This window comes from Alteromonas marina, assembly GCF_000808575.1.
In the GTDB taxonomy this organism is placed as follows: domain Bacteria; phylum Pseudomonadota; class Gammaproteobacteria; order Enterobacterales; family Alteromonadaceae; genus Alteromonas; species Alteromonas marina_A.
Map to the genome: position 1 here is coordinate 1 of NZ_JWLW01000004.1, position 166,846 is coordinate 166,846.

Here is a 166,846-nt window from a genome sequence, read left to right on the forward strand (position 1 = left end):
TTAACTGACTGGCATTAGCCTTTTGGCGCTGTTTTTGTTTATATCAGTTTGAACAAAACTACTCTTTATTTTCTACAGGCCATCCGCCTAACGCTTTATAGCGATTTACCATATAGCAAAATAGCTCTGTGGTCTTTTGGGCGTCATATAGCGCGCTGTGCGCTTCGTTTTGATCAAATGCAATCCCTGCAGCACGGCACGCTTTTACCAAAACAGTTTGTCCTAAGGCAAGACCTGCAAGACTGGTGGTATCAAACGAAACAAATGGGTGGAACGGTGTGCGCTTTATATTACAGCGCTCTATCGCAGCATTGACGAAACTCTGATCGAACGTTGCATTATGAGCAACGATAACAGAACGTTGGCAGTCAGCATTTTTTTGCGCCTTGCGGATAACTTTACATAAGTCCTTCATGGCTTCGCTTTCTTCAATCGCACCTCGTAATGCACAATTTGGGTCGATACCATTAAACTCTAAGGCTGCTGGCTCTAGGTTGGCACCTTCAAAGGGGTCAATGTGATAGTGAAAAGTTTGATCGGGATGAAGTATACCGTTTTCATCCATTTTTACTGTTACCGCTGCTAATTCTAACAGGGCGTCAGTGCCTGCATTAAATCCGGCTGTTTCAACGTCGATGACAACGGGAAAATAACCTCGAAAGCGCTGGGAAAGAAGGGGCGGGTTGGCAGACATAAACACTCTTGTAAGACTCTATTGCGTAAATTGGTTGGTGACTCAAGTGCGTACCAACCTGCGAAGCATATTGCGTAAAAGAATTATCGCAAGGATACCTTCGAGTTGCCAGTTTCAATTTATACGTTGTTAAATCAGGGGTATAGCAATGGTACGAAACTCCGATGGTATTAAACGCTAAACTTTTCTACAATTTGGACGATAATCATATTAAGCGTAATGAATTCAAAAGCTCAATGAGAGTGTTTTATATAAGTTAATTCGATTCAATATGCTTGGTGATTCGGGGCGTATCATTGTCTCTTGCCCGTGTTTGTCTGATTTTCGTTATGGTGTCGAAATGGTGTCGAAATTAAAATATATCGCTTTATTGGGGGTAGTGGGGTCATTATCTTCCCACGCTGCCATGCGGCAATATTCTGCAACCATAGAAAGCTCCAACTGGCGTATCGATACTGACACCCGCCTTCAGTGTACTCTCAACCACGCATTACCGGGTTACGGTGAAGCCATGTTCACAAGCACGGCATCGAAGCAACTTAACATGGAATTTGAGCTGGACATGCATTTGCTGCCCAGCAAATTTGATATGGCTGCAGTCTATTCTGTACCACCTAAATGGATGCCAGGCGTCGCGCCTAAAACCATAGCCGACATGTCTCTTCGAAAACAGTACAACGGTGATCTACCCCAAGATGCTGCGTGGACTATGCTGTCTGAATTGGAAAAAGGCTTTTGGCCCACAATCTATTACCAAGACTGGTATAACAAATACGACCAGGTGAGCGTGGCACTAAACGCCAGTAATTTTTCAGGCGTGTATCGAGAGTTCGTTAAGTGTGTCTCGAACCTACTCCCATTTAGTTTTGATGATATTGCCTACACGGTATTGTCTTATAAGAACAACAGCACAGAACTGACCAAATATTCGCAAAAGCGTTTAACCATGATTGGTGAATATTTGAAAGAAGACAGCGAGCTCGAGCTTGTGCTTCTTGACGGTTATACCGATAGCTATGGCGGTCGCTACAACAACGAACAATTGTCTATTCGACGGGCCAACGAAGTAAAAAGCTATTTGACGACGCTAGGTGTACCTGAAGATCGAATTCAGTTAACAGGCCACGGTGAGAAACGCCATATTGCGCCAAACGATACGCGAGAAAGCCGCGCCCAAAACAGACGCGTGGTGGTGCGACTTTCTAAATCGTAGGCGCTAATTGTTGCGCCTACACTCGCTTTAAAATGCGTTAGTTTTATTTTTCTCGCCACCTTAATACCGGTATTAAATGGTCGGTGAAAACACCGTCAGCATGTATTACGTTGTCTAAAACTTCCAAGACTTGTTCTGAACTCATACCTGCCGGTAGTGCATCATGTCGGTAGGTGTAGGGGTGGATTGTCAGGTTATTTTCGTGGGCGTATTTAATCCATTCCGCAGCTTCTATTTTTCCTTGAGCCATCGCTTTTTTATCGAGTAAATGGCCTAACCAAGGGCCTATACCATCGGCATACAATGCAACCTGCTGCATGCCTTTCTGTGTGCGTAGCCATTCATAGTCTGTGTCGCTTTCGCCCCAGTCGTTCTCGCCAATCAGCATGACAACTTTACCTTTATAGCCCAAGGTTTCACGAATGCGCTTAACTTCGTTAAAGTCGAAGCATTGCAGATAGCTATTACCGCTCTCGCCACCAAATCCGTAAGCATTTAAAGCATCTACAACGATTTTACTGGCATCAATGCCTTCTTTAATGTGAAAGGCAGGGGACTTTACTTCAGGATAAACCCCTACAGATGTGCCAAATTGGCGATTTAGCTCGCTGATTAATTCAAAATGTTCAGCTAATGTAGCCACTTTGAAGTTAGCGTGGTTACCGCGATATCTATCGGCAAACACTTGGCTCCCGTCACTATTAGTGCGCTCGTGTACCCGCAGTTGTCGCAGTTCTTCAAGGGTAAAATCACGCGCGTAATAACGGCCGTCACCTCGATGGCGCGCCGGGAACACATCTTCTACGTTGGTAACCGTTTCTAAATGAATGTCGTGTAGTACAACGGGTATGTCGTCTTTGGTGATAACAACATCTTGTTCGATAAAATCAGGGCGCAATGAAAAAGCGAGAGTAGCAGCTTCGAGAGTATGCTCAGGTAAATAGCCAGATGCGCCGCGATGGGCAATTACCGTAAATCGCTCTTCATCCTTCACTTTTGTATCAGCGATTGTTTGCGCATGGTCGTTATACGTAGCAGTGGCCGAAAACGCATTGCCAGAAGCAAATGAAGCGGTAAAAGCGACAAGTAACGCTGGCAGAATAGCGGCTAGTTTTGCTTTGGGTTTAGTGCAAAAATTTACATTGCCCTTTGCTCTAGAATTCGGGCTTGGCGCTATTCCAGCTAGGTTTATACTTTTAGCGTTTTGCGTAAATAACAAGCGATTTCGTAGCATGTAACGTCACTCCATGTGTTTTAATTGGCTGCTAATCTGTGCCACACTTTTGTATGTGATACTGTGGTGTTTAAAGCGTCTAAAGCGTTTAAATCGCGCTAAGTATCAAGGGCTTCTTCTCGCGCTCATACTTGCGAGCTTGATCACAGCGAGATTGATTTATTTTGTATGAGTTCTATGGCATATCCATCGGGGTCGCGTACAAAAGCGATAACTGTTGACCCACCTTTTACAGGGCCTGGTTTGCGATACACATCGGCACCATTTGCTTCTAAATTCTCACAAAACTGATAGATGTCATCTACTTCAATGGCGATATGACCATATGCGTTACCCTTATCGTAGGAATTGTCGCCCCAGTTATAGGTAAGTTCTAATACTGTACTGTCAGCTTCATCACCATATCCAACGAAAGCCAGCGTATATTCGTATTCTTTGTTTTCAGACTGACGAAGAAGGCGCATGCCCATGAGTGAAGTATAAAAATGAAGTGAAGCTTCTAAGTTTTCAACTCGAAGCATGGTGTGAAGCATTCGCATAACAGATTCCTTTTCGAGCCATCGGAATAACTCGATGGCACACAGCATTGTGATTGCGTGTTGGACGTTACTTTTCTGTACTCCTAAATTCATAAAGTACTTTCATAAGTAAACGCAAACGACACGCGCTTATGATAATAAGGAAATGTTAACGCTTTAAGACAGTTTTACAATTCTAATTAATCGTAACATACCAGTCCGCATAGATAATTTCCCACTCAGAAAGTGCTGGCAAGTTTCCTAGCGAAGCGTGGGAGTGCAGGAATAGTTGTTCCCTTTCAAATTCCCAGAATGAAGCTAGGAAGCTTGCCAGATCTTCCCGAAGGGCGAGTTTAAAATGTCCGTACTCTTTGTTGTGTCACCTTAATGTAGAACCACTATACCTGCGGTAACACGCCGCGATTACGAACATTTTAAGTCTCGCTGAGTGGGTAATTATCTATGTGGACTGGTATCAAAAGCCCCACAGACCGATATTATCAATTTTAAGACGGCGAGGCTGGCCCAACAGGTACACTACCATCTTACCTAGATCTTCATTTTGAATCAGGTTAATGAGTACGTGTCTGTCATAATTTAAACCTATAGCAAAAAAGCAAGACTAACCTAGCTTTCAACTGCCTTGAACAAACATACGTATTCAGCTTCCAAAAAACATTTTTGTAAAAAAGTTGTATTTTGGTTAAAAAATAAACTAAAAACTAGTAGACATTACTCACAATAACCTGTACCTTTCGCATCGCTCTAGATATGTTATTTGCTTTACCTATTACTGCGCTGTACCTCTTTTTTAAATCTTTCAAATTGAAGTTTTATATAGATATACAACTGCTTTACTAGCTTGGAGATGTCTATAGCTATTCGGTGGCTTCCACCATTACATCAATTTTTTTAAAAGGTTTTTATTATGTCTAATTCTGTAAACGGTACAGTTAAGTGGTTCAACGAAGAAAAAGGTTTTGGTTTTATCACTCCTGAAGCTGGCGGCAAAGACGTATTCGTACATTTCCGTTCAATTGCTTCTGACGGTTTCAAAACGTTGAAAGAAGGCCAAGAAGTTAGCTTCGAAGTTGAACAAGGCCAAAAAGGTCCACAAGCTGCTAACGTAGTAGTTCGATAAGACCTCTAAGCTTATCAAAGGTCATTTCTCTTTTCTGAAGTGACCTCATAAAATATGGGCTCTTTCTGAAACTTAGTGTTCACGCAAGAGCCTAATTATCGTTTTTCGATTTCTTTACCCAACCTGCGAGGAATTCAAAACAAATAACATCAAAAAAGAAGTATTTACTATGCAATTTCAAGATTCTATCTCTACCTTTAATAGCGCCATGTCAGGTGCGTTAATTTCAAATATCTCCATAAATAAAACAACCGTTGCCTATAAACATGCGAATACTTATCGGCATGTAGAATTGCCATCAAGGCAAGAAGCAAAGCGATTTGTTGCCCAGCTTATTCAAGCGCAATAAAACGTAAGCATTTCGGACTAGCAGAGGCGAGGGTAAGCAGATTACTGGTATGCAATGGCCAGCACGAGATGCACTGACCACTGTTTGATGATTACTAACGTGAAACTATTGTTTAGCTTTTAAGTCAACGTCCGAATCGGCTAACAAGTATATACTTGCTGCGTAGGCTGCAATGTTTTGCGCAAGTTCATCGGGGGCAATTTTATCTAAGGTATCATCTGGCGTATGGTGAAGATCAAAGTAATCTCTACCGTTTTGATTTAACCTAATCGTTGGTACGCCTTTCGCTGCTAGCGGAATAATGTCAGGGCCGCCGCCAGCAATGTCTGAACCGCCACGCACTATACCTAGCGGTGATAAAATCTTCGCAATTTCATCGACTAGCACAGTCGCTTCGGGATTCACATTTGACACTAGTTGCCAGATAGTTTGCGCACCAAAGTCAGATTCTGTGGCCAGAACGTGATTTTTAAGGTTCTTTTCGTGCTGTTTAGCGTAAGCAAAGGCGCCTAATAGGCCCACTTCTTCAGCGCCAAACATGACCACACGAATGGTGCGTTTTGGGCGCTCTGGCAGTGAAGCAATTAATGCAGCAGCTGCCGTGGTAATAGCAACGCCTGCGCCGTCATCAACTGCACCGGTTCCTAAGTCCCAGCTGTCTAGGTGGCCGCCAATAAGGATAATCTCTTCGGGTTTCTCACTGCCCACTAAATCCAGTATTACGTTGCCGCTGTTTACTTCGCCTTTCCATTTCGATTCAGAGTGAAGCGACAGTGACAGCGGTTTACCTAAGTTATGTAGACGTCGTAAATGGTCTGCGTCAGGGTTTGAGATAGCGACTACGGGGATATCAGCCCAATTATCGCCGTCTGAGCTCATCATGCCTGAGTGAGGGAAACGGTGAGAGTCTGAACCTACTGAGCGCACGACCAGCGCTTCAGCGCCGCCGCGTTGAGCATGTTGCCAACCAATTCGGCGGCGTTGGTTCGCTTGACCATAGCCTGCACCTGTTTGGCTTTTAACCATGGCGTCGCCATCGACAAATGCAATTTTGCCTTTAAGGGCACCATCTTTAACTGCGGTTAGCGCGTGAATGTCTCTGAAATAAACGATGTCTGCATTAATCTCGCTTTCAGAAGGCGCTGCACCGCCAAGGGCTGTGCCGTAAAGCGGTTGAGCATAAGGCGCCGTGAGTGAAATGTGTAGGTGGCCTCTATCCCAAAAGGGCATAGTGAATTCTTCTACGCTGACTTTATCAAAACCTAGACGTTCTCCTACCACCACGCCCCAATCTCTAGCTCGTTTTTCTGCTTCAGAGCCGCCCAGGCGAGGGCCAATCTCAGTGGTTAGTGATTCAACAATGCTATAGCCTAAATCACTTTTCAGGGCTTTTTGAATTAATGCTTCCGCATTTTTCTTTTGCTCGTCAGTGATGGGGGATGTTTCTGCAAAAACACCAAAACTGCATGCACTTACTAATGCACCAAACGCTAGCCTTCTAGCGATAGTATTCAATCGAGACATGTGTTCTCCATGGATTTATTTTTATATTTCTTTTTTATTTGCGCGAGCAAAACTCTAACCCATCCATCATAGCCAATTTGATTGTCCCTTTCGAGGCAAACCACAAGCGTAAGTCGTGTGTTAGTCGCAAAATTTCTTTTAAGAGAAAATAAATGGAGAATAAAAAAGGAGCCTAAGGCTCCTCTCTGAAAGTTTCTATTTACGCTTCTTCTTAAGCGCCAACTTTTGTTTTTTCTCTTGTTCCTTCAGTACTTCGTTAATGAAACTCTTTCTGCCGAACTCGCGTGTGATAACACACTTGTTTAAGTCGAAACCGCGGGCAGGGCAGTATTCTCTACCATATAGAATGATTTGGAGATGCAAATCGTTCCACCTTTCTTTTGGGAACAAACGTTTTGCGTCACGCTCTGTCTGCTCTACACTTTTTCCGTTCGACAGCCCCCAGCGATACATTAATCGGTGGATATGAGTATCTACGGGAAAAGCAGGAATGCCAAAGCCTTGAGACATAACCACAGCGGCAGTCTTGTGACCCACTGCTGGCATGGCTTCCAGCGCTTCAAAGTTTGCAGGCACTTCACCGTTATGCTGCTTGATGATCATGTCAGACAAATGCCAAATGCCTTTGGACTTCATGGGAGATAAACCACAAGGGCGAATAATGTCTTGAATTTCTTCAATACTCATCAATACCATGTCGTACGGATTATCTGCCCGAGCAAAGAGCTTTGGCGTAATTTGGTTAACGCGCTCATCTGTACATTGCGCCGATAGGAGAACCGCAATGAGTAACGTATATGGGTCTTTATGATCTAAAAAGATAGGAATTTCCGGATAAAGGTCATCCAGTATTCGCATGATTTCTTTTACTTTTTCCTGCTTAGAAAGCGGCTTGGCCGGCTTAACTACATCATTCATTTCTAAATACTTTTTTGTTTTTGATTTTTAGCGTTTAGCTTTCAGCTGTAACGCGTACCCGTTCAGCCTTCACTGCAGGCAATGTTTGCTTAGCGGCTAACTTTGCATCAATACTGTTTTTGATAGCAATGAGAAGACCCATACCTAAAAAGGCACCAGGCGGCAGTATCGCAAGCAAAAACGGATTTTCAGTATTGAAAAGCGTGATGGTCCAGTTCTCAGCAATTGAGCCAAACAGTCTGTCTGCACCAGCTAGCAATGTACCTGCACCCAATATCTCACGCATACCACCTAAAATGACCAGCACTGCGGTAAAACCCAGTCCCATCATGAATCCGTCGTAGGCAGAGGCGAGCGGCCCGTTTTTCGACGCAAAGGCTTCTGCGCGGCCTATGATGGCGCAGTTAGTTACAATCAGCGGAATGAAAATACCTAGCGCTAAGTAAAGGTCATAGGTGTATGCATTCATTAATAGCTGAACAATGGTAACGAACGCAGCAATGATCATAACAAAAACGGGAATGCGGATTTCGTTTCTTACCACATTACGAACGAGTGAAACGGTAACGTTACTGCCAATGAGTACCAACATGGTAGCGAGGCCTAACCCAAGACCATTGATAAAGGTTGCGGTAACGGCCAATAGCGGGCACAAACCTAACAGTTGTACCAGCGCAGGATTGTTCTTCCAAAGCCCTTGTAAAGACAGGTCGCGAAAATCAGTCACGTTATAGCTCCTCTACACTATGAGGTTGAGCCTCATTCACGTTAATCGCATCAATTGTTTCAACGGAATCTGTAATTGCGCAGGTGTTAGGAGCGTTGAAAAGTGCAGATTGGTTGGCCTGTGCATAAAGCAAGGCTTCGCGTACTGCTCTTACTACTGCTCTCGGCGTGATGGTAGCGCCAGTGAACTGATCGAACTCACCACCGTCCTTTTTGACCTGCCAAGGCGCCAAATTGTCGGGTGAAAAAGGCTTGTCACTGAACGCCGTTATCCAGTTGCTAACGGCAAGCTCTATTTTATCGCCAAGCCCAGGGGTTTCTTTGTGTTCGATAACGCGCACGCCAAGCACCCTCATACTGATTCTATTAGTGTTGGGCGCAGAAATATCGGACGCATTCTCGTCTTGCTCAGATGACTTCTGAGGTGTTGAGTCAAGCTCGGCCAATTCCGAGAGCGCTAACGCGGTGATATTGAGATTTTCGCTCTCACCGTCGAGCGAGTCAGTACTCGAGCCGCCTTGTGTGTTTCCAGCAACGTGTGCATCCACTTTTACACCAACAACGATATCGATATCTCCACTGTATCCGTCTGGAGCAGTGGCTTCTAATACTAATGCGCTAGGTTGGCCATTTAACGTCGCACGATATATTTTGTGGGCTTTTTTGTTGCCAAGTTCAGGTGCATTGACCTCTGTGCAGTTGGCGTAAAGGGCATTGTCGTGGAATTCGCTAGGCACGACTTCATTAAGTACGCTTAGGAGTTTTTGCTGCTTTTGTAGCTCAATTTTATCTTGGGTGCCAAAAAAAGTGAGTGCTATTAATGCTGTGGTAACAACGGCAAACGCACCTAACATAAGGCCGTTTTTGGTCAAGCTTTCTTTCATCATTAGTGTTTACCTCGACCTTTAACGTTTTTGCCGTACACGCGAGGACGGGTATAGTAATCAATCAAAGGCACCGCCATATTCATAATAATAACCGCAAACGCTACGGCATCAGGGTAACCACCAAAGGTACGGATTATTACCACCCAAAAGCCAATCGCTGCACCAAATATAATGCGGCCTCTTGGTGTTGTTGATGCTGAAACCGGGTCGGTGGCGATAAAGAAGGCGCCCACCATTACTGCACCGTTAAACAGGTGAAATAGCGGTGAAGCGTAGTAATCGGCGTTTGCTAAATGAAGCAGTGATGCACAAACAAACACGCTTAGCAGCATACCTCCCGGGATATGCCAGCTGATAACGCGGGTCTTCCAAAGGTAGAGGCCACCAAGTAAATACGCAAGACTCACCATTCCCCACCCAGCACCAGCAGCTTCGAATACCCCGCCATCGAAGATTGGCTTCGCTAATGATTCTGAGTATGTTACGCCTTGCGTTAGGTCGGTTTTCAATGTGTCTAACGGTGTAGCCATGGTTACACCATCGGCAATGGTTTTGAGTTGAGTGACATCGTATCCGCTAGTAGTAAAACCAGTAAATATGAGTGATACCGAATCAAAGAAACTTGGCGTAATGCCAGCGTGAGTCGCAGGAGGCAGCCATAGGCTCATAGCCGCAGGGAATGAAATAAGCAGTACCACATACGCTATCATGGCAGGGTTGAAAATATTAAAGCCAAGCCCGCCGTAAACCTGTTTGGCCACAGCGATGGCGAAGAAAACACCTGTAACCGTCATCCACCAAGGTAGGGTAGGAGGAATACTAATGGCTATGAGTAACCCGGTTAATACCGCACTGTAATCAGTCAGCGTACGTTCAATAGGTCGTTTTCTCAGAAAGAGGATCACGCCTTCAATAACTAGGGCGCTCACTACTGCGATGACCGCTTGAATTAGCACTCCCCAACCAAAAAAGAGGGATTGTGCAATCATGCCGGGGATCATGGCGTAAATCACCATACGCATGACTTGGCCGGTATCGCGTCTTACCCTTTGGTGTGGTGAACTCGATAAACTTAACTTCATTATGATTCTTTCTCTTGTTCAGCTGCTACTTTTTTTGCTTTAGCCTTTGCTACTGCAGCTGCAATGCGCGCTTTCTTTTCATCTTGTGCCGTCGGTTGAGATGGAGCTTGCGTGCTTGTTGTCTGGCCTACACGGCTAGACGATTCGCTCTGCTCAAATGCTTTACTGCTTTCCTGCTCAGCAGTATCTGATGAAGTCGCTACATTGCCATTACTGTCTTGAGTAAGTTTCTTTGCTTTAGCCTTTGCCACTGCGGCAGCAATGCGCGCCTTTTTCTCGTCAGCTTCATTTGTCGAGGCAGCGTTGTTAGCATCAGTCTCGCCATCAGGGCTAGATACTTGCGTATTTTGCGAAGCGGCCTTTTTAGCTTTCGCTTTTGCTACCGCCGCTGCGATCCTAGCTTGCTTTTCATCTAGCTGTTCTTTGGAGCGACTCTCTGGTTGCTCATCCAATTGAGTTGGCGCACCTTGCTCTGAAACTGACTTATCAGGCTGCCCGTCTTCGCTATTTCTAGCAGCTTTTTGCGCTTTAGCTTTAGCGATTGCCGCGGCAATACGCGCTTTTTTCTGCGCTTCAGCGGTTAGCTCTGAATTAGCTTCAGTATCGGAAAGTTCGGTATGCTTTTCGCCTTGAGAGCCCGCAGGTTTTTCTGCTGAAGATGCTTCAGACTGGCTGACTTGCGCGGCTTTTTTTGCTTTTGCTCTAGCGATAGCGGCAGCAACTTTAGCTTTTTTCTCATCTTCTGGTGATGATGACTGGTTACTTGGCTGTTCTGTGGTTGATGGTTCGACAGCGCTTTCATCTTGCGTTTCGTTTTGAGCTTGTGCGGCCTTTTTCGCTTTTGCTCTGGCGATTGCTGCAGCAACCTTTGCCTTTTTATCATCTTCTGGCGGTGACGCTTGCTCAACTTGCTTATCCGCGCTTTCAAGTTGAGCTTCATTCTGGGCTTGTGCGGCTTTTTTCGCCTTAGCTCTGGCAATAGCTGCTGCTACCTGTGCTTTTTTATCGTCTGCCGCAGTGCTTGGTTCGTTGGTATTTGTTGTATTACTTTCATCCTTTGCGTTGGCCTGCATAGCCGCTTTCTTTGCTTTCGCACGCGCAAGCGCCGCCGCTACTTTGTCCTTGGCCTCAGTTGCGCCAGCATCAACAGCGCTATTCGCATTATCGGCTACTGCATTTTCTTCTTTGGCTTTGTTGGCGGCTAATCGTGCTTCTTTTGCTTTTCTATGTTTTTCTTCGCGCTCAAGTTTTTCGCGCTCTAAACGTTCTTTACGTGCTTCAAAACGCTGTTTAGCTTTTTCGGCCTTGTTCTTTTCATCACGCTGAATGCGTATTTCAGATTTAGCCTGGCGGTAGTAATGCACCAGTGGGATTTCACTGGGGCAAACGTAAGCACATGCGCCGCACTCTATACAGTCGAAAAGGTCGTATTCTTCGGCTTTATCGTATTCTTTTGCTTTGGCGTGCCAAAACATTTGTTGGGGGAGCAACGACGCAGGGCATGCGTCGGCGCATGCGCTACAGCGAATACAGGGGCGCTCTGCATTGTCGTCTACCAGCTCTTTTTTTGCAGGAACCAGCAAACAGTTTGTGGTTTTAACCACGGGGATCGTAGCGTCTGATAAGGTAAAGCCCATCATAGGCCCGCCCATAATCACTTTAGGTGCTTTCTGTTTTTTCGGGTTGTAGTTTGCTTCATCCAATAGATGAGAGACGGGCGTACCCAACAACGCTCTAAAATTGCTTGGTGATTCAACGGCTTCACCAGTTACGGTAACAACCCGTTCAATCAGCGGCTTGCCGTGTAAAATAGCATCTGCAATGGCATAGCAGGTACCAACGTTGAACATCATCACGCCTACGTCGGCAGGCAATCCATTTCTTGGAACTTCTCGGCCAGTCAGTACCTGAATCAGCTGTTTTTCGCCGCCGGCAGGGTATTTAGTCTCAACGCTAACAACGCGATAGTCTTTCTTATCCTGACAGGCAATATTAAGTGCTTCGAAAGCCTCTGGCTTGTTGTCTTCAACCGCAACTACAATGGCCTTCGGCCCAATAAGGTGAGTAAGAATGTCTAGACCCTGGCGTATTTGCCAGGCGTGCTCACGCATTAATCGATCATCAGAAGTAATGTAAGGCTCGCACTCAATCCCATTTAAAATAAGAAACTCAACAGGTTTAGATGTTGAGGTTTTTATATGGGTAGGGAAGCCGGCACCACCCATTCCTGAAATTCCTGCTTGGCAAATAGCTTCTATAAGCTTGTTCTTATCTATGTCGCTATATTTTGCTACTGGAGATAGGTCGCACCATGTGTCTTTACCGTCAGGACGTATCGAAATACACATTTCTGTTAGGCCGCTAGGGTGGGCTACAACATGCGGAGCAATCGCAACAACCTCGCCCGAGGTTGGCGCATGAACTGGCACAGAAAAAGGCGATGAGCTTTGCGAAAGAATTTGGCCTTTCAATACGGTATCGCCAACTTCTACGCAGCAGATACCCTCTGAGCCAATGTGCTGCCTTAAAGGAACAATCAATAATTCGGGTAACGACGGTTTCTTTATTACTGATGTATTAGATAGAGATTTCTTATCGTCGGGATGTACGCCACCTGGAAATGAGTACATCTTTCCCGCTTCAAGGGTTTCTATAATTGAATCAAAACTTGGATACATCACAATTACGACACCATTTTGATGGGGATATCACCTTTGGGCGATGATTCAAAATCCCATTTCCATGTAGAAGTTGTTTGAGCAATTGGCACCATGTCGATACAGTCGACAGGGCAGGGATCTACACATAGGTCACACCCTGTACATTCATCAGTAATAACCGTGTGCATGTGTTTGGCGGCACCTAAAATGGCGTCGACAGGGCAGGCCTGAATACATTTGGTACAGCCGATACATTCGTCTTCGCGTATAAACGCGACTTTTTTAACGTCTTCTTCGCCATGAGCTGCATCAAGGGGTTTAGGTTCAACTCCCATCAAATCTGCGAGTTTTTTAATCGTTGCCTCGCCACCAGGTGGGCACTTATTAATATCATCACCTTCAGCAATTGCCTCAGCATAAGGCTTGCAGCCCGGATATCCGCATTGGCCACACTGAGTTTGTGGTAGTACGGCATCTATTTGCTCAACAAGCGGGTCGCCCTCAACTTTAAAGCGAATGCTCGCGTAGCCCAGAACTAAGCCAAAAATAAGCGCAAGGACGCCAATGGCAACAACGGCGAATATAATTGCGGTAGATATCGTCATTACACTTTCACCAGTCCACTAAAGCCCATAAATGCAAGGGACATCAGGCCAGCGGTTATCATAGCGATTGAGGCACCTTTAAAAGATACAGGTACATCAGCAGCAGCTAAACGCTCACGCATGGCCGCAAATAACACCAGTACCAGAGAGAATCCCACAGCAGCGCCGAAACCATAAATAAGACTCTGCATGAAATTATGCTGTTCGGTAAGGTTTAATAGCGCTACACCAAGCACTGCACAGTTGGTTGTGATAAGAGGAAGGAAAATACCTAACAATCTATATAAGGTAGGGCTGGTTTTGTGTACGACCATTTCTGTGAACTGAACCACCACTGCGATAACAAGAATAAAGGCCAGCGTTCTAAGGTAACCAATGCCCAGTGGAGCAAGTAAATAGGTTTCCACTAGGTAGCTCGACGCAGAGGCAAGGGTGAGTACAAATGTAGTGGCCATAGACATGCCCATGGCAGTTTCAAGTTTGCCAGACACACCCATAAACGGGCATAAGCCGAGAAATTTAACCAACACAAAGTTGTTAACCAGTACTGTACCAATCAATAGCAGTAAAAATTCAGTCATGAATAACGCAATTCCTTCGAGGAATTTTGACGGACAATGCCCGCGAATTAAAAAGAAAAACAGATTAGGTCTATTATCCCTTTTTAGAACGGGTTTAACAACTTGATTGAATTAGGGTTATTTAATGTCTAAACGCGTTGTTTTAGGAATTAAAATAGAATGAAGTGGGTGAGGCGATTAAGAGCCAACTAAGTGGCTCCCCCTCCCCGACTCGAACGGGGGACCTGCGGATTAACAGTCCGTCGCTCTAACCAACTGAGCTAAGGGGGAATCGACACCTAAGTTGTTTGCTGAAGTTGGCTCCCCCTCCCCGACTCGAACGGGGGACCTGCGGATTAACAGTCCGTCGCTCTAACCAACTGAGCTAAGGGGGACCTGTGCTTCAACGGAGGCGAATATTAAAGACGTACTTAGGAACTGTCAACAACATAAATGAAATATTTGTGCTGACTGCGCAAAAAATAGCTTTTTACGGCTTTTATGTTCATTTTGTCGTCAATGCAGAGAAAATGATGGTTAATAACTGCACATTATTCCCTCATTGCTTATGAACAAGAGGTTGTTTTAGTCATTGATAGTTTTACCCATCTCGTTTTCTTATATATCTCACTAAAGTTAAAGGGTATAACTAAATAGAATAAAAAAACGCTTTCATACTGGTATTATGTACAGGGTTTAATAAATCTGTAACCTGTACCTGAGGATTAAAAGGTTAGTCACCACTTACGTGCTGAGAAATTAATCGAGCACGAAATCCCGCCGAATATGGTCTGGCGTTAGTTATCCACTAAATCTGTGGATAACTATGTTGATAGCTTATAATCGCTGTTGTTATTTACGAGATCGCGTGCGTATTGATCTAATCAGGTTATGGCGTTATTGAGTGGATAAGCTTTTTAATACAGAGGGTTAGGGTGTTTTTTTTGATCTTGTTTCTCGATCGGAATAGATCGGTTGAACAAAAAGTAGCTTGTGTGTTAATTCAACGAATGCCTAAATGCTATTCAATGAAATCCATCTTAATTCTCAATGTCTTACATTTTGTTAACATTTTTGTGTGTCTTTTAAACGCTCTATTTAGATAGCTAGATGCGCCCGAGACGTTTTGCCTGCATATTAAAAGTGAAACAGGATAGAAATTAAACTGTAATGAACACATACGCACGTGTTTTGATTTATTTTTATAAAAAAACTAGGAATTTTGTGGCGTAGCCAGCGAAATGGTTCATCGCACGTACTTTTGTCAAAAACATCGCTTTTCATACAACCCTCTTATGCTTTGTTTTGTTTGTCGAATACGCATAGCTAAATAGTGTTCACTCTTTTACACTAACGCGCAATTGATGAGGGGATTTTAGTTTGCCGGAGCTCAAGTGATAAAAAGTAACGCTAAACAACGTACTTCCGACTTATTGGAAGGAGATATAGGTACTACGTTAAAGCGTATGACTATTCCCATGATACTGGGAATGGTAATGATGATGAGCTTTGGACTTATCGATACCTTTTTTGTGAGCTTGTTGGGCACCGACCCTTTAGCCGCTATTAGTTTTACCTTTCCCGTTACTTTTACCGTAATAAGCCTAAACATAGGTTTAGGTATTGGTACCTCTGCAATTATAGGCAAGTTACAAGGCAGTAAAGAAATAACTAAGTCTCAACATTATGCGACGGGTTCATTAATGCTGTCCTTTTTGCTCGTGGGTGCATTAGCTGCAATTGGCTTTTTCACCATAGAGCCTGTGTTTACGTTGCTTAATGCAACAGACAATCTCATGCCGTATATATCTGACTATATGGGGCTATGGTACTTGTCGAGCGTCTTTCTTGCCATGCCGATGGTGGGCAATAGTGTGCTGCGAGCGTGTGGCGATACCCGCACACCCAGTATTGTTATGGCGGCAGGCGGCGGATTAAACGCGTTGCTTGATCCAATTTTCATTTTCGGCCTTGGGCCCATTCCGGCAATGGGAATAAAAGGCGCGGCACTCGCTACCTTTATAGCGTGGATAGTTGGTGCATTATGGATTCTTTATATTTTAGCCGTTCGTCGAAAGTTGATGTTGCCTCGACTGCTGTCACTTGCCGAGCTGCGTGATAGCAGCCGTGAAATTCTCAAAATAGGACTACCTGCGGCGGGGGCAAATATGCTTACCCCTGTTGCCGGTGGCGTGATGACAGCTGTAGTTGCTGGTTACGGTGCTGAAGCGGTTGCAGCGTGGGGAGTGGGAAATAGAATGGAGTCTATTGCAAGTATTGTTGTGCTAGCACTTTCCATGACACTGCCTCCATTTATCAGTCAAAACGTTGGGGCAGGCCAAGTAGAACGGGTAAAAACGGCATATTCGCTTACATTGAAATTTGTTCTGGTTTGGCAGTTCGCCATTTTTCTTGTCATGTGGGCGCTGTCTAGCTGGATAGCCGTCGCCTTTGCTAATGAAGCAGAGGTAAGCGTACTAATACAGCTGTTTCTGATGATTGTGCCGCTGGGTTATGGCATGCAAGGCATTATCATTCTGACTAACTCATCGTTGAATGCCATGCATCGTCCAATGACGGCATTAACGTTAAGTGTCATCCGCTTATTTGTTTTCTTCGTACCTATCAGCATTGTGGGTAGTTTTCTATTTGAACTGAAAGGGTTATTTGCAGGAACGGTCATTGCCAATATTGCAATGGCGTGTGTTTCATTTGTTGTTTTCAAACGTGCGATTACTCAGTTTGAATTAGATAAAGAAACGTCTGAGCACAGCTAATACCAGAGCGGCTATTTAAGGCTGTGCGTTTTTAATGTTGAGTAGTTTGACCGCAAGCAAGATGTTAAGCAGTAAGCTAAAGAAAAGGTTAAGTAAATGAGTAGAGGGTTTGAGCTTCATTCTAAATACAAGCCAGCAGGCGACCAGCCAAAAGCAATAGAAGCTTTGGTGGATGGCCTAGAAAGTGGCTTGGCCGGCCAAACACTGCTTGGTGTTACGGGGTCGGGTAAAACCTTTACCATGGCTAATGTCATTAAAGAAGTGCAGAGGCCAACGCTTATTCTTGCACACAACAAAACATTAGCGGCTCAGCTTTACGGTGAAATGAAAGAATTCTTCCCCAATAACGCCGTAGAGTACTTCGTTTCATATTACGATTATTATCAGCCAGAAGCCTACGTTCCAAGTACAGATACCTTTATTGAGAAAGACGCGTCAATCAATGATCATATTGAACAAATGCGACTGTCCGCCACTAAAGCGTTGATGGAGCGCAGAGACGTGGTCATTGTAGCGAGTGTGTCGGCTATTTATGGTTTGGGGGACCCTGAATCCTACATGAAGATGCTGTTGCACCTTCGCCAAGGCGACACCATGGATCAACGTGACATTCTACGTCGCCTTGCAGAACTGCAGTACAAGCGTAACGATTTAGCGTTTGAAAGGGGTACGTTTCGTGTGCGTGGCGATGTTATAGATATTTTCCCAGCGGACTCTGAAAAGCAAGCCGTAAGGGTCGAGCTTTTTGACGATGAGATAGATAAAATTAGTCTGTTCGACCCGCTAACCGGGGCTGTCGATAAGTCAGTTATTCGAGCAACGGTTTTTCCTAAAACGCACTATGTAACCCCTCGAGAGAAAATCCTCAATGCTATTGAGCATATCAAGGAAGAACTTGGCGATCGCAAAAAGCAACTTCAAGAGGCAAATAAGCTGATTGAAGAGCAGCGTATTTCACAGCGCACCCAGTTCGATATCGAAATGATGATGGAGCTTGGCTATTGTTCTGGGATCGAGAATTACTCTCGCTATCTTTCAGGAAGAGCACCGGGCGAACCACCTCCAACCTTATTGGACTATTTTCCAGCAGATGGCCTAATGTTTATTGATGAGTCTCACGTAACTGTCTCTCAAGTAGGGGCAATGTATCGTGGGGATCGCTCTAGAAAAGAGACCTTGGTGGAGTTTGGTTTCAGGCTGCCGTCGGCGTTGGACAATCGTCCGCTTAAGTTTGAAGAGTTTGAACAGATTTGCCCCCAAACCATCTATGTTTCTGCGACGCCAGGCGATTATGAATTAAAGAAAACTGACGGTGAGATAGTAGAGCAGGTTGTGCGTCCAACGGGTCTGCTAGACCCTGTTATTGAAGTACGCCCAGTAGCGACTCAGGTAGATGATGTCCTATCTGAAATTCAAAAGCGGGTAGAACTAGACGAACGTGTGCTTATTACTACCTTAACCAAGCGTATGGCTGAAGATTTAAGCGAGTATTTAAATGAGCACGGCGTTAAAGTTCGTTATCTGCATTCGGATATCGATACGGTAGAGCGAATTGAAATAATCCGAGACTTGCGACTGGGTAAATTCGACGTGCTGGTTGGTATTAACCTTTTACGTGAAGGTTTAGACATGCCAGAAGTGTCGCTGGTGGCGATTTTAGATGCCGACAAAGAAGGCTTTTTGCGCGCTGAGCGTTCATTAATTCAGACCATTGGTAGAGCCGCGCGTCACGTGAATGGTAAAGCTATTTTGTACGCTGACAGTATTACCAAGTCGATGAAAAAAGCGATGGACGAGACTGAACGCCGTCGTGAGAAGCAAATGGCGCATAATGAGGCAAACGGTATTACGCCAATGCGACTTAATAAGCCTATTACCGACATTATGGACTTAGGCGACTCTGCACATCCTGCGTCAGGTAAAGTCAGACTGCGCAAAGTTGAAGAGAAGAAAAAACAGCAGAAAACAGCCAGTGCCACTGAGCTGATGGACCAAATTACCGAGCTTGAAAAGCAGATGTTCGAATATGCTCGAGAACTCGAATTTGAAAAAGCAGCATCATTGCGCGACGATATTGAAGCGCTGAGAAAGCAGGTAGTTACACTGTCCTAGTCCACACTTATCGAAAGGTAACGACACTCTTTTTTCGCTGCAATGTGTCGAGAATTTATCTAGGCCTGTTGATCTATGATGTATTGCAAAGGTCAACAGGCCCTAGTATGCGCGCTTTAGTATTAAACTAAATAACTCTTACTGAGCTTAAGTGTATTTCTTCTTTTATGGCCTTTATATTCCTATAAATATTCTGGGTTTAATGCCGACCTGGCTAGCACAAATTTGTAATTTTCATCACATAATGAGACGAAAAGCCGTAAAATATCGTTGTAATAGCGCAATTAGTTACATATAGTTCTAGCTTGAGTATCGATAACTATACCTATAAACAGGTGCTAATATGCTTAATCGTCTTCAGGAGTCAGATATCAAGCTACTGCGAGTGTTTTACGCGGTAGCGAGCTGCAACGGATTTACTGCGGCAGAACCTGTGTTGCGTATGCAACGCCCTAATATCAGTGCCGCAATCAAAAAGCTAGAAGAGCGTTTAGACTTGGTGCTATGCCACCGTGGCCGTGGTGGCTTTCAAATGACAAAAGAAGGCGAGGTGGTTTTTCAAGAAACCAAGCGCATCTTCAATGCCTTCGACAACTTTGTATTCAACCTGAAATCGCTGCACGATGACTACTCCGGCCATATCACGCTAGTGTTAATGGCGGGCCTTCCGCTTTCAATGCATTTAGCCGTGAGTAAAGCGGTTAAGAGTACGATGAAGAAGTTTGACGATATTCATGTGAATATTCAAACGCGTCTTTACAACGAGGTTGAACATGTCGCGCTATCTGGCGAATGCCATCTTGTTGTTTCAACCTACGATATGGTTAAGCCTGAATCAGTAACTTTCCACCCCGTCGGGATTAAGACGGAAGGACGATTGTACTGTGCGCCAACTCACCCTTTGGCGAAGTATCGCGATACTGAGTTACCAGAAGGCGTTAAAATTGTTGACTATCCTGCTATCGGAATTTCAGGCTTATCGTCAGCTAACTATATCGAAGATGAAACCAGGCTATCTATCCAGACCTTCTCTGATTCATTTGACGCAGCAATGTCGGCGATAATGACCGGTGAATACATAGGTTTGTTGCCAGATTATATGGCAAAAGAGCAAGGGGCGGCGCTAGGACTTGTTCCAATTGCGCAGGGGAGTTTATTTAACTTCAGTCACGAGTTGTTTGTTATGAATGGCAAAAACACACGGTTAAATCCGGTCTTACGTCACTGTATTAAAGAGTTAAGCTATTTTATTTCTGAAAGTCAGAAGTAGATTTATCAACGCAAGCGATATGAAAACACCTCTTGTCTGAACGCGCATAAAAGCGCGTGAAACAAGGGGTGTTTTTTTATCGGACAACGTGTGCGGGTTAGCGCAACGCTTATTCGTACTCTAAAGGATCGATTGCATCATTTTCTTTAAATGCCTCTAAGCGTTCTTCGCACGCTCCGCATTTTCCACACGCTTTTTCCCTGCCGTTGTAACAGGTCCAGGTCTGTCCATAATCCAGTCCCATTGACAAGCCGTCCGTTAAAATAGCCGTTTTGCTGTCGTCAATATAAGGCGTCATAATAGTAACGGGAGTATAGTTAGCAATCCCGCATACATCATTCATTTTATGCACGAATTCAGGTCGGCAATCTGGATAAATGGCGTGATCGCCAGAGTGAGCGCCATAATAAACTTCGTTAGCCTCTAAACTTACTGCGTAGCCAACGGCTAGTGAGAGTAATATCATATTGCGATTTGGCACCACGGTTTGCTTCATGCTTGGCTCTTCATAGTGGCCTTCTGGTACGTCGATATCTGACGTGAGGGCTGAGCCACCGATAAGCGTATTTATAGCGCTAATATCAACAATTTTGTGTGGGACATTAAGGGATTTGCATACATTCGCGGCGTAATCGAGCTCTTTCTTGTGGCGTTGTCCGTAGTTAAAGCTCAGTGCATGAACTTTTTTACCTGCTTTTAGTGCTTTATGCAGCACTGTGAAGGAGTCCATGCCTCCTGAATAGATAACAACAACGTTTTCTGACATAGTTTTTCGAAGATTTAAGAAATTATGCCCGAATTTTATGTGATCCTTGGTAAAATCCCAACATACAATCGTTAAAGGGTGTCAAATTGTCTGTAATGTCCACATTAAACATCAATGAGATGTTTGAAACTATCCAGGGTGAAGGTGCTCACACTGGTATACCTTCTATCTTTGTTCGTTTACAAGGCTGTCCTGTGGGCTGCCCATGGTGCGATACTAAACACACATGGGAAATTAAGCCTGACTTGAGTGTGTCGCCACAAGCTGTGATCACAAAAGGCGAAGAGTCTGAAACCTATTTCATCTCCAGTGAGGAGGCTTTGCTGGCTGAGTTTGGGAAACAAGGCTATGTGGCAAAGCATGTAGTTATTACTGGCGGTGAGCCATGTATGTACGACCTACGTCCTCTGACGAGCCTACTACACGATAACGGATACACAACACAAATAGAGACCAGCGGTACCTTTGAAGTACTTTGTGACACGCGTACGTATGTGACGGTTTCTCCTAAAATAAACATGAAAGGCGGATATGACGTCTTAGTAAGTGCGCTTGAAAGAGCGAATGAAATCAAGCACCCCATCGCAATGCAAAAACATATAAACGAGCTTGATGCGCTGCTTGCTAATGTATCGTCATTAGACGGAAAACAGGTTTGTTTACAACCAATTAGCCAGCAAAAGAGAGCCACAGAACTTGCAGTGCGTACTTGTATTGAACGTAACTGGCGGCTATCTTTACAAACACACAAATACATTGGTATTGAATAGGTGTTTAAGGCGCGCAGGCTTTACGAGAAAACTTATCTCGCGCTGAAGTACTCAAATTAACAAGGGACATAAAGAAGATGCATAGCTTTAATCTGCTAAAGAAAGCCCTAATAGCGGCCTTCACGTTATGTTCTTTTACTGCTGCATCGATGGTTGAAGCCGCTACTTGGACAATCACTTATCCGCGTCCTATAGATGACTCAGATGCCCGTGCCCAATACCCTATTGCTCTGCTTAAACTTGCGCTAGATAAAACCGGCGTAAATTATGAGCTGCGCCCTTCTGATCGTATATTGCTGACGGGCAAAGCGATGCGTCAGCTACGTGAAAACAGAGAAGTTAACGTAGTATGGAGCATGACGGACAGTCAGCGCGAGAAGGAGCTGACCCCCATTCGTATTCCAATCGCAAAAGGGCTTATAGGTCTTCGTGTTTTCGTTATTAACGAAAATAAAAAGGCGAAGTTCAACGATGTGCTGTCGCTGACCGATATGCGTAAACTCGTACCGATTCAAGGCGAAGAGTGGCCGGACACCAAAATTCTTCAAGCCAACGGGTTTAACGTGTTTACTGTGCCTGAGTTTCGCGAAGCGTATGACATGATTAAACAAGGTAAAGGGGACTTTTTTCCTCGTTCTGTTATGGAAGTGGACGCAGAGCTGGAGGTGGAAGGTCGTCGTAACAATCTTTACCTTGAGCCTTCAATGGCGCTGTATTACCCCACCGCTATGTATTACTTTGTAAGTTCAAGTAACAAGACGTTAGCGAATCTTATTGAAACAGGCCTTAACCGAGCCATTGAAGATGGCTCTTTTGATGCGTTATTTGAATCTACGTACGCCCCAATCTTAGCGTCTTTGGGGGTTAATGAGCGTAAAATTTTCACCCTCGAAAATCCGTTATTACCTATTGAGACCCCTCTTACTAATTCTGCTTTATGGTATAAACCAAAAACAGAAGCATCAAAAGAATAAATAGACAATAAAAAACGCGGCTTAGGCCGCGTTTTTTGAATATTAGATCTGCTTGTACGATTGTCTATTAAGACTCGCCTGCGTGGACGCCTTTCATCGAGCGGCCAGAAGGATCTGCGTTGTTTTTAAAGCTCTCATCCCACTCAAGAGCTTCTGCAGTACTACAGGCGATTGACTTGCCGCCAGGCACGCAGCGCGCAGCACTCTCTTGAGGGAAGTAGCTCTCAAAGATAGTGCGATAGTAGTAGCCTTCTTTCGTATCTGGTGTGTTGACTGGGAAGCGGAACTCCGCAGTTGCAAGTTGCTGGTCAGTCACTTCGTTTTCAACGAAATCGCGAATTGAATCAATCCACGAATAACCTACACCATCACCAAACTGCTCTTTTTGACGCCACAGTACTTCTGCTGGAAGGGTTTCGCCGTTATCAAACGCCTTACGAAGGATCCACTTCTCCATTTTTCCATCTAGACACATTTTGTCTTGTGGGTTTAAACGCATAGCTACGTCAATGAAGTTCTTATCTAAGAATGGAACGCGAGCTTCTACACCCCATGCTGATGTGGCTTTGTTAGCACGCGCACAGTCAAACATATGTAGACGATCAAGTTTACGTACCGTTTCTTCGTGGAATTCTTTGGCGTTTGGCGCTTTGTGGAAATACAGGTAACCACCAAAAATTTCATCAGAGCCTTCACCCGATAGCACCATTTTAATGCCCATCGCTTTAATCTTGCGTGTCATTAAGTACATTGGAGTAGCGGCGCGGATCGTTGTTGTATCGTAGGTTTCCAAGTGATAGATAACATCACGGATGGCATCTAAACCTTCTTGAATGGTAAAGTGAATTTCATGGTGTACGGTGCCAATCATGTCGGCCACTTTCTTCGCTGCCTTAAGGTCAGGTGCTCCTTCAAGACCAACAGCAAAACTGTGTAGGCGAGGCCACCATGCATCTGTCTTGTCTTCGTCTTCAACGCGCTTTGCAACGTACTGCGCAGCGACAGCTGAAACCAGTGAAGAGTCCAAACCACCTGATAGAAGTACAGCGTAAGGTACATCAGACATCATGTGTGACTTCACTGCTTTCTCGAATGCTACACGTAGCTCTTCCAGATTGCTGGTGTTGTCTTTTACGTTGTCGTATTCCATCCAGTCGCGTTTGTAGTACTTAGTGATTTTTCCCTCTTTGCTCCACAGGTAGTGGCCAGGAGGAAACTCACTGATTGTTTTACATACGCCTGCTAACGCTTTCATTTCAGATGAAACATAGAAGTTACCGTGTTCATCGTAACCGGTATAAAGCGGAATAATACCAATATGGTCACGGGCAATAAGGTAAGCGTCTTGTTCTTCATCGTAAAGAATAAACGCAAACATACCCTCTAGCTCATCAATAAAGTCGATGCCTTTTTGCTGGAAAAGCGGAAGGATAACTTCACAATCAGAACGGGTTTTGAACGGATACGGTTCAGCTAAGTCTGCAGCTAGCTGCTTATGGTTATAAATCTCACCGTTTACGGCAAGAATTTGTTTATCGTTTTGGCTGATAAGAGGCTGCGCCCCTGTATCAACGTCGACAATCGCCAATCTTTCGTGACAAAGAATGGTATTGTCATTATTCCAGATACCCGACCAGTCAGGGCCACGGTGGCGCAAAAGTTTTGATAAATCGAGGGCTTGGGTTCTGAGTTCAGACACATCGGTTTTGATATCAAGGATACCGAAAATACCACACATATAACGGATTCTCTCTGTTCACTTGTTGAAAAAAATAATAGAAGTTTTTTCTGTCGGTACTCGCGTACGAGTGGGCGATGGTTTGTTGTTATTCTTATTCGCGTGCCCTGAATGTGCCAGTCTGACAGGAAATTGCAAGTACATTATGATGAGAAAATGGAAATTCTTATTCCATTTATCCCAAAACAGCCGTTTATTAACATTTTTATCCTATTTTGAGTGCGTAATTATCATATCAATTAAATAGTGAGTGTGTTTACTGAATAGTAAAAGATAGCGATTCGAAGCCGCTTGGATAAGTGCTTTGGGAAGGAAAAATAAGAAAGGGCCTATAAAAAGGCCCTTTTAGTATTGCTGCATAACTAAGCATTTTTAACGCTTAGAAGTCAGTTCGGATATTAATTTTTGCGCTGAAACTCACTCGCTTCATTCCACCTAGGCCAAGCGTCAGCATTCGCAACGCCCACACCCACGTCAAACAGCATTTGCGTGTCTTGCACAATTCCGCTTAAATCCCAATCATCGCGATACTGGTCGCATACTTGGTGATAGCAGCCCGTAACAATAACGTTCATGCGTTTTCTATATTTAGCTGTTTCTGCATCTGCTGGTTCGTTACCGCCCTCTGCATAGAGTGCTGGAACACCTTGTTTGGCAAAGCTGAAGTGATCTGATCGGTAATAGTAACCAGCTTCTGGTCTGTCTTCTTGAGTCAGTGTACGACCTTGCTTAGCTGCAGCGGCTTCAAGGTAATCTTCCATTTCTGACTTACCCATGCCTACAACGGCAACGTTCTTGGTCTTACCCAATACGTTCATTGCATCCATGTTGATGTTTGCAACGGTATTCTCAATAGGAATAACCGGGTTGCTTGCATAGAATTTACTGCCTAATAATCCTTGTTCTTCAGCGGTCACCACTAAAAATGATACCGAGCGTTTTGGTGCAGGTGTAAGTTTAGAGTAAGCTTTTGCCATGGCTAAAATGGCCGCAGTGCCCGTCGCATTATCATGAGCACCATTATAGATTTGGTCGCCTTCTTTGCTCTCATCTTTACCTAAATGATCCCAATGTGCCGTGTAGATAATATGCTCATCAGGAAATTCTGCGCCCGGCAGAGTCGCGATAACGTTGTTGCTCTCTGACTTTTTGAAGGTGTTATTAACCGTAACCGTTGCTTTGATGTCCATTGCTTTGCTGTAAGGACCTTGCATAGCGTTTGCTTTCTCTGTGTCGAAATCAAGGCCGGCATCGGCAAACACCTTCTTCGCTGCATCTATCGTTAACCAACCTTCAACAGCCACACGGCTTGCTCCTTTGTCGGCACTTACTAAGCCGTACTGCGGACCACTCCAGCTGTTAGCAACAACTGACCAGCCGTAAGAGGCAGGTGCAGTTTCATGAACAATAATAGCGCCTGCTGCCCCTTGACGGCTCGCTTCTTCATATTTGTAGCTCCAACGGCCGTAGTAGGTCATCGTTGTGCCCTGAAACTTGCCGCTCTCCGGATTTTCAAAGCCCGGATCGTTTATCAGCATGACGACCGTTTTGCCTTTTACGTCTAACCCTTCGTAGTCATTCCAGTCATACTCTGGTGCATTTACACCATAACCTACGAACACCAGTTCCGAATCTTCAAGAGATACAGAGCTTTGCTCACGTTTAGAAGAGGCAACCATTTGCTCTTTGTAGGCAAAGGTATTGTCGCCTATGGTCATTGTCATATCTGGATCAGCGGTGATCTCCATAAGCGCTACTTTTTGAAGGAAGCTATCGTCGTTACCTGGCTTAAGTCCCGCTTTAGTAAATTCACTGACCAGGTAATCAATGGTTTTCTTTTCGCCTTCAGTTGTCGGTAGACGACCTTCAAACTCATCTGAAGACAGTACCTTTAATGGCTCGCGAATATCAGCGTCTGAAATATTGTTGTAAACACTGTCAAAGTTAGACGCCACAGGCATCTCTTTTTTCGCAGACTGATTTTGTGACGCGCTGTCGTTATTAGGTGTGCAAGCACTTACGCCTAGAAGGGTAGGTACAAGCAATGGCAAAAACATTTTTTTCATTGTTAGTCTCTGTTTGCTCTACAATACGCACCCAGTATAGAGAAAACCCCAAAGCGAACCAATAGTTGATATGCAATCAGACTCAATACCCTTCTGTAAAGACTACTTACTAAAACACGCGAGTAAACCAGTTACGGACCTTTTAGAAGAGGTTGGCTTGCTAGGTAAAAGTGCTTTTCCTACTCCTGACTTGCTAAACAATTTAACGGTGCATTACTGTAGCTCCTGGAAAGGGCCTTTGTTTAAAGGGCAAAGCCAGTTTTCAGAAGATGATCAGCGTTACTACGAAACCATCATCAGCGAAGATGGAGTTGTGCCTACTCGAGAGCAAAGCTGGCATGATCTATTTAATGCCCTTATTTGGCTTCAATTTCCAAGAACAAAATCGTTGTTAAATGAGCTACACATCAATGACATTAAACTCCATGGTGTAAACCCCAGAACGTCACGACGCAATCGCATTACTCACTTCGATGAATGCGGAGTAGTACTTGCTATCGAAGCACCTGAAGAAAATAGTCCGCGCTCACACAGTGAATTCTCTGATAACGGCACCAATTCGCAAAACAAAATTAATGGAACCTTGCCTTGTACAGCTAATGCGTTGGAAGCATTCTTAGGTGACCTCGCCGCGCATGAATGGGAGAAAGTTTTTGTCTACAAGCGAGCGTTGTGGCATTCAAAAGTAAGCCCCTTTATTTTTGGCCACGCAAATTTAGAAATGATGCTTAATCCGTTTGTCGGTCTCACAGGCAAATGGCTAGCGGTGTCTGTGCCTCACGGTTTTAGCCGTCTTGATAAATGGCAGCAGCGGTCGATAGTTGATGATGCCATGATTACACGTATCAAAGCGTTAAATTATTTTGAGAGTACACCGCTTTTGAAGCCACTGCCTTTGCTGGGTGTACCTTCGTGGCACACTCAACAAGATAAAGAGTTTTATCAGAATACCGACTATTTTAGACCACTACGCGAGGGAAGTAAGCCGACTATTCAGCTACCCTTGTGGACTTAAGTGTGTTGCGCTGCCCACGTTTTTCACCGAAAACAGCGCCAATTGCCAAATGATAAAAGGCTATTGAACAGAGGTGTTTTAGAATAGCGCTAAGGCTATCAGCCAAATGCCATAAATAACCACATACGGCGCGCATGCAATTAGTGCTGCCTTCTTAAGAGGAAAAGACGTCCATTGCGAGATGCCCACAGTAGCAAGATAGATACCCCAGAAAAGCTCTAGCCTTAACGCTTGACCGAAAGCGTACCAAGGCGAGTCCATCGGGATATTCGCAATATACCCAAGAGACGCAGGCGACAAGATTGATGGCGCTACCTGATGGTCGCCAGCAAACAACAGCAGAGCAACGCCAACCAAACCAGTCAACACATAAGGCATTGAAAGCCACCACGCAAAACCGTACCAGTCAGTAAAACCGTAAACATGAGTGTCATCTGAACGTGTCATTAAGTTCACGTAAACGGCGTACACAGCGTTTATAATAATAGGAACAAAAAAGGCGCCAATAATGGAAGACCAAAGCAATGCATTTCTAGTGAAGAAGGCTTTCATTTGTTCTTCTTCTGCAGGGCTCATGTCACCTTGTGCCGCTATGTTCATCTCTGCAAACCACTCAATGTCGACGAAATTCACGTAAAGGTATTGTGATACTAGCGTAATAGCCATGATCAAGATAAATGGCATCCAGCTCCAGTTGTTATGCTCACCAACTGCTTTGAAGACGCCATTCGGTTTGAAAAAGATATCATTACACGCTTGGAAAGGATTCGTCACAGTGTGCATCCCTTGCTCCTCTTTCTAGTTTTTATTTGTTGTTCAGATACTGTGTAAAACAATGACTATATGTTATCGCTCGTTTACACATGAATAAGTTTAGGCTTACAGGTTACTGGCGAGCATAGATTATGTACAGCACAAGATTCTGATAAAGAGGCATTTTTTGTAAGGGAAAATGAATAAGGCTAGTTAAGTGTATGGCGCACGCTCAGTTAAATAGAGGTAAAAGGGAAGCATGGCTTCCCTCTCATTTTCTATGGTTGCAAACCATAAACAGTCTACAGATAAGTTATATTCAGCAGCGTTAGCACTATTGTGCTATACATCACAGAAATAGGTAGTCCTATCTTTATAAAGTGCGCAAATTTGTAGTTGGCAGCGTTAAAGACCAAAAGGTTAGTCTGGTAACCAAATGGCGATATAAAGCTTGCGCTCGCCGCAAAGGCAACTGCTAAAGCAAATGGCATTAGCGGCGCTCCGATAATTTGCACTAGCCCGTAAGCAAAAGGAAACATTAATGCCGCAGCCGCATTGTTGGTTACAAACTCAGTTAAAAGCAGGGTGAATAAGTAGATAATCACGAGCGCTACAAACCAATCAGTACCCGCCAAAAGAGGCATTAGCGCTTCGGTTGTAGTCATAATGACCCCAGAGTTTTCTAGTGCAGTGGCCAAACTTAATGCACCAACTATCACAACAATTAAGTTTAGCGGGAGATTGCGCTTCATTTCGCCATTTGACGTAACCCTAACGCCAATAAGGACAGCGGCTAAAAATAGTAGACCGATAGCCAATGAAATGACGTTAGTCGCGGCTAGTAACACTGTGGTAAGGAAGCCGCCAAGGGTAATCCATTCTTGTTTGTTCGTTAGTGGTCGGGCAATTTTTTGCTCTGACAAAATAAAAAAGTTTTTATTTAAATTTTGACGAGTCGCAAAGTCTGGGCCTGTTGCTAAAAGTAAGAAGTCACCTGCTTGAAGCTTTATTTCTCCTAACTTGCCTGACAGCTGCTCTCCATCGCGGCGAATGGCTACAACAGCCGCATCAAATAGGGCTCTAAAGCCAAGTTTTTTAATGGTTTGCCCAATAACTTGAGCGCGATTGGCAACCACTACCTCGGTTAAGCTCTCACGGAGTACCCCATCAGACTCCGCGAACATGCTTAGCCCCTTTATGTGGCTAAGATTATCAAGCTTTTGAACGTTGCCAGAGAAGATCAGCTTGTCGTTTTCCAAAATGACTAGGTCAGGCCCAACAGGAGATATCAGGTTGCCATTGCGCACCACTTCTACCAAAAAGAGTTCTGGTAAGTTACGCAAATGGTTTTGTTCTACGGTTTTGCCTATGAGCTCTGAACCAGATTCCACTTCGGCTTCAACCATATACTCGTGATAGTTATTACTCTTATTGCCAATATGAGGTAGCAAAGGAAGTAACAGAAACATGAGTAGACCACAGCTTAAACCCGCTACGGTGCCATAAAGTGTGAAGTCAAAAAAGTTAAAGCCTGGATGCCCGTGCTCTTGCAAAAAGCTGTCTACAATCAGGTTGGTAGACGTACCGATTAAGGTGACCGTACCGCCTAAAATAGCTGCGTATGAGAGCGGAATCAGCAATCGAGAGGCAGGATGATATTGGTTTTGCTTAATTGGACCAATAAGGCTTGCCACAATAGCAGTATTGTTCAAAAGCGCAGAAGATAAAAATGTCAGTGAAAACAAGCGCCAATAGGATTGAGTAAAGTTAGCACTTACTAGTTTCCTACCTAGGCGTTTTATTAGCGCTGTTTTATCAATTGCACTGCTTACCAAAAGCAACAAAACAAGGGTAATAAGACCCTTGTTTGTTAAGTTTAGCAAGATGTCATCAAGAGATAACTGCTGGGTAACCAGTAAAGCTAACACTGCACCAGAAAATACAGTGGAAGGGCGCTGATTGGTAAAGATCAGCGCGCATATCGTACCGGCAAATACCGCCAGTACGATGAACTGGGTCACATCCATATTGCTCCAGTCCTGCTTAAAGTTTACTGATATCCACAGAGTTCCAATGCGGGAAGTGCTTGCGTACTAGTGCATTGAATTCAAGTTCGAACTCAGAGAAATTAGGCGATGTATGCTGTGCGTCACCCGCAATTTCATCAATGATCATGCCCGCGCCAACGGTACCGTTGGTAAGGCGATCGATAACAATGAAAGAACCAGTAGGGCGGTTACGCTTGTAAGGGTCGCATGCAACAGGTTGAGTAAACTTAACGTCTACCACACCAATCTCGTTAAGATTTAAGTGCATAGCATCCGTTTCTTCTAGCGTATTCACATCAATTTGATTATCGATATGAGCAACTACCCCTGGCGTTGATTTAGTCGCGAACTTAAACAAGTATTGCTTGTTTGGCATTAGCGGCTCTTCAGACATCCACACAAGGTGTGTTTTGAATTGCGTATTAAGCAATGGCAAGTTGTCTGATTTTACAATCATGTCGCCACGAGAAATGTCAATTTCATCTTCTAGCGTTAGCGTAACGGCTTGTGGAACATAAGCGCGCTCTTGGTCGCCTTCAAACGTAACGACTTGCTTCACCTTTGATTTCTTACCAGAAGGAAGTGCCGTTACTTCATCACCTGGTGCAACTTGGCCAGATACCACCGTACCCGCAAAGCCTCGGAAATCTAGGTTAGGGCGGTTAACGTATTGTACAGGGAAGCGGAAATCTTCTAGGTTGTCGTCTTCACCAATTTCAATGTTTTCTAACATTTCCATAAGTGGCGTGCCGTCAAACCAAGGGGTATTTTCGCTCTTGCCTACTACGTTGTCGCCTTCAAGTGCTGAAATAGGTACGAACTGAATATCAGGAATATCAAGCTGCTCAGCAAACTTCAGGTAGTCTTCCTGAATTTGCTTGTACACTTCTTCTGAATAGTCCATCAAGTCCATTTTGTTGATAGCAACAATAACGTGTTTGATACCTAGAAGAGAAACCAGGAACGAGTGACGTTTGGTTTGTACTTTAACGCCGCCGCGAGCATCAACAAGAATAATAGCAAGGTCGCATGTTGACGCACCGGTTACCATGTTACGAGTGTACTGCTCGTGCCCCGGAGTATCAGCGATAATAAACTTACGCTTGTCAGTAGAGAAGTAGCGATAGGCTACGTCGATAGTAATCCCTTGCTCACGCTCAGACTGAAGACCGTCTACAAGAAGGGCAAGGTCAACTTTCTCGCCGGTAGTGCCCACTTTTTTACTGTCTTTAGTGATAGCGGCAAGTTGGTCTTCATAAATCATTTTAGAATCGTGAAGTAAGCGACCAATTAGGGTACTTTTACCGTCGTCTACGCTACCGCAGGTAAGGAAACGTAGCATGTCTTTCTTTTCGTGTTGTTCTAGGTAAGACAGAATGTCCTGTCTTAGTAATTCGTTTTCATTGTTCATGTTATGCGCTCACAAGGAAAAAGGGGTTTAACACAGACTCTTTTTGGTTGTACGTAAGAGCGTCAGCGTTGTCATCTAATGGGTTTTCAGGGTCAAGTACGGTTACGTTTGCGCCTGCTGCTAGTGCAACGGCGTGTGCTGCTCCCGTATCCCATTCAGATGTTGGGCCTAAACGAGGGTAAAGATGTGCTTCGCCCTCAGCCACCAAGCAAAGCTTCAGTGAACTACCCATCGCCACAAGCTCGGTTTCACCTTTAAGCTGTGCCAATAAATTCTGAATTTCTGGGCTTTGGTGAGAACGACTACCTACCACTTTCCACACTTCTGCACCATCGTGCTTGCGCGCAGAAATAGCTGTAAATTCGCCATTCACTTCAGTCCATGCACCTTCACCAACAATACCTACGTAGCTTTTGTTAAGTGCTGGCGCGTAAACCACACCCATGGTCGGCTTACCGTTTTCGATAAGTGCAATGTTTACCGTAAACTCACCGTTTTTCTTAATAAACTCTTTGGTGCCGTCTAGCGGGTCTACCAGCCAGTATGACGACCACGTTTTGCGTTCATCCCATGAAATATCTGCTGACTCTTCAGAAAGAATTGGCAGGTCAGATTCAGCTTCAAGGGCGTTAACGATTACGTTATGTGCGGCAAGGTCAGCTTCTGTTAGCGGGCTGGTATCCTGCTTTTCATAAATGGCGAAGTCTTTCTCGTAAATGGCCATTATCTTATCGCCGGCTTCTTTGGCGATATCTAGCACTTTTTGTGCAAGACTATTTAAAGGCTGTGTCATTACACCAATCCCTTTTCTTGAAGCAAAGCATACAATCGCTCAGCGGTTTGCTCTGCAGGTTCATCCTGATAGGTTAAGTGTACTTCTGGCGCTTCAGGTGCTTCATAGGCTGAATCGATACCTGTGAAGTCCTTAATTTCGCCGCTACGCGCTTTCTTGTATAGCCCTTTCGGGTCGCGTTTTTCACACACTTCAAGAGGTGTATCGACAAACACTTCTACAAACTCTCCGTTTTCCATTAAGCTGCGGCAGTAATCGCGGTCGGCTTTGAAAGGTGAGATAAAAGCGGTAAGCACAATGGTACCGGCATCGACAAACAGTTTAGCGACTTCGCTAATGCGGCGAATGTTTTCGACGCGATCTTTATCGCTAAAACCTAAGTCGCCACACAGACCGTGGCGCACGTTGTCGCCGTCAAGCAAATAGGTGTGCTTGTTCTGCTCGTGAAGCTTTTTCTCAAGCAGGTTGGCTAAAGTCGATTTACCAGAGCCACTTAAACCCGTTAGCCAAAATACGCGAGGCGTTTGACCAAGCTTTTCAGAACGGGTGGTCTTGTTTACTTCGTGTTTATGCCAAACAACGTTGTCGGTGGCCATTAGAAGTACCCTTCCATTTTCTTCTTCTCCATAGAGCCTGCGCTGTCATGGTCGATAACTCGGCCCTGACGTTCAGACGTCTTGGTAAGCAGCATTTCTTGAATAACTTCAGGTAGGGTTGCTGCTTCTGACTCTACCGCACCGGTCAGTGGGTAACAGCCAAGAGTACGGAAACGCACAGAGCGCATCTCTGGCACTTCACCTTCTTCTAGCGGCATACGGTCGTCGTCAACCATAATAAGAATGCCGTCGCGCTCAACGACAGGGCGAGGCTTAGAAAGGTAAAGTTGTGGAATATCGATGTTTTCTAGGTAGATGTATTGCCAGATATCTAGCTCAGTCCAGTTGGACATTGGGAATACACGAATGCTTTCGCCTTTGTTAACCTGAGAATTATAAATATTCCAAAGCTCTGGGCGCTGGTTTTTTGGGTCCCAGCGGTGGTTGCTGTCGCGGAATGAGTAAACACGTTCTTTGGCACGTGATTTTTCCTCGTCGCGTCGAGCTCCACCAAATGCAGCATCGAACTTATATTTGTTCAGCGCTTGCTTAAGTGCTTGAGTTTTCATGATGTCAGTATGTTTTGCTGAACCGTGGCTAAATGGGCCAACGCCAGCTTCAACACCTTCTTCATTGATGTGAACAAGCAAATCAAAACCGTGCTTCTTAGCTTGTTCGTCACGGAACTTAATCATTTCACCAAACTTCCACGTGGTGTCTACGTGTAATAGTGGGAAAGGAATTTTGCCGGGCGCGAACGCTTTACGGGCAAGGTGAAGCAGAACAGAAGAGTCTTTTCCTACAGAGTAAAGCATAACTGGGTTTTCAAACTCAGCAGCAACCTCACGGAAAATCTGGATACTCTCGGCTTCGAGTTGTTTCAAATGCGTTACAGACGGGATACTAGCAGTCATTTTGAAGTCCGAATTTTATGTTATATATAAAAAAGTTATATGCGGGTTATTTTTCTGCATAGAACGATAACATATTTAATTTCAAAAGTAGTATGCGATTTTGCTATTTAAAATAGCTATCTTATTCCATTAAATAAAACTGTCATGCATTTGAAGCATAAGCTACTTTATTCAAGGGCTATGAAAAGAAAAAAGCCCTGTTTAGAAATATAAACAGGGCTTTTTATTCACTATTGTTGTGAATGACTTTTTACGTATTGTTCGCTTACTTTTCGCTCAATTTGGTTTGGAAAGCGTCGAATGTATCGACCACTCCTTCTCTTGGCGAACCAGATTTACTTAAAATCAAGATGGTTAAGCTAGATAAAATAAACCCAGGTACAATCTCGTACATCCATTCGCCAAGCTTTTGGCCGCCGATTTCAACTGGAAGATAAATCCACAGTAACACTGTTACCGCTCCTACAACCATGCCACCTAGCGCTGCGCGACGTGTCATTTCACGCTTAAACAGACTAAATAGTACAAGCGGTCCGAATGCCGCACCAAAGCCAGCCCAAGCATTACTTACAAGCGTTAAAATGGTGCTGTCTCTATCATAAGCTAAATAAATGGCAACAAGTGCGACAACCACTACACTCACGCGACCTGCAATAACGAGTTCGCCATCTGACGCATCGCGACGAAGGAATGCTTGATAAAAGTCACTGGTCAGTGAACTTGAAGTCACCAAAAGCTGAGACGAAATAGTACTCATGATCGCCGCTAAAATCGCAGCGAGCAGGAAGCCACCGATAAGCGGGTGGAATAAAATTTGAGATAAGTAGATGAAGACGGTTTCTGGATCGATTTCGTTTCCGTTACCTGTTACATAAGCAAGGCCGAAAAGCCCCGTCATTAACGCACCAATAATCGACACAATCATCCAACTCATACCGATATTGCGCGCAGTTGGTATATCTTTAACAGAGCGTATCGCCATAAAACGCACAATGATATGAGGCTGACCAAAATAACCTAGGCCCCATGACATCAGTGAAACAATGCCTATTACGCTTAGTGCTTCATTGGTAGACGCATCCATAAATGCATCGAAAAGCGCCGGATTAATGGTATCTAATGCGTCAATTGACGCGCCGATTCCACCCAACTCGCTAATAACAACGGCAGGTACCATAATGAGAGATACAAACATGATGCACCCTTGAACGAAGTCGGTCATGCTCACTGCCATGAAGCCGCCAACAAGGGTATAGGCTACAACGACACCAGCGGTAACGTACAAGCCGGTCTCATAAGTTAATCCAAATGATGTTTCAAAAAGCTTTCCGCCGGCAACTACGCCAGACGACGTGTAAAGCGTAAAGAAAACAACGATGACCACAGACGCGATTACTCTTAACAGGCGAGAGTTATCGGCAAAGCGATTTTCAAAATAGTCAGGGAGAGTGATAGAGTTATTAGCCACTTCAGTGTAAACGCGAAGTCGTGGAGCAACTAACATATAATTTGCGAGTGCACCTAGAACCAACCCTACAGCAATCCACCCTGCAGATAAGCCAGATACATACATAGCGCCAGGTAAACCCATGAGCATCCAACCACTCATGTCCGATGCCCCAGCTGAAAGTGCGGTTACTGCCGGGCCTAATTGGCGGCCGCCAAGCATGTAGCCCTCTACGTTGGTGTCTGTTTGCCGATAAGCGAAAAGGCCTATTCCTAACATTACAATGAAATACAAACCTAACGAGATTATCGTGCCAGTAGCCATATAAATTCCCTATGCTTTTTTCTTCATGCTAACACCTATGACATAGAGTCTCTATGTCAGTCGGCGACCTTGCTTGTTTTCTATACGGCTATACGTAAATAAAGTTTGGCGACAAATTAAAACGCATAGGTTTCGACGCGAGCACGACCGGTTCTTTTGGCTTTATAAAGAAGTTCATCACACGCCTTTATAATGGTATCCAGATTGGTTTCGCCGTTTACATTGAGAAGCCCGGAAGAGAAACTGACGGAGAACTTTTCATTGGTATGGCGCCAATGTTTCTGACGAGAAAGCGTCATGTTTAATTCATCAAGTATACGCTTTGCCGACTGCTGATCGGAGTCAGAAAAGTAGATCAAAAACTCTTCACCGCCATATCGGCAAAGCTTGTCTGACTTACGAATTCTATTTTGAATAATTTGGGTAAATGTAGTTAACACTTCATCACCCACGGTGTGACCGTATCTGTCATTAATTTTTTTAAAATTATCAACATCTAGAAGGGCAATACACGAAGTCTTATTGTCGTTAAGGGATTTTTTAAGGCTATTTAACATGGCTCGACGAGTTAGTGCACCGGTAAGTGAATCACGCTCGGCAAGTAAATCGCTTTGTCTTTTTGAAATCCACAGCCATAAAGCGAGTATGAGAAGAATAGTGACAATGAGTATAAAAATGGTAGTTTTCATTGCCTCTTTATCGGTGGATAGCCCTTCTTTTTCTTCTTGAAGTGCGTTGATTTCTTTCTGTCGATAATGGGCTAGCTCAATATCCTTAGCGATACTATTTGAGAAATTAGACGAAGAAAACTGAAATTGCTCTGTGTTTTTCTCGAAGAGCAGTTGGTTGTACGCTTTTGAATGCTCGTAGGCTTTTTTGTAATCGCCTATTAAATCGTAAAGCATTGAAAGTTCGCGCTCTTTACGTAGTAAAAGTTGGTTTTTAAACCCGTTTTCAGTCAGACTATTTTGTACGGCCTCTTCGTAATCTTTTATTGCTAACGAGAACTGCTTTTTACTGCTATCGATAATGGCTTTATATGATTGGTAAAGATAGAAAAGTTCCTTTGTTTTAGATGTTATATTGATGGGAGCAATAGCGTCCATTCTTTTTACGACAAACTGTATTTCAGTGTCATGAGTTTGTCGAAATCCTACCATGAGTAATCGCAATCTTTGAAAGAGGGTTAGAAACACCTCGAGTTCTGAATTTCTATTTTCTACAAATTTAAGTGCTTTATCGGAAATCAACAGCGCGTCTTCGTAGTTACTTTGGAGAAGAAGTGAATCGATTGAAGTAAAATACGCCCAAGTAACGGAATCATCATTTAGATTGCTTTGCTCAATTATCGTCTTTGAGTGAAAGTAAGCTCTACTTGGTACCGAAAGTTCTGTAAACGCGACACGAAGCCATTCATGAGCTGTAGCGCTATTTAAGGCATTTTCTAAGGTACGAGTAGAAGAGCGGGCGGGCAAATGGGGAAGTGCGTATTCTATTTCATTAATGGCCTGAATGGGGTTAGCTACGGTAAGTTCCATAGATAGCCATATGCTGGCTATAGCAGTCGCGGTTTTACTCCCCGTTTCCAGAACTTCACGCTTCAAGCGTCTGAGCGCAGGCACAGTAACGGTAATTCGCTGAGATGAACCGTCAAAGTCATTCATAGCTCTGGCGTAAGTATAATAGGCCCGTGTGGCAGCGTACAAATCTGGACTCAGAGATTTTAATTCTTCCCAATGGTTCTTAAGCAAAGGCGACTTTACGTAAATGGGAACGCGAGGCTTTTCAACCTCGTTAGCCGTTCCCGTCGCCAGTAAGTGCCTGAAGATAATACCTTCACTACTTTCATCATCTTGAATCTGTGACTTCTTAATCTCAATCACTATCCGGTCGTTGTCGATAGCTGATGGGCTATTCCAATTATAAATCACTAATGCTGCTAGTTGACTATAAGCATTAAGCTTTTTAAGCCTTTGCTCTAGAGAATGATGAGCTAACTGGGCTTGAAGTGAGTCGCTGAAGACTAAGATAATAAGTAGACAAAACTTCACCCTTGTAAAACGACACCAAGCGGTCATTGAATTTGCTACCTCTATACTGCGGATAAGCTGAAATGTTTGCTGATAAATAAAACAGTTGTTTTAATCCTGAATTATAGGTTTTATTGCGTATATTTTCATCTTTAATTTTAGCAAAAAAATCGGCCGCAGTGGGCCGAAGAAGGGAAGTGCATAAGGTACGCACTTTTTTGGGACGGGGGCGTCTTCCGTTAGGCTGAAAATTGAATCCTTTCAGAGACTGCTTTTTTCATTTCGCTTAAATCAGCGTTTTTATCGCCAACAATCATCACATTCGCATGATTCATCTTAATGCTTTCTCCATGATATTGACCGTCAGCAAACTCGCTTGGTACTGAGATATCGCCTCGCTCAGGCACAACGAATACCGACATTTTCCCTTGTGGCGTGTCGACAATAAGATGTAGGCTTCTTACAGTGCTCAAATGGCAATAGTTTACCACTTCAACGCCATCTAGCATTTCGCTGAAACTACCACCAAAACTTGCCAGTTTTGCGTTAACCATATCTAAGTCTGCAGGAAGCTGCGAATGTGCGCGCTCCACTTCAGCGTACTGCATGTGGGCAAGTGCCTGCCCACCAATGCTTAGCGGCTGGTGATACCACATTGTAATCCCAATACCAACGGTAAAGGCAACAGACGCAGCCATGGCTAAATACCAACGACTTCTGCGCTTGTAGCGGGTAAATTCATCCGCTGACTGCTGCCAAATTAATTTGTTAGCAAGGTCTTCTGGTACGTCGACTTTAAGCGCTTGCTTTAACTGCTTATCTAGCTGCTTTTGTTCATTCCAGAAACTGCGTTTTTTTTCATCCGCTTTTGCCGCTTCTATAACATCACTGTCAGTCGTTTCTGGATCGGCGTAGATACGACGCCTAAATTCCAACTCATCCATTTACACGACCTCTCTGTTCACTTTGCTTTTCTAACGAGTCTTTAAGCTGATTCCTCGCACGAAAAAGACGAGTCATTACTGTGTTCTTATTGAGCCCTAATTGGTTGGCTATCTCTTCACCACTAAACCCAAAAATGAGTTGGAGGATTAATGGTTCACGATATTCAACACTTAATCCTCCTAATAGCCGCCTAAGCTCTCTGTCTCGAAGATCGCCATCGGCCTGCTGAGTATCATCCTGAATATGAACGTCATCTATATCGACGGTATCAAATTGCTTGCGTTCAAAACGACGGGCATTCTCACGGCGCAGTATAGTAATTAACCATGACTTTGCAGCTTTCTCATCGTTTAGCGCATCTAACGAGCGCCAGGCACGTAAAAAGGTTTCTTGTACGACATCTTCGGCAATGCTCTGGTCTTTAATCAACCAGTATGCATAACGATAAATGTCGGCATGAAATGCCTTTACCAGCGCTTCATATCTTTGGTGTTTTGCTTTCATATCCGATAAGACCTGACTACTATCGGATTTATTTCGCCCAAACATAAATTAATCCAAAAAATCTGAACATTTTCACTATGGCATAAAAAACGCGTCATTTCGTTAACCGAAAGACGCGTTTTCAATTTAGTGCAAGTCGGCGGAGCAATTAGCCGAAGCTTCTACGCACCTTTCTGCGTGGCGACCCATGCATTAATATTTTCTTCTAGAATAGAGAGTGGAACAGGGCCGTACTTCAGTACTTCATCATGGAAGCCTTTCCAGTCAAACTTGTCGCCAAGTTCCTTTTGCGCATGCTCTCTAAGTTCCATGATCTTTAGTTTACCAATCATATAGGCCGTGGCCTGACCTGGCATAGCAATGTAGCGCTCAATCGCTTTTTGCGCGTCGTATTCAGGGTTCGGCGTATTTTCAACAAGGTAATCTACCGCCTCTTCACGCGTCCATTTTTTAGCGTGGATACCTGTATCAACAACAAGCCTACATGCACGCCATAGTTCCATCGCTAAACGTCCGAAATCAGAATAAGGGTCTTTATAGAAACCCATATCTTTCGCGAGTTCTTCGGTATACAGACCCCAGCCTTCGGTGTAGGCGGTGAAGCTCAAGAACTTCTGGAATTGAGGCACACCTTCTAGCTCTTGTGCAATAGCGCGCTGCATGTGGTGACCAGGGATACCCTCGTGATACGCAAGCGCCTCTAACTGATAAGTTGGCATAGCTTTCATATCATAAAGGTTTGCGTAATAAATACCTGGACGGCTGCCATCTTGCGCTGGGCTTTGATAAAACGCTTTACCTGCCGATTGTTCGCGGAACGCTTCAACGCGTTTAACAATCATTGGCGCTTCAGGAAGAATGCCGAAGTATTCAGGAATAGCTTCTCTCATGTCGTCTATGGCGGTTTTCGCCATATCAAGGTATTGCTGTCTACCTTCATCGGTTGAAGGCAGATAGAATTGGTCATCTTCACGCATGAAAACGAAAAACTCTTGAAGGGTGCCTTCAAATTTTACTTGTTCCATAATCTCGCGCATCGCGTTGTGTATGCGCTCAACATTGTCCAAGCCAATTTGATGCACCTCTTCGGCGGTAAGGTCCGTTGTGGTAAACCAGTTAAGGCGATTCTGATACCACTTATCACCATTTGGTAAGCGCCACACACCGTCGCCTTCAGGCGTTACTTCTCTTTGATGGGCGAGCTCTTCGATAAACTTCTCGTAAGATGGCATGACCGAAGTTACTAGTGCAGCTTTCGCCTCACCTAATAATGTGGTTTTTTCGGCCTCTGTTATATCAAGGTTGTTAACCTTGTTTTGAAAATCTTCCCAAATAGTAGAAGGTGTTTCGCTTGAATCAAACGGCGCGCCAGTTATTACATTTTTTGACGCATCAATCATTTGGTCATAAGCCCATGCGGGTGGGAATACGCCTGCTTTTTCACGTAACTTCATTTGTTCAATTACTTGGTCAAAGTAAGAACGAACGTTGTCTAATCTCCCAATATATGCCTGAGCGTCCTCTTTGCTTTTTACGCTGTGAATATTGATAAGGAAGCTAGGAACCTGGGTGTGCGCAGCACGGAATTGATGCACAATATAGCGGTGGTGTCTAAACTCATCGTTAGCTAAATCGCGCTCAATACCAAGTTTATAAAGGCGCAAACTTAACTTTTCTTGATCACTCAATTTGCTGGTGTCGAAGGTATCAAGCTTTTCTAAACGATTTTTCGCGATAGCAATACGGGCATCAGCCTCTTCGTCACTGATGTCATCCCACTTGTCGTAATCCCACTTTTTACCTAAGTAGCTTTGAAATAGTGGAGAGCGTTTTAGATCTTCTTCAAATGTGCGCTCAAAGAAAGCATTGAGGCGTTCAGATTCAGACTGCCCAGCGGGCTGCTCTGCTTTGATCGGCTCTGGCGTTGTTTTAGCGGTTTCGCTCGCTGGAGAGCAAGCGGTTAACGTAGTAACGGCTAACGCGATTGGCGTTAGCTTTAATAGTGTTTTCTTCATTTTATTCCCCGTCGCGTTTAATTGATTATTTTTATAAGCTAAAGCTTCTAAGGTTAATAAGCCTTAAAGAGGACAATAAGGCTCGAAGGCTCGACTGTTTCTCGAACGCAATCATTTTTGTTAAAAAGCCCTCGCCACTTTGATTTAGCTAGTTGCAAGGGCTTTCATTACGCAAATTCTAGTGTATTAGCAAATGAAATGCGTTTTATGAAGCAGGATATAAGTTAGATAGCGTGTGATCGTTCTTTGTATTTTTCTGCTTCCATTCGCTGCGAGCTAGCTTAATTTCATGCGAGAGTTGCTCTAAAGCCTTCGTAACTTGTTTAGATTGTGCGCTCGTATCAACCTTATTGGCAGAGAAACGAAGTGCGTAAAGTTCATTTACTCTATCGGTGATACCTTTAAATTGTGAAAGTTGCGCGTTACCTAAGGTAAGCGCCTTTATCCATTTGTTAAGGGCAGGTGTTAGCTCACGTGTATTCTTTGCTTTAATCACAGACATAAGGCTCTGAAAATGTGCTTTTTCATCCCACTGAGCACTAGAGTGGATGCGCTGTGCAGAACCGGTTTTGTGAGTTATTCCAAGTCCGGCAGACTGAGCCTGCTTAAGCTTTCTGTAGGTAACTAACCATCCTGTAAGCGCAATAATAAACAGCGCAAGTAGTACACCAATTACCATCCAATTAAACTGCGCATTTTCGTCAGTTATGGCTTCACCTGAAGCAGAGCCTAATGGCTTGCTCTCATCGTTAGTACTAACACTAGGCTTTGTTGCAGTGGAAGGTATATCGTTTTGAATAGCGTCAGTACCTGTACTACTGGTTGATGGAGTATTTGGGATATTAGAAGTATTAGCATTATTTGCGCCGCTCGCTGGCGCTACCGTAATTGAACGAGCGGGAATAGTGGCATACTCAGTTTGCTGAGTAAGCGTATTAAACCAAGGGATAGTAATTTCAGGTAAGACAAAGTTACCAGGCTGCGTTGGAATGATCGCCAGCGACGTTTGGCGCTGTGAAATTAAGCTCTGGTCTTTTTCAACTGTCGTAGTATTAGATTGATCAGGGTACAGCTTAAAGTTTGGCGGATAAAACTCAGGAATATCAGGAAGCTGCTCTTCTACTACGCCCAATGCGGTTAGCGTAACAATACGGGTGACTGGTTCACCTGCTACAAAACTATCACCTTGTGGCCATTCTTCATCCACTCGCACCATTTCAGAAGGCAACCAAGGGTAATCTATCCCCTGAGGAATGGGCTTAATGTTCACCGTAATGTCGGGCCCAACCCGATTGATTTGCTGGGTGCGGTTGAAGAAGCCAAAACGTTGGTTAGTATTGGCAGCCATAACTTCGCCAGTGAAAATAGGGCCTCTTAGCGTGAATTCACCGGATGCTTGAGGTACAACAGCAAATTGACGCTCAATAATTTGATACCGTCTTCCATTTACTATATCTGTATACTGTTTATCTTCTCCTAGCTGGGTGATTTCCGCATTTTGCATTTCTGGCGCTTGTAGACTGCCGCGCTCAATATTGCTAGAAAGAAACAGCTTAACCGTATAAAGCAGCTGTTGATTTAGATAGGCCTCTTTCAAGTCGATATCCGTGGTAACAAAATAGTCTCTTGCCACGTTACTTTGTTCTTGAACTGGTATTACTTTAACTTGAATAGGCTTGGTTGATTTTCCTTCAATGTTTAATGGAGGAATGGTGAACGTGCCTTCCTTTCGGGGAAATAACGTAGTGGTCCAAACGGTGGTGCGCTTGGTGTCGAAATTGACGATTGAGGTTTGGCTACTTACCGATGTTCTTCCGACCACAAAGTCTTTAAGCAGGGGAGAGCTGTCGAATGCATCTCTGTCCGCGCTGCCGTCTGCGGTAACCGTTAAGCGAATGGCTTCATCCAACATGACAGGGTTTCTATCAATGGTGGCTTCCAGCGAATTTACATCGGCATAAGCCACCGCATTTACAAGTAGGGTAAATAAAAAAACTATACGTGTAGATTGTAATAAGGCTCTCATCTACCAATCACTCCGGTTTGAAGGCATACGTTGACGCTGACGTTTTTGTGCTTCTAATTGCATTTTTCGTTTTAGTAGAAATGCAGGGTCATCTGGCACGCGGCGCATTAAACTCTCCATTCGCTGCAGCTCTTCTTTTTCTGTGTCGGTAAGCTCGGTTTCTTGACCTTGCATAGCCTGTGCTTCCTGCTCTGCTTGTTGTTCGTTTTCTTGTGCTTGCGCTTGCGCGCTGTCACCTTGATCAGACTCTTCCTGTTCTGCATTTTGCTGCATAGAGTCTGATGACTCGTGCTGACTGTTCATCTCGGAATCATCAGGCTGTTGTGAGTTATCTCCGCCATTTTGCTGTTCATCATTAGCTTGGCTTTGGTCAGACTGTTGACCCTCATTACCGTCTTGCTGACCATTCTGCTCGTTTGAACCTTCCTGATTGTTCTGGTCCCCTGATTGCTGTTTGCTATTAGGGCTATCAGAGCTATCAGAGTTATCAGAGCTATCTTGGCCATTATCCTGCGAGTCACTCTGTTCGCCGTCATCGCCATTTTCGTTCTGGTTTTGCTCCTGATTCTGCTGTTGCTGCTGTTTCAGCAAATCCTCGACAATCTTTTTGTTGGTTTTTGCATCGTCGAAATCGGGGTCTTCGCTTAACGCCTGATCATATTTCTTAATAGCGTCTTCAAGCTTACCGAGTTTTGCCAGTGCATTGCCTTGATTGTAAAGACTCTCGGGGCCAGGGATGTTTTTGAAGGCATTTAATGCACCTTCGTAGTCACCTGATTTATAAAGTGATGATGCTTTCCAGGTGTCGTCATTAAACTGATTTACGGCGTCTTTGTACTTGCCTCTTTGGTAACTGTTCAATGCTTCCTGGTTGTCATTCATAAATGGCGTTTGCCACCATGAAAGTGAATCAGGTTTATTTGTCATCTCTAGCGTATTTTCTGGTGCGCTTATGCCTTGTGACGTGCCAGCAATTTCTGAGGCTTGGGCACGTTGCAGAGCATGGGCGTTTTTAATCATAGAGGGGCTAAGTAAACCCACCAACACGATGAAAACTAACCCGCGTTTGAATGCAAAGGCGGCAAACGGAAGAAGTATAAGCAGCAAGTAAGGGCCAACTTCTTTCCACTGGTCTCCTTGCAAATTACTCTCTTCTTCGTTCTCTTCGCTGTCGCTTTTATCTAGTAGAGATACCGAGGCGAGGGCATCAATGTCGGCGTCGTTTGATGTAAAGGATTCAAAGCGTCCGCCGCTCGTTTTAACCACACCTTTCACTGCGCCTTCATTTAACTTGGGAATAACGATGCTGCCGGTGAAGTCTTTCAAGAGCTCGCCGCTTTGCTGGCGAATAGGCGCGCCTTCAGATGTCCCAACGGTAAGTGCGTTTACTGTAAAAGGAATAGAAGCCACATACTCTTGAAGCTCTTGTTGTTGTTCTAACTCTATACCGTCAGTAATCCAGTAGATCATGCCTGAGTTATATCCGGCATTAGTAAGTAGTTCAGACGCACTTTCTATACCTAGCAGAGGGTCGCTGCCCGGCACGGGCATAATTTCCGGTGACAGGCTTGGGATTAGGGTTGTGATATTTCCTGCGTCTTCGGTTAAAGGGCTAATGACAAACGCATCGCCAGCGTAAGCAACCAAGCCCATTTCACCTTCACCAATAGCGTTGACTAGGTCTATCGCTTTATATTTAGCGCGAGTTAGCCTGTCTGGCGTCATATCGGTAGCGCGCATTGAAAGCGACATATCTATGACTATAACGTGTCCCATTTTCAACTGGTAAACCGGCTGCGGCAGGCGTTCCCATGTTGGGCCAGCGAGTGCTATCACACTTATAATCCACACAAAAGCAAGCATCCACATTGGAGGTTTTGCGCCCATTTCGTTTTTTCCAATCACCATGTATTGATATAGGTGAGAAGGGATCACAGATTGCCAGCCAGATTGCTTAGCCGTGGTTTTTCTAATTAAAAACACAAGCAGCATCAAGGGAGCGAGCGCGATAAACCATTCGGGGCGTAAAAAATGAAATTGGTTTAAGAAGTCGAATTCCATTACTTCGTCTCCTTATTTGTTTGTGCTGCTTGTTTTGAATCAGCTGAGCTCGGGTGTGGCTGGGACGAGTTAATTCGTCTTTGTGCGAACCAACGAAATGTTGATAAAAGAACCGTGAAGAATGCCCATAGTGCTGACAGTAATATTGCCGCACCAAGGGGATAGTAAAACAGAGCGCTCAATGGACGCATCTTACGCGTTTCACCTTCAATAGGCTCAAGCGCGTCAAGTTGTTGATAAATAGCCTGAAGTTCCTGGGCATTTCGAGCTCTAAAATATTGGCCGCCGGTGCTAGTCGCAATGTCGGTTAACATGCCCTCATCAAGCTCTTGCGACGGGTTTATTTGTCGGCTTCCAAAAAAGCTTTGGATCAGCATTTTATCTGCACCCACACCAATAGTGTAAACCTTCACACCCTTACTAATCGCCAACTCTTTCGCCTGCTCGGGGGTAATATTCCCTGCAGTATTTTGCCCATCGGTAAGAAGAATTAATACGTTATTAGACTCTTCCCGTTCGTCAAAGCGCTTCACGGCTAAACCTATCGCATCGCCTATGGCCGTTTGTTCGCCAACCAACCCAATGACAGCTTCACTCAGAAGTGTAGAAACCGTATCTCTGTCATAGGTAAGCGGCGCTTGAACGTAAGCAGTATCGGCAAATAAGATAAGCCCAATTCTGTCGCCTACGCGACGCTGGATAAAGTCATAAACCACCGACTTAGTCATGGTTAAACGGTTAACTTGTCGGCCATTTAGCTGCATATCATCTATCTTCATACTGCCCGATAAGTCAACCGCCAACATCATTTCTCGACCTTCGTTCGGTATGCTGACAGGCTCTCCTAACCATTGAGGGCGCGCGGCAGCCGTTACGAGCAGCAGCCATATTAAGCTACTTACCACTAGCGGAATTTTGGTTTGTTTCAATTGGGCTTGCTCTGACACTTCACCAGGTCGCAAACTAGGAACCCGCAGTGCAGCCATAGGCATGTCTTGTGCTTTTTTAGAAAGCAAGCGAACTATAATAGGTAAGGGGAGTACGAAAAAGACCCACCACCAAGCAAAATTAAGCATGATGCGGCTCCTTGGCTTGTTTATCATGATGGCTGCCATCGTTTAGACCGCCATCATTCACACCGCCTTTAGCCCCCTTGTTTTTTGGCAGTTTGGCTTTTGAAAGCCAGTTTTTTACTGCCCCCTTGCAGGTTTCAAAATCACTAGGGTTGGGGGTGGCTTGATAAACATTGCTTACTAACAAACCTAAATCACTTTCAAGTTTGCTATCACTATTTTTCAATGCAGAGGTTAAGAACGCTTGCCACTGTTTACCGTATAACCCAGCTACTTGCTGAGTTGGGTAATAGCTCATCGCCGTGCGTTTTAGAATTGAGTTTAACGCTACGGGCCAATTGCTTTGTTGTGCTGAAATCGATTCAAGTAAGGCTAAAGCCTGCTTACGCGCCTTGTTGTGACGTAGGTGAGCAGTGATCGCTTTATATAGGCAAAATAGAGCAAGTAAAACTACTGCAATTGCGACCCACCAACCCCAATCTAATGGCCAAATGTTGACCTCTGTAGGTACGTGTATATCGCGCAGTTGAGCGAGTGGATCTTGCTGCTGAGGGGGCACTGGCATTTGATTTGCCGGTGGCATCGATTGAGCAGCTGATTTTGTGTAACTAGATAAAAAGCTTGATACAAAATGGGTTGAAAGAATACTGCTCTGCATTAATTAAGCTCCAACCTTTGTTCTTGTTGCATACTTTGAAGCTGCTCGTCTAGGGGAAGACCCGCTGAAACACTAAATCGAGCGATATTGTTTTTGCGCAAGGTGCTATAAATCGCGCTGTTGTGTTCACTGCGCCATTTTTGATAGTGCTGTTGCTCGGTATTGTCGCCTAACACCCAGCGTTGTTGGTTTCGGCCATCAGAAACGCTGACGGTTTGTAGTGAACTGGTTTGTGGCAAGGCGTGTTCTATTGGATCGTTAATTACGATAGCCCTTACTTCACAGTGTCGTGTTAAGTGACTTAAGTGTTGAATAGCTTGGGTACTTAAATGCTGAAAGTCCGACACAAGATAAACCAAGCTCCCCGGTCTTGCTATTCGTCTTGCCCTAGCGCACGCATCGGCAAAAGCTTGTTCGTCTTTGACTTTGTCCGGCTTAGATTGCGCGCTCTGTTCGTGCAATGCCATAAGTTCATGACACACGTGCAACACTGCTTTTTTGCGAGTTAGTGGTTTAATTTCTTTGTGCTGTTGCTGATTAAATACCAGCGCGCCAACCTTATCGCCGCGAGCGGCAGCAGACCAGCTAATTAATGAAGATACATGAGCGGCTTGCACCGCTTTAGTAAGCAGCTGCGTGCCAAATGCCATTGAAGGTAGGTAGTCACAGAATAGAAAAACCGGGCGCTCTCGCTCTTCCCGATACACTTTAGTGTGAGTTTTACCCGTGCGCGCAGTAACGCGCCAATCAATAGCGCGAATATCATCACCAGGCTGATAATGCCGGGCCTCATCAAACTCCATGCCTCGGCCCTTGTGCTTGGTGAGATAACTCCCAGCAAGTTTAGCTTGTGGCATACGTTTAGGCGCCAAACTAAACAGCTTAGCTAACTGCTGGTAGCGTAATAATTCTGCGGTAGACAACGAGACGCCATTACTTTGCAGCTTGTTTAGCTGCGCTTGTACATTCACCATAGCTTAAGGGACTGCGACAGTTGCAACAATCTTATCAAGTACGTCGTTAATCGTTACGCCTTCAGCCTCGGCTTGATATGACAGAATAATACGGTGGCGAAGCACGTTGTGAACCACAGCTTGAATATCATCAGGACCAACAAAGTCTCTGCCGCTAAGCCATGCGTGAGCGCGTGCACAGCGATCTAGACTGATGGTTGCTCGAGGGCTTGTTCCCATCGCTATCCACTGGCCTAATTCCGCGTCAAAATTCGCAGGCTGACGTGTAGCCATAATCAATTGAACTAAATACTGTTCTAACTCAGGCGCCATATACAAAGACAACGCTTCTTTACGCGAGGTAAAAATATCGTCTTGAGTTAGCGTTGGTGGCGTAACAGGCGGTTCTGAGAGGGCTTCACCTCGCGTTAAGCGCAATATCTCTAATTCTGTCTCGGCGCCAGGATAATCGATGTCCACGTGCATCAAGAATCGGTCTAGCTGTGCTTCAGGTAGTGGATAAGTTCCTTCCTGCTCTAGCGGGTTTTGCGTCGCCATTACTAAAAATAGCGGAGGAAGAGGGTAGGTTTTACTGCCCACCGTAATCTGACGTTCCGCCATGGCTTCAAGCAGGGCCGATTGCACTTTTGCTGGTGCGCGGTTGATTTCGTCGGCTAGCACTAAGTTATGAAAAAGCGGCCCTTTTTGAAAAACAAACTCACCGGTTTCGGGACGGTATATGTCTGTACCGGTTAAGTCGGCAGGCAAAAGGTCTGGGGTAAATTGTACGCGATGGAAGTCGCCGTCAATACCGTTAGCAAGTGCATTGATTGCGCGTGTTTTTGCAAGCCCTGGAGGGCCTTCTACCAGAAGGTGGCCGTCGGCTAAAAGAGCGATAAGAAGGCTTTTGGTTAACGCATGCTGACCAATAATCTGTTGGTCTAAATAAGCGTGTAACTGTTGAAATTGCGCTGCTGCCATAATGCAAAATTTCCGTTTGAGTTCTCGTTATCAGGAAGTGTCATCGGAACGATAGATTTATAAATCTCTTATAAAGTGATCGCTTAGCTAAAAAGTAAATTACATATTAATTAGATAGCTTTAGCCCGTCACAATGACACAAAACATTCTTTCATTTCCATATAAGGTTCATTCTATCTTTCTTCAAGTCGTCAAACAGTAATAAAAATGCGATATGTGGTTGGATGCGAAGCAAGCTTTATAAATTTCGATAGCATAAAACGGTCAAAATTTATGACCAGGGTAAACTTTAGTTTCATTTATGTTGCCCTTAACCCTGCATTATTTGCTATTTTGTTCATTGTTTGTAAAAATCGGGTTTATTACAGGTCAGACCACTTTGGGGCGATAAGCTCAAACGGAAGTCGGTCATTAATTTAGGTGCATTATGGCAACAAAACAATCAGTTACTACCCGAGAGGGTGATCGCATCGCCATTGTCGCGGGGTTGCGTACTCCGTTTGCGAAAATGGCTACATATTTCCACGGTGTTCCGGCTGTTGATCTAGGTAAAATGGTCGTAAACGAACTTCTCGTTCGCCATGGTGTTCAAAAAGAATGGGTTGATCAGGTTGTCTACGGTCAAGTAGTACAAATGCCTGAAGCGCCAAACATTGCGCGCGAAATCGTGCTTGGCACGGGCATGAATATTCATACCGACGCTTACAGCGTATCTCGTGCATGTGCGACGAGCTTCCAGTCAACGGTAAACATCGCAGAAAGCATGATGGCTGGTACAGTACAGGTAGGCATCGCAGGTGGTGCAGATTCAACGTCGGTATCACCTATCGGTGTATCGAAGAACCTTGCGCGCGCGCTGGTAGATTTACAGAAAACCAAAACGTTGGGTCAAAAGCTAAACATCTTCAAGCGTTTAAGCTTAAAAGACCTAGCGCCTGTTCCTCCTGCGGTAGCAGAGTACTCTACAGGTTTGTCGATGGGACAAACGGCGGAGCAAATGGCGAAAACGCATCAAATTTCTCGTGAAGAACAAGACAAGCTTGCGCATCGCTCGCACAGCCTAGCCGCTGAAAGCTGGGAAGCAGGCAAGCTGTCTAGCGAAGTGATGACCGCTTATGCTGAACCTTATAAAGGTGCGCTTGAGCGCGATAACAACGTACGTTTCGATTCTAAGCTTGAAGGCTACGCTAAACTTCGCCCAGTATTCGATAAAAAGTATGGCTCGGTAACAGCAGCAAATGCTACACCGCTTACCGATGGCGCTTCTGCCGTGCTGATGATGACAGAAAGTCGAGCGAAAGAGCTAGGCTACACGCCATTGGGTTATATTAAGAGCTACGCGTTTTCGGCAATTGATGTGTGGGAAGACATGCTAATGGGGCCGTCGTATGCGACACCTATTGCGCTAGACCGCGCAGGTATGACGCTAAACGACCTAACACTGATTGAAATGCACGAAGCGTTCGCAGCGCAAACCTTGGCAAACGTTAAGATGTTCGCAAGTGACAAGTTCGCTAAAGAGAAACTTGGCCGCGACAAAGCGACGGGTGAAATTGATATGGACAAATTCAACGTAATGGGTAGTTCAATTGCTTATGGTCACCCGTTTGCTGCAACCGGAACACGTATGATCACGCAAATGCTAAACGAACTAAATCGTCGTGGCGGCGGTACAGGTCTTCTTACTGCATGTGCTGCGGGTGGTCTTGGTGCCGCAATGATTGTGGAGACAGAATAATATGAGTCAGGAACAAGAAATGACAAATGAAGTTCAGCCAACATCAGGTGCATTTACGTTAACCAAGCAAGATAATGGCGTAGCTATTCTTAGCATGGACGTACCTGGCGGGAGCATGAATACGCTTAAAGCTGAGTTTGGCGATGAGATATCTGCCATGCTTGATGATATTGAACGCGACAGCAGCATTAAAGGTGTGGTGTTAACAAGCGGCAAGCCAAGCTCATTCGTAGCAGGTGCCGATATCACCATGCTAGCAGCGTGTAAAACTGCGGAAGATGCCACAACGATTGCCGCTGGCGGTCAAGCCATTTTCGATAGAATTGAGAACATGAAGGCGACCTTTGTTGCGGCTATTCACGGCCCAGCGTTAGGCGGTGGTTTAGAACTAGCATTAGCGTGTCACTACCGTGTATGTACCGATTCACCTAGCACTCAGGTAGGTCTACCGGAAGTGCAGCTTGGCTTGTTGCCAGGCAGCGGTGGTACTCAGCGCCTTCCTCGCCTAATTGGCATTCAGCAAGCGATGAAAATGATGCTTACTGGGTCTCCAGCACGCGCTAAGCAAGCTAAAAAGTACGGTATTGTAGATGACGTGGTACCTCACAGTGTTTTGTTGAAGGTAGCTGAACAGTTTGCGCTTAAACGCAAACCAGAAAGGGAAGCGCCGCAAAAGAGTGTGATGGACAAAGTGTTAGAGAAAACCGGCCCGGGCCGTAACATGATGTTCAAAAAAGCGCGCGAGGCGACATTTGCCAAAACCAAAGGTAATTATCCAGCGCCAGGCTACATTATTGATGTAATTGAAACGGGCATGAACGAAGGGATGAAAGCGGGGCTTAAAGCCGAGGCTGAAGCCTTTGGTAAGCTTGTTATGACGCCGGAATCTTTCCAGTTACGTCAGATTTTCTTCGCTACGACAGAAATGAAGAAAGAAAACGGCGTTGAAGGTGTTAAACCTGAAAAAATGAAGAAAGTCGGTGTGCTTGGCGGTGGTTTAATGGGTGGTGGTATCGCCTATGTAACGTCGACCAAAGCCGGTGTACCTGTGCGTATTAAAGACGTGCGTGCTGAAGGCATCGCCAACGCAATGAAATACAGCTATGACATCTTAAACAAAAAGGTGAAGAAGCGTTTCATGCGCAATAGTGAAATGCAGAAACAGTTAGCGCTTCTTACCGGTACGCTAGATTATAGCGGCTACCAAGATGCTGATATCGTGGTTGAGGCGGTTTTCGAAGATCTAGACCTTAAGCAGAAAATGGTGGCGGATATTGAAGAGAACTGCAAAGAAAGCACGATTTTCGCGTCTAACACCTCGTCTATTCCTATTACACAAATTGCAGCTAAGGCAGCACGTCCTGAAAATGTGATTGGTCTGCATTACTTTTCGCCAGTAGACAAAATGCCTTTGGCCGAAGTAATTGCTCACGATAAAACGTCTGACCAAGTCATTTCATCGACAGTTGAATTTGCTAAAAAGCAAGGCAAAACACCGGTTGTTGTTAAAGACGGTGCGGGTTTCTACGTAAACCGTATTTTGGCACCTTACATGAATGAAGCGGCAAACCTCATTCTTGACGGTGAGCCTATTGAGCACATCGATAAGTCATTGGTTAAGTTTGGCTTCCCGGTAGGCCCTGTGAAACTACTTGATGAAGTGGGCATTGATGTTGGTACTAAGATTATCCCATTCCTTGTAGAGGCGTTCGGCGAGCGCTTCACTGCGCCAAGTGCTTTTGACAAAGTACTTGCAGACGGCAGAAAAGGTAAGAAAAACCAAAAAGGGTTTTATTCTTATGAAGGCAAAAAACCAGGTAAAGAAGTCGATGAGTCAATCTACGAATTACTTGGGCTATCACCTTCTGCTAAGCTAAGCGAAAAAGAAGTTGCTGAACGCTGTGTATTAATGATGCTTAATGAAGCAGCGCGCTGTTTAGACGAAGGCGTTATCCGTAATGCCCGCGACGGCGACATTGGCGCTATCTTCGGTATTGGCTTCCCTCCATTCTTAGGCGGCCCGTTCCGCTATATGGATACACTGGGTATCAAACACCTTGTTGCTCGTTTAAACCATTATGCTACTGCTGTAGGTGATAAATTTGCACCTGCTGAAGTGTTAGTAAAAATGGCGGAAAACGATCAAAAATTTTACAGCTAAGTTTATAAAATGTTAAAAACCGGGCTTTGCCCGGTTTTTTTATGTCTAATAGGTATTTTTGCTGGTTTATTGTTCTATTTTGGGTAAAATTCCTGCGGTTAAAAAATGAACGTGTCAAATTGTTGGCGTCAATTATCAGTAAGTTAAATTGAATAATTGATGGGGATAAGTAAACCCACGTAACTAGGTCAAATAGGCGGAGGCAGTGTGATTTCACTCGTAGTATTAAGCGTTATCTTTTCTCTCTATTTTTATGTAGAAGCGTTTAAATGGGGAATGAGCGCGAAAAAGTGGGCGATAGCTGGTTTTGTGTTAGGTCCAATTTTACTGCCCATGTTTTCTATCTCTCGCCATATACACTGGCGCAATGCAGTGGGGTTTAATAATCTTTATATTACAGCGTAGAGTCAGCGATTAACTCATTAACTAAATGTTGTTCTTATCTTGCGGATATAAAAAAAGAGAGTATGTACTCTCTTTTTTTTGAAAATCGTTTTAACTTCAATTAGAAGCCTACGCCACCACCATGGCCGCCACCCGTTTTAGGTCGCACATACTCTGGCTGGCTTACTGTCTCTTTTTGCGACTCAGGAGCCTGTTTAGCGCCCTCTAGTTTGTCGGCAGCAACTGGGGTAGCGGTAGAAAGTACTAGTGCAACTGCGTACTCTTTTAACATGTTAATTTCCTCTGATATTTTTGAACGAACAAACAAAGCCGATTTTTTATATTTGTTACCGGCACTCTAGTTATTGCTAGTTACGTGCCAATATGTAAGATGATTTTTTAAATCCTTTAAAATCAAAGGTTTACAGTTTTATTGAGGCCTACTGTAAATAGGGGCAAAGCTAGCGCCATAATAATGGCACTAAAGTCTAATATACGAAGGTTGAAAGGGAAGAGTTTTGCCTAAGCTTGCCGCTTGAAGGTAGTTAGCGGGGTAAGAAATGCCCCCTCAGTAAAGAATGCCGAAGGGGGGAAGGCATTAGTACTGGCTACTGCCTAACAGTGTATGTAGCTTTTGATTTTCGGTAAGCAGCTTTTCGAAACGTTCTGCGTTTAGTGGGCGACTGTATAGGAACCCCTGTAACATCTCGCAGTCATAGCGGCGCAGTATGTCTAATTGTGACTCTTCTTCGACACCTTCTGCTACCACTTTAAGACCTAAATTGTGGGCAATATTTATAATGGCGGCTGCCATATGCCTGTCCACATTGCTTTTCGCAATATCATCGATAAACGCTTTATCAATTTTTAAGGTGTTGAGAGGGAAACGTTTTAAATACGCCAGTGACGAATAGCCGGTGCCAAAATCATCTAGCGCTAAGTGAATGCCTCGCTCACGCAGTCGGGTCATCATTTGAAGGCCGTTTTCGGGGCTTTCCATTAGCGTGCCTTCGGTAATTTCACACTCAAGGTGAAGCGGTGACAGACCTACATCGCTCAATATTCTGTTTATTCTGTCATCTAGGTCTGGTAGTTCAAACTGCTTTGCCGAAATATTAACGGCCACACGACCGCTAAATAACCCCTGATTTACCCAGCGTTTGGTATCGGCGCAGGCCTTGCGAAGTACCTGCTCACCAATTTCAATAATCTGACCGGTCTGCTCTGCTAAGGGAATAAATTGCCCCGGGCTCACTATGCCTTTTTGCGGGTGCTCAAAACGCACTAGTGCTTCCATACTAACCAATTTACCAGAAGCGATGTCCACTTTAGGCTGGTAGTAAACAGTGAACAAATCGTCTTTAATGCCTTGACGGATTAAGTTTTCAATTTGCAGCTGCCTAACCGCATTTTGATTCATTTCACCACTGAAAAACTGATAGCTGTTGCCGCCGTTATTTTTCGCAAAATACATGGCTGTATCTGCGTTTTTAAGCATTTCTTGGGGGGACTCACCGTCATCAGGGTAAAAGGCAATACCAATACTTGCGCCTAGCACAAACTCTTGTTTATTAATAATAAAGGGGCGCGATAAGGTGTCTAATAAGCTTTGTGCATAGTGGGTTACCGTATGAATATCAGCGTTATCTTCCATCAATATACTGAATTCATCGCCACCCAGTCGGTAGCAGGTGGCATTTTTTCCAGTAATGCGCTGTAGCCGTTTAGCAATTTGCTTTATTAGAATATCGCCGGTTTGGTGGCCCAGTGAGTCGTTTATCTTTTTAAAGTTATCCATGTCCAAGCAAAGTAAGGAGTGAGCGCTGGATTTTCGCACCAAGTTTTGATGACTTGCTTGGAAAAACGAACGGTTAGGTAGCTCGGTAAGGGGGTCGATGTTCGCGAGCTTTAATAGTTCTTTTTCGGTGCTCTTACGTGAAGTAATATCGCTGAAAACACCCACGAAATGACTAATTTTGCCGTCTTCATCGTGCACGGCATCAATATTTAGCTCCATTTCGTAGCGTTCGCCGTTCACACGCACGCTCTCTACCTCACCAGACCAGTTGCCCTTAGATTTAAGGGTTTTCTTGATTTCTTCAGTAAATGCATCGGGGTACAGGTGAAAATGCATGTAGCTGGCAAGGGCTTGGTCGCGGGTTTCCCCAGTGTAGCTGCAGTAGGCGTTGTTAACGCTGATAAATTTGAATTGGGTATTGGTAATAAATACCCCTTCTGAAATGTTCTCTATCGAGCGCTTGAACAGGTTAAGCTGTTCTTCTGCTTCTTTCAAGTGGTGGATATTCTTTAACGTACCCGTCATTCGCACCGGTTGTTCGTTATGGTCACGCTCTACCACTTTTCCGCGATCAAGGATCCAAATCCATTGATTTTTAAACGTCTTAGCGCGGTAGGCTAGTTCATAAAAATCACTGTCGCCCTCTAAATGCTCTCTGAGCGCAGATTTGACACGATTAATGTCGTTAGGATGGATATTAGCATCATAAGCGCCGGTGGTACGAATATCGTCTTGAGGAAAATCTAACGTGCCCCAAGTGTTTGCCCTATAAACCTGACCTCGATAGACATCCCAGTCCCATAATTCATCGCCCGAACTCCACAACGTAAGTTTTAAACGCTCTTCTGACTCTTTAATAGCAAGCTGGTTTGCCTTTCTTATTTGGTACTGGCGCAGAATGAAAGCAAGGATAGCCAATGCAATTAGGCAGTAGAATACAAGGGCAACGGTATGAAGCCATGGGGGGCGTTCTATGGTTATTTTTAAACTTCTACTGTCAGACCAAGTTTTACCTGGCTCTTTCGCTTGTACTGAAAATGTATAGTTACCAAAAGAAATATTGTTAAACTGTGCAGTGCGCTCTTTATCGACGTAAACCCAGTTACTTTCAAAACCGGTAAGCTTGTATCGATAGGTTACCTGATCCGGATAAACCGGGTTAACCAGCCCAAACGAAACACTAAAGCGCGTTTCGTCGTGCTTAAGCATTAACTGTTCTTCATAAGTGATACTTTCTTTTAAAGCCTGATAACTTGAAGAGTCTTCACTTTTGTCTTGTGTATATCTAGTTTTTTCAACCGAACCAAATACACTCACTTGATACAGCTGCGGAGGGAGGGTTTTCTCTACTTGATCATTAACGTTTATTGCATGCTTTGAAATTTTAACAAAGCCTTTATTACCGCCAAAATAAATTGTCTCATCAGTAGTGGCAATGACCGCGCCTTCACCAAGTGAGTTAAATTCCAACTGGGCGTTAGGAATACTATCAGCCTCTCTAAGCGAAGGTAGGTGAACCTTGTGCACCCCCTTTGCATCGGAATACCAAATGCTGTTTCCTACAGCTACTGTTGAAGTTATAAAACCACTTTGGTTGTCTCTTTTTTGTTTATTAAGTAGGGCGAAGCTTTTCTTATCTAGCTGAATAACGCCATCAGAACGTGTGGTCAGCCAAAACCCAGACGGGGTTTCGTGTACGCCATAGACCAGAGAGTTAATGCCGTTAGATGAGTCGAGAACTTGGATGGCTTTGCCTTCATTAACTGAGTAAATGACTACCTTCTCTCCCGCCCTAAACCAGATATTATTATTGTTGTCCTCGTATATCGCTAGTATATCCCTAGTTTTTTCAGTTGGTGCAGTCTTAATCACTTCTACGCTTTTAATTTCTTCTGAAAAAGGAGGTGTGTTTATGGAATAGACATGCCCAACCAATCCCTGCAACCAAATGGCCGAGTCGCTCTTAAAGATATAATCAATAAAGGAGCCCTTGAAATACTCATGCACTAACACTAATCCGTCTTTAGTATCTTTGAGTACGAGCAACCCAGCAGAGGAGGCAATCCAAATATTATCCTGGTCATCAATTTCAATGTCCCAATAGTGAATAGCGGGATCCATTTCTTCAAAAAAATCAAAAAACGATACTTTTCCAGTTTCTCGAGAGATTTTGCCTAGCCCTTTTTGCTGAGACACCAGATAAAGTGTCTTTTCGCTGCTCTCTGCAAAGCCCCACAATGTAGAAAAGTTGTCTTCGCTATGTCGGTCAGAGTTATACACAGGCTGAAAATGTACGCTGGCGTACTCAGGGTGGTATTTGAAAGCGCCGCGGTGAAAAGTGGCGGCCCACACCACGCCCGTACGATCCTCAATTACTCGCATCACTATTGCAGAGGGTATGCCGGTAGTACTGTAGGTGTCTGAGTTTAAATGCAAGAAATCAGGACGATAATCGGGAGATATTGTCGCTTGAGCAGCATCTGATAATAAAAACAGCCCAATATAAGTGCCCACCCAAATATCTTCACCCACCACAGAGATTGAAAAAGAATTAACTTCTTCGGTAACGCCCAAGTCATCGCCTTGAATCCGCTTTAAAATGCGGCCATTAGACGCTAAAACGATTAGGCCCTCATTTGTTGCTAACCAATAATTGCCGTTAATTACAGTGATATCGTGCAGTGCACGTATGTCTAAAGAAACACCCCAGGGGTTGACTTTGCTTGCGTCGTAAACATCCAGCGTTTCAGTATCTAACAAGGCTGCGCCAAACTCATTGGATCCAACCCATATACGGTTGGCCTCTTCAAATATCACTTTTATAAAGCTTTCCTCTTTAAAGAGTTGAGTGAGAACGCTTATTTGTGTGTTTTGTTTTGCATAGCGATAAAGAAACTTACGGTCAGTAAAAAGGATGTCACCATTTTTCGCTTCTGAAATTGCAGTGATCAAGTCTGTTTTTATCACCGAGTTATCTTTATCGAAGACTTTAAAACTGTCTGACTCAGGCTGATAGAGAGCAAGCCCTGAATGGGTACCAACCCACAGGTGCCCTTCAGAATCGACAAAGAGTGTTTGAATGTATCCTGAAGGCAGGGAGTTAGGATCAACGTCTGACGGGTGGTATTGCTTTACGTCATAACCCGAGTAGCGGTTGAGGCCATTTGACGTCGCTAGCCATATAAACCCCATATGGTCTTCCACAATGTCTAACACTGCGGTGTCTGATAGGCCGTGTTGCTTATTTAATTCTGTGAAGTGAAGATCAGAAACTTCTATCGCCTTTGCAGAATTGAAAATAATTCCAGACAAAGCCAACGAGAGAAGCAGCATTGAATAAATTAGGGTTGAGCGCACCTATACACCTTTGGCATACGCCATTTATTATTTTTCTAATTTTTCTGGCAGCATCCCTAACAACCAGAATAATAAATATGCCGAATTAACCGAGTCTCTACAAGGACTTTTTAGAGATAGCAGGGATGATGGGTTACTTATTAAGCAACCGAGGGTAAATTCGATGTCTATTTATCGACACCATGGTCAAAAACTTGACGTTTATATTCTGGCTATATTGTAGGTTCGTGTTTGTTTTCCACAAGATGTTGAAAGAACGGGCTATGTTGCTAGCTACTTTTTAAGTTGGCTATTTATGAGTGCAGTACACTTACCGCATAAATACGATGCTAAACGTACCGTGAATAGGCAGGCAAATCGCCGGTTTTGTTTAACACTATGCTATTAGTATACGTTGATTAGTAGTACGGGATTTCTTGCTTAAAGTGAGAGATGCTGTTGATAGTTCGTTTCCCTTGTGTTGATATTGCTTCGAACTTTCCTTTTGAAAACAGAACCAGTTCTCCGCAACGTTCGCGTTTAGCGAGTTGGTGTGCAAAATCTTGAATTTCTTCAAAACTCAGCGCTTTCACTCGCTCGGCAAGCTTAACATTTCTATTAAATCCTAAATCCTGGGTACCTAAGCTCACCCATAATCGCTGAGACTTCATCGAAAGGGTAAGGTCCCGTTCTTCTAGCTGCTTTATGAGATTTTGTTGAATAGTTGGCCAATAGAAGCGGTAGAATTCTATTTCGTTTAATTGCTGAAATAAAAAGTCGGTCATCGCATCTAACAAGTGTTTGGGACTGCACTGTGGACTTTGAATGTAGAACGCCATGCCGGGGTGCTGGTTGTGTGGAACATAGCCCGTTCCTACGATATAGCCCAGTTGTTGCTCTGTACGTAACGAATTGAAAAATGGAGCGGCTAGCATTTGCTCTAATACCATACATAACGCCGTATCGGTTAACCCTGGGGACGGAGCCTGTAGATAAAGCACAACCGCTGAATCGTCATGATTGCACAGCACTTCATGATAGAGCGTCCCGCCTACTGGAAGCTTAGATACGGCGCGTGATAGTGGACCACCACCTGCATTTTTATATTGTTTTTGTAAGTTTGCTGAAAAGGCTTTTGCTTCTTCACTCGCCCAGTTTCCGTGAATAAATGCTTCAATAAAATAATGTTCAAAAGCACGGGTTCTGAAATTAAGCATTTGCTCGTAAGAGATAGTGTCTATCACATCTAATAGTTCTACTGGAGCCTGTGTATTGCGTTGAATAAGCACGCTTAATCTAGAAAATAAACGGTTAGTTGGCTTGTTCAATAGCGAGTTGTGAAGGCTTTGGAGCTGCAGCGTTTTGTGATGCTCAAACGCTCTTTCGTCGGGTACAAAATCAAGTACAGCATCGAGAAGTTCGTTGGCCAAAAAGGTTTGCTGGTTAGTAAAGCCTCGCGTGTGAAGCGTAAAACCAGCTTGATGGCCATATATACGATAGTGAAGACCGGCAATTTCAGCTCGATAGTATTTTGCCTGCAAATGATCATTTAAAGCGCCAAGCCAAATGCGTTTAGCGGCAACAGACAGTAAAGAATCAGAAAATTTTGCAGCGTCAAAAGAAATATAAATATCGCCTTTAGGACTATGGAACTGCTGGTCTTGGGCAAACCAGAACCGATAACCGCCGGTATCGACTAACTTATTAGGAATGTTAAATCCAGTCTCAGGCAGTATAAGGCTGTACTCGTTTGCTAAATAAGGGTTGGGTGGAGGAAGCTGTAATTCACTTATAGGTGAAGGTGAAGATAGTTTTTGCAACAACACAGCATCAATTTTCTCAACGCTATATTCAGCTTCGTAGAATGCACAAACTTGAGTGGTCTTTACGTCTTTCGAAATAACTTTCAGACGAATGTTGTCTGGAGTGAAATAGGACAAAGCATGTTCAATGACGCTTTTATCATAGCTTCCTATGGTAGAACGCAGTTTGCATAATTCGTCTGGACCAAAAATAAACTGGTGCTGCGCATATTCAGTGACCAGGCTAAGAGGCTTGATATTTTCTTCGTACTCAAGGGCTAGCGTATTTAACTTCGATTTCTCGTGAAAACGCCAATCCTCATGAGAAGCGTCTCGAATTATTGAGATATAACTAAAAAGTGCCTCTAATACACGGTCTTTGTTGTCGAGCCCGTTTTGCGACAGCTGAAAGCTCACATTAAAGTCTTTAAAGTTGTCTCCTTCTATACCTGAACCAGCAATAAGGTTCAGCGCCCAGTCTTTTTCTTTAAGGTAGGCAAGTAAACTTCCTTCACCTTCATCCCCAATTAAATGACTAATATAGTTCAATGGTTTTGTTTTGTAGTCGTTCTGCAAAGCGGGTAGGGCGAACGTTACTATCATTCGCTTAGCTGACTGCAGTGGGTGAATGTTTATTTGTATTCCTAGCTCATTATCGGTGTAAAGCGGTGGCCAATCATCAGCTGCCAATTCACCTTGTGGCATACTACCGAAACATTGGTGCACTAATGCTTCAAGCTGCGGGAGCGGCATGGTACTGACGATACACAAGCACATGTTTTTTGCGCAGTAATAGGTTTGATGAAGTGTTTTAAGGCGTTGTTTAAGCGCGGCGCATCCATGTTGAGAAAAGGTATCACTATTACCTACTGAAAACTTAGCAAAAGGGTGCTGGGGATTACAGGTTTCTTTGTGAATTTGATAAAGTCGACGCAGGTCGTCTTTCTTTTTGAATTCAAATTCTGCATGGATATTCTTGATTTCGTTAGTGAGCGCCTCGTCCTCAAACAAAGGTTGTCTAAGCATATCGGCGAACGCGGGCAAGGTTTGCGCAATAGCGTCACCGCTACAGTTGAAATGGTAGTTTGCATACTCGGTGCCTGTCCAAGCGTTTATCGTGCCCCCATGCTGCTCAATAAAACCATTTATTGCGTTAGGCTTGGGTAAATGACGGCTTCCCATAAACAACATATGCTCTAACAGGTGAGCTAACCCCTGACAATCATCAGGGTCGTAAAAGTGCCCAGCTCTTACCGCCATAGAGACAAACGACTCACTTGCCTCAGGCGTATAACATAACATAGCGCGTAGCCCGTTAGGTAACATAACGTGGTGCGCGTCTTCTAGGTTTATTGTGTTATTCACATCGTCTCATATTTGATAAAAGGCACCTTACTGCTGGAGCGTCTATTAAGATAATCTTCACAAAACCTTAAATAATGGTCGAAAATTCTCATTATTCATAGTTTAGCGCTAGGCGAAGAATCAGCTCTCTGATATCGTTAGCGTACTTTCATTAATACTATGCGCAATGTTATGTCAGGTCAAAGTAGCAACGACGACATTTATCTTTTCATTATGCGTCACGGTGAAGCAGAAGCGCCCAGACTCGATGACAAGAATAGGCAGCTTACGTCACTTGGACGAGAGCAAGCAAAGTCAGCTGCACTATGGTTGAAAGACCAGTATTGCACGAAAGGTAGTGTTGATTTAGCGCTTGTTAGCCCATATCGTCGAGCCAAACAAACCCATGATATGGTGTCGCTAGACATAGTAGCGGACAAAGTTGAAAGCAATGAAGATATTGTTCCAGAGGGCTCCCCTCGTTTGGTCAGTGACTATATTGATGGGCTTCTTCATGCGGCGGTTAATTCAAAAAAACCAATCAAAAAACTGCTGGTGGTGAGCCACATGCCGCTGGTTAGCTATCTGGTAGATGAACTTTGCCAGTCTTACACTACCAGCTTGTTTTCTACAGCATCAATTGCTGTTATCAAGTATTCATTGAGCGAGCACAAAGGCACTTTAGTCACCCACTACCAAGGCGTCTAATGCGTGTAGTTAATTCATCCCCAATTTTGTAAAAACTGAACAATTAGTAGTTAAGTATCTTTCTCTTCGGTCGATAGCCTCTTTGAGAGTGTCAAAGTTTATTCTATTGAAGGGTTGGGAAATGGACAGCAAATCTATTCCTGAGCTCCTTAAGCGTTCATTGCAATCGCATATGGCGGAGGCTGATTTACGTGAAGATGAGGAGACGCAGGATATTATTGCCAAGTTATCTGAGTTGTCAGATAAGGTCGCTGCTGCGAAAGCGAGAGCGATGGCAAATCGTGCGCAGCGACTCGCTGATGAAGCAAAAGGCTAGCGTCGAAACTACTAGCCTTAAGAGTTTAGTCGTTATTCGATTCTCTTGGTGGCACGTAGTATTCCGGCATGATTCTAACTGTTTTTATCATGCTTTCTGAAATGTCTACAATTTCTAATGGGTAACCCGCCAAACGCACACTTACCTTGTTTTCAGGAATATCCTCGAGATACTCAAGCAACAGACCGTTAAGGGTTTTGGGACCTTCAGTCGGCAAATTCCAATCCATTTCTCTGTTCAACTCTCGTACGTTGGCGCTTCCATCAACCAGTACCGAGCCATCTTGCTGAACGTGTGCTTCTTTACTGTGGTCTGGAACCATACTGGTGGTAAAGTCACCGATAATCTCTTCAAGAATATCTTCAAGAGTGACTAGACCCATAATGTCGCCATACTCATCAACAACCAGAGCAATGCGCTCTTTTTCGGCTTGGAATTTGTACATCAATGTGTGCAGCGGTGTAGATTCAGGTGTGTAATAAATCTCACGAACTGCACGAAGCAAGCTCGATTTAGTAAACTGGTCTTTTGATAAAAGGCGCAGGGCGTCACGCACATGCACAAACCCTACCGCATCATCGACACTGTCTCGGTATAACAGAACACGGGTATGTTGAGCATGGGTTAACGCTTTCTGAATTTTCTTCCAGTCGTCGTTTATGTCGATAGCAAAAATTTCAGCACGCGGCACCATAATATCTTCGGCCGTTACGCTTTCTAAGTCCAAAATACTCACCAACATATCTTGGTGTCGCTTAGGGATCATGGCACCCGCTTCGAAAACCACGGTTCTTAACTCTTCTCGACTTAACGAGTCATCACTTCCACTTGAAGGACTAATTCTTAGTAAGGCCAGAATACCGTTTGTGATACCGTTAATGGCTGCTACAAAAGGGTACAGCAAAGTAAGCAGCGGAAGCAGGATAATAGAGCTCGGGAATGCCACTTTTTCTGGATACAGTGCAGCCAAGGTTTTAGGCGTTACTTCTGCAAAAATAAGTAAGACCAGCGTCAAGCCAAATGTCGCAGCAAAAAGCCCCCAATAATCACCGAATAAACGAATACAGAGTATTGTTGCGAGCGAGGATGCCGCAATGTTTACTAAGTTGTTACCGATGAGAATAAGGCCTATAAGGCGATCAGGTCGTTCTAGAAGTTTAGCAACGCGTATAGCTGAGCGGTTGCCTTCTCCTTGCAAGTGCTTGAGTCGATAACGGTTTATCGACATCATGCCAGTTTCTGAACTTGAAAAATACGCAGATAGTAATATGAGTACGCCGAGCGCGATAAACAGCGTACTCGTTGATATGTCGTCCAATTAATGGGTTCCTGTCTTAACTTAGGCTTCAAATGTATTGATTTGAGGTGCGAGTTTCAAGGGAAAATTGTTGATATGCCCCTAATTAACTAGATAACACCAAAAAGTGACGAGCGCCGCTGAGCCGCCTAAACAGCCAGCCCGGCAGCGAGCTCAGCAATAAATACAGGGAGTTTTAAAGAAGAAATTCGCGAACTAGTTTGCTACCAAAATAGGCAAGGGACAATAAAGTCACGCCTAACACTGTCATCACAATGACCTGTCGCCCGCGCCAACCTCGAAGTTTCTGACCTATAAGAAGAACAAGAAATACCACAAGCGCTGCAGCGGAAAGTACTGTTTTGTGCGCATAGGTTTTATTAAACATATCTTCTAAAAAAACAAACCCGCTAATAAGCGAAACTGTTAATAAACAAGTGCCTGCAAGTAATAGCTTAAATAAGATATTTTCTACCAGCATAAGGGGGGGTAACGATGAATGTAGTAACGCAGCACCTTTTTGCTTTAACCGGTAGGTAATGTAGGACATTTGCAGTGCGTATAAGAATGCAATGACCAAAGTGCAGTAAGCAAACAATGACAAACTAATATGGATAACTAAGCCCGGCTGCAGCTCTATGTGCATGATGTACGACACGGGAATAAACTGTGAGGCGAGTACCGTAAGACTTGCAAAGCCGAAAACAACAGGAAGTAAAATAAGATTAGGAATGGCGCGGGCAAATATAAGCATGGATACTGTGATTATCCACGACACTAATGAAAGTACGTTGGTTACACTCATGTCTTGCCCAGGCGCGACAATAATAACGTTGGTGAGAAAAGCGATATGTGCAATTGCCCCAACACTAGCGATGGATAGCCCTAATCGCTTATTCGGGCCGTCTTGGTGTACGAATTTGCCAATAAGTACTGCCGCAGCTAATGCGTAGAGTAAAGCAGCAGAAATGGCGAAAAGGGTGTTCATGATGCGTCCTGTAATAGGTAGGTGACGTCTTCACCGACTGAGTCGGTATTGATACTGCAACTTGCAAGTAAATTCAACCATCTCCTTGATTTTGTTTGTTTCACACCCACTTTTAGTGTGGGTATAGGATCATGGAAGGACAATTTTTACTCCATATCGACTTCGAAATTCGTACATCAAATTTCGACAACCCTTGACGCAAAAGTTTAAAAATTTAACCGCAATTGTGGGTACGTTACCGTTCGCTTTTACGTTACAATGCGGGCATTACGTCTGAAATAAAAAGAAGTTTCATACTATGTTTGAGAATTTATCAGAACGCTTAGGCCAGACATTACGAAATGTCAGCGGTAAAGGGCGTCTTACTGAAGACAATATTAAAGAAACGCTACGCGAAGTGCGTATGGCGCTACTTGAAGCCGACGTTGCGCTACCCGTAGTAAAAGCGTTTGTTGCACAGGTAAAAGAACGTGCAGTTGGTACCGAAGTAACCAAAAGCCTCAAGCCTGGCCAAGTATTTATTAAAATCGTTCAGTCTGAACTAGAGTCGGTGATGGGGGAGGCGAACGAAAAGCTTAACCTCGCAACTCAACCTCCGGCTGTTGTGCTTATGGCGGGCTTACAAGGTGCGGGTAAAACTACGTCTGTAGGTAAACTTGCGAAATACCTAACTGAGCGCGAGAAAAAGAAAGTGATGGTAGTGAGTGCCGACGTTTATCGTCCGGCCGCTATCAAGCAGCTTGAAACCCTTGCAGGTGAAGTGAATGTAGCTTTTCACCCGTCAACGATTTTACAAAAGCCCATTGATATCGTTAACGATGCCATTGTTGAAGCGAAGAAGAATTTCTTCGATGTACTACTAGTAGATACTGCAGGTCGTTTGCATGTCGACAACGACATGATGGACGAAATTAAAGAGCTTCACGCTGCTGTTAAGCCAATTGAAACCCTGTTCGTGGTTGATGCCATGACCGGTCAGGATGCTGCGAATACGGCAAAGGCGTTTAACGATGCACTGCCTTTAACGGGTGTAATACTGACCAAAGCAGATGGTGACGCACGAGGTGGTGCAGCACTGTCGGTTCGTCACATTACGGGTAAACCTATCAAGTTTATCGGTATGGGCGAAAAAGTTGATGCACTTGAGCCTTTCCACCCTGAGCGTATTGCGTCTCGTATCTTGGGCATGGGCGACGTACTTAGCCTTATCGAAGAGGTTGAGCGTAAGGTTGATAAGTCGAAAGCGGAAAAGCTAGCCAAGAAAGTACAGAAAGGAAAAGGCTTCGACCTGCAAGACTTTAAAGATCAGCTTGAGCAAATGAAGAACATGGGCGGCATGATGGGAATGCTTGATAAGCTTCCTGGCATGGGTGGTATGTCTGATAAAATCAAAGATCAGGCAAACGACAAGCAGTTCAATCAAATGGAAGCCATCATTAACTCAATGACACCGGCTGAACGTGCGCGCCCAGATATGATTAAAGGGTCGCGTAAGCGCCGTATTGCAGCAGGCTCAGGTACGCAAATTCAAGACGTAAACCGTTTGCTTAAACAGTTTACGCAAATGCAGAAAATGATGAAAAAGATGTCTGGCGGCGGCATGAAGAAGATGATGCGCCAGATGAAAGGCATGATGCCTCCGGGTGGCGGTTTTGGAGGCCCAGGTGGTCCAGGCGGCCCGGGTGGATTCGGCGGTCCAGGCGGATTTGGCGGAGGCGGTGGCTTCCCTCCACGTTAAGGCTATCGCATAATTTCATAACGCTAAAAAACCTCAATCGCAGCAATGCATTGAGGTTTTTTTATTTTTTTGCATCTAATATCAATCGTCGCCCGTTTGGCTTATTGAGTAGGACGTGAGCAGTACTTATCGCATTGCGCGGTTGGCAGCGTCTCTTCACTAAACAATAAGTACGGAGATGAAGATGGAATTCAATAAAACATCACAACAAAAATTAAAACTTTCGCTATTAGCTTCAGCTATGGTTTTTGCCTTAAGCGCCTGTAATGGTGATGACGGGAGCGACGGTTTGAATGGCGCAGATGGTATCGATGGCGCACCAGGCCAAGATGGAGCTCCAGGGCAAGACGGTGCGCCTGGCTTTGCTGCTGGTACGTTTTTGGTTGCGAATAATGGCGATGCTAATCGCAACACGGTAACTGTGGTAGATCAAAATGCCAATGCACTCAGCACGGTAACCACAGGCGCTAATGAAGGCATTGTTTTCACTGAAAGCGGAGCCTTGGTGCAAGCAGGTGACAGTGATTTACCTTTATTGAGGACATTGTGCAATTTCGATGTCCAAACTAACTATATGATGAATACGGGTAACGAAATCACCGGTACAGCAACAGGCCTGGTTAACCCTAAAGGTATCGCGTTTGCTGAAGACGCTGGGTTGGTAATGGTAGCTGATTTTAACGGTCAAAAGGTAAGCGTTTTCGGTGGGCAAGCGTCGGGAGACGTTGCGCCTGTTGCTGAGATTATGGTTTCTGCAAAACCATGGGACCTAGCATACGATGAACAGAACGATAGATTATTTGTGGCTCTAACCGATGGTACGCTAGCGGTATATGACAATGTAGCTGGTTCGGGTTTTGCGCCCACAGTAATGCGCTCGGTGGTACCTTCTGATGCAGACGGAAATCAAATATCAGTAAACCTTCATGGTATTGTATATGAGCCTATGTCTAACCGCATGGTGTTGTCAGACGTTGGCGATGCTGCAATTGCCGATGATGGTCAAATTTTTGTTTTAGAAAATGTCTCTACGGCTGACGGAGCTGTCGTTCCAACAAGAGTTATCGGTGGAGCATCGACGCAGCTCGGTAATCCTGTAGATATTATTCTTACGGGCTCTGACCTTCGCGTGGCGGAAAAATCCAATGACGCCATTTTGGTGTTCTCAAACATATTTAACGGTGCGAGCGGCGACATTGCCCCGACGTTATCTACACCTTCGGTGAAACCAGAGTCTTTGGCTGAATTTAAAGAACTAGATGAAATGAAGGACGCCTCTGACGACGGGATAACTACCATGCCTATTATGGGCCTTTCGGTATCAAGTAACCCTGCAAGCGAAGGTGCAACCACGGGGCAAGTAGCGCAATACAGCGCAGTACTTTCCAGCGAGCTAAGCACCTTTGAGGTTGGTATGAGCATTGAGAGTGCCGCTTTCACGGCTAGTGGTGATGGTGTCATCACCTTTGATGATGTGGATAGCTCAACAGGTGGCTTACTAGTAATCAACCGCTTGAAAACTATGCGCGATGGAATGACGTACAGCGATAGCTACGACCACATGATTATGGGTAGCGCTACCGGACTGATTGCACCTAAAGGGTTAGATATTGCCTCAGAAGCAGGTGTGGTATTTGTAGCTGATGTCAACGAAACTACTCCTGCCGTTCGCGTATTTTCGCCTTGTGCGTCAGGCAATGTTGCGCCTCTATTAACACTTGAAGCGTCCAACGGGGCGCGCCCTTGGGATGTGGATTACGACCCATCGACTGATAGCGCCTATCTGGCGTTAACTAACGGTTCGGTTGCCGTGTTTGAAGAAGTGATGCGCAAAATGGAAAGCGGTGAAACCGTAATTACGGGTGAAGACAGGCTGATTGTTCCTGCAAGTGGTGGGACAGCATTTGCCGCGCCGACCAACATCCATGGCATAGACTATGATAGCCAAAGCGATAGCTTGGTCATTTCCGATGTAGGCAGCGCAGCGGATGCTACTGACGGTAAATTGTACGTGATCCCTGGCGCAGGCAGTGCCGATGGCATAACTGATGTATCGGTTAATATTGCAGGACCGAACTCAATGTTGGGTAATCCGGTAGACTTGATGCTCAGCAATGGCCATGTATATGTTGCTGAAAAATCAAATGGCATGATCCTGCGCTTTGACAATATTCTAAATGCAGCCTCGGGTGACATTGCGCCGACTTTCAGCATGATGTATCCCGCGCCTGAGTCGGTAAATGTATTGTCAGTGAAGTAAAACAGCTGATAGACAGCCTTATAGAAACAGTTCACTTCTTAGCTGTTCAATGAAAGCTTTATGCTTTCGCTAAAGCGGCACGTACCTAATCAGTACGTGCCGCTTTATATTTAAGTAGCGTTATCGGCATATTTAAATGCTTTGCTAACTTAACTTTCAAACAATAGCATGCTTTGTAACCAACAAATCGCCGCGCATCTGTGCAAATTCGTGAATTCATAATACACTGACGGGCTACATCGTGCGCATGTGCTCGCTTTCTTTCAGGTATGCAACTTTTACCCTATCAAAGCAGGTACAGTTTTGTGCTGTGTGAGCGTTCACGCGGCAGAGTTATTGATACAGGAACACTATGGCAGGCTTAAAACGTATTATTCTTATCGACACGCATTTACCAGGCGTGGTCGAGCTAAAGCTTGATGGACACACCAATATTTGTGGTACCAATGCGTCGGGTAAAACCACGCTTCAACGACTTATTCCCGTGTTTTACGGCGAATATCCTAGCCGCGTGGTACCGGCAACCCGTGACAGCTTTGAACGCTGGTACTTGCCTCGTTTATCTAGCTTTATTATATATGAATACACGCGTGCCGAAGGTGACCTGTGCCAAGCAGTGTTAAGCTCAAATGGTACGGGCGTAAATTACCGTTTAATCGGCAAGCCATTTGAAATCAGTGACTACTTGATAGAGCAAAAGAACGGCAAACACGCCAGTGTAAGCAGCGCCGAGCTTGCACGTGCCATGAAGCGTAACAACATATTGGTTACGAGCTTACTTAATACGAAAGACTTCCGCGCAATCATCCAAAACGATCACGGTGTGCTTAACCAGAGTAACAATGCACGTGAGCTATTAGGCTACGCTAAAATCTTTAGCCTTTGCGAACCGTCGAAACACATGCGCCACATCGAAAAACTGGCTAAAGCGGTACACTCAAAAGAAGGCAAGATGGAAACCATCAAGGCCATGATTGCCGCCATTTTAGAAGAAGATGGCGTTACGCCACCTACTTCAGGCCTAAGCCGCCATCGCGTCGATGACTGGATTAAAGAATGTCACTTAATTAAACAATTCGACAAAATTCGCCCTGAGTTTTCTAAACTCGAACAAGCTGACATGGCGCTAACCACAACAGAGCAAGTGCTTGCTAACCTTAAGCATAGCTTCGAGCTTGATAAGACCTACTTGGCTGCGCGCGTTGAAACAACAAAGAATGAACTGGATGAGAATAGCTTCCAGCGCAAACAAACGGACAGCGAGTGGGGTGATACCCGTGATCACCTAAATCAGGTGATTTCATCTGCTCGCGCCGATGTTGAGAAGTTCACCAGTGAACTTGATACGGTAGAGCGTGAATTCGATAAGTGGCAAGACGAAAATATTGAGCAGCTTAAAGAAGACGTGGCAAATTTGTCGCAGTGGCAAAATGAAAAGGCCATGGCCGATAGTCGCTATGTACTGCTTACTGAAAAACACCAAGATATTGAGTCGGCCTATAACAAGCGCTTGGCTGAGCTAGGTGAAAAACTGTCAATCACTTTAGAAGAAATGTCAGCCGCACGCCAAGAAGCCGCAGAGAATAAAGCTGAGCAGCAGCAGAGCGAGCGTGAAGCATTAAGTCGTATTCAGAGCGACTACAATAGCCAGCTAAGCGCGCTTCAGAACGATTACCAAAATAGTTTGAATGAGCTAAAAGTTGCTGAAGCTGAACTAAAAGCTTCACTAAGTAACGCAGGCTACAACGAGTTTGAACAATCTCAGCTAGATATTCTTGATGCGGCCATAAAAGAAGCATCGATTAATGAAGATGCAGCGCGGGGTGAGCTGCGACAAGCGCAGCAGGCGCACAGCAAATCAGTTGAGTTTCGCAAAGAGTGTTCTAATGCGTTAGATAAAGCGCGCAACGCCTTTCAACAAGAAGAAAAAGCGGTTAACAAAATTAATGCGCTTCTTTACCCAGGCGAAGGCTCGCTACTTGAGTTCTTGCGCGCCAACGTCGATGACTGGGAGTTGTCCTTAGGTAAAGTTGTTCGCCCTGAGCTACTAGAGCGTACTGATTTAGCACCTGCTATGGCAAAGAATGCACAAGGCGACAGCGATACCTTTATGGGCGTTAAGTTAGCGCTTACTGAACTTGATACCCCAGACTATGCCTTTACCGAACAAGCCCTTAAACAGCAGCTGCAAGAAGCCGAAATTCGTCAAGCCGCTGCCCTTGCCGCGCAAAACGAATGTGAACAGCGCCTCGCGAAAGCGAACGAAGATGTGCGCAACGCCGAACTTGTGGTTACTCAAAAAGACAACGCCGTTAAAAGTGCCGAAGCCAGCCGTAAACGTGCACAGCAAGACCGCGATACGGTACTTAGCGAATATCAGCAGGCGCTTTCTGTACGTAAACAAAAAGCCAAAACTAAGCTTGAAGCAAATCAACAGTCGCAAAAGCAAGCGAAAGCACAATTTGAGCTTAGTCGTGACGAAATCAAAGATCAGCAGCGCGAAGCGGAAACCGAACACAAATTCCATTGGCAGCAGCTTATCGCTGACAGTGAAGCACGTATATCTCAGCTTGATAGCGACATGCGTAAGGCGAAAGACAACGCTGCACAAGACCGCAAAGATATGCAGAGCTGGCTGGAAAGCGAATTAAGTAATCGCGGCGTGGATGTTGATGAAATAGGTCAGCTTAAAAAGCAAATCAATAAGCTTAAAGAAGACATTACTCGCACTGAAACCCATCGTCATAAAGTGGCCGACTACGAGCGTTGGTACACTAACGTATTTACCAAGCAAAAAGTGGTATGGCAGGAAGGCTTGTCTAAGTCGCGTAAGTTATTGGGTGAGTCCGAGCGTAATTTAGCTAGCAAACAAGCCACCTATAAAGCTAACCGCGAACAGCTTCAAGAGCAGCACGGGCAGCTCGAAACTACGCTTAAAACTGCCAGTGAGCACTTGGAACAGGTTAAAACCTTAAGTAAATCTCTTGCCAAGCTTACGCTTCAGGCAGGTGATGAAACGGCTGAAATTAAGCATGACGATGTAAGTATTGGTCAGCGTATTTCAGAAGTGCAAAGCCAGCTTCAAGAGCGCGAAAACTTACTAAGCGATATTCGCGCTTATGTAGAACGGTTCGATCAGCTTATTGCCGCGCAAGCGGGCACAGGATTGTCGGATACGTGGGAGCGCGCCCGTGAAGAGTGTGCAACGCTGAACGCCCACGGCGTGAAGAGCTTTGACCACCGCCGTATGGTGTCTCATTTGGCACAGCTTCTAAACGTGATTGTTCCGCAGAAGCTACAGGGCTTGCGTGAGCAAGGGCGTATCTTTGGTGCCGATCTTTCGCAATACTACTTTGTACTTGCCGATATCGACAAACGCATTGTGTCGCAAAGCCGCCGTATTACCCAAGAGGTCGACGGCGACCTTTCTCTTGATGGTGTATCAGACTCGGCTGTTAAAATTCGCTCACGTATTAGTGAACTTGAATTCTGGCCCGAACTTGAGCAATTCAGAAAGCTCTATGAGCACTGGATGGAAGAGGGGGCTAACGAGTTACCAGAGGAAGAATACGGTCAAAGTATGCGCCGGGTTCTTGATATTCTTGGCCGTGCAGCGCTTACGGGCGGCATTAGCAAGCTACTTGATATCGAGCTACACCTTCGTGAGGGTAAAAGTGACCTTGTCATTCGTACTGACCGCCAGCTTAACGAGTCATCAAGCCACGGTATGGCCTACCTTATTCTGTGTAAATTCTTACTCGCTTTCACTCGTCTGCTGCGCGGCGATGCTGACGCCACAGTGCATTGGCCGATCGATGAACTCGGTACACTTCACCAAAACAACGTGAAGAAAATCTTTGAAGCGTGTCAAAACAATAACATTAGTGTAGTCGGCGCATTCCCTAACCCAGAATCGGAAGTACTGACGTTGTTTGAAAACCGCTACTTGATAGATAAGGTAACCCGCCAACTGCAGGTGGTTCAGCCAAAAGTAAGCGCTATAGGGGCGCGCATTAAACAGAAAAAAGAAGCAGAAAAGAACGGTGAAGTAGCAGGTGAGGAGGCATCAGCATGATGACAGAACAAGGCCGTGTACTGAGTGCACTTTTACAAGGCGCGTTTATTTGTCAAGTGACCGATGAAGAAGCATGGCGTTTTCTTAAATCAAGAGACAACGCTGCGCAGTTAGAACCCCATTTAGCGTTATTAAATCGTACATTATCGACCACCGCTGAGGGTGACGTATTCTTTGCCAGCTTCCTCACCATTGGTGAGAACGAGCGTAAAGTGCTTACACAGCAGTTCCAAGATACAGCATCTAACCTAGTGCCTCTGGTAGAGTGGTTGCTGCTAGTTCAGCAAGCCAATGAATCTGATATGCCCATTACCATGGGTAGCGCGATTCGATTAAACGAGCTGCAAACTACCATTGAAGACACCCCCGCCTATGCTGAGCAGTTAGAGAAAATATCGCGCTATCGTATGTTTGGCTCTACCAGTGTGAATTTGGATGGTCAGCTAAAGCAGGTGTTTAAACGCTTAACCGAAATGGGTTATCTGATTAAGCCAAACCCAGATAAACAGATTTATCTGGGCACGGGCAAAATTGAACACCTTTACGAAATGCTACGTTTCATTGATGAAACTGAAGCGCTGAGTTTATCTGAGCAGGCGGAGGCCGCTATTTCGCAAGGTAGCTTGATATGAGCCAGGTGTTAATTCAGGCAGGGACTAAACTATTAAACGCATTGGGTCGTCACAGCGACCTGATCATGCAGGCGTACATTAATGGTTCAGTAAAAGAGCGCGATCACAGCCCTAAGGTGTTGGAACAGCTTGTTCAATTAGGCGTATTGTGGCGCCCGGAAGCGCAAAGCGAACTGCGCTTAAAAAGCGCCGTAAGAACCCTTTTAGAAGGTAGTTTACAAGACGAGCGCAACCGGACTATCAACGCCAATATTGGTGCGTCGCTGGCAAGCCTTAAAACCCTAACCGAGCACTATAAAGAAGCCCTTCACTACAACAAGTACAATGAAGCGGCAGCCCACATGGGCGATTTAACCGAGCATGTCTATCAACTTTCAGAATCATTGAGTAATAGCGTACGTGTCATGTTTGGCCGTATTAACAATGAGTTTGGCTATGTGTCTTCGGTTGACGCTAAAATTCGCGAAAATGAGCTAGCGCAAGGACAGGTAACCGACTTACTTGCCCAGCTTGAGTGTTTCCGCTTCGATGAGTTAAGTGAACTGGCGGGTTCTAACCGTGAACTTCGTCACTTGCTGGTGGTGTCGCTACAGCAGCGCTTTGCCAGGGCCGCACAGGAGCTGTCGGTAGTACAAGCACGCTTATTAGACTTGTTAGGCCGGTTTAGAGAGTTCCAAGGTCGAACACGCTTGCTTAAAGGCTTCTTGCTACACATGGAGCAGCAGCCTGATTTTGCGCCAGGCAACTACGCTAACCTGACTAATGTGCCTGTTTTGTTTAACCAATCGGACGCGATTATTGCTAACGCCGCCCCAGACGTGAACAACGTTGAGCATGAAGCCGATTATCAGAATATTGTGGCGTCGTTAACCCACGTACATAAACGTCAAACTAAGCACGAAGACACGAAACCGGTCGATATTGATGTGACTGAGCAATCAACTTTGTCGCTTGAGAAAGATCCATTACAGCAAGCAGTAGAAGCGTATTTCTGTGAAGTCATCGATTCGGGCCAGCCTAAAACGGCGCTGGATTACTTTGAAGAACAGGCGTTAGACTTTGACCCTGAAGTGTGGATTTATCAGGTAATTGGTGGATATCAAGCCCTGAACGATGAAGATAAGCAGTTTTTTGCATTAGAATCCCATGGTAATAACGATAAAGTCTATACGGGTAATTTCTACATAAACGATATCACCTTGGGCTTGCGTTAACGTCATTTCTTAATTTTACCCATCGACTATCAAGGTAAAGTCTGGCCCACGTTTATCAAGGGTGTGCCAGACGTTCTTACAACGCTAGTTGTTCAAATCTAAACAAAAGTCACTGCCTTTGTTAACCCATGTTTACATCATAATCACACAAGATTTTGAGATGTATGACACTTGGAACCTGTCAAAAAACACCTATAATGCAATAGGTGTTTACACTTATTTAACATTGTGAACTGAAAGCTTCATCGCGGCGTAACACTATCGTCAATTCAGCGGTCTACATTATTAGCCCTGTTAAACCTTGGAACCAAGTTAAAGGTTTATAGGTCCTATCGTAGTTCAACAACGACGCGTTATTGATGCTTTGGGTGTTAAATAGCTCGGTGTAGACACAAAAAAATTATCGCTACTGCTAGGACGCAGAGCATGTTGTGGTACTGCCGCGTACAGTACGAAGAGGAAGAGTGTTATGCAATTATCAGAACAACAAAGTTTTAACCAAGCCCTTATCAAGCTTTCAGTATTACTTTATCAAGTCGACGGAATGGTCACACTGTCGGAACAAGACTACCTGAATGCAATGGTTGAGTCTTTAGACTGGCAAAGCCCAATCTGTCGCGAAGCATTTCTAAACGACACGATATACCAAACGCGAAAGGCCATTGACACCGGTGATGCCATAACGTTTTTACGCAGCTTAAAACATGACTTGTCGTTTGATGCTGAGAAAACACTAGAAGTGGCGATGGCGATCACTGGCGTTGATGGCGAGCGAAGCGAGGAAGAAACCGAACTTCTATCATTACTTACCCATAAATTACTCGCCAAAGCATTAGTTTCGGGTAAAGATACACTGCAATAATCGTTTTTTATTGCCATAAGCCTACACGTTAACAATGCCAAATTTTACTGTTAAAGCAGCACACGCATGTGCTGCTTCTCTCGCGCTGTTCTTATTGAGCGGTTGTCATTCGTCACACAGCTCGCAGTTCAGCGCTAGTGCACAGGCTTTTCCGGTGGGAGTGCAGCCTTTCGATAATTATTTAAATGAAGTTGAAAGTTACCTGCAGGAACATAGAACGTTTATTTCTAACAATAAAACACAAGAAATATTCATGAATATGCCGTTTGAATGCGGCACGCAATTCCGCGATATTGGTGTATTGCTAGTTCATGGGTTAGGCGATTCACCTTACTTTTTTCGTGATGTTGCGAACGCCATGTGCAATGAAGGTATTCACGTTAGAACCATCTTGTTGCCGGGCCACGGCTCAAAACCCGGAGACATGCTAAATGTTAGCTATCAGCAGTGGCAGACAGAAACGAATCATCACATACGGCTTTTTTCTAAGGAAGTAGACAACCTCTATATTGGGGGCTTTTCGACGGGTGCTAATTTGACCACAATAGCAAGCTTTTCAATGGCTGAAGAGCTTGATATAAAAGGGCTAATGCATTTTTCACCAGCCTTTAAATCACGCTTCTTCGTGTCTCGTTTAGCGCCCTATATCGATTCATTATTTCCTTGGCCCAATGTCGAAGAAGAAGATAACCCTAGCCGCTATAACTCCACTGCAATGCCGGGTTTCGCTGCTTATCAAGAAAGCGTAAATGTGCTTCAAGATTTGTTTACGCACTCTGAAAAAGAAGAACGAACATTGAATCTACCTGTGCTTATGGTGGTGGCAGAAAAAGACAGCGTGGTAGATACTGCGATAATAGCTGAACAGTTTAGAGACAATTTTACTCATCCACACAAGTGTTTATTGTGGCAGGGCGAGGATGACCCCGAAGTACCTGAAAATACACTCATCATGCAAACCATGACGATCCCAGAACAGCGGATTAGCGCAGCCTCTCACATGAGTACACTTTTTTCAGATAAGAACCCGCTATATGGTACTGCGAGTGACTTCCGCATATGTGATAACGGGCAAGGTAGTGACGCTGAAGCGCGCTGCAAAGCGGGAGAGGAAGTGTGGTACGGACCGTGGGGATTTAAGCCTGGTAACGCTGATGGAAATTTAGCAAACAGTGAGCAAGACCGAGTGTACGCAAGGCTAACCTACAACCCTTACTTTGATAGGATGGTCGATCAACTGCTGGCCTTTACTGGTAAAGCCAAAGTCAAAGCGTTCTGTAAAACCTACTAGGGCAATTATCTATGCGGATTGGTATTATAATTTTGTCTGTTTGAAAGCTTGAACGTCAGCCGTGTTCTTATAAAAAACGCCTAAGCCGTAACGCGGGTAGAAACATTTGCTGTTACAACACACGTAGCTTGGGCGTCTTTCCTATTTCTCAAAGCAAATCTAGCGCACGGTAGCCATTTAGATACCGCTTAAATAGGTATAGCGCCTATTTAAGCGGCTAAATCTCACAAGTGCTGTGCATTGGCTTCTTCCATTTCCCTTTCAAGCTTAGCGCTTTCATCGGCACGAGGCTTGGTAAAGCGGGCAAGTGCAAGATATAACACTGGCGTGAGGTAAAGAGTAAACACTACAGCTATACCTAAACCACCAAAAACCACCCAGCCGATAGCATTACGGGCTTCTGCTCCGGCACCTGTAGATAGAATGAGTGGCAGGCCGCCTAAAATTGTTGAGACCAGCGTCATCATAATAGGGCGTAAACGCACCTTACCGGCCTCAACAATGGCATCGTAAATATCATAACCCTTATCGCGAAGCTGGTCGGCAAATTCAATGAGTAGGATAGCGTTTTTAGCTAGAAGGCCTATCAACATTACCAAACCAATTTGCGAATAAATATTGATGCTGGTGCCGGTTAAAAACAGGGCATAGACCGCGGCTGCAATACCAAACGGAACGGTAAGCATAACCACGACTGCACTGTTTACGCTTTCAAATTGTGCTGCTAATACTAGCAATACAATGACAAACGCTAGAATATAGGTGAGCGCAACCTGCTTAGACGTTTCTTCGAAGGTCTGTGCTTCACCTAAAAATACCAGGCCAATGCCATCAGGCAGAGTCTCAAGCGCTAGATTTCGAATTTTGTCTACTACATCGCTAAGCGCCACATCTTCTGGTAATTCCATTTCCACTTTTATCGCTCGTCGCTGTGCCTGACGCTCTAATTCTGCTGCAACACCTTCTTCGCTAATAAAGGCCACACTTGAGAGCGGTACTAGGTTTCCATCACTACTCTTTACATAAAGGCTGGTCAGGTCGGATGGGTCTAGTGTACTGCGATTGTTGGTTTGCAGCATAATTGGAATAGCTTGATCGCCTACGTTTAAGTCGGCAATATCATCGCCATTAACGGCGGCGCGCAATGTGCTGGCAATATCGTTGAGCGGAACCCCCAACTCTTCTGCGCGACGTCTGTCTATATTCACGCGCATTTGAGGTTGTGTTGGGTCGTAGCTAATTCTAGGCCTTCCCAATTCGGGTAAGTTTTCTTCAAGCTGACGGGAGAAGCTTTGTGCAGCTATAAAAATATTCTCGTAGGTATCGCCGGTAAGTGCAATCTCTAAACCGCCACCTTGGCCGCGCAAATTAAGACTGTTACCGCCAAAGGCATTGCCAGGTGCACCAGGTATTTGCTGTAGTTTAGGACGTATTTCGTTTACGACATCTTGCAGTGATTTATCCCGTTCATCCCAATGTTTAAGTGGTGCAGTGATAAATACGATGTTCGGGTCCCATGATCCAACCACGGTGTAAATAGAGTCAATGGTGCCGTTGTCCACATAAGGTAGCAGTAGCTCTTCCATTTTTTCAGCTTGTCTATCCATAAAATTAAGACCAGCGCCATCAGGGCCGCGTGCAAATATACGAATTGTGCCTCTATCTTCACTTGGTAGAAGCTCGTTATCGATATTTTGTGACAATATATAAGCACCCCCGCCAGCGGCTAGACTTAGTATGCCGACTACCCAACCGTATTTAAGGGCTTTTAATAGTGACGCTTGATATACGCGAAGGCAGGCATTGCCAAAGCGACCAAAGGTTTGACTAAACCAACCGTTAGCTTTTGTTTCTTTTACTTTGAGTCGAGCCGTAAGTGCAGGTACTAGCGACAGCGCAACAAAAGAAGAGATCACCACAGCGCCAGCTAACACGCCACCAAACTCTCTAAACAATCGGCCTGCAGTTGATGGAAGGAAAGCGATAGGAATAAATACGGAAGCGAGTACGGCTGTGGTTGCCACTACAGCGAAAAACACTTCCCGGGTGCCGACTACGGCGGCAGCGCGAGCACCTAAACCCATACTTCTGCGTCGCTGAATATTTTCAGACACTACAATAGCGTCGTCCACTATCATGCCAGTAGCAAGAACGAGGGCAAGTAGGGTAAGAATATTAATTGAAAAGCCCATACCCCAAATAATTGCCAGAGCGCCAGCCAATGATACCGGGATAGATAGTGCAGGAACGATGGTAGCGCGCCATGAACCAATAAATACCAGTAATGTTACTACTACTAACGCTACAGTAAGGCTAAGCGATAACACGACTTCTTTGACAGAATCACGAATAAATTCTGCGTCGTCTGCTGTCACTACGATATTCATGTCGGCAAAACGCTTATCCAGGTCTTTGACCATAGCTAGCACTTCATCAGAAATCTCGATGGTGTTAGAGCTTGCTTGGCGAATAACGCCAACGCCTATCACTGGCGTGCCGTCTAAGCGAACTACACTAGTGGTGTCGGCCGGACCGAAATAAACACTGGCGACGTCATTAACACGTATGTCGCCGCTGACCACAATGTTGCCCACATCTTCTGCTGATACTGATGTTGCATCAGCGCGTACGATAAGCGCCTGTTCAGCCGACTGTATACTGCCCGCGGGTACATCAAAAGGGGCTAGTGCTAGTGCCTCTGCTATGTCGCTCATTGATAAGCCGAAACTGGTTAAACGCAACGGGTCAACCGACACGCGCAATACGCGTTCTCTGTCGCCATTTAACGTAACATCGGCAACGCCAGGAATACTTAAAAATAGAGGCGCTACATCGGTATCAACGCGCTCGGTGAGGGTTTCCATATCTAGTGTGTCGCTAGAGATAGCAAGGCTAACTACCGCTTGGGCGTCGCTGTCTGCACGGATAATCGCTACTTGTTCAACGTCGTCGGGGAGTTGGCGCTGTACGCGGCTAACTGATTCACGTACTTCATTGGCGGCATCTTCTAAGTTAACACCGGGCCGAAACTCAACGCGAACACGGGCTGAGTTTTCTTCGCTTTGCGCGTAAATGTCTTTCACACCACTAACTCGCGCTACGGCACCTTCAAGGCGACCTGTTACTTCGGCATCTACAGTTTCAGGTGACGCGCCTGGAAATTGTGCTGTTACCGTGACGCGAGGCGTGTCAACATCAGGAAGCTCACGCACTTCGAGACCGCTTAACGCCGCAAGACCTGCGATAGCAATAAGCAAATTTAAAACGACAATTAAAACTGGGCGTCGTATAGAAAGTGAGGGCAGATCGCTTATCGAAGAAGAAAGATTCGGATCACTCACCTTTTGGTCCTCCGGCCAGTTCGGTGGTAATTTCTTGTCCAGTGCGTAAGCGCTGAACACCTTCCGAAATTAAAGTGTCGCCTTCTTTAATATCGCCTGAAACTAAGATAGTTCCTCTTAGGCGTTGATGAACGCTTACATCTACACGTTTAGCCTTTCCATCTTCAGCAAGCCATATATAGGCGCCTGTTGCTCCCCACAGTAATGCAGCTTCAGGCACGGCTGCATAGCGTTCGCCATCAATACTAAGATTTACTCTAAAGCTCATACCTGGACGAAATTTATCAGACGAGTTATCTAACAATGCGCGAGCACGAAGCGTACGGTCTGCTTCGTTTATGCGAGAGTCTATTTGCGCTATCTCGGCTTTTACCTTTTGCTCTTTATCGCTCCATGGTTCCAGCGTGACACTAGGCGCATTAAGTAAAACCGGAAGCGCGGCTTCAGGGGCTTTGAAATTGATAAATAGCTTACTGCGGTTATCCAATGTGGTGATAACCGTTTGCTCGTTAATACGGTCACCCACTTCAACGTCGGTAATGCCCACCACACCATCAAAAGGCGCAACGATATGTCTGTCTTCTAAATCAGCTTTTGCCTCTTCTACAGCAACTTCTGCTAGGTCGCGCTGGGTCCTAGCCAAGTCTAACTCGCTAACCGGCACAGCGCCTTGCTTATAGCTTGATGCTAATCGTTCTACGGTACGCTGTGCGTCTTCCAAAGTGAGCTTGGCGCGTTTTAATGCTGTCCGCTGGCGTCTGTCGTCAAGGCGAACAAGTACCTTTCCTTTTTCTACTGTTTGTCCAGGGACAAAGTTAATTTCAGTCACTTCGTCGGAAACGGCAGGGTATAACACGATAGAGCGCACGGCTTCGGCACTGCCTACCGCTTCTACTTTTCGTGTTTCGTTCATAAATTCAATGGGCTTAGTCACAACAAGCTTCGCTTGCCTGTCTCCCATAAACTGCGCGTTGGCAGTTGGCACCATTATTAAAAAAAGAGCGCAAAGACCTGTCCATGTCTTCATTGCACCATAGAATGAATTTTTCATTTTAAACCCGTAGCGTTATTGGAACCTGTGCAGAAAAAGCTGCTGGCCCTTTATTTTTGTATTACCAAAACGTATGTTTTGTAGTCGATTGGTCGACCTCGTTGTTTGTACCGTATAGCACCACAGGCGGTTCAGCTAAGCAATTGCAGTTCGGCGTATTCCCTGTACAGGGTATCGCTTTTCATTAACGACGCATGGTCGCCGCTTCCTACGACGTGACCTTTATCCATAACTAATATGCGATCGGCGTGCTGTACCGTCGCAAGTCGGTGAGCAATCACAATGCTAGTTTTTCCTACCATAAGCCTATCTATGGCTTGTTGAACCATACGCTCACTCATCGCATCAAGCGCACTGGTTGCTTCATCGAGGAGTAAAATTGGGCGGTCAGCCAAAATAGCGCGAGCAATAGCAATACGTTGTTTTTGACCGCCAGAAAGTTTTACGCCTCGTTCGCCTAATTGTGTGTTGTAGCGCTCATCTAGGTTATCGATAAATTCGTGGGCAAATGCCTGCTTCGCTGCATTTATCACGGCGTCGTCACTTGCAAGTGGGCTGCCGTAGCGAATGTTTTCCAACACGGTATCAGCAAATACCACGGGCTCTTGGGTAACTATCGCAATATGTTGGCGCAGAACGTCTACAGGCATTTTGTTGATTGGCGCACCATTAAACAGTATTTGTCCGGCACTTGGGTCGTAGAAGCGCATTAATAATTGAAATAGCGTTGTTTTGCCTGCGCCACTTGCTCCTACCAGAGCAAGACGTTCTCCTGCTTGAATGTTAATGTTTAAATTATCAAACAAAGGTTTGCTGTTGGGGTAAGCAAAGCTGACATTTTCCAATTCTATTTTTGGTGCCGCTTTGGAAATTATCGGTTTAGTACTTGCTCCTTTTGATGCAGAGAATGTTGAAGAAGCATAGTCTTCAGCTGTGTCACCATTCAAAGACCGAATAGCAGGCTCAGTGGTAAATAGCTCGTACAAACGCTCACTTGCACCAACTCCTCGCTGTACTTCACCAATGACTTCGCTGATTGTGGCCACACTGCCGCCAGCCATTACGGCATAGAAAAGGAAAGCGGAGAGTTCACCTACGGTCATAGTGCCGTCTAATACTTGTCTTGCCCCCACCCAAGCAATAAAGATGATGGCCGTCATACTGATACACATAATGCAGCCAATAAGTAGTGAGCGATAGTGAATACGCTTTTTAGCTACGTCCATGGCAAGCTCTACCTTTTTAGAGAAATGCAGTCGTTCGGCATTTTCAGCGGTATAGGCCTGTACAGTCATGATTTCATGGAGACTTTCATCGATTCGCGCGCCTAGCTCTGCTACTTTGTCTTGGCTTTCTTTGGCATAACGGCGTACTTGAGGCGCCAAGACCTTGATAGGAACTAGCACTGCGGGTACTGCAACAATTACGCAGAAGGTAAGAAGGGGACTCGAAAACGTCATAAGCGCCAGTGCACCAACGAAGGTCACAACCGAGCGTAGGGTCATCGATAAACTCATTCCCACTACGGTTTGGATGATTGTAGTGTCGCTGGTAAATCGTGAAATAACTTCGCCAGTTCTAAGCTCCGCAAAAAATGAAGGCGGAAGAGACAGCAAGTGGGCATATACCTGGTTTCGAATATCTGCGCTAACGCGCTCGCCAAGCCAAGTCATTAAATAAAAACGCGCGTATGTCGCTAAACAGGCCACAATAGTGATAGCTAGCACTAATACTGTGGCTTTGTTTAACGTATCCGCTGCGTTCTCTATGAAGCCGCTGTCGATAGCGTACTTAATGCCTTGCCCAAGTAAAAGCCAAGCAATCGCGGCGGTGAAAAGTGCTATGACAGCACCTACAACGCGCGCTTTGTAGCGAAGTAAATGTGAGCCAATCCACTGTAAGACTTGTTTAGTAGATACACTAGCGAGTGGTGTTGTCAAAATTACCTCTTTAAGCGCATAACTTATTCATAGCGTTGATTTCGCTACGCGTAATATATTCGATGTTTGGATTATACGGCAAAGCATGTACATTGGGCGAAGCCTATGCGATTACAGCGGCAGTATTTACGCTGGGATGAAAGCTAACGTCGCAGAAACGAGAGCAAAATAGTTAAAACGGGAAAATAACGATGAGTGAGACACGTACTTTGTATTATGTTCATGATCCAATGTGCAGTTGGTGTTGGGCATTCGTTCCTACTTGGGAGCAAATACAGCGTGAGTTACCCAGCGACATTGAGGTTGTCTACTTGCTTGGCGGGCTCGCACCGGATAGTGATTTACCTATGCCGGAACAAATGAAACTCACTATTGCAGGCTATTGGCAAACTATTCAAGACCGTGTTCCTGGAACACAATTTAACTACGACTTTTGGACGCAATGTCAGCCTCGTCGTTCAACCTATCCTGCTTGTCGCGCGGTATTAGCCGCAAAAGCCCAAGCTAAAAATAGTGATGAAGAAAAAATACTAGAAAAGGCAATGATTAAGGCAATTCAGGAAGGTTACTACCTAAATGCGAGAAACCCTTCTGACTTTGATACCTTGGTGGCGTTTACGAGAGAAATAGGGCTTGATGCCGAGCAATTCGAATTGGATCTCAATAGTGAAAGCACAGAAAAGAAGTTAAATGATGAAATCACTATGTCACGCAAAATCGGTGCCCAAGGCTTTCCCAGCTTAATACTCAAATCAAACAAACTTGCCGAGACAGACTGTGTTAATGCAAAAAACGCAAAAAGCGCCCAATGGCTAAACGTTCCATACGATTATAATGATGCAAGTGTAACCTTGCGCAGTCTTTGAAATTTCTTGAGATTACCTTCCCCAAATACGAAGACAAAAATATGCTGCTGTTAATTGTTTATTTGTTGAACCAGGCTTGTTGTGGTGCTGCTATCGGCAATGATTAAAACAATACCACCAAGCATGCGCTAATTATAAGTTAAGCAAGACTTTTACTTGCAATGAGTGGTGATATCCGTATAATTCGGCGGCCTTCTAATTGGTGTCTAATTTTTAGACGTTGATGGAAGGCTTAAGTTAACGGTAACGCTACAACGAGTTTGAGGCATTTATGGTTACTATTCGTTTACAGCGTGGTGGCGCGAAAAAGCGTCCATTTTATCAACTAGTGGTGGCTGATAGCCGTCGTGCAAGAAACGGTCGTTTCATTGAAAACATCGGTTTCTTCAACCCAACTGCACAAGGTCAAGCGGAACGTCTTCGCGTAGATCTAGAGCGTGTTGAATACTGGGTTGGCGTAGGCGCGAGCTTATCAGATCGCGTTTCTAGCTTGGTAAAAGAAGCGAAAAAATCTGCAGCGTAAGCTGTTATTAACTGGTGGTATAGATGAGTCTAGCGTCTGACAAAGTGATTGTTGGCAAAATTGGCGCACCGTACGGTGTTAAAGGTTGGGTCAAAATCAACAGCTATACAGAAACGCCAGAAGGTATTTTTGATTATGCGCCATGGTTTCTTGGCGATGAAAAAGAATACGAAATTGACCAGTGGCGACCGCACGGTAAAAGCCTCGTTGCAAAAATTGTGGGCGTTGATAGTCGAGATGATGCCGAGCGTATCAAAAACTTGGATATCAACATAAACGCTTCACAGCTGCCTGATTTAGGCGACGAAGGGGTTTATTGGCGTGAGCTCACCGGCATGAAAGTAGTAACAACGCAAGGTTACGACTTGGGTGTGGTGAAAGAAGTGTTTAATACAGGTGCTAACGACGTGATTCACGTTAAAGCGAATGTAGGCGATGCTTTTGGTCAAAAAGAAAGACTATTGCCTTTTGTGTTCGACGAAGTCGTACAAGAGGTTGATAAGGAAGCGAAGGTCATTAAAGTTGACTGGGACCCGGGGTTTTAAGTGACACCGGAAAAGTGGTTTGGCGTTGTTAGCCTGTTTCCAGATATGTTTGCCCCTTTTACCCAACAGGGTGTTATAGGTCGAGCAGTTAAGTCTGGAACGTTATCGGTTGACACCTTCAACCCCCGTGACTTTACACATGATCGCCATCGTACAGTAGACGATCGCCCCTACGGAGGCGGACCCGGTATGCTGATGATGGTAAAACCGCTAACCGACGCAATACAAGCTGCCAAGAAAGTGGGTGGCGAAAAAAGTAAGGTGATCTACTTATCACCACAAGGGAAACCCCTTGACCAAGCAGGCGTACAGCGCCTTGCTAACATTGACCGCACAATTTTAATTTGCGGCCGATATGAAGGCATCGACGAGCGAGTAATCGAAAGCCATGTAGATGAAGAAGTCTCTATTGGTGATTACGTGCTAAGCGGCGGTGAACTGCCAGCAATGGTCCTTATGGATGCGGTTGCTCGATTAGTTCCTGGCGTGTTGGGGCATAAAGCCTCAGCAGTTGAAGATTCTTTCACTGACGGTCTTTTGGATTGTCCGCACTATACGCGGCCCGAAATACTCGATGGTCAAAAGGTACCTGATGTGTTGTTAAGTGGGGACCATGAAAAAATTAGGCAGTGGCGATTGATGCAATCATTAGGTAGAACCTGGCAGCGTCGCCCTGAATTGTTAAATCACCTAGCTCTGACTGAGGAGCAGCAGCGTTTGCTTGAATTATTCCAAGCGCAACTGCAGCAAGATGACAGTTAACTAGGACGAGAGGATATGATGAGCAAAGTCAGTCAAGATATCATCAAAAAAATCGAAGAAGCACAGCTAAAGACTGATGTTCCTGCGTTTGGTCCAGGTGACACAGTAGTTGTTAAAGTTCGCGTTACCGAAGGTGACAAAGAGCGTCTTCAGGCTTATGAAGGTGTTGTTATCGCTAAACGTAACCGTGGTCTGCACTCGTCTTTTACCGTGCGTAAAATTTCTAGCGGCGAAGGCGTTGAGCGTGTGTTCCAAACACACAGCCCGGCAGTTTCTTCAATTGAAGTGAAACGTCGCGGTGCGGTTCGTCGTGCTAAGCTTTACTATCTACGTGAGCGTTCAGGTAAATCTGCACGTATCAAAGAGAAGCTTAACTAAGATTACTAATCCTTGCGTTATTGTTAACTTCGAAAAAGCCCGCGTTAAGCGGGCTTTTTTGTGCCTGAAATTCGATCTTTTTTCTTCTTTGCACAATACAAACATTAACGTTTCTTAATAGAGTAAAGAATGAGCTCGGATTATTTTATTGTGCTAGGCATTGTAGGTGTCGCTTTTTTTGCCGTATCTGGTGCACTGCTTGGACACGATAAAAACATCAATGGTTTTGGTATTGTGGTTGTCGGCGTAATGACAGCGCTCGGTGGCGGCACACTACGAGATTTACTTTTAGGAAAACCTATCTTTTGGGTCGAAACGTCAGAATACCTTCTCGCTACCTATTCTGCCATTTTCGCCACCGTGCTGTTTGTACGTTATATGCCGTCGCCTTCCAATTTTTACTTTATTCTTATTGATACCATAGGGTTGGCTATCTTTAATGTAATGGGTATTGAAAAGGCTTTGATGAGCGGAACCGGAATGATTGTCGCCCTAACGATGGGTATGACGACCGGTATCTTCGGTGGTCTTATGCGCGATGTGGTGTGTAGAGAAGTACCTTACGTCATGCGTGGTGATGTTTATGCAAGTGCATGTTTTGCAGGAGGGCTTACCTATGCCGCTCTGTTTACTTTGGATATTTCCTATCTTTGGTGCATTCTAGGCTCAATTCTCGTCACTGTTCTACTAAGAATTGCATCACTTCATTGGGGCGTGAAAATAGACCTGTTTAGGAAAAGAACGCCTAAATCCAGTACAACCTAACTAGTAAAGCAGTAACACGCATTTCCAAGCTATAGAGTGCGATGAAGCACCACGTGAGGCACTTCACTTCATCAAGTTTCACGGCTACGCCATAAGTGAGAGTGCTTCTATTAAAGGCTTATTTTCGTTGTCGATAGTATCGATAATATGTTTGTGCAGACGTTTTTTGTGTTCACCAAAAATGCCGCGCTTCTTATCGAAGGTTTTAGCGTAATTCAGCGCGCCTTCCTGTAAGCTTTCTTGTGAGTCATAAGCCTTTTCTACCACATGATCTTGCTCTAACTCTTTACCCGAAACGCGTCTTCCTGAAAGTTTCATTTCGTTAAATCTATGATACGGCATCGCTTTTTTTACGAACTCAATCATACCGGGCAGGAAGGGGATTGAAAGGTCGACTTCCGGAAAACAGAAAAAACCTTTATCTGAACGCATAAACCTGAAGTCGCAAGCGCACGCTAAAATCGCACCATTGCCAAAGGCGTGGCCGTTGATAGCCGCTATAACAGGGAGAGGGTAAAGCAACAGCGTTTTGAATACCTCGTCCATATCGTGCATGAATTGCTTTATTTCTTCAGTACGGCCAGTTTTCATTGCCGGCATAAGCCAGTCTGTGTCTATACCTAGACTAAAGCATTTCTCATCGTTTGACGTGAGCACTAGCGCTTTACAGCTCTCATTTTGCTCGATGGTATCTAACGCTGAAAGCATCTCCTTTGCAAAGAGTGGGTTGTGACGGTTTTCACCATTTTTCATGGTTAGAATAGCGACATTACCAGTGTACGTGAGGGCTAAATTTTGCATCGTTTTCTCGTTTTTATTCTGATAGCGCTATGATACCGAAATCTTTCGATAGATGAGAAATTTAGCTTATTTATGTTGGTAAATTACCTCATTAAATTTGCCGGGTTTTGAACGTTTATACAAATATTAAAGGCACTAGGTGCTTAACTAGACAGGCTATGTGGAATAAACCTCACTGCTGGTCAAAAAATGGGCTGGCGGCGCGCGCTATTGCCATTCAGTCATGTTCATTCACTTCGAATCTACCCTAGATTAAAGTATTATTCGTTATTGCTTGCGCTATAGTGCTTGAGTTGTTAAAAAGTCAATGACGTTAAAGAAATATAGAAAAGCTGGTTGTACATTAAAGTTTACATGCAGATTGCACACTCTTTTGGCGTTTAATTTTCCGTTTTTTATTTGTAGTTAAGAGAGTAAGAGAGCTCCCATGATCAAGGACACCGTAAATAATGTTCACGTAAGTACCGAAGATGTACTTATAACCCCTGAAGCGCTGAGTGCTGAATTGCCTGTGTCAGACAAAGCGTTAGCGGCTATCTCTGAGTCTAGAAAGATTGTTTCAGATATCATCCATCGTCGCGACCATAGATTACTTGTAGTGTGTGGACCATGTTCTATACACGACGTTGAAGCCGCGAAAGAGTACGCACTTAAGCTAAAAGAGCTTCATGAATCATGCAAAGACACGCTATTTATCGTGATGCGTGTGTACTTCGAAAAGCCGCGTACTACGACAGGTTGGAAAGGTTTAATCAATGACCCGCATATCGACGGAACGTTTGATATCGAGACTGGCTTACGTAAAGCGAGAGAGCTGTTAATTTGGCTTGCTGAACTAGAGCTTCCTGTAGCTACTGAAGCATTGGATCCAATTAGCCCACAATATCTTGCTGAGCTGTTTAGCTGGGCAGCTATCGGTGCGCGTACCTCTGAATCGCAAACTCACCGTGAAATGGCGAGTGGTCTGTCTATGCCTGTAGGTTTTAAAAATGGCACAGATGGAAGCTTGGATATTGCCATTAATGCGCTTAAGTCTGCGGCTTCAGGCCACCGTTTTATGGGTATTAACAAGCAGGGACAGGTAAGCATTATCGGCACCAGCGGTAACCCAGATGGCCACATTATTCTTCGTGGTGGAAAGCAGCCAAACTACGACTCGGTATGCGTGTCAGAATGTGAAATTGAGCTGCAGGATGCGAGTTTGACAGCAGGCTTGGTAGTGGATTGTAGCCATGCAAACTCCTCGAAAGATTATCGCCGCCAGCCTTTGGTTGCACAGAATGTGGTCAATCAAATTCTAGAGGGCAATCAATCTATCATCGGCGTTATGCTGGAAAGTCATTTGAAACCTGGTAATCAAAAAGCAGAAGGCAAGAAACCTGAAGAACTTGAGTACGGCGTTTCAATTACGGACGGATGTATCGATTGGGAAACAACAGAGAACTTAATATCTCAAACCAGAGATAAGTTAATAACTGTGTTACCCTTACGCCAAAATAAGCGCACGGTGGCGTAAATCCAAGTAACGCCAAAAAGTGGCCAAGTAATGTTGGCCACAAGCCCCCGTGCCATTTGATTCAAGGATAAGACAGAATGGCCGATTTATCGCAGCACTTGAAACAGTTAGATAAGCTGCGTGAAGGTATCGACGAGCTGGATACCCAGCTTGTCGAATTACTCGCAAAACGCAATAAGATTACCACCCAAGTTGGTCAAATAAAGGCAGAAGCTGGCATGCCCGTATATGTGCCAGAGCGTGAAAAAGCGCTGATCGCTTCTCGCCGTGCTCAGGCTGAAGCGCTTGGGGTCTCTCCAGAACTCACCGAAGACTTGTTACGTCGTGTAATGCGAGAGTCTTATCATACGCAAAACAACAACTACCGCTGTGTAAAACCAGATGTCGACAACGTAGTTGTCATTGGTGGAGCAGGAGCGCTTGGCCGTGTGTTTGTGAGCTTGTTCGAACGAAGTAATTACAAGGTTTCGGTCGTGGAAAAAGACGACTGGGAAAATGGCAGAGCAACATCATTACTAAGTTGTGCTTCGCTGGTTGTTGTTGCAGTACCTATTAATCTAACAGAAGCCGTGATTAGCAAGCTAACTATGCTGCCAAAAGACTGTGTGCTCGCAGATATAACCAGTATTAAAGCTAAGCCACTTGAAGCAATGCTAGCTGTACATAGTGGCCCTGTCGTTGGATTACACCCCATGTTTGGTCCTGACGCACCAGGCATGATTAAGCAGGTAGTGGTAGTGTGCGACGGTCGTGACAGCGACAAGTACAGTTGGCTGATTGAACAAATGCGAATATGGGGAGCCACAATTCACGACTCCAGCGCGCAAGAACACGACCAAGCCATGGCATACATTCAGGTTATGCGCCACTTCAACACCTTTGTGTACGGACAACATTTAAAAGGTGAAGACCCTAATCTTGAATCTCTCACCATGTTTAGCTCTCCAATATATCGTTTAGAGCTGGCAATGGTGGGCAGATTATTCGCTCAGTCACCTCAATTGTATGCCGATATTATCTTCAATAACCCTGATAACTTTGCACTTCTGCGCCGCTTTTATGAACGCTTCGGGATTGCACTATCATTACTTGAAAATGGCGATAAAAAAGGGTTTGTAGAACAGTTTATTAAAGTAGGCGCGTGGTTCGGAGACTATGCGAAGAAGTGCTTAGTAGACAGCAAACAGATGTTGCTAAAGGCGGATGACGGTCAGCTTTTAAGAGATAAGTAGTGTTCACTAGAATGGGTTAAGAGCAAGAAGCGAGCTAAAAGCTCGCTTCTTACATGTTAGTCAGCTAGCGCACTCGCGGCAGCCACTTTGGTTGGGCTAATTTCTTCACTCGGATAGCATCCTAGTACCTTGATATAGCGCGTAATGCCTCGTAATGCATCTAACGCATTCTGTACAGGGCCATCTTCTACATTGCCTTCCACATCAATATAGAACATTTCTTCCCAAGGGTTGCCTGGAATAGGGCGGGATTCAAGCTTGGTCATATTGATGCTGTTCTCTCGAAGCACCAATAAGGCCTCTACAAGTGCGCCTGGCTTTTGGATGGTAGACATAACGAGGGTTGTTTTAGCTGGTACTTGCAAAGGGACAACCACAGGATTGCGAGCAACAACAATAAAGCGGCTATGGTTTTCTTTTTGATTCGCCAAGTTACTCTTTATTGCCATCAGTCCATAAAGGTTGCCGCCTGCTTCACTTCCAATAGCCGCTACGTCGTCGCGCTGAAGCTCACTAACGGTCAACATGGCAGAACTTGTGCTGTCCATAGTCTTTACTTCAACGTTGCCTAGCTCGGCTAAGAAATGGCTACATTGAGTGAACACTTGAGGGTGTGCATAAAGTGTTTTAATTTTATCGATGCTGGTATTAGTCCCCACTAACAAAGTATGGCGGATAGGGTGGGTAAGCTCACCAATAATGCTTAGCTGTGTGTGCTGAAGTTGGTCGTACACTTCATTGATACTGCCAGAGGTTGTGTTTTCAATGGGCAGCACCGCGTAATCGGCTTCTGTACTCTCAACTTTGTGAATAATTTCAGCAAAGCTTTGGCAGCCAATTTCCAACAACTCTCCAGGTCTACGTGAAAAATACTTCTGTGTCGCAAGGTATGAGTAAGAGCCCTTGTCGCCTAGGAATGCTACTCGGTTTAACGGTAGCGTGCTGCCAGGGTTAGCACGTTCAGCAAGCATTGCCTGCTGGTTTAAAACTGAATCTTCAATAATAACGTGAAAAATTTGTGTTACGTAATGAGGATCTAAACCAATGCTCTGGCCTTCTTTTATTAAGCGCACTAATAGCTGTTCTTCACGCTTTTGATCTCTTACAGGAATGTGGTGCTTTATTTTTGTCTCGGCCACTTCGTTAGTTAACTTTCTGCGTTCTGAGAGTAGTGTAAGTAATTCACTGTCAAGAGCGGTAATGCGCTCTCTAACAGTATCTAATGCATTGTCTGACATATCATTCCCGTGCGTATCTTATAAATAAATGTTGCTAAAAAAAAACCTCCCAAGTGGGAGGTTTTTATGCATGTAGCTGCGCCTCCCTAGTAAAAGGATGTAAACGCAAAAATGAAAAATACTACGTGCTTTATTATCTGTTTCATGAACCTGAATGTATGTCGAACCCCTATGTGTGTCAACCCATTTTTACAAAATGTATAGTTGTTTTTGATATGAGGGGCTTGAAAAAGAACTAAAAATGAGTTTGTTACACATCGCGCAGTTTCACGATATGTAGCATTCGTTTAAAAATGCATGCTATGAAGGCTAATTACCTAAAAGCGCTGACAGCATTTGGCGTACTTCATTTGGCTCAAAAGGCTTATCGCACAAGGCATTTACACCGGTTTGCTGAATGTTGGCCATATGGGCACTGTCTGCCGATTCAGATGTCACCATAATAATAGGAATATGCGTGGTTTCTGGATTAAAGCGAATGAATTCAGACAGCTCTCGACCGTCCATTTCAGGCATATTGTAGTCGGTAACCACTAGGTCGAAAGCTTGGTCTTTTATTAAAGTAAGCGCAGCTGCGCCATTTTCAGCTTCTTGGATTCGCTGCAGTCCCATTCCTTCAAGTACTCGTCTAATATGATTCCGCGCAAGTTTACTGTCATCGACAAGCAGCACACGAACGTCGTGCACATCAAACAATTCTAGTTCTAACTCATCGTGGTTGATAAGGTCGAGACTCGCATTTAAGGCACGTGATAAATGAAGAGGCTCAAAGGGTTTAGGAAGAATTGCTGCGACACCCGCCTGTTTGAATTCTTCCAATTTACTTAGTCGATTTTCACTGGAGACGAGCATAAATGGAATACTCTTAAATGCGTCGTCTTCTTTTATAAACTTGAGAAGCTCTAGTGCAGTTCCGTCCTCATAATACATAGCACTAACTATTAAGTCGGCGCCATGGGCTTTAACCGCTGAACGAGCTTCGGAAAGGGTACTGACTGGGTCAATTTCCTTAACGTTTTCTTTTAACAGCAACGTAGTGATAATTTTTCGTTGTGTGTCAGATGGTTCAACCAAAATAATATGTAAATCAGAAATTGACAGCTTTTCCATTTCAGACTCTTTTTGTTATATGTTTATGAAAAAGTGAGAGCGTGCTTGTGGTCTTCAATCACTAACCACCCGCAAGCTTAACTTTGTACCCTTTGTCAGTTAGCAGTGAGCGCAGTTTTTCTCTGTCATCAGTTTGTACTTCAATGACGCCATCTTTTACCGCTCCGCCGCAACCGCATTTCTTTTTTAATTCTGAGCCAAGTTTCTTTAGTTCGTCAGAAGGAAGATCTAGCCCTTTAATTAACGACACACCTTTTCCTTTGCGACCTTTCGTTTCTCTGTGAATACGAACTACGCCGTCTGAAGAAACTGAACGTTGCTCTGGTTTTTGCTCAGGCTTTATTTTGCCGCTCTCTGTACTGTAGACCAAAAGAGCGTCTTGCCAATCTTGCATAGATACCTCAATAAAATCCGTAAAACCATCCTTTTTATGCTTGTCAAAACTTAATCATACGAAAGTTTAAGCACTTCTTGATGGCGATGTAAAAAAGTTCAACTAAGATAAGGATAGCAAAGTTAAAAGCATGTATTGAAGCATTTCTGCTGACATTTTAAGGAAAGCATATGGAAATAACGTCAAGCTACCAGAATCAAGGGAAAGTATTGGTAATCGATGTAGGAACAAAATTTGATTTCAGTAAAGTCGAAGATTTTAGAAACGCATACAGCGAACTGAATGACGGCGTAACTCATATCGCTGTTGACTTGTCTCGTACAGAGTATATGGATAGCTCAGCACTAGGCATGCTATTGAACATGCAGAAAACATTGGCAGGCAAAGAACTCTCCTACAGTATCGAGAACGCCAGACCTCAGGTGGCAAAAATTCTCAAAATATCCAGGTTCGATAAAAAGTTCGAAATTAAGTAGCCTGAATAGGACTTCTTCTGTTGAAAATCCTCATTGTTGATGACGAGGCTATCAACCGTACTCTCTTGACTAACATGCTCTATAACGCTGGCTATACAGAATGCGTTGAAGCAGTAGATGGTATAGAGGCGATTGAAACATTTATTGAAGAGCAGCCAGATTTGGTTTTGCTCGATGTTGTTATGCCTGGGCTGTCTGGTTTTGATGTTGCACCAAAAATCCGTCAACTTGCTAAAGGCCCTTATCTTCCTATTCTGTTTATCACTGCCCTAGAGGACAAAGACAGCTTAGTGCGCTGTTTAGAAGTAGGGGGAAACGATTTTGCTACAAAACCTTTTGACCGTCATATCTTAATTGCGAAAATTAGGGCGCACTTAAAAATACGTGCGTTAAGTGAACACGTTGAACAACAGAACAAGAGCCTGCGACTTTTTAATCAAAGGGTGGCACGGGAACACGCCATTGTTGAGCATATCTTCAGTCATGCCATAGTTAATCGCCCGGAAGTGCAGACGCATTTCGATTGTTTTCTTCAACCAGCCGAAACCTTTAACGGTGATTTATTCTTGTGCGAAGCAAGCCCTAGTGGGGGCATTTATTTCATTGTGGGGGACTTTACTGGACACGGTCTTGCTTCGGCTATTGGCGCCCTGCCTGTAACACGTGTATTTCAAGAGCTAAGTCAACAAGGTGTATCGGTATCTGAAATTGTTAGTGAATTAAACCAGATCCTCATTAAGTTCTTGCCCAGTGATATGTTTATGGCTGCCGTAGTTGGTGAGATTAATGCGGCGGGAAACCGCATAAATTTGTGGCAGGGCGGGATGCCTGCAGTGATTATTCCTGCGACATCAAACATGGCGCCACGTAAAGTATGTTCTCGTCACATGGCCCTAGGGGTATTAGAAGAACATGAGCTTAACACCGATATTGACACGGTTAATTTAGGACACAATGAGCAGTTAATCATTTGCAGTGACGGGCTTATCGAAATCTCAAATGATGATGGTGATATGTTGCTGGAAGAAGGACTAGCAGAGATAGTAAAAAATCAAATGATAGAAGAAGGCGTTGTCGACGCTAAATCATTATTTGAGCGTGCTAAGGCGCACTGTGCAACGTCTACATTTCAAGATGATGTAACCTTAGTGGTATTCACCTCAAAACCAATAAATATGCACCTGAGAAACCAAGTCGCGTCCGCTTTTCCGTCAGTACATGAGGTAACTCTGGATGCCGAGCACCTAAAGCAGCCTGATATTCTGCCACGTGTACTACAGCTGGCAGGACAGTGTGAAGAGATGCAAGGTATCCGTTCGATTATATTCACAGTGTTATCAGAGCTTTTTAATAATGCACTTGAGCACGGTATTTTAAAGCTTGACTCGAAACTTAAACAAGACAGCGCTGGATTTCACCAATACTATGAAAATAGGGAGGCATCTCTACAAGCTCTAAGCCGCGGTCGAATCATCGTTAGAGTAGAATCTTTACCTAATAGGGGAAAAGTGCTCGTTTCGGTAGAAGATAGTGGGAATGGATTCCAGTGGGAAAACAAAGCGTATTTAGCGGGAGCGCATTTTTCTAATGATGAATGCTTTGGTCGAGGCCTTCCTTTAATTCAGACTCTATGTGAGCGAGTCTGGTTTGAGAAGAATGGCAGTAAAGCTATTTGCCTACTTAGTACTCGTCAGCAGTAAAGAAACTAGCTTTGTGTGAAAAGAGCGCGGCCACCTAAGCTAAACCATCCACATTTTTAAACAACTAATCGAAATCCTCTTTTCCTTAGTAATAAATATTCAAATACTCAATTATCCTAATCGAACAGCTGCGCTGTTAAAGCCACTAACCAGAGGCATCATGCTGAAATCTTTTTTGAAACTATTTGAAGAGTCACACAACAAAGCAAAACCTGCATACACGATTGAACTTGCCACAGCTGCCTTACTTAGCGAGTTAGTCAATGCTGACAATCAGGTAACTCAAACTGAAAAGGACGAATATAAAAAACAGCTAAAGCGCCTTGTTAATGTTGATGATGAGGCAATAGCATTGCTATTAGAACGAGGACAGGAAACGGCTGATGATGCGGTTGACCTTGTGCATTTTACTCAGGTGCTCAATAAACATTATTCTGCAGACGAAAAAGTTAGCGTAATCAAAAGTCTTTGGGCGATAGCCTATGCCGATGAATCCTTAGCGCCACTAGAAGAGAGCACCATAAGACAAATAGCTGACTTGTTGTATGTGCCTCATAGCCAATTCATTAAGACTAAGCTTGAGATTGCAGAAGGTTCTAAATAATCCACTTCCAGAACAGTGCTGGCTACTTAAACAAAAATACGTTGTTAATTTCAAAGCACGTGACTTACTATTACGCCCAGAATAATAAATAAGTGGTAGTGTTTGGATAAATATTCCTTGCCTATTCCGCTATAAGAAAAGTTGTAAAGCAAGGACACATGAGTGTTTAGAACGTTAAAAATTCCGATTGGGCTCACTATTGCCTTATCTATGTCTGTTTTGATCATCGCAGTTGCCTTGGTCAATAGGCTAGACCATCACGAATCTGTTGTTACCGTCGTGAAAAATAATACCGCTGCCTTGAGTAACTCTCTCGCACTACAATTGTCAGTGATGATGGAAAGAAACCCCGGTAACAATGCATTGTTTTCTTCACTTTTTCAGCCAATCAAAGAGCACGAGCATCTTTTATCCGCGTTCCTTTACGATAATCATTTTAATGTGATTTCGGCTGTTCAGCCAGAGAGAGTGCTCGAGATAAGTAATGCATCCCTACCCACATCACCTCAAAATGTTCCTTTTGGCATCTCACAATACGAAGGAGTTATCGTAGATCACCAAATTGTAGGAAGTAGCCTCTATCCGATGGGTCACATTGTCATTTATATTGACATCAACAATTTACAGTCTGCGAATAGTGCCCGACATATTTTGGAACAAGCCCCCGTCATACTCGCACTTTGGTTATTGTGTGCCGGGGTGTGTATTTCCATTCTATATCGCTTAATTTCACCGCTTGCCTCATTAGGCCGATTTACTCAGGAAGTCTTCGAAACCAAAGATTATGCGCTGAGAAGCTCAATTCACTCATCTAATGAAATAGGTAGAATAGCTTGCAACATTAACAGCTTACTAGACGCGATCGAAGTTGAGCTTCTGGTTAACTTTGAACAAAAGCAAACCTTGGTCGACCAGCAAGAAACCATGTCTCGCCTTGCTAATTTTGATAGCCTAACAGGCTTACCCAATCGGCAATTTGTTCTTGATAACCTTAGGTTGGAATTAGCAAGAGCGAAAAGAAATGATGAAGATTTGTTGCTTTTATTTTTTGACCTTGATGGATTTAAAGGAATAAATGATTCTTTAGGGCATGAGACAGGCGATTTAATTTTAATAGAAGTCGCTGATAGAGTGCAGTGTCTACTTAGAGACGGTGACTTGTTTGCTCGTTTAGGTGGCGATGAATTCTTAGTACTCCCTGATCGAGATGCAACGACCGACCAGGCAAAGCGTCTCGCAATGAGATTAATTACAGCATTTGATGAACCCTTTGAGCTTAGAGGACTTTCTTTAACTGTTGGCTTGAGCGTAGGCGTGGCTACTGCTTCTGATGCGGGTTACGATTTAAGTGAACTCATGAGTAATGCCGACTTGGCCATGTATCGCTCGAAGGCGAGAGGAAGGGGAAGTTATACGCTATTTACGCCAGACATGGTGGAATCTCACAAACGTAAACTTCATTTGGCTAACGGCATAGAGCAAGGGATAGCGAATGATGAATTTGTTGTTTATTACCAAGTAAAAGTCAACAACGACGGAAATGTTATTGGCGTTGAGGCATTAATACGTTGGCAACATCCTGAATTCGGCCTCGTTATGCCAAACGAATTTATTCCTATAGCAGAACAAGGTGGAAAGATTACCGCGATTACTCGATGGGTAATAAATCGAGTGTGTATAGATATGCCCGAACTCAGGCGTTGGGCTGTGGGCGCTTTTAGAGCTTCAATTAATCTATCTGGCCACGACCTGAGAAGTAATCAACTCTTCGACTATATCTACAATACCTTTACGCTTTACGATGTAAACCCCGAAAACATTGAATTTGAAGTGACTGAAAGCGCATACCTTGAAAACTTTACGCTTTCCAACAAGTTTTTCAGACGTATTGGTAATATGGGATGTGCGATTGCCCTCGACGATTTTGGGACGGGATATTCCTCCTTGAGTTATCTTACTCAAATCAATATTGATACGCTTAAAGTCGATAGGCAGTTTGTGTCGGAAATTCAATCATCGGAACGCAGTCGCTTAGTAACAGGCGCTATAATTGATTTGGCAAAACGACTATCCCTTTCTGTGTGTGCTGAGGGAATAGAAAATCTTGAGCAGTGGCAGTATCTCAAAGAGCACGGTTGCGACAATGTTCAGGGTTTCATGTTCAGCAAGCCAGTTCCAATCGATGCGCTCGTTACTTCACCCAGCCACTATAAGGCTGAAGAATTCATCTGATGCTAAAATAGGCATGTCGGTATTGTTGCCGACATGCACTCACTACCAGTGTTTCTTTATTGCAACACCTGCCCATAGATTACCCATGTTAAATCATTGTTATTTTCTCAACCTTCTGTTTTTTATAGTTATATTTATTGTGGTCTGAAAATCGCATAGTAAGTTTAAATGCATTAATGATGTGGTTGATTGAAGACTAATGGTAATATCCCTATGCCTTAATCATTCATTATTGGCAGAAGCCATAGGATAGAAACTGGCGAATTGAGAAGGATTTTAACAAGCGTTTAGCGGAGGATTCATGATGAAACGTCTCGAAAAAGTTTTCTTAGCACTTTGTGCTGTTGCAGCAGTACAAGCCATTTCAGTAGCAGATGCGCATGCCACACCGGCGCGTTCGCTCATTCAACAGTTAGATACAGACAAAGACGGCTTGATTTCTCTTAAGGAAGCGGTAAGACACACGGGATTACTGCGTAACTTTGGTCTGATTGACGACAACGAAGACGGTAAGCTTTCTGAGGCAGAATTGGCAAAGAGTAAGCTTACGCCGGGTAATGAAAAACTCACGGCAGGTGAGTAGATAAGAATATCAACATCGATGAGGGTAAGGTTCTGATAAACAAGGTATCGTTTGGTGAACGCTTGGTACAACTTGGTTCACTAAGGCAGTTAACGTTAGGTAGTTTTGTACTGGCCCTCATCCCGCTCATAGCACTGCTATGGCAAAGTCAAAGTGATTTAGCTAAAGTCGGTCAAATGACAACGCTTGAAACGCGTTTTGTGGTGGATGTTGTTAGCGACATGCAGCGTTTAGATAACGCAGTTGTCGATGTTGAGCGCAGTATTAGACAGTTTGCTGTTCTACGTAACGAGCGAGTAGCGCAGCTTTCTGATAATGCTATAGACCAGTTTGCCGTAGCGGCTGACAACCTATGTCAGGCGCTTTCTGTTCCAGCAACATGTTCTCGACTATCCGAACAACTCAACCAACTTGCTGAGTACAGGGCCATAGAAGACCAACTATTGCTTAACGCATATTTAGCGTCAGTAGCAGATAGCGTAGATCAATTGCGCGATGATGTAGAAGCGGCAATAACAGAGCGGGTTAAAGTCCAGCAAGACGACTTGAACGCCATGCAGGCAAAGCAAGCGTGGTCCACAGCCATGTTGGTAAGCGTGTCGTTACTGCTTATATTGATGGGCAGCCAACTGATTGTAAATCCTGTTAATAACCTCAAAAAAATAATTCGGATAATGGCGCACAGTGACGGTCAGCTTCCTCCGTTGTCCAGGCAGGCTCCCAAAGAACTTATTGATGTAGAAAAGGATTTGCACTGGCTCTACGACCGCCTTCAGCAATTAGAACATATCAGGACCGCTTTACTAAGACATGCTGCACACGAACTCAAAACACCGCTAGCGAGTATTAAAGAAGGCTGTAGTTTATTGTCAGAAAACGTGGTCGGCGAGTTAAATAATAGTCAACGAGAAGTGCTGTCATTACTTACCGGCAGCACACAGCGCCTTAATACCTTGGTTGAAAAATTACTCGACTACAATTTGCTCTTACAACAGGCGCAACCCAAAATAGTTGAAAGCGATGCAGGTAAGCTGGTCACCGCCTGCTTAGACGATTATGCCCTTGCCATTCAAGAAAGAGAGGTGGATGTAAATATTTCCGCCCCCACAGTGCATGTAGACGAAGAGTTGTTTAGAAGAATACTCGATAATTTAGTGTCCAATGCCGTTGCGCACGGTGCGGTTGGAAGACCGATTAATATTAGCCTTTATAACGAAAATGATAACCTTGTACTGGACGTAGCAAACCGTGGGAAACGTATTGCACCAGAATCGGTACACACGCTATTTGAACCTTTTATTCGAGGAACCGAGCCAAGAAACGACAACGTTATTGGAACGGGGTTAGGGTTATCAATTGTTGCCGATTGCGCTCGACTAATGCATGGTGATGTAAAAGTTGTAGATGTAGACTATGCCGATGTTTGCTTTAGAGTGACCATTCCGCGACAGGAAAAATAAAATGAGAAAAAGTGGTTTAATTGTCGCCTTACTGGTACTGACAGGATGTCAGAGTTTAACCAGAAATAACGACAACGCAGGTGAGCCAGAAAAGGTGACGCCTGTAGCTAAAATAGAACGTGGCCTTTGTTTATTTGCCGAGCCTCCACAGGGGGTTGAGCACAATTGCGATGCAACCTATTGGCTTAACGCGTGGATTGACGCGGCCAACCAACCTTGGTTAAAACGCAAGCAGAGTTTAGAAGCGCTAGGAGATTCAGCGTTCGATACGCTTCATGCCTACCTACTGACGCTTCCCACGGATACCCCTTATCAAGATAGATTGCGCGCTCAGCTCGCGCTGGATGATATTGCGGGCACTTTTACCCCAACTGCTCAGGAAGTGATTAATGTGATTGCCGCATCGCACAACAATCAAATAATGCAGTTAGAGTCTGCCATGGTGGTGTTGGAGCAAGAAAATACCTCTCGTGGAGAGAAATTAAAAGCGCTTGAAAAAGAAGCCTTTAACTTGCGCAAAAAATTAGAAGAATTGTTGCAAATTGAAGCAACACTGATGGATAAAAACAGGAGTACACAACAGTGAGCGAAAAGGCGAGTAGTAACCCTAACTTATTGTTGGTTGATGATGATAAGAGCTTATTGCGCTTATTAACCATTCGTCTGGAAGGCGAAGGTTATGAGGTGACCGCAGTGGAAGACGGTCAATCAGCGTTAAGAAAGCTTCAAAATGACAACTACGATGTAGTATTGAGTGACTTGCGTATGCCGGGCTTAGATGGTCTGAGTTTGTTTGAAGAAATTATGGGAATTAGAAAAGATATTCCGGTAATTCTCATGACGGCTCACGGCACCATAGCTGATGCGGTAGCAGCCACTCAGCGTGGCGTATTTGGTTTTTTGCCTAAACCTGTCGATCACGATGAATTACGCGCGCTGTTGCAAAAAGCACTTAGCCAGTCTCAAGCTGCACAGCCGGGCGATTGGGCAAAGGACATCATTACCCGTTCTCCAGAAATGCTAAATGTACTAGACCAGGCGTTCCGCATAGCTCAGCGTGAAGTATCTGTGCTTATTAGCGGCGCAAGTGGAACGGGTAAGGAACTGCTTGCTAACGCCATTCATAAAGCCAGTAACCGCAGCGACAAGCCATTTGTGGCGATTAACTGTGGAGCATTGCCTGAAAACTTACTTGAGTCAGAGCTATTCGGTCATGCAAAAGGCGCGTTCACTGGCGCAGTAGCGGCACACCCCGGTTTATTTAGAGAAGCTGACGGTGGTACGCTATTTTTAGATGAAATTGGCGATATGCCAATGACGCTTCAAGTTAAACTATTGCGTGCTCTACAAGAACGACAAATTCGCCCTGTAGGAAGCAGTAAGCACGTAGACATTGATGTGCGTATCATTTCTGCGACGCACAAAGATTTGCATAAAGAAATGGAAGAAGGCACCTTCCGCGAAGACTTGTATTACCGACTAAATGTAGTCAATCTCAAGCTTCCTTCGCTGAAATCGCGTAGCGAGGACATCCCTTTACTTGCGCGATCATTACTACAACAAAGTGCGCAGCGTCATGGCGTAAACGTAAGTCAGTTCTCAGATGACGCAATGCAGCAGTTAGTGACCTCATCTTGGCCAGGTAACGTACGCCAGCTAGTGAACGTGGTTGAACAGTGTGTGGCGTTAACACAAACGCCGGTTATTCCGCTTCATTTGGTCGAGCAGGCTCTTTCAGCAACCAAGCAAAGCTGGCCTACGCTCACAGAAGCGCGCGATGCCTTTGAGCAACAATACCTTCACAAGCTTCTTAAAATGACCGACGGCAACGTAACGCGCGCGGCAGAGCTTGCTGGTAGAAATAGAACTGATATGCACAAGCTTATGAAAAAGCACGAGCTAGACGCAGCTGATTTCAGATAGACATAGTCGAGCTTAGAGAGTTATTAAACGCATCACTGTTTAGTGATGCGTTAAAACAAGGCATTCTGCTCTGGTTGGCTTTTGATAGATAGGTTATTTAGCACAAGTGATGGATTATCGTTGTTATACAAATCGATAAACTGCTGAGCTAACCAAGGGGCGTCTTTGTTGTCGGGGCGGTGACAAAAAAAGTACACGTCTTTCCCTTCACTTTGCCAAATCTTCACTTTTTTCACCCAAGGCAATAAACAGCGCTGGTTATCATCGTCTATATCGTTACCGACAAAACGGACAATGGGAGTATGGCCTGTAGCGATAACGTTAACGGGAACCCGCGGTTTTTTCTGCCGGACTTCTTCTAGCATAGCACGCTTATCAGCTCCGCCTGCATCTAAAGGCCCGCTAAATAAAGCTCGGGTGTCCATAATGATTCTATTCACACCGTGGCGGATCAAAAGTTGGTTAAGCGCCTTTTCTTCATCACCCTTAGCGAAAAATGCCAGGTGGCGCACCTCAACCGCTACGTTTGATTCTTGAGGTAACGCCGCTAAAAAGGTATCTAAAATGGATAGCTTTTCTGGCCCAAAAGAAGCGGGCAGTTGCAGCATCATTACTCCTAGCTTTTCTTTTAGCGGGCTTAATAAAGCAAGCTGTTGGGCAACCTCTTCGTCACAATGCTGTAATTGATGTACATGCGTAATGTTTTGGTGAAACTTGAAAGTAAATCTGAAGTGGTCGGGTGTTGAATCGCACCATCTTGCTACAGCGTCTTGGTGGGGAAGAGAGTAAAATGTGGTATTCCCTTCAACCGTATTACACTCCTTGGCATACAGCGACAATCCATTATCAGACTTGGGATAATTAGCAAACCACGTGCTTGGCCAATGGCTGTGTTGCCACATTGGCAATCCAATATAGAGATTTCCTTGTGATATGGCTGATTTGTGCATATTTGTCATTGGGCTTTATCAAGCATTTGTTTATACTATGCGGCCTTTAAATCATTACATTATGCATGTTGTGGGCGGGCCAGTTAATTGGCCAGCAAGTTTACGCGATTTTTGGCAAAGTCTTAAGCCTAAAAGTAAGCAGTTTTGAACGCCAATTCACAGCATGCGAAGCAAGAAAAAACATCAGGGGTCAAGGACCATGCGCACAGATTACTGTGGGAATATCGATTCATCATACATTGGACAAGAAGTTACCCTTTGCGGGTGGGTTAATAAGCGTCGCGATTTAGGCGGTGTAATTTTCATCGACTTACGCGACCGCGAAGGTATCGTACAAGTGGTGTTCGACCCAGATTTACCAGACGTGCTATCTGTAGCTAACACGTTGCGTAGCGAATTCTGTGTAAAGCTAACGGGTAAAGTGCGTGCGCGCCCTGAAGGTCAAGTTAACAAAGACATGCGCACAGGTGAGATTGAGATCTTAGGCACAGGCCTTGAAGTGATAAACAAGTCTGACGTGCTTCCACTAGACTGGAACCAAGAAAACTCAGAAGAACAGCGCCTTCGTTACCGTTACCTAGACCTTCGCCGTCCTGTAATGAGCCAGCGCTTACAGTTCCGTGCAAAAGTAACCGGTGCTGTACGTCGTTTCCTAGAAGAAGAAGGTTTCTTAGATATTGAAACACCTATTCTTACTAAGGCAACGCCAGAAGGTGCACGTGACTACCTAGTGCCAAGCCGCACGCACAAAGGTGAGTTCTTTGCACTTCCGCAATCGCCACAGCTTTTCAAACAGCTTCTGATGATGTCGGGTATGGATCGTTACTACCAAATTGTTAAGTGCTTCCGCGACGAAGACTTACGTGCCGACCGTCAGCCAGAATTTACCCAAATCGATATTGAGACCACGTTCTTAGATGCCGATGGCGTAATGTCTATTACCGAGCGTATGATCCGCGACTTGTTCAACAAAATGCTAAACGTTGACCTTGGTGACTTCCCGCGCATGACGTATAAAGAAGCCATGACGCGCTTTGGTAGCGACAAGCCAGACCTACGTAATCCGCTTGAGTTAACCGACGTTGCAGATTTGCTTGCCAACGTTGACTTTAAAGTATTCAGCGGCCCGGCAAATGACCCTAAAGGTCGCGTAGCAGCTATTCGCGTACCGGGTGGGGCGTCACTTTCGCGTAAGCAAATTGACGAATACACTAAATTTGTAGGTATTTACGGCGCGAAAGGCTTAGCTTGGATTAAAGTTAACGATGCTGGTGCTGGTCTTGAAGGTCTACAGTCGCCCATCCTTAAATTCCTAACCGAAGACATCACTAACGCCATGCTAGAGCGCACTGGCGCGCAAAGTGGCGATATTCTATTGTTCGGTGCAGACAGCTACACTGTGGTTACCGAAGCGATGGGCGCACTTCGTCTTAAGCTTGGTGAAGACTTTGAGCTTCTTGAAGGCGAGTGGAAGCCACTTTGGGTTGTTGACTTCCCAATGTTCGAAGAGTTTGACGGTCAGCTTCACGCTATTCACCACCCGTTTACCGCGCCTCGTGGTTTAACGCCAGAAGAACTTAAAGCTAATCCAGCTGAAGCCTTATCTGATGCTTACGATATGGTATTGAACGGTGTTGAATTAGGCGGTGGTTCTGTACGTATTCACAATGAAGACATGCAGTCTACGGTATTCAACATTCTTGGCATTGACGATGAAGAAGCGAAGAACAAGTTTGGCTTCTTGCTTGACGCGCTGCGCTTTGGTGCGCCGCCGCATGCAGGTCTTGCGTTTGGTCTAGACCGTCTGGTAATGCTTATGACTGGCGCGACCTCTATTCGTGATGTGATGGCATTCCCTAAAACAACCACAGCGGCATGTCCATTAACATCGGCGCCTAGCCTTGCAAATCCACAGCAGCTTGAAGAGCTAGCTATTGCAACGGTGAAAAAGCAATCGTAATTTATGGCGTATAAGAAGCCTGAATCTGCACTGGTAGTGTTGTATGACCAACACTACCGAGTGCTGCTTTTGCAACGACAAGATGACCCCACCTTTTGGCAGTCGGTAACCGGCGCGTTAGAAGAGGGGGAGTTACCCTTAGAAACAGCATATCGTGAAGTGTGTGAAGAAATTGGCATCGATGCCAAAGCGCACGGCTTTGTGGTTAACGATCACGATAAGCAAAACCAATACGAAATTCGTAGCCGCTGGCTACATCGCTATCCTCCTGGTACTGTGCACAACACAGAACACGTATTTTCCCTTCAAATAAACAGCGAATTACCCATTGTTTTGACAGAGCACTTGCAGTACGAATGGGTGTCGAAAGAGGAAGCGCTAGCGCGTTTATGGTCTCCCTCTAATAAAGAAGCGGTATCTTTGTTTGTACCGAGTGTGCCTTAATGGTTATACTGGGTATAGATCCAGGTTCTCGGATCACAGGCTACGGTTTAATTGCACGCAAGCAAGGTAAACTGGTGTATTTAGCAAGCGGATGCATTCGCGTTGGAACGGCAGATTTGCCTTCTCGTCTTGCTAATATTTTTACCGGGGTTGGCGATATTATTCGTCAATATAAACCCGACCAATTTGCTATTGAGCAAGTATTTATGGCGAAAAACCCTGATTCAGCGTTAAAGCTTGGTCAGGCCAGAGGTGCCGCCATTGTGGCAGCCACCCAAGCGCAACTTCCTGTTGCTGAATACAGCGCAAGGCAAATTAAGCAGTCGGTAGTTGGAAAAGGTGGCGCAGATAAAACGCAAGTTCAGCACATGGTAAAACACCTGCTTAGCTTAAGCGGCACGCCACAGGCCGATGCTGCCGATGCATTAGCCGTTGCCTTGTGTCATGCACACACCGAACAGAGCCTGATAAACATGGCAGGGCAAGCCCGAAAAACCGTTCGTGGTCGTTTGCGCTAGTACTGCTTAAAGCTCACGCTTTTACAGAGATAATTCATGATTGGACGAATTCGCGGTACGTTGGCTGAGAAACAGCCTCCAGAAATTCTTGTAGATGTAGCCGGTGTTGGCTACGAAATTCACATGCCTATGACCAGTTTCTACCAGCTTCCCGCGGTGGGTGAAGAAGTGGTGGTGTACACACATTTTGTGGTTCGTGAAGACGCCCAATTGCTGTTTGGTTTTGCTGATAAAATGGAAAGAGGGCTTTTCCGAGAATTGATCAAAGCCAATGGTGTAGGCCCAAAGTTAGGCCTTGCTATTTTATCTGGAATGTCGGCAAGCCAGTTCTTGGCAAGTGTACAAAATGAAGATGTTTCTGCACTCGTCAGCTTACCGGGTATAGGTAAGAAAACCGCAGAGCGTTTAGTGGTAGAGCTTAAAGACCGCCTAGCAAAATTTGGCAAGGCGCAGAGTATTGCTGTACCACCTCCAAGTGGCGACTTGCTATCCACCAACACTATTGTTGCTGTAAACGACGCTCGGGAAGAAGCACAAAGCGCGCTTATTGCACTGGGCTATAAACCTGCTCAAGCGAGCAAGCTAGTTGACAGCGTATATAAAGAGGGCATGGAAAGTGAAGCCCTTATTCGCGAATCATTAAAAGCGGCCATATAATGGCGCTCAACGAAGACAGCGGTTCTTAGTCTGCCTGTCTTCACGTCACCGTTTAAAGTAGAACTATCATGATTGAAGCCGACAGACTGATTACGCCTGAAGCCAGCACCGAAGACGAGGTCATCGACCGCGCCATTCGCCCTAAAATGCTGGAAGACTATACGGGGCAGCCTCACGTATGTGAGCAAATGGAAATTTTTATTCAAGCTGCGCGTAATCGCGACGATGCGCTAGACCATCTACTTATTTTCGGTCCGCCAGGACTGGGTAAAACCACGCTTGCGAACATTGTGGCAAATGAAATGGGCGTAAACATTAAAACCACGTCAGGCCCTGTGCTTGAGAAAGCTGGCGACTTGGCTGCACTGCTTACCAACCTTGAGCGCAATGATGTATTGTTCATAGACGAAATACATCGCTTAAGTCCAGTGGTAGAGGAAATTCTTTATCCTGCCATGGAAGACTATCAGCTTGATATTATGATAGGCGAGGGGCCTGCCGCCCGTTCAATTAAGCTAGACCTTCCTCCTTTTACACTGGTAGGCGCTACCACCCGCGCAGGCTCGCTAACGTCGCCATTACGCGACCGTTTCGGTATTGTTCAACGCCTTGAGTTTTACAACGTAAAAGACCTCACCAGTATTGTGGCAAGAAGCGCGAGCTATCTGAATTTAGACATGAACGAGGAAGGTGCGCAAGAAGTGGCACGTCGCTCGCGGGGCACGCCGCGTATCGCCAACCGTTTGTTACGCCGTGTTCGGGATTATGCTGAAATTAAATCTGACGGCACGGTGGGCGCCGACGTTGCGGCCAAAGCTTTAGATATGCTTGATGTAGACAAAGAAGGCTTTGACTACATGGACCGCAAATTGCTTACTGCTATTATCGAAAAGTTTGATGGTGGGCCAGTAGGCTTAGACAATTTGGCAGCAGCCATTGGTGAAGAGAAAGAAACCATAGAAGACGTGATTGAACCCTTCCTTATTCAACAGGGCTTTTTACAGCGCACGCCTCGAGGCCGTATTGTGTCTCAGCGAGCCTATCTTCACTTTGGCTTCGCTCCGTCTGAATAATCTACCGTCCCTTTGTAAGAAGCAACAGATTCGTTTTAAAGGCCTAGCTGGATTGCTGGGCTTTTTTTGGTAACACCGAGAATACAGAAGCCGTTTCAAACGCTACAAGTAAATGCTCGTATGGGGGGAGCTGTCATTCCAGAGCATTGAAAGTGGATGGCGAATTATCGCATAGCCCAAGTTAAGCATGGGCCGCCAATATTTTGTTTTGTACAGATGCTAAATTACAGGCAAAAAAAAGCCCGCTCATTGAGCGGGCTAAAACAACAAGTGTTGAAGGAAATAAATCCAGGGAACTCATGTCTAACAGGAGAATAACTCTTGCATGACCGTGCTAAGCACCATCACGCTCTGTACGACTGATGCTGTGCATTATAGGGAGAGCATAAAAAACTACAATTGAGTAAAATTGTTGGTTTGAATTAGAAAAACTAATTTGTTAACTGGATGTTTCGCATTGGTTTATTTTTGATTAAATGTTAGCTTTGGTGGGCTCTGTGGGGAGGTTTTGTTCTGCATTTTGTCGCGCCAATTAGTTATTTTAACTCCGCTTTGGATTATTAAATTTTTGGGTGAAGGAATAGTTATGCATTTACATCAGGTAAGAGTGTATTACGAAGATACCGACGCAGGCGGTATCGTCTATTATGCGAATTACCTAAAGTTTATGGAGCGAGCCCGTACAGAGTGGCTTCGCGAGCTAGGTTTTGAACAAGACACGCTGATGGAACAATCCATCGCTTTCGTCGTCAAACACGTTGAAATGCATAACTATGCGCCTGCGCGGTTCAATCAACTGTTGAGTATTGAAACTCGCGTTGTAGAATTGAAAGGCGCTAGTATGACGTTTCAACAAATTATTAAAAATGAACAAGGCGTTACATTGGTATCGGGAGATATCAAGGTTGCCTGCGTCGATTTGGCCGTTATGAAGCCAAAAAGATTACCACGTACTTTGTTAGGGGAAATTTCGCGTGTCATCTGATCTCACTTTTATTGGCTTGTTTTTACAAGCGAGTTTTATTGTTCAACTAGTTATGCTTTTGTTGCTAAGCGTGTCGATAGCGTCGTGGACGTTTATCTTCCAACGCAGCAAGGCGTTGTCGGCGGCACGCAACGAAATGCGTCAGTTTGAAGATAAGTTCTGGTCAGGCGCTGATCTTAACCGTCTTTATCAAGAGCTTTCTGCCAGAACTAACCTAACAGGCATGGGCAGCATCTTTTGCTCAGGCTTTAAAGAGTTTGTTCGCCTGCGCAAATCTAACACCGCTACCAACGGTATCGTCGACGGTACATACCGTGCTATGCGCGTTTCTATGTCTCGTCAAGTCGAAGAACTAGAAAGTCGTTTACCCTTTTTAGCCACGGCGGGCTCAATCAGTCCTTATATTGGTCTGTTTGGTACTGTGTGGGGGATCATGAATGCCTTCATCGCATTAGGTGAAGTGCAGCAAGCTACCCTTGCAATGGTAGCGCCGGGTATTGCAGAAGCACTTATTGCAACTGCTATTGGCCTGTTTGCCGCTATTCCTGCGGTTATTGCCTACAACCGTTTCAGCCATCAGGTTGAGAAGCTAGAAAATAGCTACGGCAACTTCATGGAAGAGTTCTCTGCAATCCTTCATCGCCAAGCCGTTGCTGCGCAAGCACAACAACAAGCCTAAGCGTTTAAATTCCAAACGGAGGACTTGTTATGTATGTAAGAAAACGCCGCAGGCCGGTATCAGAGATAAACGTAGTTCCCTACATCGACGTGATGTTGGTGTTGCTTATTATCTTTATGGTAACGGCGCCGCTTATTTCTCAAGGTGTAAAGGTAGATTTGCCTAAAGCAAGTGCCAACCCGATAGAGCAAGAAGATACACCACCTATTATTGCGTCAGTGGATGTTAAAGGTCGCTACTTCCTTAATGTAGGCGAAGACCAGGAATCGCCAATTAGCGAAGAAGAGCTTGGCGCTATTGTAAAAGCACAATTGACCAAAGAGCCCAATACGCCCGTAGTGGTAAAAGGCGATGGACAAGTAGCCTATAACGAAGTGATACAGCTAATGGTGTTATTACAGCAGGCGGGTGTGCCTTCAGTAGGGTTAATGACGGATCCGGTTGAGTAATATAGATATGTCGAAACCTGAAGTGTCGAAAAGCACGTCAACCGCTAGCCACTCAAACAACGCGAGTAACGGTGTAAGTGGTGATAAAAAGAACGGCAAAAGTGCCAAGCAAGCCAACAGTATAAGCCCAGAACAAGTAGGCTTGTACAAGTCCATTGGTTTGCATCTTTTTATTGCTGCGCTGTTGCTAATTAGCGTCAGTTTCTCTCCTGACCCGTTGCCAAGTATGCCGTCGAATGCGCCTGTGATAGAAGCGACGTTTATTGATGCGCAAGCGATTGCGGATCAAAAAAGGGAGCAGGCACAAGCTGAAGCTCAAGCGAGAGCCGAAGAGCGAGAAAGGCAAAGAAAAGCAGAAGCCGCGGCAGAGAAAAAACGCCAGCAGCAGCTAGCAGCCAAGCGTGCGAAAGAGAAGCGTGAAGCAGAAGCGGCTGAAGCGAAACGTCAGAAAGACTTGGAGCGCTTAGCGGCGCAGAAGGAACAAGAGCGTAAGGAGCGCGAAGCAAAAGCGAAAGCTGAGGCTGAGCGAAAGAAAAAAGAAGAAGCTGAACGCGCTGAAATGGAAAGGATCATGCAAGAGCAGTTAGCGCAAGAACAAGCTGCTCAGCAAGAACGTAGGCGAAAACAGGTACTTACTGAAGTAGAGCGTTATACCGCACTTATTCAGCAAACCATAAAGCGCAATTTGTATTCGGACGACAGCTATCAAGGTAAAACCTGTCGATTGAATATCCGGTTAGCAACGACAGGGTTTGTTACGAGTATTCGTGTACTCGGCGGCAACGATGCGCTGTGTAGAGCGGCTGAAAGCGCGGTTCGCAGGGCCGAAAAGTTACCGGTATCTGATGCGCCAGACGTTTACGAGCAGTTAAAAGACATTACTTTAAAAGTGGAATTATAGTGGTATGAAAAAACTAGGTTTATGGATAGCGCTTATTACGATGGCATTCAGTGCCAACGTGTTTGCATCCTTAGAAATTGTGATAACCGAGGGCGTAGATAGTGCACGTCCAATCGGGGTTGTGCCATTTAAATGGAAAGGTCAGGGCAGTATGCCTGGCGATATTTCTAAAGTGGTGATGGCCGACTTAATGCGTAGTGGTAAGTTTAATCCGGTATCTGTCGACAAAATGCCACAGTACCCGGAGACAGCGGAGCAAGTGTCTTTCACTGCGTGGGCAACCTTAGGTGTAGACACGGTTTTAGTAGGAAGTATTGAGCCACAAGCAGGCGACCGTTACCTTGTATCCTATGAGTTGATTGATGTACTTAAAGGGCAAGTTGACAATGGGCAAGCTAAAGTACTCAAAGACGGCAATTTGGTATCGAGTAATGATCACGTACTAGCTGCCCGTCAGGCAGTGATCAACGGCCGAGATTTTCGCCAGTATGCGCATCGAATTAGCGACATTGTGTATGAAAAATTGACCGGTGTTCGCGGTGCATTTTTAACGAAAATTGCTTACGTCATTGTTCGCGACCGTGACACGGTAGAAAAACCTTACCAATTAGTCATTGCAGACTACGATGGTGAGAACGAAACGCGCTTGTTGTCTTCGCCAGAGCCGCTTATGTCGCCAGTGTGGTCGCCTGATGGCGAGAAGCTTGCCTACGTTAGTTTTGAAAATCGTAGACCGCAAATATTCATTCAGAATATCTACACCAGCGAGCGTACGCGCATTACTGATTTCCCTGGAATAAATAGTAGCCCGGTGTTTTCACCAGATGGCAAGCAACTTGCAATGGTTTTATCGAAAGATGGAAACCCTGAACTCTATGTGATGGACTTAGCGACAAAAAATCTTCGCCGAGTAACACGAAATAGAGCGATTGATACGGAGCCCGCGTGGCTACCAGACGGCAGTGGGTTAATATTTAGCTCGGAACGGGGTGGTAAACCCCAGATATATAGCGTAAATTTAAATTCTGGGAAAGTAAGGCGAGTTACCTTTGTAGGTGAACAGAACCTTGGCGGTACGATTTCCCCAGACGGCAAGCAAATGATTATGGTAAACCAAACTAATGGGAACTATCACATTGCTAAGCAGTCTTTGGATGGTGGATCACCTCAAGTACTGACACGGACGTACTTAGATGAATCACCAAGCGTAGCGCCGAATGGAAGCATGATTATATACAGCACCCTTCACGAGGGAACCCAAGTGTTGTCACTGGTTTCTTTAGATGGGCGTTTTAAAGCTAGGTTACCAGCAGCCAATGGGCAAGTTAAATCGCCAAGTTGGTCACCATTTTTGTTCTAACAATTTAACGACTAAACAATAAAATTTAAGGATTAGTAGGATGCAAATGAATAAAGTGATGAAGAGCTTCATTATCGCATTGCCAGTAGTGACAATGATGGCATGTTCTTCAGGCCCTAGCGAAGAAGAATTGGCAGCAGAGCGTAACCGCCTTGCACAAGAACAAGCGGCTGCAGAAGCGGAAGCACGTGAAGCAGAAGCACAGCGCGTTAAAGCAGAAGCTGCACAGCGTATGAAGCGTCAGGAAGAAATGGTTCAGCAAGAAATGGAAGCGCTGAAAAACGAACAAACCGTTTACTTTGACTTTGACCGCTCAAGCATCAAGCCAGAGTTCCAGCGTATTCTAGACAAGCACGCGGCGTTCTTGGTGAAAAACCCAAGCACTAAAGTGACTATTGAAGGTCACACAGACAGTCGTGGTACGCCAGAGTACAACATTGCGCTAGGCGAACGTCGTGCACAGTCTGTTGAAACTTACCTACTTAATGCTGGCGTAAGCAGCAGCCAAGTAACAGTAGTTTCATACGGCGAAGAAAAACCAGCAGTGATGGGTTCTACTGAGTATGCATTTGCTCAAAACCGTCGCGGAGTGGTTGTTTACCGCTAATGACTATTCTAACGAATAAGACATTAAAAATGGGCGTCACTTTATGTGCCGCCCTTGCTGTTTCTACCGCATTTGCGCAAGCGCCTGTGGTAGACGCCAATGGCGGCAGTGAATTAGAACAGCGTATTGTTGTGCTAGAGCGTATTGTTAAGAGCCGAACCGAAATGCAACACAGGCTTCAAACGCAACTAGACAATATGCAAATGGAAGTCGACCAGCTGCGTGGTGCGGTTGAAGTCAATACCAATGAACTTCAAAAAGTACTTGAGCGTCAGCGTGAGCTTTACCTTGAAATAGATAAACGCGTGGAAGCACTTAAGCAAAGCGGCGCGCTACAAGGTAGTGCCATGCCTAGTGCAGGTGTTGATTCGGGCTCTGTGAGCTCTCCAACAGCATCTACGCCAACGCAAGCTCCGCAAGCAGGTGAAGATGAAGCCTACGAAAATGCGGTGAATTTGATCCTTAAGTCTCGTGAGTACGATAAAGCCATTCCTGCGTTTCAATCGTTCATTTCACGCTTTCCCAACAGTGGTTACGCACCAAATGCGCACTATTGGTTAGGGCAACTGTTGTTTAATAAGCAGCAGTGGAGCGAAGCAAGTGAACAATTTAATATTGTAGCTAATCGCTTTACCGATTCTTCCAAGCGTCCTGATGCCTTATTAAAACTAGGTGTCATTGCTGAGCGAACGGGAGACAGTTCAACAGCACGTCAGCTGTTCCAACAAGTTGTAAATGATTACCCTGATTCTTCGGCAAAACGTCTCGCTGAATCTCGGTTAAATAACTTGTAATGAACAAAGCCTCTTTTAAAGAGGCTTTTTTATGGGTTAGAGAAAAGTTTTTTTCAAAAAATTCCATTTAGAGTGCATAAAACTTCTGCGCCAAATTTCACTGTATTTCGTAGAAACCTGACTAAACTCAATTAGTACTGGTATAAATACTCAGCGATTTGTTTTCATTTTGACCGTTTAGTCGTAATTTGACAGAAAAATGAAAATAAAAGGACGTTATGGGTTGCGTCGAATAAAAATCTGAGTATTATATGCCGCCGTTGCCAAGACACAGGCAACAACAGGAAAGAAAGGGTCGTTAGCTCAGTTGGTAGAGCAGTTGACTTTTAATCAATTGGTCGCTGGTTCGAATCCAGCACGACCCACCACTTTCTCTCCTAGCATCAAATGATGGGTCGTTAGCTCAGTTGGTAGAGCAGTTGACTTTTAATCAATTGGTCGCTGGTTCGAATCCAGCACGACCCACCATCATTTGAATTGCGAAACTTATCTGTGTGTCACTTGATGGGTCGTTAGCTCAGTTGGTAGAGCAGTTGACTTTTAATCAATTGGTCGCTGGTTCGAATCCAGCACGACCCACCATCAAGTCTCAAACTCAAATATTCCTTTTTTAAATAATCTCCTCAGTACAAAACACCAATGCTTATTGCGTTTTAAAACGCTACTCGTCTCATTTGCACTTTGATCTGGTTTACCTAACCCCATGTAGTAGAACAGGTAAGCATAACTACGACTATTTAATTACCCTTATGTTGATTAGGTAGTGTGTAATTTTTATGACAGTTGGGTATAATCCGCACCCTTGTCGCAACAGAGATGTAGGTTAATGTCAGTAGCATTTCGAGTGGATCAGGTAGAGTACCCGTTCCCAGCAAAACCACAGCCATTGTCAGAAGCACGTAAAGCTGAATTAAAGGCTGAGATCAAAGCTTTACTTAAAGCCCGTAACGCTGTGCTTGTCGCACACTATTACACCGACCATGAAATTCAGGCACTAGCTGAAGAGACTGGTGGCTGCGTGGCAGACTCATTGGAAATGGCGCGATTTGGTAGAGATGTAGAAGAGCAAACGTTAATTGTTGCTGGCGTTCGTTTTATGGGCGAAACGGCGAAAATTCTTAGCCCGGAAAAAACCGTACTAATGCCAACACTTGAAGCAACGTGTTCGCTTGATATTGGTTGCCCGGTAAAAGAGTTTAGCGAATTCTGTGATCAGCACCCTGACCACACTGTAGTGGTTTACGCAAATACATCAGCGGCAGTAAAAGCGCGCGCTGATTGGGTAGTGACCTCAAGCATCGCGCTGGAAATTGTTGAGCACTTAGACAGCCAGGGCAAAAAGATCATTTGGGGCCCTGACCGACACTTAGGCTCGTACATTGCCAAGCAAACGGGTGCCGACATGCTAATGTGGCAGGGCGAGTGTATCGTTCACGACGAGTTCTCTGCACAGAAACTAGCAGACATGAAAGCACTGTATCCAAATGCCGCGATACTGGTTCACCCTGAATCACCCGCAAGCGTGGTAGAAATGGCAGATGCAGTTGGCTCAACCAGTCAATTGATAAAAGCCTCGCAAACCATGGATAACGACACCTTTATTGTTGCTACCGATAAAGGCATCTTTTACAAGATGCAACAACTTACTCCAGAGAAGACGTTTATAGAGGCTCCAACGGGCGGTAACGGCGCTACGTGTAAAAGCTGTGCTCACTGCCCTTGGATGGCAATGAACGGCTTAGAAGCGATTAAGGCGTCTTTAACGGGCGAAACCGATGGGCATGAAATCTTTGTTGATGATGAATTGCGTAAAGGTGCACTCATTCCACTTGATCGCATGCTTAACTTCTCAGCCGAGTTAAAAGCGAAAGGCGGGCTATAAGCGCACGTTTTATAAGCACTTGCTGAATATTTTCCAGCAAGTTCTTGATTAAGCGCGCGGCTTTACCTACTATACGCGCGCTCGAGGGTTTTCGTCGTTGAAATCTTCTTGATACAAAATTTGGAGAGATGGCTGAGTGGCTGAAGGCGCACGCCTGGAAAGTGTGTATACGTTTATAGCGTATCGAGGGTTCGAATCCCTCTCTCTCCGCCAAATACTGAGAACCGGCTTTAGGCCGGTTTTTTTGTGCCTACCGATCAGCGCTGGATGATGCGCGGACACTTTTCGCTTACGTAAAAAGAAACCCGCTATGAAGCGGGTTTCTTTTTAAACGCAATTGTTGCGACGCTGGTATGCTAAAGCTAATAGCTTTTCATCTGTGATGTCGCGCCGCTGCTAATTACTTCGCAATTTGCTGGTGAAGCTTGATTAGGTCAGGAAGCTTTTTCGCGTAAATCGCTTTCTTTGTACCTGGGTGAAGTAATTGGCTCACGAACGTGCGTAGGAAGCCAAGTACAAACGTTTGAACGCGATCAGCGTCTGCATCACTTGGGTTAGCAATAAGCTTTTCTGTCTCCGCTTGTACTTTATGTACAATCGGGTCCATGGTGTCTTTTCCAGAAACTAGGTCATTACCAGTCACAACGCCTTTGCCAAGCAAGTCTCTAACTGCTGAGTATAAATCAGCAGAAACAGCGTTAGACTGTCCCCAGTTCGCAATGTTGAATTCTTCAGCAATCTTATCTAGATCAGCAGTTGGGTCGTTCGACTTCAATAGGCTGTCGATAAGTTTATGGGCTTCAGTTTGTTTTACGGGTGTTGATAATTCTGACATGGTTACATTTAATGATTATGTGGGTGAGCGCGTTATAAATATTCTGCCAGACAATGTCAACCCGTTTGCCGCCAATAGAGGCAAGAACGGGAGAGGAGCTTGCTAAGTCATTATGTAAACATGGCGAACCAAGCTCCGAAATAGCACCGAAATAACACAGAAATATTACTGAAAGAGTAGCAAAATAGAGAAAAGGCACCTGCTGCCAAGCACCCTTTATCAAATGAGTAAACGGGCTACGCGGAGATCCTATTTTCTTTGTCTACTTTATCTATTTTGCCTGTTCGACGTGCTGGGAAAGGCAACTTAATTGGACGTTTACCATTTAATGCAGCATGTTCTGATTTCACACTATACTTAGCGCTGTCTTTACTATGCATGCCCTTGGGGGTATCAGTTACATCGAAAAGCGGAGCAACAGGCTGTCTGTTTTCCTCTAGCTGGTAAGCAATGACTTTGTTTTCGGTTTCTAAAAAGGCACTTCCAGCTTGCTTACCAAGCTTATAATCATGACGAAGTTGTGCGTCTGTACTACCTAACAATTTACTTTGAAGCTTATCTGACGCAAAAATTTGAATAACCTCTACGCCTTCTGGCGGGTTTTCAATAAATGCCAATTCTTTTTGATACGCTTGTTCGTGCTGCAGCAGATAGTCGATGGTCTTTGGGCACGTGCCCGTTGCGCACATTACCGCGCTTAACTTTTGTAGCCAAGGCGACTGTACTTGAAAGCCTCTATCTACGGTGCGAATAACTACGATTTTCGTCGCGCCGCGCTTGTATGCTTCGGTAACAGGCAACGGTGCAGCCAAGCCACCGTCTAGAAAGAAATCGGTATTGGCTGCCTGTTTCGTCTCGACGTCAAAGTGCAGCGGTACGCCCTGTTTGTAAAGTAAGGGGAGGGCGCTCGAAGCCTTGATAAGATCGACCCAGTTGTGAGTACTTTTCATTGGATCGAGAAAATACGCCTGTCTGTCTCTGGAATTTGTGGCGGTAAATAAAATTTCTCTGTCCGCAACATTCGCCTTCGCAGTATCAAGATCAAGTAAACGGTTCGCTTCTTGGGTTTTGTCAAAGTACCAGTCTAAATCGACAATATGTTTGCCCATTAAACCTCTTCCCATTTGGAAAAAGCGTTTGTGTCGAGTTAAGCCGCGAATAAGACGCTTTGCATAGCCTTTTTGACGCGCCACAAAACTCGTTAAGTTCTGTGAGCCTGCTGAGGTGCCAATAAGAATATCGAAAGGGTCGTGTCCGGCGTCTAACCATGTATCGAGTACGCCTGCCGTAAAAATTCCTCGCTGTCCACCACCTTCCGCAACCAAGGCAACTTTGCCATTGTTCGACATTTCAGCATTGTGTGCTTTTGAATAAGCGAGAGAAGGAGCAGATTGTTGATCCGACATGATAACCCTCTATTTGACCATGACTATAAATTGACTACTTGGTCTAATTGTAGGGAGATCACGACGCCGGAGAAAATTGAAAGAATAAATCGGACTGATAGGAAATAACTGATACTGAAACACTTTTTGTTATTTCATTGTGATTTTTGTGTTTACATTTTGATCGTTTAATCGCAGTCTAACAAAGTGTTGAAAGCTAAACTTTCATTGGGAGTCAATAATGAAAATTGCCGTGTTAGGTGCGGGAAGTATTGGATGTTATGTAGCGGGCTGCCTGTTAGCCTCTGACCCCACATTGAGTGCCGCTAATGCGCTTACGCTCATTGGCCGTCAGCGTTTATATGATGATATTACTGCCAATGGTCTTAAAGTAACGGATTGGCAAGGGCGTGAGCAGCTAACAAAGCCTGAGCATATCGCTTTTTCAATTGAGAACGATAGTTTAGTTGATGCTGACGTCATTTTGCTTTGCGTTAAAAGCCAAGATACTGAGCAGGCTGCTGCGATAATCAATCAGCATGCAAAGCAATCTGCAGTCGTAGTCAGTCTTCAAAACGGAGTGGGTAATGCACACCTGCTTCGCCAGCACATAAAACAATGCGTAATTGCAGGTATGGTGCCTTTCAATGTTTTTTATAAAGGTAACGGCCATTTTCACTGTGGTACTGAAGGTAATATTGCCCTTGAAGATCCCAACAACCAATGTAGTGACATCATAAAAGCGCTTAACAACGCGTCGTTACCCGTTACGGTTTATAACGATATGAAAGCTGTACAGTATGGCAAACTCATTATGAACTTGAATAACGCGGTCAATGCACTGTCGGGTATACCGCTAAAATCTCAGCTAGGGGATAGGCAATACAGGTTGGTTGTGGCAAAGGTGTTGTCCGAGGCGTTAGCAGTGTTAAAAGCGGAAGGAATTACACCAGCAAGAACCGGTAAGGTCATTCCCAAACTGATGCCAAAAATTATGAAGCTACCTAATTTTTTATTCAATGTGGTGGCTTCATCTACGCTTAAAATAGATCCGGAAGCACGTTCATCAATGTTTGAAGATTTAGCGCTGAGGCGACGAACGGAAATTGATTATTTGAACGGCGAGATAGTCAGGCTCGGTGAAAAAAATCACATAGCTACGCCAGTGAATAAGCATATTGTTAACCTGATCAAACAACACGAAGTTGCTCAGAAAGGAAGTCCTCACTTACCGGCAAATGCTTTACTGTTCAAGTGAAAGGTCTATCTAACGGTGTATTTCAACGTTAAATATTACAGTTTTGTGTCATTTTTATGTCAGAGGACTTGATTCCTATACTAAATTATATATCCTGCGTGCAAACTTCCGTTATATTTAGTGTGCTTTGCTTTTCCAAAATCGTTTTTCTTCTTGTCTTCTGTTGAGTACTTTATGTGCGTCGCTTTTCCATACGACGGTTTTAGCGTCTGAGGTTGATGTCGAGCGTGAATCTAGCGCAACGTTCTCTCAATACAATGGCAACGGCCTTTCATTTCAAAGCGACAACAATACCTTCTCACTACGCGTGCGCGGTAGACTTCAGTTTCGCTATGCCAATCCCGGTATAAGCCAGCCTACCGAGCGTGCTGACTTTGAGCATAACGCCGGTAATCAATTTGGCGTTAACAGGGCGCGGGTCAAGTTAGACGGTCACATTGGTTTGCCTTGGATTAAATATGGTGTGGAATATGATGCTGTCGATCAGCGCACCCTGACCGCTACACTATCCTTTGAAAAGTATGACGCGCTTCGGTTTAAGGTTGGTCAGTGGAAAGTCGAGTATTCCAGAGAGCGCAGTGTTAGCAGTGGCGGCCAGCAAATGATGGATCGTTCAATCATCAACAGAATATTTACGCTAGATAGGCAAATGGGGGCATCCCTATACGGTAATTTTGATGGCCCAGGCGCGGCCAATTTCAATTACTGGGTAGGAGTATTCAATGGCTCAGGCCGTGGTGATTATAGCAATCACGATGGCGAGAATATGTATACAGGGCGATTACAGTGGAATTTCTTAGGTGAGTCTGTCGGGTTTAAAAACAGTGACATTAAACGAACAGGTACCCCCAAAGCAGCTCTAGCAATAGCAGGGGCGAAGTTCAAAAGCCAGTTTACGCGTTTTTCATCGTCTGGCGCTGGTAATTTAGCCAACTTTAGTGCGGGCGAGATCGAAGGTCAGTACGACATTCAGCAGTTTGTGATTGATGGTGCCTATTTTTATAAAGGGTTTAATGCTCAAGCGGAATATCATGAAAAAGATATTGTGGATTTAGCGGACAACAATAGAGAAACTACGCTGCGCGGCTATTATGTGCAGGCGGGCTATTTTTTGAGTGAATCAATCAGCTGGTGGCCAGAGCCCCTTGAAATGGCTGCACGCTTCGGGACCTATTCGCCCCGAGACAGTGAACAAGACGAACGCTTTTTTGAAAAGACAGTAGCATTCAACTATTTTTTTAACGGCCACGAAAACAAACTAACCGCAGAGGTAAGCAGGGTTTCACTGGATCAGTTCGATACTGAAGTAGGGGACGAGACCATCTACTCTCTGCAGTGGGACGTCAGTTTTTAACTACTCACGCCGGGCGAGCAAGAAACTCACCTAATGTGTTAACAAGGCGAGCCTTGTCTACGGGCTTGCCCACATGGGCATCAATTCTTCCGCGTAAAAGTTGTCGATATCTTGCTGCATGGCGTTAGCCGTCAGGGCAATGATGGGAATATTTTCTGCGGAACATGTGATGAAGGCAGAAAGTGGGGCGCCTTTATTGGCTTTTATAGCCTGATAAAAAACGCCTTGCGTGTAACGACACAGTAAGGCGCTCTAAATTCAGATTAATTAGCTATTGGCTTGTCGTTACTTTTGCTCAAGCACAATGCGCAGCATTCTGCGAAGCGGCTCTGCGGCACCCCACAATAGCTGATCGCCTACAGTAAATGCCGAAATATACTCTGGGCCCATAGTCAATTTGCGAATACGGCCAACTGGAATAGATAGCGTGCCGGTCACTTTCGCTGGCGTGAGCTCTTGCATGGTCGCTTCGCGGTCGTTTGGAACAACTTTTACCCATTCATTGTGAGCCGCAAGAATCTCTTCAATTTCGCTTACAGGCAAGTCTTTCTTAAGCTTAAGTGTAATCGCCTGACTGTGGCAGCGCATAGCGCCAACGCGTACGCAAATACCGTCAATCGGTACTTCGCCGCCTTTAATGCCTAGAATTTTGTTTGCTTCGGCTTGGGCTTTCCACTCTTCACGGCTTTGACCTGAAGGTAGTTGCGAATCGATATAAGGGATTAAGCTACCCGCAAGCGGAACACCGAACTGTTCACTAGGGTAGTCTGCGCTTCGAATAAACTCAGACACTTGTTGGTCAATTTCTAAAATCGCGGTAGCAGGATCTTCAACTTTAGCTTTCACATTACTGTGAATTGCACCCATTTGATTGATTAGCTCACGCATGTGCTGTGCACCTGAACCTGAAGCGGCTTGATAGGTCATTGGCGAAGCCCATTCAACCAAGTCTTTCTCAAACAGGCCACCGAGTGCCAGAAGCATAAGGGAAACCGTGCAGTTTCCACCTACGTAGGTACGAATGCCCTTTTCAATGCCACTATCAATTTCTTTACGGTTTACTGGATCTAGAATAATTACGGCATCGTCTTTCATACGAAGCGCTGAAGCTGCGTCAATCCAGTAGCCATTCCAGCCTGATGCACGAAGGTCATTATAAACTGCTTTTGTATAATCACCGCCTTGGCAAGTAATAATGATATCTTGTTTAGATAGTGCTTCGATGTCGTGCGCATCTTCTAGAACACCAGCATCTTTACCAGCAAAATCTGGTGCTGCTCTACCTTTCTGCGAGGTGGTGAAAAAGGTGGGCTCAATGTGCGCGAAATCCTGCTCTTCTTGCATGCGCTGCATTAATACTGAGCCAACCATACCGCGCCAGCCCACTAAACCTACTTTTTGTTGTGACATTAAATTGAGAACCCTTGTTACTAAAATGAAAAGTACTTCATCACTTATGTTTGTAAAAATTGGTCAATACCCAGACCTTTTCATTAATTGGCGTGTATTGGAAAAACATAAAAGTGATGTCGAGCGCCGCGTGCCTAGCGCACTGGCGCAATACCTGTCGTTTTTATTTTTGTCTTTGCAGTCTAAGTGTTATTTATCCCGCTGGCTAGATGGTTTTTATAAATAATCTATCGCTGATATAAGCATTTTAAAACACGATTAAAATGTAAGCTGTTTATTATATAGATTACCTTGAAGCTGCTTTAACGAAACCTGCGCTTATCTAGTTTAGGCATTATTGATAACTTAAAGTCAGGCAATTAATTACAAGAAAGATTGAGTCAGAGTTTTTTAAGAGAATTAACGGGTAGAGAGCAATAATGAAGACAGTATTGATTACAGGTGCCACTGATGGCATTGGTCTGGAGACGGTAAAGATGTTGGGCAAAGAACGGCACAACGTAATTTTAGACGGTAGAAGTAACTCAAAACTTGAAAATATAAAAGGTGCGTTAGAGGCTCAATTTCAAGGAAGTTCGTTTGATACTGTTTAAGCCGACTTAGCTTCGTTTGATGATGTTAGGAAGCTCGCAATTGCAGTGAAAGCCAAAAACAAGCATCTAGATGTATTAATAAACAATGCCGGCGTATTTAAGGTGGACAACCCCGTCACAAACTCAGGCCTAGATGCAAGGTTTATGGTGAACACCATCGCGCCTTATATGCTCATTTTAGGGTTAATCGATGTAATGGATGCACAAAGCAGAGTGATAAAGGTGTCATCGGCAGCACAGGCGCCTGTTAATTGGAGCGCGTTACGTGGTGAAATTCAGCTGTCAGATGGTGCTGCCTACGCGCCAAGCAAGCTAGCGATCACCATGTGGGCCATGAACTTGGGCAGCAAATACAAAAATAGTGGCCCTAAAATGGTATCGGTAAATCCGAAGTCGCTTATGGGTAGCAAAATGGTGAAAAGCGCTTACGGTATTGCTGGGGGCGACCTAAAGGTTGGCGCACAAATTTTTGTGGATGCCGCTTTCTCTGATCGTTTTGCCGATGTAGCAGGAGATTATTTTGATAATGATCATAATACCTTTGCAGCGCCACATTCGTTTGCTAATGAACCTTCCCATATTAAGATGCTAATTACCGAATTAGACGCCATCATCGCTGCGCATTAACCTTTTGATGCGCTGAAAAATTAGCTTCTCTATTTCACGCTTTGATTAAATAGGCAAAAACTTCAAACATCTTGTTAGTGAAAAGTAGGTCTACAAATTGCTTCAATATTTATAAGTGGTCCCTTACAATCTGTGAGGGATTATAAAATGTTGAGATACGTTAGATGAATGATGTAGTTCTTAACATGGAAAGAAAGTGAGGGAAGCATGCAGTACGATAGCCACAACAAATTTGCTACGACAACCGTATTTTTACACTGGCTGGTGGGATTAACCATTATCGGGTTACTCGCTACCGGCATTTACATGTCAGAAAATGGCGTTTATGCGCTTTATCCATGGCACAAGGCTATTGGCTTTATCATCTTATTTGTTGCGTTACCCCGCGTAATATGGCGTATGAAAAACGGCTGGCCCATCGCAGCTGCTAACTACAAACCGATAGAGCATAAGCTCGCATCTATCGTTCACTGGGTTTTGATCATCGCAACATTAATGATGCCTATATCAGGTCTGATGGCCTCGGTACTCGGTGGGCATGGCTTATCTGTTTTTGGAATAGAAGTTTTTGCGCCTAACTATAGTGTTGATGATCCTGAAAAAACGCTGCCTATCAATTACGAGCTGTCTAAGCTGGGTGGAGCGATTCACTTCTATTTAGGATACACCGTAATTGTCGCCTTATCGCTACACATCGCTGGCGCACTTAAGCACCATATTATCGATAAAGACGGCACGTTAAAGCGTATGTTGGGTAAAACAATTAGTGAATAATATGTGACGCACTTAGATACGCCGTACTATTGAGTGATTAATAGCGCGAAGATGAAAAAGAAAGCCGAGTTATCTGATAACTCGGCTTTTGTATGTTAGAAAGGCGCAAAACTACCTTTTTTATTGTTGGCCCCCGCGCAGTGAATTAGGCACAAGCGAAGAAGGCGCTAAAATTACAACGCGTAAGAGTATTGAAAGTAGAATGCTAGGAAAGTATTAACATTTTATTCTATATTTTCATCGTCGAGCCGGCATTGGTCGACAAAGATAAGATAGTCGTCAGGTGAGGCTATCTTATTTTGTTTTGCTTTATACATGGCAATATCAGCGAGTTTTATCAATGCATGCATATTGCTACTAGTATTAGGGTAGAAGGAGACACCAACGCTCATAGAGACCACAGTCGGCTTACTATCGTTATTAAAATAAAAAGGTTGTTTAACGCCAGCATTCACTTTCTCTATAACCCGTTTAACAGACTCTTCATCATCCGCTTGCAGTAACAACATAAATTCATCGCCGCCCCAACGTATAGCGACATCGTTTTTGCGTATTTTTTCTTTTAATTGCTCAGCAACAAAAATGAGAACCTCGTCACCCGCATCGTGACCGTAGATATCATTTACTGCTTTAAATCCGTTAAGGTCGATCAGAGCTAACGCAAACTGGTGTTCCTTTCTCATGAGTTTGGCTATGAGCTTTTCACCGCCATTTCGATTGTAGATACCTGTTAACGCGTCAAAATCTGCTTGTAGGGCAAGCTTTTGTAACTCTTGTCTACGGCTCGATATATCATTTAACGTAAGCTGGTAGTAACGTTCACCTTCTTCTGTGAGTAATGGGCTGGCAATAAGTTGGACCCAAATAGCACTATCATTTGAGCTACTCTTTAGCTTGTACTCTCCTGTCGCAAACTCGTTTCGCGCGAAGGTTTCTTTAAGTGCAGCTTTCATTGCTTCTGGTGTTTCGAATAGTTCGCCTAACAGTTCGCCATAGCCTTGCTTTATTCCAAGCTCCGTCTTCTCTACCAAATCATTAAATGCGTCGTTTCGAAGCGCTATCGTACCATTCTCGGCCATTAATACTGTTGCAGTTTTGGCGTTCTCAAACAGCATTCTAAATCGCTTTTCAAGAAACTCTATTTCTTCTCTTAGCTGACGTTCCTGCGTGAATTGCTCTTCAACTTTATTTAGCAGTTGATTGGTGTCGTAAACGAGTTTACCTATTTCACTGCGCGAGTGATATTTCGGGATAGGGATCCTCTGCGATGTTCCAGGCGTGATTTGGTGTAGAGAGCGGCCAACTCGTAACATAGGGGAAATAATAATGTAGTAGGTGATTATCAAGGCTACTATACCAACTACCAAGGCTTCAGCGTACAGTGAGTAGCTGTTGTCGATACTGGTTTTTTCTGCCTGGTTAATGATGTACTCGAAATTAGGATAAACGTTAACTTCAGCTACTGCCTCTTCCGGCATAAAGGGGTGCCTGACCACAAACACCCGGGATTCAGTGTTTTTGTTGATAGCTTCAGTTACATTTGTTTGGTAGTAAAGGGCGTCGCTTTTGATAGAGGCCGCTAGAATTTTGTCAGTTTTAACTAAACCATTAATGGCTTCTTTGGCTAAGTCTTCATCTTCTAAAAAAGCCGCGATGGATGCGGTTGCAGCTACGGTTTGATAAAGCTCTTCTATATCCCTGTTCGCTTCTTTTATCTCGTTTTCGTAAGTCACGCGATAAAAGAATTCAGCGGTAGTAAGCACTACCAACATTGCAGCTACGACTAAAAATAGCGAGAAACGAAAACCTAGACCTTGTATGTTAATCAAAACGATACACTACCTTCATACTGTTTGTCACAGTCGACTCATATACATAAGCTAGCGCCGACTCATCTTCCTCAAGCCTTAGCTTGATATCGTCAAGAGTTTGCTCTACCGCAGGAGGTTTAACGCGGCCAGAGAATTTAAGTCGTGACCAATACGCATTTACCCTTGCAAGGGGGAGACCTACCAAAGATTTATAGAACTGGCTTTTCAGTTCGGCATCTAATTCTACGTCTATCGGCGTGGCTTCTTTGCCATTTGGAAACGCTGAGTATTTACCCATAAATAGGTCAATTAAGCCTTTTTTGTCCAGTACCTGCACATCATTGTTAAGGTTGGTCACTACAACAATTCTCTCTTGTGATTGTGCCGCAGAAGCCGCGCTATACATAAAAAGCGCTAAGCCTATAATTAAGGGGAAGTGTTTAAACAAACTCATGTTCATTCCCCTTAAAAGCTAAAACTTAAGGCGAGGAATAAGGTGTGTGCTACACCGCCTTCATCGTCAACGACTAAACCATCACGGGCACGAAGCCCTGTCCCTCTAGCTTTTACATCAGTTCGTTCAACTTGTGCTTTAAACGCTAGGTTTTCTCGTAGGTCCCAGCGCCAGCCCACTGAGAATGTCTTCTGTCGGTGAGCCAGTGTGCTGGCCACTTCTTCAACAAACATCGCTAGTTGAGCGGTTGCAGGAATGATGGGAAATTCAGACTGTTCTTCGCTAAGAAAATAGGTATCAGTTTCTGCAAAAGAAAATAGACCGTAAAAGGTATGCGCACCGTAAAGATAACTAATATTTAGAAAACCATTATAAGAGGGTCTTAGTGCGACAGATTCTGAATCAATATGCGAAAGTTCACCGGACACTTCCCAGTCACCTAAATATCTGCTGGCATAAATAGAGGTATATTGAATAGTTGCGTCGCGCAGTCGCAGTGAATCTGAAAAGTCAGCCGCTCCACTCCAAAAAGGTTGTAATAACTCTACAGCAGCGCTGATTTGTGCTATATCGAAATTATCGTTATCAGCTTCAGTGCGTGTGTGTTTTAACGCTACGCTCCAATCAAAAGCGGTTAATTCAATGCCCAGCGTGCGCAAATTTTCAAAGGTGATAGGTTCAAAGTCCCTACTTGAAAAGTCGCTTTCTCCTTGACCCCAAAAACCCTTTACCGATAGGTTGAAGCTATCATAACGTTTTAAGTAACGAATATCTGCGCCGTCAAGGCTTCTAGCCGGGACAATGCCGTAAACTTCCGTGGGTACTTTTACCCAAGGGTAGGCTATAGATACGTCTCTGGTATCACTAAAATGAAAGATATCGGCTGCAAGTCTTCCTGCTCTGACCTGCCACGAAGGCGTTACGTCATAGCGCAAAAAAGCCATCTGCGTTATTGAGTCTATGTCCTGCTCATCTTGCTCTCGATAAACAAATTGCCCTACAAAGTCGAGATTGTTTGACAGGCTGTAATCAAGCTGCACGCCAATAAGGCTTAAAGGCTTAAACGCAAAGCCCCCCTTTTTTGCAGATTCTGCTTGTGAACGGTCGGTGCGAAATTGATAAGTGCGTGTATCTGCTGTGGCCGTTGCAAGCGTACCAAAGCCGCTAATCTTAAGTTTGCTTTGTTCTGCTGCTGCAACGTTAGCTAGCAGCAGGCTGAAGATGGCCGTGAAGAACAAGTACGGCTTTTTCATCATTGTATTACCCAATTTGAAATCTACGTTAAATGTTGCCGGAAAAGCATTGTTTTGACAATTTTACTTTAGTACAAGCATAGTATAGAAACGAGGAAGCTACTGAAAAGTTGGTGTTTTGTTTTGTAAATTAACAGAATGACAAAAAACAGTTCTCTTAGAATGAGATAGTCCTAAGTAACTGTGCCGTTCAGCTTTTCGTCCCAATACGGAGTACCACTAAAACGTTCAGCTAAGAAATCAATGAATGCACGAACCTTAGGCGCTAATAAACGGTTACTAGATACACTGCCCATAATGCACAATCGGTAGCGAGAGGTTAATCCAGCACTATTTGCACTAACTCGTCACTTTCTAAATAAGGGTAGCTGCACCACGTAGCGGTAAGGGTAATACCACAGCCTTGAATACAGGCGTCGCGCACCGCTTCACCATTGTCCATACGCAAGTAATTAGGCGTTTTAATAGAATTGACACCTTGGCTGGCTTTAAAGTCCCACACTTCTAAGCCGGTAAGGCTAACTATTTTGTGTTGTTTCAAGTCGGATGGCGTTTCTGGCTTACCGTATTTTTCATTATGGCTTTTCGACGCCACAATAAAGCGTTTATCATCAGCAAGCAGCGTTAGCACAATTGACATGATGATTCGTCAATCGGGTGCTGAATTAACCTTTTGCTCCACAATTACCTGATGGGGCCCTGGGAATGGACTTCGCGGGCACTGTTGAAGCTGTTGTTGAAGGCGTTACAGACTAAAAAGTAGGTGGGCTGTGCCGGTGGTCTTGGCGATTTACAAGGCTCACTTGCCGAGAAAATGTTGGCCGAGGTTGGTCCCGTAGCACACCTTTCGCCGCAGTAACCTTTACTGTGGCTTATTTTCATTTGTAACTTTTATCTAAAAGAGCCGGATCACAAAAGTCAGTGCTATCTACATAGTGTAAATGCTTTATAATTCTTCCTGCAAAGGAGAGATAAACGTGAACGAATATGCTCGGTTTTTCAATGGCTACCCTTCAACTGTTGTAGAACAAGCCCTACAGCTAATTTCGGACAATCGGTTAAAAAGCTACTTGTTGAAAAAATATCCCAAAGCCCATGATATAACTACAGATAAGCTGCTTTACCAGTACGCGACAGAATTTAAAAAGCAGTTCTTAAAAAATGCGCCACCATTTGATCGGGCAGCATTTAAGAAACAAGGGGATATGGTTACCAATGCGTTAGGTACGCATACTTACCGTATGCAAGGTAAAACGCGCAAACACGACTTAGCCATTAACAACGTTTTACTCTATGCACCAGAGCCTCTGTTAAAAGCACTGGTAGTTCATGAGCTGGCGCACTTTAAAGAAAAGGATCACAACAAAGCGTTCTATAAACTTTGTTGCTACATGGAGCCTGATTATCATCAGCTTGAGCTAGACTTGAGGTTATTCTGCGTGGCGGTGGCCATGGGCGATAATCCATATGTTTGATGTCAATAATCAGCCAGTATCTATTTGAAAATGTTATGTGCCGGACTACTGAGATGATTTTTCAAAGCTAATACCCTGAGCTGAGATACTGAGTTAACGTACCCTGTTAAAATACTGAGCTAATATATTGAGTTAGGGCTACCATTTACAATCGTTTGAGCCTAATGCTAATGCGAAGAAGTAGAGTGAAAGTAAAAAGGAGACTTGATGAGCATTGCCAAAATTATGTCTACTCGTGTAGTCAGTGTGCACATGGACGACAGCTTGCAGTCATTAAGAGAGCTATTCGCAGCAACGGGGTTTCATCACTTGGTTGTGGTTCACGATAATAAGCTTCAGGGCATTATATCTGATAGAGACTTAATGAAATCAGTTAGCCCTTTCGTCGACACGTTAAGTGAGCGAATGCTTGATCGCGCAACGCTTGATAAACGTGCCCATCAAATCATGACCCGCGAGGTGATTACGCTAAATCCCACTGATTCAGTATTCGCGGCCATTGAGCTGTTCAATACATATAAAATATCCTGCATTCCCATCATTGATAAAAATAAGCACCCGGTTGGCATGGTGTCGTGGCGAGATGTAATGAAGTTTATGCAAAGTAGGGTAGAGGCTAAGCGCTAGTTTGCCGCGTTTGCATCAATATCGGCGCGTTTGCGTTTATATCTGCACGTCTGTGTTAATAGTATAAACATAGCTAAAAAAGAAGTGGCCTCTCTACCATCGTACATAAATACTTTGATAAAGAGACCATTAGTTTCTGAGCCTTAGCTTTTGCGATAGCTAACTTTAAACATAAGGCTATAAAGCACGGGCACAGCGATAAGCGTAAGTACCGTGGCGAACGCCAACCCGCCCATAATCGTCACAGCCATGTCAGCAAAGAAGGCGTCGAACAGCAGCGGCGCCATGCCTAAGATGGTCGTGACTGCCGCCAGTGAAACGGGGCGTACACGACTGATAGTAGCCTCTACAATGGCTTGTCGAATGGCGAGTCCTTCTTCTATCTGAAGGTCTATTTCTTCAATAAGTACAATAGCGTTCTTAATAAGCATACCGAACAAGCTCAAAAAGCCGAGAAGCGACATAAAGCCAAACGGCATATCTGTACTAAGAAGGCCTGTAACAACACCTACAACAGCCATAGGTACCACAAGCCAAATGATCAGTGGCTGGCGAGCGTGACCAAACAGCAATACCGAGATAATAAACATGACTAAAAAGCCTGCAGGCAAGCCTGCGCCCAAAGCTTTTTGTGCATCGCTAGAGCTTTCAAATTCGCCGCCCCATTCCAATGAATATCCAGTTGGAAGTTCTATACCCTCAATAAGCGGGCGAATTCTAGCCAAGGCTTTAGCAGCCGTTTCATCATCACCGGGCTCCGCTTCTACGGTAATGGTGCGCACACGGTCGCGACGATGAATACGCATTTCTTCAGTCATTAGCTCTAAGCCTTGTGACACTTGGGTGAAAGGCACGTATTGGCGCTGTTGCGTAGACCATACTTGTGATTCGCGTATTGACTGCAGCTCGGTATCTTCTGCCTTGCCCATCTTTGCGATGATATTGTAAGCGTAGTCACCGTCTTGCACCGTACCTAGCTGAACGCCGCTACTTGCATATTGTATGGTTTGACTAAAATCATTGTGTGACACGCCAGCAATACCTGCGTTGTAGTTATCAAACTGCGTGTTGATGGCAAAACCTTTTTCTCGCCAGTTGTGTCTTACATCTTTAACTTTTCCGTCAGCAAATAGCAGGGCCTTAGCTTGTTCTGCTAATTCACGAAGCACTTCAGTATCTGGACCAGAAAACCTTGCTTCTAGCTTTGCACCAGATCCGGGCCCAAACTGCATTCGTTCCATGTAGAAGTTAGCGTCGAAATCTAGGTCGGTAAGTTTATTTCTAAGCTTCTCTTGAATAGCAGGGATGTTATCCAGTTTATTCGCCCGAACCATGAAAAAAGCATAGTTTTCGTTAGCGCTTTTAGGCGCATAAGTGAGGGTGAAACGGTCTGCACCCTGCCCAATAAAGGTGGTTACAGCCGTGACGTTTTCCATGGCTAAAATACGCGCTTCCGCTTCTTTTGCTATCACTTCAGTGGCACGAATGTCTCTGTCTTGCGGGCCCCAATAATGTACAAAGAATAGCGGCGCATTTGATGGTGGGAAAAAACCTTGCTTTACCATACCAAAGCTTCCATAAGCCACAATAGTGATGACAAAAAGTACACTAATAGTTACCCAGCGAAGTTTAAGTGCACCAAGTAATGCGCTTTTAAACCAGCGCTGCGATGCTGATATTTCGTTGCCTGCAGTCTGACCCATACCTTTGCGGTAGAAATACGCGCCGAGAACAGGCACTAAAGTTACTGCTAATACCCAGCTAATCATTAGGGAAACTAAGACTACGGCAAACAATGAGTAAAGAAACTCGCCGGTGGCATCGTTTGAAAGACCTATGCCTGAAAACGCCGCAATACCGATAACGGTTGCGCCAAGTAGCGGCCACTGCGTGCGCTTAACAATAAAGCTGGCTGATTCTTTAGCTGTGGAGCCGGTGGCCATGCGAAGCATCATGCCTTCAGCAACCACGATAGCGTTATCTACTAGCATACCCATGGCGATAACCATGGCACCAAGGGATATGCGCTGAAGCTGAATATCCATCAGCCACATAACAAGAATCGTACCTAGCACGGTAACAAGTAGCACTGAGCCAACTACCACACCCGAGCGCCACCCCATGAATAAACACAGGGTTAGAGTAACTACGGCGACTGACATGACAAGGTTATTAATAAAGCCGGTTACCGACTCATCAACCACCGAAGCCTGATCATAAATTGGCGTTAGCGTAATACCGACAGGAAGCTCTTGAAGTAGTTTTTCCACTTTTGCGTTAACGCGTTCTCCCACATCAACAATGTTAACGTCGGTCAAGGCCGATACAGAAAGCGTAAGAGCTTCTTCGCCGTTGTAGCGCACATGAACGGGCTGTATGTCCGCAGGCTCTAATTTCAATGTGGCAATATCGGCAACTCTAAGTGAACGGTTAGTGCCCGGCACTACCACAGAAAGGTTAGATATTTCTTCAAGCCTGTCTGGTGCACGTTCTACAATTAGACGTACATTCTTTTCGTCCACTTTAATACGGCCACCGTTAAAGGGCCTTAAGTTATCTTCAAAGAGGGCAGCGAGATCAGGGAAGGAAATGCCCAAGCCCGCTAGTTGGTATGGGTTGATATACGCCACAATCTGTTCTTTTTGAACGCCTGTCACATTAACCTTGGCTACGCCTTCTGTCGTAAGCAGGTCGCGGCGTATTATACGGGCAAACTCGCGAAGTTCCCGTGTATCAAAATCCGGCGCACTTAACGCATAGTAAAGACCGTATACATCACCAAAATCGTCGAACACAATGGGGTCTTGTGCGCCTGTGGGCAGTGAACTGGCAGTGTCTCGAAGGCGCTTTCTTAATTCATCCCAAACTTGTGGCAGCAGGTTACTATCGTACGTGCTTTTCACTTCAACCGTAATTTCAGACAATCCCGGCGATGAAACAGACGTCACTTCTTTTAACTGCGGCATTTGCTGGATGGCAATTTCTAAGCGCTCGGTAACTTCACGCTCCACTTTTTCAGCGCTGGCTCCAGGATAGCTGGTGTAAACCTTTACCTGTTTGATAGTAAACGCCGGATCTTCTAGGCGGCCAATTTTGCTCATAGCCAAAATGCCGCCTAAAAGCAGGATAACTACCATTAACCAAATGTTGACGGGTTTATCAATTGAATAGCGTGCAATATCCATAAACTACTTCTCTCCTTGGTAGGGAAGCACTTTCATGTCTGCACGCATTTGTGTTGCCCCAGCAGCAACCACCTGCTGACCAAGTGTGATTTCAACTTGGCTATTACTCTCGATAATTGCTAGCTCATTTTCAATATGCTTAACGTCTACAGCTTGCTTGGTAACTGTGTTTGTTTCTTCACTGTATACCCATACGGCAAAGCCTGAATCCGCGTTACCTACGAGTGCTCTTACGGGCACAACAAAACCTTCTGGATATAGACTACCTTGTAGGCTTACTCTTACCACTGCGCGTGCACCTGGCGTTAACGGGAGTTCTTCGCGGGGCTCCATGGCAAACACCACTTCGTAGGTTTGCGACACAGGGTCGGGTTGAGTAGAGTGCTCTACGTAGTTCACCGGGTACCATTGGCTGCGATTGGTGGCCAATGTGGCGCTTGCCTGTTTGATACCACGGCCAATATTGGCGGTGAGCAAACGCTCGGGTACGTTAATGTTGAAGTAAATCTTAGATACATCTTGCAGGCGAGCAATGGGGGTACCCGCAGCAACAAAGCTGTTGTTTTCAACTAGGCGTTGAGACACTTTTGCGTTGAAAGGGGCATAAAGTTGTGTGTAGCTTAAATCCTGCTCGGCATTTTTTAAGTCGATAACCGCTAGTTCGTAAGATGTTTTTGCACTATCAAGCGAGCTTTGTGCAACTAACTTTTGGGCGAACATCTTTTCAATTCTATCTAATTCGCGTTTTGCCTGATCTAGGCGTGTTTTCGATTCTTCAACACGACGCTCAAACGGTTTACGGTCGATAGTCGCCAGCAACTTTCCTTTCTCAATATCGCTACCTGTTACTAAGTCGGTTTGAATAAGGCGACCTGAAACTTCAAAGCTCAAATCTACGGTCTTAACCGCAGAAACAACGGCGGGAAAAGTGAATTCGTCGAAATTAGGTATATTGCTTACCGTAGCAAGCTTTACGAAGCGAGGAGTTGCATTTGATTGCTGCTCAACAGGCTCTTCTGAAGAGCAAGCACTTAAAGTTGTAGCTAATAAAACGCTTAGAAATAGAATATGAGAAAATCGCATCACGGACATAGGTATGAGTAATCCATTGTCAGGGTAAATGAAGTTTGAAAGTGTGAACATTAGGTAGCAGGTTGGTTTAATGTAAAAACGCGGTTGCTATCTAAAGTAAACTAGTTAGTGCATTTTAGTGTGGTCGCATTGAAAAGTAAACTGTTCGGTGTAAAATGGCTGGAATATGATAAGGATTAAGTACTATTGAGAACTTCGATATGGTAGGCAACACACGAACGCGCAGTGACATTAAGCGCGAAGCCATTATTCAGGCAGCAACGCAAGCGTTCCAAGAGTTTGGCGTTAACGGTACCAGTATGGATAAGCTGGCCGAACTGGCGAATGTGTCGAAGCGCACAGTGTATAACCACTTTTCTACCAAGGAAGAGTTGGTGATGCACTTGGTTACGCAGCAGTGGCAAACCGCAATTCTCAATATAAATAAAACATACAACAGCGCGCTTCCGTTAGGTGAGCAACTAGAAGACCTTATCTTACAAGACATTGAGTTTATGGTAAGCGAATCCCACTTAGACCTAGCGCGTGTAGCTATTGGCCATTTCTTTTACGAGCCGGAAAAGCTCAAAGATGAAGTTGCACAGTTGAAAGCTCAAGAAACGGCAATGCATCGCTTCCTTAAAGATGCGAAAGCAGATAAGAAGCTTGCCTTTGACGACTTAGATCGCGTTGTTGATGAAATTGATAGCCTAGTAAAAGGGCAGTGCTTTTGGCCTCAGCTGTTCAAAATCGAAGATACGCTTAGCGATAATGACAAAAAAGGTGTAGCGCAAAATACAGCTGCGCTAATTCTGGGACGTTATGCTACTGCGTAACGGCTAGTATTTATTAGAAATGCCCTTAAGTTAGTACACGTTCTGAATATGCTATTGAAGCGTTACTTAAATATCTCACTATCTTTTTTCCAAAAGCCCTAACAGCGTCTATCTCACAACGTCATAGCAAGTACCTTGATGGCAGCAACAGGCTAAAAGGTGCCATCTCATCGTTACCTTCCTTTCATGGCGGCGTCAGTTCAGCAGGGTCTATATATTTGAAGTGTTCCATCTGTTTGGCAAAATAAGCGGCTTGTTAAAAGTATCTTAAAGATAAATTATTTTTTACGAAATGCTTGCTGCTATCTGGCTCAGTTGTCGGAACTAAAGGGGAGTAATTTGTAGGAAGTAACGCTGATATATTGAAAGTACAACGCAAATTCAGAGTGCTTCCTTCAATTAATCTTTTTTAAACTTCTCTAGCAAAATCGACGGATTTGTATGTTTATTGCTCTTTTTTGGGGTGGAGTGCCGATATTTCAGACGTCAATTAAGAAAAGTTATAAAGAGTTTTAAAGTTTTGCAGTATTTGCTCTCGTCATTTTGTCATTTTTTCTATATTATCCAGACCATAAATAGCAACTATTATTATTTGCAATTGCAAAGCAAAAGAACAGTTAAGCGGCTTGGCAAAGCTAGCGACCGAAAAAAGCGTAGCCAAATAATAAAAACCAAGGTTGCAAATAAACACATTACACTTTGAAGAACACTTGGAGAGCAATTTTGAAATTCAAACTTACGAGCATTGCTACTGCGATCATGTTGAGCCCTGCTGTATTTGCTGCCGATATGGAAGATATTGAGAGACTAACAGTGGAAGGCAAGTACCTTTCTGTTAATCAGTCGAACTCTATCAAAAGCCCTACACCTATCATTGATGTTCCACAAAGCTTGTCAATCATTACCGCTGAGGAAATTACGGCTCGCGGTATTACAAGCGTTGGTCAAATTATTGATTACACGCCAGGTGTTAATACTTCTCAAGGTGAAGGTCACCGAGATTCTGTAGTCTTCCGTGGTGTGCGCTCTACTGCAGACTTTTATATAGACGGCAACCGTGACGACGTTCAATACTATCGTGCACTTTACAATGTTGAGCAGGTAGAGATTCTTCGTGGTCCGAACGCGCTGCTATTCGGCCGAGGCGGTACAGGCGGTATTTTAAACCGTGTATCTAAAAAGGCGAAAACGGGCGACAAATTCGTAAACTATAACGTTTCTGCTAACACCTTTGGTGCTTACAACCTTCAACTAGATACAAACGTTGATACAGGCGACAAATCTGCGCTCCGCATTAATGCTATGTACGAAAGCTTGGATAACCACCGTGACTTCTATTATGGCGATCGCTATGGCTTTAACCCAACTGCACGTTTTGAATTGAGCGATGACACCATTGTTGATGTGTCATACGAATATATCGATCATGAGCGTTTCATTGACCGTGGTGTACCAACGGCAAACGGCGAACCAGTAGAAGCGTTTGAAGAAATCGTGTTTGGTGACCCAGATAATAACTATCAAACACTGGGCGCTGATGTTTTCCGTGCAAACGTTGAGCACACTTTCTCAGATAACCTGAAAGGTAACTTCAACGCTTTTTACGGTGACTACGATAAAGTTTACTCAAACTTTTACGCCGCGGCTTATGACGCCGACACTGAAGTAGTAACCCTTGACGGTTATGTAGATACTACTCAGCGTGAAAACCTTATCTTGTCTTCAAACTTAGTAGGCGAGTTCGCAACTGGCAGTATTGAGCATACGGTTATCTTTGGTGGTGAGGTTATTAATACCAAGTCAAACCAAGACCGTTATAACCCAGAATTCGATTCTCGTGTAGGTGCTAATGACCCTGAAGGTACGCTGCGAAACGATCAGGAGATGTTTAATGTTTCTCGTCCTCTTAATTTCAGAGGACTGAGCGGTGTAAACAGTGCAGGTAATGCAGTTACTGCTACATTCTATAATGGTGTGGACAACACATTAAACGATGACACCCATGTAGACTTGGACGTTTACTCTTTCTACGTGCAAGACGAAATTGCACTATCAGAAAACTTCGACCTAGTGCTAGGCGCGCGTTTCGATAGTTTCGATATTGAGGTGTTTAACGTTAAAGCAGCTGAAACGCGCAGCAGAAAAGATGAAGAAGTATCACCGCGTGCGGGCCTTGTTTACAAGCCACAAGAGAATATCTCAATTTATGCGAGCTACAGTGAGTCATTCCTACCACGCAGTGGCGAGCAGTATGCGAATATCAACGGTGATGCAGACGCGCTTGACCCAGATACCTTCACTAACCAAGAAATTGGTATTAAGTGGGACTTCAGTGACAGCATGAGCTTTACGGCTGCTATCTTTGAAAATGAGCAAACGTCACTTGATAACGACCCTAACGATGCAGAAAGCTTCGTAGAAGTCGACTCAGATGTATCAGGTTTTGAGCTTCAGCTTCAAGGTTATATCACTGATAAGTGGTACGTTACTGCAAACTACAGCAACCTAGACGGCGAAAATGCAAGCGGAGTAGAGCTTCGTGAGCTACCTGAAAATACCATGTCGGTATGGACAACGTATGAAGTGAATGAAGTATTTGGCTTCGGCATTGGCGCAACATACCAAGACGAAAGTAAAGTATCGACAAGTGCTACATCGCCTGTACTGCCTAGCTATACGCGCGTAGATGCATCTGCGTACTACACACTTAGCGACAAGACACGTCTTCAGCTAAACGTTGAAAACCTAACTGATACGCTTTACTTCCCGAATGCACACTCTACTCATCAGGTAACAGTAGGTGCGCCAATTAATGCGCGTCTATCACTGATTGGTTCTTTCTAAACTAACCGTCAGTTTTAAAATATTGTTTAAAAGCCATTCGCGAAAGCGAGTGGCTTTTTTTATCTCTGCACTTTGTATTTAGAGGCTTTGTGCTCTATTCGCCTTGCTTTGCAAAGTCGGTAAGTGTCTGCCCATCCATACGATAGCCTAACCATTCACTCTTTGGTTTAGCGCCAAGTGACTCGTAAAAATCGATAGCTGGTTTGTTCCAATCTAAAACGCTCCACTCGAAACGCCCGCAGTCGTTTTCTACCGCTGTTTTTGCTAAATGTTGCAGCAGTGCTTTACCCGCTCCAAGGCCTCGGGATTTCGGCGATACATAAAGATCTTCAAGATAAAGTCCGTTGCGACCTTGCCAAGTGGAATAATTAAAGAAGTACACTGCAAAGCCAATAGGGGCGTCATGATTCTCGCAAATAACACAGTGCGCTGTGGCACCCTCGTCGAATAATGTCTTAAGAAGCGCATCTTCAGAAGCTTCTACTTCGTGCTCTGCTTTTTCGTAAATAGCGAGTTCTAGAATGAATTGGCGAATTTGTGAAATATCGTCGGGCGTTGCAGGTCTAATTGAAATGCTGTTGCTCATGGTGACTCCCGTCAAAAATCTTAAAAAAAATGAGCCAACAAAGGCTCATTTAAAACAATAACGTGTTTGTAGCTTTTCTTAGCGATAAAAGCTAGTCCATCGATGCACTTGGCTGAGGTACATGTGTATGAGAGCCATTATTGCCGTCGTCACCTTTGGTAGGCTTTTTGCGCACTATCTTGTGCTTGATAAACGTGAACGGGCCGCGTAAATCAAGCAGTATTAGGTACAAGCATGGCACCAATATGAGCGTTACAAGCGTAGCGTAGAGTACAGCGAAGCCAAGCGCGGCCGCCATGGGAACTACAAATGCTGCTTGCAAGCTAGTCTCAAACATAATGGGCAGTACACCCACAAATGTAGTAATTGAGGTTAGCGTAATCGCTCTAAAACGCGCAGTACCTGCCTCTGTGACCGCTTCTTTAATGCTGTAACCTTGGGCACGGCGCTGATTTACAAAATCCGTCATAACCAGCGAGTCGTTGATAACAACCCCAGCTGCTGCAATAAGGCCAAAGTTAGACATCATAGATAGGTCTAAGCCTAGTACAAAGTGGCCGAACACTGCACCTGTAAAGCTAAATGGAATAACCGACATAATGATAAGCGGTTGCCCATAACTTTTTAGCGGAACAGCAAGAAGGATATACACCATGATCATGGCCGCTAAGAAGAAGAGTATTTGCTCGTTTTGTTGCGCCTGCTGCTCTTCAATGTCACCGCCAAGCTCTGTCATAACCGATGGGAATGACTCTTTGAGTTGAGGCAGTAGCTTGTCTTGTATTTCAGTAACGACCTCATTAGGTTCAACTTTTTCTTCATCAATGTTGCCCCAGATATAAACACTGCGGTAACCGCCCTCGCGGCGAATATAGCTAATCCCTGGCTTTTCTTCTAATGCCACCACGTCACCTAGCATGACTTCTTGGCCATTAGGGGTGGTGATCAGAGAGTACTTCAAGTCAGCAAAACGTTCCCGCGTAAGTTCAGGGTAGCGAACCATTACTTTAACTTCTTCGCCGTTGCGAATGACGCGCTGCGCTTCGCCACCGTAAAAACCTGCGCCGACCTGTGAGGCGATATTCGACAGGGTAAGACCTAAATCGTAAGCAACCGGAAGCAACGTCATTTGCACTTCTTTACTTGGTGGGTCGATGGTTGAACTAACGTCAAACAAGCCTTCTTGCTGCTGCAGCATCTCAATGAATTTAAGGCCGGCAGCGTTTAGTGTGTTAATGTCTGGCCCAAATAGTAAGTAGCCAAACTCTCCATCGTCACCGTCACCATTCACATCATCAATTACGGTAAAAGACTTCATACCGCTAATTTCAGGAATTGCCTCGCGCCAGCGACGTGCAAGCTCGAATGTGTCAATAGGGCGGTCTTCCTCATTAACCAGCGGTGTGAGTATGCGCCCTTCGTTACTATCTTCGTTGAAGGCGAGACGATCACGAATCATGCCTTGACCAAACTCATCAATGATTTGCTCTTCCACATCTAAAATAGTTTGTTCAACAATTTTAAGTGCATTGATGGTTGCAAGATCTGAAACATTTTCATTCATCTCTATTCTCACGCTTGGAAAGTCGTGAGGTACTTTAGGATTTGGCACCATGCGCACGTAGTTTGCCCCAATTAGCCCCATGCTAAGCATTAGCATGGCTACGAACATCATCAGTACTGCCCAGCGCCACTCAATGGCTTTAGTCACGGTACGCTTGTATGGGCCATTTACAAACGCAAAGAAGCCTCGATTGAAGCGGGCACGCCAGCTATCTTGCCGTACAGGTGAGAATTTCGTATGAGCTAAATGCGCAGGCAAGATGAGTTTTGACTCTATTAAGCTAAACGCCAAACACAAAATAACCACAACAGCGATGTTGTAGAAAAATGCACCTTCAGGACCGCTGCTCAGTGTAAACGGAGCAAACACCGCTATGGTAGTGAGTACGCCAAAAGTTGCGGGTGTTGCTACGCGCTTAGCACCACGAACCACGTTATCAACGCCGCCGCCCTTACTCTCAATTTCGGTATAAGCACTTTCCCCAATAACAATGGCGTCATCAACGACAATACCCAGCACCATGATGAACGCGAAGAGCGAAAGAATATTAATACTCACCCCAAAAACAGGCATTAACATCATGGCACCTAAGAAACATACTGGTAGGCCGACCATAACCCATAGCGCTAATCGAAAGCGCAAGAAGAGAGTTAGCATAAATGCTACAAGCACTGAGCCCTGTACTAGGTTTGACAGCATCATGTCTAAACGGGCGTTGAGGTAATAGGTCATATCTACCAAAACTTCTAAACTAACGCCTTGAGGAAGGGTTTCGTTTTTCTGTTCTATATAGGCTTTTACGGTCTCAGCCACAGGAATGGTATTTTGGGTTTTCGTGGCTTTAACGGCAATGTAAATGGCGTTCATGCCGTTGTACTTAAAGTAACGTTCACCTTCAACAAAACCGTCGTTAATGAAAGCAACATCACCTAGGGTAACTTTAGCGCCACCTGTACCAATTTTAATTGGGATTTGTTTGAATTCGTCACCGCTGTAGTATTGGTTTTCAACCCGCACCGACACGATACCGGCATTGGTTCTTAGCTGGCCTGCAGAGATATTCGCTGAATAACTATTAATAGCCTGTGTCACATCTGCAATGGTTAAACCATACTTTCTGAGCGTATCGGGCTTTATCTCGATGGCAATTTCATCATTGGGCGTGTTGGCTTCCACCAAAGAAATAGAACCAAGTTGAAGCAGTTCGTCTTCGACTTCTTTTGCCAGCACTTTAAGTTCGGACAGCGGTAAGTCGCCAACAATCGGCATTTCTATAACTTGTTGCTGAAACTCTACTTGCGACACATTTACTGGTTCCATTCCGGCAGGGAAGGTGGCAATACTGTCTACGCGAAGTTTGACCTTATCCAACACATCAGTAAGCTCAGCTTTTGTGTCAATCTCTAAAGTGACGGCACCGCCACCCCTAAACACACGGGACACGGTACGTTTAATTTCTGTAATGTCTTTTACCGCTTCTTCTACTTTTATGAAGATACTTTCTTCTATTTCTTGAGGAGACGCGCCAGGGTAGTTTGCTTCAACAGTAATGTAGTTAATTTCGATGTTAGGAAACATCTGCCGCTGAATAGTAAAGTAGCTGGCAATACCCATGACAATGATGAAAAACATCAAAAGGTTGGCCGCTACAGAATTTCTTGCAAACCAAGAAATAATGCCGCTTTGCGTATCGTTATGATTTTCCATGACAGCTCCTTAGTTAGCTTGTGCTGTCACGATTTCAGCTGTGGTCTCAATAACCTTTACAGGCATGCCGTTCTGTGGGTATTCAGGTAGACTCATTACTACTTTATTCGCATTGAAGTCGCCCTGAATGAGGAAGTCGCCATTTTCCTCACGCACCACTTTCACTTTCTGAGATTTCAATCTGTCTTCATCGTCAAGGGTCCATAGCAAGCGGTTAGTTACCAATTCTTGTGGTACGCGATACACGTCACTTAACGTTTTACCTTCAAATGATATCGTGCTGTAAGAGCCAAATTTAACGATAGGTTTTGATGAATTGATTGCATAGGGGTCTTCAATGCGTGCAACGAAATAACTCATGCGCGTGGTGTTGTCTACAACACCAGTATCTCTTTGGATGGTGCCTTTTACCGTAGCGCCCTGAATGTCATCGACTTCAATGGCAATCTCGCTTCCTATTGTGCTATCTGAAAGGAAAACGCGGTCGAACCCGGCAATAGGGAAAGTAACTTCGGCATACTCTATGTTGTTAAGGACAGCGACTGGTGAACCCTGAGTAACATAGTCACCTGTGCTAATGTCTCTTGATACGATCAAAGCATCGTATGGTGCTTTCACTTTACAGTTATCTAAATCACGCTTTGCTATTTTTAGTTGGGCTTCTGCAGATTTAAGCGCTGCCTTTGCGCTCATTACTTGTGGTTTGCGAAGGTACAAATCGGTAACCCGCGCATTAGGCATTGTTTTGGCCTCCTTTGCCGCCACATCTGCTTGCGCTTCTTCTTGAATCAACTGAGCTTGTGCACTCGCTAAATTTGCTTCTGCCAATAGAAGCGCTGCCTCATACGCATCGGCTTCTATTTCAAAAAGGACTTCACCACGTCTTATTAGACCACCGCTTACAAATTTAGGGTTCCATCTCTCAACTTCACCCGATACTTGCGCAGCAAGATTTGTGGTTTCAAGAGGCATGATTTCGCCATAGGAAGTGAGTTGTACGCGCACGTCTTCTGGCGATAACGCTTCAATAGTGACGGTTGGGCGAGTATCAACTTCCTCTTTTATAGCGCTGTCAGAAGCAGACGCTTCGATTCCTTTCATTCCTAAATAACCTACCAGTAAGACACCGATAGGTAATGCAACTTTCATCCATTTCATGGCTAGATCTACTTTTATAACGAATACTAAACATAGTGTAGCGCTAAAGTGTTTCAGTAATACAGCGCAAATGTAACTAAACGTGAGTCAATTTTGTGTAAAGGCAGGTAGATCGTTAAAACGAAGTTCGTTGTTCGGAAAGAGGAGAAGGGGAGATGCTCGAGATACTGCAAACTTGATCCCTGCCATTATCCTTGGCGTAGTACAGCGCTTTGTCAGCACACCGTATAGCGTAGGAGATATCGATACCCGGTGTCACCTCACTTACGCCAAAGCTGCTTGTTACGTGAAATTCACGGCCGTTAATATTAAGGGGGGCTTGATTTAAGGTTTTTCTTATTTGCTCTAGTGCCTGCACTGCACCTGCTTCATCAGTGTCATTAAAGATAAACATAAACTCTTCACCGCCCCACCGCGCGATTATGTCTTGCTTGCGAAGACGGGAGGTAAACACTTTAGATATCTGTACCAGCACTTCGTCACCTTGCTCGTGACCTAAGGTGTCGTTAATACTTTTAAAACGGTCAATATCGGCAATAGCGATTGAAAACTTACTCTTGTTACGCACAACTCTTGCGTATTCCCGCTCCAGGCATTGCTGTGCACCGCGCCTGTTCAATAATTGAGTAAGGTGGTCATGTTTTGCCTGACGCTCAAACTGTTCGCTTAAATAAAGAGCAGTATCGTAGCTTTTTTGGCGGCTATACTCGTAAAAAGCAGATAGAAAGGAGACTGTCATAAATGAATAGAGCAGCCTTGTTTTAAAGGCATAGGTATATTGGGCGACTAGTATAGCTTCATCGAACCCGAACATGATGACAGCGCTCACCATAGTGAATGAGATAAGTGAAAGTAATCCACGAATAAACCCGGCAAAAAACATGGTGACAGGTGGTACCAAGTATATCCATAAAGGCCCTGTATTATCTTTTCCACCCGTTATGAGTAGCAATAAAGTGAGCACCATGAGGCAGAGGATTAATAAGGTTATGGAGGCAGTGCGCGCGCGTGGTGTTGCAACACGTACCTGTAATCGCTGAGATATGGCGAAAACGACGCTGGCGGTGAAAAGGGTTGTTGAAAGAGAGTATTCAGCTGCGAAGAACGCTCTACAACCCAGAATAAATGTAATAGACATACCCACGGCGGCGAACAAGTTGACAACCATGATGCGCCTGTTGGTTTCGTCTTTGTAGTGGCGACTTACACCGCTAAATACATATTGCTTTAAAATACCAAGCATAACTGTAAAGTGCTAAAGGCTCTGATCAACGTGTAGAGCCAACTGAGTAATCGCGTTTCTCATGGCTTTAATACTTGACGAAAACCCGTCATTTTCTATCGTTGCTTTGAATTTGAAGGGATGAAAAGAAGTACCGTTTGCTGTGCTGCTGATTGTATACTGACCAGAGAATACGACGTCGCCCTCATAGGTACTAATAAAATCCTCAATGTGTAAAGATAAGTGGGTTGACTCTTCGTTGAGGTATTGGTCCCCGCGATTAAGTGATACTTTTTTATCGGCCAATGCGCTTGTTAGTACTTTCGTTACGCCTTCTTCCACTGGCTCAGCCCACAAGTGACGCGTTGAAATGTGCAAATTGGTGTCACTTGTTTGGTACACTAACCCCCTTTGCTTTAAGTACTCCGGCAGGGTGATTTTATCTAAAATAATGACTTTTTGGGCAGCGCTATGCATCAAGGGCATGCTATTGGTTGAGTGAAGCAAATAGTAATTAAGTGAGGTAGGCGCAGAGGTACACCCCTGCATTAACAGAAATGTAAGTACTAATACACTAACTTGTAACGCTTGTTTTCTAAGAAAAGCCAAGCCCGATGTAAACTGCATTATCATTCGATTTGAGTCCTTCATCCTTGAACGGCGGATGCACTGGTAATAATCTACACTGTATTCACAATCTTTCACATTAGACCATAGCGCTATCAAGCATTGGTATATTGTGAAAATTAGCAGCTATGTATAATTTTCGCATTTTTTATGCCAAGTAAGCTGTATTAACTTTCAAACGTGAAAAAACGCATATCTCTAATTTCCAGCTTTAGGTTGAATATCTGCTTCGCTTTCCTGTGAAAAAATTAAGCTATTAGGAGATTGATTCAGTTTCAACAGTAACGGTTGTATATTTCGCATGGTTTCTTGAAGGGCATCAACGGTTTCTTTTATCTCCGATTGATTAAATCCACCTTCACTGTAGTTTTTGAGCAAGCCATCAAGACTCACAAGCACTTGATTTAGATTGCTGTTGAGCGCTTTGGCATCGATATCTGCAATCAGAAGGTCAAAGTCACTGCTTGCGGTTTCAACCGACTCTGCTGCTAAACGCATATCCTCAACGGCAAGTTGAACATTTTCTACCATTTCCTTAAGCGGAAGCTGATTTATCTTATCCAAGATAGCGTCGGCTTTTTGAGTTAACTGCGTGAATTCGTTACTAACAGTAGGAATGACTTCATAACCGTTAATTACTTCTATTTGACTGGTGTAGTCTGCATCGGGTACATGCTGTAAATCAACGTACAAGCCACCGGTTAAAACATTGCCCATGCGTAACGACGCCCGAAGATCTCTCTCAAGCCAGTTTCTAATCGTTTGCTTTATCGCGTTTAGGCCTTCTTTGGTATCTGGCTGTCTTGCCTTGCCGGGATAAATATTAATAAGTACGGGGATGGGATAGCCACGCTCTAGAATACTCCCTTCAACAGCAGGGAAAGAGTTAATTGCCGTTACGTTGCCAATCTCAATTCCACGGTATTCTACAGGGGCGCCAACGGTCAGGCCTCTAACGCTCTCATCAATGAGTAACAGATATTCTGCTGCCACCTTGTAGCGAGCATCTGACGCTGATGTGCTGTCGCCATAAATAGTAAAGAAAGCGTTATCGAGCACTTGCTCGCCCTTAGGTACGCCATCGGGAATTCCAAAGGTAATACCGTTTGCCAACAATGTTTCCAAGCTTCCCGTTTCGACGCTTACTCCATTAGATTCAAGTAATAACTTAACGCCACTGACATCCCAAAAGCGTGTCGTGTTAGTTATGAGCTTGTGGTAGGGCGCTTCGATAAATGCATCGTAATACACAACGCGCTCTTCAATATTAAATGTGGCGTCTTCAAATTCACCAACCTTGAAGCCCTTGTAGATAATAGGATCGCCAGGTTTGTAGGCAAATTCGTCGTCACTTTTTAACATAACATGCAGCCCTGGAGTGCCAGGAGGCGTAACCGGTGGGCGTTCAAGTGCCGTAAAATGGAGTTGCTCTTTGCCTTTATCATGGGCCGACATAGCAATATAACTGCCAGATAAAAGCGTGTTGAGCCCTGATACTTCGGAAAAACTTATGCGGGGAGCGACGACCCAAAATTTTGCATTTTCATTAAGAAGGTGAGAGGCGCTTGCGTCAATTCTGGCGGTGACAAGGACACCATCTAAATCAGGCTTGAGCGTTATTTTCTTTACTTGTCCAATATCCAAGTCACGCACTTTTATAGGAGTTTTGTTTACTTCGATACCGGTAGCCGAATGCAGCTCTATCGTAATAAGAGGGCCCTGATTCTTCCATTGGTAGTACACCATCCAGCCACCAATAACGATAACAAGAATTGGGATAATCCAAATGCGAGAAATGGACGAGGTCGGTTTGACCTTAGCTTCATTAATGTTCGGATCGTTTGTGGTCATGGTAATTGCTTCCACTGCTGCCAAATTAGCCTCGAATCAAACGTCATCGCGGCTATCATCGTTACAAATACAACGGCACAAAAGGCGAGTGCCGCTTGGCCTGGATAAATAGACATGGTGTTCCCCATCTGAATAAGGGATACCAGCACTGCTACAACAAAAACGTCTATCATCGACCAGCGGCCTATCGCTTCGGTGATGCGGTAATAACGTATACGTAATTGTTTTGAAGTGGTTTTCTCACGTTGTACAGAAAAATTAAGCCAAGCAAGAATGATTATTTTCGCCACGGGTACTACCACACTGGCAATTAAAATAATTAATGCAACAGGATACGACCCCGATTCCCACAACGAAATCACCCCCCCAATAATGGTATTTGGTGTTTCTTGGCCAAAAAATTCAGTATACATAATTGGCAGTACATTAGCAGGAATATACAAAATACAAGCGGTTAATAACAGCGCCCAGGTTCGCTGAATACTAGCCTTCGCTTGGTTCTCACAGAGTGGCTTAGGTTGCGGAGGTTGCCCGCGTGACATCCACATAGCGTAACGTGTGGTATCGAATTGGGATATGCAAAGTGCAGTAAATGCCGAGAAGCCAACAAAGGCGTAAAACGACAGGCCGATAGAAACATCGGCCAGCTCGGTAATTTTGATAAGACTAACTAAGGTACCTACAAGAAAAATTTCAGCCATGCTCCAAGGCAAAAGCGCTTTGACAAGTTTGTAGAGCCGAGTCAAATAAAATGGGCGTCGGTTTTGTAATTGGGCTAAAGATAAAAGCAACAGACCTGCTAATACCATACCGGGTAGCAGTAATGTGGCTAAACTGGTTATTATCGCTAACGACAAGTAGTCGTGTTCAATCAGTACGGTTATTCCAGTGGGAAGGTCGATACTGTGCTTTTGCCCGCTCGCTTTGAATGTCAGGAAATTAAAAGGTAGTGAGAGCAATAAAAAGATCAAAGCACTGAAAGCATAAGCGAGTAACTTTTCACTTGCCCCATTGCGATGAGATATAAGCGTGTGGTTGCATACCGGACATACGGCCCGTTGCCTGTGTGCCAGAACGGGGATGTTTACCTGAGTATGGCATTGCTCACAAACTATCGATAACGTATTTGATTCAGCCATAAGCTTTTGCACGACACTTTTTGTATGCTCGTTGTAAGATAAATAGTAGCCTAGAGGTATAACCCGTTGATTTTTAGCATCAACAGCATAGCTTATTGCGAGCATGTCGGGAAGTATAGCTAGCCTTATTTAAAAGTATAACAACAATAATTGACGACTAAGTGATGGAAACAGCAAACGAAATTCGCAGCGTGTATGGAAAAGTAAAGAAGCAGTTAAACCGTTTACTTCTAAAAAGGCGTATTGGCTTTTTACGTTTTTGGGTAAGTATTACCTTCGCTCAGCGTTGTTATTTCTTGGCAACGGGGATGCTTTTACTGCAACTGTTTTTCAGTATCGAAAGCCGGCTTTTTGAGGTCATTATGTTTGGGTTTGCGCTCGCTGGCATCGTGAGCGAGACCTGGCCTAAATTTATGAGCCTTTGGAACAGCTTACCGGGAAAAGCGATTATTTTATTTGTGTACGCCGTTATCGCAAACTTCGCATTAGCGTCCGCTAGTGGGCTAGTAAATAGCATAACCGGCGTTTCCGCAGGCGCGCTGCCCTACAGTCACAATTTCGCGCTCATACTTATGGTGCCAAGCTGGTTCTTTGTCACCACCTTAATGGCACTTGTTGGCGGGATGTTAGTTATCTTTGTTTATGTGTTTTTCCTATTATTATTAAAGCCCTTTGGTGTACAAAGGCTATGGCATCAACCAGGCTATCGTTATGTGTTATCCACCGCTGTTGCAAGGTTTGTGTGGACCCTTGGTGTCGCCCTGCAGCTAGGCGTTTTGGCAGGGCAGGTGGGACTACTATCTGAATTCAGTAATGAAAGCGCTAATGCGTTGATAACAATAGAAAATGAGATTGAAGCCCAGCCTGAAAATGGCGAGGGCAAACCAATCGATGAGCAAGAAGATGAGACTTCTGAGTTGGAAGAAGATTTAACCGCGCTTCTCACCGATGCAAAACAAAAAAGTATTCGTTATAAAAAAACACAGCGCCAGGCACTAGCTAGTTTTATTTATGAGTTTGAAGCAGACTCTCGCTCCCGCTGTGCTCATCCTGAGGGGACGCGCGTTATTGAGCTTAACGACTACGAAATTTTGCAAATCGAGCCAACGCAGGAAGATGACATTGGCTATGCTTACACTGTAGTACCATGTCGCTCAGCTGCCATTGGTATTTCAGTAAATCCATAAATTAGCGCAAAGATACAAGGGTTTAAAAAATAAAAAGCCCGCATGCAGCAGCGGGCTTTAAAAATATAGTAAACAACTGCTTAGAAGCTAGCGTTGCCTGGTGTACGTGGGAATGGGATCACGTCACGTACGTTTTGCATGCCGGTTACGTATGCCACAAGACGCTCGAAACCAAGACCGAAACCTGAGTGAGGTACGGTGCCGTAGCGGCGAAGGTCGCGGTACCACGCGTAGTCTTCTTTCGATAGGCCCATTTCGTCAAGGCGTGCATCGAAAACGTCTAGTCGTTCTTCACGCTGTGAACCACCGATGATTTCACCGATGCCTGGCGCAAGTACATCCATTGCTGCAACAGTCTTACCGTCATCGTTAATGCGCATGTAGAACGCTTTAATATCTTTCGGGTAGTTCTGCATGATAATTGGCGCACCAACGTGCTCTTCTGCAAGATAGCGCTCATGTTCAGAAGATAAATCGATACCCCATTCAACAGGGAATTCGAATTCTTTGCCGCAGTTTTGCAGAATTTCGATAGCGTCTGTGTAGTCCATGCGAACAAAGTCAGAGCTTACTAACTTTTCTAAACGCTCAATGGCGTCTTTCTTAATACGCTGAGCAAAGAACGCCATGTCATCAGGCAGTTCTTCAAGCACGGCCTTACATACATATTTCAGCATGTCTTCAGCAAGCTGTGCAACATCTTTCAATTCAGCAAACGCCACTTCAGGCTCAATCATCCAAAACTCGGCAAGGTGGCGAGATGTGTTTGAGTTTTCTGCACGGAACGTAGGCCCGAAGGTGTACACCTTCGACATAGCTGTACAGTAAGTTTCAACGTTAAGCTGACCTGATACCGTAAGGTAGGTTTCTTTGCCGAAGAAATCTTCTGAGTAGTCAACATTGCCTTTGTCGTCGCGTGGAAGATTCATCATATCAAGCGTTGATACGCGGAACATTTCACCTGCACCTTCTGTATCGCTAGCCGTTAGAATTGGCGTAGAGATCCAGAAGTAGCCTTTCTCGTGGAAAAAGCGGTGAATAGCCTGCGATAAACAGTTGCGAACGCGGGTTACCGCGCCGATAACGTTCGTGCGTGGGCGAAGGTGCGCATATTCGCGAAGGTACTCAATGCTGTGGCGTTTAGCGGCCATTGGGTAGGTATCAGGGTTTTCTACCCAACCTAAAATTTCAACGTCAGTTGCGTCAATTTCAACGGCTTGGCCTTGGCCCTGAGACTCTTTCACTGTTCCGGTAACCGATAATGAGCAGCCTGCTGTTAAGCGCTGGATATCGGCATAATTTGACAGAGAATTTAGCGCAATAACTTGTACAGGATCGAAGCAACTACCGTCGTGTAGTGCAATAAATGATAACCCCGCTTTAGAGTCGCGGCGTGTTCTTACCCAACCCTTTACGGTTACCGATTCGCCAACGGCGTACTTACCTTTAAGTACGTCAACTACGGGCGCATGCGTCATGTTAATTTCTCCGTCTTACTAATTTTATGTTGTTGCTTTCTATTGAGTCATTTTCAACAACACAGTGCATTCAACTGTGAATGATAAAATGCACTAAAATTTGTTTTATGGTCAATGTTTTTGGATTGCCATGCCGATAAGTAAATAGGATCTGTAAAAGCCCTTTGCTTTTCATCACCGCTTTTTTTAAAACATTTAGCGTTACTATTAGCAAGATGCAGATCGAAACATGGTTTGGTGTTGTAAAAATAACCAATGAAATACAATCCAATAGCACGCTAGTATACCCAACATAAAGCGGGATGCCAGAGAACAGAGTGACAAATGGGAAATAAAAATGATTCAAGCACGTCAGTGCCCCAGCAAGAGCAAGAACCAAGTGCTTCGCAAAGCGACGCCGCTGGTTCCAGCAATGCTGATAATGAGAGACGTACTATGACGTATGAGCAACTAGCTGAGAGACGCTCAACACCTCGTTCTCAAACGCCCTTTTATAAGGTTATGCTGGCACTAAACATTGTTGGCTGGGTAGGCATGGTTGTCGTACTCATTTTGTTTCACTATGCGCGCCCCGATTTTATTAGTGGCGTACAGCAATATTGGGGAATAAAAGGGGATACCAGTTGGTCTGAAAGTCACCTATCAGCTATGACCATCATGCTACAGATATGTCTAGTTGTAACTTTGGTAAGCATTATTATGCGGGCAAGGAGAAATCGACGCCGGTCTGATAGTTTTGGAGTTAATCTGATTATTCTGTTCGCCATCGCGGTTATTAGCTTGATCACATTAGCCACAACACTGGGGCTGTAGACGGGGAAATAACTTAGCCTCACTTGATAATCTAGCTAGAGGTGTATTATCAAGTGAGGGGTTACCAGTTAGCCGTACGAGTTTAAGACATCCATCAATTTAAATGAAAGCCGCTTGGATAAGCCAGTAAGTATAGGCTGCATATGCAAGCACGAATGCGCCACCTTCCAAGCGGTTTAAGCGCCCTTGACGTTTAATGCCAATACAGAAAATGAACAGCGCAATGGTTGATGCGAACATCACCATAACGTCACGATATAAGAACTCCGAACCCACAGTCATTGGCTGAATAGTGCCCGCAATGCCTACTACAGCTAAGGTGTTAAACATGTTAGAGCCAATAACGTTACCAATTGCTAAATCGTGTTCGCCTTTCTTCACCGCCATCAGCGAAGACGCGAGTTCTGGTAGAGAGGTACCGATTGCGATAACGGTCAACCCGATAATAGTATCGCTAACACCAAAGAAGGTGGCGACTTCTACTGCGCCCCATACCAGCATGCGCGAGCTCGCAACTAGCAATAAAAGCCCCGCAATTAACCACATTACGTGAGTTTTTACTGTGCCTTCATTGCTATTAATTTCTTCATCGTATTCGTCGGCAAGGGCGTCTTTGTCGCCTTTCATGCCGTGATAAATACTCCAAGAAAGCAGAAGCACAAACAGTCCTAACAAAGAGAATGCGTCGTCTTTCGAAACGTTTAAGTCCCACACCTGCCATGCGGCAAAGAAGGTTATGCCAAGTAAAACAGGCAGCTCTTTCTTAATGATTTCTGATTTAACTGCAATAGGGCTAATTATTGCGGTAAGGCCAAGGATTAACAGGATATTGGCGATATTAGAGCCGTAAGCGTTACCGAGGGCTATCCCGGAGTTGCCCTGGATTGCAGCAAATATAGACACAATGATTTCTGGGGCCGAGGTACCAAACCCAATAATGAGCATACCGATCAGCAGTGGGGATACACCAAAATGATTAGCGACCGATGCGGCTCCGCCAACAAATTTCCCTGCGCTCCATAGTAGAACCGGTAACCCAATTAAAATAGCCAAGCTGGCCAATAGCATACGTACTCCTTAAACCCTTCATATCTTGCGTGCTTACTTCTATGTGTAGGCAAACCTTATAAATAAAAGTAGCTTCAGTATATCCAAATGCACATAAGTTTTTGTTGTCTTAACGATGAAAAAAAGCCGTGCTGATAATGCTATGCAAATGACGAGTAAAGCGTAAACTCAGCGCTACTTTAATCGTGTTTGTAACTTAAACAAACACACCCTTAATTGTACCTGACAACACACTATTTAGAAGCGAATTACATGCACAATACACTGATTGTTACTGATGATGTTACTCCTTTTTGTAACACAGCTTTAACCGTGCTGACTTTTCAAGATTACCTTGCTGAGTTCCCAAAGTTGAACGAGCCCAAAACACGCGTTATCAATATTTGCGATACCACGCGTTATTTAAGTGAGGGCTACTATTGTTCACTTTTGGCTCAGGCACGTAACCACTCTGTATTGCCGTCGGTAAACACCATTAACGATTTGCGTATGGCTGAAGAGAAAAGTATCGATCGCATCGTATTCTCTTTGTCGGTCCCCCAAGACAGTACTGAAGTTACTGATGAACCTTTATTGGTACTTTTCGGCGAGGTGAAAGATCAGCGCTTTAAGCGTTTGGCGCGCCAGGCGTTTGAAAAATACCCGTACCCTGTTTTGGTGTTAAGCCCAACGGTTACCGATACGAAAGTGGCGCCTAAAGCCACGGGTAAAGTACAAATTGAAGGCTTTGCAAGCGTACAGGCAAAAGCGTTTAAGGACTTAAACGCCAAGCAACAAGCGCGTTTCATCGAGCAATTAGAAGCACATACCAAAATACAGTGGAAAGCCGGTAAAACGAGCAAGCGTACTCGATGGGATATGGCCATTTTGGTTAACCCAGAAGAGAGCACGCCGCCTAGTGACGAACGCGCCATTAAAAACTTTGTGAAAGCAGCTGAAAAAGTCGGCTTTCGCGCAGATGTGGTGAGTCGCCTGTCGCAAGAAGAATTGGGGCATTATGATGCATTGTTCATTCGTGAAACGACAGCAATTGACCACCATACTTATCGCTTAGCCCGTGCCGCCGAGCGAGAGGGGATTGTGGTGATGGACGACACACAGTCAATTCTGCGCTGCTGTAACAAAGTGTACCTGCAGGACGCGTTTGCTTATCAGAAAGTGCCAGCGCCAAAAGCGACCTTCGTATCGAGCGCTACCGATGAAGTATGCGAAAAGCTCATTGCTGACTTTGGTTTGCCGTTGGTGTTAAAGCTGCCAGAAAGCTCGTTTTCTCGCGGTGTGCACAAAGCTGAAAATAAAGAGGCGTTAAAAACGCGCCTAGAACAAATGCTAGCTGAATCGGCGCTTGTTTTGGTTCAGGAATATATATTCACTGAATTCGACTGGCGAATTGGTGTGCTAGGTGGCAAACCTATTTACGCTTGTCAGTACTTTATGGTGCGTAACCATTGGCAGATTTACAACCACCAGGGCGATCGATTCTCTTCGGGTGGGTTTGCCACAATGCCAACGTTTGAAGTACCTAAGCCGGTGTTACAAGCTGCTATCAAGGCCGCTAAAGCGGTGGGTGATGGCTTGTACGGTGTAGATATCAAGCAAACCGGCAACGCGGTTTATGTTATTGAAGTGAACGACAACCCTAGTATTGACTCGGGTGTGGAAGATAAGTATTTAGGCAAAGAACTGTATGAACTTATTATGCAGGAATTTGCTGACAGGTTGGAGCAAAGAGGGCGATGAACACATCGGCTGAGCGGGTGATTGAAGTGAATAATGCAAGTCCACAGGAAAGCACAAATGGTGCATATGGCCTGGCTGAAGGTGCGTCGAATACTATTTCGACAAAAAGTGCCCGCGCGCCCTCTACACAGTCAAATGTAGTGCTGCGTGTGGCGACATTACAAGATCTTGCTTCGCTGCAGCATATCGAGCAAACCTGTTTTACCACCGACAGGCTAAGTAAAAGCCGGTTTAAATTTTACATTGATGCACAGCATGCAGAGCTTATTGTAGCCGAACGTGAGCCTTCGAGTGAGAATGCGAAGCACGACAAGAACAAGCAAGGTGTGAACAGCATCGTGGGCTATGGGTTGTTGCTGCTTCGTCGTGGAACACAGCTTACTAGACTGTACTCTATTGCGGTATTGCCAGAAGCACGTGGGCTTGGCGTTGCTGAAAAGCTAATTAACAGCTTGGGGGAGCGGGCGCTTTTGCGGGGAAAGCGATTTATGCGCCTGGAAGTGGCAGTAGGTAATGCTGGCGCCATTGCTCTGTATAAAAAGTTAGGTTTTAGTCAGTTCGGTATGTATACCGATTACTACGACGATCACACTGATGCTCTGCGTATGCAAAAAGTATTGGTGCCCAGTAAATCGGTTAAACCAGAAATTTATCCGTGGTACCAGCAAACGACAGATTTTACCTGTGGTCCATCGGCACTGATGATGGCAATGTGTGCGTTAAACAATCGCTATGAAATGACACAGGAAAAAGAACTGTCGTTGTGGCGTACTGCTACCACGATATTCATGATGTCAGGTCACGGTGGTTGTCATCCGGTGGGGTTAGCGCTTGCTGCGGTAAACGAAGGTTATGCAGCAAAAGTGGTGATTAATCGAGACGTCCCGCTCTTTGTTGATGGTGTAAGAGATGCCAACAAGAAAGAGATTGTCGAAAATGTTGAACAACAATTTATGGCAGAAGCACGCAAAAAAGGCATTTCTGTCGAAATCTCTGACTGGCGGGTGGATGTTATTGACCAAACCCTTAAAGCCGGCGGTGCGGTTCTGTGCCTAATCAGTACGTACGCTTTTGATAAGAAAAAGGTACCGCACTGGGTAGCAATTACAAGCTGCGATTCACACTGCTATTATCTGCACGATCCTGATGCAAGTGAGGGGCAGCCTGTTGAGTATCAGCACATTCCGGTTGCCCGCGAAGACTTTCTACGACTTGCCAGCTATGGCACGCGTAAAGTAAGAACATTAGTACTCCTTAAAAAGAAAAAGTAACACAAATTTTGGCTTAGGCCTTAGGCACGACGAATGCTTGAGGCCTTAATGACGGACTTGTGTAACGTTAACCTTTTTATTTAGTGTTTTAAGCTGCTTCACCAGTTGAGAAAGCTCTTTTACCGAACCTTTATATTCGATGTGCTTATTCATTTCCTGGCCTTTCACAGCAGTTCTATAAAGCGCCTCACTTTCAAAACACGCTGTTTGCTCATCTAACGTATTCCACTCCGCTTTTAGGTCGCTTGGAATACAGTGGCGTTTTGCAATAATTTTGTCTTTTATTTGCAACACTTTCCCGATTAATAATTGTGCATCTGTTGGCATATTAATATCTCCTGTTTAACTCATTTTGTTTAAGTTGCTGTTTATCAAGCGTTTATCTTTTATTCTTGATAGTTGTTTCTTAAAGCCAGCAATCCTTCAACACAACTCTCACAATTAGTATTGCATCAAGAGTGCCAACTCTTATGAAGCAACTTCCTGATGCTCGCAAAAGGGGAATTTGATGTTAAAGACGCTGCTAGAGCGAGGAACTATAGGGGCGGTTTAGGCGAGTGCCCGCTCATCGAAATGCGAGAGAGATATGCGCTAAAGCAGGCACAGTTTCATATTTCTACAGGGGGACTCTGATAGGGGGATCCTTACAGGAGCTATCAAGTCAGGCGCTTTGTGGGCACTACCTGTAAGAGTAACGCTTCGGCCTGTCTTTTAATTTCTTAACCTGACAGTAGCAGAAATGCGGTGTCCAAATTAACAGGTTAAGTAATATAGCGGTAACTAAACTAAATACTATTGAGGAAGGTGTTAGCGGCACAGACGGACTGAAATTATCGAGCACGCGTTTAAGCGTTTCATATTGAGAAGGTGAGGCCATAAACACGAGCTTTTCAAAATAGTGGCCGTGTTCTAGCTTTCTCATACCTTGTTCTAAAGTAGTGATCTGCGCAAAGCGAGCAGCTTTCATGGACGCGTTTTCGCGCACAACGGGTTCGCTGTTTTTCTGTAAGCTATCAAGCATGGCTTCAACAGAAGAGAAGCCATGCTGTTGTGCCAATACTGAAGAACTAGAAACTTCATCACGCAAGGCGTCGTAATAACCATTAAGGTATTGGCGATAGTGATCCGCCAAAATGGGGACTTGTAGTGTGATGATAAACAAAACTGCAAATACAACTTTATCTAAAACACGCACTATCATTTAAAACTCGCTGTAAAGACTCACTATTAAGTACCCGTTTAATATTCGATAAATGCATGTTGAATAAAGAGGTTTTCACTCTCAATAAACAGGCGGTTCGATGTTAAATCTCTTGTATAGACAAAAAGTAAGTAAATAGCCTAACAACCTCTCTTGTTATTTCAAGGCTGTGTAAATGGCGTGGGTCAGCTTACTTAACTGCTCGGAAGATATAATGTACGGAGGCATAATGTATACCAGTTTCCCGAATGGCCGTATCCAGACGCCATGTTTCACAAAATGGCGTTGAATTTCGGCAACATTGACGGGATTTACCGTCTCGACTACCCCTATCGCACCTAACACCCTTACGTCAGCGACTCGCGGCAAGTCTGCACATTTTGCCAATTCGGTTTGTAATTGTTTCTCAATGGCAGGAACTTGTTGCTGCCAATGATTTTCGTTAATTAGCGAAAGACTGGCATTGGCCACTGCACAGGCTAACGGGTTACCCATGTATGTGGGGCCGTGCATAAATACGCCGGGCTCCCCTTGGCAAACTCCTAAAGCCACATCTTCGGTACACAAGGTCGCGGCCAATGTCATATAACCACCGGTGATCGCTTTACCCAAACACATGATGTCAGGTGAAATACCTGCATGCTCGCAAGCGAAGAGCTTGCCTGTACGTCCGAAGCCAGTAGCAATTTCATCGCAAATTAAAAGTACGTCGTAGGTATCACAAAGCTGTCGGCAGCGCTTTAAGTATTCGGGGTGATAAATACGCATGCCGCCCGCGCCTTGAACAACAGGTTCTAGAATAAGGGCAGCCATAGTGTGGTGATGCTTTTCAAAAATCTCTTCAAGTGGAAGAATGTCATCTTCGCTAAACGTTTGGCCAAAGCGAGTTTGAGGGGCGGGCGCAAAAATCTGCTTGCTCAATACACCCTCAAATAAACTATGCATGCCGTTAACGGGATCGCACACGCTCATTGCTGCGAACGTGTCGCCGTGGTAGCCATTGCGCGGCGCGACAATGCGCGACTTCTCTGTGCGCCCTTGGCATGCCCAATACTGAATCGCCATCTTTATCGCAACTTCAACAGACACTGAGCCAGAGTCTGCTAAAAATACACGCTCTAAACCTGCCGGCACCATGTTAAGTAACGATTTACACAAATCTACCGCCGGCTGGTGGGTAATACCGCCAAACATAACGTGAGAAAATGCGTCAATTTGCTTGTGCGCAGCATCGTTGAGTACAGGATGGTTGTAGCCGTGAATTGCAGCCCACCAGCTAGACATGCCGTCTACTAATACTTCACCGGTGGCCAAGGTAAGTTCAGCGCCTTTTGCACCAACTACTTCATAGCAGGGAAGGGGATTAACCGCCGAGGTATAAGGGTGCCAAATGTGTTGTTTATCAAATTCTATATTGTTCACAAAATAACCGCTAGTAAAGGTTTTAAATTGGTCAGAGTTGACAACTCGATATTGGGGCATAGACTAAGCCAGCAATAATAATTAGTAAAGGACAGTCAATGACGCTGGCTAGTGCGCATTCTGCGCAAACGACAACTATTCGAAACGATTGGACCAAAGCCGAAGTCGAAGCTTTGTTTGCCATGCCATTTAACGATTTACTGTTTAATGCCCAAGTGGTGCATAGACAGCATTTTAATCCGAATGAAGTGCAGGTTAGCACGCTTTTGTCGATTAAAACCGGTGCATGTCCTGAAGACTGCAAGTACTGCCCACAAAGTGCTCGTTATGATACGGGCCTTGAAAAAGAACGATTACTGGAAATTGAAAAAGTCATCCAGCGTGCGAAAGAGGCAAAGCAAGTAGGCTCAACCCGATTTTGTATGGGTGCCGCTTGGCGAAACCCGCGCGACAGAGACATGCCTTACATTTTGAAAATGGTTGAAGAGGTGAAAAGCTTAGGCTTAGAAACCTGTATGACGCTAGGTATGTTGACCCGCGAGCAAGCTGTGGCCTTAAAACAAGCGGGCCTTGATTATTATAATCACAACCTTGATACCTCTCCGGAATACTACGGCGATATTATCACGACCCGTACTTACCAGGACCGATTGAATACGTTAGAGAACGTGCGTGCTGCAGGTATGAATGTTTGCTCTGGGGGAATTGTTGGCATGGGAGAAACGGTGAGCGATCGGGCTAGTATGTTAGTGCAATTAGCAAACCTTCCTGAGCAGCCTCAAAGTGTACCTATTAACATGTTGGTTAAAGTAAAAGGTACGCCACTCGATAGTGTAGAAGACTTGGACTATTTTGAGTTTATTCGCACTATTGCCGTTGCCCGTATTATGATGCCTAAGTCACATGTGCGCTTGTCGGCAGGCCGCGAAGCAATGAACGAACAAATGCAGGCGCTTTGTTTTATGGCAGGCGCGAACTCTATTTTCTATGGCTGCAAGCTGTTAACCACGTCAAATCCAGATACCCATGAAGATGTAATGCTGTTCAAAAAGCTTGGTATTAATACTGAACGCACAAGGGATTACTCAGACGAAGCACATCAACAAGTGTTAGAAGAAGAAATTGCCCAGCAACAAGAGCAAGGCGACGACAGTAACGACTTGTTTATTGATGCAACCAAGCCTAAGGTAGCGCCAAAGAAACAGCATTTAACGGAGGCGTAATGGCCTTTCACTGGTTAGACGATTTGCTGAGCGCGCGTGCCGAGCAAGGCTTGCTGCGCCAGCGCCACTGCCAACAGTACGAAAAAGACAGTATTATTTGTATTAACGGTGAGCACTATCTTAATTTTTCAAGCAATGACTACTTAGGCATGCGCCAGCATGAGGGTGTATTGCAAAGTTGGGTTGAGGGGCTGGCGCAGTTTGGTGGTGGCAGCGGTGCATCGCCTTTGGTAACTGGACACACACAGGCTCATTTGGCGCTAGAAGCCTACATTGCCGATGGGTTAAACCGAGAAGCTGCGCTGTTGTTTAACTCTGGCTTTGCCGCCAATCAGGCACTGTGCATGGCACTTTTTCCTCACATGTCTCACCCGAATAAAAGCGCGAGAGCAGGGCACATAATTGCTGATAAGCTCATGCACGCTTCGTTTTTAGAGGGGGCGCAATGTGTATCTGATAGCGCCAAGCTTCGCCGTTTCAAGCATAACGATCTAAGTCATTTAGAGAGCCTGCTATCGAGCGTTTGTCAAAGCCAGGTGCCCGATGCGGTTGGTAATTCTGATGCAAACCAGCAAGACATTCTGATTGCCAGTGAAGGTGTGTTTAGTATGGACGGTGACGTAGCGCCTTGCGAAGGTATCGCTGAACTGGCCGCCAAATATAATGCATGGTTCATGTTAGACGATGCACACGGTATGGGTGTATTGGGTGAAAACGGCTTCGGTACAGCAGAAGCACTAAACTTAAGCCAGCAACAAGCGCCTATTGTTATGGGAACATTTGGCAAAGCAGTGGGCACGGCCGGCGCCTTTATTGCGGGAAGCCAAACCCTAATTGATTATCTGGTGAATTTTTCGAAGCACTATGTGTATTCCACTGCCATGCCACCAGCACAAGCGGTCGCGACCTTGTACTCTCTTACACATATCGCCAGTGATACTGCCCGCCGCGAGACGCTACAAACCAATATCACCTATTTCAGAGAGTCGTTTCAAAAACGTTTTGGACAGACACTCAATTCAAGCGCGAAAGGCGATGCATCAATTGAAATCACTTTGGGGCAGTCGCAAAGCGCGATCCAGCCCATTATTGTTGGTAGCCCAGAACGTGCAATTGCACTAAGTGATGGTCTAAAACAGCGCGGCATTTGGGCAACGGCTATCAGGCAGCCTACTGTACCGAAAAACCAAGATAGGCTGCGCATAACGGTTACGTCAAATCATACATCACAAGATATTGACGTATTGCTTGATGCGCTAGAACTTTCACTTAATAACTTTCTGTTAAGTGAGACTTCAGTAGAAAAAGAATCAGACAGCGCTGTGAATACTCCTGATTCTGTAAGTAAAAAAGAGATGTAACCATGTCACTAAGTCCCGCCGTAAAAGCTGCTATGTCGGCAGAATCGAGAAGTCTCTTCGACGGTAAGCTGTCGCGTGACGCGGCGCAGGCGGCTTTTAAGGCAAACGGGGCTTTTTCGTCCGAGACATCTTTTGAATCTGAGAGAGCGACGAACGCTAAAGGGACTCTCACAGTTAAAACTGCTTACCCTTCTGATTGCTCTTCCAAAGCTGCGGCACATTTGAGTGCAGAGAAGAGCGCTAAGACTGAGGGCTATGTTACAGCTGAAGGCTCTATAACAGCTGAAGGCTCTATAACAACTAAAGGCGCTGTAAAAGCTGAACGCAATGATACTACTTCAGTAATTAACGAGCAGGACATTGCACATCGCTTTTCAAAAGCAGCCGCGCAGTACAACAGCATTGCAAGTGTTCAGCGTATTATTGCCAAGCAGGCAATAAGAAACTTACCTATAGACCTACAGGGTACGGTTCTTGATATCGGCTGTGGTACTGGCATTCATACCCAAACGCTTGCAAATAAAGGTGCAGCTGCAACTGGCGTAGACATTGCTGAGGGCATGTTGGCGCAGGCCAGAAAAATGTACTCTGACCCCATTTTCGTAGAAGGTAGTGCTGCTGATTTGCCTTTCTTTGATAGCCAATTTTCAACCGTATTTTCATCTATGGCGCTTCAGTGGGTTAGCGATACAGGGCTTGTCGCTAAAGAGATAGCGCGAGTGCTTAAAAAAAGTGGTATTGCTGAGTTGGCGATTATGGTAGCGGGTTCATTTAGTGAACTTAAAACGGTGCGCAAAGTAGCGCAGCTTCCACAGGCTGAAACCTATATGCCAACAACCGCACAATGGGTAAATGGCTTTAAGCAATCAGGCCTTTCTTTGCAACGGGTGATTACTAAAGATTATGTCGATTCTCACCACGATCTTATGTCGCTACTGCGCTCTGTGAAGGGGGTTGGGGCAGGTGAGACCGGCCGAAAACAACCGCCGCTCACCCGTCGAGATATTAAAAAATTAGCCATGGCTTACAGGAACATGAGTGGTGTAGAAAGTAAGTTACCGCTTACCTACCGCGTAAGTCATTTTAGATTGGAAAAACGATGAAGCAGTATTTCATTACCGGTACCGACACCGAAGTAGGTAAAACCTATGTGACCTGCCAATTGCTAAAAGCCGCGCAAAAAGCCTCGTTAAGCGCCATCGGCTACAAGCCTATCGCAGCCGGATGCGAACAGATAAACGGCGAGTGGGTTAACGAAGATGCGCTAAATATTCAGAAAGCGTGCTCCAAAATACGCGCAGATAAAGCCATTAAAATTACAGATAATAACCAGCAAAAAAGCGTAAATGAAAAAAACGAAGAAAGTGGACAGACACTTCCTTTGCATCAAATAAACCCAATTGCACTAAAGCCGGCTATTGCACCACATATTGCTGCCCTTGAAGAAGGTGTTGCGTTAACGTTTGACGAGGTTGCAAAAGGGCTTGATGAACTGCACGCCTATCAACCCGATCTTCTGTTAATGGAAGGTGCAGGTGGGTGGCGTTTACCGCTAACGGTAGGTGATGAGTATACGCCCACTTACTATCTTTCTGATGTCGTGAAAACACTCAAAATGGATGTGATTTTAGTTGTAGGCATGCGTTTGGGTTGCTTAAATCACGCGCTATTAACGGCAGAAGCAATTCGCGCTGATGGACTTACCATTAAAGGATGGGTTGCGAACGACATCACGGGTAACATGACGCGATACCAAGAAAATCTGCACTCTCTTAAAGCCATGTTACCCGAGCCGCTACTGGCAGAAATTCCTTACCAGGTAGCGCCTAATGATGAGGCGCTATTCGCCGCTATCAAGCAAATAAGTTAAATCATCACCTGAATGAATTGACGTTTTTTCTTCACCTAAAAAGATAAAGCCGTCTTTTTCACCCACTAGGGTGAGTTGATTATGAGTAAGGCGCAGCGCTGTGCCTTCGCGAATAGCAACTACTGGCGTGGTTGGATTAAGCGTGGTGAACTCTGCCAGACGTTGGTCGCGGGTTTCGCCATTGTGGCCCGGCGGCTGATAATCGGTGTAGTGCGGGTTTAACTGAAACGGCACGATATCTAGTGCATCAAAACTCGGCGGCTCGATAATGGGCATGTCGTTAGTGGTTCTAATTGATTGACCACAAATATTCGAACCCGCACTCCAGCCAATATAAGGCGTACAATCGGCGATGGCGTGCTTTATTGGCACAATAAGCGCGTTTGCATACAGGGTAGAAAGCAGGTGAAAGGTGTTTCCACCGCCTACAACAATGGCTTGGCCGTTTTTCTTTGCGTTATTTACAGCAGCAACCGGATCTTCAACGGAATGTAGCCCAGTAACCTTGCACTCTGGCAGGGCGGTAGCAACGGCGTCTACATAGCTATCGTACGTTTGAGTGACGGCGGCATAAGGAACAAATAGAAGGTCGCGAATTTCGCCTAAGTGTGCAAAAATAAGCGCTCTAGCGTGCTCTAAGTAAGCTTCGTCGCCTTGGCGTGAGCTACTTAGCATAAGTACATGTGCGGTCATACTAACTCCACAATTTTTCTGACGGCGTATCATACGTGAAACTAGGCATAAAGTTTAGTCGCGCTCCGTCACTGTGTTGAAATAGGATTTTGAATGAAACAATCTACATCGGTGTTGTTCGTGTGTTTGGGTAATATTTGTCGTTCTCCAACCGCAGAGGCCGTGTTCAAACACAAGGCTGCACAAGCCGGATTGAATATTGAAATTGACTCAGCGGGAACCCACGGCTACCACATTGGTAATCCGCCAGATAAGCGTTCGCAAGCCGCAGGCGTAGAACGAGGCTACAGTTTCAAAGGGCTAAAATGCCGACGTGTGGATGAAAGCGACTTTGAACGATTTGATTTCATTCTTGCCATGGATAACAGCAACCTTGCTAATTTGCACGGTATGTCGCCAAGCCAGTACCACGATAAAATTAAGCTGTTTCTTGATTTTGCAAATGCAGACGATAAGGAAGTACCTGATCCTTATTATGGTGGCAAGCGCGGCTTTGAGCTGGTGTTAGATCTTATCGAAGAAGCGTCGGACGGTTTGATTGCGCATATTAAACAAACCCAACAACAATAAACGCAAGTCATATTGATACACCATCTTGAAAGCCCACGTTGAGAACCCATATTGACAATGACAGGAACTAAACGCACCGCCGTCACTTTGGTTGTAATAACAGTACTTTTGTCACTCGTCATCGGTGTGGTAGGGATTGTTAGCGTGACAGGGCTGTCTGATACGGCGGCTGAACTAAAACAGCATATTATTGTTCAGCTTCAAATACCGCTTGTTTTTACTGCGTGTTTAGTAGGGGCGGCACTGTCTACAAGTGGCGCTACCTTGCAAGTAGTGCTGCGAAATCCCTTGGCAGACCCTGGAATTATAGGCATTACGAGTGGCGCAAGCTTGGTTGCTGCGCTTTTGCTACTGCTAACCCCACAATGGGCTACAGCTTATCTGCACTATTTATTGCCGTTGGGGTGTTTTATTGGTGCGTTGTTATCTACATTTATTATCTACCGCTTAGCAAGAAAACTGCTGGGTTCCTCTACGGCTGTTATTCTTGCTGGTATTGCCATCTCTACCCTTAGCGGCGCTGTTATAGCGTGGCTTTACATGTTCAGCGACGCGAATGCCCTGCGCAATCTTACTTTCTGGTTAATGGGTAGTTTGTACCAAACTAACTGGTTAATTTTGTCAGTGGGCGGCCCGTTAATCGCTGTTGCTGTCGCATTACAGCTTTATTTCGCTGGCGATTTAAACAAGCTCTATGCCGGTGAACTTGCAGCAAAAAGTAGTGGTGTGGATGTGGAGAAACTCACTGAACGCGCACTCATTGTCTGTGCTATTGCTGTAGGCACTGCGGTGTCTATGGCAGGCTCTATTGCTTTTGTTGGCTTGTTAGTACCGCATATCTTACGTTTGATCATCGGGCATAATAATCGCTATTTGTTGCCGTTAAGTGCATTAAGTGGTGCAAGTCTGTTGATGCTGGTTGCGTTAAGCTCTGAAATGACCCGTGCCATTACGCTTCCGGTGTCTATGGTAACAGCTACGTTAGGCGGTCCATTATTAATTTGGGCATTAGCTAAAGGTCAAATAAAAGGGTAGTGAAGGGGGAAATGAAATGACGATAAATAATTTTAGAACCCAGCAACGCCCTGATTCTGGCATTAATGAACAAAATGATGAACGAATAAATGCTAGTGAGCAAGGCACCATAAGTACTAACCCTAAGCCAAACGTTAGCGTAAAAGATGACGATGCTGATAGCAATTGCTCAGCGAATAGCCATAACCTAGCAGATAATCATACCGTTTTAAGCTTACAGAATGTAAAAGTTGCATCAAGACTTTCGGTGGAAGGTTTACGTGCAAAAAAAGGCGAGTGCGTTCACATTATAGGGCCAAATGGAGCAGGGAAATCAACACTGTTGCTTACCCTTGCGGGCCTCATTGAAGCTGATGAAGGCAATGTCATGCTGCTAGGTAAACCAATGAGCGATTGGTCGCTGGCAACCCTTGCGAATGTGCGTACCTTGCTAGCGCAACAAAGCGAAAGTGGTTTTCACTTGTCGGTAAAAGAGTACCTAAGCTTTTATGCAACAGCACAGCAAGATGAACTAATTCCTCCGGTTTTAGAAAAAGCCCTCGAAATATCGGGTTTCTTAAACAAAATTCTCACTCAGCTTTCTGGCGGTGAGCGTCAGCGAGTAGAAATTTGTCGTTCGCTTTTGCAAATTTGGCCGCAACTAGAGCGTGGAGAGGGTATAGCGTTTTTAGACGAGCCCCTACAAGGGCTTGATATAAGGCATCAATATGCGCTGGCTAGTTTGGTAAAATTCCTTTGCGATAAAGGGAATACCCTACTTATGACGTCTCACGATATCGCGCTAAGTGCCAACTATTGCGATAGTTTATGGCTTATGCAAAAAGGTTGCATGGTAGCGTTCGGCAAGCCACAAGAGGTGGCCACGCAAACAAACTTAGAAAGTGTGTTTGAATGCCATTTTGCTATAAGCAAGCACGATAACTTTCTAGAAATTCAAGTTTGCGCACCTATTTCCCTAGAATAAATGTGGTAAAGTGCCCCCAGCATCTTTTTAGATTCACATTTTCACATTAGACTGATTAGAAAAAAGCGCTACAGACGCACTGTTAAGCGCGTTACAGTCTTTTTATTCGAAGCATCTAGCTTCAATAAATATTTTCAGTAAAACGTTTGCCCTACGTTTTTTTTATTCAGGAGAACACCGTTGAGTAATTGGCAAGTAGACAGTTGGAGAAATAAACCTATTCTTCAGCAACCAGAGTACGACGACAAAGTACGTTTAAAAGAAGTAGAGCAAACACTGAGTTCTTATCCTCCACTTGTATTTGCTGCTGAAGCCCGTGAGCTTAGACGCCAACTAGGCGAAGTCAGCTTGGGTAAAGGCTTTCTTTTACAAGGCGGCGACTGTGCTGAGTCGTTTGACGAATTTAATGCGCCTAAAATTCGCGATACTTTTAAAGTAATTCTTCAAATGGCCATTGTGCTTACCTTTGCTGGTCGTTGTCCGGTAACTAAGGTTGCCCGTATGGCAGGCCAGTACGCCAAGCCGCGCTCATCAGATTTCGAGACCCGCGATGGCGTGACCTTGCCAAGCTATCGTGGTGATATCATCAATAACTTCGAATTTACCGAAGCGGCCCGTCGACCAGATCCTGACCGTTTGTTGGAAGCCTACCATCGTAGTGCGTCAACACTGAATTTACTTCGCGCGTTCGCACAAGGCGGTTTGGCTGACCTTCACGAAGTCAACCGTTGGAACATGGCGTTCGTTGAAAACAATCCGCTTAAAGAGCGTTATTCTGATATGGCTAACCGTATTCAAGACACCCTTGAGTTTATGGATGTTATTGGTATCAACGCACAAACCAGTTCTACGCTGCATGAAACGTCGTTGTTTACGTCGCATGAAGCACTGCTGTTGAACTACGAGCAGGCGCTAACGCGTATCGATACCCTTACCGGTAAGCCTTACGATTGTTCGGCTCACATGGTGTGGATTGGCGAGCGTACGCGTCAACTAGACCACGCACACGTTGAGTTTTTCCGTGGTATTCACAACCCAATTGGTGTGAAAGTGGGTCCAAGCATGCAGGAAGACGAGCTTATTCGTTTAATTGATGCGCTTAACCCGCTAAACGATCCGGGTCGTTTAACGCTTATTACGCGTATGGGCGCCGATAATTTAGCCGACAATTTGCCACGCTTATTGCGTAAAGTTAAAGCTGAAGGCAGACACGTAGTGTGGAGCTCTGACCCGATGCACGGCAATACGTTCTCGGCATCTAGCGGCTACAAAACCCGGAACTTCGATGCAATTTTGAAAGAAATTAAGCAGTTCTTCCAAGCTCACGAAGCAGAAGGTACTCACGCAGGTGGTATTCACCTTGAAATGACCGGCCAGCACGTAACGGAGTGTACTGGCGGTGCTTATGAAATTAGCGATGAAGACTTAGCGCAAGCCTACAAAACGCAATGCGACCCGCGCTTAAATGCAGACCAAGTACTTGAAATGGCATTCTTGGTGGCTGATCATTTGCGTAATGCGTAATGCGTA

135 protein-coding genes, 6 tRNA genes and 2 pseudogenes are annotated in these 166,846 nt (G+C 44.7%); 75 read left to right on the forward strand and 68 right to left on the reverse strand.

The features are described from left to right. Positions 1 to 58 precede the first annotated feature (58 nt). Positions 59 to 694, reverse strand: coding sequence for a ribonuclease T (rnt, locus tag RJ41_RS02550; protein ID WP_039216679.1), 636 nt, complete (start codon positions 692 to 694; stop codon positions 59 to 61). A 340-nt stretch (positions 695 to 1,034) separates the two neighbouring features. Between rnt and RJ41_RS02555 the strand changes: the two genes are divergently transcribed. Then, a complete protein-coding gene (locus RJ41_RS02555) occupies positions 1,035 to 1,907 on the forward strand; it encodes a flagellar protein MotY (RefSeq protein WP_039216681.1) in 873 nt (290 codons plus the stop codon). A gap of 43 nt (positions 1,908 to 1,950) precedes the next feature. On the opposite strand, the gene glpQ is transcribed toward RJ41_RS02555, so the two are convergent. Both glpQ and gloA read right to left on the reverse strand, forming a co-directional pair. Beyond that, the gene (gene glpQ / locus RJ41_RS02560; RefSeq protein WP_039216683.1) at positions 1,951 to 3,141 is read right to left on the reverse strand and encodes a glycerophosphodiester phosphodiesterase; all 1,191 of its coding nucleotides are present in this window, start codon (positions 3,139 to 3,141) and stop codon (positions 1,951 to 1,953) included. A 143-nt stretch (positions 3,142 to 3,284) separates the two neighbouring features. Then, a complete protein-coding gene (gloA, locus tag RJ41_RS02565; protein ID WP_039216685.1) occupies positions 3,285 to 3,680 on the reverse strand; it encodes a lactoylglutathione lyase in 396 nt (131 codons plus the stop codon). A 907-nt stretch (positions 3,681 to 4,587) separates the two neighbouring features. Here gloA and cspE point away from each other — a divergent pair. After that, positions 4,588 to 4,800: a transcription antiterminator/RNA stability regulator CspE gene (gene cspE / locus RJ41_RS02570; RefSeq protein WP_014948776.1), complete on the forward strand. Its 213-nt coding sequence runs from the start codon at positions 4,588 to 4,590 to the stop codon at positions 4,798 to 4,800. A gap of 169 nt (positions 4,801 to 4,969) precedes the next feature. Next, positions 4,970 to 5,149, forward strand: a complete 180-nt coding sequence (locus tag RJ41_RS02575) for a hypothetical protein (RefSeq protein WP_039216691.1) — start codon at positions 4,970 to 4,972, stop codon at positions 5,147 to 5,149. Between the two features lie 105 nt (positions 5,150 to 5,254). On the opposite strand, the gene RJ41_RS02580 is transcribed toward RJ41_RS02575, so the two are convergent. From RJ41_RS02580 to RJ41_RS02625, 10 genes are all read right to left on the reverse strand, one after another. After that, on the reverse strand, positions 5,255 to 6,673 hold the full coding sequence (locus RJ41_RS02580; RefSeq protein WP_039216694.1) for a M20/M25/M40 family metallo-hydrolase: 1,419 nt from the start codon (positions 6,671 to 6,673) through the stop codon (positions 5,255 to 5,257). 195 nt (positions 6,674 to 6,868) lie between these two features. Further along, positions 6,869 to 7,591: an endonuclease III domain-containing protein gene (locus tag RJ41_RS02585; protein WP_014975990.1), complete on the reverse strand. Its 723-nt coding sequence runs from the start codon at positions 7,589 to 7,591 to the stop codon at positions 6,869 to 6,871. Between the two features lie 34 nt (positions 7,592 to 7,625). Beyond that, positions 7,626 to 8,318 carry an electron transport complex subunit E gene (locus tag RJ41_RS02590; protein WP_039216695.1) on the reverse strand — a complete coding sequence of 231 codons (693 nt, stop codon included), beginning with the start codon at positions 8,316 to 8,318 and terminating at the stop codon, positions 7,626 to 7,628. 1 nt (position 8,319) lies between these two features. Further along, positions 8,320 to 9,204, reverse strand: a complete 885-nt coding sequence (locus RJ41_RS02595; RefSeq protein WP_039216697.1) for an RnfABCDGE type electron transport complex subunit G — start codon at positions 9,202 to 9,204, stop codon at positions 8,320 to 8,322. Next, a complete protein-coding gene (gene rsxD, locus RJ41_RS02600; protein WP_039216698.1) occupies positions 9,204 to 10,286 on the reverse strand; it encodes an electron transport complex subunit RsxD in 1,083 nt (360 codons plus the stop codon). The genes RJ41_RS02595 and rsxD overlap by 1 nt, the downstream gene beginning before the upstream one ends. Then, complete coding sequence (gene rsxC / locus RJ41_RS02605; RefSeq protein WP_039216699.1) at positions 10,286 to 12,964, reverse strand: electron transport complex subunit RsxC; 2,679 nt, start codon at positions 12,962 to 12,964, stop codon at positions 10,286 to 10,288. Before rsxC ends, rsxD begins: the two co-directional genes overlap by 1 nt. A gap of 5 nt (positions 12,965 to 12,969) precedes the next feature. Beyond that, on the reverse strand, positions 12,970 to 13,551 hold the full coding sequence (gene rsxB / locus RJ41_RS02610; RefSeq protein WP_014975992.1) for an electron transport complex subunit RsxB: 582 nt from the start codon (positions 13,549 to 13,551) through the stop codon (positions 12,970 to 12,972). Next, positions 13,551 to 14,132, reverse strand: a complete 582-nt coding sequence (gene rsxA, locus RJ41_RS02615) for an electron transport complex subunit RsxA (RefSeq protein ID WP_014975993.1) — start codon at positions 14,130 to 14,132, stop codon at positions 13,551 to 13,553. Before rsxA ends, rsxB begins: the two co-directional genes overlap by 1 nt. Positions 14,133 to 14,325: 193 nt before the next feature. Further along, positions 14,326 to 14,402, reverse strand: a tRNA-Asn gene (locus RJ41_RS02620). 27 nt (positions 14,403 to 14,429) lie between these two features. Beyond that, positions 14,430 to 14,506: transfer RNA gene (locus tag RJ41_RS02625), tRNA-Asn, on the reverse strand. Positions 14,507 to 15,505: 999 nt separating this feature from the next. On the opposite strand from RJ41_RS02625, the gene RJ41_RS02630 reads away from it, so the two are divergent. The 3 genes from RJ41_RS02630 (at position 15,506) to RJ41_RS02640 (ending at position 20,270) form a co-directional block, all read left to right on the forward strand. Next, positions 15,506 to 16,888, forward strand: coding sequence for an MATE family efflux transporter (locus RJ41_RS02630; protein WP_039216701.1), 1,383 nt, complete (start codon positions 15,506 to 15,508; stop codon positions 16,886 to 16,888). A 96-nt stretch (positions 16,889 to 16,984) separates the two neighbouring features. Continuing rightward, entirely contained in the window at positions 16,985 to 19,000 is a 2,016-nt protein-coding gene (uvrB, locus tag RJ41_RS02635) for an excinuclease ABC subunit UvrB (protein ID WP_014948785.1), read from the forward strand. A 343-nt stretch (positions 19,001 to 19,343) separates the two neighbouring features. Further along, on the forward strand, positions 19,344 to 20,270 hold the full coding sequence (locus tag RJ41_RS02640; protein WP_039216702.1) for a LysR family transcriptional regulator: 927 nt from the start codon (positions 19,344 to 19,346) through the stop codon (positions 20,268 to 20,270). A gap of 109 nt (positions 20,271 to 20,379) precedes the next feature. Here the strand turns inward: RJ41_RS02640 and queC are convergent, their stop codons facing one another. Next, positions 20,380 to 21,036, reverse strand: a complete 657-nt coding sequence (queC, locus tag RJ41_RS02645; RefSeq protein WP_039216703.1) for a 7-cyano-7-deazaguanine synthase QueC — start codon at positions 21,034 to 21,036, stop codon at positions 20,380 to 20,382. 95 nt (positions 21,037 to 21,131) lie between these two features. Here queC and queE point away from each other — a divergent pair, with 95 nt between their 5' ends. Beyond that, complete coding sequence (gene queE / locus RJ41_RS02650) at positions 21,132 to 21,806, forward strand: 7-carboxy-7-deazaguanine synthase QueE (RefSeq protein WP_039216704.1); 675 nt, start codon at positions 21,132 to 21,134, stop codon at positions 21,804 to 21,806. A 77-nt stretch (positions 21,807 to 21,883) separates the two neighbouring features. After that, entirely contained in the window at positions 21,884 to 22,780 is an 897-nt protein-coding gene (locus tag RJ41_RS02655; RefSeq protein WP_039216708.1) for a type 2 periplasmic-binding domain-containing protein, read from the forward strand. Positions 22,781 to 22,847: 67 nt separating this feature from the next. Here the strand turns inward: RJ41_RS02655 and asnB are convergent, their stop codons facing one another. Together asnB and RJ41_RS02665 are read right to left on the reverse strand one after the other, a co-directional pair. After that, positions 22,848 to 24,518, reverse strand: a complete 1,671-nt coding sequence (gene asnB / locus RJ41_RS02660) for an asparagine synthase B (protein ID WP_039216710.1) — start codon at positions 24,516 to 24,518, stop codon at positions 22,848 to 22,850. Between the two features lie 398 nt (positions 24,519 to 24,916). Further along, entirely contained in the window at positions 24,917 to 26,584 is a 1,668-nt protein-coding gene (locus RJ41_RS02665) for a M28 family metallopeptidase (RefSeq protein WP_039216711.1), read from the reverse strand. A 70-nt stretch (positions 26,585 to 26,654) separates the two neighbouring features. Here RJ41_RS02665 and RJ41_RS02670 point away from each other — a divergent pair, with 70 nt between their 5' ends. Next, complete coding sequence (locus RJ41_RS02670) at positions 26,655 to 27,599, forward strand: DUF3025 domain-containing protein (protein ID WP_039216712.1); 945 nt, start codon at positions 26,655 to 26,657, stop codon at positions 27,597 to 27,599. Positions 27,600 to 27,677: 78 nt separating this feature from the next. Here the strand turns inward: RJ41_RS02670 and RJ41_RS02675 are convergent, their stop codons facing one another. The 17 genes from RJ41_RS02675 to RJ41_RS02755 form a co-directional block, all read right to left on the reverse strand. Further along, a complete protein-coding gene (locus tag RJ41_RS02675; RefSeq protein ID WP_039216713.1) occupies positions 27,678 to 28,382 on the reverse strand; it encodes a YIP1 family protein in 705 nt (234 codons plus the stop codon). A gap of 272 nt (positions 28,383 to 28,654) precedes the next feature. Beyond that, positions 28,655 to 30,379, reverse strand: a complete 1,725-nt coding sequence (locus tag RJ41_RS02680; RefSeq protein WP_039216714.1) for an SLC13 family permease — start codon at positions 30,377 to 30,379, stop codon at positions 28,655 to 28,657. A 16-nt stretch (positions 30,380 to 30,395) separates the two neighbouring features. Continuing rightward, positions 30,396 to 31,811 carry a sulfate adenylyltransferase subunit CysN gene (gene cysN, locus RJ41_RS02685; protein ID WP_039216715.1) on the reverse strand — a complete coding sequence of 472 codons (1,416 nt, stop codon included), beginning with the start codon at positions 31,809 to 31,811 and terminating at the stop codon, positions 30,396 to 30,398. A 1-nt stretch (position 31,812) separates the two neighbouring features. Continuing rightward, a complete protein-coding gene (gene cysQ, locus RJ41_RS02690; protein ID WP_039216717.1) occupies positions 31,813 to 32,604 on the reverse strand; it encodes a 3'(2'),5'-bisphosphate nucleotidase CysQ in 792 nt (263 codons plus the stop codon). Next, positions 32,604 to 33,200, reverse strand: coding sequence for an adenylyl-sulfate kinase (cysC, locus tag RJ41_RS02695; protein WP_039216718.1), 597 nt, complete (start codon positions 33,198 to 33,200; stop codon positions 32,604 to 32,606). The genes cysQ and cysC overlap by 1 nt, the downstream gene beginning before the upstream one ends. Beyond that, positions 33,200 to 34,114 carry a sulfate adenylyltransferase subunit CysD gene (gene cysD / locus RJ41_RS02700; protein ID WP_014976001.1) on the reverse strand — a complete coding sequence of 305 codons (915 nt, stop codon included), beginning with the start codon at positions 34,112 to 34,114 and terminating at the stop codon, positions 33,200 to 33,202. Before cysD ends, cysC begins: the two co-directional genes overlap by 1 nt. Before the next feature lie 265 nt (positions 34,115 to 34,379). Continuing rightward, on the reverse strand, positions 34,380 to 35,885 hold the full coding sequence (putP, locus tag RJ41_RS02705; protein ID WP_039216720.1) for a sodium/proline symporter PutP: 1,506 nt from the start codon (positions 35,883 to 35,885) through the stop codon (positions 34,380 to 34,382). Positions 35,886 to 36,001: 116 nt separating this feature from the next. Then, positions 36,002 to 37,816 (reverse strand): GGDEF domain-containing protein, encoded by a 1,815-nt coding sequence (locus RJ41_RS02710; RefSeq protein WP_240485713.1) that lies wholly within the window; start codon positions 37,814 to 37,816, stop codon positions 36,002 to 36,004. A 338-nt stretch (positions 37,817 to 38,154) separates the two neighbouring features. Beyond that, positions 38,155 to 38,859: a DUF3379 family protein gene (locus RJ41_RS02715; RefSeq protein ID WP_039216722.1), complete on the reverse strand. Its 705-nt coding sequence runs from the start codon at positions 38,857 to 38,859 to the stop codon at positions 38,155 to 38,157. After that, positions 38,852 to 39,409, reverse strand: a complete 558-nt coding sequence (locus RJ41_RS02720; RefSeq protein WP_039216723.1) for a sigma-70 family RNA polymerase sigma factor — start codon at positions 39,407 to 39,409, stop codon at positions 38,852 to 38,854. The genes RJ41_RS02715 and RJ41_RS02720 overlap by 8 nt, the downstream gene beginning before the upstream one ends. A 116-nt stretch (positions 39,410 to 39,525) precedes the next feature. Continuing rightward, complete coding sequence (locus RJ41_RS02725) at positions 39,526 to 41,379, reverse strand: DUF885 domain-containing protein (RefSeq protein WP_039216724.1); 1,854 nt, start codon at positions 41,377 to 41,379, stop codon at positions 39,526 to 39,528. Between the two features lie 205 nt (positions 41,380 to 41,584). Continuing rightward, positions 41,585 to 43,405 (reverse strand): BatD family protein, encoded by a 1,821-nt coding sequence (locus RJ41_RS02730; protein ID WP_039216725.1) that lies wholly within the window; start codon positions 43,403 to 43,405, stop codon positions 41,585 to 41,587. Beyond that, positions 43,406 to 45,466: a vWA domain-containing protein gene (locus RJ41_RS02735; protein WP_039216726.1), complete on the reverse strand. Its 2,061-nt coding sequence runs from the start codon at positions 45,464 to 45,466 to the stop codon at positions 43,406 to 43,408. After that, positions 45,466 to 46,542, reverse strand: a complete 1,077-nt coding sequence (locus RJ41_RS02740; RefSeq protein WP_039216727.1) for a vWA domain-containing protein — start codon at positions 46,540 to 46,542, stop codon at positions 45,466 to 45,468. The genes RJ41_RS02735 and RJ41_RS02740 overlap by 1 nt, the downstream gene beginning before the upstream one ends. Next, on the reverse strand, positions 46,535 to 47,197 hold the full coding sequence (locus RJ41_RS02745) for a DUF4381 domain-containing protein (protein WP_039216728.1): 663 nt from the start codon (positions 47,195 to 47,197) through the stop codon (positions 46,535 to 46,537). Before RJ41_RS02745 ends, RJ41_RS02740 begins: the two co-directional genes overlap by 8 nt. Next, on the reverse strand, positions 47,197 to 48,171 hold the full coding sequence (locus RJ41_RS02750; protein WP_039216729.1) for a DUF58 domain-containing protein: 975 nt from the start codon (positions 48,169 to 48,171) through the stop codon (positions 47,197 to 47,199). Before RJ41_RS02750 ends, RJ41_RS02745 begins: the two co-directional genes overlap by 1 nt. A gap of 3 nt (positions 48,172 to 48,174) precedes the next feature. Beyond that, positions 48,175 to 49,131 (reverse strand): AAA family ATPase, encoded by a 957-nt coding sequence (locus RJ41_RS02755; RefSeq protein ID WP_014948808.1) that lies wholly within the window; start codon positions 49,129 to 49,131, stop codon positions 48,175 to 48,177. 427 nt (positions 49,132 to 49,558) lie between these two features. On the opposite strand from RJ41_RS02755, the gene fadI reads away from it, so the two are divergent. From fadI to RJ41_RS02770, 3 genes are all read left to right on the forward strand, one after another. After that, the gene (gene fadI, locus RJ41_RS02760; RefSeq protein WP_014948809.1) at positions 49,559 to 50,869 is read left to right on the forward strand and encodes an acetyl-CoA C-acyltransferase FadI; all 1,311 of its coding nucleotides are present in this window, start codon (positions 49,559 to 49,561) and stop codon (positions 50,867 to 50,869) included. Positions 50,870 to 50,888: 19 nt separating this feature from the next. Further along, a complete protein-coding gene (gene fadJ / locus RJ41_RS02765) occupies positions 50,889 to 53,030 on the forward strand; it encodes a fatty acid oxidation complex subunit alpha FadJ (protein WP_039216730.1) in 2,142 nt (713 codons plus the stop codon). 207 nt (positions 53,031 to 53,237) lie between these two features. Further along, on the forward strand, positions 53,238 to 53,435 hold the full coding sequence (locus RJ41_RS02770) for a hypothetical protein (RefSeq protein ID WP_039216731.1): 198 nt from the start codon (positions 53,238 to 53,240) through the stop codon (positions 53,433 to 53,435). A gap of 100 nt (positions 53,436 to 53,535) precedes the next feature. On the opposite strand, the gene RJ41_RS19140 is transcribed toward RJ41_RS02770, so the two are convergent. From RJ41_RS19140 to RJ41_RS02780, 3 genes are all read right to left on the reverse strand, one after another. Then, entirely contained in the window at positions 53,536 to 53,706 is a 171-nt protein-coding gene (locus RJ41_RS19140; protein WP_167334063.1) for a hypothetical protein, read from the reverse strand. 306 nt (positions 53,707 to 54,012) lie between these two features. After that, on the reverse strand, positions 54,013 to 58,569 hold the full coding sequence (locus RJ41_RS02775) for an EAL domain-containing protein (protein WP_039216732.1): 4,557 nt from the start codon (positions 58,567 to 58,569) through the stop codon (positions 54,013 to 54,015). Positions 58,570 to 58,967: 398 nt separating this feature from the next. After that, positions 58,968 to 61,715 carry an insulinase family protein gene (locus RJ41_RS02780; protein WP_039216733.1) on the reverse strand — a complete coding sequence of 916 codons (2,748 nt, stop codon included), beginning with the start codon at positions 61,713 to 61,715 and terminating at the stop codon, positions 58,968 to 58,970. A gap of 171 nt (positions 61,716 to 61,886) precedes the next feature. On the opposite strand from RJ41_RS02780, the gene sixA reads away from it, so the two are divergent. Both sixA and RJ41_RS02790 read left to right on the forward strand, forming a co-directional pair. Next, positions 61,887 to 62,402 carry a phosphohistidine phosphatase SixA gene (gene sixA, locus RJ41_RS02785; protein WP_039216735.1) on the forward strand — a complete coding sequence of 172 codons (516 nt, stop codon included), beginning with the start codon at positions 61,887 to 61,889 and terminating at the stop codon, positions 62,400 to 62,402. 121 nt (positions 62,403 to 62,523) lie between these two features. Beyond that, positions 62,524 to 62,718 (forward strand): hypothetical protein, encoded by a 195-nt coding sequence (locus tag RJ41_RS02790; protein WP_039216737.1) that lies wholly within the window; start codon positions 62,524 to 62,526, stop codon positions 62,716 to 62,718. 25 nt (positions 62,719 to 62,743) lie between these two features. On the opposite strand, the gene RJ41_RS02795 is transcribed toward RJ41_RS02790, so the two are convergent. Beyond that, positions 62,744 to 64,036 carry an HlyC/CorC family transporter gene (locus RJ41_RS02795; protein ID WP_039216738.1) on the reverse strand — a complete coding sequence of 431 codons (1,293 nt, stop codon included), beginning with the start codon at positions 64,034 to 64,036 and terminating at the stop codon, positions 62,744 to 62,746. A 175-nt stretch (positions 64,037 to 64,211) separates the two neighbouring features. Further along, positions 64,212 to 65,003, reverse strand: coding sequence for a cytochrome C assembly family protein (locus RJ41_RS02800; protein WP_039216739.1), 792 nt, complete (start codon positions 65,001 to 65,003; stop codon positions 64,212 to 64,214). A 298-nt stretch (positions 65,004 to 65,301) separates the two neighbouring features. Between RJ41_RS02800 and ffh the strand changes: the two genes are divergently transcribed. The 7 genes from ffh (at position 65,302) to RJ41_RS02835 (ending at position 77,075) form a co-directional block, all read left to right on the forward strand. Further along, positions 65,302 to 66,741: a signal recognition particle protein gene (gene ffh, locus RJ41_RS02805; protein ID WP_014948819.1), complete on the forward strand. Its 1,440-nt coding sequence runs from the start codon at positions 65,302 to 65,304 to the stop codon at positions 66,739 to 66,741. A 184-nt stretch (positions 66,742 to 66,925) separates the two neighbouring features. After that, entirely contained in the window at positions 66,926 to 69,001 is a 2,076-nt protein-coding gene (locus RJ41_RS02810) for a YncE family protein (RefSeq protein ID WP_039216740.1), read from the forward strand. Between the two features lie 352 nt (positions 69,002 to 69,353). Further along, positions 69,354 to 73,076 (forward strand): ATP-binding protein, encoded by a 3,723-nt coding sequence (locus RJ41_RS02815; RefSeq protein ID WP_039216742.1) that lies wholly within the window; start codon positions 69,354 to 69,356, stop codon positions 73,074 to 73,076. Further along, on the forward strand, positions 73,073 to 73,708 hold the full coding sequence (locus RJ41_RS02820; RefSeq protein WP_014978725.1) for a condensin complex protein MksE: 636 nt from the start codon (positions 73,073 to 73,075) through the stop codon (positions 73,706 to 73,708). The genes RJ41_RS02815 and RJ41_RS02820 overlap by 4 nt, the downstream gene beginning before the upstream one ends. Next, positions 73,705 to 74,922 (forward strand): hypothetical protein, encoded by a 1,218-nt coding sequence (locus RJ41_RS02825; protein ID WP_039216744.1) that lies wholly within the window; start codon positions 73,705 to 73,707, stop codon positions 74,920 to 74,922. Before RJ41_RS02820 ends, RJ41_RS02825 begins: the two co-directional genes overlap by 4 nt. Before the next feature lie 469 nt (positions 74,923 to 75,391). Beyond that, on the forward strand, positions 75,392 to 75,784 hold the full coding sequence (locus tag RJ41_RS02830) for a TerB family tellurite resistance protein (protein WP_014948825.1): 393 nt from the start codon (positions 75,392 to 75,394) through the stop codon (positions 75,782 to 75,784). Positions 75,785 to 76,037: 253 nt separating this feature from the next. Continuing rightward, on the forward strand, positions 76,038 to 77,075 hold the full coding sequence (locus tag RJ41_RS02835; protein ID WP_240485714.1) for an alpha/beta hydrolase: 1,038 nt from the start codon (positions 76,038 to 76,040) through the stop codon (positions 77,073 to 77,075). 224 nt (positions 77,076 to 77,299) lie between these two features. On the opposite strand, the gene RJ41_RS02840 is transcribed toward RJ41_RS02835, so the two are convergent. The 3 genes from RJ41_RS02840 to RJ41_RS02850 form a co-directional block, all read right to left on the reverse strand. After that, entirely contained in the window at positions 77,300 to 80,416 is a 3,117-nt protein-coding gene (locus tag RJ41_RS02840) for an efflux RND transporter permease subunit (RefSeq protein WP_039216748.1), read from the reverse strand. Then, positions 80,409 to 81,467 (reverse strand): efflux RND transporter periplasmic adaptor subunit, encoded by a 1,059-nt coding sequence (locus RJ41_RS02845; protein ID WP_084081751.1) that lies wholly within the window; start codon positions 81,465 to 81,467, stop codon positions 80,409 to 80,411. The genes RJ41_RS02840 and RJ41_RS02845 overlap by 8 nt, the downstream gene beginning before the upstream one ends. Before the next feature lie 131 nt (positions 81,468 to 81,598). Further along, the gene (locus RJ41_RS02850) at positions 81,599 to 83,407 is read right to left on the reverse strand and encodes an ABC transporter transmembrane domain-containing protein (protein WP_039216750.1); all 1,809 of its coding nucleotides are present in this window, start codon (positions 83,405 to 83,407) and stop codon (positions 81,599 to 81,601) included. Between the two features lie 191 nt (positions 83,408 to 83,598). Here RJ41_RS02850 and RJ41_RS02855 point away from each other — a divergent pair, with 191 nt between their 5' ends. The 6 genes from RJ41_RS02855 (at position 83,599) to RJ41_RS02880 (ending at position 87,246) form a co-directional block, all read left to right on the forward strand. After that, positions 83,599 to 84,273, forward strand: coding sequence for a DsbA family protein (locus RJ41_RS02855; RefSeq protein WP_039216751.1), 675 nt, complete (start codon positions 83,599 to 83,601; stop codon positions 84,271 to 84,273). Positions 84,274 to 84,544: 271 nt separating this feature from the next. Beyond that, on the forward strand, positions 84,545 to 84,796 hold the full coding sequence (gene rpsP, locus RJ41_RS02860) for a 30S ribosomal protein S16 (RefSeq protein ID WP_014948832.1): 252 nt from the start codon (positions 84,545 to 84,547) through the stop codon (positions 84,794 to 84,796). Between the two features lie 23 nt (positions 84,797 to 84,819). Continuing rightward, a complete protein-coding gene (gene rimM / locus RJ41_RS02865) occupies positions 84,820 to 85,341 on the forward strand; it encodes a ribosome maturation factor RimM (RefSeq protein ID WP_039216754.1) in 522 nt (173 codons plus the stop codon). Beyond that, positions 85,342 to 86,103, forward strand: a complete 762-nt coding sequence (gene trmD / locus RJ41_RS02870; RefSeq protein ID WP_014948834.1) for a tRNA (guanosine(37)-N1)-methyltransferase TrmD — start codon at positions 85,342 to 85,344, stop codon at positions 86,101 to 86,103. Positions 86,104 to 86,121: 18 nt separating this feature from the next. Continuing rightward, positions 86,122 to 86,481, forward strand: a complete 360-nt coding sequence (gene rplS / locus RJ41_RS02875) for a 50S ribosomal protein L19 (RefSeq protein WP_024015986.1) — start codon at positions 86,122 to 86,124, stop codon at positions 86,479 to 86,481. Positions 86,482 to 86,610: 129 nt separating this feature from the next. Next, a complete protein-coding gene (locus tag RJ41_RS02880; RefSeq protein ID WP_039216756.1) occupies positions 86,611 to 87,246 on the forward strand; it encodes a trimeric intracellular cation channel family protein in 636 nt (211 codons plus the stop codon). Positions 87,247 to 87,330: 84 nt separating this feature from the next. Here the strand turns inward: RJ41_RS02880 and RJ41_RS02885 are convergent, their stop codons facing one another. Next, positions 87,331 to 88,047 (reverse strand): enoyl-CoA hydratase/isomerase family protein, encoded by a 717-nt coding sequence (locus RJ41_RS02885; RefSeq protein WP_039216758.1) that lies wholly within the window; start codon positions 88,045 to 88,047, stop codon positions 87,331 to 87,333. A 427-nt stretch (positions 88,048 to 88,474) separates the two neighbouring features. Here RJ41_RS02885 and RJ41_RS02890 point away from each other — a divergent pair, with 427 nt between their 5' ends. Both RJ41_RS02890 and tyrA read left to right on the forward strand, forming a co-directional pair. Beyond that, positions 88,475 to 89,563 (forward strand): 3-deoxy-7-phosphoheptulonate synthase, encoded by a 1,089-nt coding sequence (locus tag RJ41_RS02890; protein WP_039216759.1) that lies wholly within the window; start codon positions 88,475 to 88,477, stop codon positions 89,561 to 89,563. Between the two features lie 77 nt (positions 89,564 to 89,640). Beyond that, positions 89,641 to 90,795, forward strand: a complete 1,155-nt coding sequence (gene tyrA / locus RJ41_RS02895; RefSeq protein ID WP_039216760.1) for a bifunctional chorismate mutase/prephenate dehydrogenase — start codon at positions 89,641 to 89,643, stop codon at positions 90,793 to 90,795. A 56-nt stretch (positions 90,796 to 90,851) separates the two neighbouring features. Here the strand turns inward: tyrA and pheA are convergent, their stop codons facing one another. The 3 genes from pheA to yciH all read right to left on the reverse strand — a co-directional run bounded on the left by pheA (position 90,852) and on the right by yciH (position 93,537). Further along, positions 90,852 to 92,033: a prephenate dehydratase gene (gene pheA / locus RJ41_RS02900; RefSeq protein ID WP_039216761.1), complete on the reverse strand. Its 1,182-nt coding sequence runs from the start codon at positions 92,031 to 92,033 to the stop codon at positions 90,852 to 90,854. A 309-nt stretch (positions 92,034 to 92,342) separates the two neighbouring features. Beyond that, complete coding sequence (locus tag RJ41_RS02905) at positions 92,343 to 93,143, reverse strand: response regulator (RefSeq protein WP_039216762.1); 801 nt, start codon at positions 93,141 to 93,143, stop codon at positions 92,343 to 92,345. A 61-nt stretch (positions 93,144 to 93,204) separates the two neighbouring features. Next, positions 93,205 to 93,537, reverse strand: coding sequence for a stress response translation initiation inhibitor YciH (yciH, locus tag RJ41_RS02910; RefSeq protein WP_039216764.1), 333 nt, complete (start codon positions 93,535 to 93,537; stop codon positions 93,205 to 93,207). A gap of 170 nt (positions 93,538 to 93,707) precedes the next feature. Here yciH and RJ41_RS02915 point away from each other — a divergent pair, with 170 nt between their 5' ends. The 8 genes from RJ41_RS02915 (at position 93,708) to RJ41_RS02950 (ending at position 102,515) form a co-directional block, all read left to right on the forward strand. Then, positions 93,708 to 94,013 carry an STAS domain-containing protein gene (locus tag RJ41_RS02915; RefSeq protein WP_039216765.1) on the forward strand — a complete coding sequence of 102 codons (306 nt, stop codon included), beginning with the start codon at positions 93,708 to 93,710 and terminating at the stop codon, positions 94,011 to 94,013. A gap of 20 nt (positions 94,014 to 94,033) precedes the next feature. Then, positions 94,034 to 95,713, forward strand: coding sequence for an ATP-binding SpoIIE family protein phosphatase (locus RJ41_RS02920; protein WP_039216766.1), 1,680 nt, complete (start codon positions 94,034 to 94,036; stop codon positions 95,711 to 95,713). Positions 95,714 to 95,873: 160 nt separating this feature from the next. After that, positions 95,874 to 96,317 (forward strand): tellurite resistance TerB family protein, encoded by a 444-nt coding sequence (locus RJ41_RS02925; protein ID WP_039216767.1) that lies wholly within the window; start codon positions 95,874 to 95,876, stop codon positions 96,315 to 96,317. 162 nt (positions 96,318 to 96,479) lie between these two features. Further along, positions 96,480 to 98,549, forward strand: a complete 2,070-nt coding sequence (locus tag RJ41_RS02930; RefSeq protein WP_039216768.1) for a putative bifunctional diguanylate cyclase/phosphodiesterase — start codon at positions 96,480 to 96,482, stop codon at positions 98,547 to 98,549. Between the two features lie 301 nt (positions 98,550 to 98,850). Next, positions 98,851 to 99,132 carry an EF-hand domain-containing protein gene (locus tag RJ41_RS02935; protein ID WP_240485715.1) on the forward strand — a complete coding sequence of 94 codons (282 nt, stop codon included), beginning with the start codon at positions 98,851 to 98,853 and terminating at the stop codon, positions 99,130 to 99,132. A gap of 62 nt (positions 99,133 to 99,194) precedes the next feature. Next, a complete protein-coding gene (locus RJ41_RS02940; RefSeq protein WP_039216770.1) occupies positions 99,195 to 100,592 on the forward strand; it encodes a sensor histidine kinase in 1,398 nt (465 codons plus the stop codon). Position 100,593: 1 nt separating this feature from the next. Next, positions 100,594 to 101,178: a hypothetical protein gene (locus RJ41_RS02945; protein ID WP_039216771.1), complete on the forward strand. Its 585-nt coding sequence runs from the start codon at positions 100,594 to 100,596 to the stop codon at positions 101,176 to 101,178. Next, positions 101,175 to 102,515 (forward strand): sigma 54-interacting transcriptional regulator, encoded by a 1,341-nt coding sequence (locus RJ41_RS02950; RefSeq protein WP_014948857.1) that lies wholly within the window; start codon positions 101,175 to 101,177, stop codon positions 102,513 to 102,515. Before RJ41_RS02945 ends, RJ41_RS02950 begins: the two co-directional genes overlap by 4 nt. Before the next feature lie 50 nt (positions 102,516 to 102,565). Here the strand turns inward: RJ41_RS02950 and RJ41_RS02955 are convergent, their stop codons facing one another. Continuing rightward, positions 102,566 to 103,417 carry a DUF72 domain-containing protein gene (locus RJ41_RS02955; protein ID WP_039216772.1) on the reverse strand — a complete coding sequence of 284 codons (852 nt, stop codon included), beginning with the start codon at positions 103,415 to 103,417 and terminating at the stop codon, positions 102,566 to 102,568. Positions 103,418 to 103,664: 247 nt separating this feature from the next. Between RJ41_RS02955 and aspS the strand changes: the two genes are divergently transcribed. The 17 genes from aspS (at position 103,665) to RJ41_RS03040 (ending at position 115,987) form a co-directional block, all read left to right on the forward strand. Further along, complete coding sequence (aspS, locus tag RJ41_RS02960; protein ID WP_039216773.1) at positions 103,665 to 105,425, forward strand: aspartate--tRNA ligase; 1,761 nt, start codon at positions 103,665 to 103,667, stop codon at positions 105,423 to 105,425. Positions 105,426 to 105,428: 3 nt separating this feature from the next. After that, positions 105,429 to 105,869 (forward strand): dihydroneopterin triphosphate diphosphatase, encoded by a 441-nt coding sequence (nudB, locus tag RJ41_RS02965; RefSeq protein ID WP_039216775.1) that lies wholly within the window; start codon positions 105,429 to 105,431, stop codon positions 105,867 to 105,869. Next, the gene (gene ruvC / locus RJ41_RS02970) at positions 105,869 to 106,387 is read left to right on the forward strand and encodes a crossover junction endodeoxyribonuclease RuvC (protein WP_039216777.1); all 519 of its coding nucleotides are present in this window, start codon (positions 105,869 to 105,871) and stop codon (positions 106,385 to 106,387) included. The genes nudB and ruvC overlap by 1 nt, the downstream gene beginning before the upstream one ends. A gap of 36 nt (positions 106,388 to 106,423) precedes the next feature. Further along, positions 106,424 to 107,044 (forward strand): Holliday junction branch migration protein RuvA, encoded by a 621-nt coding sequence (ruvA, locus tag RJ41_RS02975; RefSeq protein WP_014948863.1) that lies wholly within the window; start codon positions 106,424 to 106,426, stop codon positions 107,042 to 107,044. Between the two features lie 68 nt (positions 107,045 to 107,112). After that, positions 107,113 to 108,117, forward strand: a complete 1,005-nt coding sequence (ruvB, locus tag RJ41_RS02980) for a Holliday junction branch migration DNA helicase RuvB (protein WP_039216778.1) — start codon at positions 107,113 to 107,115, stop codon at positions 108,115 to 108,117. Between the two features lie 586 nt (positions 108,118 to 108,703). Beyond that, on the forward strand, positions 108,704 to 109,102 hold the full coding sequence (ybgC, locus tag RJ41_RS02985; RefSeq protein ID WP_014948865.1) for a tol-pal system-associated acyl-CoA thioesterase: 399 nt from the start codon (positions 108,704 to 108,706) through the stop codon (positions 109,100 to 109,102). After that, a complete protein-coding gene (gene tolQ / locus RJ41_RS02990) occupies positions 109,092 to 109,781 on the forward strand; it encodes a protein TolQ (protein ID WP_014948866.1) in 690 nt (229 codons plus the stop codon). Before ybgC ends, tolQ begins: the two co-directional genes overlap by 11 nt. Before the next feature lie 29 nt (positions 109,782 to 109,810). Then, on the forward strand, positions 109,811 to 110,230 hold the full coding sequence (gene tolR, locus RJ41_RS02995) for a protein TolR (RefSeq protein ID WP_014948867.1): 420 nt from the start codon (positions 109,811 to 109,813) through the stop codon (positions 110,228 to 110,230). Positions 110,231 to 110,237: 7 nt separating this feature from the next. Further along, positions 110,238 to 111,131, forward strand: coding sequence for a cell envelope integrity protein TolA (gene tolA, locus RJ41_RS03000; protein ID WP_052235387.1), 894 nt, complete (start codon positions 110,238 to 110,240; stop codon positions 111,129 to 111,131). A 4-nt stretch (positions 111,132 to 111,135) separates the two neighbouring features. Continuing rightward, positions 111,136 to 112,491 carry a Tol-Pal system beta propeller repeat protein TolB gene (tolB, locus tag RJ41_RS03005; protein ID WP_039216779.1) on the forward strand — a complete coding sequence of 452 codons (1,356 nt, stop codon included), beginning with the start codon at positions 111,136 to 111,138 and terminating at the stop codon, positions 112,489 to 112,491. Between the two features lie 40 nt (positions 112,492 to 112,531). Continuing rightward, entirely contained in the window at positions 112,532 to 113,098 is a 567-nt protein-coding gene (gene pal, locus RJ41_RS03010; protein WP_014948870.1) for a peptidoglycan-associated lipoprotein Pal, read from the forward strand. Next, positions 113,098 to 113,892 (forward strand): tol-pal system protein YbgF, encoded by a 795-nt coding sequence (gene ybgF, locus RJ41_RS03015; protein ID WP_014948871.1) that lies wholly within the window; start codon positions 113,098 to 113,100, stop codon positions 113,890 to 113,892. The genes pal and ybgF overlap by 1 nt, the downstream gene beginning before the upstream one ends. A 292-nt stretch (positions 113,893 to 114,184) precedes the next feature. Further along, positions 114,185 to 114,260, forward strand: a tRNA-Lys gene (locus RJ41_RS03020). A gap of 24 nt (positions 114,261 to 114,284) precedes the next feature. Beyond that, positions 114,285 to 114,360: transfer RNA gene (locus RJ41_RS03025), tRNA-Lys, on the forward strand. Positions 114,361 to 114,398: 38 nt separating this feature from the next. Further along, positions 114,399 to 114,474: transfer RNA gene (locus RJ41_RS03030), tRNA-Lys, on the forward strand. Between the two features lie 244 nt (positions 114,475 to 114,718). After that, positions 114,719 to 115,774 (forward strand): quinolinate synthase NadA, encoded by a 1,056-nt coding sequence (gene nadA, locus RJ41_RS03035; RefSeq protein WP_024016000.1) that lies wholly within the window; start codon positions 114,719 to 114,721, stop codon positions 115,772 to 115,774. Between the two features lie 122 nt (positions 115,775 to 115,896). Next, positions 115,897 to 115,987 (forward strand) — tRNA-Ser (locus RJ41_RS03040). A gap of 187 nt (positions 115,988 to 116,174) precedes the next feature. On the opposite strand, the gene RJ41_RS03045 is transcribed toward RJ41_RS03040, so the two are convergent. Both RJ41_RS03045 and RJ41_RS03050 read right to left on the reverse strand, forming a co-directional pair. Next, positions 116,175 to 116,609, reverse strand: coding sequence for a hypothetical protein (locus RJ41_RS03045; protein WP_014976038.1), 435 nt, complete (start codon positions 116,607 to 116,609; stop codon positions 116,175 to 116,177). Positions 116,610 to 116,845: 236 nt separating this feature from the next. Then, positions 116,846 to 118,015: a patatin-like phospholipase family protein gene (locus RJ41_RS03050; RefSeq protein ID WP_039216784.1), complete on the reverse strand. Its 1,170-nt coding sequence runs from the start codon at positions 118,013 to 118,015 to the stop codon at positions 116,846 to 116,848. Positions 118,016 to 118,235: 220 nt separating this feature from the next. On the opposite strand from RJ41_RS03050, the gene RJ41_RS03055 reads away from it, so the two are divergent. Next, positions 118,236 to 119,252 (forward strand): 2-dehydropantoate 2-reductase, encoded by a 1,017-nt coding sequence (locus RJ41_RS03055; protein WP_039216786.1) that lies wholly within the window; start codon positions 118,236 to 118,238, stop codon positions 119,250 to 119,252. Positions 119,253 to 119,415: 163 nt separating this feature from the next. Then, entirely contained in the window at positions 119,416 to 120,606 is a 1,191-nt protein-coding gene (locus tag RJ41_RS03060; protein WP_240485716.1) for an OprO/OprP family phosphate-selective porin, read from the forward strand. A 285-nt stretch (positions 120,607 to 120,891) separates the two neighbouring features. Here the strand turns inward: RJ41_RS03060 and asd are convergent, their stop codons facing one another. Then, entirely contained in the window at positions 120,892 to 122,016 is a 1,125-nt protein-coding gene (gene asd, locus RJ41_RS03065) for an aspartate-semialdehyde dehydrogenase (RefSeq protein WP_039216790.1), read from the reverse strand. 419 nt (positions 122,017 to 122,435) lie between these two features. Here asd and RJ41_RS03075 point away from each other — a divergent pair. Further along, positions 122,436 to 123,236, forward strand: a pseudogene (locus tag RJ41_RS03075) (SDR family NAD(P)-dependent oxidoreductase). Positions 123,237 to 123,443: 207 nt separating this feature from the next. After that, entirely contained in the window at positions 123,444 to 124,010 is a 567-nt protein-coding gene (locus RJ41_RS03080) for a cytochrome b (protein ID WP_039216793.1), read from the forward strand. Between the two features lie 224 nt (positions 124,011 to 124,234). Here the strand turns inward: RJ41_RS03080 and RJ41_RS03085 are convergent, their stop codons facing one another. The 4 genes from RJ41_RS03085 to RJ41_RS03100 form a co-directional block, all read right to left on the reverse strand. Then, positions 124,235 to 125,839 carry a sensor domain-containing diguanylate cyclase gene (locus tag RJ41_RS03085; protein WP_039216794.1) on the reverse strand — a complete coding sequence of 535 codons (1,605 nt, stop codon included), beginning with the start codon at positions 125,837 to 125,839 and terminating at the stop codon, positions 124,235 to 124,237. Next, positions 125,832 to 126,275 (reverse strand): hypothetical protein, encoded by a 444-nt coding sequence (locus RJ41_RS03090; protein WP_039216797.1) that lies wholly within the window; start codon positions 126,273 to 126,275, stop codon positions 125,832 to 125,834. Before RJ41_RS03090 ends, RJ41_RS03085 begins: the two co-directional genes overlap by 8 nt. Positions 126,276 to 126,286: 11 nt before the next feature. After that, positions 126,287 to 127,531, reverse strand: a complete 1,245-nt coding sequence (locus RJ41_RS03095) for a hypothetical protein (RefSeq protein ID WP_039216799.1) — start codon at positions 127,529 to 127,531, stop codon at positions 126,287 to 126,289. A 316-nt stretch (positions 127,532 to 127,847) separates the two neighbouring features. Further along, positions 127,848 to 128,168, reverse strand: a complete 321-nt coding sequence (locus RJ41_RS03100; protein WP_052235386.1) for a LysR substrate-binding domain-containing protein — start codon at positions 128,166 to 128,168, stop codon at positions 127,848 to 127,850. On the opposite strand from RJ41_RS03100, the pseudogene RJ41_RS19300 reads away from it, so the two are divergent. The 3 genes and pseudogenes from RJ41_RS19300 to RJ41_RS03110 form a co-directional block, all read left to right on the forward strand. Continuing rightward, a pseudogene (locus RJ41_RS19300) lies at positions 128,140 to 128,372 on the forward strand (alcohol dehydrogenase catalytic domain-containing protein); the annotation flags it as partial. The gene RJ41_RS03100 and the pseudogene RJ41_RS19300 overlap by 29 nt on opposite strands. A gap of 133 nt (positions 128,373 to 128,505) precedes the next feature. After that, complete coding sequence (locus RJ41_RS03105; protein WP_039216802.1) at positions 128,506 to 129,003, forward strand: M48 metallopeptidase family protein; 498 nt, start codon at positions 128,506 to 128,508, stop codon at positions 129,001 to 129,003. Positions 129,004 to 129,210: 207 nt separating this feature from the next. Further along, positions 129,211 to 129,630, forward strand: coding sequence for a CBS domain-containing protein (locus RJ41_RS03110; protein WP_039216805.1), 420 nt, complete (start codon positions 129,211 to 129,213; stop codon positions 129,628 to 129,630). A 143-nt stretch (positions 129,631 to 129,773) separates the two neighbouring features. Here RJ41_RS03110 and RJ41_RS03115 read toward each other — a convergent pair whose 3' ends face one another. Further along, positions 129,774 to 132,815: an efflux RND transporter permease subunit gene (locus tag RJ41_RS03115; protein ID WP_039216806.1), complete on the reverse strand. Its 3,042-nt coding sequence runs from the start codon at positions 132,813 to 132,815 to the stop codon at positions 129,774 to 129,776. A gap of 3 nt (positions 132,816 to 132,818) precedes the next feature. Continuing rightward, complete coding sequence (locus RJ41_RS03120) at positions 132,819 to 133,907, reverse strand: efflux RND transporter periplasmic adaptor subunit (RefSeq protein ID WP_240485717.1); 1,089 nt, start codon at positions 133,905 to 133,907, stop codon at positions 132,819 to 132,821. A 200-nt stretch (positions 133,908 to 134,107) separates the two neighbouring features. Between RJ41_RS03120 and RJ41_RS03125 the strand changes: the two genes are divergently transcribed. Then, the gene (locus RJ41_RS03125; RefSeq protein ID WP_039216808.1) at positions 134,108 to 134,722 is read left to right on the forward strand and encodes a TetR/AcrR family transcriptional regulator; all 615 of its coding nucleotides are present in this window, start codon (positions 134,108 to 134,110) and stop codon (positions 134,720 to 134,722) included. A gap of 723 nt (positions 134,723 to 135,445) precedes the next feature. Continuing rightward, positions 135,446 to 137,566, forward strand: coding sequence for a TonB-dependent receptor (locus tag RJ41_RS03130; RefSeq protein ID WP_039216809.1), 2,121 nt, complete (start codon positions 135,446 to 135,448; stop codon positions 137,564 to 137,566). 94 nt (positions 137,567 to 137,660) lie between these two features. On the opposite strand, the gene RJ41_RS03135 is transcribed toward RJ41_RS03130, so the two are convergent. The 7 genes from RJ41_RS03135 to RJ41_RS03165 form a co-directional block, all read right to left on the reverse strand. Continuing rightward, complete coding sequence (locus tag RJ41_RS03135; protein WP_039216811.1) at positions 137,661 to 138,152, reverse strand: GNAT family N-acetyltransferase; 492 nt, start codon at positions 138,150 to 138,152, stop codon at positions 137,661 to 137,663. Positions 138,153 to 138,243: 91 nt separating this feature from the next. Next, a complete protein-coding gene (locus tag RJ41_RS03140) occupies positions 138,244 to 141,423 on the reverse strand; it encodes an efflux RND transporter permease subunit (RefSeq protein WP_039216813.1) in 3,180 nt (1,059 codons plus the stop codon). A 9-nt stretch (positions 141,424 to 141,432) separates the two neighbouring features. After that, positions 141,433 to 142,581, reverse strand: coding sequence for an efflux RND transporter periplasmic adaptor subunit (locus RJ41_RS03145; RefSeq protein WP_039216815.1), 1,149 nt, complete (start codon positions 142,579 to 142,581; stop codon positions 141,433 to 141,435). A 115-nt stretch (positions 142,582 to 142,696) separates the two neighbouring features. Beyond that, positions 142,697 to 143,824, reverse strand: a complete 1,128-nt coding sequence (locus RJ41_RS03150) for a sensor domain-containing diguanylate cyclase (RefSeq protein WP_039216817.1) — start codon at positions 143,822 to 143,824, stop codon at positions 142,697 to 142,699. 12 nt (positions 143,825 to 143,836) lie between these two features. Continuing rightward, positions 143,837 to 144,436: a PqiC family protein gene (locus RJ41_RS03155; protein WP_039216820.1), complete on the reverse strand. Its 600-nt coding sequence runs from the start codon at positions 144,434 to 144,436 to the stop codon at positions 143,837 to 143,839. Positions 144,437 to 144,628: 192 nt separating this feature from the next. Further along, the gene (gene pqiB, locus RJ41_RS03160; RefSeq protein WP_039216822.1) at positions 144,629 to 146,281 is read right to left on the reverse strand and encodes an intermembrane transport protein PqiB; all 1,653 of its coding nucleotides are present in this window, start codon (positions 146,279 to 146,281) and stop codon (positions 144,629 to 144,631) included. Next, a complete protein-coding gene (locus tag RJ41_RS03165; RefSeq protein ID WP_156964752.1) occupies positions 146,278 to 147,420 on the reverse strand; it encodes a paraquat-inducible protein A in 1,143 nt (380 codons plus the stop codon). Before RJ41_RS03165 ends, pqiB begins: the two co-directional genes overlap by 4 nt. Before the next feature lie 164 nt (positions 147,421 to 147,584). Here RJ41_RS03165 and RJ41_RS03170 point away from each other — a divergent pair, with 164 nt between their 5' ends. After that, complete coding sequence (locus tag RJ41_RS03170) at positions 147,585 to 148,607, forward strand: hypothetical protein (RefSeq protein WP_039216825.1); 1,023 nt, start codon at positions 147,585 to 147,587, stop codon at positions 148,605 to 148,607. Between the two features lie 80 nt (positions 148,608 to 148,687). On the opposite strand, the gene asnS is transcribed toward RJ41_RS03170, so the two are convergent. Beyond that, positions 148,688 to 150,085: an asparagine--tRNA ligase gene (asnS, locus tag RJ41_RS03175; RefSeq protein WP_014997865.1), complete on the reverse strand. Its 1,398-nt coding sequence runs from the start codon at positions 150,083 to 150,085 to the stop codon at positions 148,688 to 148,690. Between the two features lie 324 nt (positions 150,086 to 150,409). On the opposite strand from asnS, the gene RJ41_RS03180 reads away from it, so the two are divergent. After that, the gene (locus tag RJ41_RS03180) at positions 150,410 to 150,898 is read left to right on the forward strand and encodes a hypothetical protein (protein ID WP_039216826.1); all 489 of its coding nucleotides are present in this window, start codon (positions 150,410 to 150,412) and stop codon (positions 150,896 to 150,898) included. Between the two features lie 99 nt (positions 150,899 to 150,997). Here RJ41_RS03180 and RJ41_RS03185 read toward each other — a convergent pair whose 3' ends face one another. Next, positions 150,998 to 151,966: a calcium/sodium antiporter gene (locus RJ41_RS03185; RefSeq protein ID WP_039216828.1), complete on the reverse strand. Its 969-nt coding sequence runs from the start codon at positions 151,964 to 151,966 to the stop codon at positions 150,998 to 151,000. A 252-nt stretch (positions 151,967 to 152,218) separates the two neighbouring features. Here RJ41_RS03185 and RJ41_RS03190 point away from each other — a divergent pair, with 252 nt between their 5' ends. After that, positions 152,219 to 153,706 (forward strand): RimK family protein, encoded by a 1,488-nt coding sequence (locus RJ41_RS03190; protein ID WP_039216831.1) that lies wholly within the window; start codon positions 152,219 to 152,221, stop codon positions 153,704 to 153,706. Further along, entirely contained in the window at positions 153,703 to 154,977 is a 1,275-nt protein-coding gene (locus RJ41_RS03195) for a GNAT family N-acetyltransferase/peptidase C39 family protein (RefSeq protein WP_039216832.1), read from the forward strand. The genes RJ41_RS03190 and RJ41_RS03195 overlap by 4 nt, the downstream gene beginning before the upstream one ends. Positions 154,978 to 155,022: 45 nt before the next feature. Here RJ41_RS03195 and RJ41_RS03200 read toward each other — a convergent pair whose 3' ends face one another. The 3 genes from RJ41_RS03200 to bioA form a co-directional block, all read right to left on the reverse strand. Further along, entirely contained in the window at positions 155,023 to 155,304 is a 282-nt protein-coding gene (locus RJ41_RS03200) for a hypothetical protein (RefSeq protein WP_039216835.1), read from the reverse strand. Positions 155,305 to 155,656: 352 nt separating this feature from the next. Next, a complete protein-coding gene (locus RJ41_RS03205; RefSeq protein WP_039216837.1) occupies positions 155,657 to 156,178 on the reverse strand; it encodes a DUF2937 family protein in 522 nt (173 codons plus the stop codon). A gap of 156 nt (positions 156,179 to 156,334) precedes the next feature. Continuing rightward, positions 156,335 to 157,600: an adenosylmethionine--8-amino-7-oxononanoate transaminase gene (gene bioA / locus RJ41_RS03210; protein WP_039216869.1), complete on the reverse strand. Its 1,266-nt coding sequence runs from the start codon at positions 157,598 to 157,600 to the stop codon at positions 156,335 to 156,337. Positions 157,601 to 157,698: 98 nt separating this feature from the next. Between bioA and bioB the strand changes: the two genes are divergently transcribed. The 4 genes from bioB to bioD are packed head-to-tail and all read left to right on the forward strand — an operon-like array spanning position 157,699 to position 162,054. Then, positions 157,699 to 158,823, forward strand: a complete 1,125-nt coding sequence (bioB, locus tag RJ41_RS03215) for a biotin synthase BioB (RefSeq protein ID WP_039216840.1) — start codon at positions 157,699 to 157,701, stop codon at positions 158,821 to 158,823. Beyond that, positions 158,823 to 160,184, forward strand: a complete 1,362-nt coding sequence (locus RJ41_RS03220) for an aminotransferase class I/II-fold pyridoxal phosphate-dependent enzyme (protein ID WP_039216843.1) — start codon at positions 158,823 to 158,825, stop codon at positions 160,182 to 160,184. The genes bioB and RJ41_RS03220 overlap by 1 nt, the downstream gene beginning before the upstream one ends. A gap of 2 nt (positions 160,185 to 160,186) precedes the next feature. Then, entirely contained in the window at positions 160,187 to 161,287 is a 1,101-nt protein-coding gene (locus RJ41_RS03225) for a methyltransferase (protein ID WP_039216845.1), read from the forward strand. Further along, positions 161,284 to 162,054, forward strand: a complete 771-nt coding sequence (gene bioD, locus RJ41_RS03230; protein ID WP_039216846.1) for a dethiobiotin synthase — start codon at positions 161,284 to 161,286, stop codon at positions 162,052 to 162,054. The genes RJ41_RS03225 and bioD overlap by 4 nt, the downstream gene beginning before the upstream one ends. On the opposite strand, the gene pepE is transcribed toward bioD, so the two are convergent. Beyond that, a complete protein-coding gene (gene pepE / locus RJ41_RS03235) occupies positions 162,025 to 162,747 on the reverse strand; it encodes a dipeptidase PepE (protein WP_039216847.1) in 723 nt (240 codons plus the stop codon). The genes bioD and pepE overlap by 30 nt on opposite strands. A gap of 93 nt (positions 162,748 to 162,840) precedes the next feature. On the opposite strand from pepE, the gene RJ41_RS03240 reads away from it, so the two are divergent. The 4 genes from RJ41_RS03240 (at position 162,841) to RJ41_RS03255 (ending at position 166,840) form a co-directional block, all read left to right on the forward strand. Further along, the gene (locus RJ41_RS03240; protein ID WP_014948910.1) at positions 162,841 to 163,317 is read left to right on the forward strand and encodes a low molecular weight protein-tyrosine-phosphatase; all 477 of its coding nucleotides are present in this window, start codon (positions 162,841 to 162,843) and stop codon (positions 163,315 to 163,317) included. A gap of 57 nt (positions 163,318 to 163,374) precedes the next feature. Continuing rightward, positions 163,375 to 164,352 carry a FecCD family ABC transporter permease gene (locus tag RJ41_RS03245; RefSeq protein ID WP_039216850.1) on the forward strand — a complete coding sequence of 326 codons (978 nt, stop codon included), beginning with the start codon at positions 163,375 to 163,377 and terminating at the stop codon, positions 164,350 to 164,352. Between the two features lie 16 nt (positions 164,353 to 164,368). Further along, positions 164,369 to 165,316: an ABC transporter ATP-binding protein gene (locus tag RJ41_RS03250; protein ID WP_039216852.1), complete on the forward strand. Its 948-nt coding sequence runs from the start codon at positions 164,369 to 164,371 to the stop codon at positions 165,314 to 165,316. A gap of 180 nt (positions 165,317 to 165,496) precedes the next feature. Further along, entirely contained in the window at positions 165,497 to 166,840 is a 1,344-nt protein-coding gene (locus RJ41_RS03255; RefSeq protein WP_014978802.1) for a class II 3-deoxy-7-phosphoheptulonate synthase, read from the forward strand. The last annotated feature ends 6 nt before the right edge of the window (positions 166,841 to 166,846 follow it).

Excerpts from the sequence above, each read along its gene's own strand:
- RJ41_RS02555 (WP_039216681.1), top strand. The coding sequence starts at position 1,035 with ATGGTGTCGAAATTAAAATATATCGCTTTATTGGGGGTAGTGGGGTCA.
- rimM (WP_039216754.1), top strand. The coding sequence starts at position 84,820 with ATGAGTCTAGCGTCTGACAAAGTGATTGTTGGCAAAATTGGCGCACCG.
- RJ41_RS03155 (WP_039216820.1), bottom strand. The coding sequence starts at position 144,436 with ATGATAATGCAGTTTACATCGGGCTTGGCTTTTCTTAGAAAACAAGCG.
- RJ41_RS03195 (WP_039216832.1), top strand. The coding sequence starts at position 153,703 with ATGAACACATCGGCTGAGCGGGTGATTGAAGTGAATAATGCAAGTCCA.
- RJ41_RS02715 (WP_039216722.1), bottom strand. The coding sequence starts at position 38,859 with ATGGATGAGTTGGAATTTAGGCGTCGTATCTACGCCGATCCAGAAACG.
- ruvC (WP_039216777.1), top strand. The coding sequence starts at position 105,869 with ATGGTTATACTGGGTATAGATCCAGGTTCTCGGATCACAGGCTACGGT.
- RJ41_RS03120 (WP_240485717.1), bottom strand. The coding sequence starts at position 133,907 with ATGTCCGTGATGCGATTTTCTCATATTCTATTTCTAAGCGTTTTATTA.
- pepE (WP_039216847.1), bottom strand. The coding sequence starts at position 162,747 with ATGACCGCACATGTACTTATGCTAAGTAGCTCACGCCAAGGCGACGAA.
- RJ41_RS02890 (WP_039216759.1), top strand. The coding sequence starts at position 88,475 with ATGATCAAGGACACCGTAAATAATGTTCACGTAAGTACCGAAGATGTA.
- RJ41_RS02935 (WP_240485715.1), top strand. The coding sequence starts at position 98,851 with ATGATGAAACGTCTCGAAAAAGTTTTCTTAGCACTTTGTGCTGTTGCA.
- RJ41_RS03240 (WP_014948910.1), top strand. The coding sequence starts at position 162,841 with ATGAAACAATCTACATCGGTGTTGTTCGTGTGTTTGGGTAATATTTGT.
- RJ41_RS02680 (WP_039216714.1), bottom strand. The coding sequence starts at position 30,379 with ATGGATGTGACCCAGTTCATCGTACTGGCGGTATTTGCCGGTACGATA.
- RJ41_RS03200 (WP_039216835.1), bottom strand. The coding sequence starts at position 155,304 with ATGCCAACAGATGCACAATTATTAATCGGGAAAGTGTTGCAAATAAAA.
- RJ41_RS02880 (WP_039216756.1), top strand. The coding sequence starts at position 86,611 with ATGAGCTCGGATTATTTTATTGTGCTAGGCATTGTAGGTGTCGCTTTT.
- RJ41_RS02830 (WP_014948825.1), top strand. The coding sequence starts at position 75,392 with ATGCAATTATCAGAACAACAAAGTTTTAACCAAGCCCTTATCAAGCTT.
- RJ41_RS03185 (WP_039216828.1), bottom strand. The coding sequence starts at position 151,966 with ATGCTATTGGCCAGCTTGGCTATTTTAATTGGGTTACCGGTTCTACTA.
- queC (WP_039216703.1), bottom strand. The coding sequence starts at position 21,036 with ATGTCAGAAAACGTTGTTGTTATCTATTCAGGAGGCATGGACTCCTTC.
- RJ41_RS02855 (WP_039216751.1), top strand. The coding sequence starts at position 83,599 with ATGAGTGAGACACGTACTTTGTATTATGTTCATGATCCAATGTGCAGT.
- RJ41_RS02585 (WP_014975990.1), bottom strand. The coding sequence starts at position 7,591 with ATGAATGATGTAGTTAAGCCGGCCAAGCCGCTTTCTAAGCAGGAAAAA.
- RJ41_RS02835 (WP_240485714.1), top strand. The coding sequence starts at position 76,038 with ATGAATATGCCGTTTGAATGCGGCACGCAATTCCGCGATATTGGTGTA.
- RJ41_RS02735 (WP_039216726.1), bottom strand. The coding sequence starts at position 45,466 with ATGGAATTCGACTTCTTAAACCAATTTCATTTTTTACGCCCCGAATGG.
- RJ41_RS02790 (WP_039216737.1), top strand. The coding sequence starts at position 62,524 with ATGGACAGCAAATCTATTCCTGAGCTCCTTAAGCGTTCATTGCAATCG.
- cysC (WP_039216718.1), bottom strand. The coding sequence starts at position 33,200 with ATGGCCACCGACAACGTTGTTTGGCATAAACACGAAGTAAACAAGACC.
- RJ41_RS03205 (WP_039216837.1), bottom strand. The coding sequence starts at position 156,178 with ATGATAGTGCGTGTTTTAGATAAAGTTGTATTTGCAGTTTTGTTTATC.
- nadA (WP_024016000.1), top strand. The coding sequence starts at position 114,719 with ATGTCAGTAGCATTTCGAGTGGATCAGGTAGAGTACCCGTTCCCAGCA.
- RJ41_RS03225 (WP_039216845.1), top strand. The coding sequence starts at position 160,187 with ATGTCACTAAGTCCCGCCGTAAAAGCTGCTATGTCGGCAGAATCGAGA.
- RJ41_RS02810 (WP_039216740.1), top strand. The coding sequence starts at position 66,926 with ATGGAATTCAATAAAACATCACAACAAAAATTAAAACTTTCGCTATTA.
- ybgC (WP_014948865.1), top strand. The coding sequence starts at position 108,704 with ATGCATTTACATCAGGTAAGAGTGTATTACGAAGATACCGACGCAGGC.
- RJ41_RS03095 (WP_039216799.1), bottom strand. The coding sequence starts at position 127,531 with ATGATGAAAAAGCCGTACTTGTTCTTCACGGCCATCTTCAGCCTGCTG.
- RJ41_RS19140 (WP_167334063.1), bottom strand. The coding sequence starts at position 53,706 with ATGTTAAAAGAGTACGCAGTTGCACTAGTACTTTCTACCGCTACCCCA.
- RJ41_RS03170 (WP_039216825.1), top strand. The coding sequence starts at position 147,585 with ATGGAAACAGCAAACGAAATTCGCAGCGTGTATGGAAAAGTAAAGAAG.
- RJ41_RS02825 (WP_039216744.1), top strand. The coding sequence starts at position 73,705 with ATGAGCCAGGTGTTAATTCAGGCAGGGACTAAACTATTAAACGCATTG.
- RJ41_RS03190 (WP_039216831.1), top strand. The coding sequence starts at position 152,219 with ATGCACAATACACTGATTGTTACTGATGATGTTACTCCTTTTTGTAAC.
- RJ41_RS03055 (WP_039216786.1), top strand. The coding sequence starts at position 118,236 with ATGAAAATTGCCGTGTTAGGTGCGGGAAGTATTGGATGTTATGTAGCG.
- cysN (WP_039216715.1), bottom strand. The coding sequence starts at position 31,811 with ATGAACAATGAAAACGAATTACTAAGACAGGACATTCTGTCTTACCTA.
- RJ41_RS02745 (WP_039216728.1), bottom strand. The coding sequence starts at position 47,197 with ATGCAGAGCAGTATTCTTTCAACCCATTTTGTATCAAGCTTTTTATCT.
- RJ41_RS03125 (WP_039216808.1), top strand. The coding sequence starts at position 134,108 with ATGGTAGGCAACACACGAACGCGCAGTGACATTAAGCGCGAAGCCATT.
- RJ41_RS02820 (WP_014978725.1), top strand. The coding sequence starts at position 73,073 with ATGATGACAGAACAAGGCCGTGTACTGAGTGCACTTTTACAAGGCGCG.
- rpsP (WP_014948832.1), top strand. The coding sequence starts at position 84,545 with ATGGTTACTATTCGTTTACAGCGTGGTGGCGCGAAAAAGCGTCCATTT.
- tyrA (WP_039216760.1), top strand. The coding sequence starts at position 89,641 with ATGGCCGATTTATCGCAGCACTTGAAACAGTTAGATAAGCTGCGTGAA.
- asnS (WP_014997865.1), bottom strand. The coding sequence starts at position 150,085 with ATGACGCATGCGCCCGTAGTTGACGTACTTAAAGGTAAGTACGCCGTT.
- RJ41_RS02675 (WP_039216713.1), bottom strand. The coding sequence starts at position 28,382 with ATGCACACTGTGACGAATCCTTTCCAAGCGTGTAATGATATCTTTTTC.
- queE (WP_039216704.1), top strand. The coding sequence starts at position 21,132 with ATGTCCACATTAAACATCAATGAGATGTTTGAAACTATCCAGGGTGAA.
- bioD (WP_039216846.1), top strand. The coding sequence starts at position 161,284 with ATGAAGCAGTATTTCATTACCGGTACCGACACCGAAGTAGGTAAAACC.
- RJ41_RS02885 (WP_039216758.1), bottom strand. The coding sequence starts at position 88,047 with ATGCAAAATTTAGCCCTCACGTACACTGGTAATGTCGCTATTCTAACC.
- RJ41_RS02845 (WP_084081751.1), bottom strand. The coding sequence starts at position 81,467 with ATGAAAAATTCATTCTATGGTGCAATGAAGACATGGACAGGTCTTTGC.
- RJ41_RS02725 (WP_039216724.1), bottom strand. The coding sequence starts at position 41,379 with ATGAAGAAAACACTATTAAAGCTAACGCCAATCGCGTTAGCCGTTACT.
- RJ41_RS03050 (WP_039216784.1), bottom strand. The coding sequence starts at position 118,015 with ATGTCGGATCAACAATCTGCTCCTTCTCTCGCTTATTCAAAAGCACAC.
- ybgF (WP_014948871.1), top strand. The coding sequence starts at position 113,098 with ATGACTATTCTAACGAATAAGACATTAAAAATGGGCGTCACTTTATGT.
- RJ41_RS02640 (WP_039216702.1), top strand. The coding sequence starts at position 19,344 with ATGCTTAATCGTCTTCAGGAGTCAGATATCAAGCTACTGCGAGTGTTT.
- RJ41_RS03220 (WP_039216843.1), top strand. The coding sequence starts at position 158,823 with ATGGCCTTTCACTGGTTAGACGATTTGCTGAGCGCGCGTGCCGAGCAA.
- RJ41_RS03080 (WP_039216793.1), top strand. The coding sequence starts at position 123,444 with ATGCAGTACGATAGCCACAACAAATTTGCTACGACAACCGTATTTTTA.
- ruvB (WP_039216778.1), top strand. The coding sequence starts at position 107,113 with ATGATTGAAGCCGACAGACTGATTACGCCTGAAGCCAGCACCGAAGAC.
- tolR (WP_014948867.1), top strand. The coding sequence starts at position 109,811 with ATGTATGTAAGAAAACGCCGCAGGCCGGTATCAGAGATAAACGTAGTT.
- RJ41_RS02575 (WP_039216691.1), top strand. The coding sequence starts at position 4,970 with ATGCAATTTCAAGATTCTATCTCTACCTTTAATAGCGCCATGTCAGGT.
- RJ41_RS03180 (WP_039216826.1), top strand. The coding sequence starts at position 150,410 with ATGGGAAATAAAAATGATTCAAGCACGTCAGTGCCCCAGCAAGAGCAA.
- RJ41_RS03165 (WP_156964752.1), bottom strand. The coding sequence starts at position 147,420 with ATGGCTGAATCAAATACGTTATCGATAGTTTGTGAGCAATGCCATACT.
- RJ41_RS02740 (WP_039216727.1), bottom strand. The coding sequence starts at position 46,542 with ATGCTTAATTTTGCTTGGTGGTGGGTCTTTTTCGTACTCCCCTTACCT.
- pal (WP_014948870.1), top strand. The coding sequence starts at position 112,532 with ATGCAAATGAATAAAGTGATGAAGAGCTTCATTATCGCATTGCCAGTA.
- putP (WP_039216720.1), bottom strand. The coding sequence starts at position 35,885 with ATGGCTACTGGCACGATAATCTCGTTAGGTTTGTATTTCATTGTAATG.
- rsxD (WP_039216698.1), bottom strand. The coding sequence starts at position 10,286 with ATGAAGTTAAGTTTATCGAGTTCACCACACCAAAGGGTAAGACGCGAT.
- RJ41_RS02670 (WP_039216712.1), top strand. The coding sequence starts at position 26,655 with ATGCAATCAGACTCAATACCCTTCTGTAAAGACTACTTACTAAAACAC.
- rsxB (WP_014975992.1), bottom strand. The coding sequence starts at position 13,551 with ATGACGATATCTACCGCAATTATATTCGCCGTTGTTGCCATTGGCGTC.
- ffh (WP_014948819.1), top strand. The coding sequence starts at position 65,302 with ATGTTTGAGAATTTATCAGAACGCTTAGGCCAGACATTACGAAATGTC.
- rsxA (WP_014975993.1), bottom strand. The coding sequence starts at position 14,132 with ATGACTGAATTTTTACTGCTATTGATTGGTACAGTACTGGTTAACAAC.
- rnt (WP_039216679.1), bottom strand. The coding sequence starts at position 694 with ATGTCTGCCAACCCGCCCCTTCTTTCCCAGCGCTTTCGAGGTTATTTT.
- cspE (WP_014948776.1), top strand. The coding sequence starts at position 4,588 with ATGTCTAATTCTGTAAACGGTACAGTTAAGTGGTTCAACGAAGAAAAA.
- RJ41_RS03100 (WP_052235386.1), bottom strand. The coding sequence starts at position 128,168 with ATGTCAATTGTGCTAACGCTGCTTGCTGATGATAAACGCTTTATTGTG.
- RJ41_RS02750 (WP_039216729.1), bottom strand. The coding sequence starts at position 48,171 with ATGGTGAATGTACAAGCGCAGCTAAACAAGCTGCAAAGTAATGGCGTC.
- RJ41_RS03140 (WP_039216813.1), bottom strand. The coding sequence starts at position 141,423 with ATGGAAAATCATAACGATACGCAAAGCGGCATTATTTCTTGGTTTGCA.
- RJ41_RS02595 (WP_039216697.1), bottom strand. The coding sequence starts at position 9,204 with ATGATGAAAGAAAGCTTGACCAAAAACGGCCTTATGTTAGGTGCGTTT.
- ruvA (WP_014948863.1), top strand. The coding sequence starts at position 106,424 with ATGATTGGACGAATTCGCGGTACGTTGGCTGAGAAACAGCCTCCAGAA.
- cysD (WP_014976001.1), bottom strand. The coding sequence starts at position 34,114 with ATGACTGCTAGTATCCCGTCTGTAACGCATTTGAAACAACTCGAAGCC.
- RJ41_RS02720 (WP_039216723.1), bottom strand. The coding sequence starts at position 39,409 with ATGTTTGGGCGAAATAAATCCGATAGTAGTCAGGTCTTATCGGATATG.
- RJ41_RS02815 (WP_039216742.1), top strand. The coding sequence starts at position 69,354 with ATGGCAGGCTTAAAACGTATTATTCTTATCGACACGCATTTACCAGGC.
- aspS (WP_039216773.1), top strand. The coding sequence starts at position 103,665 with ATGCGCACAGATTACTGTGGGAATATCGATTCATCATACATTGGACAA.
- RJ41_RS03145 (WP_039216815.1), bottom strand. The coding sequence starts at position 142,581 with ATGAAATGGATGAAAGTTGCATTACCTATCGGTGTCTTACTGGTAGGT.
- tolA (WP_052235387.1), top strand. The coding sequence starts at position 110,238 with ATGTCGAAACCTGAAGTGTCGAAAAGCACGTCAACCGCTAGCCACTCA.
- bioB (WP_039216840.1), top strand. The coding sequence starts at position 157,699 with ATGACGCTGGCTAGTGCGCATTCTGCGCAAACGACAACTATTCGAAAC.
- uvrB (WP_014948785.1), top strand. The coding sequence starts at position 16,985 with ATGAGTAGAGGGTTTGAGCTTCATTCTAAATACAAGCCAGCAGGCGAC.
- gloA (WP_039216685.1), bottom strand. The coding sequence starts at position 3,680 with ATGCGAATGCTTCACACCATGCTTCGAGTTGAAAACTTAGAAGCTTCA.
- cysQ (WP_039216717.1), bottom strand. The coding sequence starts at position 32,604 with ATGACACAGCCTTTAAATAGTCTTGCACAAAAAGTGCTAGATATCGCC.
- RJ41_RS03115 (WP_039216806.1), bottom strand. The coding sequence starts at position 132,815 with ATGGATATTGCACGCTATTCAATTGATAAACCCGTCAACATTTGGTTA.
- rplS (WP_024015986.1), top strand. The coding sequence starts at position 86,122 with ATGAGCAAAGTCAGTCAAGATATCATCAAAAAAATCGAAGAAGCACAG.
- RJ41_RS02655 (WP_039216708.1), top strand. The coding sequence starts at position 21,884 with ATGCATAGCTTTAATCTGCTAAAGAAAGCCCTAATAGCGGCCTTCACG.
- RJ41_RS02955 (WP_039216772.1), bottom strand. The coding sequence starts at position 103,417 with ATGTGGCAACACAGCCATTGGCCAAGCACGTGGTTTGCTAATTATCCC.
- fadI (WP_014948809.1), top strand. The coding sequence starts at position 49,559 with ATGGCAACAAAACAATCAGTTACTACCCGAGAGGGTGATCGCATCGCC.
- RJ41_RS02580 (WP_039216694.1), bottom strand. The coding sequence starts at position 6,673 with ATGTCTCGATTGAATACTATCGCTAGAAGGCTAGCGTTTGGTGCATTA.
- RJ41_RS02925 (WP_039216767.1), top strand. The coding sequence starts at position 95,874 with ATGCTGAAATCTTTTTTGAAACTATTTGAAGAGTCACACAACAAAGCA.
- RJ41_RS02915 (WP_039216765.1), top strand. The coding sequence starts at position 93,708 with ATGGAAATAACGTCAAGCTACCAGAATCAAGGGAAAGTATTGGTAATC.
- pqiB (WP_039216822.1), bottom strand. The coding sequence starts at position 146,281 with ATGACCACAAACGATCCGAACATTAATGAAGCTAAGGTCAAACCGACC.
- RJ41_RS03150 (WP_039216817.1), bottom strand. The coding sequence starts at position 143,824 with ATGCTTGGTATTTTAAAGCAATATGTATTTAGCGGTGTAAGTCGCCAC.
- RJ41_RS02755 (WP_014948808.1), bottom strand. The coding sequence starts at position 49,131 with ATGGCAGCAGCGCAATTTCAACAGTTACACGCTTATTTAGACCAACAG.
- sixA (WP_039216735.1), top strand. The coding sequence starts at position 61,887 with ATGTCAGGTCAAAGTAGCAACGACGACATTTATCTTTTCATTATGCGT.
- RJ41_RS02665 (WP_039216711.1), bottom strand. The coding sequence starts at position 26,584 with ATGAAAAAAATGTTTTTGCCATTGCTTGTACCTACCCTTCTAGGCGTA.
- rsxC (WP_039216699.1), bottom strand. The coding sequence starts at position 12,964 with ATGTATCCAAGTTTTGATTCAATTATAGAAACCCTTGAAGCGGGAAAG.
- yciH (WP_039216764.1), bottom strand. The coding sequence starts at position 93,537 with ATGCAAGATTGGCAAGACGCTCTTTTGGTCTACAGTACAGAGAGCGGC.
- nudB (WP_039216775.1), top strand. The coding sequence starts at position 105,429 with ATGGCGTATAAGAAGCCTGAATCTGCACTGGTAGTGTTGTATGACCAA.
- tolB (WP_039216779.1), top strand. The coding sequence starts at position 111,136 with ATGAAAAAACTAGGTTTATGGATAGCGCTTATTACGATGGCATTCAGT.
- RJ41_RS03045 (WP_014976038.1), bottom strand. The coding sequence starts at position 116,609 with ATGTCAGAATTATCAACACCCGTAAAACAAACTGAAGCCCATAAACTT.
- pheA (WP_039216761.1), bottom strand. The coding sequence starts at position 92,033 with ATGTCAGACAATGCATTAGATACTGTTAGAGAGCGCATTACCGCTCTT.
- glpQ (WP_039216683.1), bottom strand. The coding sequence starts at position 3,141 with ATGCTACGAAATCGCTTGTTATTTACGCAAAACGCTAAAAGTATAAAC.
- RJ41_RS03250 (WP_039216852.1), top strand. The coding sequence starts at position 164,369 with ATGACGATAAATAATTTTAGAACCCAGCAACGCCCTGATTCTGGCATT.
- RJ41_RS03135 (WP_039216811.1), bottom strand. The coding sequence starts at position 138,152 with ATGAGCAACAGCATTTCAATTAGACCTGCAACGCCCGACGATATTTCA.
- RJ41_RS03245 (WP_039216850.1), top strand. The coding sequence starts at position 163,375 with ATGACAGGAACTAAACGCACCGCCGTCACTTTGGTTGTAATAACAGTA.
- asd (WP_039216790.1), bottom strand. The coding sequence starts at position 122,016 with ATGTCACAACAAAAAGTAGGTTTAGTGGGCTGGCGCGGTATGGTTGGC.
- fadJ (WP_039216730.1), top strand. The coding sequence starts at position 50,889 with ATGACAAATGAAGTTCAGCCAACATCAGGTGCATTTACGTTAACCAAG.
- asnB (WP_039216710.1), bottom strand. The coding sequence starts at position 24,518 with ATGTGTGGTATTTTCGGTATCCTTGATATCAAAACCGATGTGTCTGAA.
- RJ41_RS02905 (WP_039216762.1), bottom strand. The coding sequence starts at position 93,143 with ATGGAAAAGCTGTCAATTTCTGATTTACATATTATTTTGGTTGAACCA.
- RJ41_RS03090 (WP_039216797.1), bottom strand. The coding sequence starts at position 126,275 with ATGAGTTTGTTTAAACACTTCCCCTTAATTATAGGCTTAGCGCTTTTT.
- RJ41_RS02945 (WP_039216771.1), top strand. The coding sequence starts at position 100,594 with ATGAGAAAAAGTGGTTTAATTGTCGCCTTACTGGTACTGACAGGATGT.
- RJ41_RS02730 (WP_039216725.1), bottom strand. The coding sequence starts at position 43,405 with ATGAGAGCCTTATTACAATCTACACGTATAGTTTTTTTATTTACCCTA.
- RJ41_RS03110 (WP_039216805.1), top strand. The coding sequence starts at position 129,211 with ATGAGCATTGCCAAAATTATGTCTACTCGTGTAGTCAGTGTGCACATG.
- RJ41_RS02800 (WP_039216739.1), bottom strand. The coding sequence starts at position 65,003 with ATGAACACCCTTTTCGCCATTTCTGCTGCTTTACTCTACGCATTAGCT.